This is a genomic window from Actinomadura sp. NEAU-AAG7 (assembly GCF_018603865.1).
Taxonomy (GTDB): Bacteria; Actinomycetota; Actinomycetes; order Streptosporangiales; family Streptosporangiaceae; genus Spirillospora; species Spirillospora litoris.
Map to the genome: position 1 here is coordinate 1 of NZ_JAHFZY010000012.1, position 184,963 is coordinate 184,963.

A 184,963-nucleotide genomic window follows, 5' to 3' on the forward strand; every position below is an offset into this window, starting at 1 on the left:
ACCCCAGTGCCCCAGCAACCGGGGCTTGATGTGCTCCGGCCGCAGCGGCTCCCGCAACAGCGGATTGCCCAGCAGATAGATCTGACCCGCCGACAGATAGTTCGCCGCCCGCCAGTACGCGTCGACCCGCCGCGCCTCGTCGTCCGTCAAACCACGTTCTGACGAACCACGGGCCGCCGAACCGCGGTCAGTCGAACCACGATCAGTCGAACCACGGGCCGTCGCGAGGTCGTCGGTCATGGGCGCGTCCCTCCGGGTCGGTGTGCCGCCGCAGGATCACGTCCCCGCGATCCATGCGCCCTAACCGGGGGCCGAGGAGGCCACGGCGGCGGGTGCGCGCCGTCTACCGCGCCGCCGTGGCCTCGTCCCCCCACCCCGGCTGTGGACGTCACCGGCCGTGGGGCGGCGGTCGAAGGGCCGCCGCCCCGCCCCCCAATACGAACCGGTGGGAGCGTCTCCACAAGGTGCGTTGAAGCTTGCCGCGTACCGGCGCGTAGATTCACCGGATCGGAAAACGCCTCGGCGAACGGTCCGTGACCCGCGTCGAGCGGACGGTGACCGACGCCGCCCGGACGCGGCCCTCCCGGCGGCCGTCCGGCGACCGCCCGCCGAACCTCCCGGCGGCTGTCCGGCCACTGTCCCGGCCGCGCGGCGTCTGGGATGCTACGCGGAAGATCAGGAGCGTGAGGAGGCGGAATGGGTGGATTCTTCGCCGGACGGACGCTGGCGGACCTCGGCGCGGCGCTGCGCGCGGGCACCGAGTCGGCGTCGGGGCTGCTGGAGCGGGCGCTGGAGTCGGTCGACCCGTCCCTCAACGCGTTCGTGACCCTCGACGAGGAGGGCGCGGCGGTGGCGGCGCGGCAGGCCGACGAGGAGCTCGGGTCCAGCGCCGACCGCGGTCCGCTGCACGGGATCCCGGTCGCGGTGAAGGACATCATCGACGTCGCCGGCCTGCCCACCGGCATGGGCTCGGCGCACTTCGCCGGGCACACGGCCGAGCACGACGCGGCGGTGGTGACGCGGCTGCGCACCGCCGGCGCGGTGATCGTCGGCAAGACCGGGACGCACGAGTTCGCCTACGGCGGCACCGGCGACGTCTCGGCGGACGGCCCGTGCCGCAACCCGCGCGACCCGTCCCGGATGTCGGGCGGCTCGTCCAGCGGCAGCGCGGTGGCGGTCGCGGCGGGAACGGTCCCGCTGGCGATCGGCACCGACACGGGCGGCTCGGTGCGCATCCCCGCCGCGTTCTGCGGGATCACCGGCTTCAAGCCGCGGTTCGGCGCGATCCCGACCGGCGGCGTGTTCCCGCTGGCGCGGTCGTTCGACCATGTCGGCGTGCTCGCGGGCACCCCCGCCGACTGCCGCACCGCCTACCGCGTGCTGGCCGACCTGCCACCCGGGCTGTCCGAGCCGCCCGAGCCGTTCGAGCCGCGGCCCGAGCCCGGCGGAAGCGTCGCCTGGATCGAGCCGCAGGAGATCGACCCGGACGTGGAGCGCGCCGTGGCGGGGACGGTCCGCGCGGTGTTCCCGGACGCCGCGTCCGAGAAGGTGGATCTGAAGGAGCTCCGCCGGGTGTTCGCGGCGATCCAGGACAGCGAGGCCTACGAGGTCCACGCCGAGCGGGTCGCCGACGCGCCGGAGCTGTTCCAGCGCCCGACGCTGGAGCGGCTGGAGCGCGCCGGGCGCACGCCCGGCTGGCGCTACGTCCGGGCGGAGCGCGAGCGCGCGGAGATCCGCCGCGAGGTCGAGGTGCTGCTGAGGCGGCACGACCTGCTCGTGCTGCCGACGATGCCGATCACCGCGCCGCCGATCGGGACGACCGGGAGCGACCTCGGCCCGCTGACCCCGCTGCTGATCAGCCTCACCTGCGCGTGGAACGTGCTCGGGCTCCCGGCGATCAGCGTCCCCGCCGGGACGGTCGGCGGCCTCCCGGTCGCCGCGCAGCTCGTCACCCGGCCGGGCGCGGAGGACCTGCTCTTCGCGGCCGCCGAGCGGCTTCGATCAGCACCTCGGTGACGAGCCAGGCCGGGACGCCGGTGCGTTCGGCGGTGCGCACGGCCTGACGTGCCGCCTCGGGCGGGCGCGCCGCGATCACCGACGCGGCGGCGCGGACCGCGGCGAGGCGTTCCTCCACGGTCGCCAGCGCGCCGCCCGCCCGGTCGATCGCGGCGTCCACGGCCGCGTCCGCCAGCGGGGCGCGGGCGCGCAGGGCGCGGCGGACGGCCGCGCGCCCCCCGTCCCGCAGCAGGTCGGCGGGGTCGCGTCCGGGCGGGAGCGCGACCGTGTCGACCGGTCCGGGGACGCCCGCCAGCGTCTCCCAGGCGCGGACGGCGCCGGACCGCCCCGCCGGGTCGCCGTCCAGCGCGACCAGCACGCCGGTCGCGGCGAGGTCGGCGACGCCGCCGAGCGCGGCGAGCTGCGCCCCGGTGAGCGACAGCCCGCAGGCCGCCACGGCGGCGTGCCCGGCGAGCGCGACCGCGACGGCGTCGAGCGGCCCCTCGACCAGGACGGGGCGCGCCCCCGCCGCGAGCCGGTCGCGCGCCTCGTGCAGCCCGTAGAGCAGCTCGGACTTGTGGAAGAGCGCGGTGGCCGGGCCGTTGAGGTACTTCGGCCCGTCGGCGCCGTCGCGGCGGCGGCCGAGGAACCCGGCGATCGCGCCGTCCGGGGTCCGGATGGCGAACATCAGCCGGTCGCGGAACGTGTCGTGGACGCCGTCGTCGCCCTGACGGGCCAGGCCGGCCCCGACGATCTCCTCGTCGTCGTGGCCGAGCCCGCGCAGGTGGTCGGTGAGGGTGCGGGGGCCGGGCGGCGCGTGCCCGATCCGCCGGCGCCGCCGCACCCGCGCGGGGAAGCCGCGTTCCGCGAGGTAGGCGGGCACCCAGCTCTCCTCGCACCGCGTCTGGAAGAACCGGTGCGCCGCGTCCATGATCCCGGCGGCGGGCGAGGCCGGCCCGCGCGCCCGCGCGTGGAGGCGTCTGCTGAGCCGCAGGATGCGGTCCCCGGCGTCCGGCCCGGCCCAGAAGGCGTTGACCGGGAAGACGGGCGGGCGCGGCTCCCAGCCGAGCCAGGCCCGCACCAGGTAACCGACCGAATCCGCCTCGACCTCGCGCAGATGGCGAACATGCTCGGCCCAGTCGAAGGCCGCCGAGGGGCCACGCGGAACTGCGGGCAGCGGTAACCCGGTCGTCTGCGCCACGTCGAACACCGCGCGCACCCCGCCGGACGGCCCGAACACGCGGATCCCGGCCTCGCCCCGGCGGACCTGCCGTCCGGCGGCCCGCCACTCCTCGTAGGAGCGGACGTCGGTCGCCGCCCGCCACTGCGCGGCGATCAGCAGCGTGTTCGTGTACCCGAACCGGCGGCCGTGCAGGACGGCGCGCTCCAGCCACCACGTCCACGGGCGCGTCCCGTCGCGCAGCCGCGCGGTCTCCCGGGACGCGATGCCCCGCAGCACGCGCTCCTCCCCGTCCAACCCCGAGAGCACGGCAGGGCCTCCTCACTCGCAGCGGGAAGCCGAAGCGGGTTATACCCACATCCGCCCGGCGCTAGAGGTAGAGGCCGAAGAACTCCTCGGGGTGGTCGAGCAGCGGCGGCAGGTCCTCCGCGGTGAGCGTGATCAGCTCCTTCTTGGACGGCATCCGCGGCGGCTTGTCGCCCTTCCTCTCCGCCCGCTTGGCCGTGACGGCGGCGGAGGCGACCCGGTCGGCCTGGTTCGCGACCGCGACGTCCAGCATGTTGCGCATCAGGCGGCCGTTGCCGAAGGACGGCCCGCGCGGCGCCCGGCGCAGCATCGAGCGCAGCACCTCCTGCGTGCCGTCCGCCATGCGGAACCCGTCGGCGGCGGCGAGCTGCTCGAACACCGTCAGCAGCTCGTCGTCGGTGTAGTCGGGGAAGTGGAGCTGCTTGGGGAAGCGCGAGTCCAGGCCGGGGTTGGCGGCGAGGAACTCGGCCATCTCCTGCTGGTATCCGGCGACGATGACGACGAGGTCCTCGCGGTGGTCCTCCATCAGCTTGACCAGCTCGGCGATGGCCTCGTGGCCGTAGTCGCCCTTCAGCGGCGACTGCGTCAGCGTGTAGGCCTCGTCGATGAACAGCACGCCGCCGATCGCGCGCTCCACCAGCCGCCGGGTGCGCGGCGCGGTCTGCCCGATGTACTCCCCGACCAGGTGCGCGCGGGACGCCTCGACCAGGTGCCCCGACGACAGCACGCCGAGCCGCCGGTAGATGCGGCCGAGCAGCCGCGCGACCATCGTCTTGCCGGTGCCGGGGTTGCCGGTGAACACCATGTGCCGGGTCGGCGGGGTGATGCGCAGCCCGGACTCGCCGCGCAGTCGCGCCGCGTGCGTGCCCGCGACCAGCAGCGCGATCTCGTGCTTGACGGTCTCCAGCCCGGTGAGGTCGCGCAGCTCGGCGAGCGGGTTGCCGATGGACTGCGCCGTGTCGAGCGTCTCGGGGATGTCCTGCTTGCGGACGACCAGCTCCCCGCCGTCGGCCGTCCGCGCCCTGACGGCGGCGACGACCTGGTCGGCGAGGTGGGGCGCGAGGCGCGCGTTGCGGAGCGTCTGCGTCGGCGGGGTCGCCTCCAGCAGCGCGCCCGCCGCCTCGATCGCGTGCCGGGTCGCCCGCACGCCGTGCTTGTCCAGCGCCCGCCGGAACAGCTCGGCGTGGCCGCCCGCGTCGAACGGCCGGGTCCGCGCGATCCGGAACCGCTGCGGCAGGACGGGGTTGATCTCGCGGATCCGCTCGTCGCCGCCGGTGTCGCACAGCGCGACGAGCTGGAGGTCGGGGTGGACGGCCAGCAGCCGGTGCAGCTCGGCGGCGAGCGCCTCGCCGTTGCCGGGGTCGGCGACGACGCCGTCCAGCCCCTCGATGATCAGCAGCCGGTCGCCGGCGCAGTCGCGGGCGTCGGCGTGCAGCTTGGCGACCGCGTCGGAGAGCCGCTGCCCGGAGAACAGGTTGTCGGTGACCCACAGCGGGTCGCGGCCGAGCGCGAGCGCTTTGCCGAGCTCCTGCGCCGCGTCCCGCTTGCCGGTGCCGTCGGGGCCGGTGAGCAGCAGCCGGACGGGCTCCTTGCCGCGGGTCAGCTCGTCCAGCGCCGCCGTCACCTCCGGCTGACCGACCAGCGAGGTCGCCAGCTCGGGGCGCGCGGCCGGTTCGGCGACCGCGCCCGAGGTGACCCGCAGCTCCTCGATCAGCGGGTTCACGACGTGGCGGCGCGGCGCGTACAGGCGCCGCAGGTCGGTCTGGAACTGCCCGACGGGGATCCACTCGGCCTTCGGGAACCACGGGTCGCCCGGCAGGCCCTGCACGATCGCGACGAAGCGCATCGACATGTCGAGCCAGGCCCGGCACGCGTCCGCCGCGCCCGACACCAGCGCGCGGACGAGCCACGCCCGCGTCTGCTCCTGCCACGCGCCCGCCTTGAACCCGCGGCGCTCGCCGCTGAACCGCTGCTGCAGCTCGCGGTAGCGGTCCTCGCCGAGCGCGACCGCCAGCTCCGCCGGGACGTGCTCCAGGCTGCCCTGGAGCAGCAGCTGGATCAGGTGCGACTCGACGGACTCCTCGCGCGGCGCGACGTTCGTCAGGTGCTCGTAGGCGGCGAGCAGCCCGGCGCACACCCACTCCAGGTAGCCGACCGGGCCGAGCAGCTCGGGGATGGACGCGACGGCCGCGTCGTCGGCGTGCGCGTGCCAGTGCTCGCGCAGCTCCATCTTCGGCAGGTTCACATCGCACGCGGGCGGGTCGTCGTAGAGGCGCAGCAGCGCGCGGCGCCGCTCGTCCAGCGGCTCGATGCCCTCCAGCACGCCGAGGCACTCGCGGGCCAGCTCGATCGCCAGCTCCCGGTCGGGCGCCTCGACCAGCCAGTCGACGGGGGGACGCCAGCGGCCGCCCGGCGCGTCCCAGCGCGTCATGCGGGTGCTGAGCGGGCCGGGGTTGACCAGGTGCCGGTTCAGCAGCCGCTCGGGGAGCTGCGACCACGAGCCCGCCTTGATCGCGCCGCCGCCGGGCAGGAACGCCAGGATGCCGAAGATCTCCGCGGTGACCAGCGAGGCGGGCAGGGTCAGCAGCTTGTGCTCGTCGGTGGTGAGGTCGACGGCGCGCGGGTCGGCGGCCAGGGCGTCGATCCGCGCGGCGACCTCCTCGAACAGCCCGTCCGGGACCCGCCACGGGCCGTAGGCGTAGACGTCGAGCACCGGCTCGTCGGTGAGCAGTAGCTCCAGATGCTCCGGCAGCCGCAACGCATTCTCCCCAAGAGTGATCAAAGCAGAGGTACAGCCTACGTTTCCGTAGGGGGTGCTGGTTTAGCGGTCAGGCGCGGCACGGGTATTGGGACGAGCACGTTTCCACGACGCGCCAGGCGGAGCCAGTGACGGGTATCACATCGCGCCCCGAAACTTTTCTCCGCGCCGCGTGTCCGCCCCCGGATTCAGGGGGTGCGGCGCAGCGACTCGACGGCGAGCCGCGCGGAGGTGCCGATCACCGCGTCCGCCTGCGGCAGGACGGCGTTCGGCAGCAGCGAGCGGGTGAAGACGGCCACGGCGTACCGGCCGCCGTCGGGGTACTCCACGACCCCGACCTCGTTGCGGATCGTCGGCAGCGTCCCGGTCTTGCCGCTGACCACGACGTCGTCGAAGGGGAACCCCGACGACAGCCGGTGCGGCCACACCTGGAGGCCGAACAGCCGCCGCATCGCCGCGCACTCGGCGGCGGGGGCGGCCTCGTCCCGCCAGACGGCGCCGAGCAGCCGGGTCATCTCGCGCGGCGTGCTGCGGCTCGTCAGGACGGGGTCGAGCGCGCGCAGCCGGTCGAGCACGCCGGGCTCGTCGAGCCGCTCCCACACCTCGCCGAAACTGTCCGCCTCCGCGTCGGCCAGCAGCGTCTCGAACAGGTCCCGCCCGCTGCCCTCGACGCGCGTGCGGCGCAGGCCGAGGTCGGCGGCGGCGGCGTTGACCGCGTCCAGCCCGACCCGCTCCAGCAGGACGTCGGCGGACGCGTTGTCGCTCACCGCGATCATCAGGCAGGCGAGGTCGCGCAGCGACACCCGCACCTCGTCGAGCAGCGCCGACAGCCCGGTCGGCCCGGCGGTGCGGTCCTGCGGGCGCAGCGTGAGCTGCTCGGTGGGGTCGAGCACGCCGTCCGCGACCTGCCGGTAGAACGCCACGAGCAGCGGCACTTTGAACACCGACGCGAGGACGACCGGCGCGTCGGCGCGGAGCCCGACCTCCCGCCCGGTGTCGATGTCGGCGGCGTGCAGGTAGCCGGTGACGCCCGCGTCGCGGAACGCCGCCTCGATGCGCCGCGTCCGGGCCGTCCCGGGCCCGGTGGTGTCCCGTCCGGTCGCGCTCACGCCAGGAACCCCGAGGACGGGCGCGGGACGACGCGGCGGGCGGGCGCGCGGTCCAGCGGCGTCATGCCCGCCTCGCGGCGCAGCACGGCGGTGGCGACGGCGGCGAAGTCGGCGACACCGTCCGGCGGGTCGGGGGCGCGCCACGCGCACGAGGTGCGCAGCGACAGCGGCTCGCCCGCCAGCGGCCGCCAGACGACACCGGGCGTCGATCCGTCGGCGGCGCGCGGGACGAGCGCCACGGCCGTCCCGGCGAGGACGAGCCCGACCGCGAACTGCGGGTGCCGGGCCTCGTGGACGGCGGGCGGCGCGTACCCGTGCCTGCGGCAGGCCGCGAGCAGCTCGTCGTGGCTCCCGGGGGCCTCCTCGCGCGGGAACGTGACGAGGTCGTGGGCGCCGAGGTCGGCCAGGTCCACCTCGCCGTCGGGCGCGGCGTCGTCGGGCGCCGCGCCGCCGGGCGCGGCGCCGGCGGGGAGCAGGACGCCGAGGGGCTGGGCCAGCATCGGCCCGAACTCCAGGTCGCGCGCGGCGCACGGATGCCGGAGCACGCCCGCGTCCAGCGCGCCCTCGGCGAGCGCGCGGACCTGCTCGGCCGTGCCCGTCTCGCGCAGGTCGAGCCGCAGGTCGGGGCGGCGCTCGCGGAACGCGGCGATCAGCGCGGCGACGATCGGCCCGCCGAGGTCGCTCGGCAGCCCGGCGCGCACCGCGCGGGCCGCGCCGAGCCGCGCCCGCTCGGCGACGGAGTAGACGCGGTCCACGCGGGCGAGGATGTCGCGCGCCTCGTCCAGCAGGAGCGCGCCGGGGGCGGTCAGCTCCACCTTCCGGCTGGAGCGGTCGAACAGCCGCACGCCGAGCTCCTTTTCGAGGCGCTGGATCCGCTGGCTCAGCGGCGGCTGGGCCATGCCGAGCCGTTCCGCCGCGCGGCCGAAGTGCAGTTCCTCGGCGACCACGACGAAGCACCGCAGATGCCCCACCAGGTTCACAGGACGTGACGATATCAAATCTCATATCGCTGTGAGAACGATATCAATCTTGGACTTTTCGCTGGTCGGCTGGTGTCCTAGGGCGGCGGTGCCAACGGGGGCGCCGCGGACGGAAGGACAGGTCGATGACGCGCCGATCGCGCTGGACGCTCGTCGCCGCGGTCGCGGCGGTGGCCCTGGCCGCCGGGGCGGGCGCGGTGTGGCTCCTGCGGGACGGGGAGGGCCCCCGCGGCACCGTGGAACGCTACCTCGCCGCCTGGAACGCCGGGGACCTCGCCGCGATGCGGAGGCTGACCGACGGCCCGCCCGCCGACTTCGAGCAGAGGTTCACCCGCATGCGCGACGACCTCGGCATCTCCCGGCAGCGGTACACGGTCGCCTCGGTCGGTCGCCCGAAGGACGGGAGGGCCGGTTCCTCCTACGGCGCCGAGCTGACGCTCGCCGGGTCCCGGACGTGGTCGTACTCCGGGCAGCTCCCGCTCGCCGAGCGCGACGGGAAGTGGCGCGTCCGCTGGTCGCCCGAGGTCATGTACCCGACGCTCAAGGAAGGGCAGCGGCTCCGCGCCGCCCGGACCTGGCCGACCCGGGCGGGCATCTCGGCGGCGGACGGCGGCGACCTCGGCGGTTCGCCGTCGGGCTCGGTGCAGCAGCTCGTGGGGCCGCTGGGCGCCGCGTCCGCCGAGGCCGCCAAGGGGCTCGGCGCCCCCTACCGGAAGGGCGACACGATCGGCACCGAGGGCCTCCAGAAGCAGTACGAGCGGCGGCTCGCCGGGACGCCCGCGCTCGCCGTGCAGATCGTCGGCGCGGACGGCGCGCCGGTGAAGACGCTCCAGCGGTTCGGCGGCGCCGACGGGCGCCCGCTGCGCACGACGCTCGACCCCGCGACGCAGAAGGCCGCGGGCGAGGCGCTGGCGGGCGCCGCCAAGCCCGCCTCGCTGGTCGCGCTCCGCCCGTCCACGGGGGAGATCCTCGCGGTCGCGAACAAGCCCGGCGGCTACAACCGGGCGCTGATGGGCCGCTACCCGCCCGGCTCGACCTTCAAGATCGTCACGGCGGCGGCGCTGGTCGCCGGGGGGATGGACGCGCGGACGCCGGTCCCGTGCCCGGCCACCACGTCCGTCGGGGGCCGCTCGTTCCACAACTACCGCTTCGAGGACTTCGGGACGGTCCCGCTGCGCGAGGCGTTCGCGCACTCGTGCAACACCACGTTCGCGCGGCTCGCCGTCGACAAGCTCGGCGTGCGGCGGGTGGCGCAGGTCGCGTCCCAGTTCGGGTTCAACGCGCCGATCGTCGGCGGGCTGCCCGCCGTCCGCGCCGCCTTCCCCGCGACCAAGGACGACACCGCCTTCGCCGCCGCCTCGTTCGGGCAGGGCGAGGTGCTCACCAGCCCGCTCAACATGGTGAGCATCGCGGCCGCCGCCGCGAACGGCACCTGGCGCTCGCCGCGCCTCGTGGACGCCTCCCTCGCCGCGCAGGCCGCCGACGCCGGGGGCCGCCGTCCCGAGCCGCCGCACCCGCTGGAGCCCGCCGTGAAGGCCGCCCTGCACTCGCTGATGCCCGCCGTCGTCAGCGAGGGCACCGCGTCCGGCGTGGACTTCCCGTCCGGGACGGCGGGCAAGACCGGCACCGCCGAGTTCGGCGAGGGCAGGAACCCGCCGACCCACGCCTGGTTCGTCGGCTACCGGGGCGACCTCGCGTTCGCGGTGATCGTCGAGGGCGGCGGCACCGGCGCGGAGGCCGCCGCGCCGATCGCGGCCGCGTTCCTGAAGGGGGCCCGCGGCTAGCGCCGGGCGTCAGAGCCAGTCGCGCCGCTTGAAGACCAGGTACAGGCCGACGCTGCAAACGACGATGACGATCGAGCTGACGACGAACCCGTCGTGCTCGGAGAACCCGGGATAGGGGACGTTCTGCCCGTAGAAGCCGGTCACGGCGGTCGGCACCGCGATGATCGCCGCCCAGCTCGTGACCTTCTTCATCACCTCGTTCATCCGGTTGCCCTGCAACGCGAGCCGCGTGTCGATGAGGTTCGCGACCAGGTCGCGCAGCCCGTCGGTCGACTCGGCGACGCGGAGCGTGTGGTCGTAGACGTCCTGGAAGTAGGGCACCAGCGCCGGCGGGACGATCCGCAGGTCGCGGCGCAGCAGCGTGTTGAGGACCTCCCGCATCGGCAGCGCCACCCGGCGCAGCGCGATGAGGTTCTTGCGCAGCTCGTAGCTGCGCAGCTGCATCTCCCTGACCGGGAACGACTCGTCGAAGACCAGGTCCTCGACCTTGTCGGCCTCCTCGTCCAGCGCGGTCGCCGCGTCCAGCTGCCGGTCGACGATCATGTCGAGCAGCCCGTAGAGCAGGTACGCGGCGCCGGTCCCGGCGGCGTCGCCGCCGAGCCCGTCGTCCCAGCGGTGGATCAGCGCGTCGACGTCGATGCCCGGGTCCTGCCGGATGGTCACCAGCGCCCGCTCGGCCAGGAACGCCGACACCTCGTGCAGGACGAGGTCGCCGCCGTCCACCCGGGGGACGTAGGCGTTGAGGAACGCGTACCCCTGGTAGCGGTCGAACTTGGCGCGCTCGTGCCGGGAGACCGCGTCCTCGACCGCGACGTGGTCGAGCCCCAGCTCCTCGCTGATCACCCGCAGGTCCTCGTGGCGCGGCGCGCACAGGTCGAGCCAGACCACGACGTCCGGCCGCTCCAGGTAGTCGCTCACCTCCGCGACCGGGAACCCCTCCGCCTCGACCCTCCCGTCCAGCCAGGCCCGGGTGCGCGGCGGCGCGCCGCCGATGCGGTTGCCGGGGTGCGCGACATCGGTCTCGGAAGGATGCGATCCCATGGGCCCCTCTATACCCCCGCTTCGCGTTCGACTCGCCCCTCGGCGCGCGGGGGCGGGGCCGTGGAGCCGCGCACGATCAGCCGGCCGCGCAGGACGCGGCGGGCCGGGCGGCCGCCGTCCAGCAGCTCCAGCAGCGCCTCCATGCCGCGCGCGCCCAGCTCCTCGGCGGGCAGCCGGACGGTGGTCAGCTCCGGTTCCAGCGCCGTCGCGAGCAGCACGTCGTCGAACCCGGTGACCGACAGGTCGGACGGCACGTCCAGGCCGAGCGCCCGCGCCGCCTTGTAGGCGCCGGCGGCGATCAGGTCGTCATCGCAGACCAGCGCGGTCGGGCGGTCGGGGCCGGCGAGCAGCCGCGCGGCGGCGTCCCGGGCGGCGCCGACCTCGATCGCGCACGCGGCGCGCGTCAGCGTGCCGCCCGCCCGCGCGGTGACGGCGGCGAGCGCCTCGGCGCGGGCGCGGAACGTCCACTGGTCGACGGCCGCCGCGACGTGCCCGATCCTGCGGTGGCCGAGCCCGACGAGGTGCGCGGCGATCGAGCGCATCCCCTCCGCGACGCCGAACCCGACCGTCGGCACCGGGCCCGACGGGTCGCTGTCGAGCATCACGGCGGGCGTGCCCCGGAACTCCGCGAGCGCCTCGACCTCCATCGAGGACGCGAGGATGCCGTCGATCGCCTCGCGCGGCGCCGCGAACGGGCTCCCGGCGGGGCCCGCCGCGTCGTCCGGCCACACGTAGGCGACCACGCCGAAGCCGTGCCGCGCGGCGACCCGCACGGCGCCGGTGTGGACGGGCCCGAAGAACGGGGCGGTGAGCGTCGGCACCATCAGCAGCACGGTTCGGGTGGTGCCGAGGCGCAGGTTCCGCGCCGCCTGGTTCGGCCGGTAGCCGAGCCGCTCGGCGGCCTCCCGCACGCTCGCCGCCGTCGCCGGGGAGATACGGCCCGACCATTTCCCGCCCAGCACGAGCGAGACCGTGGACTGCGAGACACCGGCCTCGTGCGCCACGTCCTTGCTGGTGGGACGGCTGGTCGCGGGCACCCTGCGCCTCCCTGCGCGCGCGCCTGACGGCCGCTGCGGTCATCTGGCGGTGACGGAACTTCCCCAGACTAGGGCCGGGACGCCCAGTGGTACGTATGATGCGTCGAGTACTACGTATGACTTCACCCGAACCGGGGGACGGATGCGCGCCTACGTCGACTTCCTGCGCCGCCCCTACGCGGGCCGGCTCCTGGGCGGCACCCTGCTCGGCCGGCTGCCGAACGGCATGGGCATGCTCGCCGTGGTCCTGCACGTCCGCGCGGACGGCGGCGGCTACCCCCTCGCGGGCACCCTCGCCGCGCTGCTCGGGCTCGCGATGGCGGCGGGGCAGCCCGTCCTCGGCCGCGCGATGGACCGGTTCGGCCAGATCCGCGTGCTGCTGCCCGCCGTCGTCGCGTCCGCCGCCGGGTTCGCGGCCTTCGCCGCGGTCGGCGCCGCGCCGCTGCCGGCGGCGGTCGCGGCGGTGTTCGTCGCCGGTTTCGCGACCCCGCCCCTGGAGGCCGGGCTGCGCGCGCTCTGGCCGGACGTCCTGGACGGCCCCGAGCAGGTCGACGCCGCCTACGCGCTCGACGCCGCCGCGCAGGAGATCCTGTTCACCGCCGGACCGCTGATCGTGGTCGCGGCGGCGGCGGTCAACACCGAGACGGCGCTGCTGCTGACCGGGCTGCTCGGCGTGGCCGGGACGCTGGTGGTCGCGCTGTCGGGGCCGTCCCGGCGGTGGCGGGGCGCGCCGCGCGCCTCCGACTGGGCCGGGCCGCTGCGCTCGCCGGGGCTGCGCGTCCTGCTGACCGCGCTGGCCTGCGCGGGGATCGCGCTCGGCGTGTACGCGGTCGCGGTCGTCGCCTACGCCGAGCGGCTCGACTCGGGCGTCGCGTCCGGGCTGCTGCTGGCCTGCATGGCGGCGGGCGCGCTGGTCGGCGGGCTCGTCTACGGCGCCCGGCGCTGGGTCGGCGAGGCGCACCGGCGGCTGCCGTGGCTGATGGCCGCGCTCGCCGCCGGGTACGTCCCGCTCGTCCTCGCGCCGGGCCTCGCGGCCATGTCGGTGCTCGCGTTCGCCAGCGGCGTGTTCCTCGCGCCCACGCTGGCGTGCAGCTTCACGCTCGTGGACCGGCTCGCCCCGAGCGGCACCGTCACCGAGGCGTTCGCGTGGGTGGTCGCGGCGGTCGGCGCGGGCAGCTCGCTCGGCTCGGCGGTCGCCGGTCTCGGCCAGGACGTCGCGGGCGTCCCCGGCGCGTTCGCGGGCGCGGGCGGCGGCGGCGTGCTGGCCCTGGCGATCTGCCTGGCGGGCGGGCGGACCTTCCGCCCCGTCCAGGACACCCCGCAGTGGCGCGCCGACGAAGCCGAGGAAGCCGCCTAGGGGACGCGCGGGACGCCCACCACCCGCACCCCTCAGGCCGACGCCGCACCGCGCCGAGGGGGACAGGTCGCGTGGAGGTGCGCCCTTCGGTTCGGGACGCGCGTCCGGCCGGAGGAGGCGGGGTCAGACCCAGGTGCCGAACCAGATCCGGGCGTGCCAGTCGTCGTAGGGGAGGGTCTGCGCGGCCAGGATCGGATAGAAGTAGGCGAAGTTCGCCAGGACCACCAGCAGGAACGCGCCCGCCGCGGCGGCGCCGATGACGCGGCGCAGCCCCGCCGGGGGCGGCGGTTGCAGGCGCTGCGCGGTCGCTCCGGCGCCTTCCGGGACGTCGTCCAGGGGGTGGCCGAAGTCCGGCGGGTCGGCGCGGGGGACGGACGCGGCGTGCGCCCCCGCCGTCGTCGACGCCGGGCCGATCAGGTAGCCCAGCACCAGCACCACCGCGAGCACCATGAACGGGATCATCGGCGTCGCGTAGAACAGGAACATCGTGCGGTCGGCGAACGCCGAGGGGAACCAGGTCAGCCAGCCCGCGAGGAAGCCCATCAGGATCGCGCCCGCCCGCCAGTCGCGCAGGACCAGCCACAGCAGCAGGACGCCGACGAGGGCGGCCAGCGCGCCCCACCACAGCGCGGGCGTGCCGATGCCGAGGATCTCGCGGGAGCAGCGCGCGGCGCCGCAGCCGGACTTGGGCTCGTTGTAGAAGAACGCGACCGGGCGGCGCAGGATCGGCCAGTCCCACGGCCAGGACTGGTAGGGGTGCGAGGCGTCCAGGCCGGTGTGGAAGTGCAGCATCTCCTTGTGGTAGTGCCACAGGTCGGGCATCGCCTCGACCGGCCGCCACAGCGGGTTCCCCGACACCTCGCCGCGTCCCCAGCCGCCCGGCTTGAAGATCCACCCCCACCAGGACGCGATGTAGGCCACCACCGCGACCACGACGAGCTGGACGAACGCGGGCCCGGCCTCCAGCAGCAGCGTCCCGGCGGCCGGCCGCCGGACGGCGGCGGCGCGGCGGGCGCCGTAGTCCCACAGCACGACCATGAGGCCGAACCCGGCGATGTAGAACACGCCCGTCCACTTGGTGGCGCAGGCCAGGCCGAGGCAGACCCCGGCCCCCCACCGCCATCCGTGCATGAGGAACGGCCCGTAGGGCGAGGGGTCCCCGGCCTCGATCCGCTCCGCGAGTTGGCGGCGGGAGCGGTCGCGGTCGTTCACCAGGCAGGCGAACCCGGCCAGGACCCAGAACATCACGAAGATGTCGAGCAGCGCGGCCCGGCTCGTGACGAACTGGAGGCCGTCCAGCGCCAGCAGCAGCCCGGCGGCGCAGCCGAGCAGCGTCGAGCCGGTCATCCGCCGCGCGACCCGGCACAGGATCAGCACCGACAGCGTCCCGACCAGCGCGGGGACGAACCGCCACCCGAACGGCGTCGCGCCGAACAGCCACTCGCCGATCGCGATCATCCACTTGCCCATCGGCGGGTGGGCGACGAAGGAGGGCCCGTCCGACCAGATGTCCGCGTGCCGGTCGGCGATCAGCATCTTGTCGGCGTTGTCGACGGTGTTGTGCTCCCAGCCGAACCTCCACAGCGCGAGAGCGTCCTTGGCGTAGTAGGTCTCGTCGAAGACCACCGCGTGCGGCGACCCCAGCCGGTAGAAGCGCAGGAAGCCCGCGAGGGCCGTGACCAGCAGCGGGCCGAGCCAGCCGGCTAGCGCGCCGCCGGGGATCGCGGGGGCGAGCCATTCCCGGAGGGTGGGGGTCCGCCGCCGCGGTGAGGCCACCGGGGCGGCTACCAGATCCGTCGTCGCCATCCTGCAATCGTAAGGGCGGACTCCGGCGGCATCGGGCGATCTCCACCGCGCCGGACGAACCGCCCGCCGAACCGCCCGCCGAACCGCCCGCCGGGCGGGCCGGTGGGGAAGGGGCCGGTGGGACAGGGCCGGTGGGACAATGGCGGCGTGATGGGGACCTTGCTGCTGGGGGCGGCGCCGATCGGGCGGCCCGAGGACGCGTCGGAGCGGCTCCGGGCGGCGCTGGCGGGCACCCCGGTGATCGCCGCCGAGGACACCCGGCGGCTGCGGCGGCTCGCGGGCGACCTCGGCGTCGAGCTGTCGGCGCGAATCGTGTCCTACTACGACCAGAACGAGCGGGCCCGGGCCGCCGAGCTGCTGGCCGAGCTGCTCGCCGGACGCGACGTCCTGGTGATCACCGACGCGGGGATGCCGGGCGTGTCGGACCCGGGGTACCGGCTCGTCCGCGCGGCGGTGGCGGAGGGGGTGCCGGTCACGGTGCTGCCGGGGCCGTCCGCCGTGACGACCGCGCTGGTGGTGTCGGGCCTGCCCACCGACCGGTTCTGCTTCGAGGGGTTCCCGCCGCGCAAGCGGGGGGAGCGGGCCCGGCGCCTGGAGGCCCTCGCCCGGGAGCCCCGCACGATGGTGTTCTTCGAGGCGCCGCACCGGCTGGAGGAGACGCTCGCCGCGATGGCGGAGGCGTTCGGCGCCGGCCGTCCGGCGGCGGTCTGCCGGGAGCTGACCAAGACCTACGAGGAGGTCCGCCGGGGCCCGCTCGGCGATCTGGCGGCCTGGGCGCGGGACGGCGTGCGCGGCGAGATCACCGTGGTCGTCGGCGGCGCGCCCGAGCCCGAGGGCCTGTCGGAACCGGCCGACCTGGCCGCCGCCGTGGCCGTCCGGGAGGACGCCGGGACCCCGCGCAAGCAGGCGATCCAGGAGATCGCCAAGGAGAACGGCGTGCCGAAGCGGGTCGTCTACGACGCCGTCGTCCAGGCCAGGGGATAGGCCGGGGCCGCGCCGCCGGGCGGGGCCATGAAACCCGCACCTAATAGACACCCCACTCGGAGCTGTCTAACCACCGGATCCGGGGAATAACTCGTCGGGCGACATGTTCGGGGTGAATAGGGGATGAAGCGCATGGGATCGACGCGCTGCGTGACGTGTGCGTACCCGGCGTCACAAGGGGATGAGGGCCATGCATGACACATGGTCAGACCACGAGATGTGGGTCTATGAATGCCTGGCCTGCATGACGAGCTGGGACGAGCAGTTCGAGGTCCGCCACTACGACGACGGGCACGGCGGCGAGGCGGCGGTGTACGAACGGGGCGGCCAGCGCTGCACGACGCCCTGGACCGACCACGTCTGCCCCAACTGCCAGAGCCAGAACATCAAGGTGTTCTCCAAACCGCTCGGCAGGCAGGCGGAGGTGCCGAAGGCCCGCGCCGACGGCGACGTCGCGATGGTCTTCCACCTCCGGCGCCTGCACGCCTGGTAGAGCGCTCCAGCCGGTGGCACGCCCGTCCCGCGACCTCCGATCAGGTCGCGGGGTCGGGCGCGGCGACCCCGGCGGGGCCCTCCTCCGCGGTCACGTCCTCGCCGGCCCGGTCCGGGCCCCCGTCGATGCGGCCCATCCGGCGGACGCGGCGCCCCAGCGCGGCGAAGCGCGCCCTGACCTCCGGGCTGAACGTCATCCCGGCCGCGAGCGCGGCCAGTGGGACGGCGGGCAGCACGTACCGGTAGTCGAACTCGGCGGTCGCGGCGGGCGCGAGCAGCAGCCCGACCGCGAGCGTCCACGGCAGGAACGCCACGCCGCCGAACCGCCGCCACAGCGGCACCATCCCGGCGAGCCCCACCGCCAGGACGGCGGCGAGCATCGTCCCGCGCAGGAAGACGTGGTCCTGGTAGCCCCGGATCAGCCCCGCGAACGGCTCGACCACGCGGGTGCGGGCGTTGCCGTTCTCGTAGGCGTTCGCCTCGTCGGCGGCGGTGACGCCCGAGCCCATGTTCCAGTCGGGCAGCGGCTTGCTCACCTTGCGGAACTCGTACTGGTTGTAGGTGGCCTCGTCGGGGAAGACGGTGCGGTTCCACCGGAACACCTTGAGGAAGTCGTGCGCGACGACCCGGGCGTAGTCGACGGGCTGGGAAAGGATCACGCGCTTGGAGTAGTCGTTGGCGAGCCTGTCGTTCTCGGGGCTGAACCGCTTGCCGGTGTAGCGGTTGAGCGGGGACGCCTGGTTCCAGATGCCGTCCTGGGAGTTCGGCAGCCGGTTCACCCGCTCGGTGCACAGCGCGTACTCCTCGACCGGCAGGTCGTGGACCTTGTGGCAGTCGGCGAACTTGTAGACCCGCGAGTACAGGAAGATGCCGTTGCTCTCGGTGATGGCGAACTTGCCGGTCTCGGCCTTGTACCAGCCCATGTAGCCGAGGATGGGCAGCACGCACGCCACGAGCGTCACGGCCATGAGCCGCCAGCCGCTGCGCCGCACCAGCATGTAGGCGAGCACGCCCAGCAGCACCGGCATGCCGACCGACCGGGTCAGCCACGCCAGCGCGATGATGAGCCCCACCGAAGCGGCGATCTTCCAGGTCGGGCGGTCGTGCCACAGCAGCAGCGTCACCGCGCACATCACCAGGAAGGTGAACATCGTGTCGGACAGGACGAGCTCTTCGAGCTGGATCTGGTAGCCGTCCAGCAGCACCGGCGCCGCCGCGAGCGCGGCGCCCCAGCCGGGCAGGGTGAACCTGCGGCGCAGCAGCATGTAGATCATCACGCCCATGCCCAGGCCCATCAGGTGCTGGACGAGCGCGACGAGCGCGAAGCTGTGGAAGGGCTTCAGCCCGATCAGCAGGAACGAGTAGCCGTCCGGCCGCAGCGGGTGCGGGTAGGGGTCCGTCGCGACGTGCAGGTAGTCGAAGGTGTCGTTGAAGTACATCGCGGGCTGGTAGCCGATCATCGCGACCAGCCGCAGCAGCGCCGCTGTGGTGATGATCACAGTGAACGCGGGGTGTCGCCGCACCGTCGCCCACAGTCCGGCGGCGCGCCCCCGGCGGCCCTCGTCCTCCTGCGCGGGCGGCTCGTCCACCGCCGGTGAATCGCCGGGCTCGCCCGGCTTGCCCGTGTCTTCTTCGAGGTCAGTGCCCGTGCCGGGCCCCGGCTCGACCTCGGTCGCCGAATCGGTGACCGTCGTTGTGCCCCCGGGCGTGTCGCCGGACGTGCCGGACGCGGCGTCCCGAGCCGCCTCGTCGAGCGCGGCCTGCTCCAGCGCGCCCCCGTCGAGTACGGTGCCGTGCGGCGATTCCCCCGCCACTACCGCACCTCCCCTTCCATGCCTGGTGTTCCGCCTGGTGGCAGTGCGTTTCCCGCGAGCGTCACAGCCGACCCAACCTTTCCGGGCCGCCGTGCCCGTATGCTTGACGTCCTAGCCTGCCGCCCGCGACCGTGGCCGGGGATGGTTTTTCGGTTGCGAGTGAGCAACACGATACGGGCGCTCTTGTGGGGAGTGCCCGGCATCCTCCGTTCCCGGCAGGCATCATGAACCAGATGGGCCGCTCGGCGGAATACATATGAGATTCATGGTAAACACCGCAGACGGTCACCAGGGGTAACGAAGGAGATCGCGTGGAACTCTCCGTAGTGATGCCATGCCTGAACGAGGCGGAAACGGTCGAGACCTGCGTCCGCAAGACGATCCGCTTCTTCGAGGACAGCGGCATCGACGGCGAGGTGGTCATCGCCGACAACGGCAGCACCGACGGCAGCCAGCAGCTCGCCCGCGACGCCGGCGCCCGTGTCGTGCCGGTGATCGACAAGGGCTACGGCAACGCGCTCATGGGCGGCATCCGCGCCGCGCGGGGCCGCTACGTCGCGATGGGCGACGCCGACGACTCCTACGACTTCGCCACCCTCGGCCCGTTCGTGGAGGAGCTGCGCGACGGCGCCGACCTCGTCATGGGCAACCGCTTCAAGGGCGGCATCGCCCCCGGCGCCATGCCCCCGCTGCACCGCTACCTCGGCAACCCGGTGCTGAGCTTCGTCGGGCGGCTGTTCTTCCGCAGCAAGATCGGCGACTTCCACTGCGGGCTGCGGGCCTTCAACAAGGAGTCGATCCTGCGGCTCGGCCTCCAGACCGGCGGCATGGAGTTCGCCAGCGAGATGGTCGTCAAGGCGACCCTGCAGAAGTACGACATCCGCGAGGTCCCCACCACGCTGTCGCCGGACGGCCGCACCCGCGCCCCGCACCTCAACACCTGGCGGGACGGCTGGCGCCACCTGCGCTTCCTCATGCTCTACAGCCCGCGCTGGCTGTTCCTCATCCCGGGCCTGGTCTTCATGACGCTCGGGCTGCTCGCGGGGATCGCGCTGTCCACCGGCCCGGTCACCGTCGGCGAGGTCGCCTTCGACGTCGACACGCTCGTCGGCGCGTCGGCCGCGCTGGTGATCGGCTTCCAGGCGGTGCTGTTCGCGCTGCTCACCAAGGTCTACGCGATGCAGGAGGGGTTCCTGCCGCACGACCGGCGGGTCCAGAAGATCATCGACTGGTGGAGCCTGGAGCGCGGTCTGCTGCTCGGCGGCCTGCTCGCGGTCGCCGGCCTCGGCGGCCTGGTCGCCTCGCTGCTGCACTGGCGCGTCAACAGCTTCGGTGAACTCGACCCCCGGCACTCGCTGCGCATCGTCGTCCCGGCCGCGACCGCGCTGGTGATGAGCCTCCAGGCCATCTTCGCCTCGCTGTTCGTCAGCATCCTCGGCATCCGCCGCCGCCAGCACCCGCCGCTGGTCGACCCGACCGAGGAGGCCGCCGGCGTCGTGGACGCGGCCGCCGCGAAGGTCGCGGGCGAGCGCAAGGCCGTCGAGGGCGGCCTCACCAGGGCCGACGCCGCCGAGTCGCAGGACGCCGCGGCCACCGGGGACGGCGAGGCCACGGACCCGGCGTCCGGCGCCGAGGACGGCGCGTCGGTCGAGGCGGGCGGCAAGGCCGAGGGCTGAGCCGTCCCCCCGGGCGTTCCCCCGCCGGGCGCGAGCCGGGCCGCGAACCGAGAACTCCCTGAACGTTTCGGGGTCGCGGGCGATGCGCCGGCATCGCTGTGACAGGCTTGCACGACGATGGATCTTCCTTCCCTGACCTGCCGCCGCCCCGCCGGACCCCGGTGAGCGCGGGCCTATGAGCACGAGCCTATGAGCACGGGCACCATGCCGCCGCCCGGCGGCGGCACCGGCACCGGTGGGGGCGCGGCCGTCACGCGCGGGCCGCTGCGCGGGGCGGGCACCCTCCCGGAGGGCGCGGGCGCCCCGGCGCGGGCGCGCCGGCGCCGCTGGGTCTGGCTGTTCCTGCTCGGCTGGCTGGCGCAGGTCGCGGTGCGGGTCTGGCTCGCGTCCGGGCAGACCATGCCGATCGCGATCCCCGACGAGGCGGGCTACCTGTTCGCCGCCCGCGTCATGACCGGCGGCGCCGACGCCGACCTGTCCTACGGGACGGTCTACCGCGGCGGGTACCCGCTGCTGCTGATGCCCGCGTACTGGCTCGCCGACGACCCCGTCACCGTCTACCGCTGCGCGCTGGTGATCAACGCGCTGGTCAGCGCCGCGATGCTGCCGCTGGCCTACCTGCTGCTGCGCGCGCTGCGCGTGCGCCCGCGCTGGTCGTATGTGTTCGGGCACGTGACGGCGCTGCTGCCGGGCGTGGTGTTCTACTCCGAGTTCGTGCTGACCGACGCGGTGCTGCCGGTCGTGCTGCTCGGCTGGCTGCTGCTCGTGCACGCGTGGCTGAAGGCGCCCTACACCAAGGGGGAGCGGCCGTCCCGCCGTGTGGCGCTGTACGGGGTGGGCGCCTCGCTGCTGGTCGCGTTCGCCTACACCTCGCACACGCGCGGCGCCATCTTCCTCGTCGTGCACGGCGCACTGCTGGCGGTCGCGGTGGCGTGCCGGTGGCGGCACTGGCGCGGCGCGGCCCTCGCGGCGCTCGTCGCGGGCGCGGGGACGGCCGCCGGGACCGTCCTGAACCACTCGCTGCTGCCCCATCTGTACCCGGACGGCGACAACAACCTGGGCGGCAACCTCGCCCGGCGCCTCACCACCTCCGGCGGCCTCGGCTGGACGCTGTCGCTCGGCACCGGCCAGGTCTGGTACCAGTGCGTCGCGACCGGCGGCCTGGCGGCGGTCGGCCTCGCCGCGGTCGGGTTCGCGGCGGCGCGGCGCGGCACCCCGGGACGGCTGCGGGCGCTCGCGCTGGCGATCCTCGCGATCGTCGCGGGGATCGCGTTCGCGACCTCGGGCGCGCTGCCCGACGAGTACCGCGTCGGCAACTACGTCTACGGCCGCTACCTCGCCTGCGTCACCCCCATCCTGTTCGCGGTGGGCGTCGCGGTGCTGCTGCGCGCCTCGCGCCGGACGCTGCTGTCCGCGGTCGCCGCCGCGGTCGCCGTGACCGTGCTGGCGGCGAGCGTCGTCCGGTGGTACGCGGGCGACCGGCTGGCCCGCTACACCTTCACCCGCTACGACTTCCCGGAGACCTCGTTCCTGACCTGGGACTGGAGCTCCTTCCGGCTGTGGGACGCGACGCTCGCGGGGCTCGTGCTGCTCGGCCTCGCCGTCCTCACGACGCTGACGCGGCGGCGCTGGGGCCCGCTGGTGCTCGCGGGCCTGCTCGCCACCGTCGCGCTCGCGATGAGCTACACCGCGACCGACCGGATCGCGCGCCCGTCCGTGCGCAGCACGACCGCCTACACCGACATCCGGGGCAGCGCCGACCTGGAGCACACCCGCTCCATCGCGCTCGACTGGAACGTCCCATGGACGGTCCGGCTCTCGCACTACTACTGGGCCTGGTGGGGCGACGGCAGCCTCTTCAACGCACGCTGGACCAAGCCCCCGCAGGACGTGGACATGGTCGTCCTGCACTGGCCCAAGCGCGTCCCCCCGGAGGCGTCCTGGCCGCACGGAGCCCCCGACGGCTGGAAGGTCGTCGACAGCCGCCGCTCACCCGAAGGCGACTGGGTCGCGTTCGTCAATTGCAGTGCCCTCGGCGCCGGGCCCGGGGGGCCCTCCTTCCACGGGCCCTGCGGCGATCGCTAGCTCCGAACCCGCCTGGCGGCTCGCCGCGCGACCAGATTCCCGCTTCGCTCGAATCCGGCTTCGCACGCGATCGCGTGTCGGCGATGGAGCCGTCCTCAACGGGTCGCGCCGGGGGGCGGGTTCCAGAGTTGGAGGACGTTGTCGGAGGAGCGCCACAGCAGGCGCCAGCCGCGTGCGGGTGAGGGCCGCCAGCCGGCGCCGATCGGCGACTCCTGGCCGCGCCAGCGCGTGTAGAGCATCGGCCCGTCGAAGGCGTCGCGCGGGATCTGCGGCACGTAGTGCGGGAAGTCGCGGATCTCGCCGTGCCAGACCGGGTCGCCCCAGACGTCGCGGGTGTAGAAGGTGAGGGTCTGCGCGAGCCGCCGGTCGGCGCAGATCAGCCGGATCTCCTCGTGCTCGCCGAGGTAGCCGCGCAGCTCGCTCCAGGCGGTGTCGCGCGGCAGTTCGGGGACGGCGCGCACGCACGCCACCGTGTAGGTTCCGCCGAGCGCCACCACCAGCAGCGGCGCGACGACCGTGCGGACGCGCAGCTTCCGGGTCAGGCCGTCCGGCAGCATCCGTGCCATCAGGATCAGCGACCCGAACGCTCCCGCCAGCAGCGCGGGCAGCACCGCGAACCAGTAGCGGGGCAGCCACGCGCGCAGCGAGATGCTGTTCGGGTCGAGGACGCCCGACAGCGCCGTCAGCGGGACGGCGAGCGCGAAGAACCACACCAGCACGAGCGCGAGCCGCCGGTCGCGGGTGACGGCGAAGCCGATCACGGTCAGCACCAGCGCGCCGGCGAAGACCGTGCCGAGCGGCTGCCAGTCGTGCATGGCGCGGATGAAGGAGCGGAGCGCGAGCTCGCGGGTCACGTAGTCGCGGGACTGGCCGCCGTGCTCGGCCGCCGACATCAGCCCGGCCAGCGGATCACCCCAGACCACCGCGTTGTGGACGAGGTTGACCGCCAGCACCGCCAGCATCGGCAGCCCGACCGTCACGTTGCGCCGCCACGGGATCCGCAGCAGCCACAGGTACAGCGGGATGGGCAGGAACAGGAACGCCAGGAACTCCCGGACGAGGAACGCCGACGCCAGCAGCAGCCCGGCGGCGACGAGCATCCGGGTCTGGGCGCGGCCCGTCCGGCGGCTCGCGACGACCAGGCCCGCCATCCCGATCGTGAGCAGCCCCGCGCCCGGCATGTCGGGCAGCATCACGCCGGTCGACCAGGTGACGTCGTGGCCGTAGGGGTTGGTCATCGTGAAGAGCGGGTTGACCAGCAGCGCCGCCACCGCGAGGACGCCCGCCACGTCGCCGAACAGCGACCGGACGAGCAGGTAGGTCCCGGCGAAGAACGCGCAGCCGCCCAGGGCCGTGATGACGAAGTAGGACGCCTGCCCCTGCCCGAGGACCTCCTGGACGAGCCGCGCGGGCAGCACCAGCCCGATCCGCGTGACCTGGTGCGGTACCTCGTCGAACGGCCACTGCGAGAGCGGGATGTCGGGCCAGTCGCGGGCGCCGAGCCACACGTAGTACGGGTCGAAGTACAGCGGCGGCGTCATGACCGCCCACTGGGCGAGCACGGTGGCCGCCGCGACCAGGAGGGTCAGCCACACGACCCGCCGCGTCCGCCGGACGCGGCGCAGCGCCCGGCCGGGCCATCGGCGGTACGCCCCGGCGCGCCCGGCGCCGTTCGCTGCCTGCTGGACGTCGGTGTCCCCGGCCGTGGTCTGGGCCATGCCTCGCTACTGCCTCGCTAGGTAGATCTCCGCCTGGACGGGCGGCGGTGCCGTGGTCCGCCGGGGGCGCCGGGGCGCCGTCTCCGCCGAGGACTCCGGGGCCCCCGGAGCGCCGGACCAGGCTACTCGCGTCCCGGTCCGTTCCGTGTCGTCCGGTCCGCGATTCTCAGGAACCTTCCAAACTGGGCGCCTTCCGGCTCGCGGCCGCCGCCGTCCGGCGCTCGGGGGCGATAACCGTGCGGCGCGGGGGGCCGACGCGACTACCCTTGATTCCATGTCCTCGTCAAGCCGACACATCTTGACCGCGCCCGCCTGGCCGTACGCCAACGGGCCCCGTCACATCGGGCACGTCTCCGGATTCGCGCTGCCCGCCGACATGTTCAGCCGCTACCAGCGGATGGCGGGCAACCAGGTCCTGATGGTGAGCGGCACCGACGAGCACGGCACGCCGATCCAGGTGCAGGCCGACAAGGAGGGCGTGACGGCCCGCGAGCTGGCCGACCGCTACAGCGGGGTGATCGCCGAGGACCTGTACGGCCTCGGCATGTCCTACGACCTGTTCACCCGCACCACGACCCGCAACCACTACGCGGTCGTCCAGGAGGTCTTCAAGGGCCTCTACGACAACGGCTACATCTTCCCGAAGACGACGATGGGCGCGATCTCCCCGTCCACGGGGCGGACGCTGCCCGACCGCTACATCGAGGGCACCTGCCCGATCTGCGGGTACGACGGCGCGCGCGGCGACCAGTGCGACAACTGCGGCAACCAGCTCGACCCGGTCGACCTGATCAACCCGGTGAGCCGGATCAACGGCGAGACCCCGAAGTTCGTCGAGACCGAGCACTTCATGCTCGACCTGCCCGCCTTCACCGACGTCCTCGGCCGGTACCTGCGCGGCAAGCAGGGCGACTGGCGGCCGAACGTGCTGAAGTTCGCGCTGAACCTGCTGGACGACATGCAGCCCAGGGCGATCAGCCGCGACCTCGACTGGGGCGTCCCGATCCCGCTGGACGGCTGGCGCGAGAACCCGGCCAAGAAGCTCTACGTGTGGTTCGACGCCGTCATCGGGTACTTCTCGGCGTCGGTGGAGTGGGCGCGCCGGTCCGGCGACCCGGAGGCGTGGCGCGCCTGGTGGCAGGACCCGGACGCCCTGTCCTACTACTTCATGGGCAAGGACAACATCGTCTTCCACGCCGAGATCTGGCCGGCGATGCTGCTCGGCTACAGCGGCCGGGGCGACAGGGGCGGCACACCCGGCTCGCTCGGCGGGCTGAACGTGCCGACCGAGGTGGTGTCGTCGGAGTTCCTGACGATGGAGGGGCGCAAGTTCTCCTCGTCCCGGCAGGTCGTCATCTACGTGAAGGACTTCCTGGAGCGCTACGACGTCGACGCGCTGCGCTACTACGTCGCGGTCGCGGGCCCGGAGAACCAGGACACCGACTTCACCTGGTCCGAGTTCGTCCGCCGCAACAACGACGAGCTGGTCGCGGCCTGGGGCAACCTGGTCAACCGGTCGGTGAACCTCGCCGCGAAGAACTTCGGCGCGATCCCCGAGGCCGGCGACCTCACCGACGCCGACCGGGCGCTGATGGAGCGCAGCCGCGCCGCGTTCGGCGCGGTCGGCGCGGAGCTGGAGCGGTCGCGGTTCAAGAACGCGATCACCGAGGCGCTGGACGTCGTCCGGGACGCCAACCGCTACCTGTCCGACCAGGCGCCGTGGAAGCTCAAGGACGACCCCGCCCGCGTCGGGTCGATCCTGCACACCACGCTCCAGGTCGTGGACGACGCGAAGACGCTGCTCACGCCGTTCCTGCCGAACTCCTCGCAGAAGGTGCACGAGATGCTCGGCGGCGAGGGCGAGTGGAGCGGCATGCCGGAGATCCAGACGGTGTCGGAGGAGGGCGGCCCCGACTACCGCGTCCTCACCGGCGACTACGCGACGAAGGCGCGCTGGGAGTCGGCGCCGATCAGGCCGGGCGTCCCGCTGGCCAAGCCGGTGCCGCTGTTCAAGAAGCTCGACACGTCCGTGGTGGACGAGGAGCTCGCCCGCCTGGAGAAGCCGTGAGCGACGACCAGGACGGGCAGGCGTCCCGGGCCTACCCGCCGCTGCCCGAGCGGCTGCCCGCCGACGTCTTCGACAGCCACTGCCACCTCGACATCGTCGAGACGCCGGTGGAGGAGCAGCTCGCGGCCGCGAAGGCGGCGGGCGTCACGCGGATCGTCACGATCGGCTGCGACCTGCCCTCCTCCCGGTTCGCGGTCGAGACCGCCGCCGAGTTCGACGACGTGTACGCGGCGGTCGCGATCCACCCGAACGAGACGGCCGGGATCTCCGACGCCGTGCTCGACGACATCGCCGCGATGGCCGCGCACCCGAAGGTCCGCGCGATCGGCGAGACCGGGCTGGACTACTACCGCGACTGGGCGCCCAAGGACGACCAGCACACCGCGTTCCGCGCGCACGTCGACATCGCCAAGCGCACGGGCAAGGCCCTGGTGATCCACGACCGGGAGGCGCACGACGACGTCCTGGCGATCCTGCTGGAGGAGGGCGCGCCCGAGAGGGTCGTCTTCCACTGCTTCTCCGGCGACGAGCGGATGGCCGGCGTCTGCGCCGAACGCGGGTACGTGATGAGCTTCGCCGGGAACGTCACGTTCAAGAACGCCGACCCGCTGCGCGCCGCGCTGAAGGCCGCCCCGCTCGACCTGGTGCTGGTGGAGACCGACGCGCCGTTCCTGACGCCGGTCCCGCACCGGGGCAAGCCGAACGCCTCGTACCTGGTCCCGCACACCGTCCGCGCGATGGCCGAGATCAAGGGCGTGGACGTCGCGGACCTGTGCGCCGCGATCGCGGCGAACGGCGAGCGGGTCTTCGGCCCCTGGTGATCCGGTACGGGTGAGCCGGTACGGGGTGATCCGGTACGGGGTGATCCGGTACGGGTGATCCGGCCCCTGGCGGTCAGCGGGCGTCGGCCGGGCACGGTTCGGCGCGGACCGCGACCCGGTCGACCAGCGCCTTGACGGCGCCGACGCCCTCGGCCGGGTCGCACACCGGCGCGCCGGACGCGCCGGTCCCGACCGCGCAGGGGAAGCCCATCCCGGTCAGCGGCGCGGGCAGCGCGGCGCCGCGTCCGACGAGCGTGGTGGTGACGGCCGCGCGGCGGGCGGGCCCGACGGTCTCCAGCAGGCGGCCGAGGGCCCGGCAGGAGGGGCAGCCCTCCGCCAGGTAGATCCGCACCCCCGTGATCACTTCGTCGCACGGCTCCACGGACGGGCTCTCCTCGGAGGGCGGGGCGTCGCTCCCGCCGCCCGCGCGGCGGTCGACCAGCAGGACGATGGCGACCGTCGCGACGGCCGAGGCGACCGCCGCCCCGATCCGGACGGCGGTGCCGCCGCCCCCCGCGCCGCCCCCCGCGCCGCCGGACGCGGCGAGCGCGATCAGGGCGAGCCCGGCCGCCCCCGCGTTGGCGCCGACGTGGACGCGCCCGACGGAGGCGAGCCGCGCCGCGCCGAAGCACACGCAGCGCCGGCCCCGCAGCCTGTAGGCGATTCCGGCGAGCGCGGTGTAGGCGGCGAGCGCGATGGCCGCCGCGGGCCCGGCCGGGAGCGCGACGAGCGCCACCGCGAGGGTGGTCTCCGCGGCCCCCGTCAGCCGGGGGCCCCAGGGCGAGCGCAGGATCCCCCGCTCGAACGGCCACGCCAGCCGCCCGGACGGGACGAGCGCCTTCGCGGCGCCCGCGACCGCGAGCGGCCCGGCGAGCAGGCCGGGCAGCGCGTCCGGGATCTCAGACCACATCTCTACGACCTCCGATCGGCGCCCGGGGTCCCCGCGCGCCCCATCCGGCCGGGAGCCGGTGCGGTGGACGTGTTTCCACCCCGGCCTCTCCGAGCCGGTCCCGATGAAATCGACGCATCATTTTCGGCGCCGGTTCCGTGGCATCGCATGCCGTGTCGGCAATGGCTCAGAAATGGCGCGCCGCGCCGCCCGCGAGTGGTATGGGAAGGGAGGCTGGGCTGGTCGTCCGGTCGCCGTTCATGGGTCCCCCGGTGTTCGAGTAGGCCCGGCGCCCTGGAGGCTTCGACGCTCGCAGATGCCGCCGGGTTCATTCTTCGAGTGGATTTCGACCGCTGCGGGGATTCGGGTGGCGTGCACAGTGGCTCGCACAGTGGCGCGCACTAGGCCCGCGCCAATGGGCAATCATGCTGAATGGACGGGCGAGAGGCAACCTGGAAGGTTATAGGGTGGCGTGGACCGTTCCCGAACCGTCCGGTAGGAGCCGCCGATGCCGGGCATCATCGTCCAGCGGGAGGGCGGGCCCGGCTCGACGGAGGTGGCGCCCGGCGGCGAGCTGACGTTCGGGCGCGACCCGTCCGCCGGGCTGACCCTCGCCGACCCCGCCGTCTCCCGCGTCGCCGGGCGCGTCCGCGCCATGGACGGCTACTGGCTGCTCAGCAACCTCAGCCGCGCCGCGACCTACGTCGTCGAGAACCCCGAGGGCGCGGGGGAGTACCTGCGCGCCCGGCCCCGGCGGCTCGACATGCCGGTCCCGTTCGAGTTCGCCCGCGTGCTGATCCCGGCCGGCACCGGCACGGTGTCGTTCCTGGTCTTCGCGCCCGCCCAGATGTACGCCGACCCCGACGCGCCGGAGGACACCGGGGGCGACGCCACCGCCGTCCCCTATCCGCTGGACGTCGGCGCGAAGTACTTCCTCGTGCTCGTCGCCCTGTGCGAGCCCCGGCTCCGCGACCCCTCCAGCGTCGTGATCCCCACCGTCCCGGAGATCATCGAGCGGCTCGGCGACGCCCCGGGACGCGGCGGACTCACGCGCGCCGCCGTCAACTTCCACATCGACTACCTGGCCGCGGCGAAGCTGCGCGTCAAGGACCCCGCGCCGGAGGGCCGCGCGGCCAAGGCCGACTGGCAGCGCGCCGCGCTGGTGTCGCTGGCGCTGCGCTTCAACCTCGTCCGCGACGAGCACCTCGCGCTCCTGCCGGCGCCGGAGGCTCCGCGCGGCGGTGAGGGCGGCGTGCCCGAAAGCGACGTTCGGGGCTGAGGAGGTGGCGGGCACCGCCGGTTGGCTCTACTCTCTGGCCGGAGCGGGCGCCCCCGAGCCCGGTCGGCCCTGGAGGAAACGGTGCGTCGAGCCCCCACGACCCCTGCGGTTCCCGTCCTGCTGGTGACGGCGCTGCTCGCCGCCGCGTGCGGAGGCGGAGGAGGCGGCGGAGCGGCCAAGCCCGCCGGCAGCACGGCCCCCGTCGCGGACGCGCCGCGCACCAGCGCCCCCGCGCCGCGCAAGGTCGTCATCGTGGTCGACAAGAAGAAGACCGAGACGATGACCACCGGGACGACCGTCCAGCAGGTCCTCGACCAGGCGAAGATCCGGCTCGGCCCGCACGACCTGGTCGCGCCGCCGCGCGACCGGCCCGCCGGGGCGAGGATCAAGGTGGTGCGGCTGCTGTCGGCCCCGGTGACCAAGGTCGTCGCGGTCACGGCGCCGACGATCCGCAAGAAGAGCTCGTCGGTGCCGCCCTTCAGCGAGAAGGAGCTGCGCAAGGGCAGGCCGGGCCTGAAGATCGTGCGGACCGCCTACGTCCGGCGCAAGGGCAAGAAGGTCAAGACGGTCATCTCCGAGAAGGTCAAGCGCAAGCCCGTCGCGCGGATCCTCGCGGTCGGGCCGCAGTCGGCGGCCGGGGGCTCGGCGTCCCGGCTGAACTGGCACGGCCTCGCCAACTGCGAGTCGCACAACAACCCGAAGGCGGTCAATCCGGCCGGGTACTACGGGCTGTACCAGTTCTCGATGCAGTCGTGGGCGTCGGTCGGGGGCTCGGGCAGGCCGTCGGACGCCAGTCCGGGCGAGCAGACCTACCGGGCGCAGCTCCTCTACAACAAGGTGAACGGGCGCTGGCAGGGCCAGTGGCCCAACTGCGGACGGTTCCTGTTCTCCTGACATCGGTCTTCTCCTGACATCGGTCTGCCTCTAATACCGTCCGCGGGTTTGAGACACTTGCTCCGTGGGGGACAAACAGGGGTTGCTCGGGCCCGCCGACGTGCGGGCGCTGGCGGGGCGGCTCGGCATCCGGCCGACCAAGACGCTCGGGCAGAACTTCGTCATCGACGCGAACACCGTCCGGAGGATCGTCCGGGCCGCCGACCTGCGCCCCGACGACGTCGTGATCGAGGTCGGGCCGGGGCTCGGGTCGCTGACGCTGGCGCTGCTGCCGGAGGCGCGGCGGGTCGTCGCGGTCGAGATCGACCCGGCGCTCGCGGCCGAGCTGCCCGCGACGGCGGCGGCGCGCGAGCCGGGTCTCGCGGGACGGCTGGAGGTCGTGCGCGCCGATGCGATGAAGATCACATCGGTGCCGGGGCCGGAGCCGACCGCGCTGGTCGCGAACCTCCCCTACAACGTCGCCGTCCCGGTCGTCCTGCACCTGCTGGCCGCGCTGCCGTCGCTGCGGCGCGCGCTCGTCATGGTGCAGGCCGAGGTCGCCGACCGGATGGTCGCCGCGCCCGGCTCCAAGATCTACGGGGTGCCGTCGGTGAAGCTCGCCTGGTACGGCGAGGCCCGCCGGGCGGGGCCGGTCGGGCGCGCGGTCTTCTGGCCCGTCCCGAACGTCGACTCCGGCCTGGTCGCGTTCACCCGGCGCGACCCGCCGGACACCACCGCCCCCCGCGAGCGGGTGTTCTCGGTGATCGACGCCGCCTTCGCGCAGCGCCGCAAGACGCTGCGCGCCGCCCTCGCGGGGTGGGCCGGGTCGGCGGCCGCGGCCGAGCGGGCGCTGCGCGCGGCGGACGTTGATCCACGGGCTCGGGGCGAAGCCATTGACGTGGCCTCCTTCGCCCGGATTGCCGAGTATGGTCCAGTGGGCGATTCCCACTGTCCCCCCACGGGTGCTCCAGGGGGCGCATCACATCCGGAAGAGGCGGAGGGCGATGGTGAAGGCGCGTTCGCGGACGGCGCGGGTCGGGGTGCCCGCGGCGGCGCCGATCGTGATCACGGCGCTGGCGGCGCTGGCAGCCGCCGGCTGCGGTAGCGGCGCGGGGGCCGCACCGAAGATCACGACGACCGCGCGGGCCGGCGTCGCCCCGACGCCCCCGGCGAAGGGCGCCTACTTCGGCGCCTACGTCCCGCCGGAGGACGTCGCCAGGCCGAAGTCCTCCGCCGGGTCGCCCTCCAAGACCTCCGGCTCCCCGGACGGTTCGGCGAGCCCCTCGGCCGGGCCTTCGGGAAGCCCGTCGCAGAGCCCCTCGGGGAGCCCGTCCGGCAAGCCGACGGGCAAGGACGCGGGCAGGCCCGGCATGGAGCCGGTCGCCGCGTTCGAGAGCGGGCTCGGACGGCAGCTCGACATCGTCCAGAGCTACCGGGGCTGGAAGTCGCCCTTCCCCACCGGCCTGGACTCCTCGGTGCTCGCCAGCAGCCGCTACCTGCTGCTGACCTGGGGCGGCGCCGACACCAAGGAGATCATCCTCGGCGAGCACGACGAGCTGATCCGCTCCCGCGCCCGCGCGATCAAGGCCACCGGCAAGCCGATCTTCCTGCGCTGGTCGCGGGACATGGACAAGAAGAGCTCGCAGAAGCGCGTGCACTCCGCCGCCGACTTCATCGCCGCGTGGAAGCACCTGCGGGCCGTCTTCAAGCAGGAGAAGGTCGACAACGTCGCCTGGGTGTGGTGCCCGTCGGCGCGCGGCTTCGGCTCCGGCAACGCGGGGTCGTTCTACCCCGGCGACGACGAGGTCGACTGGATCTGCGCCGACGCCCAGCCGGGCGGCGACTACGACTACCGCGACCTGTCGGAGGCGGTGAAGCTGTTCGTGCAGTGGGCCCGGGGACGCGCCAAGCCGATCATGATCGCCGAGTTCGGCGTCCCGAAGTCCTACGGCGAGCGCCGCGCCGAGTGGCTCCGCGCCGCCGCCAGGACCCTCCAGGACCCGCAGGTCAAGGCCGTCGTCTACTTCGACTCCGACGAGCAGGCCGACGACGCGCGCGACACCCGGCGGGCGTTCGCGGTGACCGGCGACAAGCGCGCCGTCTCGGCGCTGCGGGAGATCGCGACCACCCCCTACTTCAACCCGCGCAACCTCCCGGTGACCAGCGACTGACCTCCGGGCACCCCGCGCGACCTGCGGGGACGGGCCGGTTTCGGTACGGGGGCGCCGCGTCCCGTACGCTTCGGTGACGTGACGGCAGTGAGCGTACGCGTTCCCGCGAAGGTCAACCTCCAGCTCGCCGTGGGGCCGCTCCGCGACGACGGCTACCACGACCTGGTCAACGTCTTCCACGCCGTGTCGCTGTTCGACGAGGTGCGCGCCGTGCCCGCCGCGCGGCTGGAGGTGAGCGTCGAGCCGGCGCCCTACTCGCGGGTGTCGGTCGAGGGCGTCCCCACCGGCGCCGACAACCTCGCCGCCCGCGCCGCGACGCTCGTCGCCGCGCGGCTCGGGACCCCGCCCGCGGTGGCGCTGCGCATCCGCAAGGCCATCCCCGTCGCGGGCGGCATGGCGGGCGGCAGCGCCGACGCCGCCGCCGCGCTGGTCGCCTGCGCCCGGCTCTGGGACGACCGCGAGTCGCCCGTGCTGTCGCGCGACGACCTCCTGGAGCTCGCCGCCGACCTCGGCAGCGACGTCCCGTTCGCGCTGCTCGGCGGCACCGCGATCGGGGTCGGACGCGGCGAGCGGCTGACCCCCGCGCTCGCCCGGGGAACCTTCCACTGGGTGTTCGCGACCGCCGGCGGCGGCCTGTCCACGCCCGCCGTCTACGCCGAGTGCGACCGGATCCGCGCCGCCGACGGGCGCGCCGCGCCCCGGCCGCGCGTCAGCGAGGACCTGATGGCCGCGCTCGCCACCGGCGACGCCAAGGGCCTCGGCGAGGCGCTCGACAACGACCTCCAGCCCGCCGCGCTCGCGCTCCGGCCGTCCCTGCGCCGCACGCTCGCCGCCGGGCGCGACCTCGGGGCGCTCGGCTCGCTCGTCTCCGGCTCCGGCCCCACCTGCGCGTTCCTCGCCGCGAACGACGAGCACGCCGCCGAGCTCGCCGCCGACCTGGACGGCGCGGGGGTCGCCGCGTCGATCGTCCGCGCGTCCGGCCCGGTCCCGGGCGCGACGCTCGTCTGACGGCCGCGCGCGGGGGTCACCGCACGGTGAGTGATCGGTGGCACACTAGCTGCTCTAGTCATACAAGCGAACTCCGAGCCCGCCGGGGGCGTCCTTAGGGTGAACGCCCGAAATCTGCGGACGAGGTGGAGCGATGACGATTCTGTCCGGGCTGCTGGCACTGCTGGCCATCGCCATGATGGTCACGCTCGTCGGGAGGTCGGTGCGCCGCGACCGGGACCTGCGCCGCAACGCCCCCGGCACCGTCGCCGGCACCGTCGCCGCGCCCGACCCCGCCCTCGCGAGCACCTCCAACGCCGTCCCGGCGGCCGTCGCCGGCGCGACGGCGCGGCCCGAGGGCGGCCCGCCGCCCCGCTGAGCCCCGCGACCGGGCCGCGCGGCGGGCCGCGCGACCGGTTCGCCGGGGGCAATAGGCTGGAGGCGTCGTGAATCTGATCAACGTTGAGAACGTCGCCAAGGCCTACGGCCCCGCCCCGCTGCTCGACGCCGTGTCCCTCGGGCTCGACGACGGCGACCGCGTGGGCGTCGTCGGGCGCAACGGCGGCGGCAAGAGCACGCTCGTGTCCGTCCTCGCGAAGGAGATCGAGCCCGACGCCGGGCGCGTCACCCACGCCCGCGGCCTGCGGCTCGGCTACCTGACCCAGCGCGACGACTTCCCCGAGGGCGCGACCGTCCGGTCGGTGGTGCTGGGGGAGCGCGCCGAGCACGAGTGGGCGGGCGACACCCGCGCCCGCGAGATCCTCGCGGGCCTGCTCGCCGGGCTCGACCTCGACGCCCCGCTCGCCGGGATGTCCGGCGGGGAGCGGCGCCGGGTCGCGCTGGCCCGGCTGCTCGTCCCCGAGTCCGACCTGCTGGTGCTGGACGAGCCCACCAACCACCTCGACATCGAGGCCATCGACTGGCTCGCCCGGCACCTGCGCGGCCGCCGGGTCGCGCTGCTCGTCGTCACGCACGACCGCTGGTTCCTCGACGAGGTCACCGAGCGGACGTGGGAGGTCGTCGACGGCCGCGTCGAGCGCTACGAGGGCGGCTACTCCGCCTACGTCCTGGCGAAGGCCGAGCGGTCGCGGATCGCCGCCGCGACCGAGGCCAAGCGGCAGAACCTGCTGCGCAAGGAGCTGGCGTGGCTGCGCCGCGGCCCGCAGGCCCGCACGTCCAAGCCGAAGTTCCGGGTGGACGCGGCGCAGGCGCTGATCGCCGACGAGCCGCCCGCGCGCGACTCGGTGGAGCTGACCCGCTTCGCGACCGCGCGGCTCGGCAAGACCGTCTACGACGTCGAGGAGGCCACCGTCCGGCTCGGCGAACGCGACCTGTTCTCCCGGATGACCTGGCGGCTCGGCCCCGGCGACCGGGTCGGGCTCGTCGGCGTGAACGGCAGCGGCAAGAGCACGCTGCTGCGCCTGCTGGACGGCTCGGTCGACCCGGTGGCGGGCCGGGTGGTGCGGGGCAAGACCGTCCAGCTCGCGCACCTGTCGCAGAACCTTGAGGACCTCGACCCGTCCCGCCGCGTCCTTGAGTCGGTGGAGGAGATCCGCCGCCGCATCACCGTCGGCAAGCGCGAGTGGACGGCGAGCCAGCTCCTCGAACGGCTCGGCTTCGCGGGGGACCGGCAGTGGACGCCGGTCGGCGACCTGTCCGGCGGCGAGCGGCGCCGCCTCCAGGTGCTGCGGCTGCTCATGGGCGAGCCGAACGTCCTCCTGCTGGACGAGCCGACCAACGACCTCGACATCGAGACGCTCACCGAGGTCGAGGACCTGCTCGACGGCTGGCCCGGCACGCTCGTCGTCGTCAGCCACGACCGCTACTTCCTGGAGCGCATCACCGACCACGTCGTCGCGCTGCTCGGCGACGGCCGCGTGACGATGATGCCCGGCGGCGTCGACGAGTACCTGGAGCGCCGCGCCGCCGGAACCGCCGGCGCGGTCGCCCCCGCCGCGCCCGCCGGGCCCGCCGCGGCCGCGCCGCCGAGGCCCAAGGGCGGCCAGGACTGGAAGGCCCGCAAGGAGCTCGACCGGCTCGAACGCCGCCTGGAGAAGCTCGCCGGGCAGGAGGCCGAGCTGCACGAGCGGCTCGCCGCGCACGCCACCGACTACGCCAAGCTCCAGGAGCTGGACGGCCGCCTCAAGGAGATCCAGGCCGAGGCCGCCCAGGTCGAGGAGGAGTGGCTGATGCTCGCCGAGGACGTCGGCTAGGAGCCGCCGACTAGGAGTCGAAGGGGACCAGCAGCGTCCGCAGCAGGTCGGCGAGCGCGCTCCGCTGGGCGGGGCTGAGCCCCTCCAGGAACACCTGCTCGCGGTCGAGGAGGTCGGCGAACGCCGCGTCCACGCGCCGCAGCCCCGCGGGTGTCAGCCGGACGATCACGCCGCGCTTGTCGAGCGGGTCGGGATGCCGCTCGACCAGGCCCGCCGCCGCGAGCCGGTCGATGCGGTTGGTCATCGTCCCGGACGTGACCAGCGTCGCGTGCAGCAGCCGACCGGGGCTGAGCTGGTAGGGGGAGCCCTCCCGGCGCAGCGCGGTGAGGACGTCGAACTCCCACGACTCCAGGCCGTGCGCGCCGAACACCGCCCGCCGCGCGCGGTCGAGATGGCGCGCGAGCCGCGAGATCCGGCTGAGGACGTGCAGCGGCGCGACATCGAGGTCGGGACGCTCGGTGTTCCAGGCGCCGACCAGCCGGTCGACCTCATCCTCCATCCCGCCACCCTACCCATCTCGATATCGAGACGCCCGCCGCGGACGGCGGTCCCGGCGGATGATCGTCGGGCGGCCGACTCCGGCCACCCCGGCGGCGCCGGTGGCGATCAAGCCCTGCTGTAATGATCTTCAACCGCGTTGCCGCAGGCAGACGGCCGACGCCCATCCCCTCGGAGAGAACCATGCAGCACACCCTCGGCAAGGGCGGGAACGCTCCACTCGACGGCCGGTCCGCCGCGGTCACGATCACGGCGGCCGTGCCCGTCGACGTCTCCGCGCTGCTGCTCACCGGGGAGCGCAAGGTCCGCGGCGACCACGACCTGGTGTTCTTCAACCATCCGGAGCAGGACGGGGTGAGCGTCGAGAACGCCACGGTCACCGCCGACCTCGGCCGGGTGCCGCCCGAGGTGCACACGGTCGCGATCGTGGCGAGCGTCGACGCCGACCGCCCGGGGGCGCGCTTCGACGCCTCCACCACCCCGCGCGCCGCCGTCGTCTGCGGGCAGGGCACGGTCGCCTTCGAGCCGCCCCCGCTGGTGGACGGCGAGACGGTCGCGGTGCTGCTGGAGCTGTACCGGCGCGGCGACGGCTGGAAGGTGCGCGCGGTCGGGCAGGGGTGGGCCAGCGGCCTGGCCGGGCTGGCCGCCGACTACGGCGTGACCGTGGACGACCCGGGCCCCGCGGCCCCCGCGCCGGTCGCGCCCCCGGTCGCTGCCCCGGCGGCGGCACCGCTCGGCAAGATCACGCTGAAGAAGGCGGGCAAGGCGTCGATCAGCCTGGACAAGCGCGACACCACGGCGACGGTCACCGCCTCGCTGGAATGGGACGGGGGCAAGCGGAAGTCCGAGGGAGCGGACCTGGACCTTTACGCCCTGTTCGTCCCCGCCCACCAGGTCTCGCCGTTCTCCAAGCTGAAGAAGGGCCGCAAGGAGAGCGACGGTGTCGTCTACTACCGCGACCTCGGCGCGCTCACCGCGCCGCCCTTCATCCAGCTGGACGGCGACGCCACGGTGCCCGGCCGGGAGACGGTCCGGATCACACGTCCCGACCAGCAGGGATATGTCCTGATCTGTGCCTACAGCGCCGTCGAGAACGGCACCGGCTCGTTCAAGTCCTACGGCGCCCGCGCGGTCGTGACCGACGGCCGGGGCTCCACGGTGACGGTCCCGCTGTTCCACAGCGACGACTACTCGTACTGGGTCGCGATCGCCCTGGTGGACTTCACCGTCCCGGACGGCTTCGAGATCAGGCACGTGGAGCGCTACAGCGACGGCGGCGAGGCCCGTCCCATGCTCTACACCGACGGCACCTTCGAGATGGACGAGGGTCCGATGGAGTTCAAGGGGGAGGACTTCTAGCGCGCCGCGCCGACCGGATTCTTGACATCAAGATAGGGGCGGGGCATCCTGTGTCTTGATGTCGAGAGATGCTGAATGGGACCCCGCGCAGTACGGGCGCTACGGCGACGAGCGCTCCAGGCCGTTCGCCGAGCTGGTCGGACGGCTCCAGGGCCTGGAACCCCGGTCCGTCGTCGATCTCGGGTGCGGCTCGGGCGAGCTGACCGCCACCCTCGCCGAGCGGTGGCCGGAGGCCGTCATCGAGGGCCGGGACAGCTCACCCGACATGATCGCGGCGGCGAAGGCGCACGAGATCCCCGGACGGCTGAGCTTCGCGGTCGGGGACGTCGCCGCCTGGCGGCCGCACGGCCCGGTCGACCTCCTCATTTCCAACGCCGTTCTGCACTGGGTTCCCGAGCATTTCGATCTGCTGCCGCAATGGGCCGGCGCCCTCGCCCCAGGCGGGCGGCTCGCGTTCCAGGTGCCCGGCAATTTCGACGAGCCCAGCCATACCCTTCTGCGGGCGCTCTGCCGGTCGCCCCGATGGAAGGACAGGGTCGGCCACATGATGCCGCCCTCGCCCGTCCTCACCCCGGCGGGATACCTCGATCTGCTGGCGCGGCACGGATACGCGGTCGACGCCTGGGAAACGACCTACGCGCAGATCCTGCACGGCGACGACCCGGTCCTGGAATGGGTCAAGGGAAGCACGCTGCGGCCCATCCTGACCGAACTCGACGCGGCCGAGACCGAGGAGTTCCTCGACGCCTATCGGCATCGGCTGAACGAGGCGTATCCGGCCGCGACCTACGGGACCGTGTTCCCGTTCCGCCGCGTGTTCGTCGTCGCGCGCCGGAACGCGCCCTAGACGGGGTGCCGTCCGTCCATCAGAGGCCAGCGACTCGTTCCCCTGCGGTGCGCGACCTCGGCGGACGGACGGCATCCGGACCAGATCCCGGCACCGTGACCCGGCGCCGGCGACCCCGGCCGCCGGCCGTCCGGGAGAACTCCGGACGGCCGGCGGTTTCACGGGGAATCGGTCCCGCTCAGCCTTCCTGGGGCTCGGCGTCGCCCTCGCCCCGGACCTTGCGCTGGGCCTTCTCGGCCCTGGCGGCGGCCTTCTCCTCGGCCTTCTCCGCCTTCGCCGCCGCCTTCTCGGCGCGCTTCTCCTGGCGCTCCATCTCCTTGCGGCGCTGCCTCGGATCGAGCGAGGGCCGCGGCTCCAGGCCCGAGATCCCGTTCCACGCGAGGTTCACGATGTGGGCGGCGACCTCCTCGCGGCGCGGCTTGCGCACGTCCAGCCACCACTGGCCGGTCATCGCGACCATTCCCACGAGGCTCTGCGCGTACAGCGGCGCGAACTTGTCGTCGTAGTCGTGCCGGTCGAACTCCTGGGCGAGGATGTACTCGACCTCACCGGCGATCTCGCTGAGGAGGCTGGCGTAGCTGCCGGTCCCGGTGCCGCCGTGCGAGTCGCGCACGAGGATGCGGAACCCGTCCGGATTCCCCTCGATGTACTCCAGCAGCGCCAGCGCGGCCTTCTCCAGTTTGCCGCGGTAGTGGGTCGCCGAATTCAGCGACTCGGTGATCAGCCTCAGCAGTTTCTCGAACTCCCGGTCGACGACGACCGCGTACAGTCCCTCCTTGCCGCCGAAGTGCTCGTACACCACCGGCTTGGAGACCCCGGCGGCGGAGGCGATCTCCTCCACCGAGGTGCCGTCCAGACCGCGTTCGGCGAACAGCGTCCGCCCGATGTCGAGGAGCTGCTCGCGGCGTTCCTTGCCTGTCATCCGCTTTCTGCGGGGTCTGGGAGCGGGTTCCGTCACGGGCTCAATTGTGGCGGTCAACGAGCCTGCTCGGTGCGTTTGGCGGCGAGCCGCTCCGCGTTCGGCCAGCGGACGTCGTAGGCCCACCCCGCCCGCTCGAACGCCCAGATGATCCGCGCGCTGATGTCGATCTGCCCCCGCAGGACGCCGTGGCGCGCGCAGGTCGGGTCGGAGTGGTGCAGGTTATGCCACGACTCGCCCAGCGACGGGATGGCGAGCCACCACACGTTGCGGGACCTGTCGCGCACCTCGAAGTGCTCCTTGCCGAACGTGTGGCAGATCGAGTTGATCGACCACGTCACGTGGTGGACGAGCGTGATCCGCACGAATCCGGCCCAGAACAGCGCGGTGAGGAATCCCGTCCAGGACATCGTGAGCAGCCCGCCGAGCGCGGCGGGCAGGAAGAACGACAACGCGACGAGCGCGGGGAACAACTGGTGGATGCGGACCATGTCGCGGTCGTTCAGCAGGTCCTTGGCGTAGCGCGGCTTGGACGTGCGGTTCCCGTCGAACAGCCACCCGTAGTGCGCCCACACGAGCCCCTTGCCGAGCGCCTTCCAGTCGTTGCCGAACCGCCACGGCGAGTGCGGGTCGAAGTCCTTGTCGGAGTGCTTGTGGTGGCGCCGGTGGTCGGCGACCCACGTGATGACCGGCCCCTCGATCGCGAGGCCCCCCGCCAGCGCCATGAAGATCTTCAGCGGCCGCCGCGCCTTGAACGACCCGTGCGTGAAGAAGCGGTGGTAGCCGACCGTGATCCCCGCCGCCGACAGCACGTAGAACACCGCCATGATCGCGATGTCCGTCCAGCCGAGGAACCTGCCCCAGGCGAGCGGGACGGCCGCGAAGAGCGCCAGGAACGGCACACCGGTGAACACGGCGACGAGCAGCCGCTCCGCGTTGCCCTGCCGGTCCGGGTCGAGTTCGGGTCGGCGCTGCGGCCGGGGAGGGTCGAGGGCCGGGGCCGTGGTCATAGAGTCACCGCTTCCTGTGTCTGGGCTGTCCTACCTACGCCACCGTAACCTACGGGTTCGTAAGTTGTGCAGGGGCAAACGGTAAAAACAGTGGGAATCTCCCCCACAGGCCACATAACACTCTTGCGGCCCATCGGTCCGACGGACCCCGCCGAAGGGACGTGACATGCCCCTCACCCAGCACGAACGCACGACCCGCGGCAAAGGTTCACGCGTCGGCACGAGGACGGAGTGCTCGCATCCGGCCGACCTAAACCGATCCGGACAGACATCGACATGTCGGTCGCACGACACCGGAGGCGGCGGGCGCGGGACAATAGACTGGGCCCACCCCCCGAGGCTCGGTATCGTTGGGGCGCCCGGACGGTCGGCTCATGTCCGAACTGTCCGCTTTGGTCCGGCGTGGTGTAATTGGCAGCACAAGGGTTTTTGGTGCCCTTAGACAAGGTTCGAGTCCTTGCGCCGGAGCTGTCCGCAACGTCGCGATCAGCGGGTCGCCGGGTGCGGGCGGACGCGGCGGGGGTGGCGGGCGGTATCCTTCCCCGTGTCGGGTGCGCTGTGGCCTGTCCGAGGCCGTCGCAGCAGGTAGACAGCCCGACCAAGGAACCTGTCCGCGACGCCGAGGAGCCTCCCCAGTGAGCGCCAGCCGCCCGGCAGCCGTCATCGTCCTCGCCGCCGGCGAGGGCACCCGAATGAAGTCCCGCACCTCCAAGGTGCTCCATGAGCTGTGCGGGCGCAGCATGCTCGGCCACGTGCTGGCCGCCGCCCGCGAGCTGGAACCCGGGCGGCTCGTCGTCGTCGTGGGGCACAGGCGGGAGCAGGTCGCCGAGCACCTCGCCGAGCACGCGCCGGACGCCGAGACCGCCGTCCAGGAGGTGCGGTCCGGCACCGGGCACGCCGTGCGGATGGCGCTGGAGCAGACCGGCGCGCTGGAGGGCACCGTGGTGGTCACCAACGGCGACCACCCGCTGCTGCGCGGGGAGACGCTCGCGGCGCTCGTCCGGTCCCACGAGGACGAGGGGAACGCGGCGACGATCCTCACCACCGAGTTCCCCGACCCGACCGGGTACGGCCGTATCGTGCGGGCGGCCGACGGCAGCGTGGCCGCGATCGTCGAGCACAAGGACGCGAGCGAGGCCGAGCGGGCGATCAACGAGATCAACGTCGGCATGTACGCCTTCGACGGGTCGCTGCTGGAGGCCGCGCTCAAGCGCGTGACCACCGACAACGCCAAGGGCGAGGAGTACCTCACCGACGTCGTCGAGATCATGCGCGCCGACGGCCACCGCGCGGGCGCCCACCTCGCCGCCGACTGGGTCGAGACCCAGGGCGTCAACGACAAGGTGCAGCTCGCCCAGGCGCGCCGCCAGCTCAACGACCGGATCCTGGAGGCGCACATGCGCGCCGGGGTCACGATCGTCGACCCGGCGACCACCTGGATCGACGCGGGCGTGACCGCCGAGCCGGACGCCGAGATCCTCCCGGGCACCCAGCTGCACGGCGAGACGCACCTGGGCGAGGGCGCCCGGGTGGGTCCGAACTGCACGCTGACCGACACCCGGGTGGGCGCGGGCGCCACCGTCGCCAACGCGGTCTGCGTCAGCGCCGAGATCGGCCCCGAGGCGTCCGTGGGCCCCTACGCCTACCTGCGCCCCGGCACGAGGCTGGGCCGCGGGGCGAAGGCGGGCACCTACGTCGAGACCAAGAACGCCGACATCGGCGAGGGCTCGAAGGTCCCGCACCTGACCTATGTCGGTGACGCCGAGATCGGCGAGCACTCCAACATCGGCGCCGGCTCGGTGTTCGTGAACTACGACGGCGTCGACAAGCACCGCAGCGTGATCGGCTCCCACGTCCGGACGGGCAGCGACAACATGTTCGTCGCGCCGGTGACGGTCGGGGACGGCGCCTACACGGCGGCCGGCTCGGTGATCGTCCAGGACGTCCCGCCGGGGGCGATGGCGGTCGCGCGGGCCCCGCAGCGCAACGTCGAGGGCTGGGTCGAGCGCCGCCGCGCCGGCACCCCGTCGGCCGAGGCGGCCCGCCGGGCCACGGAGGACGCGGGCGAGTAGGCCCGGCAGGCGGGACAACGACGTTCCCCCGGACAACAAGGCAGTCCGTGTGACACACGGCGAGTGGGGACAACAACCCACGTAGGAAAACAGTTCGAGCAAGGGGAGTTGTCAGAGGTGAGTGGGATAAAAGCGAGCGGTCAGAAGAAGCTGATGCTCTTCACCGGCCGAGCCCACCCGGACCTGGCCAAGGAAGTAGCCGACAACCTCCAGGTCGACCTCACACCGACATCCGCGTACGACTTCGCCAACGGTGAGACGTTCGTCCGGTTCCTGGAGTCGGTGCGCGGCTCCGACGCCTTCGTGATCCAGAGCCACACCGCTCCGATCAACCAGTGGATCATGGAACAGCTGATCATGGTGGACGCGCTGAAGCGCGCGTCCGCCAAGCGGATCACGGTCGTCGCCCCGTTCTTCGGCTACGCCCGCCAGGACAAGAAGCACCGCGGCCGCGAGCCGATCTCGGCCCGCCTGATGGCCGACCTGTTCAAGACCGCGGGCGCCGACCGCCTGATCACCGTGGACCTGCACACCGCGCAGATCCAGGGCTTCTTCGACGGCCCGGTGGACCACCTGTTCGCCCTGGACCTGCTGGCCCAGCACTTCGAGCGCCGCCTGGACACCTCGAAGGTCACGGTCGTGGCCCCCGACGCGGGCCGCGTCCGCGTCACCGAGCGCTGGTCGGACCGCCTCGGCGGCGTCCCGATGGCGATCATCCACAAGAAGCGCGACCCGGACGTGGCGAACGAGGTCAAGGTCTTCGACGTCGTCGGCGAGGTCAAGGGCCGCACCTGCGTGGTCGTCGACGACATGATCGACACCGGCGGCACCATCGTGAAGGCCGCCGACGCCCTCTTCGACCACGGCGCGACCAAGGTGGTGGTGGCCGCCACCCACGGCGTCCTGTCGGGCCCCGCGGTGGACCGCCTGAAGAACTCCAGGGTCTCCGAGGTCGTCCTGACCAACACCCTCCCCATCCCCGAGGACAAGCAGTTCGACAAGCTCACCGTCCTGTCCATAGCCCCCCTGGTGGCCAGGGCCATCAACGAGGTCTTCAGCGACGGATCGGTAACAAGCCTCTTCGGCGGCCATAGTTAACCTTGCGGTGCCCTTGGCGCCGGTCGCTGCCGCTCCCTCCTTCGGCGGGCCCCGCGGCGATCGCCGCATCGCTCCGAACGCGCCTGGCGGCGAGGCAGCCGACGTCTGAGCAGCCGCCTGAGGCCGGCGCGCCCGCACCAGGAGCGGCCACCCACGTACGCGCAGACCGCAACCGCCGCCCCAGCCTGCAACAAGGGGGACGGTTGCGATCGCGTCCGAAGGCAAGTTCGAGCCCTGCGAGAACTTGATCGCGAAGCGAGCCGCCAGGCGAGACGAAGCGATGCCAGCGATCGCCCGGAGTGTCCGCCGAAGGAGGGCCGCCAAGGCCCGACGCCAAGGACACTCCAATGAATACTGCTAGACTTGTGCAATCCGCGTATGCCCCGGGTCGTTCAGTGCGGTGCCTGTCTGGAGTCGCACTCCCTGGGGAACGCAAAGAATCTTCGAGGCGCCTGACGCGTCGAGCATCGCCTGATTCGCTCTGTCCGTAGCGGACGTCCATGACGGACGGCCGTGGATCGCAACAAACGAGGAGTTTTCGCCGTGTCCGAGGTACGCATCGCCGCCGAACCGCGCACCGAGTTCGGCAAGGGTGCCGCGCGGCGCACCCGCCGGGCCGGCAAGGTGCCCGCCGTCCTCTATGGTCACGGCACCGACCCGCAGCACATCTCCCTCCCGGGGCACGAGCTGATGCTCGCGCTGAAGACGCCGAACGTGCTGCTGACGATCGAGGGGCTCGGGGACGGGTCGGAGCTGGCGCTGCCGAAGGACGTGCAGCGCGACCCGATCAAGGGGTTCCTGGAGCACGTCGACCTGCTGCTGGTGAAGCGCGGTGAGAAGGTCGTCGTGGACCTGCCGGTGAACGTGGTCGGCGACGTGGTCGCGGGCGGCCGCCTCGTCCAGACCGAGGTGCAGATCTCGGTGGAGGCGGAGGCGACGCACATTCCGGAGTCGGTGAGCCTGGACATCACGGGCCTGGACATCGACTCGCAGGTGCTCGCGAAGGACCTGAAGCTGCCGCAGGGCACCGACCTCGCGGCGGACGAGGAGACGCTGATCGTCCAGATCGTGGACGCGACGGTGTCGACCGAGCCGGCCGCCGAGGAGAGCGAGGAGGCCGCGGGAGAGGGCGCCGAGGGCGCGGAGCCCGCCGCCGAGTAGGGCTGAACGTGTGCAGGCCCCCGCAGGTATACCTGCGGGGGCCTTCGCGGTGAAGGAGGCGTGGTGGACGTCTGGCTGGTGGTGGGCCTGGGCAATCCGGGCCCGTCGTACGCGGGCAACCGGCACAACGCCGGGTTCATGGTGGCGGACGTGCTGGCGGAGCGGGCCGGCGGCAGGTTCAAGTCGCACAAGGCGCGGTCGGACGTGCTGGAGGGGCGGCTGGCGGGCGAGCGGGTGGTGCTGGCGAAGCCGCGGACGTACATGAACGAGTCCGGCGGCCCGGTGAAGGCGCTGCGGGATTTCTACAAGGTGCCGGTGGAGCGGCTGGTGGTCGTCCACGACGAGCTGGACGTCCCCTACGGGGCGCTGCGGCTGAAGCGGGGCGGTGGTGACAACGGTCACAACGGGCTGCGCTCGGTGACCAGGTCGCTGGGGGACAAGGAGTACCTGCGGGTCCGGTTCGGGGTGGGGCGCCCGCCGGGGCGGATGGACGCGGCGGCGTTCGTGCTGAAGGACTTCTCGGCGGCCGAGCGCAAGGAGCTGGCGCTGGAGGTCGACCGGGCGGCGGACGCGGTGGAGGCGCTCCTGCGCGAGGGGCTCGGCGCGGCACAGAACACCTATCACGCGGGGTGACAGGTCGGTTTCGTCCTATGTCGGCCGCGGGAGCGCGACAACGGTAATGGCCTCGTAAGATTCATCACGGATGAGCATCGTGATGTTTGTGAACCTGGAGCGCCCCTCGCCCGTCTTCGAGGTGAGCCGGGCATTCCGGGGCGGGCGTTACAGGGGACGGTGAGGGCGTATGGCCATCGTTGACAAGGTCGAGGCCGAGTCACCGGTGAGCCGTGATCAACGACGTCCCCCGGCGCAGAACTGGGGGGTGCGGTACCGCCGGTTCGCGGGCGCGCTCGACTTCCTCAGCATGTTCGCGGCGGGTGTGATCGCGTTCGCGCTCCGCTTCCCCGGTGTGCCGAGCGACCCGACGGCGCCGTACGTGGCGCTGACGGTGGCGCTGCCGGTCCTGTGGGTGCCGATCCTGATGCTGTGCCGGGCCTACCAGCCGCGCTACATCGGCGTCGGGTACGAGGAGTTCCACCGGGTGCTGCGGGCGGGGTTCATCTTCACCGCGACGCTCGCGATCCTCGCCTACGCGACGAAGACCGAGGTCGCGCGCGGCTACGTGGTGATGGCGATGCCGCTCGGCACGTTCCTGGACCTCGTGGCCAGGTACCGGCTGCGCAAGTGGCTGCACCGCAAGCGCTGGAACGGCGAGTGTATGCGGCGGGTGGTGGCGGTGGGGCACCGCACGTCGGTGGCCGACCTGATCCGCCTGCTGAAGCAGAAGCGCTACCACGGGATGAGCATCGCGGCGGTGTGCCTGCCGGCGCCGCTGGTGTCGGGCGACGACGCGGTCGGCGAGGTCGAGGGCGTGCCGGTGCTCGGCCACTTCGGGCAGGCGGCGGCGGTCGCCGAGCGGATCGGCGCCGACTCGGTCGCGGTGCTGGCGTGCCCGGAGATGGACGGGGTGGCGCTGCGGCGGCTGGCGTGGCAGATCGAGCGCGACGACGTCGAGTTGGTGGTGGCGCCCGCGCTGATGGACGTGACGGGCCCGCGCATCTCGATCCGCCCGGTGTCGGGGCTGCCGCTGCTGCACGTGGAGCACCCGGAGCTGGACGGCGGCCGCAAGATCCTCAAGGGCCTGTTCGACCGGACGGCGGCGCTCGGCGGCCTGGTGCTGATGAGCCCGCTGCTGCTGGTCGTCGCGTTCCTGATCAAGACGACGAGCGCGGGCCCGGTGATGTTCCGGCAGGTGCGGGTCGGGCGCGGCGGCCGCGAGTTCACCGTGCTGAAGTTCCGCACGATGGTGCAGGACGCGGAGTCGCGCAAGGGCGCGCTGATGGAGCGCAACGAGAACGACGGCGTGCTGTTCAAGATCCGGCAGGACCCGCGGATCACCCGGGTGGGGCGGTGGCTGCGCCGCTACTCCCTGGACGAGCTGCCGCAGCTCATCAACGTGCTGCGGGGCGACATGTCGCTGGTGGGGCCGCGTCCGCCGCTGCCGGAGGAGGTCGCCCAGTACGGCGGCGACGTCTACCGCAGGCTGGTGGTGAAGCCGGGTCTCACGGGCCTGTGGCAGGTGAGCGGCCGCTCGGACCTGACCTGGGAGGAGTCGGTGCGGCTCGACCTGCGCTACGTGGACAACTGGTCGCTGGCGCTCGACCTGCAGATCATGTGGAAGACGTGGTCGGCGGTGTTCCGGGGCTCCGGCGCGTACTGACCCCGCGGTCTGAATCACCTATCACAGACGTCTGGGATCGGTAAGCGTCCTCGGGCATCCTGGCACCCTGGCACAAGCCGGGATCGGGTATCCATGAGATCGTGGGTCGGACGTATCTTCCGAGACAGGAACGTGATCGAGGGATGACGGACGGAGACGCCCCCGCGGCGGACGACCACGCCCTGGCCGCCGAGTTGGCCGCGGCGGCGGGGCGTGTGCTGCTGGGCGTGCGGGACGAGGTGGGGTTCGCCGACGCGCGGGCCCTGAAGGACACCGGCGACCTACAGGCGCACGAGCACCTCATGGCGGCGCTGCGCGAGCGCTGTCCCGGCGACGCCGTCCTCTCCGAAGAAGGCCGTTCCTCCGTCGCCGGCAAGCGGGCGCGGGGAGACGACCAGGCCCCGACGCGCAACACCGCCACCGCCGAGCGGCTCACCGCCGAGCGGGTCTGGATCATCGACCCGCTGGACGGCACCCGCGAGTTCTCCGAGGAGGGCCGCCGCGACTGGGCCGTGCACGTGGCGCTGTGGGAGCGCGGCTCCGGCGGCGCCGGCCGGCTGGCCGCGGGGGCGGTGGCGCTCCCGGCGCAGGGCCTGACGCTGCGGACGGCCGCGGCGGGCGGGGCGCTGCTGGTGCGGGACGAGCCGGTGGGGCCCGACCCCGCGACGGGCCGCGCCGGCGGGCGCGACCAGCCGCGCGAGGTGCCGCTGCACGCGCCCGCGCCGGACGCCGGGAAGCTCCGCATCGCCGTCAGCCGCACCCGGCCCCCCGAGCTCGTCGAGCGCCTCGCCGCGAAGATCGACCTGGACGTGGAACTGGTGCCGATCGGCTCGGCGGGGGCGAAGATCTCCGCGGTGCTGCTCGGCGAGGTCGACGCCTACGTGCACGCCGGCGGCCAGTACGAGTGGGACTCGGCGGCCCCGGCGGCGGTGGCGCTCGCGGCGGGCGCGCACGCGTCCCGTGTGGACGGGTCCCCGCTCGCCTACAACCGGGAGGACCCCCGGCTGCCGGATATCCTTGTCTGTCACCCGGTGTCGGCGTCGACGCTGCTGACCGGCATCAGGGACGGCTGACCGCGGGTCCGATCGACGGCGCTGACCCAAGGCGCTGACCCCGTTCTGACCCGCCGGGACGAAATCCCGGCGGGCCGACGTTCGAAACGGTGGGTGGGCATCCCCGCCAGTCCCATGCCACCGGCGCTTCTGCCAGACCATTGTGAAGAGAGCTCCAGACCATGCAGCGTTGTGACTATCTGCTGTCTCAGCTAGACGTCCTCGAAGCCGAGGCCATGCACATCTTCCGGGAGGTGGCGGCCGAGTTCGAGCGGCCCGTGCTGCTGTTCTCGGGCGGCAAGGACAGCATCGTGATGCTGCGCCTGGCCCAGAAGGCGTTCTGGCCCGCGCCGATCCCGTTCCCGGTGATGCACGTGGACACCGGCCACAACTTCCCCGAGGTGATCGAGTTCCGCGACCGGCGGGTCGCGGAGATCGGCGTCCGTCTGGTGGTCGCCTCCGTCCAGGAGTCGATCGACTCGGGACGGGTCGTGGAGGAGAGGGGGCGCCGCGCGTCCCGCAACCGCTTGCAGACCGTGACGCTGCTGGACGCGATCGAGGCGCACGAGTTCGACGCGGCGTTCGGCGGGGCCCGGCGGGACGAGGAGAAGGCCCGCGCCAAGGAGCGGGTCGTCTCGTTCCGGGACGAGTTCGGCCAGTGGGACCCGAAGAACCAGCGTCCCGAGCTGTGGAACCTGTTCAACACGCGGATCCGGCGCGGCGAGCACGTCCGGGTGTTCCCCCTGTCCAACTGGACCGAGCTGGACATCTGGGACTACGTGCGGCGGGAGGAGCTGGAGCTGCCGCCGATCTACTTCGCGCACAACCGGCCGGTGTTCGAGCGGGACGGGATGCTGCTGGCCGACCTGCCGTACGCGAACCGGGGCGAGGACGAGCCGGCCTTCGAGGCGACCGTCCGGTACCGGACGGTCGGCGACGCGTCCTGCACGGGGGCGGTGAAGTCGGCGGCGGTGACGCTGGAGCAGGTCATCGAGGAGATCGCGGCGACGCGGATCACCGAGCGGGGGCAGACCCGCGCCGACGACCGGGCCAGCGAGGCCGCCATGGAGGACCGCAAGAAGGAAGGCTACTTCTGATGGCCGCGCAGATGGACATCCTGCGGTTCGCGACCGCCGGCAGCGTCGACGACGGCAAGTCCACGCTGATCGGACGGCTGCTCTACGACTCGAAGTCGATCTTCGAGGACCAGCTGGAGTCGGTCGAGCGCACGAGCGCCGACCGGGGCGAGGAGTACACGAACCTGGCGCTGCTGACCGACGGCCTGCGGGCCGAGCGGGAGCAGGGCATCACGATCGACGTGGCCTACCGCTACTTCGCGACGCCGCGCCGCAAGTTCATCATCGCCGACACCCCCGGGCACATCCAGTACACGCGCAACATGGTGACCGGCGCGTCCACGGCCGATCTCGCGATCATCCTGGTGGACGCGCGCAAGGGCATCCTGGAGCAGTCCCGCCGGCACGCGTTCCTGACCACGCTGCTCCAGGTCCCGCACCTGGTGGTGGCGGTCAACAAGATGGACCTGGTCGACTACGACCGGGACACCTACGAGCGGATCGTCGGGGAGTTCACCGCGTTCGCCTCCAAGCTGGAGGTGACCGACCTGACGTTCGTGCCGATCTCGGCGCTGCACGGCGACAACGTCGTCGAGCGCAGCGTGAACATGCCCTGGTACGAGGGGTCGTCGCTGCTGCACCACCTGGAGCACGTCCACATCGCCTCGGACCGCAACCTGATCGACGTCCGGTTCCCGGTGCAGTACGTGATCCGCCCGCACGCCTCGACCGACCCCGAGCTGCACGACTACCGGGGCTACGCGGGGCAGGTCGCGGGCGGGGTGCTGAAGCCGGGCGACGAGGTCGTGCACCTGCCGTCCGGGCTGACCACGACGATCACCCACATCGACGGCCCGCACGGCCCGGTGGAGGAGGCGTACGCGCCGATGTCGGTCACGCTGCGGCTGGCCGACGACATCGACATCTCCCGGGGCGACATGATCGCCCGGCCGAACAACCGCCCGGAGGCCGCGCAGGACCTCGACGCGATGGTGTGCTGGATGACGCCGGACCGGGCGATGTCGCCGCGGATGAAGCTGATGATCAAGCACACCACCCGCACCGCGAAGGCGATGGTCAAGGACCTGCACTACCGGCTGGACGTCAACACCCTGCACCGCGACGACGAGGCGACCGAGCTGGGGCTGAACGAGATCGGCCGGATCTCGCTGCGGGTCACCCAGCCGCTGTTCGTCGACGACTACGGCCGCAACCGGCTGACCGGCGGGTTCATCCTGATCGACGAGGCCACCAACAACACCGTGGCGGCCGGCATGATCACCAGCACCCGGTAGCGGGACGGTAGCGGGACGCGGGAACCGGCCCGGCCGTTCACCTGTGCGGCCAGGGCCGGTCGCGCGCGGCCAGGGCCGGTCGCCTCGCCTTCGCACCTGGGATGTGCCGGTAATGTCGGGAGTCATTCCCCTCCGGTTTCCGGCATCGTTGGAGTCCCCTTGAACCTGCCCGTCCCCCCGGGGCACCGCACGCCGCGCGCGTGCTCCCCGGGCCCGCGCGTCCCGGCCGCCGCGTGAAGGCGCTCGTGCTGGCGGGCGGCGCCGGGTCCCGGCTGCGGCCGATCACCCACACCTCCGCCAAGCAGCTCGTCCCGGTGGCGAACAAGCCGGTGCTGTTCTACGGGCTGGAGGCGATCCGCGACGCGGGCATCCGCGAGGTCGGCATCGTCGTCGGCGACACCGCCGCCGAGATCCGCCGCGCGGTCGGCGACGGCTCGCGGTTCGGCCTGGAGGTGACCTACCTCGTCCAGGACGCGCCGCGCGGGCTGGCCCACGCCGTCCTCATCGCCCGCGAGTACCTCGGCGAGGACGACTTCGTCATGTACCTGGGCGACAACTTCGTCGTCGGCGGCATCGACGGGCTGGTGGAGCGGTTCCGGGCGGAGCGCCCGCAGGCGCAGATCATGCTCACCCACGTGTCGGACCCGCGCGCGTTCGGCGTCGCCGAGCTCGACGGCGACGGGCGGGTCGTGGCGCTGGAGGAGAAGCCCGAGTTCCCCAAGAGCGACCTGGCGCTGGTCGGGGTGTACCTGTTCGGCCCGGCCGTGCACGAGGCCGTCGCCGGGCTGAGCCCGTCCGGCCGGGGCGAGCTGGAGATCACCGACGCGATCCAGTGGCTGATCGACAAGGGCCACCGGGTCGAGTCCACGGTGATCACCGGCTACTGGAAGGACACCGGCAACGTCACCGACATGCTGGAGGTCAACCGGCTCGTGCTGGAGAGCGTCGAGCCCGCCGTGCGCGGCGAGGTCGACGAGGCCAGCGAGCTGATCGGCCGGGTCGTGGTCGAGGAGGGCGCCCGCGTCACCGGCTCCCGGATCGTCGGCCCGGTGATCGTCGGCGCCGGGTCGCTCGTCCGCGACTCCTACCTCGGCCCGTTCACCTCGATCGACCGCGACTGCGCGGTGCTGGACAGCGAGATCGAGTACTCCATCGTGCTGCGCGGCGCGTCCATCGACGGCGTCGGCCGCGTCGAGTGCTCGCTGATCGGCCGCGAGGCCGAGGTCACGCCCGCCCCCCGCGTCCCGAAGGCCCACCGTCTCGTCCTGGGAGACCACAGCAAAGTGCAGATCAGCAAATGAGCGCGCCGCGGGTGCTGGTGACCGGCGGCGCCGGGTTCATCGGATCGAACTACGTGCGGGAGCTCGTCGGCGGCGCGTATCCGGCGTGGGCGGGGGCGGAGGTGACCGTCCTGGACAAGCTCACCTACGCGGGCAACCTGCGGAACCTGGAGCCCGTCGAGGGCGGGTACACGTTCGTGCACGGCGACGTCTGCGACGCGGGACTGCTCGCCGAGATCGTGCCGGGGCACGACGTCGTCCTGAACTTCGCGGCGGAGTCGCACGTCGACCGGTCGATCGCGAGCGCGGGCGAGTTCGTCCGCACGAACGTCCTCGGCGTGCAGACGCTGATGCAGGCGTGCCTGGACGCGGGGACGCCCCGGATCGTCCAGGTCTCCACCGACGAGGTGTACGGCAGCGTCGAGGTGGGCTCCTGGGACGAGACCGCCCCGCTCGCGCCGAACTCGCCGTACTCGGCGGCCAAGGCGGGCGGCGACATGATCGCCCGCGCCTACGCCCGGACGCACGGGCTGCCGGTGTGCGTGACGCGCTGCGGCAACAACTACGGGCCCTACCAGTACCCGGAGAAGGTCATCCCGCTGTTCGTCACCAACCTGATGGACGGCCGGACGGTGCCGCTCTACGGGGACGGGGGCAACGTCCGCGACTGGATCCACGTCGCCGACCACTGCCGGGGCATCCAGGTCGCCGCCGAGCACGGCGAGCCCGGTGAGGTGTACCACATCGCCGGGACGGCGGAGCTGACGAACCTGGAGCTGACCCAGCGCCTCCTGGACGCGTTCGGCGCCGGCTGGGAGCGCGTCGAGCGCGTCGAGGACCGCAAGGGCCACGACCGCCGCTACTCGCTGTCGGACGCCCGCCTCCGCGCCCTCGGCTACGCTCCCCAGGTGCCGTTCGAGGAGGGGCTGGCGGCGACCGTCGCCTGGTACGAGAAGAGCCGCGACTGGTGGGAGCCGCTGCGCAAGCGCGCCGAGGACGCCCGGTGACCTGGCTCGTCACCGGCGCCGGGGGCATGCTCGGCACCGACCTGCTCGCCCGCCTGCCCGGCGACGCCGTCGCGCCGAAGCGCGGTGAGCTGGACCTCACCGACGCCTCGGCGGTGCGGGACGCGCTGCGGCTGCACCGCCCCGGCGTCGTGCTGAACTGCGCCGCGTGGACGGCCGTCGACGACGCCGAGACCCGCGAGGACGAGGCGCTCGCCGTCAACGGCACGGCGGTCGCCGCGCTCGCCGAGGGCTGCGCGGAGATCGGCGCGCGTCTCGTCCAGCTGTCGACCGACTACGTCTTCGACGGCGCGGGCGCCGAGCCCTACCCCGAGGACCACCCGACCGACCCCGTCAACGCCTACGGGCGGACGAAGCTGGCCGGGGAGCGGGCCGTCCTCGCCTACGAGCGCGGGTACGTGGTGCGGACGGCGTGGCTCTACGGCGCGCACGGGCCGAACTTCGTCCAGGCGATGGTGCGGCTGGCGGCCGAGCGGGAGACCGTGGACGTCGTCGACGACCAGACGGGCCAGCCGACCTGGACCGGCGACCTCGCCGACCGGGTCGCGGCCCTCGCCGCCCGCGCCGCCTCGGGCGAGGCGCCCCCCGGGGTCTACCACGGCACGAGCGCCGGGCGGACGACCTGGTACGGCCTGGCGCGCGAGGTGTTCACGCTGCTCGGCCTCGACCCGGGCCGGGTGCGGCCGACGACGAGCGACCGGTTCGTCCGCCCGGCGGCGCGGCCGGCGTTCAGCGTCCTCGGGCACGCGCGGTGGGCGGAGGCGGGCCTGGAGCCGATGCGCGGCTGGCGCGAGGCCCTGCACGCCGCCTGGCCGTCCCTGCGCGCCGCTGCGGTGACCGAAGTCCCGGCCCAGGGGAACCCGCCCGGCGGCTCGCCTCCCTGACCGCGCCGTGGCGGGCGCGGAATCGCTTCGCGATCTACCCGGTGGGGCTCGCGTGACTGCTACGGCCACCGCGCGGGCGCTAGCCCAGCGCCGCGTAGTAGTCCAGGCAGTTCTGGTAGTCGGGCAGCAGGCCCGTCCGGCGGGCCTCGGCCAGCGTCGGGGCCTGCGCGTCCTTGGGGGACAGGAGCGGCTCGACGTCGCCGGGCCACTCGATGCCGATCTCCGGATCGAGGGGGTGGACGCCATGCTCGCGGCCCGGCGCGTACGGCTCCGAGCACAGGTAGACGACGGTCGCGTCGTCGGTGAGCGCCATGAAGCCGTGCCCGATGCCCTCGCCGATGTACAGGCACCTGCGGGTCTCGTCGTCCAGCCGGACGGCCTCCCACCGGCCGAAGGTGGGGGAGCCGACGCGGATGTCCACGACGACGTCGAGGACCGCGCCGCGCAGGCATGTGATGTACTTCGCCTGGCCTGGCGGGACGTCCGCGAAGTGGATCCCGCGCAGGACGCCCTTGGACGAGGTGGAGCAGTTCGCCTGCGCCAGGTTCAGCGCGTGGCCGGCCTGCTTCTGGAGCGCGTCGCTCCGAAACCACTCGTAGAAGGACCCCCGCTCGTCGCCGTGCACGCGCGGGGTGAACAAGTAAGTACCGTTGATGCCGAGCGGATCCACATGCGCAAGAATGCCACACGGTTCCCCGCAGAGATGGACGTCACACAGTGAGAGCACACTCCTCGCGTGCGCTCCGCCTCGCCGCCGGAGGCGCGGCGGCCGCGCTCGTGGTAACGGCGGCTCCGGCGACCGCCGCGCCGACGCCGAAGCCGTCCCCCGCCGTGACGAGCACGGTGACCGCGTCGGCGGCGTTCCGCCCCGCCGACCCCCGGCTCGCGAGCCCCGCCGGGCTGGTCGCGGGCGTCGTCCACCCGGACATCTGGTGGACGATCGGGTCCGCCTCCGGCCGCCCGCAGCTGTTCGCGCTCGACACGCGCGGCCGCACCCGCGCCGCCTACACCCTCGCCGGCGTCAGCGGCGGCCTGGACGCGATCACGATCGTGAAGAACGGGTCGGGCCAGTCCGGGCTGTTCGTCGGGAACCTCGACCAGGGCCGCGCCGGGAGCCTCACGCTGTACCGCGTCCCCGAGCCGTCCGCGCTGGCGGGCGGCGCCCTCCAGGTCAAGCCGTTCAAGGTCCGCTACCCCGACGGCGGCCACCAGGGCGGCGCGCTGCTGGCCGACCCCGCCGAGAGCCGCGTCTACATCATCACCAGGGACGCGACCGCCGCCGCCGTGTTCGCGCTGCCGGGCGTCCTCGGGCCCCAGGTGAACGCGCTGACCCGGCTGCGGACGCTGGCGTTCCCCGTGCGCGGCGGCGAGTTCACCCGGGACGGCCGCGTGGTCCTCAAGACGACCCGGGACGTGCGGGTGCTCACCGGGATCCGGGAGCGGGTCGGTCAGGTCGTCCGGGCGGCCGTCCGGATGAGCGGCACCGCGTTCGCGGTGTCCGCGGACGGTAAGCGCGTCCTGCTCGCCGACCCGGGCCCGAAGCCGCTGTTCCGCTCCCTCACGCTGCCGACGGGCTCGGAGGGCGCGGCGCCGAAACCGGCCAGTACGCTCCCCGTCGGCGACCGGAGCTCGCCGGTGTCGTTCCCGTCGGAGTCGGGGCCGCCCGGGGGCCTGCTCGGCACCGGCGCCCTCGTCGGGCTGGTGCTGCTAGGGGTGCTGGGAGGCGCCTTCTACCTGCGCGGGCGCCGGCAGGGCTGACCATTCGGGAGCGGTCCGCGGCTCCGCCTCCGCCGCGGCCTCCCCAGCGGCCTCGGATGTCTCGGATGTCTCGGCCGGGGCGACCGGGTCGCCGCCGTGCCGCCGCATCGTCTCCGCCCACGCGATGATCAGCAGCATCCAGATGTTGGACACGTTGGCGGGCGCGGCGAGGCCCTCGGTGGTGATGCTGTCGACGAGGAAGAACGCGAGGATGCCGAACAGCATGCCCGCGTCGGCGCGCAGCGTCCGGTGCCGGGCCAGCGTCAGCAGCACGAACGCGAGCGTCAGCAGCAGCGCCACGAACGCGGCCGTCCCGACCGTGCCGTTGTCGACCAGCGCGTTGACGAACGCGTTGTGCCCGCCGCCGAGGCCCATCTCCTCCAGGAACATGCCCCGGGACGCGCCGAGCCCGTGCCCGAACAGCGGCTGCTCGGCGTAGGCCTTCATCGCCAGCGACCACAGGTCGGTGCGGGAGTTCAGCGAGGCGAGGGTCTCGGCGGACTCGCCCCGCGCGACGAACGCGAGGATCTTGTCGGAGAAGGCCAGCACGCCGAGGACGGCCACGGCGGCGCCCAGCACCAGCACGTCCACCCGGCCCTTCGGCCCGCGCGCGGTGGTCAGCAGCACGAGCAGCCCGGCCGCGCAGCCGAGCGCGGCGCCGCGCGTGCCGGTCGCGACGAGCGCGCCCGACAGGACGGCCAGCGCCCCCAGGTAGACCATCGGATGCCACATCCGGTCACGCGGGGTCGTCCAGCGGATCAGGTAGCCGGCCGTCAGCAGCACCGCGATGCCCAGGTAGATGCCCGCCTGGACGGGGTGGACGTACAGCCAGTTGAACCGGTCCTCGGTGTTGCGCGTGCGCGGGAACGGGTGCGCGACGCCGATCGCGACCGAGACCAGCACGATCGCGATGAACACGTGCGCGAGCTTCCGCAGGTCGGCCAGGGTCGCCCGGGTCGCGAGCGTCTGCGCCAGGAACATCGTGATCATCAGCTGCGTGCCGCGGACGATGCCGAGCGGGTTGAACGGCGACCACAGCGCCGTGAACGCCACGTACCCGCAGAACACCCACCCCGCGAACAGCAGGCCGGTGGTGCGCCGCGTCGGCGGCCGCAGCCCGAAGGTGTAGACCAGGTACATAGCCGCCGCGCCGTACACGGCGATCTCCACCAGCACGGTCAGGTCGGCGCTGCCGCCCACCGCCTGGTCGACCTCGCGGCTGCGCAGCTTGTAGTCGCTGGCGAGCATGAGCGCGAGCGGGAGCGCCGCGGCCCACCACCCCGCGCTGGGCGGGGGCGGGGTGCGGCGCGGCAGGATCCCCTTCACGGTCATGATCGTCCTCGCAGGCTCTAAAGACGCGACCAAGAATACGGGCGGCGGGCCGGTAACCTGTCCGCTGTGAATCGAGCGACGTTGCCGGGCCCGGTCGTGTCCGCGGGCCGAAGTGTGATCCGCGGGTACGGCATGGGCACCGCCGCCCTGCGCCCCGGCCCCGACTTCCTGCTGATCGGCGCGAAGCGCGGCGGATCGACGTCGATGTACTACACGCTACTGGAGCATCCCCGGGTGATGCCCCTGTTCCCGAACGCGCGGCTGCTGCCCAAGAACAACCACACCAAGGGCGTCCACTACTTCGACTCCCACTACGACAAGGGCAGCGCCTGGTACCGGTCGCACTTCCCCGCGTCGGCGCGCCGCTCGGGCAAGGTCGTGGGGGAGGGGTCGCCCTACTACCTGTTCCACCCGCTCGCCGCCGAGCGCGCGGGGCGCGACGTCCCGGAGGCGCGGATCCTGCTCGTCCTGCGCGACCCGATCGAGCGGGCGTTCTCGCACTACCGGGAGCGGCGCCGGCAGAACGCCGAGGACCTCCCCTCCTTCGAGGAGGCCCTCGCCGCCGAGAACGACCGGCTGAAGGGCGAGGAGGCGCGGATCGTCTCCGAGCCCGGCTACCTCAGCTACGCCCACGAGCAGCAGTCCTACCGCGCGCAGGGCGAGTACGCCCCGCACCTGCGGCGCTGGATGGAGCACTTCCCGGCGGAGCGGGTCCACGTCGTCGCGGCGGAGGAGTTCTACGCCGACCCCCAGACGGCCGTCGACGGGGTCGCGCGCTTCCTCGGCCTCGACCCGGCGCCGCTGCCGCCGTCGGCGGTCAAGGTGTGGAACGCCGCGCCCAGCCAGGAGCTGAGCCCCCACACCCGGCAGCAGCTCGCCGAGCACTACGCGCCCTTCAACGCCGACCTGGAGGAACTGCTCGGCCGAACCTTCCCCTGGACCCGCCCGTGAACTCCCGCCCCTGAGCGGCCGGGCGCCTAGAAGAACGCGCCCACGTGGCGGGTGCCCGCCGGGCGGCCGAGGAGCTTGGCGATGTCGGCGGGCAGGGGCAGGGCCGTGGCCGTGTTGGCGCGGGCGGCGATGGCCGGGTCGAGGGCCCCCTCCGGGCTCGCGCCGGTCCCGCCGTCGTGGGCGGCGCCCCTCGCCTCCTGACCGGTCGCCGACCGGAACCGGTCAAGGGCGCCGAAGGGCCGGTTCGACCACATGATCAGCGTGCGGGGGTTCGAGGCGCTCCGCCGGACGTAGAGGTTGCCGTTGACGGTGATGCCCATCCGCCCGGCGTCGCGCTTGCCGGTGTGGTCGGCCACGCACAGCAGGCACGGGGTGCCCGGACGGGCGTCCGCGAACGTGTTGTTGCTGATGCTGATCTTCTCGACCCGCCAGGTCATCGCCGGGTCCGGGGTCTTCTGCCGGGGGTCGCGGCCGGGCACGGACGGGTCGTCCGGGCGGCGCGGGTCCTGGTCGAGGCCGAGCGTGCGGCCGTTGCCGGACATGGAGTTGTTCCAGATCCGGACGTCGGAGGTGTTGTTGACCTTCAGGCCGTCGCCGGCGTTCCCGCTGATCACGTTGCCCGCGACCAGCGCCCGCGCGCTCAGCTCCAGCGAGACGCCGTGGTGGGCGTTGCGCAGGATCCGGTCGCCGGTGATCGTGATGTCGCGGACGGACTCGTCGATCCACAGGCCCTTGCCGAGGTTGTCGGTGATCGTGCTGCCGACCACCGCGACCGTCCGGGACCGGGTGATCTTGAAGCCGCCCGAGACCGGCGAGTACTTGAACCGCTCGCGGTTGTTGTGGTCCAGCAGCACCGACTCCAGGCGCAGGTCGTCGGCGGTGTTGGCGTGGACCCCGAGGAGCCCGTTGCGCGAGCTGGTCAGCCGCCGGACGCGGGCGTGCGCGGCGACCACGGTGAGGCCGGTCGTGGCGGACTCGGTGGTCGTCACGTTCTCGACCGTGATCCTCGGCGCGGTGACCCGGACCATGCCGATGTCGGGCAGCGCGGTGCCGTAGCGGCGGAAGCCGATGCCGCGCAGCGTGCTGCCCTCGCCGTCGATCGTGACGGCGATGCCGAGCGTGCTGGCGCGGACGTTGCGCCCGCGCGGGTCGGAGCCCATGTAGAGGCGGGAGGCGCCCTCGTCCACGAAGAACGTGCCGGGCTTGACCTGGCCGCGCGAGGCGACCTGCTCCTGCCGGACGCCGTCCACCCAGAGCTGGTCGGGGTGGGCGGCCATCGGGTGCTCGGGCGAGACGAACCGGAAGTCGGCCTTGTCGCTCGGCCGCGCGCCCTTGGTGTAGGTGGGGCTGGAGTCGAACCGCGTCGTCCAGCCGTCGCGCGCCCAGGCGGAGCCGTCGGCCCGCCAGCCGGTCACGAGCGAGCTCCCGTCGAACCAGACGGCCTCGCGGGGGAAGGACTGGATCGTCAGCCGCTTGCCCCTCGGCACGTCGACGCTCTCGTGGTAGACGCCGCCGCGCAGCACGACCGTGCCGCCGGAGCCCGCCCTGGCGACGGCCCTGCCGAGGCTGCGCAGCGGGTGCTCGCGGGTGCCCTGCGCGCCGTCGTCGCCGGACGGCGAGACGAACAGCGCCCCCTTCGGGACCTTGTAGGACGTGCCGCCGACCGGCAGCGACCCGGCCGGCGCGGTCGGGGGGGCGACCCCGTGCCCGCGGTCGTTCGACTGGGGAGCCCGCCAGCCGAGGAACCCGGCGCCCACGATCAGCGGCAGCGCGAGCACCCCGGCGAGCGTCGCCCGGTGCGGAATGTTCGGCATGGCGCGACCTCACCCCCGGATAAGTCCTGACCTACGAAAGTACCGACCACGGGCCCGTGCGGCCACTCCCGCACCGCGCCGCGCGCCCTCGCCGGGCGTCCCGTCAGGGGTGCAGCGTCCCCACGAACAGCGCCGCCTTGTGCCGGGCGTCGAACTTGACCCCGAGCGAGACCGACTTGTACCCCGAGGTCGGGATGTCGAAGGCGTAGGAGGCCCGCTTGTCCTTGCCGGGCGGCACCGAGCCGTAGAAGTCGTTGATGTTGGCGTAGGACGTCGGCCGCGCCTCGGTCTTGGCCGGGCCGTATCTGGCCACGACGCGCACCTGGTTGAGGTCGAGCGGCTTGGCCGAGCCGTTGGAGAAGCTCAGCGTGAAGATCGTGAGGACCCGTCCGGCGATCTGACCGGGGCCGCTCACCTTGTTCCTGACGTAGCGGATCCCGCCGACCTTGACGGTGATCTTGTCGTCGTAGGTGACCGGCTTGCGCAGGCCCGCCGAGGACTTCAGGTCCAGCGACCCGGGCGCGGCGTTGACCTCCGCCTCCGGCTGGGTGCTGGGCGGCGGCGGGGGCTTGGCCTTCCCCGACTTCTTGTCCCCGCCCCCGCCGCATCCGGTCAGCGCCAGCGCGGCGGCCAGCGCCACGCCCGCCGCCGCGGTGAGGCGGCGCCCCTGACGCCGCCGGGGCGGACGTGGTCCGCGATCGGACATGCGGTTCTCCTCGTAAGAATGGTCCGGCTGGAAGATTCAAGCGCGCGGGGCCGGTCGCGGATGCGGCCGACCGGGGGCTGACCAGTCTAGACATGGCGACTCGGTTACTCTGCCTTTACTCGCGTGACCGTGGGGGTCATGGGAGCGGATTGGTGTGGATTGGCAGGGATGCACCCGATGAGACCTCTACCTTCGCATTGGCGTGTGCCGCGCGTACGGAGAACGGCGACGGCCGCCGCGACCGCCCTTTCGGCGGCGCTGCTGGGGCTGTCCGCCGTGCCGGCCCCCGGGGCCGCCGCCGACATCGACCCGCCCTCGGGGACGCCGCCGACGGTCAGCGCCGACCCGCTGCCGACCTGGCAGGTCAACGGTGTGGTGTGGAGCATGGTCACGGTCGGTGGCACGGTCTACGCGACCGGCGACTTCAGCAAGGCGCGCCCGCCGGGCACCGCCGAGGGCGACACGCGGGAGGTGGCACGCTCGAACATCCTGGCGTTCGACCTCGCGACCGGCGACCTGATCACCTCCTTCGACCACGCGCTGAACGGCCAGGGCCTGCGGGTCGCGGCCTCGCCCGACGGCAGGCGCGTCTACGTCGGCGGCGAGTTCACCCAGGTGGACGGCAAGCCGCGGGCCCGCCTCGCCGCGTTCGACACCGCCACCGGCGCGCTCGACGAGGGCTTCGCGCCGCAGGTGTCCTCGATCGTGCGGGGCATCGCCGCGACGAACTCCAAGGTCTACTTCGGCGGCAACTTCTTCAACGTCAACGGCAAGTCCCGGACGCGCCTGGCGGCCGTGAACGCCTCCAACGGGGCCAACGACGACACCTGGCGCCCGACGGCCGACGACAACGAGGTGTTCGCGCTGGCCATGGCGCCGAGCGGGGACCGGGTCGTCATCGGCGGCCGGTTCCAGAAGATCAACGGTGCGGCGCGCGTCGGCATCGGCGCGGTGAACACCACCGACGGGGCGTCGGTGGCCTGGAGCAGCCGCCCGATCCCCACCAAGCAGGACAGCACCCACTTCTCCTACGTCACCGACCTGTACGTCGCGGGCGACACCGTCTACGGCGCGGCGGACGGCGAGGGCGGCCACTGGTTCGACGGGCGCTTCGCCGCCAAGGCCGCCACGGGCGACCTGGTCTGGCTCGACAACTGCTACGGCGCCACCTACGGCATGTTCGTCCAGGGCCAGTCGGTCTACAGCGTCTCGCACGCCCACGACTGCGCCTCGCTGGGCGCGTTCCCCGAGACCAGGCCGCAGAGCTGGCAGCGGGCGCTCGCCGAGACGACGTTCCCGACCGGCACCGACAAGGCGCCGCCGGGCGCCAACAGCAACTACAGCGGGCAGCCGATCCCGAGCCTGCTGCACTGGTTCCCGACCCTGACGCCGGGGACGTTCACCGGCCAGTCCCAGGCCGCCTGGGCCGTGACGGGCAATGACGACTTCGTCGCGATGGGCGGCGAGTTCCCCAGGGTGAACGGGAAGGCGCAGCAGGGGCTCGTCCGGTTCGCGCTCAAGGCCAAGGCCCCGAACAAGACCGGACCGCTGAACGGGGAGATGGGCACCCCCACGGCCAAGGCCCTCCCCGACGGCAGCGTCCGCCTGGGCTGGAAGACCACCTGGGACATGGACAACGCGTCCCTCAAGTACGAGGTGCTCCGCGACGACGGCACCACGCCCGTCGGCTCGGTCGAGAAGGCGTCCACGTTCTGGAACCAGCCGTCCGCCGCGTTCGTCGACCGGACCGCGCCCGCCGGGGCCCACACCTACAAGATCCGCGCGGTGGACTCGACGGGCAACCGCGTGACCAGCGCCGCGTCCGCCCCGGCGACGGCCGCCGGCACGCCCGGCCCCTACTCCGGCGAGATCGGCGGCGACGGCCCGAGCGCGTACTGGCGCCTCGGCGAGAGCAGCGGACCCGGCTACGACTACGTGGGCGGGAACGACCTCACGTTCGGCTCCGGCGTGACCCGGTCCCAGACCGGCGCGATCTCCGGTGACCCCGACCGCGCGGTGAAGTTCGGCGGCACCTCCACCGGGACGGCCGCCAGCGGCGCGGCCGCCGCCCCGCAGAACTTCAGCATCGAGGCGTGGGTGAAGACCACGTCCAAGACCGGCGGGAAGATCGTCGGGTACGGGAGCGCCGCGTCCGGGCTCAGCACCCGGTACGACCGCCACCTGTACATGACCAACGACGGGCGGGCCGTCCTCGGCGTCTACCCCGGATCGGCCAAGACGATCCAGAGCGCCGCCGGGCTGAACGACGGCAAGTGGCACCACGTCGCCGGCACGCTCGACGCCGACGCCGGGCTCAAGCTGTACGTGGACGGCCAGCAGAAGGCCGCCGACGCCTCGGTGAAGACCGCCGAGGCGTACGCGGGCTACTGGCGCGTCGGCGGCGACAACACCACCGGATGGCCGGCCAAGCCGTCCAGCGACTTCCTGAACGGGACGCTGGACGAGGTCGCCGTCTACCCCCGCGCGCTGACCGCCGCCGAGATCACCCGGCACCACGGCCTCGGCACCGGCGGCATCCAGCCGAACAAGCCGCCGACGGCCGCGTTCACCTCGTCCTGCGACCAGCTCGCCTGCGCGTTCGACGGCTCGGGGTCGGCCGACACCGACGGGACCGTCGCGGGCTACGCGTGGGACTTCGGGGACGGAAAGACCGGTGAGGGCGCCAAGCCGTCCCACACCTACGCGACGGCGGGCACCTACACCGTCAAGCTGAGGGCGACCGACGACCAGGGCGCGTCCGCCGAGGTCTCGCACCCGGTCACGGTCACCTCCGCGACGCTGGCGGCCGACGCGTTCGGCCGCACCGTCACCGGAGGCTGGGGCGACGCCGACTCCGGCGGCGCCTGGACCCGCAACGGCTCCGGCGGCGTCCTGTCGGTGGGCGGCACCGGGCAGATCGCGCTCGGCGCCCCCGGCAACAGCGGCGGCGGCTACCTCAACGGCGTGTCCTCGGCCGGCACCGACCTGACGTTCACGGTGGCGCTCGACAAGGAGGGCACCGGCAACGGCGTCTACGTCTCGCCCATCGGGCGCCGGGTCGGGAGCGCCGACTACCGGGCGCGGGTCCGGCTGCGGCCGAGCGGCGCGGTGTCGCTCAAGCTCAGCCGCACCGCCGCGGGGAACGCCGAGACCGACGTCGCCGCGGAGCAGACCGTCGCGGGCGTGGCCTACGAGGCGGGCAGGCCGCTGCACGTCAGGCTCCAGGTGACGGGCACCTCGCCCACGACGCTGAAGGCCAAGGTCTGGGCGGACGGCGCGGCCGAGCCCGACTGGCAGCTCACCGGCACCGACTCCACCGCCGAGTTGCAGACCGCCGGCGCCCTCGGAGTGTGGGCCTATCTCGCGGGCAACTCCACCAACGCGCCCGTCGTCGCGTCGGTGGACGATCTGGTGGCGGTCCGCGCCACCGGCTGAACCGGTCCGCGTGATCGGAAACGGTGACGCGTGAAAGTGCCCCGGGGTTTACACTCCGGGGCACTTTCTTTATGGCGTTGGACAATGACATCGGGCGTGGCGCGCGGGGAACTCTTGCGTTCCATGAATTCGGTCACGATTTCATCGGTTGTCCGATGCCGCGGACGGGGCGACCGCTAAGCTCTCCAGATCCAGCGTGGCCGTAGGGGCCACAGGGGTTTTCAGTGCAAGGGGAACCGACTCGTGGGAGCTCAATCGCGACGGCGCCGGACGAGCGTGCGCGCCGGTCTCGCGGCCACCGCCACCCTCACGCTCGCAGGCGCGTCGATCATGCCGGCGGCGACCGCCGGCGCCGACACCGCGCCCCCGTCCGGGACGCCCGCCACCGTGAGCGCCGACCCGCTGCCCACGTGGCAGGTCAACGGCGTCGTGTGGAGCATGACCACGGTCGGCAACACCGTCTACGCGACCGGCAACTTCAGCAAGGCGCGCCCGCCGGGCACCGCGCCCGGCAACGCCAAGGAGGTCGCGCGCGGCAACATCCTCGCCTTCGACCTCACCACCGGCAACCTCGTCACCTCCTTCGCCCACTCGCTGAACGGCCAGGGCCTGCGCATCGTCGCCTCGCCCGACGGCAAGCGCGTCTACGTCGGCGGCGAGTTCACCGCGGTCGACGGCAAGGCGCACAGCCGCCTCGCCGCGTTCGACACCGCGACCGGCAAGCTCGTCGACGCGTTCGACCCGAAGGTGTCCAACATCGTCCGGGGCATCGCCGCGACGAACTCCAAGGTCTACTTCGGCGGCAACTTCTTCAACGTCAACGGCAAGTCCCGGACGCGCCTGGCCGCCGTGAACGCCTCCGACGGCGACAACGACAACACCTGGCGCCCGACCGCCGACGACAACGAGGTGTTCGCGCTCGCGATGGCGCCCGGCAACGAGCGGGTGCTGATCGGCGGCCGGTTCCAGCAGCTCAACGGCGCCGCCCACGTCGGCATCGGCGCGGTCAACACCACCAGCGGCGCGTCCGCCGCGTGGAGCAGCCGCCCGATCCCCACCAAGCAGGACAACAAGCACTTCTCCTACGTCACCGACCTGTTCGTGGACGGCGACACCGTCTACGGCGCGGCGGACGGCGAGGGCGGCCACTGGTTCGACGGGCGCTTCGCCGCCAAGGCCGCCACGGGCGACCTGGTCTGGCTCGACAACTGCTACGGCGCCACCTACGGCATGTACGCGCAGGGGTCGGCCGTCTACAGCGTGTCGCACGCGCACGCCTGCGAGTCGCTGGGCGCGTTCCCCGAGACCAAGCCGCAGACCTGGCACCGGGCGCTCGCCGAGACCAAGGCCGCGACGGGCACCGACCACGCCCCGCCCGGCGCGAACAGCAACTACCGCAACCAGCCGATCCCGAGCCTGCTGCACTGGTTCCCGACCCTGACGGCGGGGACGTTCACCGGCCAGTCCCAGGCCGCCTGGGCGGTCACCGGCAACGCCACCTACGTGGCGATGGGCGGCGAGTTCCCGAAGGTGAACGGGAAGGCGCAGCAGGGGCTCGTCCGGTTCGCGCTCAAGGCCAAGGCGCCGAACAAGACCGGCCCGGTGAAGGCCGACCTGGCCGCGCCGACCGCGGCCAAGACCACGCTGGGCATCCGGGTCTCGTGGAAGTCCACCTGGGACCAGGACAACGAGGCCCTCACCTACGAGGTCCTGCGTGACAGCGGCACCACGGCGGTCGGCACGCTGAAGAAGGACTCCACGTTCTGGAACCGGCCGAGCCTGACCTTCACCGACGCCAAGGCGCCGAAGGGCAAGCACACCTACCGGATCCGCGTGAAGGACCCGCTGGGCAACACGCTCACCAGCGCCGCGTCCCCGTCGGTGGGCTGACCTCCGGCACGAACGCGAGGCGCGCCCCGGCGATCCCGCCGGGGCGCGCTTTTCGTGTACCACGGCCATGGGCGGCCGTGCTCGGGGGCGGGCCGTGCTCAGGGGCGGCCGTGCGGGTTCATCGACCGCAGGACCTCGCTCAGCCGGGCCTTCAGCGGCGCGTCGTGGTCGCCGTCGGAGCGCAGCGCCACCCGCTTCAGCCAGAACTCGGCCGCCTCCGCGTGGCCCCTCCCGGCGTCCGGCGAGGACGGCTTGCCGAACACCGCGACGCGCGTCGCCTCGTAGTAGACGACGTCCGCGCCCGGCGGCGCCCACGCCGCGTCCTCCCAGTCGATCAGCCACGGGAGCCCCGGGCCGCAGCGGCGCAGGTTCCACGCGGTGAGGTCGCCGTGCATCGGCACCCAGTGCGGCGGGATCTCGGCCGTGCGCGGCAGGACGTCCTTCAGCCGCCGCTGGAGGTCGCCGAGCAGCGGCTCCAGCTCGACCCCCCGGACCGGGCGGGCGGGCCGGGGCGGCATCGCCTCGATGACCATCCAGTGCCACCCGGCGGTCTCGCCCCGGTCGAGCACGCGCGGCACCCGGAAGCCCTCGGCGCGGCCCTCGGGGAACGCCGACAGGGCCCGCTCCTCGCGGTCCAGCTCGCCCGGCTCCTCGCGGAGCTTGAGGAACCCCGTCGGCCTGCCCGCGCGCAGCAGCACGGCCGCGAGGCCCGTCCTGGACGCCTGCGGACGCTCGTAGAGGGCCAGGTCATCGAACGTCCCCACCCGCGCGCGCAGGGCCTCCCAGCGCTCCCGGCCGCCCGGCGGCTCCCAGGCGACCCTCGGGCCGGGGACGGCGCGCGGCCCGAACGCGGCCACCGCTCCGTACAGCGCCCACTGCGCCGCCAGCGCCGCCGGCTTGGAACGGGTGATCAGCGATATGCCCGCGAGCGCGCCGCGCCGCGACCGCGCCGGGACGAGGACGTTGCGGGTCCCCATGCTCGGCCGGACGAACCCCTGTCCAGTAGTGGACATCTCACGCTCCGCCTCTCCCACGGTTCGGTTCGCGCGCGATCACTTCGGGCGCACGGTCTTGCGGGTGAGCCTGCGCTCGACCAGGTCGAGGCAGAGCCGCTCGTAGGCGGCGGCCACGTCGTCCCAGACGTAGCGCTCGGAGGCCCGCTTGCGCGCCGCGTCGCCCCGGTCGGCCGCGCCGCCCGGGTCGGCCTCGGCCTCCTCGATCCGCTTCGCCAGCTCCGCCGGGTCGCCGAAGAAGCGCCCCGCCTCCTCGCCGAGCACCTCGCGGTTGAAGTTGACGTCGAAGGCGAGCACCGACGCCCCGGCGCCCATCGCGCGCAGCAGCGACGGGTTCGTCCCGCCGACCGAGTGCCCGTGGACGTAGGTCAGCGCGCCCGCGTAGAGGGCGTCCAGGAGGTCCTGGTCCCACACGCCGCCGAGGAAGGTGATGCGCGGGTCGTCGCCCGCCAGCTCCTTCACCTGGGCCGTGTACTCGTCGGCGTAGGGCGCCGAGCCGACGACGACCAGCGGCTTGCGCGCGCCGCTGCGCCGGTAGCCCTCCACCGCCACATGGACGTGGTTCTCCGGCTCGAACCGGGCCACGACCAGGTGAAACCCGCCCGGCTCATAGCCCGCGGCGGCGAGCTTGGCGGTGTCGGTCGCGGCGAGGATCGGCGCGCCGTAGGGGATGAACACCGACTCGGCGCCGAACTTCTCGCGGTAGTAGTCCTGGATGCCGGCGGCGTCGGCGATCAGCGCGTCCGACCACCGGACGGCCATCGACTCGGCGGCGCGGTAGTAGCGCTGGCCTGTACCGCTCCACTTCGTGCGCTTCCACTCCAGGCCGTCCACGTGCGTGGCCACCGGGATCCGCAGCGTCCGCAGCACCGGCAGCAGCGGCGCGTTCGCCGCGTTGAACAGCAGCGCGACGTCGGCGCCCTCGCGGGCGATCTTGCCCCGGAAGGCGTGCAGCACCGACAGGCCGGTGTGGCTGAGCGTCTCGGCGACCTTCTTCTCGATCGCCGGGAGGTAGATGAGCCGCATCCCGAGGTACTCCGGCTCGGGGTGGCGCTCGCCGCGGCAGTAGACCATGACCTCGTGGCCGCCCGCCGCGAGCCGCTGGCCGATCTCCTCCACCGCCGTCTCGAACCCGCCGTAGCGCGCCGGCACCCCGCGGGTCCCTACCATGGCGATGCGCACCCTGACCCCTCGCTCTCTTTGTGGACGCTTCATTACGATCCGCACAGATTATGCGCAAGGGACACCGCACGTCCCAGGGGCGAATAACAGTTAATCTGAAGGTTGCGAGAACGGTGGCGCCGCTGGTGGACGCGGTCGCCCTAAGGAGGGCAAGTGGCCGAACGGGACTCGCGGTCCGTGGTGGTGCTGGCGCATCCGTCACCCGACCTCTACGGCTCCGACCGGACGTTCATCGAGTCGGTGCGGGCTCTCGTCACTCACTGGCGTGTCATCGTCACGCTACCGGAGGACGGGCCGCTGTCGGACGTCCTTCGCGAAGCGGGCGCCGAGATCGTCGTGCTGCCCGTCCCCGTCCTGCGCAAGGCGTTCCTCACGCCCTTCGGCCTCCTGCGGCTCGCGGCGGCCGCCGCCCGCGCCCTGCCCCGCGCCCGGCGCCTGCTGCGCCGCGAGCGCGCCGCCGCCCTCTACGTCAACACCGTGACGCTGCCGTTCTGGCTGCTGGCCGCGCGGGTCGCCCGCGTGCCCGCGATCTGCCACGTGCACGAGGCCGAGGACGGCATGGCGAGGCCGATGCGGGCCGTGCTGTACGCGCCGCTCCGGCTCGCCCGCTCGGTGATCGTCAACAGCCGGGCCAGCGCCGCCGCCGTCGGCGGGTCCGCCGGGAAGGGCGGCACCCGGATCATCTACAACGGGGTGGACGGGCCGCCGCCGGAGCAGGTGGCGCCGCCGCGCTCCGAACCGGGGCCACCCGCCAGGATCGTGCTGGTGGGGCGGCTCTCGCAGCGTAAGGGGTCCGACATCGCGGTCCGGGCCGTCCAGGTCCTGCGCGAGCGCGGGTACGATGTCACCTTGACATTGGTCGGCAGCGTCTACCCAGGCTACGAGTGGTTCGAGAGCGAGCTCCGGGCCCTCGCGGACGGCGACGGGACCGTCGTCTTCGCGGGGTTCCGCCCCTCGGTCTGGAACTCCTTCGCCGAGGCCGACATCGCGGTCGTGCCCTCGCGCGTCGAATCCTTCGGGAACGGCGCGGTCGAGGCGATGCTGGCCGGCCGGCCCGTGGTCGCCTGCGCGACCCAGGGGCTGGTCGAGATCTTCACCGACGGCGAGAACGGCGTGGTCGTCGCGCCGGACGACCCGTCCGCGCTGGCCGACGGCGTCGCCCGGTTGCTCGCCGACTGGGACGGCGCCAGGGCGATGGCCAAGCGGGCCGCCGCCGACGCCGCCGAGCGGTTCGGCGCCGACCGCTACCACCGCGACCTGCGGGAGGTCGTCCACGGCCTGACCGCGACGTCCCCGTCCCCCCTGCACCCGGCCTCCTGAGGACCCAGAGCACCCGATGACAGCACAGACACCCGTCACACCGGAGATCAGCCTCGTCGAGGCCGTCTGGCGCTACCGGCTGATGTCCCTCATCATCGTCCTGGCCTGCCTCCTGGCGTCGGTGGCGGCCACGCAGATCCTGTTCAGCGGTGCCACCGCCACCGCGCGGTTCGCCGTCACCGACCCGACGAACAACAACAACGCGCTGCGCATGGGCGTCATCTCCGGCCAGGGGTATGCGACCTACACCGCGCAGCGGGCGGCGTTCGCCGGGTCCACGCCGGTGATGGCGCGGGCGGCGCAGATCGTCCGGGACAAGCGCGGCCCCAAGCTCACCGGCGAGCAGTTGCGCGGCCGGGTGAAGACCTCCAGCAAGCCCGACGGCGGCGTCGTGATCGTCACCGCGTCCGGCGCCAACATGACCGAGGCGGCGGTGATCGCCAACTCGGTGCTGCAGGCGTACCAGGACGTGACGATCAGCACCAACACCGGCAAGCTGGACGAGCAGATCAAGAGCATCAAGGCGCTCCAGACCAAGGTCACGCAGGACATGGAGGTCACCCAGTCCGGCAGCCGCGCCTACCGCCTGCTCGCCAACCAGCTCACCAAGCTCCAGGGCGAGGAGAGCGGGCTGCTGTCGGCCCGGTCCAAGACCAACGACGGCGTCCAGTTCCTCGACACCGCCGACCCGTCGGCGCCCATGCCGAGCAAGCTCCCGCAGAACGCCGCGATCGGCTTCGCGATCGGCGTGATCCTGGCGTGCGTGGTGTCGTTCCTGCGGGCCTCGGCCCGTCCGCGCCGTCCGGTGGGCCCCGGCCCGCTGCCCGCGGGCGGTCCCGCCGGCGGGCCGCCGGAAGGGCTCGGCGGCGCGGCCGGAGGGGCACCGGTGGGCGCGCTCGGCAGCGGGCAGCTCACGGGCGGCGCGCCCGAACTCCCCGCCGGACGCTCCTACCAGGGCCGCAGGCACGCCTCCGACGTGCGGGTCGGCGGCGCCCGCCCCGAGGACTCCCGCGAGCCACTGCGCGAGCGGCCCGAACAGGGCGAGCGGGAGGACCCCCTCGCCCCCGCGTCCGGGCGCGGGCGCCAGCCGCGCCGGGGCCGGTCCGCGACCCCGGCGGCGCCGCGTCCGGCGTCCGCCACCCAGGCCGTCCCGGCGGCGCCGCCGCCGCTGCCCCCCGAGCGTGACCGGGGCAGGCCGCGGCTGAACGGGTCGAGTCCCGCCAGCTCCAGCTCAAGCCCGGGTTCCGGGCTTCCGGTGACCCCGGCCTCCGGGTCGGGTTCGGGTTCGCGGGGTTCGCGCGGCTCCGGCAACGGGTCGGCCGCGCTGGGCAAGGCGCCGCGCGGGAAGGGCGGGCGCGGCAAGCCGCGCGGCGAGACCCCGGCCGAACCGGAGGGCGGCACAGGGACGGACGTCCCGGCCGACCTGTGGGCCGACGGCGGCGACCCGACCCGCACCGCCGAGGATCCCGCCTCCCTGCTCGGCGGCAAGGGCTCCCTCGGGAGCACGCCGTCCGGCTCGTCCGACTCGGGCACGCCCGACTCGGGCAACGGGTCCGGCAAGGGAAAAGGCGACACGTCCCTGATGCACTACGACCTGGACAGGTAGACCAGGCCGCCTCCGGGCCGGGCGTGCGGCGTCCCGGGGGGCTCGGGGGCAAGGTCGCCCGCGTGCTGGCATCGGCGGGCGGCGCGGTCACCGTCCAGTTCGTCACGGCGGGCGGCAGCCTGGTCGTCCAGGCGCTGTGCGCGCGGACGGTCGGCCCGTCCGGCTACGGCGCGTACGCGCTGTTCGTCTCCGTGCTCGTCATGATCACGGCGGTGCAGACGAGCTGGGTCGGCGACAGCCTCACCGTGTTCGACCGGTTCGACCCGCGCGTGCGCGGCGCGCTGCTGCTGTCGGTGCTGGCCACGGTCGGCGCGGGCGCCGCGGTCGGGGCGGGCGTGACGGCCGCGATGGGCCTCGCGGGCGTGGCGGGGATCGGGCTGTTCGGGCTGCTGGTGGCGCTGTGGCTGCTCAACGAGACCGGACGGCGGATCTTCACCGCCCGGATGGAGTTCTGGCGGCTGGCCCTCAACGACTCCTCCTACCTCGTCGTGACGATCGGGACGCTCGCCGCCGCGCTGGCCCTCGGCGCCGCCGCCACCCTGGAGTTGATGCTCGCCGCGATGTGCGCGGGCTGCCTGGTGTCGATCACGCTCGCGCGGCTGCGGCTGCCCGCTCCCGAGTACGCGCTCGCGCCGCTGCGCGGCACCGCGTTCCGGGAGATCGCCGCGTTCGCGGTGTGGCGGTCGGTGCAGGCGGGCCTGCGGCCCGGGTCGCTGCTGCTGGCCCGCGTCATGATCGCCGCGTTCGCCTCGACCGCCGCGCTCGCGGGCATCGAGGCGGCGCGGCTGCTGCTCGCGCCCGCGCTGACGTTCGTCAACGGCGCCGGGGGGTTCCTGCTCGGCGACTTCGCCAAGGCCGAGCGCACGGGGGCGCCCATGCCCGCCCGCCGCGCCGTGCGCGTCTGCGTGCTGCTGTCGGTGATCGCGCTGGTCATGAGCCTCGGCGGGATCCTGCTGGTCGACCGGCTCGGCCCGCTGGTCACCGGCGGGTCGTTCACGGTCGACCGGGTCGCGCTCGTCGGCTGGGGCGTCTACGCGGTCTGCTTCGCCTGCACGCTGCCGCTCGCCAGCCTGGCGACGGCCCGCAAGATGTCCCGTGAGGTCTTCACCGTCCGGGGCGTGGAGAGCGCGGTCGGGCTCGCCGTCCTGGTGGGGCTGCTGGTGACCGACCCCGGCCACGCGTCGATCGCTCCGTACTGCCTGGGCGCGGGCGGGCTGGTCTCGGCGGTCATGCTGTGGCGGAGGCTCCGCAGGACCGACCCCGTCCCGGACGCGGCGGACGAGACGTCCGCCGACCTCCCGGTGTCAGCGGACGAACTCGTCGGCTGACGCGCGCTCGGCGCCGCTCGGCGCCTCAAGGGCGTTCGACGCCTCCTCGGGGGCGGCGGTGGCGGGCGCCGCCGCCGGGGCGGTGCGGCCGCGCATGACGAGCCACACGGCCACGGTCGTGGAGGTGAGCGCGACCATCGTCCAGGCCAGCGGTACCGCGCCGACGCCGAACATCTTCAGCGCGGACGCCACCAGCACCAGCGCCAGGACGCGGCGGATCAGCCCGCCCGGCGCCCGCGAGGAGATCTTGGAGCCGATGTAGACGCCCGGCACCGAGCCCACCAGCAGCGCGGCCGTGACCTCCATCCGGAAGTCGCCGAACAGCAGGTGGCCGAGGGCGGCGGCGAACACCAGCGGCACGGCCTGGAGCAGGTCGGTGCCGACGAGCTGGTTGGCCTTGAGCGCCGGGTACAGGGCCAGCAGCGCGACGATGATCAGGGAGCCGGAGCCGACCGAGGTGATGCCGACGACGAGCCCGCCGACCAGCCCGACCAGGACCGTCGGCACCGGGCGGATCGTGATCTCGGGGGCCTGCCCGCCGTCGGCGTCGGTCCCGGCGCGGCCCCGGTGGGCGATGTAGCCGCGCACGACCAGCCCGGCCGCCGCGATGAGCAGCGCGACGCCCATGGCCTTGCTGATGATGTCCTCGACCCGCGCCCCGTGCCCGAGCGCGCGGGCGAGCAGGACGCCGGAGAACGCGGCGGGCACCGAGCCGACGCACAGCCAGCCGACGAGCCGCATGTTGATCGTGCCCTGGCGGTAGTGGACGGCGCTGCCGACGGGCTTCATGACGGCGGCGGCGACGAGGTCGCTGGAGACCGCCGCGAGCGGGCTGACGCCGAAGAAGGTGACGAGCATCGGCGTCATCAGGGCGCCGCCGCCCATTCCGGTCAGCCCGACGACGATCGCGACCAGGAACGAGCCACCGGCCATCGTCCAATCGAAGTCCATCGCCATGACCTACCTGCTATGTAGGAAAACCGGCCATCAGCCTATGGCAGCCCATGTCCTAGAAGTAACCCAGGTGACGGGGGTTGCACGGGTTGGCCGGTCCGATATTGCTTTGCGGCTATTGCGGACGTACCCAGCCGCCGTCCACAAGCACCTCCAGGACGCGCCCGACCGCCTCGTCGGGCGTCATCCGCGAGGTGTCGAGGGTGAGGTCGGCGTCCTCGGGCGCCTCGTAGGGGTCGGAGATCCCGGTGAACTCGGGGATCAGGCCCGCCCGCGCCTTGGCGTACAGGCCCTTGCGGTCGCGGCGCTCGCACTCCTCCAGCGGCGTCGCGACGTGCACCAGCACGAAGTCGCCCGAGACCGACACCATGCGGCGCACCTCCGCGCGGGTCGCCGCGTACGGGGCGATCGGCGCGCAGATCGCGACGCCGCCGTGCCGGGTGATCTCGGCGGCGACGAACCCGATCCGGCGGATGTTGGCGTCGCGGTCGGCGCGGGAGAAGGTCAGCCCGGCCGACAGCATGCGCCGCACGACGTCGCCGTCCAGCAGCGTGACCGTCCGGCCGCCGCGCTCGACGAGCGCGTCGGCGAGGCCCCGCGCGACCGTGGACTTGCCCGAGCCCGACAGCCCGGTGAAGAACACCGTGATGCCGCGCGAGTGCTTGGGCGGGCGGGCGAGGGCCAGCTCGGCGGCGACGGCGGGCGGGGTGAACCAGTCGGGGACGGGCTCGCCCGCGTCCAGCAGCTCGCCGAGCCGCTCGGGCGTCAGCTCGGCCTGGACGTGGTCGGGCTCGATCCGCGCGACCGGCCGCCACACCTCCACGTCCGCGTCGTAGGCCCACGGCTCGGGGACGACGACGGGGATCGCGCTGCCCTCGATCTCCCGGTCCGCGAGCAGGTGGGTGGCGCCGTAGGCGGCGGCGATGTGGGCGTGCAGCAGGACGTCGCGCTCGGGGTCGTCGCCCCGGTCGGGCAGCGGGACGGGGATGATCCGGGTGCCCTCGGGCAGCTCCCGGCGGACCCCGAGCAGCGCCCGGACGAGCGACTCGTCGTGCTCCCCGGTCAGCATCGGCAGCACCAGCACGTGCGCGCCGAGCCGCTCGGCGACCTGCCGGAGCTGGCCGAGCTGCTTGCGGTGCAGGAACTCGCGGGTCGCGACGGCCAGCACGGGCCCCGCGACGGCCTCGACCTCGTCGGGACGGCGGCGCAGGCCGTGGAACGGTCCGTGCGCGGGGGAGCGCAGGGCCTCCAGCGATCCGGCGAGCCGCCAGCCCTGGGTGGTCGGGTCCTGCCACGCCTCGCCGACGCGCAGCACCGCCAGCGGCACACCCTCCGGGTCCTGGAGGACGACGCGCTCCTGGCCCGTCAGCTCCTTCGGGACCGCCAGCGTGACGGGCACCGGCCAGGGCGTCCCGTCGGCGAGCCGCCCGCCCGCGATCACCATCGCGGTGTCGAACGAGCCGAGGAACCCCGTCAGCGGCCGGTACGCGCCGGCGAGCACCAGCTCCAGGTCGGCGAGCTCCCGCGCGTCCGGCGTCCAGGCGGGCAGGTCGCGCAGCGTGTCGGGCAGGCCGGCGTCGGCGGTCACCGCGGTCTCCGATCCGGGCCCGGCGCGCGGCCGGGCCGATCCAGGTCGTTGGTCCAGGTCGTTGGTCCAGACGGCTGGCCGCGTCGGCGTCGGGTCGGCGTCCGCGTGACACGAGTCGGCGTGGGGGCCAGCCGGGGGCCGGGTGGACGCCACCCCGCGTCCCCCTCCTCCCGCAGGGAAAAATACTGCGGACCTGCCCGTCCGCGCATCCCGGGGGCGGGGCGGCGGACTCAGATGACCCGGGCGAAGCGGTTCTCGGGTTTACGGATGACCAGCGTTATCTCGCTGTGGTCTGCGGTGAGACGGCCCCGGCTGAGCGCCGACACCAGCCGGCACAGCACGTCGGCGAGGCCGGTTCCGGCCCCGAGCGCGTCGATGGCCTGCCGGGACGTGTACTCCTCGGCGACGACCAGCCCGCGCATCACGCAGTACCACTGCATGCCCTGGCGCGAGGCGACCCGGTCGTAGACGGCGGGCGGCGGATGGGCGGCCCGGCCGCGTCCGGCGCGGTGCTCGATCCCCTTCCGGGGCTCTGCCTTCCGTGGTTCTGCCTTCCGGGGCTCTGCCTTCCGGGGTTCTGCCTTGCGGGGCTCCGGCCTCCGGGGCTCCGCGCGGGCCTGGGCCGGGTCGGCCGGGTCGGGCGCGTCCCGTGAAGGCGCGTCTGATGAGGGCGGGGTGGTGGGCTGGGGGGCGACCCGTACGTCGCCCGGGTCGTCCGCGGGGGCGGCGGGCTCCGGCTCCGGTTCCGGAGCGGGGTCGGGGTGGGGGACGCGGGCGTGCGCGCCCCGGGGCGACCGCCCGGCGCGGGCCCTGCGCCGCCGTCCGGAGGCGTGCATCCAGCGGGGGAGGTGCCGGTCGAGGAACCCGAACGCGGTGTTGCGGTCGCGCAGGTGGACCAGCAGCAGCCCGCCCGGCTTCAGCGCGGCCACGAACCGGTCGAGGACGAGTTCGGCGTGCGGGACGCGCTCGATCAGGTAGGAGGCGTGCACGACGTCGTAGGCGCGCGGCGGCATCGGCACCGTGCGCAGGTCGCCCAGGTGCCAGCTGTCGAGGTCGGCGCGCTCGCAGGTGCGGGCGCGCAGCTCGGGGGACTCCACGTCGACGCCCGTGACCTGGTGGTCATGGTCGCCGAGGTCCAGCCCCTCGCCCCAGCCGCACCCCGCCTCCAGGATGTGGATCCGCTGCAGGGGCTTCTCTAGGGCGTACTGGCGGGCGCGTTCGGAGAAGAGATCGCCGTCGCTGACCGGCGGCGTACGCAGATCGGTCACAGTCTCGCAGCGTAATCGTCCGACTGCGCTCTGTCCGCTATTTGCCCATTGTTGGGCACGGCCGTGTCGCGCCCCGGGTGGACCACCCGCGCCGAGCGTCCCGCGCGGGCGGGTAACCGGGTGCCTCCGGGGGGCGCGTACCCTGGTACAGGCACCGGGTCCGGACGGATTCCGGTTCTTCGGGCTGCCCTGGCGACCGTGGGCGGCCCGCGCGCACCGGGCCGGTGCGTCCCTCAGCGGCGGATCGAGTAGCTGGCGAAGATGACCCTCAACGGACTTGTCGACCTTGCGTGCACCGACCCCGGGCTGGCGCGCGCGCTCACCCACGCGCGGCTGGACCAGGAGGTCGTGGCGCCCCCGTCGCTGTGGCCGGTGCTGGCCGCCGCCCTCAGCCGGGCGACCCGCACCGCGGACGGCGGGAACGCCGGAACCGGCGGCACCGGCGTGGTGCTCGCGGTGACCGCGACCGGCCGCGAGGCCGAGGACCTCACCGCCGCGCTGACGAGCCTGCTCGACCCGGGCCGGGTCGCGCACTTCCCGGCGTGGGAGACGCTGCCGCACGAGAAGCTGTCACCGCGCTCGGACACGGTCGGCCAGCGGCTCGCGGTGCTGCGGCGCCTCGTCCACCCGGACGCGGGCGACCCCGCCGCCGGGGCGGGCGGCGGCCCGGGACGCGGCGGCGGCCTCGACGTGGTCGTGACGCCGATCAGGGCGGTGCTCCAGCCGATCGTGTCGGGACTCGCCGACCTGGAGCCCGTCCGGCTGTCCTCCGGCGAGGACGCCGACATGGACGACGTCGTCCGGCGCCTGGTCGACGCGGGCTACCACCGCGTGGACCTGGTGGAGAAGCGCGGCGAGCTGGCCGTGCGCGGCGGCATCCTGGACGTGTTCCCGCCCACCGAGGAGCACCCGCTGCGGGTGGAGTTCTGGGGCGACACCGTCGAGGAGATCCGCTACTTCAAGGCCGCCGACCAGCGGTCGCTGGAGGTCGCGGGCGACGGGCTGTGGGCGCCGCCCTGCCGGGAGCTGCCGCTGACCGGGCGGGTCCGCGAGCGGGCCCGGGAGCTGGCGGGCGAGCATCCGGCGCTGGAGGAGATCCTCGGCCGGATCGCCGACGGCGACACGGTCGAGGGCATGGAGGCGTTCTCGCCCGTCCTCGCCGAGGGCATGGAGCTGCTGACCGACCTGCTGCCGGACGGCTCGGCGCTGCTGGTGTGCGAGCCGGAGCGGATCCGCACCCGCTCGGCGGAGCTGGTCCGGACGAGCCAGGAGTTCCTGGAGGCGAGCTGGGTCAACGCGGCGGCGGGCGGCGAGGCGCCGATCGACCTCGGCGCGGCGGCGTTCCGGTCGCTGGAGGAGGTCCGCGCGCACAGCACCGAACTGGGCCTGCCGCGTTGGAGCGTGACGGCGCTCAACCCCGAGGGGGAGGCGCTGAGCCTCGGGGTGCAGCCCGCCGAGGCGTACCGGGGCGACACCTCCCGGGTCGTCGGCGACGTGAAGGGCTGGATCGACGGCGGCTGGCACGTGGTGCTGGTCACCGCCGGGCACGGTCCGGCGGAGCGGCTCGTCCAGCTCATGGGGGAGGAGGGGCTGGGCGCACGCCTGGCCGACCTTCCTGAGGCGCCCGAGCCCTCGCTGGTCACGGTCACGACCGGGCTGCTGGAGAACGGCTTCACCTGGGAGTCGGTCAAGCTGGCGGTGCTGACCGAGACCGACCTGTCCGGGCAGAAGTCCTCCACCAAGGACATGCGGCGGATGCCCTCGCGGCGGCGCGGCGGCATCGACCCGCTCCAGCTCAAGCCGGGCGACTACGTCGTGCACGAGCAGCACGGCGTCGGCCGGTACGTGGAGATGGTCAGCCGGACGGTGCAGGGCGCCACCCGCGAGTACCTGATCCTGGAGTACGCCAAGAGCGACCGGCTGTTCGTCCCGACCGACCAGCTGGAGGAGCTGACCCGCTACGTCGGCGGCGAGGCGCCGAGCCTGCACCGGCTCGGCGGCGCCGACTGGCAGAAGGCCAAGTCGCGGGCGCGCAAGGCGGTCAAGCAGATCGCCGGGGAGCTGATCCGGCTGTACTCGGCGCGGATGGCTAGCCCCGGGCACCCGTTCGGCGCCGACACCCCCTGGCAGCGGGAGCTGGAGGACGCCTTCCCCTACGCCGAGACGCCCGACCAGCTCGCCGCCATCGACGAGGTGAAGCAGGACATGGAGCGGCCGGTCCCGATGGACCGGCTGATCTGCGGCGACGTCGGCTACGGCAAGACCGAGATCGCGGTCCGGGCGGCGTTCAAGGCCGTCCAGGACGGGCGGCAGGTCGCGGTGCTGGTGCCGACGACGCTGCTCGTCCAGCAGCACCTGTCGACGTTCTCCGAGCGGTTCGGCGCGTTCCCGGTGGTGGTGAAGCCGATCAGCCGGTTCCAGTCCAGTGGGGAGATCGACCAGACGCTGGAGGGGCTCGCGCAGGGCACCGTGGACGTGGTGGTCGGCACGCACCGCATCCTGTCCTCCCAGACCCGGTTCAAGAACCTCGGCCTGGTGATCATCGACGAGGAGCAGCGGTTCGGCGTCGAGCACAAGGAGGAGCTGAAGCGGCTCCGGACGCAGGTGGACGTGCTCGCGATGTCGGCGACGCCGATCCCGCGGACGCTGGAGATGGGGCTCACCGGCATCCGGGAGATGTCGACGATCCTCACCCCGCCGGAGGAGCGGCACCCCGTCCTGACCTTCGTCGGGCCCTACGAGGAGAAGCAGATCGCGGCGGCGATCCGGCGCGAGCTGCTGCGCGAGGGCCAGGTGTTCTTCGTGCACAACCGGGTCCGCTCGATCAACAAGGTCGCGGCGAACCTGGCCAGGCTCGTCCCGGAGGCGCGGGTCGGCATCGCGCACGGGCAGATGAACGAGCACGAGCTGGAACGCGTCATGGTCGACTTCTGGGAGAAGAACTACGACGTCCTGGTCGCGACCACGATCGTGGAGTCGGGGCTGGACGTCCCGAACGCCAACACGCTGATCGTCGACCGCGCCGACATGTACGGGCTGTCGCAGCTCCACCAGCTGCGCGGACGCGTCGGGCGCGGCCGGGAGCGGGCCTACTCCTACTTCCTCTACCAGCCCGAGCAGCCGCTGACCGAGACCGCGCACGAGCGCCTCGCGACGCTGGCGCAGCACACCGAGGTCGGCGCGGGCATGTACGTCGCGATGAAGGACCTGGAGATCCGGGGCGCGGGCAACATCCTCGGCGCCGAGCAGTCCGGGCACGTCGCGGGCGTCGGGTTCGACCTGTACGTCCGGATGGTCGGGGAGGCCGTCCGGGACCTGAAGGAGGGCGGCGGCGAGCCGCAGGCCGTCGAGACCAAGGTCGAGCTGCCCGTCGACGCGCACCTGCCGCACGAGTACGTGCCGGGGGAGCGGCTCCGGCTGGACGCCTACCGCCGGATCGCGGCGATCACGTCCGAGGACGAGATCGAGCCCGTGCACGAGGAGCTGAAGGACCGGTTCGGGCCGCTGCCCGTCCCGGTGCTGAACCTGCTGGAGGTCGCGCGGTTCCGGGCCAGGGCGCGCGCCGCGGGGCTGACCGACGTCACGCTCCAGGGGAACTTCGTGAAGTTCTCGCCCGTGTCGCTGCCGGACTCCAAGCAGGTCAGGTTGCAGCGGCTGTACCCGAAGAGCATCCTCAAACCGGCGACCGACACCCTGCTCGTGCCGGCGCCGAAGACCGCGCCGCTCGGCGGCCGCCCGCTGCGCGACCAGGAGCTGCTGCGCTGGGCGACGGACCTGGTCGAGGCCCTGTTCCTCGAACCGGTCCGCGCATAGGCTGGCGCGGTCCTGAAATGATCAACGACGAGATGGGGTCCCGTGTCCGGTAGGTCCGTGAAGATCGCGGCGGCCGTCCTGGTGGCGGCCGGCGCGCTGGCCGGGTGCGGCGACGCGCCGAAGCCCGGTACCGCCGCCATCGTGGGTGACGACCGCATCACGGTCACCTCCCTCAGCCAGACCGTCCGCGACTGGCGCGGGCAGTTCAAGAACGACGCGGTCGCCAACCGGATCCGCGCCGGCGCCGCGGGCCAGGGCGACCAGCTCGGCACCGAGGCGGGCGAGTCCGACCTGCGCATGGCGCTGACGCTGCTGGTGAACTTCCAGGTCGCCGACAAGCTGGCGAAGGAGCAGGGGGTGTCGGTGCCCGACGGCCGCACCGACGACGTCCTGCGCGAGATGAACCAGCAGCCGGGCGGCGCCGCCTCGATCACGCTGGCGAGCGGGCTGCCCCGCGACCGGACGCGCGACCTGGCCCGCTACGTCGCGACCAAGCGGCTGGTGCTGGAGCGGTTCGGCGCCGACGGCAACCCGCAGAGCCCCGCGACGGTGCAGGCGGGCCAGCGCTACACCCAGCTCATCCGCGGCACCGCGGGCCGCCTGCACATCGAGGTCAACCCCCGGTACGGGACGTTCGACCCGCTGCGCGGCAACGTCGGCCAGGTCGCCTACCGGCTGTCCAGCCCCGAGTCGGGCCTCGACCGCTCATGAGCCTGACCCTGCTCGCCACCACGCACCGCGTGGCGCCCGGCCTGCTGACGTGGAAGGCGTGGGAGGCCCTCCGGTCGGCCGCGCGGGTGCGGGTGCGGGCCGGGCATCCGCTGCTGCCGTACCTGCGCGACGCCGGGATCGCCCCGGAGGAGGTGGCGGCCCCCGACGCGCGCGACCTGGTCGCGGCGGCGCGCCGGGAGGACGTCGTGTGGGTCGCGGCGCCCGAGGGCGACGAGGCGCTGATGCGCGAGGTCGGCACGCTCGTCCTGAACGACCCGCTGGACGTCGAGGTGCTGCACGGGTCCTACGACCTGCCCGGCGCGCGGCTGCTCGACCTCGTCGCGGTGATGGAGACGCTGCGCCGCGAGTGCCCGTGGGACCGGGAGCAGACGCACGAGACCCTCGCGCCGTACCTGCTGGAGGAGGCCTACGAGGTCCTCGACACGATCGAGTCGGGTGACCTCGGGGCGCTGCGGGAGGAGCTCGGCGACGTGCTGCTCCAGGTCGCGTTCCACTCGGTGGTGGCCTCCGAGCGCGCCGACGAGACCGCGTTCACCGTGGACGACGTCGCGGGCGGGATCGTCGACAAGCTCGTCCGGCGGCATCCGCACGTGTTCGCGGACGTGTCGGTCTCCGGCGCCGACGAGGTCGACGCCAACTGGGAGCAGATCAAGGCGGCCGAGCGGGCGGCCAAGAGCGGCGACGAGGCGTCCGCGCTGGACGGTGTGCCGATGGGCCAGCCGGCGCTGTCGCTGGCCGCGCAACTCCAGCGCCGGGCCCGGCGGATGGGCGCCCCCGGCGACCTCGCCCCGACCGCGAACGGCGCCCTGACCTCGGGGAACGGCTCGGAAAACGGTGCGGGGAACGGCGCGGACGCCGGGAGCGACCTCGGCGTAAGGCTTTTCGCGCTCGTCCAGGAGGCCGGTGAGCAGGGCCTTGATCCCGAAGCGGAGTTGCGCGCGGTTTCGCGGGTATTCCGCGATCGTGTCAGAGTCTGGGAGCGGCGCGGCCGGGACGCCTGAACCGGGGGTCCCGCGGCACCGGCGCGCGCCGGCGGGTTCCCGGGCGTCGGGGGATATCGCCCGAAGAATCTTCGATGGGGTGGTCCGGCGGGTGTCGCCCGTCTACCCTGAGCGCGTGCCGATCAAGGCAGGAAGTGGCGGCCGGGGCCCGCTCCCCACCCCGGGACGCCGCCCGCGGCGGGTGTTCGCCGCGTCCACCACGCGCGCCGAGAAGGCCCGCGCGATCCGCGGGCTGGGCGCGCTCGGCGGGCTGTCGGGCGTGCTGGTCGCGCTGATGATCCTGCCCACCGCCTGCACCGCCGGGGTCGGCACCCGCGACGCGGCGCACTGGTTCGGGAGCGAGCCGGAGGGGCTGAGCACCTCCGGCGTGCCGCAGCGCTCCAGGATCCTCGCCGCCGACGGCACCCCGATCGCGACGTTCTTCTACCAGAACCGGGTGGACGTCCCGCTCAAGGGCATCGCGCCGATCGCGCGGCGCGCCGTCCTCGCGATCGAGGACAGCCGCTTCTACGAGCACGGCGCGATCGACTCCCAGGGCACGCTGCGGGCGCTGGCGAGCAACCTGAGCAGCGGCAAGGTGACGCAGGGCGGCTCGGGCATCACCCAGCAGTACGTCAAGAACCTGCTGCTGACCACCGCCGACTCCCGGGCCGAGCAGCGCGCCGCCAAGGAGATCTCGCCCGCCCGCAAGATCCGCGAGCTGCGGTACGCGGTGGCGCTGGAGAAGCGCTACCCCAAGGACGAGATCCTCCGCCGCTACCTCAACATCGCCTACTACGGCGACGGCGCGTACGGCATCGAGGCCGCGTCCCGGCACTACTTCTCCAAGCCCGCGTCCAAGCTGGACCTCGCCGAGGCCGCGCTGCTGGCCGGGGTGATCCGCTACCCCTACGCCTACGACCCCGTCCACCATCCGGGCATGGCCCGCGAGCGCCGCGACACCGTGCTGCGGCGGATGGCCGAGCTCGGCTGGATCGACTCCGCGACGGCGGAGGCGACCGCCCGGCAGCCGATCGCGCTGCGCGTCCAGGACGCCAGGAGCGGCTGCGTCACGAGCGAGGCGCCGTTCTTCTGCGACTACGTGCAGCGGGAGATCCTCACCAGCCCGGTGTTCGGGAAGACGCCGCAGGAACGGGAGAAGCTGCTCAAACGGGGCGGCCTCACCATCCGCACGACGCTGGACCGGCGCGCGCAGCGGGCCGCGCAGCGAGCCGTGGACGGGCACGTCCCGCGCAGGAACTCCGCGCACAAGGCCGCCGCCGAGGCGATGGTCGAACCCGGCACCGGCGAGATCAAGGCGATGGTCGTGGACCGCAGGCTCGGGCCCGACCGGGAACGCGGCAAGACCTGGATCAACTTCGCCGCCGACGCCAGCCACGGCTCCAGCATCGGCATGCAGGCCGGATCGACGTTCAAGGCGTTCACGCTGGCCGCCGCGCTGGACGAGGGCATGCCGTTCGGGACGCGGCTGATGGCGCCGCGCTCCTACACCGCCGTCGGCTACCGCGACTGCAAGGGCCGCAGCCGCGGCGACCCCGGCACCCCGCTGCGCAACGCCGCCGACGGCGAGGGCGGCAAGAGCTTCAGCCTCGTCACCGGGACGCACCACTCGGTCAACACCTTCTTCCTCGCGCTGGAGAAGAAGGTCGGGCTGTGCCAGACGGTCAAGATGGCCGAGAAGCTCGGGATGCGGCAGGCCAGCGGCGAGCCGCTGGAGCAGTACCCCTCGTTCACGCTCGGGTTCAACCCCGTCTCCCCGGTGCGGCTCGCCGCGGCCTACGCGGCGTTCGGCGCGCGCGGCCGGTACTGCTCGCCGATCGCGATCCGCCGGGTCACCGACGCGTCCGGGCACCAGATCAAGGTGCCCGGGGCGGGGTGCGAGCAGGCGATCGACAAGGACGTGGCGGACGCCGTGAACTACGTCCTCAGCGGCGTGCTGACCAAGGGCACGGCCAAGGGGCTCGGGCTCGGCCGCCCCGCCGCCGGGAAGACCGGCACCGTCGACAACTTCTCCGCCGCCTGGTTCGCCGGGTACACGCCCGAGCTGGCGTCGGCCGTGTGGGTCGGGGACCCGCGCGGCGGCTACCGCTACCCCATGGAGAACCTGTGCATGGACGGCGAGTGCTACGGGGCGGTGTTCGGCGCGACGATCCCCGCGCCGATCTGGCAGGAGAGCATGCTCGGCGCCCTGGCGGACACGCCCGCCGAGCCGTTCCACCGCCCGCCCTCGCACTTCTTCAGCAAGGGCTCGGGTGAGGACAAGGCGAAGGTGCCGGACGTGCGCGGGCTGAGGCCGGCGCAGGCCGTCGCGAGGCTGCGCGCCGCCGGGTTCAGGGCGCGCGTCGGGGCTCCCGTCGAGTCGGGGAGGTACCCGAAGGGCACCGTCGCCGAGATGGAGCCGGGCGCGCGCACCGCCGAGCCCGGCGACACGATCACGCTGCGCCTCAGCAAGGGCTCCAAGCGCCGCCCGCCGCGCGGCGGGGGCGACGGCGGCGGCGGTGGAGGCGGCGGCGACCAGCAGGTGCCGGTGCCGCCGATCACCTTTCCGCCCGGGTTCCCGCGCTGACCTGCTCTTTCCCTGCCTCGGCCGTGTGATCGGCAAGCCTTCGGGTAGATCGACTCGCGGGGGCCGGCGCCCTCGCAGTGATCGATCGGGGGAAGCCATGCGAGCCATCGCCGTGCCGGAGTACGGCGCGACACCCGTGCTGGCGAACGTGCCGCGGCCGGAGCCCGGGCCGGGCCAGCTGCTGGTGAAGGTGATCGCGGCCGGGGTGAACACGCTGGACTGGAGGATCGCCGAGGGCGCGCTCAAGGACTCGGTGGACGCGGCGTTCCCGCTCGTCCTCGGCCGGGACGGCGCGGGCGTCGTCGAGGACGTCGGGGAGGGCGTCACCCGGCTGCGGCACGGCGAGCAGGTCTACGGGTGCCTGTCCGACGTCGCGCGCGGCCTGGGCACCTACGCCGAGTACGCCGTCGTCGACCAGCACGGCCCGGTCGGGCGGATCCCGGACCGCCTGCTCTACAGCGACGCGGCGGCGGTGCCGACCGCCTGCATGACCGCGCTGGAGCTGGTCGAGGCGGCCGGGGTGACGGCCGGGCAGGCCGTCCTCGTGGCCGGGGCGACGACCGGCGTCGGCCGGGCCGTGGTGCAGCTCGCCGCCGCGTCCGGGGCGAAGGTGGTCGCCACCGCCCGGCGCGCGATGGCCGGGGAGATCCGCGGGCTCGGCGCGGCCGCGACCGTCGACCCGGCGGCGGGGGTGTTCACCGACCAGGTGCTCGCCGCGCATCCCGGCGGCCTCGACACCGTCATCGACCTGGTCAGCGACGCCGCGGGGGCGGAGGCGCTCGTGCGGCTGCTGCGTCCGGGCGGGGCCTACGCGGGCACCACCTGGGCGGTGAACCCGGACGCGATGGCGGCCCGGCGGATCCGCGGCGTCAACCTCGACGGCACGCCGACCGCCGCGCTGCTGGAGCGCGTCTCGGCCCTCGTAGACTCGGGCGGGTTGCGGGTCGCGGTCGAGCGGGAGGTGCCGCTGCACGCGGCGCCCGGCGCGCTCGCCGACGACCGCGCCGGCCCCGCCCGCCACGGCGCGACCGTCATCCGGATCTAGGGAGCACGATGAGCGAGGCCGACAAGCGGGACCGGTTGCGCGTGGTCGAGGCGGACCTCGACCGGCTGCGCGCCGAGCTGCCGCAGCCGACCGAGGACGCGGGCGACTTCGTAGACGCGGGCCAGAACCTCGCGGCCCGCGAGGAGCTGTCCGGCCGGATCGAGCTGCTGGAGGACGAGCGCCGCCGCCTGCGCGACGACCTCGGTCTCGACTGAGGCTCAGCCGGGCGGCAGGGCGGGCAGGCGGAGCACGAAGCGCGCCCCGCGCACCCCGTCCGCGCGGTCGGTCAGGACGAGCGTGCCGCCGTGCGCCTCGGCGATGTCCAGCGAGATCGCGAGGCCGAGGCCCGTGCCGCCCGCGTCCCGGTGCCGCCCCTCCGCGAGGCGGGTGAAGCGCTCGAACACCCGGTCGCGGTCCTCGGGCGCGATCCCGATGCCGTCGTCGATCACCTCGACCAGCGCGGTCGCGGGCAGCACGATGCCGACGATCACCGTCACCGCGCGCTCCGCGTGCCGGTCGGCGTTGTCGATCAGGTTGGTCAGCAGCCGCGCCAGCTCGCTGCGCCCGCCGTTCACCCGCACCGGCCCCTCCGACAGCACGGTCACCTGGGCGCGGCGGGGGCGGCGCAGCACCTCCTGGTCCACCAGCTCGGTCAGGTCGACGACCTCGCGGGTGAAGTCGCGGTCGGCCTCCAGCCGCGCGAGCGCCAGCAGGTCGTCCACCACCGCCGTGACCCGGTCGGTGTTGCTGAGGATCGCCTGGAGGGTCTCGGGCAGGTCGGTGGCGTCGGGGTCGGCGAGGGCCAGCTCCAGCTCCGTCCGCAGCCCGGTCAGCGGGCTGCGCAGCTCGTGGGACACGTCGGAGACGAACGCCCGCTGCCGCGCGACGGCCTGCTCCAGCCGGTCCAGGGTCGCGTTGACGCTGCGGGCGAGCAGCGCCACCTCGTCGCGGCGGGGCGGCACCGGCACCCGGCGCTCCAGGTCGGTCGCGGTGATCTCGTCCAGCTCCCGGCGGATCGCGTCCACCGGGCGCAGCGTCCGGCTCGCCGACAGCCAGGTCAGGTAGCCGGCGAGGCCGGAGATCGCCGGGATGCCGAGCGCCAGCAGCCCCGCCATCAGCGGGCGCGGCAGCAGCCCCGGCTCGGGTGCGAGCGTGTAGACGAGCCGCTGCCCCTGGCCCACCCCGGCCCGGTACACGACGATCTGGAAGCACCGGCCGCGCGGGGCGTCCACCGAGCAGGTGCGCCCGTCGCTGCGGGTGTCGCCGGAGGAGGGCGGCGGGAACCGGAGGGGCGGCCGCCCCTCCATCGCGGCGGTGGCCGAGACGATCCGCCCCTGCCCGTCCTGGACCTGCTGGAGGCCGCCGTCGGGGCTGTTGACGCGCGGGCCGAGCGTCCCGGAGTGGATCTCCGTGACGACCCGGCGGCCCTCCCGGGCGAGGTCCCGCTCCTGGTCGTCGGCGGCCTGCCGCCTGAGCAGCACCAGCAGCACCACGTACAGCGCGGTGGACAGCACCAGCGCCGCCAGGACCGCCGACACCGTCACCCGCACCCGGATCTCCGGGTGCCGGAGCGCGACCCGCCAGAGCCAGCGGGTCAGGTTCCCGGGGGACGGGCGAGACCGGACACGGATGACGACCTCCCACGGTACGGGGCACTACCCGTTCTTCCTTGCCAGAACAGGGCAAACGGGACCGTGGGCGGCGGGTAAAAAGATCGTCCGGTAACGGGAACCGGGGCTCGGGCCCTGGGGGCTCAGGGCCCGGGCCCCGGGTCTCTGGGGGTCGGGTGTCAGGTGTCGGATGTCAGGTGGCGGGCCGGGACCGGCTCAGTCCTGGTCGAGGCCCCAGCGGGTACGGATCGACCGGTCCACCACGCCGAAGAGCTGGTCGATCACGATCCCGATGACCAGGATGACGATCATGTAGGAGATCATGTCGGCGGTGTTGTTCAGCTCCCTGGCCTGCGACAGCAGCACGCCCAGCGAGGTGGTGTCGCCGATGATGACCAGCAGCTCGCCCGCCATCAGGCTGCGCCACGCGAACGCCCAGCCCTGCTTGAGCCCCGCCACGAACGACGGCAGCGACGCGGGCATGATCAGGTGCCGGTACAGGTTCACCCCGCGCAGCCCCATCACCTTGCCCGCGCGCAGCAGGATCGGCGGCGTGTAGTCGACGCCCGCGATCAGCCCGTTGGCGATGGAGGGCGCCGCGCCGAGCACCACCACGAACAGGATCGCGCTCTCGCTGAGCTGGAACAGCAGGATCGCGAGCGGGAACCACGCGATCGACGGCATCGTCTGGAGCCCGGTGATCAGCGACCCGAACGCGCGGCGCAGGATCCGCGACTGCGACACCATAGCGCCGACCAGCACGCCGATCGCGACCGCGACCGCGAACCCGACGACCGCGCGCCGCATGGTCAGCGCCGCCGCCTCCCAGAACCGGGAGCTGGTGACCTGGTCCTTGAACACCGGCAGCGTGTCCTTCGGGCCGGGCAGGACCCACGGCTCCTTCCAGCCGCTCCACACCACGATCTGCCAGGCCAGCAGCCCGATCAGGGCGGCGGCCCCCATCGGCCAGATCGCGGACCAGGCCCGCTGCAGGGCGCGGCGCGGCGCCCCGCCGCCGCCGAGCTCCAGCGCGTCCAGGCCCGCCATCTCGCGGTCGAGGGCGCTGCCCGACGTCCGCACGTCATGCGCCATGGCGGCCAACCTCCTCGCGCAGCCGGTCGGTGATGGTCGCGGCGAGCGTCGCCACGTCGGCCGCGTCGATCCGCCTCGGACGTTCCATCGGCACGGGGAACTCCTCCACGACCCGGCCTGGGCGGCTGCTGAGCAGCACGACCCGGTCGCCCAGCCGCACCGCCTCCCGCACGTTGTGGGTCACGAACAGCACGGTCAGCCCGCGCGTCCGCCAGATGCGCTCGATCTCGTCGTGCAGCAGGTCGCGGGTCATGGCGTCGAGGGCGCCGAACGGCTCGTCCATCAGCAGGACGGTGCCGCCCGGGACGCTGTCCTCGTTCTTGTTCTCCTCGATCGTCAGCGCCAGCGCGCGGGCGAGCGCGACCCGCTGGCGCATGCCGCCCGACAGCTGGTGCGGACGCTTCTTGGCGAACCCGCCGAGGTGCACCGAGTCGAGCAGCTCGGCGGCACGGCCACGGCGGTCCTCGCGCGGGACGCCCCGCATCTTCAGCGCCAGCTCCAGGTTCCCCGTCACGGTCAGCCACGGGAACAGCGCCGGCTCCTGGAACATCAGCGCGACCCGCGCGCCGTTCTTGTCGATCGTCCCGGCGCTCGGCCGGTCGAGGTCGGCGACCAGGTTGAGCAGCGTGCTCTTGCCGCACCCGGAGGCGCCGAGCAGGCACACGAACTCACCGGGCGCCACGTCGAGGGAGACCTGGTCCAGTGCGAGGAGGGAGGATCCGCCCGTGCCGAACGCCTTGGAGACGTCGCTGAGCCGGACCGCCGTGGCCGCCGCGGTCATTTGTCGCTGACCTGTGCCTTCCCGCTCGCCTTGAGCACGTCGTTGAGGGGGCCGAGGTCGTAGATCCCGTTCAGGTCGGTCTTCTCCAGCAGCCCGATCTCCTCGGCGTGCTGGGCGCCCTGCACCAGCGAGGTCGCGACCGGGTCGGTGGTGAACTGGATCTCCTTGAACGCCGAGTCGAGCACGGCGGGCTTGAGCGGCTTGCCGCTGAGCTTGGTCAGCGCGTCGTTGACGGAGGTCTTGGCCTCGGCCGGGTGCTGGTTGATGTAGTCGGTGCTCTCCACCACGCCCTGGAGCAGCTTCTTGACCTGGTCGGGGTGGGCCTTCTCGAACTTCTGGCTCACCAGCAGGTTGGTGATCACGAACTTGCCGCCGGGCCAGAGGGTCTTCTCGTCCAGCAGCCGCTTGCCCTTGCTCTCCAGGATCAGCCGCGAGGCGTAGGGCTCGGGGACCCACGCGCCGTCGATGTTGCCCTGCGCGAACGTCTGGAGCGTCTGCGCGTTGTCCTGCGGGACGACCTTCACGTCACCGCTGCCGTCCTTGTTCGCCGTGAGGCCGTTCTTCTTGAGCCAGTAGCGGATCGCGACGTCCTGTGTGTTCCCGAGTTGCGGCGTGGCGATCTTCTTTCCCTTGAGATCCTGGACGCCGTTGATACCGGGTTTCACGACGAGCGAGACACCGCCCGAAGCGGCGCCGGAGATGATGTGAACCGCTTTCCCGTGTGACTTCGCCCACGCGTTGATGGACGGGTTGGGGCCGACGAAGGTCGCGTCGACCGCGCCGGAGAACAGCGCCTCGACGGCGGCCGGCCCCGCGTTGAACGTCGCCGTCTTGGGCGCGGTGCCGAGGTGCTTGGCGAAGATCCCCTTCTGCACGCCCACGAGCGCGGTGGCGTGGGTGATGTTCGGGAAGTAGCCGAGCTTGAGCTGGGGGGACGATCCGGAGCCGCCGTCGTCGTCGTCGCCACCGCAGGCACCGAGCGCACCCGCTCCAGTGAGGACGGTCAGAGCCACTGTGGCGACACGCCAGCGGAGTCCGCGATGCATTGTCATGTTTCCCTACTTATCAAGTCTGTTTGACGTGGACAGTAGATAAGGTTGGCAATCACTTCGTCAAGTCGGTTGCGCAGATCGGTTTCGTAACAAGGGCCGGATTTGTGAGCGGCGAGCCAGTTGGGTCGCGCGGGACGGCGCCGGATAGGCTCTGTGACCGCACCAATCCATTCGCAAGATCAAGGAGATGCCGTGTCGTCGATCGAGGCCGTAATCGCCCGGGAGATCCTTGACTCCCGAGGGAACCCGACCGTCGAGGTCGAGGTGCTGCTCGCCGACGGCACCGAGGCGTCCGCCGCCGTGCCGAGCGGCGCGTCCACCGGACAGTTCGAGGCCGTGGAGCTGCGCGACGGCGGTGAGCGCTACGGCGGCAAGGGCGTGCGGAACGCCGTCCGCGCCGTCACCGAGACCATCGACGACAAGCTCGTCGGCTACCCCGCCTCCGACCAGCGCCTGGTCGACCAGCTCCTCATCGACCTGGACGGCACCCCCGACAAGTCCGCGCTCGGCGCCAACGCCCTCCTCGGCGTCAGCCTCGCGGTGGCCAAGGCCGCCGCCGAGTCCGCCGGGCTGCCGCTGTTCCGCTACGTCGGCGGGCCGAACGCGCACGTGCTGCCCGTCCCGATGATGAACATCCTGAACGGCGGCGCGCACGCCGACACCAACGTCGACGTCCAGGAGTTCATGATCGCGCCGATCGGCGCGGCCACCTTCTCCGAGGCGGTGCGCTGGGGCGCCGAGACCTACCACGCGCTGAAGTCGGTGCTGAAGTCGCGGGGCCTCGCGACCGGCCTCGGCGACGAGGGCGGCTTCGCCCCCGACCTGCCGAGCAACCGCGACGCCCTCGACCTGATCCTGGAGGCGATCCGCAAGGCCGGCTTCACCCCCGGCCGCGACGTCGCGCTCGCCCTGGACGTCGCCGCCAGCGAGTTCCACGCCGACGGCCGCTACACCTACGAGGGCGCCGAGCGGTCCGCCGACGACATGGCCGCCTACTACGCCGAGCTGGTCACCGAGTACCCGCTGGTCTCCATCGAGGACCCGCTCGACGAGGAGGACTGGACCGGCTGGTCCGGCCTCACCGCCGCGCTCGGCGACCGCGTCCAGCTCGTCGGCGACGACGTCTTCGTCACCAACCCCGAGCGGCTCGCCCGCGGCATCGCCGAGGGCGCCGGCAACGCGCTGCTGGTCAAGATCAACCAGATCGGCACGCTCAGCGAGACCCTCGACGCGGTGACGCTGGCGCAGACCAGCGGCTACCGCTGCATGATGAGCCACCGGTCCGGCGAGACCGAGGACACCACGATCGCCGACCTCGCCGTCGCGACCAACTGCGGCCAGATCAAGACCGGCGCCCCGGCCCGCAGCGAGCGCGTCGCCAAGTACAACCAGCTCCTGCGCGTCGAGGAGCTGCTGGGCGACGCGGCCCGCTACGCCGGCGCCGCCGCGTTCCCCCGGTTCGACCGGCAGGGCTGACCCGGGCGGGCCCGGCGCCGCGCGGCGCCGGGCCCCTCCGCGGCCGCCCGCGAGTAACCCCCGCGACCGATCCCGTCCAGGCAGACTCGTCCAGGCAGAGCAGACTCGTCCAGGCAGAGGGGACACGCCATGGCGCAGGACGACAGGGCCCGCTCCCGGGCCGCCCGCGACGAGCCCGACGGCGACCGGGGACGGCGCGGCAACCCGGCGCTGACCAGCCGCGCCGCGATCCTCGCGGTCGTCGTGTGCGCGATCGCGCTGAGCCTCGCCTACCCGGTGCGCGAGTACATCGCCCAGCGCAAGGAGATCGCCGATCTCCAGCACAAGGAGAGCGTCGCCCGCCGCCAGGTGGACGAACTGGCGCAACGCAAGCAACAACTGGGTGATAAGTCGTACATTGAGCGGGAGGCGACGCGCAGGCTCCACTACTGCCGCCCGGACGTGAAGTGCTACACCGTCCTGGGGGGCGGCGGCGAGGGCGAGCAGGAGGCCCGCAAGGGCCGGCCGCCGAGCAAGCCGCCATGGTACGAGACACTGTGGCGGTCGGTGGAGGCCGCCGACCGCCCCCGCTGAGCCCGGCGCGCGGGTGGTCAGGGGTCGTGAGGTCCGCGGGTGGGGACACGGGATGGTTGAGGAACGCTCCTATAAGCAGGACCAGGCAGCCGAGCAGGACCAAGTGGCGGGGGAGGACGTCGCGGCGGTCGCGGCGCAGCTCGGGAGGGAGCCGCGCGGGATCCGGCGGGTCGCCTACCGGTGCCCGTGCGGGCGGCCCGCCGTGGTCGAGACGGCGCCGCGCCTTCCGGACGGCACCCCGTTCCCCACGCTGTTCTATCTGACGTGCCCGAAGGCCGCCTCGGCCATCGGGACGCTGGAGGGCGGCGGGATGATGCGCGAGATGCAGGCGAGGCTCGCCGGTGATCCGGCGCTGCGGGACGCCTACACCGCCGCGCACGAGGACTACCTGCGCCGCCGCGGCGACGCCGCCCGCGAGGACGGCATCGAGCCGCTGCCCGAGGGCATGCAGAGCGCGGGCGGGATGCCGGAGCGGGTGAAGTGCCTGCACGCCCTCATCGCCCACGAGCTGGCCGTCCCGGGCGTGAACCCGTTCGGCCGGGAGGCGCTGGACGCGCTGCCCGGCTGGTGGCGCTCGGGCTCGTGCGTCCCCGCCGACCGCGCCGGGGAGGAGGGCCGGTGACGCGCGTCGCCGCCATCGACTGCGGGACCAACTCGGTCCGGCTCCTGATCGCCGACATCGCCCCGGGCGCGGACGGCGGGGCCCTCACCGACGTCGAGCGCCGGATGGAGATCGTCCGGCTGGGGGAGGGCGTCGACCGCACGGGACGGCTCGCGCCCGCGGCGCTGGAGCGGACCTTCACCGCGATGCGCGGCTACGCCGAGCTGATCGAGCGGCACGGCGCCGCGGCGGGCCAGGGGCCGCTGAAGACCCGGGTGGTCGCGACCAGCGCCACCCGCGACGCCGCCAACCGGTCGGAGTTCGTCGACGGCGTCGTCGAGATCTTCGGCGTCGTCCCCGAGGTGATCAGCGGCGACGAGGAGGCCGCGCTGTCGTTCGCGGGCGCGACGCGGGAGCTGGCAGGGCTGCGTCCCGCCCGTCCCTACCTGGTGGTGGACATCGGCGGCGGCTCGACCGAGTTCGTGCTCGGCAGCTCCTCGGCCGACGCGGCCCGCTCGGTCGACATCGGCTGCGTGCGGATGACCGAGCGGCACCTGAGGGACGGCGACCCGCCCTCGCCCGAGCACATCGCGGACGCGGTCGCCGACATCGACGCGGCGCTCGACCGGGTCCGCGAGGTGGTGCCGGTCGACGAGGCGCGCACGCTGGTGGGCCTCGCCGGATCGGTCACGACGGTCGCCGGGATCGCGCTCGACCTGCCGGAGTACGACCCGGCGAGGATCCACCTGTCCCGCATCACCGCCGACCGGGTCCACGAGGTGACGCGGCGGCTGCTGCACGCGACCCGCGCCGAGCGGGCGGAGTTCGGCGTCATGCACCCCGGCCGGGTGGACGTGATCGGCGCGGGCGCGCTCATCCTCGACCGCATCATGCGGGAGTACGGCTTCGGCGCGGTCGTGGTGAGCGAGCACGACATCCTGGACGGCATCGCCTGGTCCCTCCTGTGAGGGAGGGCGGCTACCGCTCGACCGCTACTGCTTGAACTGGGCCAGCAGCGCCGGGATCAGCACGGCGTTGGGGTTCTGCTGCGGCACGTAGAGGACGGGCGCCGCGCTGCTGGACTGGTGGATCCAGACCCGGCCGCCGTCCACGGTGGCGCTGGAGATCGCCGTCCAGCTCAGCGACACCCGGTTGCCGCGCACGCCGCCCGGGTGGACGGTCAGCCCCTGCGCCACGTCGATCGACTCGCCCGCGCGCACGCGTCCGGCCAGCTCGGACACCAGCCGCTGCTCGGCCTGGACCTGGCACAGCTCGATGAGCCGCCCCCAGATCCGCTCGGGCTCGCCCTCGGGGCCGAGCGGGCGGCCGGGCATGGCGTCCGGCTCGATGACGACCTCGACGCGCGGCCCGCCGTGGAACGGGAAACGGCCCGCCTGGAACACCCATTGGGTGGTCGTCTGCTGGCCATAACCGGACGCGACCTCCGCCGCCCAGTACGCGACCCACTCCACCCGCGGCCAGCCGAGGACGGCCGTCCCGTAGGAGAGGAGTTCGTCGTCGGCGTGCAGGCGCAGGCCGCGCACGTTCACGTCCACGGCCTGGACGGCGGGCTGCCTGCCCCAGTCGTTGCGTTGCCCTAAGGGCGCGCTGTAGTACGGCTCCTGTTCGCGCCGCTCCTCCGCCCGCCGGCGGGACCGCTCGGGGCGCCGCGTACGGGGCGGGCCCGGCGGCTCGGGGTTGAGGCGCTCGGTCCACACCTGGCCGTCCCACCAGCGCAGACTGCCGGTTCCATAGGGGTCGGGATACCAGCCCGGTTGCGACAAGGCAGCCTCCGCTTCGCGAATGGGGTGCCGGACACCCGCCTCCCCGACCGGCCAACGCATCGTATCGAGCCGAGCCCCCGGCGCAGAGAGCGCGGCCACTCCGCGCCACTTGCCCCCCGGGGTGGGACGATGAGCGGTATGGCGAACGCTCCCTTCGTACCCCCCGGATCCGGGTGGCCGGGCGACCCGGCCACCCCCGGCACACCGGTGGCGCACGACGCCGCCGAGGTGATCGAACTGGCCGCGAAGTCCCCCGGCCTGGACGAGCTGTGCGCCCGGCAGTCGGTGTGCCGCGCGTGCGACCGGCTCGTGGAGTGGCGCGAGCGGGTCGCGGTGGAGCGGCGCAGGGCCTTCGCGGACGAGGAGTACTGGGGCCGGCCCATCCCCGGATGGGGCGCGGCCGAGCCCCGGGTCATGATCGTGGGCCTGGCGCCCGCCGCGCACGGCGGCAACCGCACCGGGCGGATCTTCACCGGAGACCGGTCGGGCGACTGGCTGTTCGCCTCGCTGCACCGGGTGGGGCTCGCGGCCCTCCCGACCAGCGTCCACGCGGCCGACGGCCAGCGGCTGATCGACACCAGGGTGGCGGCGGCCGTCCGCTGCGCGCCGCCCGACAACAAGCCGACCCCGCTGGAGCGGACGACGTGCCTGCCGTGGCTGGCCCGCGAGGTCGCCGAGGTCGCGCCGAGCGTGCGGTGCGTCGTCTGCCTGGGCGGGTTCGCGTGGCAGGCGGTGTGGCCCGCGCTCCGGCAGGCGGGGTACGGGCTGCCCCGGCCGCGTCCGAGGTTCGGGCACGGCGCGGAGGTCGGGCTGGCGCCGCCGTCCTCGGTGCCCCGCCGGGATCCGGTCCTGCTGCTGGGCTGCTACCACCCGAGCCAGCAGAACACCTTCACCGGGCGGGTCACCGAGGAGATGCTGGACGCCGTCCTCACCCGCGCCCGCGACTACGCGTAGCGGTCGCGCGCGCCGGTGGCGCGTGGTCCATCGCGCGCGGCCGGTCGCGCGTGCGGCCTACGGGTGGGTGAGGGTGAGCGGCGTCAGGCGGATGCTCCCGTGCTGGCAGACGGCGCCGTAGTTCCACGGCGCGGTCAGCCGCGTGGTCTCGTTCGGCGGGATCACGCGCAGGGTGGTCGGGACGGGCTCGCACGGGTCGCCGGTCTCGTCGTCGGCCGGGACCGCCGCCCAGTGCAGCACCTCGTAGGCGCTGTGCCCGGCCGGGATCGTGATCGTGTGGGCCTTCCCCTCGCGGACGGTCGTGGTGGGGATGGCGCCCTTGGCGTCGGCCTGGCCGAGCCCCGACCAGCCGCCCGTGGTGCAGGCGCTCTTGGAGATGTTGGTGAGGGCGAGCGTGAGGTAGCGCTGCCCGGCCCCGGCGTCGAAGTCCGACAACGACGCCTTGAGCTTGGACGTGGTGCAGTGCGGCGCGGCGCGTCCGGTGGCGGCCTGGCCGGTGGTGGTCTGGCCGGTGGTGGTCTGACCGGCGTTGGCCGTCGCCGCGAAGCCGGTCAGCGCGGTGGCGGTGGCGGCGGTGGCGATCGTTCCCCAGATGATGCGCTTCATCGGGCATCTCCCCCAAACAGGTGGTGGGCCTCAAGAACGGGTGACGGCGGGGCAGGGCCTGGGCCAAGCGGCCGGACCGGGCGGACCGACCCCTGAGCGGTCCGCCCCATCCGGCCGCTTGACGCCCCCGTCCGGCCCTGTCCCCACCGTCGCTCTCTTCTGGTGGTGCATCGGGTGAGATGTTGATATGTCGGCAAAAGTTCGGCCCTGATGGTCATGAACGTCCGACCCGGACGGGAGGGGTCCCGCGCCCGCTGAGGTGCGGCGGCGGGGTGATCGAGCCCGGTATGGGGGTACCGGTCCCGGTATGCCTTCCGAGCAGAGCACGGCCCGCGTCCAGCACATCGTGATCATCGGCGGCGGCTACGTCGGCATGTACACGGCCCTGCGCCTCCAGCGGAAGCTGAGATCGAGGATGCGCCGCGGCGAGGTCGCGGTGACCGTGATCGACCCGCAGTCCTACATGACCTACCAGCCGTTCCTGCCGGAGGCCGCCGCCGGGAACCTGGAGCCGAGGCACGTCGTGGTGCCGCTGCGGAAGGTCCTGCGCCGCTGCCGGATCGTCAACGGGTTCGCGACGCGGATCGAGCACGCCACGCGGACGGTGACCGTCCGCCCGGCGGGCGCGGACGCCACCGGCGCGCCCGACCAGCGGATCGGCTACGACGCGCTGGTGGTGGCGCTCGGCTCGGTCTCGCGGACGCTGCCGATCCCCGGCCTCGCCGAGTGCGGGATCGGCTTCAAGACGGTGGAGGAGGCGATCTTCCTGCGCAACCACGTCCTGCACCAGCTCGACATCGCCGCCACCAACCCCGACGACGAGGAGGTCCGCCGCCGGGCGCTGACGTTCGTGTTCGTCGGCGCCGGGTTCGCGGGGATCGAGGCGCTGGCGGAGCTGGAGGACATGGCGCGGGACGCCTGCCGCTGGTACCCGACGATCGACGCCTCGGAGATGCGCTGGACGATGGTCGAGGCCACCGACCGGATCCTGCCCGAGGTCGGCCCCGAGATGGGCCGCTGGACGGCCGAGGCGCTGCGCCGCCGGGGCATCGAGATCAAGACGGAGACGCTGCTGAAGTCGGCGGAGGGCCGGCACATCGTGCTGAGCGACGGCGAGGAGTTCGACGCCGGGACGCTCGTCTGGACGGCCGGGGTGAAGCCGCATCCGGTCGTCGGCGACAGCGACCTCCCGCTGGATGACAAGGGCCGTGTCAAGGCGACCGCCGAGCTGACCGTCGAGGGACTGGAGCACGTCTACGCGGCGGGCGACAACGCGGCCGTGCCCGACCTGACCGACACCGGCGACTTCACCGCGCCGAACGCCCAGCACGCGGTCCGGCAGGCCAAGCGGCTGGGCGACAACATCGCGGCGGACGTGTGCGGCAAGCCGCGCAAACCCTACCGGCACGCCTACGTCGGATCGGTGGCCGGTCTCGGCCTCCACAAGGGTGTGGCGAACGTCTACGGCGTGAAACTGCGCGGGATTCTGGCCTGGCTCATGCACCGCACATACCATTTGTCTCGTATGCCGACCGTGAACCGTAAGTTCCGGATCACCGCCGACTGGACGCTCGCGCTGTTCTTCCGGCGCGAGATCGTCTCGCTGGGCGAGCTGGAACGTCCCCGCCAGGAGTTCGAGCTGGCGGCCGGGAGGCGCACCGACGTCTAGCCGCGTTCGCTGAGTACCGGCCCACGTCCCCCGCCCGGCGGCCCGGGACGCGGGCCGTGCCTTGGCGGGCGCGGCCTCGCGTGACGGCTGAGGCAACATCGAGAGCACGCTGGCCCCTGCCCCCGAGGAGGCGTTCCCGAGGATGAAGGACGGAGTCGCCTCCAGGCTGGCGCCGCTGCTCACCAAGATCATGCTCGGTGAGGGGCGCGAGGCCGAGCACGAGCTGCCGATCCAGGTGCGGGCGTGGGACGGCAGCGCCGCCGGGCCGCCCGGCGCGCCCGCGTTCGTGATCCGGCACCGCCGGGCGCTGCGCAGGCTGCTGTGGAAGCCGGGGGAGATGGGCCTCGTCCGCGCCTACGTCGCCGGTGAGCTGGACATCGAGGGCGACGTGTTCGCCGCGCTCGACGCCGTCCAGCAGGTGATGCGCAGCGGCGACCGGCCCATCAGGCTGCGCGGGGACGACAAGCGCGACATCGTCCGGACGGCGGTGACGCTCGGCGCCGTCGGCCCCGAGCCGAAGCCGCCGCCCGAGGAGTTCGCGTCCGGGCGCGGCACCGCCCCGCTGACCGAGTCGGCGGCGTTCTTCGGGCGGCTGTTCGGGGACGGGCTCGCGCACGGCACCGGGCTGTGGGACCAGGCCGTCGACCTCGGCGAGGCCACCGGCGCCGCGCACCGGGCGCTCGCGGAGCGGCTCGGGCTGTTCACCGGCGCCCGCGTCCTGGACCTGAACGCCGGCTGGGGCGCGTTCGCCCGGTACGCCGCCGCCGAGCACGGCGCCCGGGTGGTCGCGCTGACCCGCACCGCCGAGCAGGCCGACCACCTGCGCGCGCTCGCGGACGAGGCGGACGCCGACCTCCAGCCGCGCGGCTTCGACCTCGCCGAGGCGGGCGCCGGCCCCTACGACGCGATCGTCGGCATCGCGGGCATCGAGTCGCTGGAGCGTGACACGGCGCGGCTGCACGGGCTGCTCGCGCCGGGCGGGCGGCTCGTCCTGCAGCAGCCCGTCCGCCGCCCGGGGCCGCACCAGATCCGCCGGACGTTCACCACCAGCTACATGTTCCCCGAGGACGGCGAACTGCGCCCCCTCGGCGCGATCGTCGGCGAACTGGAGGACGCGGGCCTGGAGGTGCGGGCCGTCGGCGCGCTCCGCGAGCACCACGCGCGGACGCTTCGGGCATGGGCGGCGAACCTTCAACGTCATTGGTCACACTGCGCCGAACTAGCCGGAACCGGCCGCGCCCGGGTCTGGCTGCTCTATCTCGCGGCCTGCGCCCTCGCCAGCGAGAGCGGACGTATCGGTATGCACGAAATATGTGCTATTCGTCGTGATCGCGATGGTCGGGCGGGAACGACCTTGGTGGAAGGGCGCGCCGTAATCAGCCGTTGAACCGTGCCAATTTCCGGTCCGGCCCCGCGCGCACCCCAGATCACGCGCTGCACGATGACCTGGCCGTTTCCGGCCCTCTGCCGGTCACATGCCCGCTCACCGGCGGGAATGCGCCCAGAGTCGAATATTGCACGTCCGGGAGCCCAAGGGCATCCCGGTATGATTGCGCCGCCCCTGTAGCCCAATGGCAGAGGCAGGCTCCCTAAAAGAGCCTATGTGTCGGTTCGAGTCCGACCAGGGGCACCCGATGACCGGCCGGCGTCCCGCCGGGGAGCGCCGGCCGGGCTCCTTCCGAACGCTTCCCGAACGGCTTCCGAACAGCACGCGAAGATCAATTGGGCCGGTCTTTCGCGTGTTCACCGGCACGGTTAGGGGAAGGTTCCGGGAGCATCGCGTGGACGAGCGCCATTCGCCGCTTAGACTGGTGCTCGGGTCGTCCGACTTGGAGGCGTCAATGGAGAGCAGGAACCCGGCATTCCGGGGCCGTGCCTTCGAGCAGCGCACGGGGGGTGCCGCCTACGGCGCGCCCGGCTACGGCGCGCCCGCCTACGGGCAGTACGGGTACTCTCCGGCGCCGCCGCAGGCCCCGCCGGCGGCCACGCGCCCGATGACGATGGACGACGTCGTCGTCCGCGGCGCGTCGACCCTGCTGACGCTGGTGATCACCGCCGCGCTCGCCTGGACGCTGGTGCCCACCCGCCTGGCCCCCGCGGTGCTGGCCGTCGCGCTCATCGCCGAGATCGGGATCTGGGCGTTCATCACCTTCGGCCGCAAGGCCAACGCGCCGATGGTGCTGGCCTTCGCCGCGGTCTACGGGGTCGCGGTCGGCATCATCAGCCACGTCTACAACGACCTCTACCACGGCGTGGTCTTCCAGGCCGTGATCGGCACCGCGCTGGCGTTCGGCGCGACGCTGGCCGTCTACGCGCTGCGGATCGTCCGCGTCACGCCCGGGTTCTCCCGGTTCGTCGTCGCGGCGGGCCTCGGCCTGATCGGGCTGATGATCGTCAACGCGCTCGTCCACCTGTTCGGCGGCGACGACGGCATCGGCATCCGCGACCCGAGCAGCCCGCTCGCCTACATCTTCAGCGTCGCCGCGATCCTCGTCGGCTGCTTCTTCCTGCTGCTCGACTTCGACTCGATCGAGCAGGGCGTCCGCTCGGGCGCCCCGGAGAAGTTCGCCTGGTACTGCGCGTTCGGGCTGGTGCTCAGCCTGGTGTGGATCTACCTGGAGATGCTCCGCCTGCTGTCCTACTTCACCGGACGCGACTAGCCGGCGTCCGGACGCCGATCGGCCCCCCGCCGCTCCGGAGAGGGGCCGATCGTCGTGGGATCTCTGCGCCAGGGCCGCAGGCGTCGGCGCGCCGCGACGGAGGGGATCACCCGTTGGCGGGATCCCACCGGGTCGTAGGGGCGCGCCTCAGTAGTGGCGCGCACGGCGCGTGCGCTCGTGTTCGCGCACCAGCGCGGCGGCGTAGCCGTGGGAGAGGTTGTGCTCCTCGGCCAGCCAGCTACAGCGTTCCTCACAACGGGAGAACGAGGGACCGTTCTCGATGGCGGTGAACCACTCGGGGATGTCACGTCCTGTGACTTGCGGAATGCGGGCGATCAGCTTGCTGTGCGTCTCCGGCGAGTGGTTCAGTGACAATTGGCACCTCCAGGTCGCGGGGCTCTTCCTGCCGACTCTGCAACAGCGACCCGGATGTGACAACCCCCTAACGGGGACCTATCTATCACGTTACGTAGATCATTCGTAACGGGGACATCCTCCGGTAAACGCGCAGGTGGCCCGCCCAGGGGCCACCCGGCGCCCTGACACGCGCTACGACAGGCGTTCCAGGACCATCGCCATGCCCTGCCCGCCCCCGACGCACATCGTCTCCAGGCCGAACTGCCTGTCGTGGAAGCGGAGCCCGTTCAGCAGCGTCGAGGTGATCCGCGCCCCCGTCATGCCGAACGGGTGCCCGACGGCTATCGCCCCGCCGTTGACGTTCAGTCTGTCCAGGTCGATCCCGAGTTCCTCCGCCGAGGGCAGCACCTGCGCCGCGAACGCCTCGTTGATCTCGACCAGGTCGATGTCGTCGATGGTCATGCCCGCCTTCGCGAGCGCCTTGCGGGACGCGTCCACCGGCCCGAGCCCCATGATCTCGGGCGACAGCCCGGTCACACCGGTGGACACGATCCGCGCCAGCGGCGTGATCCCCAGCTCGGCGGCCTTGGTGTCGCTCATGACGATGACGGCGGCGGCGCCGTCGTTGAGCGGGCAGCAGTTGCCCGCGGTGACCGTCCCGTCGGGGCGGAACACCGGCTGGAGCGCGGCCACCTTCTCGTAGGTGGTGCCGGGGCGCGGCCCGTCGTCCTTGGCGACGACCGTCCCGTCGGGCAGTGTGACCGGGGTGATGTCGCTCTCCCAGAACCCGTTGGCCAGCGCCTTCTCCGCGAGGTTCTGCGAGCGGACGCCGAACTCGTCCTGCGCCTGCCGGGTCACGCCGCGGCTGGAGGCCACGTTCTCGGCCGTCTGGCCCATCGCGATGTAGACGTCGGGGACCGCGCCGTCCTGCCGTGGATCGTGCCACACCTCCGCGCCGCCCTCGGCGACCTTGGCGGTGCGGGCCTCGGCGTCCGCGAACAGCGGGTTCTTGGTGTCGGGCAGCCCGTCACTGCTGCCCTTGGCGAACCGGCTGACGGTCTCGACCCCCGCCGACACGATCACGTCGGCCTCGCCCGCCTTGATCGCGTGGAGGGCCATCCGGGTCGTCTGCAACGAGGACGAGCAGTACCGCGTGATCGTCGCGCCGGGCACGCGGTCCCACCCGAGCAGCACCGACACGACGCGGCCCATGTTGTAGCCCTGCTCGCCCCCGGGCAGGCCGCAGCCGAGCAGCAGGTCGTCGATCTCGGACGGGTCGAGCTGCGGCACCTTCGCCATCGCGGCGGTGACCATCTGGACGGTGAGGTCGTCGGGGCGGATCTCCTTCAGCGAACCCTTGAAGGCGCGTCCGATCGGGGAGCGGGCGGTGGCGACGATGACTGCCTCGGGCATGTGCGGGACTCCTGTCTCACGACCGGTCTGCTGGACCTGGGCGGGGCGGCCGCGAGGGACGGCGTTACCCGCCGGTCACCAGCAATCTAGCTCCCGCCCCGAACACGGGTACACGGCGGGTCCCGCCGTTTTCCCGGCCCCGCTGTGACGGTGGCCCCATGCGAGCGGGACCGCGGGGACACAGACTGTTAGCACGTACCCGGACAAACCCGCCTTCGCGCGGACGGCGGCGGACCCGGGCGGCGAAGGACGACCGGGGCTCGCCACTGGTGACCGGGCGGGCCCCGGTCCTACTTCGCGCCCCGCTCGCGGCGTTCCGGAATTTCCCGAAATCATCGGCGGACGACGCCGCGAGGACGCCATTCCCGAGCAACGGCATCGGCGAGGCGCCCGCCTTCTACCGAGGCGTCGCGGAGCCGTGCGAGTTCGATGGGGCCGCGTTCGAGCGTCCGCCCCGAGAACGGCGGGGCGGCGGCCTTCATGCCATTCGCGTGGTCGCCACGGATATGCCCCTGCCTGGGTGTTCGGGCCGCCCAGCGGGCCCGCGCCCTTCCAATGCCGCCCATCGGACAGGGCAAAGCGCCCAGTCCCGTAAGGCGATGCTCGCCTCCCGCCGATCGTCGTGCCCGGCGGAGAAGAACAGCCCAAGTTCGACAAGCCGATTCCTCCGCCGAACAAAGGCGACGGCAAGCGCGGTCAGGTGGCGTCGTGTGTCGGGGCGGGGAGGCCGGGCGGGACGGCGCGGCGGCGCAGCAGCCTCGCCCAGCGGCCCCGGGGGCCCAGGTCGTCTCCGGCGACCGACGCGCCGGAGACCTCGGTGCCCGACACCTCGGCGGCCTCGGCGGCGGCCAGGTACACCGGGAGCACGCCCTGGTCGAGGAGGGTCTCCACATCGGGTTCGAGGTCGAGCGCGTGGGCCATCGAGGGCAGCAGCGCGGCGGCCGCGGCGGCGTAGCCGCGCGCGGACGGGTGGTAGCGGTCCTCGCTGAACATCGACAGCGGGTCGGCGGCGAACTCGCGTCCGAGCAGGTCGCCGAGGGAGACCGAGCGGCCGCCGTGCTCGACGACCGCGATCGTCTGGGCGGCGGCGAGCTGGCGGCTCGCGCGCCGGGCGATCCACTTGAGCGGCTGCATGAGCGGCTTGACCGAGCCGAGGTCGGGGCAGGTGCCGACCACGACCTGGCAGCCGGACCCGCGCAGCGCCCTGACCGCGTCGGAGAGGTGCCGGACGGACTCGGCGGGCGGCACCCGGTTCGTCACGTCGTTGGCGCCGATCATGACGACGGCCAGGTCGGGGCGGACCTGCGCCGCCCGCTCGCACTGCCCCGCCAGCTCCGCCGACCGCGCGCCGGGCCGGGCCACGTTCGTCAGCCGGACGGGACGTCCCGCGATCGACGACAGCCCCGCCGCCAGCATCGCGGCGGGCGTCTCCTCGGGGGTGTGGACGCCGAGCCCCGCCGCCGTGGAGTCGCCGAGCATCACCAGCGACAGCGGCGGACCGTCGAGCCCGCCGCCGTACAGGCCGTCGGCCACCGGCGGCGCGCCGTTCGGCGTCGCCTGGATGATCTTGCGGGCCAGCCGGGCCTCCACGACCACGAGCCCGAACGTGATGCCGCCGAGGGCCGTGATGCCCCCGCCCCCGTAGGCCGCCGCCGCGGCGATGCGGCGCGCGGTGAACGCTCTCAACATTCCGCGCTGACCCTCCGTGATTAAGTTCCTACCCCCGAGCGCGGGGGTTGATGCCCGTGGTGCCCGATCTGGGTTACGGTCGAAGGAGAAGAACGACTTGGTCCCTATCCTGCCTATTCACGATGGACGTGGGCTGAACAGGGACACGACCGCTCAGACCGACCTACTGAACCGACAAGGACGTCGCGGTGCACGTACACGACTCGCTCATCGAACTGATGGGCAACACCCCGCTCGTTCGGCTGCGCAAGGTGACCGGCGGGCAGCCCGCCGGGGGCCGGGGGCCGCAGGTGCTGGCCAAGGTGGAGTACTTCAACCCCGGGGGGTCGGTGAAGGACCGCATCGCCGTCCGCATGATCGACGCCGCCGAGGAGTCCGGGGCGCTGCGGCCGGGCGGGACGATCGTGGAGCCGACGTCCGGCAACACCGGGGTCGGTCTGGCGATCGTCGCGCAGGAGCGCGGGTACCGGTGCGTCTTCGTGTGCCCCGACAAGGTCGCCAAGGACAAGGTGGACGTCCTGCGCGCCTACGGCGCCGAGGTCGTGGTGTGCCCGACCGCGGTGTCGCCCGAGCACCCCGACTCCTACTACTCGGTGTCGGACCGGCTCGCGGCCGAGATCCCGGGCGCGTGGAAGCCGAACCAGTACACCAACCAGCAGAACCCGGTCTCGCACTACGAGACGACCGGTCCCGAGCTGTGGGAGCAGACCGAGGGCCGCATCACCCACTTCGTCGCGGGCATCGGCACCGGCGGGACGATCACCGGCACCGGCAGGTTCCTCAAGGAGGTCTCCGGCGGGCGCGTCCAGATCATCGGCGCCGACCCGGAGGGCTCGGTCTACTCCGGCGGCAGCGGGCGCCCCTACCTCACCGAGGGCGTCGGCGAGGACATCTGGCCCGAGACCTACGACCGCGACATCTGCGACCGGGTCATCGCGGTCTCCGACAAGGACTCCTTCACGATGACCCGCCGCCTGGCGCGCGAGGAGGCGCTGCTGGTCGGCGGCTCCTGCGGCATGGCGGTCGTCGCGGCCCTGCGCGTGGCCGCCGAGGCCGGCCCGGACGCGGTGATCGTCGTCCTGCTCCCCGACGGCGGCCGCGGCTACCTCAGCAAGATCTTCAACGACGAGTGGATGGACCAGCACGGCTTCAGCGAGCAGACGACGACCCAGGCGGCGGTGCGGGACGTCCTGGCGCAGAAGGCGGAGGCCAGCCCGGACGGCATCCCGAGCTTCGTCCACATGCATCCCGCCGAGACGGTGGGCGAAGCGGTGAGGGTGCTGAGGGAGTTCGGGGTCTCGCAGATGCCGGTGGTGTCGCCGGGTGCGGGCCACCCCGACGTGATGGCCGGGGAGGTGGTCGGCGCGGTGGAGGAGCGGGTGCTGCTGCACGCGCTGTTCGACGACCAGGCCGGCCCGGAGGAGCCGCTGGAGAAGCACATGAGCCCGCCCCTTCCGGTCGTCGGATCGGGCGAAACGGTCGCGCAGTTGATGACGACCCTGGAGGGCAGGGACGCGGCGGTCGTCCTGGTGGACGGCAAACCCGCCGGAATCGTCACCCGCCAGGACCTTCTGGCCTTCCTGGCGGGCGGCTGACAGGGCTCATCGGACTTCTGGCCGGATGACCTGGGCAGACGTCCGTCGATGGATGTCAGTGGACTTTGAACAGCTGGCGTTCCACGCCGTCCAGTGCCAGGCGGGCGGCGCCGAGGGCCACCGCCCGGTCGCCGAGTGTCGAGAGGGCCAATGCCGGGCGGACGAGGGTCCGCCCGGCCAGATGGCGTTCGAGCGCCTCCAGAAGCGGCGGTCCGGCGCGGACGACGCCGCCGCCGATGACGACGAGGTCCGGGTCGAGGATCAGGGTCAGCGGCGCCAGCCCCTGCACGAACCGGGCCGCGATCGTGTCGAGGACCTCCAGCGCGGCCGGGTCCCCGTCGCGGGCGGCGGTCAGCGTCGCGATGCCCGGATCGTCCGGGGACGCGGTGTCGCGGGCGAGTTCCGCGATCGCCGTGGTGCCGACCCGGCGCTCGAACGGGCCGAGGCTCGCCGTCCCGATCGGCGGGCCCTGGCGCTCGGGGAGGAAGCCGACCTCGCCGGCGGCGCCGTGCGCGCCGCGCAGCAGCCGGTCGCCGACGAGGATCCCGGCGCCGACGCGGCTGCCCCACTGCAACGCGACCAGGATGTCGGCGTCGCGGCCGTGCCCGTGCCAGCGTTCGGCGAGGACGGCCAGGTTGACGTCGTTCTCCACCACGACCGGGCAGCCGAAGAGCGGACGGAGCCGGTCGGCGAGGTCGATGGACGTCCAGTCCGGCATGTCGGGCGCCTTGACCACGACGCCGTGCTCGGCCTCGACGATGCCGGGCGTCCCGGCGACGACCGCGCGGACCGTCTCGTGCGGCACCCCGCCGCGGTCGAGGGTGTCGCGCACCTGAGTGCGGACGTGGGCGAGCATCTCCTCGCGTCTGCGCAGGCGGCTGCTGTCGCCGCGGTCCTCGGCCACGATGCGGCCGGACAGGTCCGCGACCACGACGAGCGTGCGGTGCGGGCCGATGTCGATGCCGACGACGTGCGCGGCCTCCGGGCGCAGCCGCACGAGCCGGGCCGGCCGGCCGGGCGAGCGGCGGCCGGCCTGGTCGGCCTCGATGTACTCGACCAGCCCCGCCTCCACCAGCGATGAGACGACCTGCGCGATCGTCTGCCTGGACAGCGCGGTCAGGTCGCTGAGCTGGCCGAGCCGCAGCGGCCCGGCCTCGTGCAGCCGCGCCAGCACGGTGCTCTCGTTGATCCGCCGCAGCAGCGCCGGCTGGCCCCCGCCAGCGATCATTTCCTCGTCCCCCTCTTGACCTGGGCCGCAAGATCCCACAATATTGCAACGTTCTTAACCGAATTACGCCGGAAGGTGAGACATCTCGGGGGCTCCAACGGCACAAGGTGGGTGGGAGCATGAACGCAGGGCAGGACCGCAGGCGCTTTCTGATCGGCGCGGCCACCGTCGGGGCCGGGTACACCGCGGTCTCGGTGGCCGGGTCCCCGGCCGAGGCCGCGGCGGCGCCGGACCACGGGCACGGCGACGCCGCGACACGGGTCTTCGTCAACAACGTGGGGTACGACCCCGGCGCCCCCAAGCGCGTCGTGGTCACGGCGCGCCACTCGCCGGGGCGCTACAGCCTCGTCGACGCCAAGACCGGGCAGAGCGTCCACGGCGGACGGCTGAGCGACGCGGGAACGGTCGCCGACTGGGACGGCCGCCGCTACTGGACCGCCGACTTCTCGCAGGTGAAGCGGCCCGGCGACTACTACATCGCGGTCGGCTCCGCCCGGTCCGCGCAGTTCAAGATCGAGGCGACGGTCCTTGAGCGCTACACGCTCTCGCACGTCGTCCGCCACTTCAAGGGCTGGCGGTGCTCCGGCCAGTTCGACAAGTTCGACCACCATCTGCCACTCGGGAACACCGGGAAGACCTTCGACGCGCACGGCGGATGGTACGACGCGACCGGCGATTTCGGCAAACACTTCACGCAATTGTCGGCGCTGTCCTATTTCAACACACTCCAGATTCCGCTGACCGCCTGGTCGCATCTGGTCTCGTACCGCGAGCTGACCGCGCGCAAGGACGAGAACTTCACCCAGCTTCGCACCTGGATGCAGGACGAGGGCCTCTTCGGCGCGGACTATATCCGCCGCGTCCACGTCCAGGGCGAGTCCTTCTACAGTTCCGTCGGCCAACCCGGCCCGCCGAAGGACCCGGTGAAGCGCACGCTCGGCACCGCCCAGGTGAACTACCGCGAGGGCGGCGGCATGGCGATCGCCGCGCTGGCCATCGCGAGCACCCACGATGTCTCCGGTGACTACGAAAGCGCCGAGTATCTGGCGGCGGCCAAGGACGCCTTCACCTATCTGGAGGCCAACAACGTCCGCCTGACCAACGACGGCAAAGAGAATATCCAGGACGACTACAACGCCCTGCTCGCCGCCGTCGAACTTTACCGCGCCACCAAGGACGGCTCCTACAAGGAGACCGCCGACAAGCGCGCCGCCAACCTCGCGGCGCGCCTGGTCACCTGGCGCGGCTACCGCGACTACTGGCGCGCCGACGACAAGGACCGCCCGTACTTCCACCCGTCCGACGCCGGCCTCCCGGTCGTCGCGCTGCTGACCTACGCCGAGATCGCCGACGGCGCCGCGAAGCAGAAGGCCCTGGACGCGGTCCGCCGCTCGATGCGCTTCGAACTGGCGGTGACCCAGGAGGTCCGCAACCCGTTCGGATATGCGCGCCAGCTCGTCCAGGACGCGAACCAGGTCCGCGCCAGCCAGTTCTTCTTCCCGCACAATGTGACACCGCGCACCAAGGACCAGTGGTGGCAGGGCGAGAACGCGCGCATCGCGTCCCTCGCCGCCGCCGCCCGCCTGGCCGCGCGGCACTTCGCGAGCGACCGCGCGTTCGCCGACAAACTGCGCGCCTACGCCGCCGACCAGCTCAACTGGATCCTCGGCACCAACCCCTATGACGTCTGCATGCTCGACGGCTCGGGACGCAACAACCCGCAGTACCTGTGGCTCGGGTCGTGGCAGTTCCTGCAGACCGCCGGCGGCATCGTCAACGGCATCACCGGAAAGAACGAGAACGGCAGCGGCATCCTCTGGGACGCCGGCTACGCCACGACGGGCAAGGACGACGACTGGCGCTGGGGCGAGCAATGGCTCCCGCACACCAGCTGGTACATGAACGCGATAGCGATCGGCTGACCCGGCGTGCCGGGCGGGCCGAAAGCCCGCCCGGCACACCGCCCTTGCTGAAAATGGGAAACCCCCGGCGGCTGCCGGGGGTTTCCTTTTTCGGTGGGTGTCGGGTTGCGGGGCCCCGGTCCGTGGGCGGCATTTCTGGCCGGGGCCCCACAACCCGACGTCTGTGGGCCGTTCCCTACTGGTGGTAGCCGGAGGGCGCGTAGTACTGCTGCGCCGGGTCCGGGCCCTGGCTGCCCTTCTTCGGCTCGTCGCCGTGGCCCGGCCACCAGGCCCGGTGGCCCAGCAGGGCGGTGATGCCCGGGACGAGGAAGGTGGACATCACGAAGGCCGACAGGGCGATGCCGATCGCGACCGAGAAGCCCATCTGCTTGAGCATCGAGACCGGGGCCAGCATCATGACCGAGAACGTTCCCGCGAGGATCAGGCCGGCCGCGGCGACCGTCGGGCCGCCGTGCTGCACGGCGAGGGCGGCGGCCTGGCGCGGCTCGTGGCCCTCCTTCGCCTCCTCGCGGAGCCGTGCGGTCATCAGGATGTTGTAGTCGGTTCCGATGGCCAGGACGAACAGGTAGAGGACGATCGGCAGCTGGAAGGTGACGCCGGCCTCGCCCTGCACCCCCTGGAAGACGTACACCGCGGAGCCGAGCGTGGCGGCGAAGCCCAGCAGCACCGACACGACCAGGTAGAGCGGTGCGACCACCGACCGCAGCAGCAGCGCCAGGATCAGCGCGATCAGCACCGCCGCCACCGGCAGGATGACCGACAGGTCGCGGTTGTTGACCGTGTTGATGTCGGCGAAGATCGCCGTCTGCCCGCCGACGTAGGCGCGGGTGCCCTCCGGCGCCGCCTTGTGCACCGCCGGGGCCAGGTCGTTCTTGACCAGGCTGATCGACTTGTTGGAGACCGGGTTGGTCTTCAGGACGAGGTCGACGCGGGCGACGGAGCCGTCACTGCCCATCACCGGTTGCTGGACCTGTCCGACGCCGGGCGCGCTCTTGGCGGTCTGGCTGAAGGACGCGATCTGCTGCTTGGTGACCTTGCCGCTGTCGGCCTTGAGGAAGACCTGGACGGGGGTGGTGAGGCCGGGCGGGAAGCCCTTCTCCATGTCCTTGGTGGCCTGGGCCGACTCGGTGTCCTGCGGGAAGCCCGCGGCGAAGTCGTAGTCGGCCTTGAAGCCGAGGGCTCCGGCGGCGAGGCCGGCCATCACCAGGCCGGCGAGCAGCGCGGCGATGGCGGGACGGCGGCCGACGCCGCGTCCGATGGCGGCCGAGACGGTGCCCTTCGGCTCCTTCTTCCACGCCTTGGACGGCCAGAAGACCGCGGTGCCGAGCAGCGACACGATCGCCGGGAACAGGGTCAGCGAGGTGATGCCCATCACGACGACCGCGATGGCGAGGGCCGGGCCCCAGGCGCTGAACACGCCGAAGGTCGCGAGCAGCAGGACCAGGAACGTCACGGCGATCGCGGCGGCGGCCGAGGAGATGACCTCGCCGACGCGCTCCACCGCGGTGATCATCGCGGTCTTCTTGTCGTCCCCGGCCCGTAGCCGTTCGCGGAAGCGGAACATCAGGAACAGGTAGTAGTCCGCGCCGATGCCGAACAGGACGATCAGGATGATCGTGTTGAGGCTCTGGTCACCGGAGAAGTTGAACAGGTGCGACGCGAGGCCGATCAGGCCCATCGAGACCTGCATCGTCACCATGATCACGATGATCGGCAGGATCGCCGCGATCGGGGCCCGGAAGATCAGCAGGATCAGTCCGATGATCAGGACGAAGGTCGCGATGCCGACGATCTCGAAGGACTTGTTGAAGGAGTCCTCGTTGTCGACGAACCCGGCGACGTCGCCGCCGACCTTGTAGTCGAGCCCGCTGCCGTTCAGCAGGGTCGGCAGGTCCTTGCGGATCTGCTTGACCGCGTCACCCTGCTTCTCTTGGTCGTCCTGGGAGGTGCCCTTCATCGGCACCATGACCACCTGGACGGCCTTGTTGGGGGCGACGGCCTCCGGCCCGGTGGCGAAGTTCTGGACGGTCGGCGGCTTCTTCGCGTTGAGCGACTTGGCCGCCTGGTCGACCTTGGCGGTGTCGGACGCGGTCAGCGGCTTGCCGTCCGACCGCTTCACGACGATCAGGGAGGAGGTGTCCTCCTGCTGGGGGAACGCCTTCTCGGCGATCTTGATCGCCTGGACCGACTCGTACTTCGAGGGCAGGAAGTCGCCCTGGTCGGACTCGGTGGTCAGCTTGGGGGAGAACACGATGACGACCGCGGCTACGACGAGCCAGGTCACGATCGTCCACACAGGGTGTCTCACGACGAAGCGCGCGAGCCGAGCGAACATGGGTCTTCCTTCAATCAAGGGTTCGTTGGGATACGTGTAAAACGGTAGAGACCGGACGGGGCTTTGTGGTCAACCCCCGAGCCGAATTAGGGGGTGATACCTGCGGGGGAGTTCCTCCTCCTCCAGGAGGGGCGGCGGGTGGATAGCCTCGTTCCCATGGACAACGAGGAGCACCGGGGGTTCGAGACCCTGGCCATCCACGCGGGGCAGGAACCCGACCCCACCACGGGGGCGGTCGTGCCACCGATCTACCAGGTCTCAACATACAAGCAGGACGGCATAGGCGGTCTGCGGGGCGGCTACGAGTACTCCCGCTCGGCCAACCCCACCCGCACCGCCCTGGAGGAGTGTCTCGCCGAGATCGAGTCCGGGACGCGGGGGCTGGCGTTCGCCTCGGGGCTCGCGGCCGAGGACGCGCTGCTCCGCGCGGTGTGCAAGCCGGGTGACCATGTGGTCATCCCAGACGACGCCTACGGCGGGACCTACCGGCTGTTCGCCAAGGTCGCGGCGCCCTGGGGGGTGGAGTTCGACCCGGTGCCGCTGCGCGACGTGGCGGCCGTCCGGGCGGCGGTCCGCCCCGAAACGAAGATCATCTGGGTGGAGACACCGACGAACCCGCTGCTCGGCATCGCCGACATCCGGGCGCTGGCGCAGGTCGCGCACGACGCGGGCGCGCTGCTGGTGGTCGACAACACCTTCGCCTCGCCCTACCTCCAGCGGCCGCTGGAGTTCGGCGCGGACGTGGTCGTCCACTCCACCACCAAGTACATCGGCGGGCACTCCGACGTCATCGGCGGCGCGCTGATCGTCTCGGACGAGGCGCTCGGCGAGCGGTTGGCCTTCCACCAGAACGCGATGGGCGCCGTGGCGGGCCCGTTCGACGCCTGGCTGACGCTGCGGGGGATCAAGACCCTCGGCGTCCGGATGGACCGGCACTGCGCCAACGCCGAGCGGATGGTGGAGATGCTCACCGGGCACTCCGCCGTCCGGGAGGTGCTGTATCCGGGGCTGCCAGGCCACCCGGGCCACGACGTCGCCGCCAAGCAGATGCGGGCCTTCGGGGGCATGGTGTCGTTCCGGATGGAGTCGGAGGAGGCGGCCGTCCAGGTCTGCGAGCGGACGAAGCTGTTCACGCTCGGCGAGTCCCTCGGCGGCGTCGAGTCGCTGATCGAGCATCCGGGGCGGATGACGCACGCGTCGGCGGCCGGGTCGCCGCTGGAGGTGCCGGGCGACCTCGTCCGGCTGTCGGTCGGGATCGAGGACGCCGACGATCTTCTGCGCGACCTCCGGCAGGCCCTGGGCTAGTGCTGGAACGCTCCCTGAGCTGAGCGAACGCGAGGGCGGCCGGTGCCCCGGGGCCGGCCGCCCGAGCGGGACCCGCCGGGGCGAACCCGGCGTCATTCCCGCCATCGGGGTGATCAAACATCTATGATGTCCGCGCCAGGTTCCATCACGAAAGGGCCCGGGGTGCGCAAAGTACTGGTCTGTGGGGCGGCGTTCGCCGCGACGTGTCTGTCCGCGCTGGCCGTTCCGACGGGCGCCGGAGCCGCCGTGCCGCTCCGCGACCCTGCCCCGCCCTCGGCCCCCACCATCGTGCCGACCGAGGAGACCGGGACGGGCGCCCCCTCCGGCGACCCCGAGACCGGCGCGCCCAGCACGCCCGGCGAGTCCGCGGTCCCCGAGTCCCCCGAGGCGCCGCCCCAGGGCGGGACCTCCGGCGGCGCCGGGGCCACCGACGGCGTGGTCTCCGGCCAGGCCGTCATGGTCACGCCCGCGCTGCCCAAGTCCAAGACCTACGCCTACGGCAAGGCGTCCCGGCAGCGGATCGACGCGTACTGGCGGCCCGCGCCGAAGGCCGCGCCGCGCCCGGCCGTGCTGATGATCCACGGCGGCTACTGGCTCGGCGGCGACAAGCGGAGCTGGAAGTACTTCGCGCGGCGGCTGACCGCCGACGGCTACGTCGTGCTCGCGCCGAACTACCGGCTCGCGCCGAAGGCGGTGTGGCCCGCACAGCGCGACGACGCCCTGTCCGCGCTGGCCTTCATGAAGAAGCACGCGAAGGTCTGGAACCTCGACCCGAACCGGATCATCGTGATCGGCTCGTCCTCGGGCGGCATGCTCGGGACCCAGCTCGGCACGCTCGGGACCGGCACGCGGCAGGTGCGGGGCGTGGTCGCGCTGTCGCCGCCGAACAACCCGTTCCTGGCCTTCACCGACGGCGCCAAGCCGGGCGCCCCCTCCGCCGAGCGGACGCTGCGCCGCGCCGTGATCGACCTCGTCCGCTGCACCCCGGGGGAGACCGCGAACGCCGCCTGCTGGAAGCGGGTCGACGACGCCAGCTCCGCCGGGCACGTCTCACCCGGCGACGCCCCGATGCTGCTCATGCACTCCACCGGCGACTTCGTCCCGGCCACGCACAGCACGAGCCTGGCGACCGCGCTGCGCGCCGTGGGCGTCGAGGCGCAGGTGAAGGTCGTCCCGGGCGAGATGCACGCCTCCGGGCTGCTGGAGGAGGAGCACACCTATCCGCAGATCCTGGCCTGGCTCCGCAAGCACTCCGGCTGACGGGCCCGCCCCGGGAGGGCGCGCCGGAAGGCGCCCGGGAGGGCGCACCGGAAGGCGCTCAGCCGTTCCACACCATCAGGACGAGGATCACCAGCCAGATCAGCGCCACCACGCCGCCCATCGCGCCGATCCGGCCGCGCTGCACCTGCGCGACGTCGCCCTTCGCGGCGGCCGGCCGCTCCGCGCCGCCCTCCGCGCCCGTCGCGCCGACCTCGCCGGCGCCCGCCGGGACGGGGGCGGCCACGGCCGCCTCCAGCAGGTGGATCGCCTTGCGCTGGTCGCGCTCCACGAGCAGCAGCAGCACCAGCGCCACGACGTACAGCGTGATCGACGCCGACAGCCACCCCTCCTTGGCGTCGCCCTTGGCCAGCGCCATCCCGAACACGAAGATCCCCAGCGTGAGGATGCCGTAGATCTGGGTGGCGCGGTGCAGGAGCCGCACCACGACCACGTTCCGGGCGCGGATGAAGCGCGGGGTGGACATCGTCGCCGCGGTCAGCGGCCCCAGCGCGAAGATCGCGAAACCGATGTGCAGGAACAGCAGCAGGCGGTCGGAAGTCGACATGAGGCCGACACTAGCCCTCCGGAGGCCCGTGGGGTGGGGTGCGCGCGGCTGATGTTTGGCCAGACTTTGCCTGCCTCGGCGGCGCCCGTTTGGGTACCGGGGGACAGCTGATCGGTCGCCTCAGCGCCGGCCGCGGCGCACCCGCAGGTAGTCGCTGACGACGTACTCGCCGAGCCGCTCCGCGTCGGGCGCGAACACCCGGCCGCCGTTGCGGCGCGCGACCTCCTCGACGAACGACACGAGCCGCCGGTCCTCGGCGAGCATGAAGAAGTTCATGCAGGCGCCGCGCCGGGTCATCTTGTCGACCTCGGCGAGCGTGAGGACCAGCGTGTCGGCGGACGGCGGGTAGTCGAACAGCGAGCGCCCGTCCGGGCGCAGGTGCGCGGTCGGCTCACCGTCGGTGACGACCAGCACGATCGGCTCGAAGTCGGGGTGGCGGTCCAGGTGCCGCCCCGCGATCATCAGGGCGTGGTGCAGGTTGGTGCCCTGGACCATGTCCCAGTCGAGCCCCGCCATCTCCGTCGGGTGCAGTACCCGCGCGTAGTTGGAGAACCCGATGATCTGGATCGCGTCCTGCGGGAACTTGCTGGTCACCAGCGTGTGCAGGGCCAGCGTGGTCTGCTTGGCCGCCGCCCACGTCCCGCGCAGCACCATCGAGTACGACAGGTCGACCAGCAGGCAGACGGCCGCGCCGGTGCGGCGCTCGGTCTCGTGCACCTCGAAGTCGTCCACGCCGAGCCTGACCCCGGCCGGACGCGCCGGCGCGTGCCCGTTCCCGCCCGCGCTCCCGTTCCCGTTCCCGTTCGCGGTGACGGGGGCGGCGGGGGGCGCCCCGGTGACCGCCCCGGTGGCGAGGCCGCCCGCCGCGCCGTCCATGGCGCCGCGGCGGATCGCGTTGGAGACCGTCCGGACCACGTCCAAGGGCTGCTCGTCGCCGAACCGCCACTCGCGGCTCGCGCCGGTCAGCTCGCCCGCCTGGCCCGCGTCGCGCTGGTCGTGGTCGCCCGCGCGGCCCATGGTGAGCCGGGAGAAGACCCGGCGCAGCGCGGTCTCGCCGAGCCGCCGCACCGCCTTCGGCGTCAGCTCCAGCTCGCCCTTGCGCCGCCGCAGGTAGCCCTGCCGCTCCAGCTCCTTCTCGATGCGGCGCAGCGCGTCGAGGTCGTCGACCGCCTGGCGGCCGAGGGCCCGGCGGACCGCCTCCTCGTCGATGTCGTCCAGCCGCGCGCCGGGGTAGTCCTGCCCGAGCGCCGACTCCAGCTCGGCGAGGTCGGCCAGCTCGGCCAGCGCGGTGGTCGCGTCGCCCATGCCGAGCGGGTCCTGCCCGGTCATCTGCTCGGGCTCGCCCCAGCCGAGGTCGGGGCGCCGCGCCCGCAGCGCGTCGCCGAGCCGCGTCATCTCCATCGCGAGGCCCGCGTCCCGCATGGCCTGCTCCATGAGCCCGGCCAGCTCGGCGCGCTGCTCGGGGCTGAGCGAGGCGAGCAGCCGGTCCATCGCTGCGGCGCGGCGGGCCAGCGCGTCGACCAGCTCCTCCAGGTTCTGCGGGTCGTCGGGGAACATGTCCCCGTATTCGCCCATGAACCGGTCGAAATCGCCCTGGGTGTGCTCGCCGCGCGCGTCACGTTCCAGCATGGTGTTCAGCGCGGCCATCATGTCCTTGACGCGCTGCATCGCGGCCGGGTCCTGGCTCTCCAGGGCCTGCTTCATGCCCTGGAACTGCGCGTCCAGCACCTCGCGCCGCAGCAGGTCCCTGAGCTGCTCGAACGTCGCGCGGGCCGCGTCGGAGCGCCACTGGTAGTCCGACAGCCGCCGGATCGCCTGCGAGGTGTCGGCCGGCAGCGTGTCCAGCTCCGCCTCGCGCAGCCGCGCCTCGTCGCCAGGGTCGGGGAACAGCTCCGCCCGCTCCTGCCCGATCGCGGTGTCCAGCAGCGCGCGCGCCTGTTCGAGCGTGCCGTCCAGGCGGCCCCGGTCGCGCAGCGCGCGGCGCCGGTCGCGGACCTCCCGCAGCAGGTCGTCCAGCCCCCGCCGGCCCTGCGCGTCGGGCAGCCCGCGGCGCAGCAGCTCCCGCAGCGCGTCGCCCGGACGGGTGCCGTCCAGCACCGAGTCGCCCATGGCGTCCAGGGCGGCGCGGACGTCGTAGGGCGGCGCCAGCGGGTCGGGCCCGTCCTCGTACGCGCCGTAGCGGTAACGGCTCATCGGCTCTCCTTGCCCCTGGCGGCCCTAGGTGCGATACGTGGCCGTCCCGTCGGCTCGTCCGTCGGAGACGTCCTTGGAGAGGCGCCGGGTCAGGAACAGGCCCTCCAGCGCGAACTCCAGCGCGGCGGCGGCCTGCCCGGGGGAGTCCCCGCTCATGCCCAGCCGCTCCATGATCTTGGCGAGCCCGGGGACCTGCCCGATCCGGCGCAGCAGCTCGGCCGCCGAGATCAGCTCGCCCGACTCCACCCGCTCGCCCGAGTCGAACTTGTCGAGCAGCCCGGTCAGGTCGGCGGCGCCGAGCGTCCGCCGGTAGGTCTCGGCGACCGCGCGGCGCAGCAGGTGCTCCAGCACCTCCTGCTCGCGGCCCTCCTCGCTGACCTCGAACTCCACCTTGCCCATCAGCGACGGGACGATCGCCGCGAGATCGCAGACCCGCGCGACCGCGCGCTCCTCGCCGGTCAGCGCCGCGCGCCGGACCGCGCCCGCCGCCACCGTCTCGGCGCCCGCGAGCGCGAACCGCGCGGACACGCCGGAGCGCCCGTCCACCGCCGTGGACTCCCGGACGAGCCGGGTGAACCGGCCGATCACCTCGACGAGGTGGCCGGGCACCTCGGCGGGCAGGCCCGCGAGGTCGGCGAAGTCGGCCTCCTGGCGGATCAGCGCCAGCTCGGCGTCGAGCGCGAGCGGGTAGTGGGTGCGGATCTCGGCGCCGAAGCGGTCCTTCAGCGGGGTGATGATCCGGCCCCGGTTGGTGTAGTCCTCGGGGTTGGCGGAGGCGACGAGCAGCACGTCCAGCGGCAGCCGCAGCGCGTAGCCGCGGACCTGCACGTCGCGCTCCTCCAGCACGTTCAGCAGCGCGACCTGGATGCGCTCGGCGAGGTCGGGCAGCTCGTTGATGGAGAAGATGCCCCGGTTCGTGCGCGGCACGAGCCCGAAGTGGACGGTCTCGGGGTCGCCGAGCGTGCGGCCCTCGGCCACCTTGATCGGGTCGACGTCGCCGATCAGGTCGCCGACGCTGGTGTCGGGCGTCGCGAGCTTCTCCCCGTACCGCTCGTCCCGGTGCTTCCAGGAGACGGGCAGGTCGTCGCCGTGCTCGGCGGCGAGGCGGCGGCAGCGCACGCACACCGGCTCGTAGGGGTGGTCGTTGATCTCGCAACCGGTGACGACCGGGGTCCATTCGTCCAGCAGCCCGCCCAGGGTGCGGATCAGCCGCGTCTTGCCCTGGCCGCGCTCGCCCAGCAGCACGAGGTCGTGCCCGGCGAGGAGGGCGCGCTCCAGATGCGGGAGGACGGTGTCGTCGAACCCGACGATCCCGGGAAACCGCGGCTCACCCGATCTCAGCCGGGCGAGGAGGTTGTGCCGGATCTCGGCCTTCACCGAACGCTGGACGTGACCGCTGGTGCGAAGGCCGCCCAGTGTGGTCTCGCGGGGTGTGGATGAACGCACGCGATCGACATTACGTCGCCGGTGCGCGGAATCGCACCCTCACAACGGTATTCGTCCGACGCGTCGCCGCCCGGCGCCGGCGGGCGGCCGGGCACGGGTTGGGTGCGCGGCGCGACGCGGGGGAGACTGCAAGGGTGAAGCGAGCCGGTGAACGGAATGAGGGAGGCGGCGCCGATGGCGCGATTCGGTGACGGCCTGGCCCTCGGCCCCGACCTGACCAGCGCGGCCGGGTCCGCGGTCGAGCAGGCCCTCGCGCCGCTCAGCGCGGCGCCCGACCTGGTGTGCGTGTTCGTCCGGGGCGACGACCCCGACGAGGTGGAGGCGGCCGCCCGGCACGCGGCCGGCGCGGCGGCGCCCGCGCTGGTGCTCGGGTGCAGCGCGTCCGGGGTGATCGGCGCCGGGCGCGGCGTGGAGGACAGCGGCGCGGTCAGCGCGTGGGCGGCGGTGCTGCCCGGCGCCCGCCTGGACCCGTTCCGGCTGGAAACGCTCAAGGCCGACGACCGGCTCATCGTCGTCGGCATGCCGGAGGGCCAGGAGGACGACGTGGTCGGCGTGCTCCTCGCCGACCCCTACAGCTTCCCGGTGGACGCGTTCGTCGAGCGCTCCGACGACGTCCTGCCGGGGCTGCCGCTCGTCGGCGGGATCGCCGACGGCGAGGCCCGGGGCAGCACGCGGCTGTTCGTCGGCGGCGACGTCTACGAGGACGGCGCGGTCGGCGTCGTGCTCGGTGGCCCGCTCGCCGCCGCGACCGTCGTGAGCCAGGGCGCCCGGCCGATCGGCCCCGACATGGTCGTGACGCGCGCGGACGAGAACGTCCTGTACGAGCTGGCGGGCGTCCCGGCGCTGGAGAAGCTGGAGCAGATCGTCGCGCTGCTCCCGGAGGAGGAGCAGGAGCTCGCCGGGCAGGGGCTGCTGATCGGCGTGGCCATGGACGAGTACGCCGACGAGCACGAGCACGGCGACTTCCTCGTGCGCGGGGTGGTCGGCGCCGACACCGGCAGCGGCGCGATCGCGATCGGCGACGTGGTCGAGGTCGGGCGCACCGTCCGGTTCCAGGTCCGCGACGCGGGCGCCGCCGAGGAGGACCTCGCCGCGCTGCTCGAACGCTTCGACCTCGGCCCGGTCGAGGGCGCCCTGCTGTTCTCGTGCAACGGGCGCGGGCAGGCGATGTTCCCCGACTCCGACCACGACGCGAAGGTGCTCGACCGCGCGTTCGGGCCCGCCGGCATCGGCGGCTTCTTCGCCGCGGGCGAGATCGGCCCGGTGTCGGGACGCAACCATGTGCACGGGTTCACCGCGTCCATCCTGGCGTTCGGACGCCCGGGAGAGCCCGCGTGACCGAGCCCGGGGCGCCCGCCGGGGCGCCCGCGCTCGCGGTCGACATCGGCGGGACCAAGCTCGCCGCCGCCCTCGTCGGGCCCGGCGGGCGCGTCCTCGCCTACGAGCGCGCCGCCACGCCGCGCGACGTCGACGGCGAGGGGCTCTGGCGGACGCTGGCGGCGCTGCTGGACGGCCTGGTCGCCGGTGCCGGCTCGCCGCCGCTGGCCGGTGTCGGCGTCGGCTGCGGCGGGCCGATGGCCTGGCCCGCCGCCGAGGTGTCGCCGCTGAACATCCCGGCCTGGCGCGGCTTCCCGCTGCGGGCCCGGTTCCGGGGGAGGTACCCGGGGCTGCCCGTCCGCGTGCACAACGACGCGATCTGCGTCGCGATCGCCGAGCACTGGCGCGGCGCGGGGCGCGGGCGCGGCAACGTCCTCGGGATGGTGGTCTCGACCGGCGTCGGCGGCGGCCTCGTCCTGGCCGGACGGCTCGTGGACGGCGCCAGCGGCAACGCCGGGCATATCGGGCACGTCATCGTGGATCCGGACGGCCCGCCCTGCGAGTGCGGCGGGCGCGGCTGCCTGGAGGCCGTCGCGCGCGGCCCCGGCCTCGCCGCCTGGGCGCGCGAGCAGGGCTGGCGCCGGGACGGCCCGGACGCCACCGGCGTCGAGCTGGCCGCCGACGCCCGGCGCGGCCACCCGATCGCCGTCGCGGCCATGCGGCGCGCCGGGCGCGCCCTCGGCATCGCGATCGCCTCGGCGACGCACCTGTGCGACCTGGAGGTGGTGGCGGTCGGCGGCGGCCTCTCCCAGGCGGGCGCGCTGCTGTTCGACCCTTTGGAGGAGGCTTTCCGCGCGCACGCCCGCATGGACTTCGCGCGCGGCGTGCGGATCGTTCCCGCCGCGCTGGGCCAGCCCGCCGGGCTCATCGGCGCCGCCGCGCTGATCCACGCGGGCGAACGCTACTGGAACGCCGACTGACCGCAGCCGACCTGGTCCGGGGGCGTGGCAAGATCAGTGGCATGAGCCTCGTCACCGTCGACGATGTCCGGGCCGCGCGCGAGCTGCTCCGCGACGTGGTCGTCCCCACCCCCTTGATCCGCTCCCGGGTGCTCTCGGAGGCCATCGGCGGGCCCGTCCTGCTCAAGTGCGAGAACCTCCAGCGCACCGGCTCGTTCAAGATCCGCGGCGCGTACGTGCGGATCGCGCGGCTCAGCGACGCCGAGCGGGCCCGGGGGGTGGTCGCGGCCAGCGCGGGCAACCACGCGCAGGGCGTCGCGCTCGCGGCGTCCATGCTCGGCTGCAAGTCGACGGTGTTCATGCCGGTCGGCGCGCCGCTGCCCAAGATCGCCGCGACCCGCGGGTACGGCGCCGAGGTCGTCTTCCCCGGCCCGAGCGTGGACGACTGCCTCGTCGCCGCCCAGACCTACGCCGAGGAGAGCGGCGCCGTCCTCATCCACCCGTTCGACCACCCCGACGTCGTCGCGGGCCAGGCCACGATCGGGCTGGAGATCCTCGACCAGTGCCCCGAGGTCCGGACGGTCGTCGGCGCCGTCGGCGGCGGCGGCCTGGTCTCCGGCATCGCCACCGCGCTCAAGGGCGTCGCGAAGGAGACCGGCGGCCACGACGTCAAGGTCGTCGGCGCGCAGGCCAAGCGCGCCGCGGCCTTCCCTGCCTCGCTCGCGGCGGGCCGGCCCGTCCGCGTCGACATCGAGACCACGATGGCGGACGGCATCGCCGTCGGACGCCCCGGCGACCTCACCTTCGACCTGTTCACCGAGCTGGTCGACGCGGTCGTCACGGTGACCGAGGAGTCGATCTCCCAGGCGCTGCTGCTCTGCCTCGAACGTGCCAAACAGGTCGTCGAGCCCGCGGGCGCGGCCGGGGTCGCGGCGCTGCTGGAGCACTCCTACGCGTTCCGGACGCCGGTGGTCGTGCTGCTGTCGGGCGGCAACATCGACCCGCTGCTGCTGTCGAAGGTGCTGCGGCACGGCCTGGCGGGCACCGGCCGCTACCTCGTCGTCCGGTGCCGCCTGAAGGACCGCCCCGGCGCCCTGGTCACGCTGCTCGGCGAACTCGCCGAACTCGGCGTCAACGTCCTGGACGTCATGCACGAGCGGGTCGCCGCGCGCCTCCCCGTCGAGGAGGCGGAGGTGCTCATGCACCTGGAGACGCGCGGCTCCGACCACTCCGAAGACGTCATCGGACGCCTCCGCGAGAAGGGCTACACGCTCACGTCGAGCTGACGGCGGGCTTGCCCTCGGAGTACAGCCAGGGGGTCGCCCAGCCGCGCAGGTCCCTGTGGGCGATCCGCTCGGCGAAGCGGACGAAGTCCGCCGTCGACCCGTTGCTGTACATGTAGGCGGCGGGCCACGCCTTGATGAGCCGGAAGAACGCCTTGTCGCCGATGGTCCGGCGCAGGGCGTGGACCGCCATCGCGCCGCGCTCGTAGACGAGGGCGTCGAAGATCTGGTCGCGGCCCGGGTCGGAGACCTTGCCCTTCCACAGCTCGGCCGTCGCGGGCGCCGCGTAGCTCTCGTCGAAGCTCTGCTGGACGGGCTTGCCGGAGAACCTCTCCGAGTACAGCCACTCGGAGTACGTCGCGAAGCCCTCGTTCAGCCAGATGTCGGCCCAGCGCTTCGGCGAGACGGCGTCGCCGAACCACTGGTGGCCCAACTCGTGCGCGAGGAGGGTGCCGGACGGGATCGTGCCGGGACGGTGCGTCAGGTCGTACACCGGGCGGCTCTGCGTCTCCAGCGCGTAGCCCACGCCCGCCTTGGCCACGATGCCGCCGGTGGAGGTGAACGGGTAGCGGCCGTACAGCGCCGACTCGAACTCGATCACCTCGGCGGTCTGCCGGGAGAACTCCTTGACGAGGGCGGGCTTCACGCCGAGGCTCCGGTCGGTCGCGACCAGGCTCGGGACGCCGGTGCCGGTGCGCTCGGCCAGCAGGTCGTACCGGCCGATCGCGACCATGGTCAGCTCGCTGGCCATGGGGTGGCTGTTCTCCCAGCGCGTGGTCGTCCAGCCGTTCCAGGTGCGGCTGCCCTTCAGGTCGCCGTTGGCGAGCGTGGCGAGGTCCTTGGGCGCGGTCAGCCTGAAGGTGTAGGTCGCCTTGTCGGTGGGGTGGTCGTTCACCGGGTAGACCGACGCGGCGCCGATCGGCTGGTTCAGCATGACGGCGCCGTCGGCCGTCGGGATCCACCCGGACGTGCCGAGCGCCTGGTCGTCCACGGTCCGCGGGACGCCCGAGTACGCCACGGTCACCGTGAAGCGGTGGTGCTCGCGCAGCCCGCGGCCGGGGGTGATGACCAGCTCCTGCGCGCCCGTCCTGCGGAAGGCGGCGCGGCGGCCGTCCACGGTCAGCGACGAGATCTTCAGCGGTCCGAGGAAGTCCAGGTCGAAACGGGAGAGGTTCTGCGTCGCCCGCGCGGTGATCCGCGTGACGGCGTTGATGCCCTTGGTCGCCGGGTCGTACCGCAGCGCGACGTCGTAGTGCGAGACGTCGTACCCGCCGTTGCCCATGTCGGGGAAGTACGGGTCGCCCGCGCCGGGGGCGCCGGGGGAGAAACGGGAGGCGGCGCCCGCGGGCGCCGCCGAGACCAGGAGGCCCGCGGCGACGCTCAGCGCCACCGCGGCGAGTGCTCTGGGGGTTGTGCTCATTGACCTCGTCCCTCGTCGTCGGGCCCACGCTCGCGACCAGAATTTCGGGTGACCTTCCCGCGATTCAAGCGCGATTTGGTCTCGAATCAGCCCGTGTGGAGCGGAATACGCGGATTGGCTCGTCCCAGTCTCACCACTTCCTCGGTTTCCCGCGGCCCTTCAGCCAGGCGTCGAACAGCGGCCCGAGCCGCCGTCCCGAGACCCGCTCGGCATGCGCGACGAACTCCTCCGTGGTCGCGGACGAGTCGCGCCGCGACGCCGCCCACGTCCGCAGGACCTGGAAGAACGCCCGGTCGCCGATCCGCTCGCGCAGGGCCTGGAGGCACATCGCGCCCCGGACGTAGACCGAGAAGCCGAACAACTCGGCCGCGCCCGGGTCGCCCGGCGGCGGGGCGAAGATGGGGGAGTCCGCGCGCTGCGCGTAGTACCGCTTGAAGATCTTCCTGGCGGAGTCCTTGCCGGACCGCTCGCGCCACAGCCACTCCGCGTAGGTCGCGAAGCCCTCGTTCAGCCAGATGTCCTGCCAGCGCTCCAGGCTCACGCTGTCGCCGAACCACTGGTGCGCGATCTCGTGGACGACGAACGCCTCGCCCGGCACGAAACCGCCGTAGACGGGCCGCTCCTGCGCCTCCAGCGCGTAGTCGAGCCGCGCGTCGTCGACGACGCCGCCCGCCGTCGCGAACGGGTACGGGCCGAAGACGCCCGACGCCCAGGTCAGCGCCTTGACGGTGCGCTCCTCGAACTCCTTGGCCGACGCCTTGTACTTCGGGTCGACGGCCGTGATGACCGGGACGCCCGACGCCGTCGTCTCGCGCACCCGGAACCGCCCGATCGCGACCATGGCCAGGTAGCTCGCCATGGGCGACTCCTCGGCCCAGGTGTAGGTCGCCGTCCCGGCGCCGGTGACGGTCTCGCCGGGGCGCCCGTTGGCGAGCACCCGCAGGCCCTGCGGGACGGTCACCCGGAACGCGTAGGTGGCCTTGTCGCGCGGGTGGTCGTTCACCGGCAGCCACGTCGGCGCGCCGTCGGGCTCGGACACCACCACCGCGCCGTCCTTGGACGGGACCCACCCGTAGGTCCCGTACGCCTGGCTCTGGATCGGCCGGGGCCTCCCCGAGTACCGGACGACCGCCGTGAACGTCCGCCCTCGGGGGAGGGGCGAGGCGGGCGTGACCGTGAGCTCCTGGCCCGCGCGTGCGTGCCGGGCGGACCGGCCGTCCACGGTGACGTCGACGATCTCCGGGCCCCGGAAGTCGAGGTCGAACGCCGAGAGGTCCTGCACGGCCCTCGCGGTGATGGACACGGTCGCCTCGACCGCGCCCGTTCGCGGCCCCGCGTAGGTGAGCGCGACGTCGTAGTGGTCGACGTCGTAGCCGCCGTTGCCCGCGTACTTGAAGTAGGCGTCGCCCAGGCCGGGGGAGCCCGGGGAGGGCACGGCGGGCGAGGGCATGAGCAGGGTCAGGGCGGCGGCCGCCGCCGTCATCCGTCCAGGAGGCCCGGTCACCCGCAGAGCATCACCCGGCCCGGCGCCCTCCCGGCACTCGCCCTGCCGTACTTGACCGAACGCTTACCCGGGCGGTCACTTCGCGGGACGGCCCCGCTGGTACAGCCACGCGTCGAAGAACGCGTCGAGCTTCTGCCCCGACACGCGGTTCGCCGTCGCGATGAACTCCGGCGTGACCGCGTTGGTGTTCCGCTTCTCCTTCGTCCACGTCTGGAGGATCTTGAAGAACGCGGCGTCGCCGACCTTCTTGCGCAGCATGTGCAGCGTCATCCCGCCGCGGTCGTAGACGGCCCGCCCGAACATCTGGCCGCGGCCGGGGCGGCCGGTCGGCACGTCCCACAGCTCGCCGTTGCCCGGCTGCCCGTACAGCTCGTCGAAGTGCTCCTGCACGGTCTGGCCGCCGGACCGCTCGTCCCACATCCACTCGGCGTAGGTCGCGAAGCCCTCGTTCAGCCAGATGTCCTGCCAGCGCTTCAGGCTCACGCTGTCGCCGAACCACTGGTGCGCCAGCTCGTGCGCGACGATCGTCGGCTCCAGCCCGAACGCGCCGTACACCGGGCGGGTCTGCGCCTCCAGTGCGAACCCGACGCTCGCGTTGTCGATCAGCCCGCCGGTGGACCCGAACGGGTAGGGCCCGAACAGCTTCGACCACTCGTCGGTGACCTGCGTGTTCAGCCGGTGGAAGGTGTCGAGGTTCACCGTGGTCAGCGACGGGTCCACCGCCGTGATCACCGGGACGCCGCCCGCCGTGCGGCCCGTCCGGACCGCGAACCGGCCGACGTTCACCGATGCCAGATAGGTCGCCATCGGGTCCTTGACGTGCCATTTCGTGGTGGTCGTCAGGCGGTGCGCGGCGGCCGGGACGACGGTCGGGTCCTGCGGGCCGCCGGTCGGCACGTCGGGCGGGACGCCGTTGCCCGGCCCCTCCGCCCCGCCGCCGGGCGAACCGGGCACCGGGGTCTCGGGCTCGCCGTTGGCGATCGCCGTCAGCCCCTGCGGCACCGTGACCTCGAAGTCGAACGTCGCCTTGTCGCTCGGGTGGTCGTTGCTCGGGAACCAGGTGTGCGCGCCGCTCGGCTGGCACGCCACGAACACCCCGTCGGGCGTCCGCACCCAGCCGTACTTGCCGAGGATCGGGTCGGTCACCGGACGCGGCGTCCCCGAGTACCGGACCACCGTCGTGAACCTCGCGCCCTTCGCCAGCGGCTTGGCGGGCGTGACCTCCAGCTCGCCGCCGCCGCGCTGCTGCCGCGCGAGCGCGCCGTCCACCGTCACCGACGCGACGTCCAGCGCGGTCAGGTCGAGGTTGAAGCGCGCGAGCCGCTCGGTCGCGGTCGCGGTGATCGTCGCGGTGCCGTCCAGCTCCCGCGCGCCGCCCGGCGTGATCGTCAGCTTCAGCCCGTAGTGCTGGACGTCGTAGCCGCCGTTGCCGTCACCGGGCACGTAGGCGTCGCCCGCGCTGGTGGGACCGGCCGGGCCGTCGACCGCCGAGCCGTCGGTCGAGGTGACCTCCGGATCGTCGTCGCCGAAGGGCGGCAGGCAGGCGGTCAGCGACGCCGCGACGGCGAGCGCGGCCAGCCCTCCCACCGCTCGTGAGGCGTGGCGACGGCGGATGGGTGGGTTTCCGGCCTTGTGCACAACGACCAGACTGCCCGGCGGAGGGCACGCTGGGCAACTCGGACGTGTTTGTGGTGAAGCCTTTCAGCGGTGGACGTAGGGATCGGGCGCCCTCGGATCCACCTTGACGACGACCGTGTGCGCGACCTTGCAGTGCAGCGCCTGCTTGCGCGGGTCCCACAGGATCCACGCGACGTTGATCAGCCCGATGCAGCCGCAGATCCCGCCGAGCACGGCGTAGAACGCCGAGCGCCCGGCGGCCCGCCCGCTGCCGATCGCGCCCCCGTCCTCCTCCCGGACGACGCGGATCCGCAGCAGCTTCTTGCCGAGCGTCTGCCCCGACTGGGCGTGCATCAGCCAGTAGTAGAGGAACCCGAGGACGATCCCGAACACGTTGGACGCGGCCCGGCCGCCGCCGTAGAAGGAGTCGCCGTCGTCGGGGTGGAAAACGCGGTCCCAGTCGATGAACGGCAGCGAGATCAGCGTCGTCACGATGCCGAGGATGATCCCGTCCACGATGGCGGCCCCCAGCCGCGCCCACCGGCTCGCCAGGCCCGCCGCGGGGTCGACGTACGCCTCGCCCCCGCCCCCGTACCCGGGCAGCCCGCCGTAGGGCTGCTGCTGCCCGTACCCGGGCTGCTCTCCGTAGCCCGGCTGCTCTCCGTATCCGGGTTGCTGGCCGTAGCCCGGCTGCTGTTGCCCGTAGCCCGGTTGCTGGCCGTACCCGGGCTGCTGGCCGTAGCCGGGCTGCTCCCCGTATCCGGGTTGCCGCTGCCCGTACGGCTGCTCGGAGTAGGGCTGCTCGGGGTAGGGCTGCCGGCCGTGGTCCGGCTGCTCCCCGGAGCCGGGCTCCTCACCGGGCGGCCGCCCGTAGCCGGGCTGCTCGCCGCCGAGGGGAGGCCCTTCGTACGGGCCGGGACGCTCGGGCTGGTCGTCGGGTTCCTGCGGCGGTTGGCGGCCGTGGTCCGGCTCATCCCCGGGCGCGGGGTCGTTCGGCGGTTGCGTCATGCCGTCAAGGTGGGCTCGGGCGCCGCCGAGCAAACCTCGCCGCGCCCGGGGCGCCGCAATGTTTACCCGTGGATGATCAAAGGTTGCCGGGATCGCCCGGAACGCGGGCCTTGGCGTACGGGTTGGGCGCCCACGGAGCCGCCTTCACCACCACCGTCTTGGCCACCTTGTCGTGGAGGCCCTGCCGCTGCGGGTCCCAGAGGATCCAGGCGTTGTCGAGCAGCCCGAGGATGCCCAGCAGGTTCCCCACCGGGCCGAGCAGGCTGAGGACGGCCGAGCCGATGGTCAGCAGGTACACGAACCCCTGCCGCAGCGCCGCCTGGCCCCAGCTCACCGGGCCGTGGTCGGACGCGCGGACCACCCGGACGCCCGCCGCCCGCTTCCCGACCGTCTGCCCCCATTTGGCGTGCTGGACCGTGTAGTAGGCGAACCCCAGCACGAGGATGCACGCGTACCCGATGAGGAGGCGCGGGATGTCGTACATGTCGGCCGCCTCCAGGGTCTCGCCGGAGTCCGCCGCGTCCTGGAACCGGTCCCAGCGGATCGCCGGGAGGAGGAACGGGACCGACACCACGCCGACGATGAGCCAGTCCAGCAGCCCCGCGCCGAGCCGCGCGCCGCGTCCGGCGATCGGGCCTCCCCCGGGAGGCCCGTAGGGCTGCTGCCCGTACGGCTGCTGGGGATAGGGCTGCTGCGGGTAGGGCTGTTGCGGGTAGGGCTGCTGGCCGTAGGGCTGCTGGGGGTGCGCCTGCTGCGGATAGGCGGGCAGCGGCTGCGCCTGGCCGCTGCCGTAGTGCCCCTGGTAGGGCGGAGGGCGGTCGTCGGGTGCGGGCGCGGGCGCGGGCTCGGCCTGCGGCGCGGCATCGCTCTGCGGCGTCTCGTCCTGTTTCGGCGGTTCGTCAGGGGGATGCCAGCCTTGTGGCTGCTCGGGCGGTTGGCTCATGGGCACACAGTGTGCCCGCCCTGGAGGGGGATTGGTCCCGTGCATACCGCCCCGAATCGCCGTCCGGCCCCGGACGCGGGGCGTCCGGGGCCGGATCCCCCGATCGGCAGGGGGACGAAGATCACAGGTTCCCGCGACGCTCCTGCTCCCGCTCGATCGCCTCGAACAGCGCCTTGAAGTTCCCCTTGCCGAACCCGAGCGACCCGTGCCGCTCGATCAGCTCGAAGAACACCGTCGGCCTGTCCTGGACGGGCTTGGTGAAGATCTGCAACAGGTAGCCGTCCTCGTCGCGGTCCACCTGGATGCGGCGCTTCTGCAGCTCCTCGATCGGCACCCGCACCTCACCGATGCGCGCGCGCAGCTCCGGGTCCTCGTAGTAGGAGTCGGGGCACTGGAGGAACTCCACGCCCGCCGCCCGCATCTGGTCCACCGAGGACAGGATGTCGTTGGTCGCCAGCGCGATGTGCTGCACGCCGGGGCCGCCGTAGAACTCCAGGTACTCGTCGATCTGGGACTTGCGCTTGCCCTCGGCGGGCTCGTTCAGCGGGAACTTCACCTTGCGGGTGCCGTCCGCGACGACCTTGGACATCAGCGCAGAGTACTCGGTGGCGATGTCGGCGCCGACGAACTCGGCCATGTCCGTGAAGTTCATGACGCGGTGGTAGTAGTCCGCCCACTCGTCCATGCGCTCGACGTTGCCGACGCAGTGGTCGATCGCCTGGAAGAACCGCTTCTCCGGCGGCGCGACGATCGGGTCCGCCGCCTCGAACCCGGGCAGGTACGGCCCGTCGTACAGCGAGCGGTCGACCAGCGAGTGCCGCGTCTCGCCGTAGGTGGAGATCGCCGCGATCGTCACCTTGCCGTGCTCGTCCTCCAGGACGTGCGGCTCCTCCAGGCCCGTCGCGCCCTTCGCGACGGCGTGCCGGTAGGCCGCCTCGACGTCGGGGACCTCGATCGCGAGGTCCACCACGCCGTCGCCGTGCGCGGCGACGTGGCGCCCGATCTCCGTGCCCGCCTTCGTCGGGCCCCGGAAGACGAACCGGGCCCCGCCCGACTGGAGTACGTGCACGGCCTCCTCGCGCAGGCCGTTCTCGGGGCCGCGGTAGGCGACCCTGCGCATCCCGAACGCGGTCGAGTAGTAGTGCGCCGCCTGGTGCGCGTTGCCGACCGCGAAGACGACGGCGTCCATGCCCTTGACCGGAAACTCATCCATGCCATCCAATTTCGTTGGACGACTACAAGCTGCGCAAGAGTCGTCCAAAACACTGGTCAGTTTGTACAGTGAGCATGGGGCCTGACCGGGCTTCCTGTACATGGTGACCATCGCTGGAGGCGCGATGTCGATCGACGAGTTGGACGGCAGGCTGATCGAGATGTTCGCCGCCGAGCCGCGCGTGGGCGTGCTGGAGGCGTCGCGGCGGCTCAAGGTGGCGCGCGGCACCGTCCAGGCGCGGCTGGACCGGCTGGCCCGCGACGGCGTGACGCGCGGCTTCGGCCCCGACATCGACCCGGCGGCGATCGGCTACGGGGTGACGGCGTTCGTGACCCTGCAACTGCGGCAGGCGGGCGGGCACGACCCGGTGGCCGCGCGGCTCGCGCAGGTGCCCGAGGTGATCGAGGCGCACACGATCACCGGCCCCGGCGACATGCTCTGCCGGATCGTCGCACGCAGCAACACCGACCTGCAGCGGGTCATCGACGTGATCGTGGACGTGGCGGGCGTGGAACGCGCGTCCTCGGTGATCTCCCTGGCCGAACAGGTCCCCTACCGCACGCTCCCGCTGGTGCGGGCCGTGGCCCGGAGCGGTGCCTGAACACCGTGCCCTTGGCGTCGGGTCCGGGGGACCCGCCGCCAAGGGCGGCGACGGCTACGCCCCCACGTAGGGGGTCGCGTCGAGGATCTCCACGGTCATGCTGCGGCCGTTGGGAAGCGAGTAGGTGGCCTTGACGCCGACCTTCTTGCCGTTGATGGCGGCGCCGAGCGGGGACTTCGGGGAGTAGACGTCGATCGGGGCGCCGCTCTCCTCGCGGGAGGCGAGCAGGAACGTGACCTCCTCGTCGTCGCCCTCGAAGGCGACCGTGACGGTCATCCCGGGCCCGACGACGCCCTCCGTGCGGGGGGCCTCGCCGACGCGGGCGTTCTCCAGGATCCCCTGGAGTTGGAGGATGCGCCCCTCGATCTTGCCCTGCTCCTCCTTGGCCGCGTGGTAGCCGCCGTTCTCGCGCAGGTCGCCCTCCTCCCGCGCCGCCTCGATCTTCTGTGCGATCTCGATGCGGCCCGGGCCCGACAGGTGGTCCAGCTCAGCCTTGAGCCGGTCGTACGCCTCCTGGGTCAGCCAGGTGACGTTGTCAGCGCGGGTCTCGGTCACGGGTACTCCTCATCCACATGTTGCGATCCTCGCTCGTCCCGCCGGGGAGAGCGCCACATCGACATGAAGTGCGGCCGGGTGAAACCTCTAGCCTATCCGGTGTGTGCGGGTAAAGGTTCCCTGAACTCGGCGTCTGCAACCGGGCAAACACGGGTCGGCGTCCCGGCGGTGAGGCGTGCCGTGAGCCGTGTGGTGAGCGGTGTGGTGGGTTCGGCTTGGGCGGTTCAGGCCTTGCGGCATTCCTTGACCCGCGCGCCGGTCGCGCGGCGGGGGGTGCGCAGGGTGTCGGAGCGGGTCGCCCCGGACGTCCCGGCCGGGACCGTGACCGCCTTCTCCGCCAGCACCACGAAGTTCACGTCGTAGGCGTCGATCTTGCAGTGCACCTCGTCCCCCTTCGGCTTGGCGACCGAGTAGCTGATCTCGACCGTGGTGTCGTCGCGGACGTCGTAGGTGATCGTCTGCGGGACGATGCCGGGGGTCTGCCCGGTGTGGGCGGCCAGGATGCCGAAACCGCCCGCCGTCACCGCCGCCAGGACGCCGATGAGCACCAGGCCGAGGCGGCCCCGCTTCGGCTCCGCGGACGCCGGGGCGTCGGACACGCTCGTGGTCATGGCGGGAATCTCCGTGGCGGCCGTGGACGTTGTCAGGGACAATTCTCGTCTGCCGCGGCGCGTGCTCCGAACCGGGGGTCCGCCCGGCCCTGTATGTCCCAGTTCGCGGAGAGGGAGATCCCCAGGTGTCCGAGGTCATCGACGGTACGACGCTGGAACGGCCGGGCGGGGGCGCGGAGCCGCTGCGCCTGATGGCGGTGCACGCCCACCCGGACGACGAGTCCAGCAAGGGCGCGGCGACGATGGCGAGGTACGTCGCGGACGGCGTCGAGGTGATGGTGGTGACCTGCACCGGCGGGGAGCGCGGCGACATCCTGAACCCCGCGATGGACCGCCCCGAGGTGAAGGCCGACATCGGCAAGGTCCGCGAGGCGGAGATGGCGCGGGCGCGGGAGATCCTCGGCGTCCAGCAGCGCTGGCTGGGGTTCGTCGACTCCGGCTTCCCCGAGGGCGACCCGCTGCCGCCGCTGCCGGAGGGCTGTTTCGCGCTGGAGCCGCTGGAGACCGCGGCCGAGCCGCTGGTGCGCGCCGTCCGCGAGTTCCGCCCGCACGTGATGCTGACCTACGACGAGCGCGGCGGATACCCGCACCCCGACCACGTGAAGTGCCACGAGGTGTCGGTGGAGGCGTTCGACGCGGCGGGCGACCCGGAGCGCTACCCCGACGCGGGCGAGCCCTGGACGCCGCTCAAGCTCTACTACCACATGACCTTCACCAAGGAGCGGGTCGTCACGCTGCACGAGGCGATGCTGAGGGCCGGCCTGGAGTCGCCCTACCACGACTGGTTGAAGCGCTTCGAGGAGGACACCGAGCCCGCCCGCTGGGCCGTGACCACGAAGGTCCCCTGCGCCGACCACTTCGAGACCCGCGACCGGGCCCTGCTCGCCCACGCCACCCAGATCGACCCGAACGGCTTCTGGTTCGTCGTCCCGATGGACGTCCAGCGCGAGGCGTGGCCGACGGAGGACTACCATTTGGCCAGGTCCCTGGTCGACACCGAGCTGCCGGAGGACGATCTGTTCGCCGGCATCCGGGAGAAGGTGTCCTTGCAGTGCTACCACTAGCGATCCCCCTCAACGACGACACGGTCAGCCCCGGCTTCCTCGGCTTCGGGGTGTTCCTGGCGCTCGCGGTCGCCACGGTGTTCCTCGTCCGCTCGATGAACAAGCAGATGAAGAAGATCCAGGCGCCCCGCGAGGCCGACCTCAAGCAGCAGGAATGGGAGCGCGCCCAGGCCGCGAGGGCCGCCGCCGACAAGCCGGCCGACGACGCCTGAGGCGTCCGCCGGGTTGGGGCGCGTCCGGTCGGGGAGGACCCCCGGTGTGCGCGCGAGGTTCGAGGCCGCCTACCGGGAGCTGCCCCCGGAGGCCGCCCGGCTGCTGAGGCTCCTCGGCCTGCATCCGGCCGAGGACGTGGAGCCCCGGGCGGCGGCCGTCCTGGCCGACCTGCCCGAGGACGAGGCGCGCGGCCTGCTGGCGACGCTGGCCGGCCGCGGGCTGCTGACCGACGCGGGCGGCGGCCGGTTCGCGCTGCCGGGCCCGCCGCACGACCACGCGCGGGAGCTCGCCGAGCGGGACGAGCCGGAGCCGGAGCGGGAGGCGGCGCTCCGCCGCGTCCTCGACCACTGCCTCGCCGCCGGCGACCCGGCCGCCGAGGGCCTGGCCCTGCTCGAACGGGGACGCTGGACGGAGGCGGCCCGCGCCCTGGAGGACGCCCTCCGCCGCGCCGAGCGCGACGGGGACACCCGCGACGTGCTGATGGCGCGCCTCCACCTCGGGCGCGCGCTCGCGGCGGCGGGCGCGCCCGAGCGGGCGCTGGACCTGCTCGGCCCGCTGCCGGACGCGTTCGCCGCGCCGCCCGACCCCGACGGCTACCACCGGGCACTGGCGCTGACCGGCCTCGGACAGGCGTACCTGGGGATGCGCCGTCCCGTCACCGCGCTCAACCTCTTCGGCCAGGCGCTGGAGATCATGCGGGCGGCGGAGGCCGTCGAGCGGCAGGCCGACCTGTTCGTGCACCTCGCCGACGCCTCCCACCTGCGCGGCGACACCCCCGCCGAGGGCGCGGCGCTGGACCGCGCGGCGGAGCTGTACGCCTCGGTCCCGAGCTCGCGGGGGCGGGCCGTGGCAGGCCGCCGCGCCGCGCCGGGCCCCTGACCGCGACGAATTCAGGCGCTCCCGGAGCCGCCCGCCCGGCACGATGGGGGGATGTCGGCTCGTGATCTCATCGTCCTCGGCTCCGCGAGCGCGGTGCCCACCAAGTCCCGCAACCACAACGGCTACCTCCTGCGCTGGGACGGGCACGGCCTCCTGTTCGACCCGGGCGAGGGCACGCAGCGGCAGATGGCGCATGCCGGGGTGTCGGCGCACGACGTCACCTGGATCTGCGTGACGCACTTCCACGGCGACCACTGCCTGGGCGTCCCCGGGATCGTCCAGCGCGTCGCCCGCGACGGCGTCGAGCACCCGGTGGACGCGGCGTTCCCCGCCGGCGGCCTGCACTTCTGGGAGCGGCTGCGGCACGCGTCCGCGTTCCGCGACACCGACGTGATCCGCGAGCACCCGGTGTCCGGCGACCGGGCGACGCTGGCCGAGGAGCCGTTCACGCTGGTCGCCCGGCGCCTGTCGCATCCCGTCGAGGCGTACGGGTACCGGCTGGAGGAGCCCGACGGCGTGACGATGCTGCCCGAGGCGCTCGCCGAGCGGGGGGTGCGCGGGCCGCTCGTCCGGCGCCTCCAGAAGGAGGGGCGGGTCGAGGCCGGCGGGCGGACGGTCACGCTGGAGGAGTGCAGCGTCCGCCGTCCGGGCCAGAAGGTCGCGTTCGTCATGGACACCCGCGTGTGCGAGGGGGCGCGGGAGTTGGCGGACGGCGTCGACATGCTGGTCATCGAGTCCACGTTCCTGCACGAGGACGAGGCGCTCGCGACCGAGTACGGGCACCTGACCTCGACCCAGGCGGCGGCGATCGCGGCGGGCGCGGGGGTGCGGCACCTCGTCCTCACCCATTTCTCGGAACGCTACAAGGGCGATGACGAGCGCCGGTTCCTGGACGAGGCGTCCCGCGTCTTCGGGGGCGAGATCACCCTCGTTCACGACCTGGACCGCGTGCCCATGCCGCCGCGCCGCGTGACTACGGGCGACTTCCTGGGCAGGAGTGGGGCATGACCCAAGAAGTGGACATCGTCGTCATCGGGCTCGGGCCCGGCGGAGAGGACGCGGCGGGCCGGCTCGCCGAGGCCGGGCTCGCGGTGGTGGGGGTGGAGTCGCGGCTGGTCGGCGGCGAGTGCCCCTACTACGCGTGCGTCCCGACCAAGATGATGGTGCGCGCCGCCGGGCTGCTCGCCGAGGGGCGCCGCGTCCCCGGCATGGCGGGCGCGGCCGCCCTCACCCCGGACTGGGCGCCGGTCGCCGCGCGGATCCGGGAGGAGGCCACCGACTCCTGGGACGACACCGCCGCCGCCGACCGCCTCACCGGCAAGGGCGTGTCGCTCCTGCGGGGCCGGGGCCGCATCACCGGCCCCGGCGAGGTGACGGTCGAGGACCGGGTCGTCCGAGCCCGGCGCGGCATCGTCCTCAACACCGGCACGTCCCCGACCGCGCCCCCGATCGACGGGCTGGCCGGCCTCCCGTACTGGACGAACCGCGAGGCCGTCCAGACCGAGGAGGTGCCCGGCTCGCTGCTCGTCCTCGGCGGGGGCGTCGTCGGCGCGGAGATGGCGCAGGTGTTCTCCCGCTTCGGCAGCCGCGTCACCGTGGTCGAGGCCGGAGCCCGCCTCCTGGCGAACGAGGAGCCCGAGTCCAGCGACCTCCTCCGCGAGGTCTTCGAGCGCGAGGGCATCGGCGTCCGCACCGGTGTGAAGGTGACCGGCGCGTCGCAGGACGCCGAGGGCCTCACGCTCCACCTCGGGGACGAGCGCCTCACCGCCGACCGCCTGCTCGTCGCCACCGGCCGCCGCCCCAACCTGAAGGGCCTCGGCCTCGGCGCCGTCGGCCTGGACGAGGGCGCCCGCGCGATCCCGGTGGACGGCGCCATGCGCGCCGCCGACGGCGTCTGGGCGATCGGCGACATCACCGGCAAGGGCGCCTTCACCCACGTCTCGATGTACCAGGCGAACATCGCCGTCCGCGACATCCTCGGCGAGCGGGGCGCGGCCGCGGACTACCGGGCCGTCCCGCGCGTGACGTTCACCGACCCCGAGATCGCGTCCGTCGGCCTCACCGAGGCGCAGGCCCGGGAGCAGGACCTGACCGTCCGCACGGGGACGGCGCAGATCCCCGAGTCCACCCGCGGCTGGATCCACAAGGTCGGCAACGACGGCTTCGTCAAGCTGGTCGAGGACGCCGACCGGGGCGTCCTCGTGGGCGCCACGGTGGCGGGGCCGTCCGGCGGCGAGATCCTCGGCGCGCTGGCCGTGGCCGTCCACACCGGCGCCCCCACCGCCGCGCTCCGCGAGATGATCTACGCCTATCCCACCTTCCACCGCGCGATCCAGACCGCCCTGGCCCCCCTCGCCCCGTGACCGCGCGCCGCGATCGGGCAGGATCGGAGGCATGAACCGGCTCAAGGACGCGACCAGCCCGTACCTGCTGCAGCACGCCGGCAACCCGGTGGACTGGTGGGAGTGGGGCGAGGAGGCGTTCGCCGAGGCCCGGCGGCGCGACGTCCCGGTGCTGCTGTCGGTGGGCTACGCCGCGTGCCACTGGTGTCACGTGATGGCCCACCAGTCCTTCGAGGACGGCGGGACCGCCCGGATCATGAACGAGCTGTTCGTGAACATCAAGGTCGACCGGGAGGAGCGGCCGGACATCGACGCCGTCTACATGGAGGCCACCCAGGCCATGACCGGCCAGGGCGGCTGGCCGATGACGGTGTTCATGACCCCGGAGGGGCATCCGTTCTACTGCGGGACCTACTTTCCGCGCGCCCAGTTCCGGGCGCTGCTCCAGGCCGTCGACAAGGCGTGGACGGAACGGCGCGAGGACGTCGTCGGGCAGGGGCGGCAGGTCGTCTCCGCGCTGACCGCGCGGGGGAGCGGGCTCGCCGGCGAGGCGGCGCCGGAGGAGGAGCGGCTCGCGCACGCGGTGCGGGTGCTCGCGGAGTCCTTCGACGCGGCGCGCGGCGGGTTCGGCGGGGCGCCCAAGTTCCCGCCGTCGATGGCGCTGGAGTTCCTGCTGCGCCACCACGCGCGGACGGGCGACGGCGGCGCGCTCGCGATGGCCGCGCGCACCCTGGAGGCGATGGCCAGGGGCGGGCTCTACGACCAGCTCGGCGGGGGGTTCGCGCGGTACTCGGTGGACGCGGAGTGGGTCGTCCCGCACTTCGAGAAGATGCTCTACGACAACGCGCTGCTGGCGCGGGTCTACGCGCACTGGTGGCGGCTGGCCGGCTCGCCGTTCGCGAAGCGGGTCGCGCTGGAGACGTGCGACTGGATGCTGCGCGACCTCCGCACGGAGGACGGCGGGCTCGCCTCGGCGCTGGACGCCGACAGCGAGGGCGAGGAGGGGAAGTACTACGTCTGGACTCCGGCGCAGTTGCGCGAGGTCCTCGGGGAGGACGACGGCGCGTACGCGGCGGGCCTGTTCGAGGTGACGGGGACGTTCGAGCACGGGACGTCCGTCCTGCAGCTTCTCAGCGACCCGGAGGACCCCGAGCGGTACGAGCGCGTGCGGACGGCCCTGCTGTCGGCGCGCGCCCACCGGGTGCCTCCCGCGCGGGACGACAAGGTCGTCGCCGCCTGGAACGGGCTCGCGGTCGCGGCGCTGGCCGAGTGCGGCGCGCTGTTCGACCGTCCCGACCTGGTGCGGGCGGCGGAGGAGGTCGCCCGGCTCCTCGACGACGTGCACATGCGTGACGGGCGGTTGGTCCGCACGTCGCGCGACGGGGTCGCCGGGGCGAATTCCGGGGTCCTGGAGGACTACGCGGACGTGGCCGAGGGGTTGCTGGCCCTGCACGCGGTCACCGGGGACGCGGCGCACGTGCGGCGCGCGGGTGGCCTGCTCGATACCGTCCTGGAAAGGTTCGGTGACGGTTCCGGCGGCTTCTACGACACCGCCGACGACGCCGAGCGGCTGTTCCGGCGGCCGCAGGACCCGACCGACAACGCGACGCCCTCGGGGCAGTTCGCGGCGGCGGGGGCGCTGCTGTCGCTCGCGGCGCTGACGGGGTCGGAGCGGCACCGCGAGGCCGCGGTCGCCGCGCTCGGGCCGGTCGGGCCGCTGGCCGGGGAGCACGCGCGGTTCGCGGGCTGGGGGCTGGCGGTCGCGGAGGCGCTGGTCACGGGACCGGCGGAGATCGCCGTCGTCGGCGCGCGCGACGACGCGCGCACGCGCGACCTGCACCGGGCCGCGCTGCTGGCGGTCGCGCCGGGCGCCGTGGTGAGCGTCGGCGAGCCGGGCGCGGGGGACGTGCCGCTGCTGGAGGGACGGGGGCTCGTGGACGGTGCCCCGGCGGCGTACGTGTGCCGCGGGTTCACCTGCCGGCTGCCCGTGACGGCCCCCGCGGACCTGAACCGCGAACTACGTGGGTTGTTGGATTAATTGTCCATTTTGTGGCACCGTGACCTTGGTCTCACCCAGACCGGGAAACGGCGGGGACGCGGCTGACCAATGGGGCGGGGACGGGGATACCCGGCGACGCGTGGGGTATCTGGACGTCGGTCGCTCCGCTGGGCCATAGTCGTGGAGCCGGGCCGTAGCCGTTCAACCGGGGCCGTCGCCGTGCGTGCCGCCGTGGTAGAACGGGCATCGACCAACGAGGGAGCGTCGCTGTGCGAAAGCCGAACCGCCGGGTCCTGCCCACGCTCGTCGGCGTTTCCGTACTCACCACTCTCAGCGTGAACGGCGCCGTGCTGGTCGTGCGCGACGGCGATGGCGGCTCGCCGCTGCGGGGCGACCAGCGGGCCCAGTTCGTCGCCGCGTCGGCCTCGCTCTCCTCCCGGGCCGTGGCGCCGCTGTCCAAGCGGCTCACCCCGCACGTGCTGGTCGCCGCCCCGTCCACGCTCCCGGCCGAGGTGGTCGACAAGGTCCGCGCGGAGAAGGGCGTCCAGGGCGTCGAGGTCGTGGACGCGGTGCAGGGCATGGTCGCGGGCAAGCGGGTCGGGCTGCTCGGCGTCGAGCCGTCCACGTTCCGCAACTACACGCCGAAGCCGACCGCGCAGTCCGACGGGCTGTGGCGGAACGTGGCCGCGGGCGACGTCGCGATCTCCTTCACGATGGGCAACGACGGCGGCGTCCGGCTCGGCAGCCAGGTTCCCGCCGGGGGCCGCCAACACCCGGCGCAGCTGCGCGTCGGCGCGTACGCGACGATGGGCATCAGCGACGTGGACGCCGTGGTCTCGCACACCACCGCGCAGTCGCTCGGCATGCCGACCGGCAACGCGATGCTGATCAGCGTCCCGAAGGGCAAGCCCGCCGCCTTCATCAAGCGGCTGAAGAAGGTGCTGCCCAAGGACGCCAGGGCCGTCGAGATCAACCCCGAGATCGACTACCCGAAGGCGGGCGGCGACGAGGACGTGCCGACCGCGCGCGGCCAGGTCATGACCGCGAGCCAGGTCCGCACCGTCATCCGCGCCGCCTACACGCGGATCGGCTGGCCGTACGTGTGGGGCGGCGAGTCCGAGGCCGAGGGCGGCTACGACTGCTCGGGCCTGATGCAGTACGCCTTCGCCCGCGCCGGGATCAAGCTGCCCCGCGTGGCCGCCGACCAGGCGCGCGCGGGATGGGTCATCCCCTACGCCAAGGCCCAGCCGGGCGACATGCTGATCTGGGCCAACGACCCGACCGCGCCCGGCTACATCTCCCACATCGCCCTCTACCTCGGCGAGGGCAAGATGCTCGCCGCGCCGAGGACGGGCCTGCGCGTCCAGGTCCAGGACGTCTACACCCGCAACATGCGCGGCGCCGTCAGGGTCAGCCCGAAGACGGTCGCCGGCCTCTCCGGCTGACCCCCGCCGCCTCCGCAGCACCTCTCCGGCCCACGGTCGACTCCGATCGTCCGCGGGCCCTGCCGCTTGTGCCGATGGCGATGTAATGTTGATTACATGACTACCAACGAATCAGCGGAGCAGTTGCGGGGCTGGTTCTCCGGACGGCTCCCCGAGGGCTGGTTCGAAGGGCCGCTGGAGGTCGTGCTCGACCGCGAGGAGGTCAGCGTCGTCGGCCGCCTCCCCGAGCCCGACGGCGCGGCCGAGGTCTCGCAGACCGAGCGGGCCGCGCTGTTCGCCGGGCACATCCAGCGCTTCCGCGAGGACACCCGCGACAAGCGCATCGCGATCGCCCGCGAGGCCGAGCACCGCTTCGGCCACAAGGTCTCCTGGGGCGCCGACTGCGGCGACCAGCGGGAGATGTTCACGACGCTGTCGGTGCCGGTCATGACCCGGCTGCGGCAGCCCGAGCGCCGCGTCCTGGACACGCTCGTGGACGCCGGTGTGGCGCGCAGCCGCAGCGACGCCCTCGCCTGGTGCGTGCGCCTGGTGGGCAAGAACACCGACGAGTGGCTCTCCGAACTGAGGACGGCTCTCCAGTACGTGGAGCGGGCCCGCGCCGCCGGTCCCCAGCCCTGACCGGCGCCCGACCCCGCGCGGATGCCCGCCAGGCCGGATCCGGCCGCGGGCGCCCCGCAGCGCGTCAGCCTGATATCACCGGAACGGTGGGAGAAGTATCGCCGTCAGGCCATAATTGAGCGGCGTTCGCGCACCAGGGACCGTCGCTCGAAGGGATGCCTGCATGGGGGTTCGGCGTAGCGGGATGTCGCGCGGCGGCGCGCGGAGGGAAGGGGTGCGCCGCAACCCCTCGGACGGCGGCGCCGTCACGTCGGCGATCCGCCGCAGCGGCCCGTACGCGACCGTCCGCGACGCGGTCTACCGGATGTACGAGCGCCGCGTCGAGGCGTCGCTGCCCACCGACGTGACCCCCCGCCACATCGGCGTCATCCTGGACGGCAACCGGCGCTGGGCCCGCTCGATGGGGCTGGCCGACGTCAACACCGGCCACCAGCGCGGCGCGCAGAAGATCTCCGAGCTGCTCCAGTGGAGCACCGAGGCGGGGGTCGAGCACGTCACGCTGTGGCTGCTGTCCACCGACAACCTGACCCGGCCCGCGCGGGAGCTGGACCCGCTCCTGGAGATCATCGAGAACACCGTCCGCAAGCTCGCCGACGACGGCTGGCACGTCAAGCCCGTCGGCGCCCTCGACCTGCTGCCCGATAAGACCGCCCGTGTCCTGAAAGACGCGGGAGAGACCACATCGGACGCACCCGGCCTGATTGTGAACGTCGCGGTTGGGTATGGAGGTAGGCGTGAGATCGCTGATGCGGTGCGCTCTCTGCTCATCGAGCAGGCGAGCCGGGGCACCAGCATCGAGGAACTCGCCGAGGTCCTCGACGTGGAGCACATCGCGGAGCATCTCTACACGCGCGGCCAGCCGGATCCGGACCTGGTCATCCGCACCTCGGGGGAGCAGCGGCTCTCCGGCTTCATGCTGTGGCAGAGCGCCCACTCGGAATTCTACTTCTGCGAGGTCCACTGGCCGGACTTCCGCAAGGTCGACTTCCTGCGGGCCATACGCTCCTACGCCGCGCGGCATCGGCGCTACGGTACCTGACGGTCAGTCACCGGTCACCATCCCAGCACTGATCACCACCCCAGGCCCGTCCCCCATCCGGGGCGCGGGCCGTTCGGGGGTGGACTGGCGCGCCACCGGTAGTTCGCCCCTACTCAGGGAGATCGAGTGGCCACAACCCTCCCGCGCCGTCCCGAGTCCGGGAACCCGTCCGGGACGCCCGTCCCGGACCGGCGCACGTACGTCCTCGACACCAGCGTCCTGCTCGCCGACCCGGGGGCGATGACCCGGTTCGCCGAGCACGAGGTCGTACTCCCCATCGTCGTCATCTCCGAGCTGGAGGCCAAGCGGCACCACCCGGAGCTCGGCTACTTCGCCCGGCAGGCCCTGCGCGTGCTGGACGACCTGCGGCTGGAGCACGGGCGGCTGGACGAGGCGCTCCCGCTCGGCGACCAGGGCGGCACGCTGCGCGTCGAGCTCAACCACATCGACCCGTCGGTCCTGCCGGACGGCTTCCGGCTCGGCGACAACGACACCCGGATCCTGTCCGTCGCGGGCTGGCTGGCCCACGAGGGACGCGACGTCGTGCTGGTCTCCAAGGACCTGCCGATGCGGGTCAAGGCGTCGGCCGTCGGCCTGGCCGCCGAGGAGTACCGGGCCGAGCTGGCCGTGGTCGAGTCCGGCTGGACCGGGATGCGCGAGCTGGAGATCGGCGGCGGCCTGATCGAGGAGCTGTACGAGAGCGGCCGCGCCGAGATCGACGAGGCGCGCGACCTGCCCTGCCACACGGGGCTGCGGCTGCTGTCGGAGCGCGGCTCGGCGCTCGCCCGCACCCAGGCGGACAAGTCGGTGCGGCTGGTGCGCGGCGACCGGGAGGTGTTCGGGCTGCGCGGCCGCTCCGCCGAGCAGCGGATCGCGCTGGACCTGCTGATGGACGAGGACGTCGGCATCGTCTCGCTCGGCGGCCGGGCCGGCACCGGCAAGTCCGCGCTCGCGCTGTGCGCGGGCCTGGAGGCGGTGATGGAGCGGCACCGGCACCGCAAGGTCGTGGTGTTCCGGCCCCTGTACGCGGTCGGCGGGCAGGAGCTCGGCTACCTGCCGGGGTCGGAGAACGAGAAGATGTCGCCCTGGGCGCAGGCCGTCTACGACACGCTGTCGGCGGTGACGACGCCGGAGGTCATCGACGAGGTTTTGGACCGTGGCATGTTGGAGGTCCTGCCGCTCACCCACATCCGGGGCCGCTCGCTGCACGACGCGTTCGTGATCGTGGACGAGGCGCAGTCACTGGAGCGCGGCGTGCTGCTGACCGTGCTGTCGCGCATCGGCGCGGGCTCGCGGGTCGTGCTCACCCACGACGTGGCGCAGCGCGACAACCTGCGGGTCGGCCGGCACGACGGCGTCGCGGCGGTGGTGGAGAAGCTGAAGGGGCATCCGCTGTTCGCGCACGTGACGCTGACCCGGTCGGAGCGCTCGCCGATCGCGGCGCTGGTGACCGACATGCTCGGCGACGTCGGCGCCTGACGCCCCGCCCGTGTGCCCGGCGGCGCCTCCGCCTGGAGGCGCCGCCGGGTCGCGGCCGCCGATGATCTACGGACGGTGATCGCCCGCCGCCGCTGCGTTGGCATGTGAGGAACATCACACCCATGCCGGTGTGAAGGTGGATCCCCAGCTCTCCAGGACGTTTCGGCGCCGTTCACGCCGAGTTGACAACGGTCCCGGCACTCCCACTTATCTCGTTTCGGTTGCGGAGCAGCCCTCGTGCTCGGGCATTGTGTCCTGACGTAAGCACCCCCCGAACGGTGCCCGACCGCAGCGCGCCCCCTGAGTCACGCGCGAACGGACACGGCGCCGGTCTCGGCCCGGGGCCGCCGCCAGGCGGCCGGCGGGCCGGGGTGGAAACAGTTCGCGCGCGCGTCCATACGCGTGCGACCGTCGGAAGGGCCGCCTTGTACGGAGACCGCCCCGGGTCCCCTAGGCGAGACGATCGACAGAGCTTCGACCCCCAGCAGCCCCCGGCGGGCGCGCCGCACGAGGACGACGTGCGGGTGGCCGGCTCCCCGGCCGCGCCGAGCGCCCCGGCGGGCGACACGCTCGGCTTCCAGGCCGTCGGCCCCGGCGTCCCCACCGGCCCCACCGGCCCCACCGGCCCCACCGGCCCCACCGGTCCGACCGGCCCCGAGGGGGCCGACGAGATCGTCTCCGGCGCGCGGATGCCCGGACCGTCCGGTCCCAAGGGCAGGCGGGGCTCCTCCGGGCGCCCCCGGAAGCCCTCCGAGGGCACCGGCCGCCGCAACGGCGTGCGGATCGCGGCGGTCGTCGCGGGCGCCGCGGTCGTGGTCGGCGGCGGCGCGGTCGCCGCGCTCGCGCTGACCGGCGGCGACGGCGGTACCGCGGACAAGGCCACGGTCGCCTCCACGCCGCTCGCGGACGCGGCGGCCCCCAAGGTCGACCCCAAGGTCATGGAGGAGAAGCGGCGCAAGCAGGCGCTCGACCGCGCCTCCCGCGCCGTCCGCGACGAGGACGGCAAGGGCCCCTCCCTCCAGCCCAAGGGCGAGCCGATCCCCACCAAGACGCCCGAGAAGGAGAAGGGCGGCGACGGCGGCGGCGGCAACGGCAACGGCGGTCCGACCGGCGACCCCGTCCCGGCGGGCGAGGCGCAGGAGCTCGCCAAAGGTCTGATGGGGGGCTACGGCCCCGCGTTCAGGAAGGCCGGCCAGTTCGGCTGCCTGGTGGACCTGTGGAACAAGGAAAGCCACTGGAACACCCACGCGAACAACCCCACCTCCGGCGCGTACGGGATCCCGCAGGCGCTGCCCGGCTCCAAGATGGCCAGCGCCGGGCCCAACTGGCAGAACAACGCCACCACGCAGATCAAGTGGGGCCTCGGCTACATCAAGGGCCGCTACGGCAGCCCGTGCTCGGCGTGGAACCACTCCGAGTCCGTCGGCTGGTACTGATCACAGGTCGTCCGGCGCCCGGAGCGGGCGCCGGACGACGGCCGTGCCACCCGCCGTGTCAGCCGCCGTGTCAGCCGCGTGACGCGTTCGTCATGCGCAGGACGTCGAGCGCCTCGTCCAACTGCTCGACGGTCAGCTTCCCGTCCTCGACGTAGCCGCGCTCCAGCACGACCTCCCGGATCGTCCTGCGCTCGGCGAGCGCCTGCTTGGCGACCTTCGCCGCCTCCTCGTAGCCGATGTAGCGGTTGAGCGGCGTCACGATCGACGGCGACGACTCGGCGTACTCGCGCAGCCGCTCGACGTTCGCCTCGATCCCGTCCACGCAGCGGTCCGCGAGCAGCCGCGACACGCTCGCCAGCAGCGCGACCGACTCCAGCACGTTGCGCGCCAGCATCGGCAGCATCACGTTCAGCTCGAAGCTGCCCGCCGCGCCGCCGAACGCGACCGCCGCGTCGTTGCCGATGACCTGCGCGGCGACCTGCGTGACCGCCTCGGGGATCACCGGGTTCACCTTCCCCGGCATGATCGAGGAGCCGGGCTGCAGGTCGGGCAGCGCGATCTCGGCGAGCCCGGCGCGCGGCCCCGAGCCCATCCAGCGCAGATCGTTGGCGATCTTGTTGAGGCCGACCGCGACCGTGCGGAGCGCGCCGCTCGCCTCCACCAGGCCGTCCCGCGCGCCCTGCGCCTCGAAGTGGTCGCGCGCCTCGGTCAGCGGCAGGCCGGTGACGCGGGCGATCTCGGCGATGACGCGCCCGCCGAAGCCCTCCGGGGTGTTGATGCCGGTGCCGACCGCCGTGCCGCCGAGCGGCAGCTCCGCGAGCCGCGGCAGGACGGCCTCCAGCCGCTCCACCCCGTACCGCACCTGCGCGGCGTAGCCGCCGAACTCCTGGCCGAGCGTGACGGGCGTCGCGTCCATGAGATGGGTGCGCCCGGACTTCACGACGGTCGCGAACTCCTCGGCCTTGCGGGCGAGCGCCGCCTCCAGGTGCGCCAGCGCGGGCACGAGATCGTTCAGGACGGCCCCGGTGGCCGCGACGTGGATCGAGGACGGGAACACGTCGTTGGACGACTGAGAGGCGTTCACGTGGTCGTTGGGGTGCACGGGACGGCCGAGCCGCTCCTGCGCGAGCGTCGCGACGACCTCGTTGGCGTTCATGTTGGACGAGGTGCCCGACCCGGTCTGGAACACGTCGATGGGGAACTGGTCGTCCCAGCGTCCGGCGGCGACCTCCAGCGCCGCCTCGCGGATCGCCTCCGCCACATCCGCGTCGAGGACGCCCAGCTCGGCGTTGACGGCCGCCGCGGCGGCCTTGATCTGGCCGAGCGCGGCGATGTGCGCGGGCTCCAGCGTCCGGCCCGAGATCGGGAAGTTCTCCACCGCGCGCTGGGTCTGGGCGCGCCACTTCGCCGCGGCCGGCACCCGGACCTCGCCCATGGAGTCGTGCTCCACCCGGAACTCCTGCTCGGTCATCTGACAAGCCACCTCCGACACCGACGTCATGTCCTCACCGGTGGCAGCCATGCGCGGGCCCCCCGCATTCCCGGGCCCGCGCGGGTCAGTCGCCGGGCGCGGCCCTGTTCAGGCTGTAGCTTTTCCGCTCGCCGGGCGAACCGAGGGGCTTCTGGCGCCCGTTCACCCAGACGTCGCAGGCGGAGGCGTCGTAGATGACGGCGTTGAGCCGCGGCTGGTCGTACTTGCGGACCTCGCCCTCCACGAGCGTCGCGTCGGTGAGGACGGTGCTCACGCCGCCGGGCACCGACACGAAGATCTTGCAGGTGGCGTTGCGGGCCCGGACCGCGAGCGTGCTGGAGGCGACGCCCGCCGGGACGCCCGGCGCGGGCGGATCGGAGGCGGGCGGGGCGGGGGAGGAGCCGGAGTTCTTCGTCATCCCGACGATGAGCGCGGTGGCGCCGATGCCGCAGGAGGCGACGGTGGCGCCGATCAGCCCGATCACGACCATGACCCGGTAGCGGGGCGTCTCCGCGCGGCGGGCCCGGCGGGGGCCGGTGAGCGCGCGCTCCAGCCGGTCGGCGGCGCGGGCGTGGCTGAGGCGGCGGGTGGGGTTCTTCTCCAGCAGCCCGGTGATCACCGGTGCGAGCGCGCCCGCGTGCTGCGGCGCCGGGATCGACTCGTTCGCGAGCGCGCTGAGCGTCGCCATCACGTTGTGCCGCTCGAAGGGCGGGCGCCCCTCCAGCGCCGCGTACAGGGTCGCGCCGAGGGACCACAGGTCCGAGCGGGGGGTGGCCTTCTCCCCGGCGGCGACCTCCGGCGCCACGTAGGCGGGGGACCCCATGAAGTGCCCCGTCTTGGTCAGGCTGGCCGAGCCCGAGGAGAACGCCAGGCCGAAGTCGGTGAGCACGACCCGGTCGCCGTCCAGCAGCACGTTGCTGGGCTTGAGGTCGCGGTGCACGATCCCGGCCCGGTGCGCGATGTCGAGCGCGTCCAGCAGCGCGCGGCCGATGTGCGCGACGCGGGCGGGCGGGAGCGGTCCCGACCCCTCGATGAGCTGTTCGAGGTTGGGGGCCTCGATCATCTCCATCACGATCCAGGGCCGGCCCTGTTCGATGACGACGTCGTACACCTCGACGATGTTGTGCGTCCGCAGCTGGGCGGGGGCGCGCGCCTCGCGGAGGGTACGGCGGTAGAAGACCACCCGGTCGTCCTCGGAGAGTTCATCGGGGAGCCGCAGCTCCTTGATCGCGACGGCGCGATCGAGGAGTTCGTCATGCCCTCTCCACACGGTGCCGTTGGCACCCTGACCCAGCTCCGAGACCAGCCGGTAGCGCGTCGCGAGCACGAGGCGCTCAGACTGAGACATGGCCGAAAAGATACCGGAGTGGCCGTGCGGTCATCGGTGAGACCTTCGTACCAAGTTGGATTTCGGACCAATAATATGATCTAGCGGCTTATATCCCCTAGTCAGCCCCGCCGGCCGATGGACAGGACGGGTCCGGTGGTGTCGGCGAAAAAATCCTCGCCCTTGTCGTCGACCACGATGAACGCCGGGAAGTCCTCGACTTCGATCTTCCACACGGCCTCCATGCCGAGCTCGGGGTACTCCAGGACCTCGACCTTGCGGATGCAGTCCTGCGCGAGCCGCGCGGCGGGGCCGCCGATCGAGCCGAGGTAGAAGCCGCCGTGCGCGGCGCACGCGTCGGTCACCTGCTTGGACCGGTTGCCCTTGGCGAGCATGACCAGCGAGCCGCCCGCCGCCTGGAACTGCTCGACGTAGGAGTCCATCCGCCCGGCCGTGGTCGGGCCGAACGAGCCGGACGCGTAGCCCTCCGGCGTCTTGGCCGGGCCCGCGTAGTAGACGGCGTGGTCGCGCAGGTACCCCGGCATCGGCTCACCCGCGTCCAGCCGCTCCTTGATCTTGGCGTGCGCGATGTCGCGGGCCACCACCAGCGGCCCGGTCAGCGACAGCCGCGTCTTCACCGGGTACCGGGTCAGCTCCGCGCGGATCTCGCTCATCGGACGGTTCAGGTCGATCCGCACCACCTCGTCGTCGAGGTGCTCGTCGGTCGTGTCGGGCAGGTACCGCGCGGGGTCGGTCTCCAGCCGCTCCAGGAACACGCCGTCCGCCGTGATCTTGGCGAGGGCCTGCCGGTCGGCGCTGCACGACACCGCGATCGCGACCGGGCAGGACGCGCCGTGCCGGGGCAGCCGGATCACCCGCACGTCGTGGCAGAAGTACTTGCCGCCGAACTGCGCGCCGATCCCGAGCCGCCGGGTCAGCTCGAACACCTGGAGCTCCAGCTCCAGGTCGCGGAACCCGTGGCCGAGCGGCGAGCCCTCGCTCGGGACGGTGTCGAGGTAGTGCGCCGAGGCGTACTTGGCGGTCTTGAGCGCGTACTCGGCGGACGTCCCGCCCACGACGATCGCCAGGTGGTAGGGCGGGCACGCCGCCGTCCCCAGCGACCGGATCTTCTCCTCCAGGAACGTCATCATCCGCTTGGGATTCAGGACGGCCTTGGTCTCCTGGTAGAGGAACGACTTGTTGGCGCTGCCGCCGCCCTTGGCCATGAACAGGAACTTGTACGCCTCGCCCTGGGACGCGTACAGCTCGATCTGCGCGGGCAGGTTGCTGCCGGTGTTCTTCTCGTCCCACATCGTCACCGGCGCCATCTGGGAGTAGCGCAGGTTCAGCTTCGTGTACGCGTCGTAGACGCCCCGGGAGATGTGCTCCTCGTCGCGCCCGTCGGTGAGGACGTGCTGGCCGCGCTTGCCCATCACGATCGCGGTGCCGGTGTCCTGGCACATGGGCAGGACGCCGCCGGAGGCGATGCCCGCGTTCTTCAGCAGGTCCAGCGCGACGAACCGGTCGTTGGGGGAGGCCTCGGGGTCGTCCAGGATCCGGCGGAGCTGCGCCAGGTGCGCGGGGCGCAGCAGGTGCGCGATGTCGCGCATCGCGGTCTCGGTGAGCAGCCGCAGCGCCTCCGGCTCGACCTGCAGGAACGTCCGCCCGCCCGCCTCGAACCGCGACACGCCCTCGGAGGTGAGGAGCCGGTAGTCGGTGTCGTCGGGGCCGAGCGGCAGCAGGTCGGTGTAGGAGAACTCAGGCATCAGGCAGAACCTCGCGCGAACTCGATGGGGGCCGTCCCAGGGGGCTCGATGGGGGCCGCCTCACAGGGTACGACCCGGGCGCGCAGGCCGACGACGACCCCCGCCGCCACGAGCGCGGCCCCGCCGAGGTCGGCCGGGCCCGGGGTGTCCAGGCCGAGCGCCACGGTCGCGATCACGGCGCTGACCGGGATGGCCCCGGCGAACAGGCCCGCGCGGTCGGGGCCGAGGCGGCCGAGCGCGTCGTACCAGAGCAGGAACGCGATCGTCGTGACGATCACCGAGAGGTAGCCCAGGCCCGCGAGCTCCGGGCCGGTGGGGACGCGCAGGACGGCGCCGCCGTCGCGCACCAGGCCGACCGCGAGCAGCATCGGCGCCGCGAGGCCCGCCGAGTAGGCCGACACCCGCAGCGGCCCGAGCCTCGGCAGCAGCGGGACGGCCAGCAGCGAGAAGCACACCTCGCCGCCGAGCGCGCCGAGCGAGAGCAGCAGCCCCTGCGCGCTCGCGCCGCCCAGGCCGCTCGCGAGCCCCGCCCCGGCGGCGACCACGCACGCCGACAGCACGACCGGCAGGGTCGGGCGGCGCCGCTCCATCAGCGGCCCCACCACCGCCAGCACGATCGGGACCGTCGCGATCACCGTCCCGATCGTGGCCGGGCTGGTGTCGCGGGTGGCGAACACGATGCACACGTTGAACGCGGCGAGGCCCGTCGCGGCGAGCGCCGCCAGCAGCGCCCACTCGCGCGGCCTGGGCCACCGGGCGGGGGTGCGGTCCAGGCGGACGACCAGCAGCAGGATCAGCGCGGCGACCGCGTACCGGACGGCCTGCCCGCCGAACACCGGGTAGTCGGAGATCGTCGCGGACACGGCCGCCAGCGAGCCGACGAGGAACATCGCGGTCCCGGCGCCCGCCATGCCGCGGCGGCTGGAGTTCAGGTTCATGACATGGCACGTTATGGCGTGTTTGGTCTGTGAAACAGGGCCAATCGCCGCACTGTGTCCTGGACCAAAACTCCGGGCCGTGACACGCCACGTCCCCTCGGACGCTGAACGTGATGTGACCGACCTTCATCTCCCCCTCGACCGGGCCGCCGGACGGCTGTCGGCGCAGATCGCCGCGGGCTTCCGGGCGGCCGTCCGATCCGGCCGGCTCACGGCGGGGACCCGGCTGCCGTCGAGCCGCGACCTGGCCCGCGACATGGACGTCTCCCGGGGCGTCGTCGTCGCCGCCTACGAACAGCTCACCGCCGAGGGCTTCCTCGTGGCCCGGCGCGGTGACGGGACCCGGATCGCGCCGCTGGCCCGCCCCGACGAGCCGCCGGGCGCGGCGTCCCCCGAGCCCTCCCGCGCCGACGCGCCGCAGGCCGGCGCCGCCGCCGGTGCCGAGGGCGCCCGCCCCTACGACCTGCTGCCGGGCCACCCCGACCTCGCGTCCTTCCCCCGCGACCGCTGGCTGGCCGCCGCCCGCGCCGCGCTGCGCACGCTGCCGAGCGACGCCCTCACCTACCCCGATCCCGGCGGCGTCGCCGCGCTGCGCGCCGAGCTGGCCGCCTACCTCTCGCGGGTCCGCGCCGCGCACGCCGACCCGACCCGCGTGGTGATCATGAACGGGGTCGCGCACGGGCTGTCGGCGCTGGTGAGCCTGCTGCGGGCGGACGGGCACACGGTGCTCGCGGTGGAGGACCCGACGAGCGTCCGGCAGCTGCCGATGCTGGAGGCGGGCATCCGCGTCGCCCGCGTCCCGGTGGACCCCGAGGGCCTGAGCGTCGACGACCTGGCCCGCACCGGGGCCCGCGCGGTGCTGGTCACGCCCGCGCACCAGTACCCGACCGGCGTGGTGCTGTCGGCGCGGCGCCGCGCCGCGCTGATCGCCTGGGCCCGCGCGGTGAACGGCCTGATCATCGAGGACGACTACGACGCCGAGTTCCGCTACGACCGCGAGCCGGTCGGCTGCCTCCAGGGCGTCGACCCCGACCGGGTCGTGCTGCTCGGCTCGGTGAGCAAGTCGCTCGCGCCCGCGCTCCGGCTCGGCTGGGCCGTGGCGCCGCCCGTCCTGGCCGAGCGGCTGCGCGCGCACCGCGCCCACACCGACCTCGGCGCGCCCGTCCTGGAGCAGTACGCACTCGCCGAGTTCATCAGGGGCGGCGGCTACGACCGGCACCTGCGCACGATGCGGCGCAGGTACCGGGCCCGGCGGGACGCGCTGGCGGGCGCGCTCCGCGACCACGTGCCCGGCGCGATGGTTCAGGGCGTCTCAGCGGGCATCCACCTGTACGTGGAGCTTCCCCCCGGATGCGACGAGGAGCGGGTGGCGGCCGCCGCCGGGCGCGCCGGCGTCGCCGTCGCGGGCGCCCGCCAGATGTGGTCGCCCGCGCGCGCCGGACGCGCCGCGCCCGCGCTCGTCCTCGGTTACGCCAGGCAGAGCGAGCCCCGGCTGGTCAAGGCGGCGGAACTGCTGGGGCAGGCGGTTGCCAGGGAGGCTCGCGGGTAGGAACACGGTCCCCGGTGTAGGAGGTATGGATGAGTCTGGAAGAGGCCGCGCGGCAGCTCAAGATGGCCGGCCACGACGCGCAGGTGGCCTTCGACTGCGTCGGGCTCGGCGAACTCGACCGGGCGCAGGAGCACGCCGTCACCCTCCGCGCCGCCGCCGACGCCGCCGAGGTCGCGCTGACCCAGGCGTTGAAGGACCTCACGCCCGAACAGGCGCAGGTCGAGGGGGAACGTGCCATCACCGCGCTGGAGGACGCCTGACCTCCTCGGCGCGGTAGGGCGGAGGGGCGAGGTTCGTCAGAAGCCCGCGGTGGCGGCGCCCGGCCGGGCGCCGCCACCGGCGGGCGCGGGGTCGAAGCCCCGCGCGGTGACGAACACGACCAGGACCAGCGCCGCCGGGACGGCAAACGCCATCCGCAGCCCGTGCTCCGCGCTGACCGGCGCGATCGCGCCGACGACCGCCGCGCCGAGCACGAACCCGACGTAGTTGAAGATGTTGACGCGGGCGACCGCCACGCCGAGCCCGGTGGGGTCGACCCGTCCGGCGGCGGAGAAGGCGACCGGCGCGATCACGCTGAGGCCGAGCCCGGCGACCGCGAACGCCGCGATCGCGAGGGCCGCGTTCGGCGCCGCCACCACCCCGGCCATGCCGGCGAGGCCGACGGCGCCGCCGAGCCGCACCACCCGCACCGGGCCCGAGCGGCGGACGGCGAGGTCCGCCACCGCCCGGCTCGCGACCATCGCGACCTGGTAGCCGACGTAGCCGAGCGGCGCGACCCAGTCGGAGCCGGACAGCTCGTCGTCCAGGTACTTGGCGCCGTAGGAGGAGATCGCCGCGTCGGCGAGGTAGGCGACGGCCATCGCCGCGCCCACCACCAGGATCGGGCGCCACGGGACGCGGCGCCCGGCCGCCCGCAGCTCCCGCGCGGACGGCCCGCCGCCCTCCTCCGCCCGCCCGTACAGGCGCGGCCCGGTGGCGAGCGAGGCCGCGGCGCCGGCGACCGCCGCGACCGCGAAGGCGGTGCCGAGCGGGAGGTCCACCCGGTTGGACAGCGACGACCACAGGCCGCCGAGGATCCCGGCGAGGCTCCACACGGCGTAGAAACCGGTGATGAGGCTGACCCCGTACCGGCGCTCGACCGCGACGCCCTGCGCGTTCATCGAGGCGTCCACCGCGCCGACGAACAGCCCGAACAGCGCGACCGCCGCGTACAGCGGGAGGTCGTGGTCGCCGGTGAGGCCGATCACCGCGATCGTCAGCGCCACGGCGGGCTGCGCCGCGCGCAGCACCGGCGCGCTCCCGATCCGCTGGAACAGCGCGCCCGAGACGACGCTGCCGACCCCGGCGACCAGCGGGACCGTCAGCAGCACCAGCGACAGCGTCCCGTCGCCGAGGTGGTGGGCCTTCTGGATCCGCGGGATCTGCGTGACCAGCGAGGCGAAGCACAGCCCCTGGACGGCGAACGCCGCGTACGCGGCGGACCGGGCCCGCCGGTCCCGCGCGGTGATGCTCTGGCCCATGCCGCCCGACCTCTCCGCGCCGCTTCCCGCCGCGTCCCGCCGCGAAATGTGAAGAAAGTTCGCGTCAGAGTAGGGACAGGTGGCGGCCGGGGTCAATCGGCCGGCGGGGCCTCAGTCGATGAGGCGGCGGCGCATCCCCCGGACGGCGATGATCCACATCAGCGCGGCGAACAGCACCAGCGCGCCCAGATGGCCGAGATCGGCCGGCGGGCGCAGCCCGAAGACCGCGTGCCGCACCAGCTCCACGCAGTGGTACAGCGGGTTGAGGTGCGCCGCGAACCCGACCCAGCCGGGCAGCGTGCCGATGGGGAAGAACGTCCCGGCGATCAGGAACAGCGGCGTCACCACCCCGGTGATCACGTAGTCGAAGGAGTTGATCGAGGGGACGACCGCCGAGGTCCACATCCCGAACAGGCCGAACCCGAGCGCGGTGAAGAACGCGACGACCGGCACCAGCAGCATGCCGAAGGAGGGGTCCAGGCCGAAGCACAGCGCCACGACCAGCGGCGAGCACGAGTACACCGCCGACTTCGCCGCGATCCACAGCGCCTCGGCCGTCACCAGCTCGTGCACGTCCACCGGCGCGGCCAGCATGCCGGAGTAGGTGTGCTGGAACACCCGCCGGATGTAGCTGTTGAACATCCCCGGGAAGATCGAGGTGAACAGCGCCGCCGTCCCGACCACGCCGGTCGCGACGAAGTCGAGGTAGCGGTAGTCCCCGATCGCCGCGACCATCGAGCCGAACCCGTAGCCGAAGGCCAGCAGGAAGAACGTCGGCTCGACGATCGAGGCGAACGACTGCGACTTCCAGTAGCGCTTGTAGAGGGCCAGCTCGTGCCGCCACACGCCCTTGATCGGCGCCATCTCGAACCGCCTGAGGCGCGGGGCCCGCTCCGCCCGCGCCGCCCGCTCCGCCTGCGCGGTCATTCCACCCGCTCCCCGGTCAGCACCACGAACACGTCCTCCAGGCTGGACGCGCGGCGGACCCCGTCGGGGCCGAGCGCCTCGTCCAGCGACGGCGGGATCGTCTCGGCCCGCAGCACCGACACCGAGGGCCCGGTGCGGCGGGTGGGCAGCCCCGCGCCGCGGGCCAGCCGCTCGACGTCGGAGAGCCGCTCGGGCGGGCCGTAGTGCTCCACCACCAGCTCGCCCGCGTGCTCGGCGACGAGGCTCGCGGGCGTCCCGCGCGCGATCACCCTGCCGTGCGACATCAGCGCGCACTCGTCGGCGAGCCGCTCGGCCTCCTCGATGTAGTGCGTCGACATCAGGACGGTCGTGCCGGCGGCGCGCAGCCCGTCGATCAGCCCCCACAGCTCGGCGCGGACCTGCGGGTCCAGGCCGACGGTCGGCTCGTCCAGCAGGACCAGGGCCGGGCGGTGCACGAGGCCGCGCGCGATCAGCAGCCGCCGGCGCATCCCGCCGGACAGGTCGTCGACCTTCGTGAGCTGCCGCTCGGTGAGGTGCGCCAGCGCCAGCGCGTCGTCGACCGCCTGCCGCCGCTTCCCGCGCGGCACCCGGTACAGGTGCGCGAACACCTCCAGGTTCTCGCGGGCGGTCAGCTCCTCGTCGAGGTTGTCCTGCTGGGGGACGACCCCCATCGCCGCCCGCGCGCGCTTGGACTCGCGCGGGACCGGGAAGCCGAGCACGTGGATCGTTCCCTCGGTGGGGACGGCCTGCGCGGTCAGCAGCTTCATCGTCGTCGACTTCCCGGCGCCGTTCGGGCCGAGCAGCCCTAGGCAGACGCCGGAGGGGACGTCGAGGTCGAGGCCGTCCACCGCGGTGAAGTCGCCGAAGCGCTTGACGACGCCCCGGAGGCTGACCGCCGCCGGTGCGGCCCCACCGTCCCCGGCGGCCGCGACGCGGGTCTGGACTCTCGCGGGGGGACGACCGTCCCCACCCTCCGGATCGGACCGTTGCACCGTCATCCCGTCACCCTAGGTAGAGGGGCAGGCCGAACCCCAGCGATTTTTCTCGCGGAACACCATCGCCCGGACGTTACCCTCTAGACGTGGAGATTCCCCGGCGTCCGGCCGCCGAACAGGCGACGCGCGTCCGCGACCTGCGCGCCTCCGACGCCGACCGGGAGCGCGTCGCCGCCGTGCTCGCCGAGGCCCTCGCCGACGGGCGGCTGAGCATCGAGGAGCACGCCGACCGCGCCTCCCGCGTCTACGAGGCCCGGACGCTGGGCGACCTGACCGGGCTGACCGGCGACCTCGGCCCCGAGGAGGCCCAGCCGATCCTCGTGGACGACCGCCCGCTCACCGTGTTCTTCGGCCGGACGCGGCGCGAGGGGCGCTGGGTCGTGCCCGTCCGGCTCCCGCTGCTCGCCCTGTTCGGCACCGTCGAGCTGGACCTGCGCGAGGCCGTCCTGCAGCGGCGCCACATCGTGCTGGACGCGACCGTGCTCGGCGGGCGGATCCGGCTGCTGGTGCCCGAGGGCGTCCGCGTGGAGGTGACGGGGCGCTCCGTCCTCAGCACCCGCGAGCTGCGCACCCGGCCCGGCGCCGACGGCCCGACGATCGAGGTCGGCGGCACGCTGATCTGCACGTCGGTGCGGGCGCGGGCGCCGCGGCGCTCGCTGCGCGACCGCGTCCGGGGGCGGCTCGGCCGCCGCTGACCCGGCCGCGCGCGGTCAGGAGCCGGGCTTGGCGGAGGTCGAGGGGGCCGGGATCGCGCCCTGCTTGCTCTGCGGCCGGAGCGAGGCCGCCAGGACCGCCAGCTCCTCGTAGGACGCCGTGCCGGTGACCACCAGGCTCACGCCGTCGGGCAGCGTGCGCGCGAGGGAGTTCGCCTTCTTGTCCTTGCGGTGGTACTTCATCCAGGTCACGCCGTTGACCTGCTGCGTCCCGAGCGCGTTGCGGTTGTTGGTCATGCGCGGGACGTAGTCGGAGGCCCTCTCGTTGCTCTGCTCCAGCGCGGCGTACTCATCGCTCGGCGTCACGAAGCCCAGGTGCCAGGCGACGGGCTTGCTCCCGTTCGTGTCCAGGCCGTGCAGCCGCGAGCTGGTCGGACGCCAGCCGGGCGGCAGCCCCTCGGGCGCGTAGGAGGTGAACGGCGCGCCGTTGCGCATCGCCCACTGCTGCGAGGCGTAGTCGACGGTCGGCAGCACCTCCTTGTTGCTGCGCGGCGTGATCAGGAAGATCGCCGCCACCATCAGCAGGCAGGCGCCCATCGCCATCGTGAAGCCGCCGAGGCCCGTGGTCAGCCGCTTGTGGACGCCCGGACTCACCTGGACGACCTGCCGCGCCGGCGCCTGCTCGCCCTCCGGGGCCCGCTCGCCCTCCGGGGCCCGCCCGGTCTCGGCAGCCCGCTCGGTCTCGGGGCCCCGCTCGGTCTCCGGGGCCTGTCCGGTTTCCGGGGTCTGCCCGGGTTCCGGGGCGGCTTCGGGCCCGGCGGGGGCGGTCTGCGCGGCGCCCTCGGCCGGGGCAGGGGTCTTGTCGCTCACCCCTCCAGGATCCCGCACGCTCAGCGCTGCTCCGTACGGGGGTTGCGGATCGTGCCGAGGATCGCCATGACCTCGCCCGCGAGGCGGCGCGCGGCGCCCTCGTCGTCCATCAGTGAGATCTCCGACACGGCGCCCGCCATCGCGCCGGTCAGCACCATGACCAGCGCCTCGTCGACGCCGCCGTCGTCGGTGTGGAACAGCGCCGCGTTGCGGCGGGCCCAGCGGGTCAGGCGCTGGCGCATCACCCGGTCGAACCCGGGCGGGCCGTCGCCGGAGATGAACAGCCGCGAGACGTCGCGCTGGGCGAGGCAGCCGTCGAGGTAGGCGCGGGCCCCGGCGATGAACTGCCGCATCGGGTCGGTCTCGCCCGCCTCCCGCACGGTGCTGATCGCCTCGCGGGTGCGCTCCTGCTGCGCGGCCTGGAACTCCTCGAACAGCGTGAGGTACAGGTCGGCCTTGCCGTTGAAGTGGTGGTAGAGGCTCCCGACGCTGGCCCCGGCCTTCGCGACGATGTCGGTGACCGCCGCCTGCGCGAAGCCGGACTCGCAGAAGACGTCCCGCGCCGCGTCCAGCAGGGCGCCGCGGGTCGCGGCGCCGCGGTCGGAGGTCCGCGCGGGGTCGCCCGCGGCGCGCGCGGAGCCGTTGCGCGGCACCCCGCCGGACGAGACGTCCATGTCGCTGCTCATGGTGCCTGAGATTACGCCCTCTTCCACGGGGGAAACGATCCCTTGCCCACGCGCCCGCCGAATCCGCCCTCGTCGCGGTGCCCGGCGCACGTCCGGCGCTCTCGCGCGTCCGCTCTGGTCTGGTCCAATTTGTGGGCCGCCGTCCGGTCCGCAGAGAATCCGAGTCACCATCGACCGAAGGGGCCGTCCGCCATGACCGACGACACCACCGTCTCCTCCCCGCTCGCGACCGAGCCCGCCGCGCCGGATCGCAACCTCGCGATGGAGCTCGTCCGGGTCACCGAGGCCGCCGCGCTGGCCGCCGGCCGCTGGGTCGGGCGCGGCGACAAGAACGGCGCGGACGGCGCGGCCGTGAACGCCATGCGCCAGCTGATCAACACCGTGTCCATGCGCGGCGTCGTCGTGATCGGCGAGGGCGAGAAGGACAACGCGCCCATGCTCTACAACGGCGAGGAGGTCGGCGACGGCGGCGGCGCCGAGTGCGACGTCGCGGTCGACCCGGTGGACGGCACCCGGCTGACCGCGCTCGGCATGAACAACGCGATCGCGGTGCTGTCGGTGGCGCCGCGCGGGTCGATGTTCGACCCGTCCGCCGTCTTCTACATGGAGAAGCTGGTGACCGGCCCCGAGGCGGCCGGCGCCGTGGACATCGGGCGCCCGATCGCCGACAACATCCGGGCCGTCGCCCGCGCCAAGGGCTCCTCGCCGCACGACGTGACCGTCTGCGTCCTGGACCGCCCGCGCCACGAGGGCATCGTCAAGGAGGTCCGCGAGGCGGGCGCGCGGATCAAGTTCATCCTGGACGGCGACGTCGCCGGCGCGATCATGGCGTGCCGCCCCGGCACCGGCGTCGACCTGCTGCTCGGCATCGGCGGCACCCCCGAGGGCATCATCGCCGCGTGCGCGATCAAGGCGCTGGGCGGGGTGATCCAGGGCCGGCTGTGGCCGCAGGACGACGCCGAGCGGCGCAAGGCGCAGGACGCGGGGCACGACCTCGGCCGCGTGCTGACCACCGACGACCTGGTGACCTCCGACGACGTGTTCTTCGCCGCGACCGGCATCACCGACGGCGAACTCGCCGACGGCGTCCGCTACGGCAAGGACACCGCGGTCACGCACTCGCTGGTCATGCGCTCGCGCAGCGGCACGATCAGGACGATCTCCAGCGAGCACCAGCTCGGCAAGCTCCGCGCCTACAGCTCGATCAACTTCGACACGGCGGTGTAGCGGGGTCGGCAGGGACGGGCGCGCCCGGGGTCAGAAGGGGGCGGGCGCGTCCGCGCCGCCGTTCTCGGGCGGCGCCATGGCGGCGGCGAGCCGGGCGCGCGCGCCCTCCAGCCACTCCTCGCAGATCGCGGCGAGCCGCTCGCCGCGCTCCCACAGGCCGAGGGACTCCTCCAGCGTCAGCCCGCCCGCCTCCAGCCGCTTGACGACGTCGGTCAGCTCGTCCCGTGCCTGCTCGTACGACAGTTTCTCTTCGGCCACCCGTCCACCCTCTCACTCCCGGCCCGGTCCGACGCCCGAGACCGTCACGCCGAGGCGCCCGCCCGACAGCCGGACGAGGAGCCGCTCGCCCTCCTTGACCTCCGCCGGCTCGCGGACGACCGACGCGTCCTCCCGCTGGAGGATCGCGTAGCCGCGGTCCAGCGTCGCGGCGGGGGAGAGGGCCAGCAGCCGGGCGCGGGTGTGGGACAGCTCGTCCCCGGCCCGGTCGAGGGCCCCGGCGAGGCAGCGCCGCGCCCGGTCGCGCAGGGCCAGCACCCGCTCGGACTGCCGCTCCACCTCCCGGACCGGGTCGGCCAGCGCGGGCCGCGACCGGACCGCCTTCAGCCACGCCAGCTCCCGCTCCACGCCGCCCGCCAGGCACCGGCGGCCCCGGTCGCGCAGCTGCCGGACGAGCTGGAGCTGCTCGCGCACGTCCGGGACGGTCCGCTTGGCGGCGTCGGTGGGCGTGGAGGCCCGCACGTCCGCGACCAGGTCGAGCAGCGGGCTGTCCTGCTCGTGGCCGATCGCGCTGACCACCGGGGTGCGGGCGGCCGACACCGCGCGCACGAGCGCCTCGTCGGAGAAGGGCAGCAGGTCCTCCATCGCGCCGCCGCCCCGGGCGATGATGATCACTTCGACGGCGGGGTCGGCGTCGAGCCTGCGCAGCGCCTCCATCACCTCGCCGACCGCGTACGAGCCCTGGACGGCGGTGTTCTCGACCTGGAACGCGACGGCGGGCCAGCGGCGCCGCGCGTTCTGGAGGACGTCGTGCTCGGCGTCGGAGTCCCGCCCGCAGATCAGCCCGATCTTCCCCGGCAGGAACGGCAGCGCCCGCTTGCGCTCGGGACGGAACAGGCCCTCGGACGCGAGTACCTGCTTGAGCCGCTCCAGCCGGGCCAGCAGCTCGCCGACGCCGACCGGGCGGATCTCCAGGACGCTCAGCGAGAACGTCCCCCGGTTGATCCAGAAGTCGGGTTTGGCGTGCACGACCACCCGGGCGCCGTCGGTCACCGCCGGGCCCGCCGCCTCGAACACCGCGCGCGGCCCGATGACCCGCACCGACATGTTCGCGACGGGGTCGCGCAGGGTCATGTAGACCGTCCCGCCCCGGGCGTTGAGGTCGGTGATCTGGCCCTCGACCCAGATGCGCCCGAGCCTGCCGATCCAGCCGCCGACCGCCTGCAGGACGGTCCGCACCGGCACGGGGGACTCCGCCGTGGTCTCCATCGCCATGCCCGGAAGCCTACGGTGTGCGCGTCGGGGTGTGACCGGAGCGACACCGGGACCCGTTGAACACTTAGTCGAGCTAACTTAGACTAGCTAAGTAATCGAGGAGAGCGACCGTGACCCTTTCCGACCGCGAGCTGGCCGAAGAGCTGAACCGGCGCCTGCGCCACGTGGTGCTGATGCTGCGCCGGGTGAGCGCCGACCAGCCGATCACCAGCCAGCAGCTGTCGGTGCTCGGCTCGCTGGAGGGCGGCCCGCGGCGGATGACCGAGCTGGCCGCCGAGCACGGCGTCCGGCTGCCGACGATGACCGCCCAGATCAACCGGCTGGAGCGCGACGGCCTCGTCGGGCGCGGCCGGGACGGGACCGACGCCCGCGTCGTCACCGCCCGGCTCACCCGCGCGGGCCGCGAGCAGTTGGCCGCCGGACGCGAGCGCCGGCTCGGCTACCTGGCCGAGCGGTTCGCGGGGCTGAGCGAGGAGGAGCGCGCGGCCGTCGCCGCCGCGCTGCCCGCGCTGGACAAGCTCTTCGACCGCCCCTGACCCGGGCGGGGCCGTCCGGACCGGGGCCGCCGGGGTCGCTCTCCTCGGCAAGCGCACACCCTGGAAAGGAAGGTCCCATGCGCCCCTCCGCGAAGGGCGGCGTCCTGCGGCAGCCGCTGTCGGTCTGGGCCACCGCGTTCGCCGCCGTGGTCGCCTTCATGGGCATCGGGCTGGTCGACCCCATCCTGCCCGCCATCGCCGCCAACCTGGACGCCTCGCCGAGCCAGGTGTCGCTGCTGTTCACCAGCTACTTCCTGATCACCGCGGTCGCGATGCTGCTCACCGGATGGGTGTCCAGCCGGATCGGCGGCAAGCGGACGCTGCTGATCGGGCTCGGCCTCGTCGTGGTGTTCGCCGCGCTCGCCGGGACGTCCGACAGCGTCTCCCAGCTCGTCGGCTTCCGGGCCGGGTGGGGCCTCGGCAACGCGCTGTTCGTCGCCACGGCGCTCGCCGTCATCGTGGGCGCCGCGACCGGCGGCGCGGAGTCGGCGATCATCCTCTACGAGGCCGCGCTCGGCCTCGGCATCTCCCTCGGCCCGCTCGCCGGCGCCCTGCTCGGCGACCTGAACTGGCGCCTCCCCTTCTTCGGGACGGCCGCGCTCATGGCGGCCGGCTTCCTGCTGATCACCACGCTGCTCAGGGCGACGCCCCCGCCCCCGGAGCGGACCCGGCTGAGCGCCCCGATCCGCGCGCTCGGCCACGGCGGGCTGTCCACGACCGCGTTCACCGCGCTGTTCTACAACTACGCGTTCTTCACCGTGCTCGCCTTCACCCCGTTCGTCCTCGGGATGGGCGCGCACGGCATCGGCCTGGTCTTCTTCGGCTGGGGCGTGATGGTGGCGCTCGCCTCGGTGTTCGGCGCGCCGCCCCTTCAGCGGCGGTTCGGCACCGTCCGGGTCATGTACCTGGCGCTCGGCCTGCTGATCGTGTTCCAGCTCGGGCTCGCCGCGCTCGGGCACGGCGGCGTGATCGTCTGCACGATCCTGTCCGGCATCCCGATCGGGCTGAACAACACCGCGTTCACCGAGGCGGCGATGGAGGTGTCCGACAACCCCCGCCCGGTGGCGTCCGCGGGCTACAACTTCGTCCGCTGGATGGGCGGCGCCCTCGCCCCCTACTCCGCGACGAGGCTCGCGGAAGAGGTCGACGCGGACCTGCCGTACTACGTCGGCGCCGCCTGCTGCGCCATCGCGATCGGCATCCTCGTCGTGCGGCGCCGCCACCTGGAGGCGCTGGTGCGCGTCGACGTGGACCACGCACTCCGGGACGCTCCCGCCCCGGCCTGACGTGCGACGGCCCCCGCGCCGGGGCGGGGGCCGTTCCGGCGGTCAGCCGTGGCCGTTGAGCTTGGCGATGCGCCGCTCGTACATCCTGATCACGTCGGTGCGGGCGGCGTGGTCGCGCTCGTACTCGCGCAGCAGCCTCACCTGGTCGGCCGACAGCCCGCGCAGCCGCGCGCGCAACTGCGGCAGCGTCGCCTCGTCATAGTTGGGGACGGGCAGCTCCGCCGCGTCCTTCGGCCCGGCCTTCGCGGCCTCGGACTCAGCGGCCTCGGACTCAGCGGCCTCGGTCTTCGCGGGCTCGGCCTTCGCGGCCTCGGGCTTGGCGGCCTCGGACTCCTGCTTGGCGGGCACTGGCTTGGCGGGCTCTGCCTTGGTGGGCTCCGGCTTCGCGGGCTCGGGTTTCGCCGCTGCGGGCTTCTCCGCCTCCGGCCTGGCGGGCCGCGGCTCGGCGGGCTCGCCGGCGGGGCGGGCGTGCTTGGGCGTGTGGCCGGTGTCGGGCGGGGTGGCGGCGGGCTTGCCGATCGAGATCTCGCCGTCCTGGCCGCCGGCGGCGTGCCTGGGCGCCGTGCGGGGCGCGGACGGCGCGGACGGCGCGGACGGGCGCGCCGGCCGCGGGCGCGGGGCGGGCGCGGGCTCCTCACCGCGGACCCGCTCGACCACCCGTCCGACGACCCGCTCGGCCGTGCCCTGGACGTCGGTGCGCAGCCGGCCGAGCACCGGGCGCACCCCGCCGCCCTCGGTGATCTCCTTGTAGTCCCTGGTCACGCGGTCGCTGAGCAGCAGGGCACGCCCCACGCCGAACATGGCCAGCCGGACGGCGTGCAGCGGCAGGTCGCGCACCTGCTCGCCGACGGTGTCCTGGACCTGCTGTTTGAGGCGGCGCGGCGATCTTGTCATCGTCTTCCTCTTCCTGCCGCCGAGCGCGTCGTCCCGCGTCGTACGGCAATCGTCTCGTCGGTTTCACTCTGCCCCATGGGCGCGATCTCGGTCACCCCGCGTTAGTGGAATTTCGTCCAACAGTGACATGGAGTGGGTCACACAGCGGGCTTGACCTGACCTTTCATGATTCGTACGAACTGCGCACGCTACCGTGCGGCGCTGTGCGGGGCGGGCGGGGCGGCTCGTACGATGGGGGCATGACCGCTGACACCGAGCGCCGTGTCCTGCTCGCCAAGCCGCGTGGTTACTGCGCGGGCGTCGACCGCGCCGTGCAGGCGGTCGAGATCGCCCTGGAGAAGTACGGGGCGCCGATCTACGTCCGCAAGCAGATCGTCCACAACGTCCACGTGGTGAAGACGCTGGAGGAGCGCGGCGCCGTCTTCGTGGACGAGACCGCCGAGGTCCCCGAGGGCGCGATCGTGGTGTTCTCCGCCCACGGCGTCGCGCCGGTCGTGCACGAGGAGGCCAAGGGCCTCGACCTGCGGACGATCGACGCGACGTGCCCGCTGGTGACCAAGGTCCACAAGGAGGCCGTCCGGTTCGCCGCGCAGGGCTACGACATCCTGCTGATCGGGCACGAGGGGCACGAGGAGGTCATCGGCACCACCGGCGAGGCCCCCGACCACATCCACCTGGTGGATGGCCCCGACGACGTCGCCCGCATCACCGTCCGCGACCCGGAGAAGGTGGCCTGGCTCTCGCAGACCACGCTGTCGGTGGACGAGACGATCGCGACCGTCGAGAAGCTGCGGGAGCGGTTCCCCAAGCTGACCGACCCGCCGTCCGACGACATCTGCTACGCCACCCAGAACCGGCAGACGGCCGTGAAGGAGATGGCGGCGCGGTCCCAGCTCGTGATCGTGGTCGGCTCCACGAACTCCTCGAACTCGGTGCGGCTCGTCGAGGTGGCCAAGGAGCACGGCGCGGACGCCGCGTACCTGGTCGACTACGCCGACCAGATCGACCCGGCCTGGCTGGAGGGCGTCGGCACGGTCGGCGTGACGAGCGGCGCGTCCGTCCCGGACGAGCTGGTCCAGGGCGTGCTGGGCTGGCTGGCCGAGCGGGGCTTCGGCGAGGCGGAGGAGATCGAGTCCGTCAAGGAGAGCATGCGGTTCGCGCTACCGCACGAGCTGCGCCGGGACCTGCGCATCACGCCCGTCTGACGGATCAGTCGACGTCCCCGTGGTGCAGGGGGCGCTCCTTGCCGGAGCGTTCCGGCCCGGGGCGCTCCGGCCCGGCCGACGGCGAGTCGTCCCAGCGGACGGGGTCCTCGTTGTCCTCCTTCTCGAAGAGGCGGACCCGGACGAGCTTGCCGCGCAGCTCCCGCACGTTGGCGGGCAGCCCCCGGAACAGGCAGATCACCAGCACCAGCAGCGTGCCGAAGAACAGCCACGGCGCGGTCCCCGCGAGCGCGGTCAGCACCCCGACGGTCATGCCGCGCAGCAGCGACCCGTCCCCGAGGGTGTCGAGGAACACGGCGGTGAGGGTCGCGGCGAAGAACGCCAGCGGCGGGCTGACGACCAGCGTGAGCAGGTCGGCGGGCCGGGTCGCGAACGCCGCGAGCACGCAGCCGATCGTGAAGCCGCCGCCCGCGAGCAGCCCGACGCCGAGCCAGCGCGCCAGCAGCGCGCACACCAGGCCGGTGCCGAACATGACGACGATCCCGCCGCGCGCGGTGAGCGCCACCGGCGCCGAGGAGGCGGCGGGGGCGGCCTTCGCGCGGGCCCGCGACCCCTTCGCCGCCCGCGACGTCCGGGCCGAGCCGTCGCGCTGACCACGCACTGGACCCCCTGGGGCCGGGGACGCGCCGCCCGGCGCGTCGTCCACCGTCGATCTGCTCATTGCCACCTCTCCCGCTGATCGAACTGATCAGGGATGGCCCGTCGGCCGAAACCTACCGGTTCGCTCCCGTACTCGGTATCGTGCTCGCCTTCGCGGGGGGCGCCGGACGGCTCCTTTCCGTTGGATTCGCCGTAGGGGTCGTCGGTTGGCCGATGACGCGGCTCTTCTGGGGGATCCTCCTCGAACGGGACGCCCGGGGCGGGAACGCCGGGGCGGTCGTCGCGGTCGTGATCGGTCGGTTCCGCATCGGTCAGTTCCGCCGCCGACAGCGCGCGGGGGCTCTCCTCGACCGGCCGGGGCCCCTCCAGGGGGTCCTCGACGACGCCGAGGTCGTTCAGGCGGCGCGCGCTGACCAGGACGCGGGTCTCCAGGGAGCCGACCGTGCGGTTGTAGGACTTGATCGCGCCGGTCAGCGCCCGGCCCAGCTCGTCGACGTGCTGCCCCATCGTCCCCAGGCGCTCGTACAGCTCCTTGCCCAGCTCGAAGACGGCGCGGGCGTTGCGCGACAGCGCGGCCTGCTGCCAGGCGTAGGACGCCGTCCGCAGCATGGTGATCAGCGTGGTCGGGGTGGCGATGTGGACGCGGCGCCGCATCGCGTGCTCCAGCAGCCCGGGGTCGCGGTCGAGCGCGGGGGCCAGGAACGCCTCGCCCGGGATGAACAGCACCACGAACTCCGGCGCCGGGCTGAACGCCTGCCAGTACGACTTCGCCGCGAGGCGGTCGACGTGGTCGCGCAGGTGCCGGGCGTGCGCGTCCAGCCGCACCGGGTCGCCGCTCTCGGCCGCCTGGAGGTAGGCGGCCAGCGACACCTTGGAGTCGACCACGATGCTCTTGCCGCCGACCAGCCGGACCACCATGTCGGGGCGGACCGTCCCGTCTGCGGTCACCGCGCTCGCCTGCTCGTCGAAGTCGCAGTGGTGCGCCATCCCGGAGATCTCCACCACGCGGCGGAGCTGAAGCTCGCCCCACCGCCCCCGCGCCTCGGGCCGCTGGAGCGCCCGGACGAGCGACTGCGTCTCCCGGCGGAGCTGGTCGGAGCTGTGCCGGACGAACTCGACCTGCTTGGCGAGCATCGCGTGCGACTCGCGGCGTCCCGTCTCCACCTCGCGGAGCTGCTCCTCCACCTTGGCGAGGGTGTCCTTCAGCGGGGCGACCAGGTGCTCGACGGCCTGCTGGCGCCGCTGCAGCTCGCCCGCCGCCTCGGCCCCGGCCGCCTTGAGCCGCGCGTCCGCCAGTTCGAGGAACCGCTGGTTGCTGGCGTCCAGCGCCTTGGCGGACAGGTTCTCGAAGTGCTCGGCCATCCGCTCCTCGGCGTAGGCGAGCTTCTCCTCGGCCGCGCGCGCCCGGGCGATCAGCGCGCCCTGCCGGCTCGTCGCCAGCGCGTACCCGGCGACGACGCCGAAGACGGCGCCGACGAGGAGTCCGGCGAACAGCGCGAGATCCATCCGTTCATCGTGACAGCGGACGCGCGCACCGTGTCCGCGACTCGCCGGTAGGAGCCCCGGACCGGACAATTGGCCGCACTGTTCGCAGCCGCCCTCGCCCGTCCGGCGGGTCCACGCGGGGAAGGTTCACCCGCTCGTCGTCTGGAGGAGGTTCGGCGGGCCCATAAACTTGACGGCCGTGAGCCTCTCCATCGGAATCGTCGGGCTGCCCAACGTCGGCAAGTCCACCCTGTTCAACGCGCTGACCAAGAACGACGCGCTGGCCGCCAACTACCCGTTCGCGACCATCGAGCCCAACGTCGGCGTGGTCGGGGTGCCCGATCCGCGGCTCGGCGTGCTGGCGGAGATCTTCGGCTCGCAGAAGATCATTCCGGCGACGATGGAGTTCGTCGACATCGCCGGGATCGTCAAGGGCGCGTCCGAGGGGCAGGGCCTCGGCAACAAGTTCCTCGCCAACATCCGCGAGACCAACGCGATCTGCCAGGTCATCCGGGCGTTCGAGGACCCCGACGTCACGCACGTGGACGGCGACGTCGCGCCGTCCCGCGACATCGAGACGATCAACACCGAGCTGATCCTCGCCGACCTCCAGACGATCGAGAAGGCGCTGCCGCGCCTCGACAAGGAGGCCCGCACCAAGAAGGACAAGGAGAAGCTCGCGGTCGTCGACGCCGTCACCGCCGCGCAGAAGCTCCTGAACGAGGGCGTGACGCTCTTCGCGGGTGCCGAGAAGGCCGGGATCGACCTCGCGCTGCTGCGCGAGCTGCACCTGCTCACCGCCAAGCCGTTCCTGTACGTGTTCAACCTCGACGAGGACGAGCTGTCGGACGAGTCCGTCCGCTCCCGCCTGCGCGACCTCGTCGCGCCCGCCGAGGCGGTCTTCCTCGACGCCAAGATCGAGGCCGAGCTGATCGAGCTGCCCGACGACGAGGCGCTGGAGCTGCTCCAGGGGATGGGGCAGGAGGAGTCCGGCCTGTCGCAGCTCGTCCGGATCGGGTTCGCGACGCTCGGGCTCCAGACGTACCTGACCGCGGGCCCGAAGGAGTCCCGCGCCTGGACGATCCGCACCGGCGACACCGCGCCCGAGGCCGCGGGCGTCATCCACACCGACTTCCAGCGCGGCTTCATCAAGGCCGAGATCGTCTCCTTCGACGACCTCACCGCCGCCGGGTCCATGGCGGCCGCCCGCACCGCGGGCAAGGTGCGCATGGAGGGCAAGGACTACGTCATGCAGGACGGCGACGTGGTGGAGTTCCGCTTCAACGTCTGAGCCCCACCTCCCTGGGTCCCCGCGCCACGCTCCGTGCACGCGGGCCTTGTGCGTTCGTTGGGACGGGTGTTGCATGTGGGGCGGGACGGGCACCCGGGCAGGGTGTTCTGTCGTGATATGTCCCGAGATGGATAGTTTGCCGGTTTCTTTGGGGAAGAGATTCCGGCCGGGGCCGCCACGCGGTAACCAACCAACTCGTGATCCGGGACGCTTGTCTGGAACGTGTCCGCGCGCTCCGTTCGGAGGCTTGGATAGGGGATCGTCACCGTTTGGCAATCTTCCCTGTTCCTGCTGAGGTGGATTGCATTATCCACAACCGCGTGCCGGGGCTGTGCTTCGCCGCGATGCGCTGGAACAATTGGCGCTCGTGGTTACGCTGGGCCCGGGGTGGGTTCGGAAAGGGCCACCCAGCACACGACCAGGCACACATGACCGCGCCGACCGGGGGCGAGGCGCGAGCGGAGGCAGGATGGCTCGCAGGTCGGCCGTTGGACGCGGCCGTGACACCGCCGTGGTGGAGGAGACGCCGGCGCCAGGCCGGGCGCTCGCCTCCTCCGCCGACCCGTGGGACGTGCCCGAGCCCGACCGCCGCCGCGGACGCTCGGGCGGCGACTCGCGCGCCGGACGCTGGGGCGGCTCCGGCGGTCGCTGGTGGGTGTGGGTCGGCCGCGCGATCCTGTGGGCCGTCATCCTCGTCATCCTCGTCAACGGCGTCCGGGCCCCCTTCGAACGCTTCACCGCCGAGGAGTCCGCGACGCCGAGCGCGCCCAAGCCCGGCAAGAGCGCGCAGTTCCCCTCCAGCGCCGCCGGAGCGTTCGCGCTCCAGTTCGCCAGCGTCTACCTGAACTTCGACCAGAAGAACGCCGCGGCCCGCGAGGCGCAGCTCCGCCCGTTCCTGCCCGACGGCGCCGACGGCCAGTTCGGCTGGAACCGCGTCGGCGGGCTACAGGTGCAGTCCGTCCAGGTGGCCGGGGTGGACGTCCGCGACGCCAACAACGCGACCGTGACGCTGCTCGCCCGCAGCCAGGACAAATGGCTCCGGCTCGCCGTCCCGGTCTACGCCGACACCGCCGGCTCGCTGGTCGTCTCCGCGCGTCCGGCGCTGCTCCCCCCGCCCACCAAGGCCCTGCTTCCCCAGAACCGCGTCCAGGACCGCGACACCGCCCTGGAAGCCGAACTACAGCCGTTCCTAGGTACCTTCTTTCAGGCGTACGCCTCAAGCAACCAGTCGGCCCTGTCACGCTTCTCCGACGGGACGACCATCACCGGTCTGGCCAACACCGTGACCTTCGTGCAGGTCAAGGAGGTCGTGGCGCCGAAGGGGCCCTCCGGTGAGCGCACCGTCACCGCGACGGTCGTGTGGCAGCTGACCGGAGGCGGTGAGCTGGAGCAGAGCTACCAGCTCATCATGAAGAAGGGAACGACCTGGCTCGTGCGAGACATCCGCGGCACCACGGAAACGAACGGCTCATGAGACGACAGCCGCACCCGGCCCCCGACACAACCGCCGACCGAGGAAGGTAGCCCATCGATGCTGCACCACGTCATGGCGTCGATTCCGCACGAACTCCTGGCGGCTCCGACAGAGAACGACGAACTCAAGACCGACCAGCTCGCCGACTGGCTCCGCCAGATATTCGGCCCGCTGTTCCTGGTGATCGTCTCCATTGTGGCGATCTTCTTCCTCTTCACGCGCGAGATCACGCGTTTCGTGCAATTCATCGTCCTGGCGATCGGAATCGGAGTGGTCTTCTACGTGCCGAACATCATCGAGACCACGGCCAAGGCGATAGCCAAGGCCCTGGGAGTGGACGTCAGCTGAACTCCATACCGGCGGACACCCGAGGTCGGACGGCCCCCGCCCGGGGCCCGGCAGACGGCACCGTGCTCGCGCAGCTAGGGGAGTAGGGGCGTGGACCTATTCACGTACACGAACATATGGCGCATCGAGAAGCGGCTCTACAAGCTGTACGACCTGCGGCTTCCGATGCCGCTGCCGCTGGTCCAGATCGGTGTGTTCGCGGGCGTGTTCGTCCCCTGGATCGTGCTGCTGAGGTTCGTCGGCATCCCCTTCGAATCCCCCTGGCACGTCCTTTACATCGTCCCCCCGGCCGTCCTCACCTGGCTGGCCACCCGGCCCGTCATCGAGGGCAAGCGCCTCACCGAACTGCTGCTCTCCCAGAGCCGCTACTTCTCCGAGCCCCGCACCTGGTGCCGCCTCACCCCGATCCGCGAACCCCGCGAGGTCGTGATCGTCGCCCGTGTCTGGCGCCGCCCCGGCGTGGCCGCGCCCGCCCCTGAGCAGGCCGCCGTCAAGGCCCGCCGCCGCAAGCGCAAGGCCGCCCCCGAGCCCGAGGTCGCCGCCGTGCCCGCGGCACCGGCCGTCCCGCGCCCGTCCGCCGCCTCGGCCCCGCAGCCCCTGGCCGAGTACGCCGCCCAGCGCGCGGACGCGCCCGCCCCGCCACCCGCCCCCTTCGCCCCGGCGCCCGCGGCCCCCGCCACACCGCCCATCCCCGCCGAGGGCGTCCCGGTCGCCGAGCAGCCCGCCGCCGACGTCCCCGTGGCGGGCGCGGCGACGCCCCGTCCGCCCAAGCCCTGGCGCCGCGCGACCCGCGACATCTCCCACGAGGACGACGTGCTCGTGGGCTCCCCGGGCCTGGAAGGCCCCCCGGCGACCCCCCACCTGGAGGCCCCCGGCTCAGGCAAGCGCGCCCTGGCGTCCGGCGTCCGCCGCCCCGGCGAACCCACCGAACTCTGGCAGGCGACCCCTCCGGCCCACCCCCAGGACACCCCACCCTCCGCAAGTGCCTCCACCCCCCGCCCGGCCGCCCCCCGGCCCCCCGTCCCAACAGACGCCCAGGCCGCCCCCCGCGAGTTCGGCCCCCCCCGCGGACCGGCCCCCCAAGAGCCCCGCCCGTCCGAGCCCGCTCCGCGCGGCGCGGAGCCTCGCGAGCCCGCGGCCCAGGCCGCTCCACGCGAGCCCGCGTCCCGCGAGCGGTGGTCGACCGACTCCGCACCGCGCGAGCCGGAGCCGCCCGCGTCCGCGCCGCGCGAGCCCGAAGCCGCTGAGCCCGCCGCCCAGGCCACACCACGCGAGCCCGCAGCCCGCGAGTCCGCTCCTCACGAGCGGTCGTCGACTGACTCCGTACCGCGCGGCTCGGAGGCGCCCGCGCTGCCTGAGCCCGAGGCCGGTAAGCCCGCCGCCCAGGCCACCCCCCGCGACCCCGCGCTACGCGAGTCCGGCTCACCTCAGCCGAGCCCGCGCGGATCGGCGCCCCAAGAGCCTCGGCCGTCCGAGCCCGCTCCGCACGGCGCGGAGCCTCGCGAGCCCGCGGCCCAGGCCGCTCCACGCGAGCCCGCGTCCCGCGAGCGGTGGTCGACCGACTCCGCACCGCGCGAGCCGGAGCCACCCGCGTCCGCGCCGCGCGAGCCCGAGGCCGGTAAGCCCGCAGCCCAGGCCACTCCACACGGCCCCGCGATCCGTGAGCCCGCGTCCCCTGAGGTCGCGCCGCGTCAGTTCGGGTCGCCTCAGTCGGGTCGGCGTGAGTCGGGGCCGCGCGAGGTCGGTGCGCCTGGGGCGGCTCCTCGCGGGCCCTGGTCGACCGAGCCCGCTCCGCGCGAGTCGGAGGCGGCCAAGCCCGCGTCGCGTGAGCCTGAGGTTCGCGAGCCCGCGCCCCAGGCCACCCCGCACGAGCCCGTCTCTCGTGAGTCCGCACCCCACGAGGCGAGGCGCGAGTCCGCCCCACGGGAGCCATGGTCGACCGAGCCCGCTCCGCGCGAGTCGGAGCCTCGTGAGTCCGCGGCCGAGGCCGCTCCACGCCAGCCCGCGTCCCCTGAGGTTGGGCCGCGTGAGGCCGCTCCGCGTCAGTTCGGGTCGCCCCAGTCGGGTCGGCGCGAGCAAGGGGTGGGTGGGCCCGCTCCGCGTGAACCCTGGTCGACCGAGTCGGCGCCGCGTGAGGCTGCTGAGAAGTCGGGTCCCGAGGGGCGTCGGGACGGGACGCCTGTGCCGCAGGCGGGTGCGGGCGTTGAGGGGCCCCCTCCTCCCTTGGCCGGGCCTCGGGCCGCCGGGCGTGGGCAGGCCGAGACCGATACGCGTCCGGACGTGCCGCAGCAGCCGCCCGTTCCTCCTCGGGAGGGGCAGGGCAAGGGCGGAGCGCCCCAGCAGGGGGCCGGGCCTGCCCCGAGGCCCTGGGCCGCGCGTTCTTCGCAGGGGGAGCCCGGTGACAAGAAGGTCGCGGGGTGGAAGAACACCCCGCCCTCGGCGCCCGCGCCCGAGCAGCGGCCCCAGCCCCAGCGCGGGCCGGGGGAGCCGCCGATCACCCGGCCGGACGTTCCGATGGTGCCCGGGGCGTTCGGTGCGCGACCGCCCGGCGAGCAGCCGCGCAAGGAGCCGCCGAAGCCGTGGTCGAAGGGGCTGTCCAAGCCCGCGCGTCCGACCGAGCCCCGCCCGCCCGCGCCGCCGCAGCCGCAGCAGCCACAGGTTCCACCGGCACCGGCCGCGCAGGCGCCCGCGCCGCCCCAGCAGGCTCCGCACGGGCCCGTGCCCTACCCGCACGGCGGGCCCGGCCAGCCGTCGCCGGACGAGCAGGCGCCGCCGCGCGAGGTGCGGTCGGGGCCCGCCTCGCCGGTGCGGCCGAGGCCGCTGCCGCCGCCGCCCGCGCCGCCGCCGTCCGGACCCGCGATCACGCCGCCGGACCCGGAGCACGAGGTCACGGCCGGCGGGCTGCGGCGGCTCATCCAGGCCGTCGGCGGCGGGCACGGGGACGTCGACGGCGACTACCAGATGCGGCTCCAGCAGCCGTTCCAGGGAACGCGCCACATCGTCGTCCTCGGATGCACCGGCGGTGCCGGGCAGACCGTGACCGCGCTGATGCTCGGGCACACCTTCGCCCAGCACAACGGGGAGCCGATCGTCGCGATCGACGTCAACCCCGGCCCGGGCGCGCTCGCCCGGCGGACGCGCAGCGAGACCAACGAGACGCTCACCGGGCTCATCACGCGCGCCGACCAGGTGGGCAGCCTCACCGCGATGCGCCGGTACACCTCGCAGGCCAAGTCCGGCCTCGACGTCGTCGCGGCGGGCAAGAACCCGCTCCAGGCGCTGGACGACCGGGACTACGCGCTCGCGATCCGCACGATCGACAAGTTCTACTCGGTGACGCTGCTGGACGCAGCGGCCGCCGTCGTCGCGCGCGTGCTGCCCTACGCCGACCAGGTCGTGCTGGTCGCGCCCGCCAGCGCCGACGCGCCGCGCGCGGTGGCGATGACGTTCGAGTGGCTCGACGGCCACGGCTACGAGGAGTTGCGGTCCCGCGCGGTGACGGTCATCAACGGCGTCAGCCGCCGCAGCATGGACGACGTCGAGCAGGCCGAGGCCGTGGCGCGGGGCCGTTGCCGGGCGCTCGTCCGCATCCCGTGGGACGATCATCTGAGCATGGACCGCGCCCCGCGCAACGAGTTGAAGTCGTTGCGCGCGCCGACGCGGCGTGCCTATCTTGCCCTCGCCGGCGTGGTCGCCGGCGGCTTCACCGTCGTGCCCGAGCGTTACCAGGAGCTTCAGCAGGAGCAGGAGGCCACCCGATGAGCGCCCCTCGCGGGCATCGAACGACGGCGCGCGCGTCCCTTGCGGACGCGTCTGATCTTGCTGGCCGTCCGGACGTGAAACAGTCCCCCGGGCAACCCTTCACCGGACGCGGCGCACCGGGAGAATCATTGGTCGGGAGGACGGCATGAGCAAGGCCAGCCGGCTGGCGGTGCGGTACTTCGACGACCGCGTGCTGCTCACCGACAACGCCGCCTGGGCCTACTTCCGGTTGCCCACGGTGTCGTATGAGTTCACCACCGGTGAGGAGCGCGAGGCGCTCGCGACCAACATCACGATCGCGCTCGCGGGCATCCGCATGCAGGACGCCGAGATCCACCTGCGGATCGCGCACCGGACGTATCCGGCGGCGGAGTGGGCGCTCGCGCTGGACCGGACGTCCGACGCCGGGTCCGGGTGGCGCGAGTACCTGGAGGAGACCTACGCCCACGTGTGGGCCAAGGACTTCTGGACCAAGGAGGTCTACCTCGGCGTGCGGCTCGGGCCGCGGGGGATGGGCGCGCACCTGTCCGGCGGCGTGCTGTCGCAGCTCCTCGGGTTCTACAAGCGCAGCGAGAGCGTCCTCGGCGTGAACGACGACGCGGTCGACAAGCGGGAGATCGGGCGCTGGACGGAGCAGGCCGAGCGGATCGGCCGCGCGCTCGGCGGGTCGGCGCTGTTCGCGCGGCACGCCACGGCCACCGAGGTGGCGTGGCTGTTCCAGCACGCGGTGACCGGGTCGCTGGCCGACCCGCCGCCCTCGGCGGTGCCGCGCCGGACGTGGGGCAAGGGAGAGATCGAGTCGCTGGTCGAGGGCGCCATCCACAACGGGCGCTCCTACCTGCGGGTCGAGCAGCCGAACTACACGGGCGCGGGCGGCGGCGCGACCGCCGCGTCCTATGTCGCCTACCTGTCGTTCGCGCGGTTCCCCGACATGATGCCGTTCCCGGACGGCGAGCCGTGGTTCCACTACGCCGACGCGCTGCCGTTCCCCGTCGAGATCAGCGCGCGGATGAAGCTCGTCCCGCCCGCCAAGGCGTCCAAGGACGTCTCGCGGAAGCTCGCGCACGCCCGCGACATGGACCAGCACATCCGCGAGGCGGGCGCGGAGGCCCCGATCGCGCTGGCGGAGCAGATCGACGCGGCGCGGATGCTGGAGCACGGCATCACCAAGGAGCGGCTGCCGTTCGTGTACGGGTGGCACCGCCTGATCGTGTCCGCGCCGACGGAGGACCTGCTCGCCCAGCGGGTGGACGCGGTGGTCGAGCACTACCGCGACATCGGCATCGACGTCGTCAACTCGACCGGCGACCAGTTCTCGCTGTTCCTGGAGTCGCTGCCCGGCGACCGGATCCGGCTGAACGCCTACGCGCAGCGCCAGCCGCTGCGGACGATCGCGGGCGGCATGCCGATCGCGACCGTCGACCTCGGCGACCGTCCGGACGAGAACGACGAGGGCTGGATCGGCCCCTACATCGGCGAGACGCTGGGGCGGGCCCGGTCGATCGTCCACTTCGACCCGCTGGTCGCCGCGGCCCGCAACCGTCCGACGGCGGTGGCGATCACCGGTGAGCCGGGCGGCGGCAAGACCACGCTCGCGCTGCTGCTGATCTACCAGATGGCGCTGCGCGGCGTCACGGTCGCGGCGATCGACCCGAAGGGCGACGCCGAGTCGCTCGTGGAGCTGCTGCGGGCGCGCGGGCGCAAGGCCCGGGTCCTGCCGCTCGGGTCGGCGGCACCCGGCCTGCTCGACCCGTTCTCGTTCGGCGACGACCTCGCGGCGAAGAAGACGATGGCCACCGAGACGCTGCGGCTGCTGCTGCCGCGCATGTCGGAGGAGCGCGAGTCCGCGATGATCCAGGCGGTCGGCGCGGTCGCCAACGGCGAGCGCCCCTCGCTCGGCCGCGTCGTCGACCACCTGGAGGCGGCCGCCGACCCCGCGTCCAAGAACCTCGGCGCGGTGCTGCGCTCGATGTCGGAGATGCGGCTCGCGCGGCTGTGCTTCGACCCGTCCGGCGGCGAGCGCATCGACAGCGCCGGCTGGACGACCGTGTTCACGCTCGGCGGGCTCACGCTCCCCGACGTCGCGATCAACCGCGAGGACTACTCCTACGAGCAGCGGCTGTCGGTCGCGCTGATGTACCTGGTGTCGCAGTTCGCGCGCCGGCTTATGCACGGCCTCGACCGGCGGCTGCCGAAGGCCATCTTCCTGGACGAGGCGTGGGCCATCACCTCGACTCCCGAGGGCGCGAAGCTCGTGCCCGAGGTGTCGCGGATGGGACGGTCCCGCAACACCGCGTTGATCTTGGTCTCGCAGAACGCCGGCGACCTGCTGAACGAGCAGGTGACCAACTGCCTGTCGTCGGTGTTCTGCTTCCGCTCCACCGAACGGGTGGAGGTGGCCGACGTCATGTCGCTTCTCGGGGTGGAGGCGTCTGACGAGCACAAGGCCGTGCTGCGCAACCTGGGCAACGGCGAATGCATCTTCCGCGACCTCGACGGCCGTGCGGGACGCATCGGCGTCGACCTGATATCCGAGGAACTGCAGCGTTGGCTGGACACCAACCCGACCCGGTCGCATCCGGGCGCGTCCGAACTCACCACCGCGGGGGCGAAGGCCGAGGAGGTCCGTCGATGAGGAGTCCCCGCGACCGGATGGCGCGCCTGCAGCGCTCCCCCGGCGAAGGGCTCGAACTCCCAGCCCCCACCCGCCGCAAGCGGGCGCGGAGCCCGCGCCGGCGCCGGTCGGTGCTGCTGCTCGTCATCATGGCGCTGCTTCTGGTCAGCCCACTGTCACCCGCGTCGGCGTCGATCCCGCTTCCGCCGGGCTCGAACCCGAACGACGCCTGCGCGCCCGCCGACAACCCCTCGCCCGAGCAGTACGAGTCGGGGACGGACGGGCTCATCAAACCGCCCGGCTACCCCGACGAGAAGCTGCGCAAGACCCCCGTCGACCAGCTGACCTACTACGACCGGTACGGGACGGCCGGGCAGACCTGGTACGCGGTCGACATGGGCTGCTCGGACGCGATGGCGATGATGGGCAACGCCCTCGCCAACACCACGTTCACGCTGGTCCGGTCGATCGACCGGACGACGATCAGCGTCTACCAGGCCGCGGCGTCGGAGTCGCTGCTGAGCTGGCTGAAGGACACCGTCGACGGCGTCATCAGCGGCATGGGCAAGACGTTCAACGCGCGGTACTGGTCGTGGGTGGTCATCCTCGGGGCGATGTGGCTCGCCTGGTGGGGGCTCGTCCGGCGGCGGGCGAGCAAGGTCACCGAGGGCGTGATCTGGATGGTCGCGGCGATGGTGGCGCTGATCTGGCTGGTCGCGCGGCCCGCCGACTTCACCACGCTCGGGACGAAGGTGTCGGAGGCGACGAGCGCGGCGTTCAACGCGGCGCTGCCGCAGAGCGACACCAAGGGCGGCAGATGCGTGCCGCCGCCCCAGGGCAAGCAGGATCCGGCCGCGTCCCAGAACCTGGACGCGACGACCCGCAACGCCAACGGGCTGTGGGTGGCGCTGGTCTGCAAGCCGTGGCTGCAGGGCGAGTTCGGCACCACCGACCCCAACGCCAAGATCGTCAAGGACAACGCCGACCGGTTGCTGTGGTCGCAGGCCGTCGACATGCCCGAGACCTACGGCGGGCAGAAGGTCGATCTCGGCAAGAAGGCCGACGCCTACAAGGACGTCACCAAGGACATCAAGGAGAACCATCCCGGGAGCTACTCGCTCTTCCAGGGGCGGAACTGGCAGAACCGGCTGGCGGTCGCGTTCGGCGGGCTGTTCGCGGCGCTGGTCGCCGGCCTGCTGATCATGGTGATCGCGATCGCGCTGATCGTGGTGAAGATCGCCTTCCTGCTGCTGCTGGTCGCCGGGCCGATCTTCCTCGGCATCGGGATACATCCGGGCATCGGACGGGTGATCGCCGTCCGATGGCTGGAGCTGCTGCTGTCGATGCTGCTGAAACAGGCGGCGCTCATCGGGGTGCTGTCGCTGCTGCTGTGGGCCTACGGGCTGATCCTCGGCGAGACGCTGCCGTGGGGCTTGCAAATCCTGCTCATCGCGCTGGTGACGTTCGCGGCGTTCATCTACCGCAAGCCGTTCCAGCACCTGTTCTCCGCCGTCGGGTACTCGGCGGTCGGGGCGCGGGAGAAGGGCGAGGCGCAGCTCGACAAGTCGATCACCGAGGCGCGGCGGAGCACGACGTCGGTCGCGGGCACGGTGATGCCCGGCGCGGCCGGATACCGGCTCGGCCGCCGGGCCAAGCGCGACGCGACCACCGAGGCGGCCGCGGCCGCCGACGCGCAGAACGGCGGCGTGGTCGTCGGCGCGGACCGCAGGACCGCCGCGGTCGGCGCGCCCGGCGCGGGCGAGGCCCCCTCGCCGGACGAGGCGCCCGTGCTCGCGGCGCGGCCCCGCACCTCCGGCGCGGTCGCGGCGCAGGGGCGGTCCAGGCGGGGCGCGCCCCCGCTGAACCTGCCGTCCCGCGCGGGCGGGCCCGCGGACGGCGGCGCCGACTCGGTCGGTGCCGCGCCGCCGCGCCCCGGCGGGTCGGCGGGCGTGCGTGCGAGCGGTGGAGCGGGCTCCGGCGCGGGCGCCGCGGCGTCCGGGGGCGGCAGGCCCTCGTCGGGCGCGGGCGCCGGATCGGGTGCCGGGTCCGGGTCGAGGGCCGGTGCGGGCGCGGGTACCACCCGTCCGACCTCCTGGGCGGGACGCGGTGACACCTCCGGTGGAGGCGGCGCGTCCGGCGGCAACGGCTCAGGCGGCGGGTCCGGCGGGTCCGGCGGTTCCGAGGGCAACGGCGCCGGGAAGGGCCCCGGTGGCGGCGGCTGGTTCAACGGACGCGGACGCGGCCGGGCCGGGGGCGGTGCAGGTGCCGGAGCGGGCGCGGGTGCAGGTGCGGGTGCGGGTGCCGGCGGCGGCTCCAACGGCGGCGGAGGCTGGTTCTCCGGCGGCGGCGAAGGCGGCGGCTCCGGCTCCAACGGCGGGTCCGGTTCCAACGGCGGCTCGGGGTCCGGCGGCGGGTCGCCCTCGGGGGGCGGCGCGCCCGCCGGCCGGCAGCCCGACCCGGCGTCCAACGTCCCGAGGCCGCGCGCGGGCGCGGGCGGCGGCGGCCGGACCGGCGGCTCCGGCGGTCCGGGCGGACCTCCGCCGCTGTGGGGGCGCGGCGGCTCCGAGGAGGGCCCGCCGATCCCGTTCTGGCTGCGTCCGGTGGACGGCGACTCCGGTGATCGGGACGAGTGATGAACCTGAACGACCGACAGCGCAAGCTGCTGTTCGGGGGGCTCGTGGTGGTGCTCGCGCTGGTCGGCGTCTACCTGACGATCGCCGCGCCCGGTGACGACTCCGGCGGCGCGAGCGACCGGCCGAGCGCCGCCGCGTCCACCCCGAGCACGGGCCCGACCGGGCCGGCGTCGCCGCCGGCGGGCATCCAGAGCGCCGTCAACCCGAACGACTTCGACGTGTACCGGCTGCTGCCGTTCTCGCGGCAGGAGTTCGCCACGGCGGCCGACCTGGCGCAGCGCTTCGTCGCCGCCTACGGCACCTACCGCTTCGACGAGGACCCGCAGGTCTACATCGGACGGCTGTCCGGGCTCGTCACCGAGGCGCTGCGCGGCGAGCTCGCGCGCGGCGCCGCGGCCCCCGGCATCCAGGACGAGCGGCGCCGCGAGCAGGTCGTCGCGCAGGGGGCGGCGACGCTCGACCGGGTCCGCGACATCGAGGACAACTCGATCATCTTCCTGGTGACCGGCAAGCAGCAGCTCACCCGGGCGGGCAAGAACGGCGGTGACAGCAAGCAGTGGGCCGTGACCATCGCCCGCGACGGCGGCTCGCTGAAGGTGTACGCCTTCCAGCCCGCCGACACCGGTCAGGCGGGTGACACCGGATGACGCCCAAGCGGCTCCTGGCGGCCGGGGGCCTCGGTGTCGCCGCGACGCTGTTCATGGCGATGCTGTTCGTGCCCGTGCTGTTCGGCGGCGGCCAGTTCGTGTTCGGCGGCGGCGCGGGCGGCTGCGTGGACGTGGCGCAGGCGGGCGCGCAACCGGCCGCCGCGACCGGCGCCCGCGCGATCCCCGCCGACTACCTGGACCTCTACAAGAAGGCCGGGGGGCGGTACGGCATCCCGTGGAACGTCCTCGCGGGCATCGGGAAGGTCGAGACCGGGCACGGCACCTCCAACCTGCCGGGCGTCAAGAGCGGCGAGAACTACGCGGGCGCGGGCGGGCCGATGCAGTTCCTCGACCCCACGTTCAAGGCGTTCGCGGTGGACGGGAACAAGGACGGGCGCAAGAACCGCTACGACCCGGCCGACGCCATCCCCACCGCCGCCGCCTACCTCAAGCACAACGGCGCCCCGCGCCGGATGCGCACCGCGATCTTCATGTACAACCACTCGTGGGACTACGTGAACCTCGTCCTGGACTGGGCGAAGAAGTACGTCGGCGGGGACTTCGACATCGTCCAGTCCAACGGCGTCGAGTGCCAGGACAACGACCTGCCCGCCAACGCCGGCGAGCTGGTCAAGCGGATCATCTCGTTCGCGCTGGCGCAGCGCGGCAAGCCGTACGTGTTCGGCGCGAACGGTCCGGACGCGTGGGACTGCTCCAGCCTGCTCCAGGCCGCCTACCGGTCCGTCGGGCTGGCGATCCCGCGCACGACGTTCGAGCAGTGGCCGTTCGGCGTGAAGATCGACAAGGGCAAGGAGCAGCCCGGTGACCTGGTGTTCTTCAACTCCGGGCCCGGGACCTCGGCCAACAACCCCGGCCATGTCGGGATGGTGATCGGCGGCGGCAAGATGATCGTGGCGAGCTGCTCGGCGTGCGTCCCGGCCATCGGCGTGAAGCCCTACAAGCGCGCCAACTGGATCGGGACGACGCGTCCGCTCGCGCGCAAGGACCTCAAGCAGAAGGTCTCCCAGCTGGCGGCCCAGTAACCCGGGCCCAGCCCCGGACGGGGGCCGTCCCCGAGCCGCGGCGCCCCGGCCCGTTCCGCGACGGGCCAGGGCGCCTCCGGGGCGGTCAGCAGCCGAAGTCGATGTCGTAGAACGTGCGGTAGTGGTCGGCGGTCCAGTACATGCCGTCGTGGCCCTCGTCGCCGGAGGTGATGATGCGGCGCGCGCCGCGGTCCGGGCTGCCCGGGGTCTTGACGGTGTACTCGTGGTAGAAGCCCTTCGGCTCCTTCGGCAGCAGGCCCTCGCGGTTCTGGAAGACCGTGCCGTCCTGCGGATAGGGGTAGGGGCCGCCCCGGTCGATGAGGGCGATGGTGTCGTCGGCCTGGTCGGGGAGCCGCGTCTCGCAGATCGGCGCGATCGCCTCGACGCGGACGGACACGGCGGCCGCCGGGCCCGGGACGGCGGCGGCCTGTGCGGCGGGCCCGGCCAGCCCCGCGGCGAGCAGGGGGACCAGGAGCAGTGCGCGGCGGAACGTGGAGTAGCGGGGGGTGTTCATGCGGTGAGTGTCACCCGGCGGAGGCCCGCCCGTCACGGCGAAGCGGGGCAATTCAGGGGATGTTGCCGATGGCGTCACCGCCGGTTCGGCATCGATCCGAGGAGGGGGCGGCCCTGGACGACGCCCGGCGGGACGCGGACGGTCAGCGGAAGCGGCGCCGGCCGATCACCGCGTGCACGTCGCGGAGGGCGTCGGCCGCAGCCCGCACGGTCTCCGGCGGCAGCCCCGCCATGATCTCCTCGTGCACGCGGGCGGACATCTCCATCCCCCGCTCGGTGACGCGCAGGCCGTCCTCGGTGAGCCGGACGAACCGGCTCCGCGCGTCCGCGGTGTCGGCCTCGCGCTCGACGTGGCCGGCCTTCTGGAGCCGCTGCAGGACGTTGCTCGTCCCGCCGGAGGTGAGCAGCGCCGGGCCGGTGAGGTCGCTCGGGCGAAGCCGGTGGGGCGGGCCCGCCCGGTGCAGCACGGTCAGCACCTCGAACTCGGCGTAGGTCAGCCCGTACTCGGCGAGGCCGTCGCGCAGCGCCTGCTGGACGAGCGCGCCGATCCGCTGGGCGCGCTTGCCGACCTCCAGCATCGCGATGAGCGGCTCGGAGATCCCGCTCCGCCGCCACTCCCGCGCGATCGCGTCGACCTCGTCCCCGGGGGCGTCGGGGGAGGCACTCGGGGAAACGTCGTCGCGCACACGCCGAGAATACTCGCTCACCAAGTTGCTTTCTAAAAAGCTTTTCCTTAAGCTTTCTGGCATGACATCGACCTACCTCCTGCGCGACGGCCTCGTCATCGACACCGACCCCGCGCCCACCGTGCTCGGGCGCGCCGACGTCCTCGTCCAGGACGGGCGGATCGCCGCCGTCGGCCCCGACCTGGCCTCCTCCGCCGCCGCGCCCCTCCCGGCGGACGCCGAGGTGATCGACGCGTCGGGCCGGATCGTGCTGCCCGGCTTCGTGGACACGCACCGGCACGTCTGGCAGGCGGGGATCCGTGCCGCCCTGCCCGACGGCACGCTGCCCGCCTACGTGGAGCGCGTCCTCGGCGTGCTGGCCCCGCGGCACACCGCGGACGACGTGTACGCCGGGACGCTCGCGGGCGCCCTGGAGTGCCTCGACTCGGGCGTCACGACGGTGGTCGACTGGTCGCACATCCAGCTCCGCCCGGAGTACGCCGAGGCGAGCGTGTCGGCGCTGCGCGCGTCCGGCGCGCGCGCCGTGTTCGGCTTCTGCTACTTCGGCGGCGGCGACCTCGACGCCCTCGCCGCCGAGACGGCCCGCGTCCGCGACGCCTACTTCGACGTCCCGGACGGCCTCCTCACGATGGCGATGGCCGCGCTCGGCCCCGAGCTCACGAGCCCGGAGCGCGCGCTGCGCGAGTGGGCGGTGGCCCGCGACCTCGGCCTCCCGGTCACCACCCACATGGGCGGCCACGGCGCCGAGAGCGCCGAGCGCGGCATGGCGTTCCTGGTCGACCACGGGCTGATGGACCAGGGGGCGATGTACGTCCACGCGAACCACTTCACCGGCGACGACCTCAGGCGGATCGCCGCCTCCGGCGGGACGGTCTCGGTCACGCCCGGCGTCGAGGCGGCCCTCGGCCTCGGTCCCGTCGCCACCGGGCGGTCGCTCGCGGCGGGCGTCCCGACCGGGCTCGGCGCCGACACCGTCGTCAGCGGCCCCGGTGACATGTTCGGCGTCATGGGCGCCGCCCACGTCCTGGAGCGCGGCCGCCCGGACGGCGCGGGGATGGGGTTCACCACGTCCGACGTGCTCCGGATGGCGACGATCGGCGGCGCGGAGGCCGCCGGGCTCGCGGGCGTCACCGGGTCGCTCGCCCCCGGCAAGCAGGCCGACCTGGTCGTCCTGCGCACCGACACGCCGGGGATGGCGGCGGCCCACGACCCGATCGCGGCGGTGGTCCGGTACGCGGGGACCCGCGAGGTCGACACCGTGCTGGTCGCCGGGAGGATCGTCAAGCGCGGCGGCGTCCTGCTGGGGCAGGACGTGCCGTCCCTGCTGGCCTCCCTGGAGTCGTCGGCCGGCCGCCTCACGGCCGCCTGACGATAATCCGGAGGGATTCGCCAGGGCCGCGTGGCATGCTGACGGCGTGGAGCCCGAGATACGCATCCGGATCGCCGACGAACTGCTGATGTTCCTGCCCGCGACGCGGCGCGAGTCCGCCCGCCGGGTCGCCTACGACGGGACCTCGACGCTGGGGCACCTCGTGGAGTCGCTGGGCGTGCCGCTGCCCGAGGTCGGGCCGATGACGGTCCGCGGGGAGCGGGTGGCGCCGTCCGCCCGTCCGCACGCGGGCGAGGAGGTGCTGGTGGAGGCCGTCCCGCGCCCGCAGCCCGTCCCGCTGGAGCCCGGGCAGGCCGCGCCGCGCTTCCTCCTGGACGTGCACCTCGGCACGCTCGCGCGGCGGATGCGGCTGCTCGGGCTCGACACCGCCTACCACAACGACATGGACGACCCCGCGCTCGTCGTCCAGGCCAACGAGGAGCGGCGCGTCCTGCTCACCCAGGACCGCGGTCTTCTGCGGCGCCGCGCGCTGTGGTTCGGCGCGTACGTGCGCGGCTCGCGCCCCGACGACCAGCTCCGCGACCTGCTGGAGCGGTTCGCGCCCGTCCTCGCGCCCTGGACGCGCTGCACCGCCTGCAACGGCCCGCTCGCCGAGGTCGACAAGCGCGACGTCGAGCGCGACCTGGAGGCGGGCACCCGCCGCAGCTACGACGTCTACGGGCGGTGCGTGGACTGCGGGCAGGTGTACTGGCGCGGCGCGCACGGCGGCCACCTGGAGGAGATCGTCCGGGACGCGGCGCGCGTCGTCGCGGACGCTCGTCCCGGCGGAAACGGCGCGACCGGAACCGGGCCCACCCCCGCGACCGTCTCAGAATGAAGTGAACGGAGAGCCGGAGGGGGCTGGTGGCGATCGACCTCGTCGTGGTGGGTGCAGCGATCATCTCGGACGGGCGGCTGCTGAGCGCCCAGCGCGCCGAGCCGGCGCACATGGCGGGCGGCTGGGAACTGCCGGGCGGCAAGGTCGACCCGGGGGAGAGCGACGAGGAGGCCCTCGTCCGCGAGTGCAGGGAGGAGCTCGACATCGGGATCCGCCTGGACCGCCGGGTCGGCGGCGACTGGCGGCTCAGCGGGCGCAGCCTGCTGCGGGTGTGGACGGCCGCGATCGTCGAGGGTGAGCCGCGCGCGCTGGAGCACCTGGCGCTGCGCTGGCTCACCCCGGACGAGCTCTACGACGTCGACTGGCTGCCCGGCGACCGTCCCGTCATCGACGAGCTGGAGAGGCTGCTGAAGCGGACGACGTGACCCGCGTCAGGTGATGCGGTTCGCCCCGGCGAAGTCGGAGCGGTCGGACAGGTTCGAGATCTTGACGACGTCGCCGGTCTGCGGGGCGTGCAGGTACTTGCCGCCGCCGAGGTAGATCCCCATGTGGTGGACGCTGGCGCCGAAGTACACGAGGTCGCCCGAGCGCAGCGAGCCGCGCGACACGCGCTGCCCCATCGCGAGGAGGTCGCCGGTGTAGTGCGGCAGGCCCGGCTTGCCGACCTGGGCGTAGGCCCAGACGACGAGGCCGGAGCAGTCGAACGTGGTCGGCCCCGCGGCGGCCCACACATAGGGCGAGCCCAGCTTGGTGAGGGCCTTGCGGGTCATCTTGGCCGGAAGGCCCGAGCCCTGGATCGTGGCCGACAGCCCGGTGCGCGGGTCCTTGACGTGGGTCGTGGTCAGCTTGTCGAGCCGCTTGGTGACCTCGGCGACCTTCTGGCGGGCGGCCTCGCGGGCGGCCTTGGCCCGCTCCGCCGCCTGCTGGACCTGCGCGGTCCTCGCCTCGGCGGTGCGCCTGGCCTGGTTCGCCCGGTCGATCTGCTTCTGCAGCGCGGCCACGGCGCCGGCCTGGCTCTGCGTGAGGTAGGCCCCGGCCGACAGCCCCTCGGACGAGCCGCTCACGCCGAACATCGCGCTCGGGCCGCCGTTCATGTAGTTCGCGGCGGCCATCTGGCCGAGCCGCTCGCGCGCGGGCGCGGTCTGCGCCTCCAGCGTGGCGGCGGCGCGGGCGGCGGCCTGCTCGGCCTTCCTCGCCCGGTCGAGGTCGACGCGGGCCTTGTTGTACTGCTCGGTGAGCTTCTCCGCCTCGGTGTTCAGCGCGTCCAGGCTCTGCCGCAGCCCCTTCTCCGAGGTCGGCAGCGGCGTCGGGGCGGGCGCGCCGTTCGGCGCGCCGAACGGCTGCGCGGCGTGCGCGGCGAGCGGCGCGGTGGTGCCGAGGCCGATCAGGAGGGTGGTGGCCGCGACGGCGACGGGCGTGCGGCGCCGCCGCCGGTGGGAATCGGCTGCCAAGCCGGTTTCTCCTCTCCCTGCGCGCCTACCGGGTTAGCTGACGGGTTCGGGCCAGGAGGCGCCCTACGACACGAGGTCGATTCACCCCGGGGGATCCTGGGTCCCCGGCTCCGCGCCGCGCGGCCCGTGCTCACAGGCCCCGCCGCGGCGGACTCGGCGCTCCGGCCGCAGGCCCCGGGGGGTGGGGCGCTCCGGACGGCCGGATCTCAGGGAGATTACAAAGGATCGGCAAAGTTGGCCAATCCGCGCCGTTCTCCTGCGGGCCTCCCGGGGGTTTCCCGTGGAGGGACGGCCCCTCACACCCCCCGGAAAGGCCCGGTGTGACGGGCGGAACCCCTTGCGGGGGTGGGGCCGCGCGCGAGGCCAAGTAGAATGGGGGGTGCCGCGCGTCTGCGGCGACTCCCGAACTCTCACGCAAGGCGAGCCCGCATGCCCATCTCCACGCGCGATGACCTCCGGAACGTCGCGATCGTCGCCCATGTCGACCACGGCAAGACGACGCTGGTCGACGCCATGCTCTGGCAGTCCGGTGCCTTCCGCGAGAACCAGGACGTCGACGACCGCGTCATGGACTCCGGCGACCTGGAACGTGAGAAGGGCATCACGATCCTCGCGAAGAACACCGCCGTCCGGCACAACGGCCTCACGATCAACATCATCGACACCCCCGGCCACGCCGACTTCGGCGGCGAGGTCGAGCGCGGGCTGTCGATGGTGGACGGCGTCGTACTGCTCGTGGACGCCAGCGAGGGCCCCCTCCCGCAGACCCGGTTCGTGCTGCGCAAGGCGCTGGCCGCGCGGCTGCCGGTGATCCTCGTCGTGAACAAGACCGACCGTCCCGACGCCCGCATCGACGAGGTCGTGGACGACACCTACGAGCTGTTCATGGACCTCGACGCCGACGAGGACCAGATCGACTTCCCGATCGTCTACGCCTCCGGGCGCGCCGGGCGGGCCTCGATGAACAAGCCCGCCGACGGCGCCATGCCCGACAGCGAGGACCTGGAACCGCTGTTCAAGGTCATCACCGAGGCGATCCCGGTGCCCTCCTACGACCCGGACGCGCCGCTCCAGGCGCACGTCACCAACCTGGACGCCTCCAGCTACCTCGGCCGGATCGCGCTGTGCCGGGTGCACGCCGGGACGATCAAGAAGGGCCAGACCGTCGCCTGGTGCCGCCACGACGGCAGCGTCGAGAAGGTGCGGATCACCGAGCTGCTGATGACCGAGGCGCTCACCCGCAAGCCCGCCGACGAGGCCGGGCCCGGCGACATCATCGCGATCGCCGGCATCCCCGACATCATGATCGGCGACACCATCGCCGACCCCGACGACCCGCGCCCGCTGCCGCTGATCACCGTGGACGAGCCCGCGATCTCGATGACGATCGGCACCAACACCGGGCCGATGGCGGGCCGCGAGAAGGGCACCAAGGTCACCGCCCGGATGGTCAAGGACCGGCTCGACCGGGAGCTGGTCGGCAACGTCTCGATCAAGGTGCTGCCGACCGAGCGCCCGGACGCCTGGGAGGTGCAGGGCCGCGGCGAGCTGGCGCTCGCGATCCTCGTGGAGAACATGCGCCGCGAGGGCTACGAGCTGACCGTCGGCAAGCCGCAGGTCGTCACCCGGATCGTCGACGGCAAGAAGCACGAGCCGGTCGAGCGGCTCACCGTCGACATCCCCGAGGAGCACCTGGGCGCGGTCACGCAGCTCATGGCCGTCCGCAAGGGGCGCATGGAGCACATGACCAACCACGGCACCGGCTGGATCCGGATGGAGTTCCTCGTCCCGGCGCGGGGCCTGATCGGGTTCCGCACCGAGTTCATGACCGAGACGCGCGGCACCGGCATGGCCCACCACGTGTTCGAGGACTACGAGCCCTGGTTCGGGGAGCTGCGCACCCGTCCGTCCGGGTCGCTGGTGGCCGACCGCGCCGGCGCCGCGACCGCGTACGCGATCACGAACCTCCAGGAGCGCGGGACGTTCTTCGTCGGCCCGACCACCGAGGTGTACGAGGGCATGATCGTCGGGGAGAACTCCCGCTCGGACGACATGGACGTCAACATCACCAAGGAGAAGAAGCTCACGAACATGCGGTCCTCGACCGGCGACGAGCTGGAGCGGCTGACCCCGCCCCGGCTGCTGTCGCTGGAGGAGGCCCTGGAGTTCTGCCGGGAGGACGAGTGCGTCGAGGTCACCCCGACCGCCGTCCGCATCCGCAAGGTCGTCCTGGACGCCAAGGAGCGCGAGCGCACCCGCGCCCGCACCAAGCGCGCAGGCTGACCTGACGACCGGCCGGCCTCGCGGACCGGCCGGGCGGCCGGTCCGCGAACCCGGCGATCCGAACCGCAGGCGATCCGAAGACCAAGCGTTCCGGCGGGCCAAGCTTCACGGCCGACCGCGGCGGACCGAGCTTTCACGGCCGACCGAGCGCTATCGGGGAACGGGGGCCGTCCGACACGGGCGGCCCCCGTTTCCGTCCCCGCCGTTCGTGCGGGGGGAGAGAGAAGGCGGGAAACGGCGGCGGCCCGGGGAGATCCCCGGGCCGCCGCCGTCGTGG

At 73.3% G+C, this 184,963-nt stretch carries 150 protein-coding genes, 2 tRNA genes and 1 riboswitch; of the genes, 90 read left to right on the forward strand and 62 right to left on the reverse strand.

Going from position 1 to position 184,963, the window contains the following annotated elements; translation table 11 throughout:
- Positions 1-240: hypothetical protein (locus KLI87_RS40750; protein ID WP_250904652.1), on the reverse strand; the 240-nt coding region annotated here is incomplete at its 3' end.
- Positions 241-696: 456 nt separating this feature from the next.
- Between KLI87_RS40750 and KLI87_RS37580 the strand changes: the two genes are divergently transcribed.
- Complete coding sequence (locus tag KLI87_RS37580) at positions 697-2,016, forward strand: amidase (RefSeq protein ID WP_214620821.1); 1,320 nt, start codon at positions 697-699, stop codon at positions 2,014-2,016.
- Here the strand turns inward: KLI87_RS37580 and KLI87_RS41780 are convergent.
- The 4 genes from KLI87_RS41780 to KLI87_RS37600 all read right to left on the reverse strand — a co-directional run bounded on the left by KLI87_RS41780 (position 1,949) and on the right by KLI87_RS37600 (position 8,328).
- Positions 1,949-3,484 (reverse strand): toprim domain-containing protein, encoded by a 1,536-nt coding sequence (locus KLI87_RS41780; RefSeq protein WP_214620822.1) that lies wholly within the window; start codon positions 3,482-3,484, stop codon positions 1,949-1,951. The genes KLI87_RS37580 and KLI87_RS41780 overlap by 68 nt on opposite strands.
- A gap of 61 nt (positions 3,485-3,545) precedes the next feature.
- Positions 3,546-6,239: an AAA family ATPase gene (locus tag KLI87_RS37590; RefSeq protein WP_214620823.1), complete on the reverse strand. Its 2,694-nt coding sequence runs from the start codon at positions 6,237-6,239 to the stop codon at positions 3,546-3,548.
- A gap of 188 nt (positions 6,240-6,427) precedes the next feature.
- On the reverse strand, positions 6,428-7,348 hold the full coding sequence (locus KLI87_RS37595; RefSeq protein ID WP_308166509.1) for a serine hydrolase: 921 nt from the start codon (positions 7,346-7,348) through the stop codon (positions 6,428-6,430).
- Positions 7,345-8,328, reverse strand: a complete 984-nt coding sequence (locus KLI87_RS37600; protein WP_214620824.1) for a LysR family transcriptional regulator — start codon at positions 8,326-8,328, stop codon at positions 7,345-7,347. The genes KLI87_RS37595 and KLI87_RS37600 overlap by 4 nt, the downstream gene beginning before the upstream one ends.
- Before the next feature lie 125 nt (positions 8,329-8,453).
- Between KLI87_RS37600 and KLI87_RS37605 the strand changes: the two genes are divergently transcribed.
- A complete protein-coding gene (locus KLI87_RS37605) occupies positions 8,454-10,112 on the forward strand; it encodes a penicillin-binding transpeptidase domain-containing protein (RefSeq protein ID WP_214620825.1) in 1,659 nt (552 codons plus the stop codon).
- Between the two features lie 9 nt (positions 10,113-10,121).
- On the opposite strand, the gene KLI87_RS37610 is transcribed toward KLI87_RS37605, so the two are convergent.
- Positions 10,122-11,153: a magnesium transporter CorA family protein gene (locus tag KLI87_RS37610; protein WP_156219114.1), complete on the reverse strand. Its 1,032-nt coding sequence runs from the start codon at positions 11,151-11,153 to the stop codon at positions 10,122-10,124.
- 8 nt (positions 11,154-11,161) lie between these two features.
- Positions 11,162-12,190, reverse strand: coding sequence for a LacI family DNA-binding transcriptional regulator (locus tag KLI87_RS37615; protein ID WP_214620826.1), 1,029 nt, complete (start codon positions 12,188-12,190; stop codon positions 11,162-11,164).
- Positions 12,191-12,332: 142 nt separating this feature from the next.
- Between KLI87_RS37615 and KLI87_RS37620 the strand changes: the two genes are divergently transcribed.
- Positions 12,333-13,547, forward strand: a complete 1,215-nt coding sequence (locus tag KLI87_RS37620; protein ID WP_214620827.1) for an MFS transporter — start codon at positions 12,333-12,335, stop codon at positions 13,545-13,547.
- A gap of 123 nt (positions 13,548-13,670) precedes the next feature.
- Here the strand turns inward: KLI87_RS37620 and KLI87_RS37625 are convergent, their stop codons facing one another.
- A complete protein-coding gene (locus KLI87_RS37625; protein WP_214620828.1) occupies positions 13,671-15,353 on the reverse strand; it encodes a dolichyl-phosphate-mannose--protein mannosyltransferase in 1,683 nt (560 codons plus the stop codon).
- Between the two features lie 150 nt (positions 15,354-15,503).
- On the opposite strand from KLI87_RS37625, the gene rsmI reads away from it, so the two are divergent.
- On the forward strand, positions 15,504-16,337 hold the full coding sequence (gene rsmI, locus KLI87_RS37630) for a 16S rRNA (cytidine(1402)-2'-O)-methyltransferase (RefSeq protein WP_156219194.1): 834 nt from the start codon (positions 15,504-15,506) through the stop codon (positions 16,335-16,337).
- A 190-nt stretch (positions 16,338-16,527) separates the two neighbouring features.
- On the forward strand, positions 16,528-16,830 hold the full coding sequence (locus KLI87_RS37635; RefSeq protein ID WP_156219111.1) for a hypothetical protein: 303 nt from the start codon (positions 16,528-16,530) through the stop codon (positions 16,828-16,830).
- 40 nt (positions 16,831-16,870) lie between these two features.
- Here KLI87_RS37635 and KLI87_RS37640 read toward each other — a convergent pair whose 3' ends face one another.
- Entirely contained in the window at positions 16,871-18,643 is a 1,773-nt protein-coding gene (locus KLI87_RS37640; RefSeq protein ID WP_308166510.1) for a hypothetical protein, read from the reverse strand.
- Between the two features lie 311 nt (positions 18,644-18,954).
- Between KLI87_RS37640 and KLI87_RS37645 the strand changes: the two genes are divergently transcribed.
- Both KLI87_RS37645 and KLI87_RS37650 read left to right on the forward strand, forming a co-directional pair.
- A complete protein-coding gene (locus tag KLI87_RS37645) occupies positions 18,955-20,319 on the forward strand; it encodes a glycosyltransferase family 2 protein (RefSeq protein WP_308166512.1) in 1,365 nt (454 codons plus the stop codon).
- 189 nt (positions 20,320-20,508) lie between these two features.
- Complete coding sequence (locus KLI87_RS37650) at positions 20,509-22,404, forward strand: hypothetical protein (protein WP_214620829.1); 1,896 nt, start codon at positions 20,509-20,511, stop codon at positions 22,402-22,404.
- A gap of 95 nt (positions 22,405-22,499) precedes the next feature.
- Here KLI87_RS37650 and KLI87_RS37655 read toward each other — a convergent pair whose 3' ends face one another.
- Positions 22,500-24,122: a glycosyltransferase family 39 protein gene (locus KLI87_RS37655; protein WP_214620830.1), complete on the reverse strand. Its 1,623-nt coding sequence runs from the start codon at positions 24,120-24,122 to the stop codon at positions 22,500-22,502.
- A 274-nt stretch (positions 24,123-24,396) separates the two neighbouring features.
- Here KLI87_RS37655 and metG point away from each other — a divergent pair, with 274 nt between their 5' ends.
- Entirely contained in the window at positions 24,397-26,190 is a 1,794-nt protein-coding gene (gene metG / locus KLI87_RS37660; protein WP_214620831.1) for a methionine--tRNA ligase, read from the forward strand.
- A complete protein-coding gene (locus KLI87_RS37665) occupies positions 26,187-27,011 on the forward strand; it encodes a TatD family hydrolase (protein ID WP_214620832.1) in 825 nt (274 codons plus the stop codon). Before metG ends, KLI87_RS37665 begins: the two co-directional genes overlap by 4 nt.
- Before the next feature lie 73 nt (positions 27,012-27,084).
- On the opposite strand, the gene KLI87_RS37670 is transcribed toward KLI87_RS37665, so the two are convergent.
- On the reverse strand, positions 27,085-27,921 hold the full coding sequence (locus KLI87_RS37670; protein WP_214620833.1) for a hypothetical protein: 837 nt from the start codon (positions 27,919-27,921) through the stop codon (positions 27,085-27,087).
- 487 nt (positions 27,922-28,408) lie between these two features.
- Here KLI87_RS37670 and KLI87_RS37675 point away from each other — a divergent pair, with 487 nt between their 5' ends.
- The 7 genes from KLI87_RS37675 to KLI87_RS37705 all read left to right on the forward strand — a co-directional run bounded on the left by KLI87_RS37675 (position 28,409) and on the right by KLI87_RS37705 (position 35,423).
- Entirely contained in the window at positions 28,409-29,179 is a 771-nt protein-coding gene (locus tag KLI87_RS37675; RefSeq protein ID WP_214620834.1) for an FHA domain-containing protein, read from the forward strand.
- 81 nt (positions 29,180-29,260) lie between these two features.
- Positions 29,261-30,073 carry a transglycosylase family protein gene (locus tag KLI87_RS37680; RefSeq protein ID WP_308166513.1) on the forward strand — a complete coding sequence of 271 codons (813 nt, stop codon included), beginning with the start codon at positions 29,261-29,263 and terminating at the stop codon, positions 30,071-30,073.
- Positions 30,074-30,137: 64 nt separating this feature from the next.
- The gene (gene rsmA / locus KLI87_RS37685; RefSeq protein WP_214620835.1) at positions 30,138-31,157 is read left to right on the forward strand and encodes a 16S rRNA (adenine(1518)-N(6)/adenine(1519)-N(6))-dimethyltransferase RsmA; all 1,020 of its coding nucleotides are present in this window, start codon (positions 30,138-30,140) and stop codon (positions 31,155-31,157) included.
- On the forward strand, positions 31,057-32,223 hold the full coding sequence (locus KLI87_RS37690; protein ID WP_246250331.1) for a glycoside hydrolase family 26 protein: 1,167 nt from the start codon (positions 31,057-31,059) through the stop codon (positions 32,221-32,223). Before rsmA ends, KLI87_RS37690 begins: the two co-directional genes overlap by 101 nt.
- A gap of 87 nt (positions 32,224-32,310) precedes the next feature.
- Positions 32,311-33,231 (forward strand): 4-(cytidine 5'-diphospho)-2-C-methyl-D-erythritol kinase, encoded by a 921-nt coding sequence (locus tag KLI87_RS37695; protein WP_214620912.1) that lies wholly within the window; start codon positions 32,311-32,313, stop codon positions 33,229-33,231.
- A 133-nt stretch (positions 33,232-33,364) separates the two neighbouring features.
- Complete coding sequence (locus KLI87_RS37700) at positions 33,365-33,589, forward strand: hypothetical protein (RefSeq protein WP_156219104.1); 225 nt, start codon at positions 33,365-33,367, stop codon at positions 33,587-33,589.
- 67 nt (positions 33,590-33,656) lie between these two features.
- Positions 33,657-35,423, forward strand: a complete 1,767-nt coding sequence (locus KLI87_RS37705; RefSeq protein WP_214620836.1) for an ABC-F family ATP-binding cassette domain-containing protein — start codon at positions 33,657-33,659, stop codon at positions 35,421-35,423.
- A gap of 10 nt (positions 35,424-35,433) precedes the next feature.
- Here the strand turns inward: KLI87_RS37705 and KLI87_RS37710 are convergent, their stop codons facing one another.
- On the reverse strand, positions 35,434-35,922 hold the full coding sequence (locus KLI87_RS37710) for a MarR family winged helix-turn-helix transcriptional regulator (RefSeq protein ID WP_156219103.1): 489 nt from the start codon (positions 35,920-35,922) through the stop codon (positions 35,434-35,436).
- A 182-nt stretch (positions 35,923-36,104) separates the two neighbouring features.
- On the opposite strand from KLI87_RS37710, the gene KLI87_RS37715 reads away from it, so the two are divergent.
- Both KLI87_RS37715 and KLI87_RS37720 read left to right on the forward strand, forming a co-directional pair.
- On the forward strand, positions 36,105-37,280 hold the full coding sequence (locus KLI87_RS37715; RefSeq protein WP_214620837.1) for a TerD family protein: 1,176 nt from the start codon (positions 36,105-36,107) through the stop codon (positions 37,278-37,280).
- A gap of 58 nt (positions 37,281-37,338) precedes the next feature.
- Positions 37,339-38,127 carry a trans-aconitate 2-methyltransferase gene (locus KLI87_RS37720; protein ID WP_214620838.1) on the forward strand — a complete coding sequence of 263 codons (789 nt, stop codon included), beginning with the start codon at positions 37,339-37,341 and terminating at the stop codon, positions 38,125-38,127.
- 178 nt (positions 38,128-38,305) lie between these two features.
- Here the strand turns inward: KLI87_RS37720 and KLI87_RS37725 are convergent, their stop codons facing one another.
- Together KLI87_RS37725 and KLI87_RS37730 are read right to left on the reverse strand one after the other, a co-directional pair.
- A complete protein-coding gene (locus KLI87_RS37725; RefSeq protein WP_214620839.1) occupies positions 38,306-39,049 on the reverse strand; it encodes a TetR/AcrR family transcriptional regulator in 744 nt (247 codons plus the stop codon).
- Between the two features lie 53 nt (positions 39,050-39,102).
- The gene (locus KLI87_RS37730) at positions 39,103-40,056 is read right to left on the reverse strand and encodes a fatty acid desaturase (protein ID WP_156219099.1); all 954 of its coding nucleotides are present in this window, start codon (positions 40,054-40,056) and stop codon (positions 39,103-39,105) included.
- 396 nt (positions 40,057-40,452) lie between these two features.
- On the opposite strand from KLI87_RS37730, the gene KLI87_RS37735 reads away from it, so the two are divergent.
- From KLI87_RS37735 to rfbD, 12 genes are all read left to right on the forward strand, one after another.
- Positions 40,453-40,524, forward strand: a tRNA-Gln gene (locus KLI87_RS37735).
- A 167-nt stretch (positions 40,525-40,691) separates the two neighbouring features.
- Positions 40,692-42,128, forward strand: coding sequence for a bifunctional UDP-N-acetylglucosamine diphosphorylase/glucosamine-1-phosphate N-acetyltransferase GlmU (gene glmU, locus KLI87_RS37740; RefSeq protein WP_214620840.1), 1,437 nt, complete (start codon positions 40,692-40,694; stop codon positions 42,126-42,128).
- 117 nt (positions 42,129-42,245) lie between these two features.
- Positions 42,246-43,226 (forward strand): ribose-phosphate diphosphokinase, encoded by a 981-nt coding sequence (locus KLI87_RS37745; protein ID WP_214620841.1) that lies wholly within the window; start codon positions 42,246-42,248, stop codon positions 43,224-43,226.
- Positions 43,227-43,769: 543 nt separating this feature from the next.
- Positions 43,770-44,387 (forward strand): 50S ribosomal protein L25/general stress protein Ctc, encoded by a 618-nt coding sequence (locus KLI87_RS37750; RefSeq protein WP_214620842.1) that lies wholly within the window; start codon positions 43,770-43,772, stop codon positions 44,385-44,387.
- A gap of 63 nt (positions 44,388-44,450) precedes the next feature.
- A complete protein-coding gene (pth, locus tag KLI87_RS37755) occupies positions 44,451-45,020 on the forward strand; it encodes an aminoacyl-tRNA hydrolase (RefSeq protein ID WP_242894867.1) in 570 nt (189 codons plus the stop codon).
- 169 nt (positions 45,021-45,189) lie between these two features.
- Positions 45,190-46,665 carry a sugar transferase gene (locus KLI87_RS37760; RefSeq protein ID WP_156219097.1) on the forward strand — a complete coding sequence of 492 codons (1,476 nt, stop codon included), beginning with the start codon at positions 45,190-45,192 and terminating at the stop codon, positions 46,663-46,665.
- Between the two features lie 143 nt (positions 46,666-46,808).
- A complete protein-coding gene (locus tag KLI87_RS37765; RefSeq protein WP_214620843.1) occupies positions 46,809-47,738 on the forward strand; it encodes an inositol monophosphatase family protein in 930 nt (309 codons plus the stop codon).
- A 161-nt stretch (positions 47,739-47,899) separates the two neighbouring features.
- Entirely contained in the window at positions 47,900-48,814 is a 915-nt protein-coding gene (cysD, locus tag KLI87_RS37770; RefSeq protein WP_156219095.1) for a sulfate adenylyltransferase subunit CysD, read from the forward strand.
- 11 nt (positions 48,815-48,825) lie between these two features.
- On the forward strand, positions 48,826-50,088 hold the full coding sequence (locus KLI87_RS37775; protein ID WP_214620914.1) for a sulfate adenylyltransferase subunit 1: 1,263 nt from the start codon (positions 48,826-48,828) through the stop codon (positions 50,086-50,088).
- 233 nt (positions 50,089-50,321) lie between these two features.
- Positions 50,322-51,389, forward strand: coding sequence for a glucose-1-phosphate thymidylyltransferase (locus KLI87_RS37780; protein ID WP_214620915.1), 1,068 nt, complete (start codon positions 50,322-50,324; stop codon positions 51,387-51,389).
- Positions 51,386-52,375: a dTDP-glucose 4,6-dehydratase gene (gene rfbB, locus KLI87_RS37785; RefSeq protein WP_214620844.1), complete on the forward strand. Its 990-nt coding sequence runs from the start codon at positions 51,386-51,388 to the stop codon at positions 52,373-52,375. Before KLI87_RS37780 ends, rfbB begins: the two co-directional genes overlap by 4 nt.
- Positions 52,372-53,277 (forward strand): dTDP-4-dehydrorhamnose reductase, encoded by a 906-nt coding sequence (rfbD, locus tag KLI87_RS37790; protein WP_308166516.1) that lies wholly within the window; start codon positions 52,372-52,374, stop codon positions 53,275-53,277. Before rfbB ends, rfbD begins: the two co-directional genes overlap by 4 nt.
- Before the next feature lie 79 nt (positions 53,278-53,356).
- Here rfbD and rfbC read toward each other — a convergent pair whose 3' ends face one another.
- Positions 53,357-54,004, reverse strand: a complete 648-nt coding sequence (gene rfbC, locus KLI87_RS37795) for a dTDP-4-dehydrorhamnose 3,5-epimerase (RefSeq protein ID WP_308166517.1) — start codon at positions 54,002-54,004, stop codon at positions 53,357-53,359.
- On the opposite strand from rfbC, the gene KLI87_RS37800 reads away from it, so the two are divergent.
- Positions 53,995-55,035, forward strand: coding sequence for a hypothetical protein (locus tag KLI87_RS37800; RefSeq protein WP_156219093.1), 1,041 nt, complete (start codon positions 53,995-53,997; stop codon positions 55,033-55,035). The two genes, rfbC and KLI87_RS37800, sit on opposite strands and share 10 nt — an antisense overlap.
- Here the strand turns inward: KLI87_RS37800 and KLI87_RS37805 are convergent.
- On the reverse strand, positions 54,985-56,367 hold the full coding sequence (locus tag KLI87_RS37805; protein ID WP_214620847.1) for an O-antigen ligase: 1,383 nt from the start codon (positions 56,365-56,367) through the stop codon (positions 54,985-54,987). The genes KLI87_RS37800 and KLI87_RS37805 overlap by 51 nt on opposite strands.
- 132 nt (positions 56,368-56,499) lie before the next feature.
- On the opposite strand from KLI87_RS37805, the gene KLI87_RS37810 reads away from it, so the two are divergent.
- Positions 56,500-57,318 carry a sulfotransferase gene (locus KLI87_RS37810; protein ID WP_214620848.1) on the forward strand — a complete coding sequence of 273 codons (819 nt, stop codon included), beginning with the start codon at positions 56,500-56,502 and terminating at the stop codon, positions 57,316-57,318.
- A gap of 26 nt (positions 57,319-57,344) precedes the next feature.
- On the opposite strand, the gene KLI87_RS37815 is transcribed toward KLI87_RS37810, so the two are convergent.
- Complete coding sequence (locus tag KLI87_RS37815) at positions 57,345-59,132, reverse strand: right-handed parallel beta-helix repeat-containing protein (RefSeq protein WP_156219090.1); 1,788 nt, start codon at positions 59,130-59,132, stop codon at positions 57,345-57,347.
- 103 nt (positions 59,133-59,235) lie between these two features.
- A complete protein-coding gene (locus tag KLI87_RS37820; RefSeq protein WP_156219089.1) occupies positions 59,236-59,838 on the reverse strand; it encodes a hypothetical protein in 603 nt (200 codons plus the stop codon).
- Positions 59,839-60,042: 204 nt separating this feature from the next.
- On the opposite strand from KLI87_RS37820, the gene KLI87_RS41785 reads away from it, so the two are divergent.
- Together KLI87_RS41785 and KLI87_RS37830 are read left to right on the forward strand one after the other, a co-directional pair.
- The gene (locus KLI87_RS41785) at positions 60,043-63,273 is read left to right on the forward strand and encodes a LamG-like jellyroll fold domain-containing protein (RefSeq protein WP_308166519.1); all 3,231 of its coding nucleotides are present in this window, start codon (positions 60,043-60,045) and stop codon (positions 63,271-63,273) included.
- 243 nt (positions 63,274-63,516) lie between these two features.
- A complete protein-coding gene (locus KLI87_RS37830; protein WP_156219087.1) occupies positions 63,517-65,163 on the forward strand; it encodes a hypothetical protein in 1,647 nt (548 codons plus the stop codon).
- Positions 65,164-65,261: 98 nt separating this feature from the next.
- Here the strand turns inward: KLI87_RS37830 and KLI87_RS37835 are convergent, their stop codons facing one another.
- Together KLI87_RS37835 and KLI87_RS37840 are read right to left on the reverse strand one after the other, a co-directional pair.
- Positions 65,262-66,176, reverse strand: coding sequence for a phosphotransferase (locus KLI87_RS37835; protein WP_214620849.1), 915 nt, complete (start codon positions 66,174-66,176; stop codon positions 65,262-65,264).
- 39 nt (positions 66,177-66,215) lie between these two features.
- Positions 66,216-67,346, reverse strand: a complete 1,131-nt coding sequence (locus KLI87_RS37840) for a DUF1972 domain-containing protein (protein WP_214620850.1) — start codon at positions 67,344-67,346, stop codon at positions 66,216-66,218.
- 165 nt (positions 67,347-67,511) lie between these two features.
- Here KLI87_RS37840 and KLI87_RS37845 point away from each other — a divergent pair, with 165 nt between their 5' ends.
- From KLI87_RS37845 to KLI87_RS37855, 3 genes are all read left to right on the forward strand, one after another.
- The gene (locus tag KLI87_RS37845) at positions 67,512-68,678 is read left to right on the forward strand and encodes a glycosyltransferase family 4 protein (protein WP_308166521.1); all 1,167 of its coding nucleotides are present in this window, start codon (positions 67,512-67,514) and stop codon (positions 68,676-68,678) included.
- 16 nt (positions 68,679-68,694) lie between these two features.
- Positions 68,695-70,284 (forward strand): hypothetical protein, encoded by a 1,590-nt coding sequence (locus KLI87_RS37850; protein ID WP_156219084.1) that lies wholly within the window; start codon positions 68,695-68,697, stop codon positions 70,282-70,284.
- Positions 70,285-70,346: 62 nt separating this feature from the next.
- Positions 70,347-71,612 (forward strand): hypothetical protein, encoded by a 1,266-nt coding sequence (locus tag KLI87_RS37855; protein WP_156219083.1) that lies wholly within the window; start codon positions 70,347-70,349, stop codon positions 71,610-71,612.
- Here the strand turns inward: KLI87_RS37855 and KLI87_RS37860 are convergent.
- From KLI87_RS37860 to KLI87_RS40765, 3 genes are all read right to left on the reverse strand, one after another.
- On the reverse strand, positions 71,589-72,563 hold the full coding sequence (locus tag KLI87_RS37860; protein WP_214620851.1) for a sulfite exporter TauE/SafE family protein: 975 nt from the start codon (positions 72,561-72,563) through the stop codon (positions 71,589-71,591). The genes KLI87_RS37855 and KLI87_RS37860 overlap by 24 nt on opposite strands.
- Before the next feature lie 118 nt (positions 72,564-72,681).
- Positions 72,682-74,154: an adenylyl-sulfate kinase gene (cysC, locus tag KLI87_RS37865; protein WP_214620852.1), complete on the reverse strand. Its 1,473-nt coding sequence runs from the start codon at positions 74,152-74,154 to the stop codon at positions 72,682-72,684.
- A gap of 230 nt (positions 74,155-74,384) precedes the next feature.
- Positions 74,385-75,422, reverse strand: a complete 1,038-nt coding sequence (locus KLI87_RS40765) for a methyltransferase domain-containing protein (RefSeq protein WP_308166522.1) — start codon at positions 75,420-75,422, stop codon at positions 74,385-74,387.
- Between the two features lie 261 nt (positions 75,423-75,683).
- Between KLI87_RS40765 and mfd the strand changes: the two genes are divergently transcribed.
- The 6 genes from mfd to KLI87_RS37900 all read left to right on the forward strand — a co-directional run bounded on the left by mfd (position 75,684) and on the right by KLI87_RS37900 (position 84,794).
- On the forward strand, positions 75,684-79,235 hold the full coding sequence (gene mfd, locus KLI87_RS37875) for a transcription-repair coupling factor (RefSeq protein ID WP_214620853.1): 3,552 nt from the start codon (positions 75,684-75,686) through the stop codon (positions 79,233-79,235).
- A 57-nt stretch (positions 79,236-79,292) separates the two neighbouring features.
- A complete protein-coding gene (locus KLI87_RS37880) occupies positions 79,293-79,946 on the forward strand; it encodes a SurA N-terminal domain-containing protein (protein ID WP_214620854.1) in 654 nt (217 codons plus the stop codon).
- On the forward strand, positions 79,943-80,968 hold the full coding sequence (locus KLI87_RS37885; protein WP_214620855.1) for a MazG family protein: 1,026 nt from the start codon (positions 79,943-79,945) through the stop codon (positions 80,966-80,968). Before KLI87_RS37880 ends, KLI87_RS37885 begins: the two co-directional genes overlap by 4 nt.
- Positions 80,969-81,083: 115 nt before the next feature.
- On the forward strand, positions 81,084-83,534 hold the full coding sequence (locus KLI87_RS37890) for a penicillin-binding protein (protein ID WP_308166523.1): 2,451 nt from the start codon (positions 81,084-81,086) through the stop codon (positions 83,532-83,534).
- 97 nt (positions 83,535-83,631) lie between these two features.
- Positions 83,632-84,579 (forward strand): NADP-dependent oxidoreductase, encoded by a 948-nt coding sequence (locus KLI87_RS37895; RefSeq protein WP_214620856.1) that lies wholly within the window; start codon positions 83,632-83,634, stop codon positions 84,577-84,579.
- An 8-nt stretch (positions 84,580-84,587) separates the two neighbouring features.
- Positions 84,588-84,794, forward strand: a complete 207-nt coding sequence (locus tag KLI87_RS37900) for a hypothetical protein (RefSeq protein ID WP_156219077.1) — start codon at positions 84,588-84,590, stop codon at positions 84,792-84,794.
- A gap of 3 nt (positions 84,795-84,797) precedes the next feature.
- Here KLI87_RS37900 and KLI87_RS37905 read toward each other — a convergent pair whose 3' ends face one another.
- The 4 genes from KLI87_RS37905 to KLI87_RS37920 all read right to left on the reverse strand — a co-directional run bounded on the left by KLI87_RS37905 (position 84,798) and on the right by KLI87_RS37920 (position 89,108).
- On the reverse strand, positions 84,798-86,129 hold the full coding sequence (locus tag KLI87_RS37905) for a HAMP domain-containing sensor histidine kinase (protein WP_308166525.1): 1,332 nt from the start codon (positions 86,127-86,129) through the stop codon (positions 84,798-84,800).
- Between the two features lie 276 nt (positions 86,130-86,405).
- Positions 86,406-87,281: an ABC transporter permease gene (locus KLI87_RS37910; RefSeq protein WP_156219075.1), complete on the reverse strand. Its 876-nt coding sequence runs from the start codon at positions 87,279-87,281 to the stop codon at positions 86,406-86,408.
- On the reverse strand, positions 87,271-88,062 hold the full coding sequence (locus KLI87_RS37915; RefSeq protein ID WP_156219074.1) for an ABC transporter ATP-binding protein: 792 nt from the start codon (positions 88,060-88,062) through the stop codon (positions 87,271-87,273). The genes KLI87_RS37910 and KLI87_RS37915 overlap by 11 nt, the downstream gene beginning before the upstream one ends.
- Positions 88,059-89,108 (reverse strand): ABC transporter substrate-binding protein, encoded by a 1,050-nt coding sequence (locus tag KLI87_RS37920; protein WP_214620857.1) that lies wholly within the window; start codon positions 89,106-89,108, stop codon positions 88,059-88,061. The genes KLI87_RS37915 and KLI87_RS37920 overlap by 4 nt, the downstream gene beginning before the upstream one ends.
- A gap of 198 nt (positions 89,109-89,306) precedes the next feature.
- Here KLI87_RS37920 and eno point away from each other — a divergent pair, with 198 nt between their 5' ends.
- From eno to KLI87_RS37940, 4 genes are all read left to right on the forward strand, one after another.
- Positions 89,307-90,590: a phosphopyruvate hydratase gene (gene eno / locus KLI87_RS37925; RefSeq protein WP_214620858.1), complete on the forward strand. Its 1,284-nt coding sequence runs from the start codon at positions 89,307-89,309 to the stop codon at positions 90,588-90,590.
- A 129-nt stretch (positions 90,591-90,719) separates the two neighbouring features.
- Positions 90,720-91,163, forward strand: a complete 444-nt coding sequence (locus tag KLI87_RS37930) for a septum formation initiator family protein (protein ID WP_156219071.1) — start codon at positions 90,720-90,722, stop codon at positions 91,161-91,163.
- 52 nt (positions 91,164-91,215) lie between these two features.
- On the forward strand, positions 91,216-91,785 hold the full coding sequence (locus KLI87_RS37935) for a DUF501 domain-containing protein (RefSeq protein ID WP_214620859.1): 570 nt from the start codon (positions 91,216-91,218) through the stop codon (positions 91,783-91,785).
- A complete protein-coding gene (locus KLI87_RS37940; protein WP_214620860.1) occupies positions 91,782-92,732 on the forward strand; it encodes a Ppx/GppA phosphatase family protein in 951 nt (316 codons plus the stop codon). Before KLI87_RS37935 ends, KLI87_RS37940 begins: the two co-directional genes overlap by 4 nt.
- 24 nt (positions 92,733-92,756) lie before the next feature.
- On the opposite strand, the gene KLI87_RS37945 is transcribed toward KLI87_RS37940, so the two are convergent.
- Entirely contained in the window at positions 92,757-93,548 is a 792-nt protein-coding gene (locus KLI87_RS37945) for a DUF2510 domain-containing protein (protein WP_214620861.1), read from the reverse strand.
- 138 nt (positions 93,549-93,686) lie between these two features.
- On the opposite strand from KLI87_RS37945, the gene KLI87_RS37950 reads away from it, so the two are divergent.
- Positions 93,687-94,502: a uracil-DNA glycosylase gene (locus tag KLI87_RS37950; protein ID WP_214620862.1), complete on the forward strand. Its 816-nt coding sequence runs from the start codon at positions 93,687-93,689 to the stop codon at positions 94,500-94,502.
- Between the two features lie 57 nt (positions 94,503-94,559).
- Here the strand turns inward: KLI87_RS37950 and KLI87_RS37955 are convergent, their stop codons facing one another.
- The gene (locus KLI87_RS37955; RefSeq protein ID WP_214620863.1) at positions 94,560-95,108 is read right to left on the reverse strand and encodes a DUF4232 domain-containing protein; all 549 of its coding nucleotides are present in this window, start codon (positions 95,106-95,108) and stop codon (positions 94,560-94,562) included.
- Between the two features lie 307 nt (positions 95,109-95,415).
- Between KLI87_RS37955 and KLI87_RS37960 the strand changes: the two genes are divergently transcribed.
- The 4 genes from KLI87_RS37960 (at position 95,416) to KLI87_RS37975 (ending at position 99,437) form a co-directional block, all read left to right on the forward strand.
- Positions 95,416-96,777, forward strand: a complete 1,362-nt coding sequence (locus KLI87_RS37960) for an NAD(P)/FAD-dependent oxidoreductase (RefSeq protein WP_156219067.1) — start codon at positions 95,416-95,418, stop codon at positions 96,775-96,777.
- 142 nt (positions 96,778-96,919) lie between these two features.
- Positions 96,920-98,164: a class I SAM-dependent methyltransferase gene (locus KLI87_RS37965; protein ID WP_214620864.1), complete on the forward strand. Its 1,245-nt coding sequence runs from the start codon at positions 96,920-96,922 to the stop codon at positions 98,162-98,164.
- A gap of 170 nt (positions 98,165-98,334) precedes the next feature.
- A tRNA-Leu gene (locus tag KLI87_RS37970) sits at positions 98,335-98,407 on the forward strand.
- 211 nt (positions 98,408-98,618) lie between these two features.
- Positions 98,619-99,437 (forward strand): Bax inhibitor-1/YccA family protein, encoded by an 819-nt coding sequence (locus KLI87_RS37975; protein WP_156219065.1) that lies wholly within the window; start codon positions 98,619-98,621, stop codon positions 99,435-99,437.
- A gap of 147 nt (positions 99,438-99,584) precedes the next feature.
- Here KLI87_RS37975 and KLI87_RS37980 read toward each other — a convergent pair whose 3' ends face one another.
- The 3 genes from KLI87_RS37980 to KLI87_RS37990 form a co-directional block, all read right to left on the reverse strand.
- Positions 99,585-99,812 (reverse strand): DUF4287 domain-containing protein, encoded by a 228-nt coding sequence (locus tag KLI87_RS37980; protein ID WP_156219064.1) that lies wholly within the window; start codon positions 99,810-99,812, stop codon positions 99,585-99,587.
- A gap of 174 nt (positions 99,813-99,986) precedes the next feature.
- Positions 99,987-101,207 (reverse strand): acetyl-CoA C-acetyltransferase, encoded by a 1,221-nt coding sequence (locus tag KLI87_RS37985; RefSeq protein ID WP_156219063.1) that lies wholly within the window; start codon positions 101,205-101,207, stop codon positions 99,987-99,989.
- A 696-nt stretch (positions 101,208-101,903) separates the two neighbouring features.
- Positions 101,904-102,896 (reverse strand): SGNH/GDSL hydrolase family protein, encoded by a 993-nt coding sequence (locus KLI87_RS37990; protein ID WP_214620865.1) that lies wholly within the window; start codon positions 102,894-102,896, stop codon positions 101,904-101,906.
- 188 nt (positions 102,897-103,084) lie between these two features.
- Here KLI87_RS37990 and KLI87_RS37995 point away from each other — a divergent pair, with 188 nt between their 5' ends.
- Positions 103,085-104,491, forward strand: a complete 1,407-nt coding sequence (locus KLI87_RS37995) for a cystathionine beta-synthase (protein ID WP_214620866.1) — start codon at positions 103,085-103,087, stop codon at positions 104,489-104,491.
- Between the two features lie 55 nt (positions 104,492-104,546).
- On the opposite strand, the gene KLI87_RS38000 is transcribed toward KLI87_RS37995, so the two are convergent.
- Complete coding sequence (locus KLI87_RS38000) at positions 104,547-105,719, reverse strand: ROK family transcriptional regulator (protein WP_214620867.1); 1,173 nt, start codon at positions 105,717-105,719, stop codon at positions 104,547-104,549.
- A gap of 119 nt (positions 105,720-105,838) precedes the next feature.
- Here KLI87_RS38000 and KLI87_RS38005 point away from each other — a divergent pair, with 119 nt between their 5' ends.
- Positions 105,839-107,641, forward strand: a complete 1,803-nt coding sequence (locus KLI87_RS38005) for a glycoside hydrolase family 9 protein (protein WP_214620868.1) — start codon at positions 105,839-105,841, stop codon at positions 107,639-107,641.
- A 175-nt stretch (positions 107,642-107,816) separates the two neighbouring features.
- Here the strand turns inward: KLI87_RS38005 and KLI87_RS38010 are convergent, their stop codons facing one another.
- Positions 107,817-109,949, reverse strand: coding sequence for an MMPL family transporter (locus KLI87_RS38010; RefSeq protein ID WP_308166528.1), 2,133 nt, complete (start codon positions 109,947-109,949; stop codon positions 107,817-107,819).
- Between the two features lie 183 nt (positions 109,950-110,132).
- Between KLI87_RS38010 and KLI87_RS38015 the strand changes: the two genes are divergently transcribed.
- On the forward strand, positions 110,133-111,281 hold the full coding sequence (locus KLI87_RS38015) for a cystathionine gamma-synthase (RefSeq protein ID WP_214620869.1): 1,149 nt from the start codon (positions 110,133-110,135) through the stop codon (positions 111,279-111,281).
- A 162-nt stretch (positions 111,282-111,443) separates the two neighbouring features.
- The gene (locus tag KLI87_RS38020) at positions 111,444-112,541 is read left to right on the forward strand and encodes an alpha/beta fold hydrolase (protein WP_308166529.1); all 1,098 of its coding nucleotides are present in this window, start codon (positions 111,444-111,446) and stop codon (positions 112,539-112,541) included.
- 58 nt (positions 112,542-112,599) lie between these two features.
- Here the strand turns inward: KLI87_RS38020 and KLI87_RS38025 are convergent, their stop codons facing one another.
- The 3 genes from KLI87_RS38025 to KLI87_RS38035 form a co-directional block, all read right to left on the reverse strand.
- Complete coding sequence (locus tag KLI87_RS38025; protein ID WP_214620870.1) at positions 112,600-113,106, reverse strand: hypothetical protein; 507 nt, start codon at positions 113,104-113,106, stop codon at positions 112,600-112,602.
- A 120-nt stretch (positions 113,107-113,226) separates the two neighbouring features.
- Positions 113,227-115,299, reverse strand: coding sequence for a hypothetical protein (locus tag KLI87_RS38030; RefSeq protein WP_214620871.1), 2,073 nt, complete (start codon positions 115,297-115,299; stop codon positions 113,227-113,229).
- Positions 115,300-115,323: 24 nt separating this feature from the next.
- Positions 115,324-116,745 (reverse strand): sigma 54-interacting transcriptional regulator, encoded by a 1,422-nt coding sequence (locus KLI87_RS38035; protein ID WP_214620872.1) that lies wholly within the window; start codon positions 116,743-116,745, stop codon positions 115,324-115,326.
- A gap of 174 nt (positions 116,746-116,919) precedes the next feature.
- On the opposite strand from KLI87_RS38035, the gene KLI87_RS38040 reads away from it, so the two are divergent.
- The 3 genes from KLI87_RS38040 to ilvA are packed head-to-tail and all read left to right on the forward strand — an operon-like array spanning position 116,920 to position 120,307.
- Positions 116,920-118,083 carry an FIST N-terminal domain-containing protein gene (locus tag KLI87_RS38040; RefSeq protein ID WP_156219055.1) on the forward strand — a complete coding sequence of 388 codons (1,164 nt, stop codon included), beginning with the start codon at positions 116,920-116,922 and terminating at the stop codon, positions 118,081-118,083.
- Positions 118,080-119,042 carry an ROK family protein gene (locus KLI87_RS38045; RefSeq protein WP_214620873.1) on the forward strand — a complete coding sequence of 321 codons (963 nt, stop codon included), beginning with the start codon at positions 118,080-118,082 and terminating at the stop codon, positions 119,040-119,042. The genes KLI87_RS38040 and KLI87_RS38045 overlap by 4 nt, the downstream gene beginning before the upstream one ends.
- A gap of 41 nt (positions 119,043-119,083) precedes the next feature.
- A complete protein-coding gene (gene ilvA / locus KLI87_RS38050; protein WP_214620874.1) occupies positions 119,084-120,307 on the forward strand; it encodes a threonine ammonia-lyase in 1,224 nt (407 codons plus the stop codon).
- Here ilvA and KLI87_RS38055 read toward each other — a convergent pair.
- The 6 genes from KLI87_RS38055 to hppD all read right to left on the reverse strand — a co-directional run bounded on the left by KLI87_RS38055 (position 120,294) and on the right by hppD (position 128,009).
- On the reverse strand, positions 120,294-121,724 hold the full coding sequence (locus KLI87_RS38055) for a M1 family metallopeptidase (protein ID WP_214620875.1): 1,431 nt from the start codon (positions 121,722-121,724) through the stop codon (positions 120,294-120,296). The genes ilvA and KLI87_RS38055 overlap by 14 nt on opposite strands.
- Before the next feature lie 130 nt (positions 121,725-121,854).
- Complete coding sequence (locus KLI87_RS38060; protein WP_308166531.1) at positions 121,855-123,228, reverse strand: M1 family metallopeptidase; 1,374 nt, start codon at positions 123,226-123,228, stop codon at positions 121,855-121,857.
- Positions 123,229-123,303: 75 nt separating this feature from the next.
- Positions 123,304-124,815: a M1 family metallopeptidase gene (locus KLI87_RS38065; protein ID WP_308166532.1), complete on the reverse strand. Its 1,512-nt coding sequence runs from the start codon at positions 124,813-124,815 to the stop codon at positions 123,304-123,306.
- Between the two features lie 114 nt (positions 124,816-124,929).
- A complete protein-coding gene (locus tag KLI87_RS38070) occupies positions 124,930-125,853 on the reverse strand; it encodes an RDD family protein (protein ID WP_214620876.1) in 924 nt (307 codons plus the stop codon).
- A 76-nt stretch (positions 125,854-125,929) separates the two neighbouring features.
- The gene (locus tag KLI87_RS38075; protein WP_214620877.1) at positions 125,930-126,796 is read right to left on the reverse strand and encodes an RDD family protein; all 867 of its coding nucleotides are present in this window, start codon (positions 126,794-126,796) and stop codon (positions 125,930-125,932) included.
- 121 nt (positions 126,797-126,917) lie between these two features.
- The gene (hppD, locus tag KLI87_RS38080) at positions 126,918-128,009 is read right to left on the reverse strand and encodes a 4-hydroxyphenylpyruvate dioxygenase (protein ID WP_156219049.1); all 1,092 of its coding nucleotides are present in this window, start codon (positions 128,007-128,009) and stop codon (positions 126,918-126,920) included.
- Between the two features lie 124 nt (positions 128,010-128,133).
- On the opposite strand from hppD, the gene KLI87_RS38085 reads away from it, so the two are divergent.
- A complete protein-coding gene (locus KLI87_RS38085) occupies positions 128,134-128,610 on the forward strand; it encodes an Lrp/AsnC family transcriptional regulator (protein ID WP_156219048.1) in 477 nt (158 codons plus the stop codon).
- Positions 128,611-128,664: 54 nt separating this feature from the next.
- On the opposite strand, the gene greA is transcribed toward KLI87_RS38085, so the two are convergent.
- Positions 128,665-129,165 (reverse strand): transcription elongation factor GreA, encoded by a 501-nt coding sequence (greA, locus tag KLI87_RS38090; protein ID WP_214620878.1) that lies wholly within the window; start codon positions 129,163-129,165, stop codon positions 128,665-128,667.
- 224 nt (positions 129,166-129,389) lie between these two features.
- Positions 129,390-129,776, reverse strand: coding sequence for a DUF4307 domain-containing protein (locus tag KLI87_RS38095; RefSeq protein WP_156219047.1), 387 nt, complete (start codon positions 129,774-129,776; stop codon positions 129,390-129,392).
- A 191-nt stretch (positions 129,777-129,967) separates the two neighbouring features.
- On the opposite strand from KLI87_RS38095, the gene mca reads away from it, so the two are divergent.
- From mca to KLI87_RS38150, 11 genes are all read left to right on the forward strand, one after another.
- Positions 129,968-130,840, forward strand: a complete 873-nt coding sequence (gene mca, locus KLI87_RS38100; protein WP_156219171.1) for a mycothiol conjugate amidase Mca — start codon at positions 129,968-129,970, stop codon at positions 130,838-130,840.
- Positions 130,828-131,052 carry a hypothetical protein gene (locus KLI87_RS38105; RefSeq protein WP_214620879.1) on the forward strand — a complete coding sequence of 75 codons (225 nt, stop codon included), beginning with the start codon at positions 130,828-130,830 and terminating at the stop codon, positions 131,050-131,052. The genes mca and KLI87_RS38105 overlap by 13 nt, the downstream gene beginning before the upstream one ends.
- Positions 131,053-131,098: 46 nt before the next feature.
- Positions 131,099-131,932 (forward strand): hypothetical protein, encoded by an 834-nt coding sequence (locus KLI87_RS38110; RefSeq protein ID WP_214620880.1) that lies wholly within the window; start codon positions 131,099-131,101, stop codon positions 131,930-131,932.
- A gap of 51 nt (positions 131,933-131,983) precedes the next feature.
- A complete protein-coding gene (locus KLI87_RS38115) occupies positions 131,984-132,940 on the forward strand; it encodes a ribonuclease Z (protein WP_214620881.1) in 957 nt (318 codons plus the stop codon).
- Positions 132,937-134,295: an NAD(P)/FAD-dependent oxidoreductase gene (locus KLI87_RS38120; RefSeq protein ID WP_214620882.1), complete on the forward strand. Its 1,359-nt coding sequence runs from the start codon at positions 132,937-132,939 to the stop codon at positions 134,293-134,295. Before KLI87_RS38115 ends, KLI87_RS38120 begins: the two co-directional genes overlap by 4 nt.
- Before the next feature lie 31 nt (positions 134,296-134,326).
- The gene (locus KLI87_RS38125) at positions 134,327-136,312 is read left to right on the forward strand and encodes a thioredoxin domain-containing protein (RefSeq protein ID WP_214620883.1); all 1,986 of its coding nucleotides are present in this window, start codon (positions 134,327-134,329) and stop codon (positions 136,310-136,312) included.
- A gap of 230 nt (positions 136,313-136,542) precedes the next feature.
- Positions 136,543-137,718, forward strand: coding sequence for a C40 family peptidase (locus KLI87_RS38130; protein WP_214620884.1), 1,176 nt, complete (start codon positions 136,543-136,545; stop codon positions 137,716-137,718).
- A 96-nt stretch (positions 137,719-137,814) separates the two neighbouring features.
- Entirely contained in the window at positions 137,815-138,336 is a 522-nt protein-coding gene (locus KLI87_RS38135) for a hypothetical protein (protein WP_214620885.1), read from the forward strand.
- Between the two features lie 163 nt (positions 138,337-138,499).
- Positions 138,500-139,375: an isoprenyl transferase gene (locus tag KLI87_RS38140; RefSeq protein WP_281378117.1), complete on the forward strand. Its 876-nt coding sequence runs from the start codon at positions 138,500-138,502 to the stop codon at positions 139,373-139,375.
- A gap of 126 nt (positions 139,376-139,501) precedes the next feature.
- Complete coding sequence (locus KLI87_RS38145; protein ID WP_214620886.1) at positions 139,502-140,854, forward strand: PhoH family protein; 1,353 nt, start codon at positions 139,502-139,504, stop codon at positions 140,852-140,854.
- Positions 140,855-141,378: 524 nt separating this feature from the next.
- The gene (locus tag KLI87_RS38150; RefSeq protein ID WP_214620924.1) at positions 141,379-142,290 is read left to right on the forward strand and encodes a lytic transglycosylase domain-containing protein; all 912 of its coding nucleotides are present in this window, start codon (positions 141,379-141,381) and stop codon (positions 142,288-142,290) included.
- A gap of 70 nt (positions 142,291-142,360) precedes the next feature.
- On the opposite strand, the gene KLI87_RS38155 is transcribed toward KLI87_RS38150, so the two are convergent.
- The 4 genes from KLI87_RS38155 to KLI87_RS38170 form a co-directional block, all read right to left on the reverse strand.
- Complete coding sequence (locus tag KLI87_RS38155) at positions 142,361-143,761, reverse strand: aspartate ammonia-lyase (RefSeq protein WP_214620887.1); 1,401 nt, start codon at positions 143,759-143,761, stop codon at positions 142,361-142,363.
- A gap of 85 nt (positions 143,762-143,846) precedes the next feature.
- The gene (locus tag KLI87_RS38160; protein WP_156219040.1) at positions 143,847-145,109 is read right to left on the reverse strand and encodes a serine/threonine-protein kinase; all 1,263 of its coding nucleotides are present in this window, start codon (positions 145,107-145,109) and stop codon (positions 143,847-143,849) included.
- Between the two features lie 101 nt (positions 145,110-145,210).
- Positions 145,211-146,854, reverse strand: a complete 1,644-nt coding sequence (locus KLI87_RS38165) for a fumarate hydratase (protein WP_214620888.1) — start codon at positions 146,852-146,854, stop codon at positions 145,211-145,213.
- Complete coding sequence (locus KLI87_RS38170; RefSeq protein WP_156219038.1) at positions 146,854-147,792, reverse strand: DMT family transporter; 939 nt, start codon at positions 147,790-147,792, stop codon at positions 146,854-146,856. Before KLI87_RS38170 ends, KLI87_RS38165 begins: the two co-directional genes overlap by 1 nt.
- A 115-nt stretch (positions 147,793-147,907) precedes the next feature.
- On the opposite strand from KLI87_RS38170, the gene KLI87_RS38175 reads away from it, so the two are divergent.
- A complete protein-coding gene (locus KLI87_RS38175; RefSeq protein WP_214620889.1) occupies positions 147,908-149,341 on the forward strand; it encodes a PLP-dependent aminotransferase family protein in 1,434 nt (477 codons plus the stop codon).
- Between the two features lie 29 nt (positions 149,342-149,370).
- The gene (locus KLI87_RS38180; RefSeq protein ID WP_156219037.1) at positions 149,371-149,601 is read left to right on the forward strand and encodes a hypothetical protein; all 231 of its coding nucleotides are present in this window, start codon (positions 149,371-149,373) and stop codon (positions 149,599-149,601) included.
- Between the two features lie 36 nt (positions 149,602-149,637).
- Here the strand turns inward: KLI87_RS38180 and KLI87_RS38185 are convergent, their stop codons facing one another.
- The 3 genes from KLI87_RS38185 to KLI87_RS38195 all read right to left on the reverse strand — a co-directional run bounded on the left by KLI87_RS38185 (position 149,638) and on the right by KLI87_RS38195 (position 152,786).
- Entirely contained in the window at positions 149,638-150,861 is a 1,224-nt protein-coding gene (locus KLI87_RS38185) for an MFS transporter (RefSeq protein WP_214620890.1), read from the reverse strand.
- Between the two features lie 111 nt (positions 150,862-150,972).
- Positions 150,973-151,788: an ABC transporter permease gene (locus KLI87_RS38190; RefSeq protein ID WP_214620891.1), complete on the reverse strand. Its 816-nt coding sequence runs from the start codon at positions 151,786-151,788 to the stop codon at positions 150,973-150,975.
- Positions 151,785-152,786 (reverse strand): ABC transporter ATP-binding protein, encoded by a 1,002-nt coding sequence (locus tag KLI87_RS38195; protein ID WP_156219034.1) that lies wholly within the window; start codon positions 152,784-152,786, stop codon positions 151,785-151,787. Before KLI87_RS38195 ends, KLI87_RS38190 begins: the two co-directional genes overlap by 4 nt.
- 83 nt (positions 152,787-152,869) lie before the next feature.
- Between KLI87_RS38195 and KLI87_RS38200 the strand changes: the two genes are divergently transcribed.
- Positions 152,870-153,478, forward strand: coding sequence for a DUF1707 domain-containing protein (locus KLI87_RS38200; protein ID WP_214620892.1), 609 nt, complete (start codon positions 152,870-152,872; stop codon positions 153,476-153,478).
- A gap of 15 nt (positions 153,479-153,493) precedes the next feature.
- Here the strand turns inward: KLI87_RS38200 and KLI87_RS38205 are convergent, their stop codons facing one another.
- Both KLI87_RS38205 and KLI87_RS38210 read right to left on the reverse strand, forming a co-directional pair.
- A complete protein-coding gene (locus tag KLI87_RS38205) occupies positions 153,494-154,306 on the reverse strand; it encodes a DUF4245 family protein (RefSeq protein ID WP_308166535.1) in 813 nt (270 codons plus the stop codon).
- A 20-nt stretch (positions 154,307-154,326) separates the two neighbouring features.
- Positions 154,327-154,992: a TetR/AcrR family transcriptional regulator gene (locus tag KLI87_RS38210; protein WP_156219032.1), complete on the reverse strand. Its 666-nt coding sequence runs from the start codon at positions 154,990-154,992 to the stop codon at positions 154,327-154,329.
- 192 nt (positions 154,993-155,184) lie between these two features.
- Between KLI87_RS38210 and glpX the strand changes: the two genes are divergently transcribed.
- A complete protein-coding gene (gene glpX, locus KLI87_RS38215) occupies positions 155,185-156,219 on the forward strand; it encodes a class II fructose-bisphosphatase (RefSeq protein ID WP_156219031.1) in 1,035 nt (344 codons plus the stop codon).
- Between the two features lie 30 nt (positions 156,220-156,249).
- On the opposite strand, the gene KLI87_RS38220 is transcribed toward glpX, so the two are convergent.
- Complete coding sequence (locus tag KLI87_RS38220; protein ID WP_214620894.1) at positions 156,250-156,477, reverse strand: exodeoxyribonuclease VII small subunit; 228 nt, start codon at positions 156,475-156,477, stop codon at positions 156,250-156,252.
- Positions 156,478-156,489: 12 nt separating this feature from the next.
- Complete coding sequence (xseA, locus tag KLI87_RS38225; RefSeq protein ID WP_214620895.1) at positions 156,490-157,710, reverse strand: exodeoxyribonuclease VII large subunit; 1,221 nt, start codon at positions 157,708-157,710, stop codon at positions 156,490-156,492.
- A gap of 110 nt (positions 157,711-157,820) precedes the next feature.
- Between xseA and KLI87_RS38230 the strand changes: the two genes are divergently transcribed.
- Together KLI87_RS38230 and KLI87_RS38235 are read left to right on the forward strand one after the other, a co-directional pair.
- Positions 157,821-158,246, forward strand: coding sequence for a MarR family transcriptional regulator (locus KLI87_RS38230; protein ID WP_308166538.1), 426 nt, complete (start codon positions 157,821-157,823; stop codon positions 158,244-158,246).
- A 77-nt stretch (positions 158,247-158,323) separates the two neighbouring features.
- The gene (locus KLI87_RS38235; RefSeq protein ID WP_214620896.1) at positions 158,324-159,532 is read left to right on the forward strand and encodes an MFS transporter; all 1,209 of its coding nucleotides are present in this window, start codon (positions 158,324-158,326) and stop codon (positions 159,530-159,532) included.
- Positions 159,533-159,574: 42 nt separating this feature from the next.
- On the opposite strand, the gene KLI87_RS41335 is transcribed toward KLI87_RS38235, so the two are convergent.
- Positions 159,575-160,426 carry a hypothetical protein gene (locus tag KLI87_RS41335; protein ID WP_214620897.1) on the reverse strand — a complete coding sequence of 284 codons (852 nt, stop codon included), beginning with the start codon at positions 160,424-160,426 and terminating at the stop codon, positions 159,575-159,577.
- Positions 160,427-160,665: 239 nt separating this feature from the next.
- Here KLI87_RS41335 and KLI87_RS38245 point away from each other — a divergent pair, with 239 nt between their 5' ends.
- Positions 160,666-161,631, forward strand: coding sequence for a 4-hydroxy-3-methylbut-2-enyl diphosphate reductase (locus KLI87_RS38245; RefSeq protein ID WP_156219027.1), 966 nt, complete (start codon positions 160,666-160,668; stop codon positions 161,629-161,631).
- Positions 161,632-161,635: 4 nt separating this feature from the next.
- On the opposite strand, the gene KLI87_RS38250 is transcribed toward KLI87_RS38245, so the two are convergent.
- Together KLI87_RS38250 and KLI87_RS38255 are read right to left on the reverse strand one after the other, a co-directional pair.
- Positions 161,636-162,310: a DUF6542 domain-containing protein gene (locus KLI87_RS38250; RefSeq protein WP_214620898.1), complete on the reverse strand. Its 675-nt coding sequence runs from the start codon at positions 162,308-162,310 to the stop codon at positions 161,636-161,638.
- The gene (locus KLI87_RS38255; protein WP_250904653.1) at positions 162,307-163,755 is read right to left on the reverse strand and encodes a DNA recombination protein RmuC; all 1,449 of its coding nucleotides are present in this window, start codon (positions 163,753-163,755) and stop codon (positions 162,307-162,309) included. Before KLI87_RS38255 ends, KLI87_RS38250 begins: the two co-directional genes overlap by 4 nt.
- A 178-nt stretch (positions 163,756-163,933) precedes the next feature.
- Here KLI87_RS38255 and ychF point away from each other — a divergent pair, with 178 nt between their 5' ends.
- The 8 genes from ychF to KLI87_RS38295 all read left to right on the forward strand — a co-directional run bounded on the left by ychF (position 163,934) and on the right by KLI87_RS38295 (position 177,546).
- Positions 163,934-165,025 carry a redox-regulated ATPase YchF gene (gene ychF, locus KLI87_RS38260; RefSeq protein WP_214620899.1) on the forward strand — a complete coding sequence of 364 codons (1,092 nt, stop codon included), beginning with the start codon at positions 163,934-163,936 and terminating at the stop codon, positions 165,023-165,025.
- A gap of 469 nt (positions 165,026-165,494) precedes the next feature.
- Positions 165,495-166,499: a conjugal transfer protein gene (locus KLI87_RS38265; protein WP_156219025.1), complete on the forward strand. Its 1,005-nt coding sequence runs from the start codon at positions 165,495-165,497 to the stop codon at positions 166,497-166,499.
- A 57-nt stretch (positions 166,500-166,556) separates the two neighbouring features.
- Complete coding sequence (locus KLI87_RS38270; RefSeq protein ID WP_156219024.1) at positions 166,557-166,847, forward strand: hypothetical protein; 291 nt, start codon at positions 166,557-166,559, stop codon at positions 166,845-166,847.
- A 90-nt stretch (positions 166,848-166,937) separates the two neighbouring features.
- Positions 166,938-170,609 carry a conjugal transfer protein gene (locus KLI87_RS41340; protein ID WP_214620900.1) on the forward strand — a complete coding sequence of 1,224 codons (3,672 nt, stop codon included), beginning with the start codon at positions 166,938-166,940 and terminating at the stop codon, positions 170,607-170,609.
- A 145-nt stretch (positions 170,610-170,754) separates the two neighbouring features.
- On the forward strand, positions 170,755-173,244 hold the full coding sequence (locus KLI87_RS38280; RefSeq protein ID WP_156219022.1) for an ATP-binding protein: 2,490 nt from the start codon (positions 170,755-170,757) through the stop codon (positions 173,242-173,244).
- Positions 173,241-175,856: a type IV secretion system protein gene (locus KLI87_RS41345; RefSeq protein WP_214620901.1), complete on the forward strand. Its 2,616-nt coding sequence runs from the start codon at positions 173,241-173,243 to the stop codon at positions 175,854-175,856. Before KLI87_RS38280 ends, KLI87_RS41345 begins: the two co-directional genes overlap by 4 nt.
- On the forward strand, positions 175,856-176,503 hold the full coding sequence (locus tag KLI87_RS38290; protein ID WP_214620902.1) for a hypothetical protein: 648 nt from the start codon (positions 175,856-175,858) through the stop codon (positions 176,501-176,503). Before KLI87_RS41345 ends, KLI87_RS38290 begins: the two co-directional genes overlap by 1 nt.
- Entirely contained in the window at positions 176,500-177,546 is a 1,047-nt protein-coding gene (locus tag KLI87_RS38295) for a bifunctional lytic transglycosylase/C40 family peptidase (protein WP_156219020.1), read from the forward strand. Before KLI87_RS38290 ends, KLI87_RS38295 begins: the two co-directional genes overlap by 4 nt.
- An 85-nt stretch (positions 177,547-177,631) precedes the next feature.
- Here KLI87_RS38295 and KLI87_RS38300 read toward each other — a convergent pair whose 3' ends face one another.
- Positions 177,632-178,060 (reverse strand): ribonuclease domain-containing protein, encoded by a 429-nt coding sequence (locus KLI87_RS38300; RefSeq protein ID WP_214620903.1) that lies wholly within the window; start codon positions 178,058-178,060, stop codon positions 177,632-177,634.
- 142 nt (positions 178,061-178,202) lie between these two features.
- Positions 178,203-178,745: a MarR family winged helix-turn-helix transcriptional regulator gene (locus KLI87_RS38305; RefSeq protein ID WP_214620904.1), complete on the reverse strand. Its 543-nt coding sequence runs from the start codon at positions 178,743-178,745 to the stop codon at positions 178,203-178,205.
- A 61-nt stretch (positions 178,746-178,806) separates the two neighbouring features.
- Here KLI87_RS38305 and KLI87_RS38310 point away from each other — a divergent pair, with 61 nt between their 5' ends.
- Genes KLI87_RS38310 through KLI87_RS38320 form a run of 3 tightly spaced genes read left to right on the forward strand, consistent with a single transcriptional unit; the run spans position 178,807 to position 181,377 of the window.
- Positions 178,807-180,114 (forward strand): amidohydrolase family protein, encoded by a 1,308-nt coding sequence (locus tag KLI87_RS38310; RefSeq protein WP_214620905.1) that lies wholly within the window; start codon positions 178,807-178,809, stop codon positions 180,112-180,114.
- A gap of 46 nt (positions 180,115-180,160) precedes the next feature.
- Entirely contained in the window at positions 180,161-180,952 is a 792-nt protein-coding gene (locus tag KLI87_RS38315; protein WP_308166542.1) for a Mut7-C RNAse domain-containing protein, read from the forward strand.
- Between the two features lie 32 nt (positions 180,953-180,984).
- Positions 180,985-181,377 (forward strand): (deoxy)nucleoside triphosphate pyrophosphohydrolase, encoded by a 393-nt coding sequence (locus KLI87_RS38320; protein WP_214620922.1) that lies wholly within the window; start codon positions 180,985-180,987, stop codon positions 181,375-181,377.
- A 6-nt stretch (positions 181,378-181,383) separates the two neighbouring features.
- Here the strand turns inward: KLI87_RS38320 and KLI87_RS38325 are convergent, their stop codons facing one another.
- Positions 181,384-182,403 carry a C40 family peptidase gene (locus KLI87_RS38325; protein WP_250904654.1) on the reverse strand — a complete coding sequence of 340 codons (1,020 nt, stop codon included), beginning with the start codon at positions 182,401-182,403 and terminating at the stop codon, positions 181,384-181,386.
- Between the two features lie 6 nt (positions 182,404-182,409).
- Positions 182,410-182,538: riboswitch (cyclic di-AMP (ydaO/yuaA leader) on the reverse strand.
- Between the two features lie 294 nt (positions 182,539-182,832).
- Here KLI87_RS38325 and typA point away from each other — a divergent pair.
- A complete protein-coding gene (gene typA / locus KLI87_RS38330) occupies positions 182,833-184,686 on the forward strand; it encodes a translational GTPase TypA (protein ID WP_156219015.1) in 1,854 nt (617 codons plus the stop codon).
- Positions 184,687-184,963 lie beyond the last annotated feature (277 nt).

Coding starts and splice junctions, on each gene's coding strand:
- KLI87_RS37580 (WP_214620821.1), top strand. CDS start 697: ATGGGTGGATTCTTCGCCGGACGGACGCTGGCGGACCTCGGCGCGGCG.
- KLI87_RS37605 (WP_214620825.1), top strand. CDS start 8,454: ATGACGCGCCGATCGCGCTGGACGCTCGTCGCCGCGGTCGCGGCGGTG.
- KLI87_RS37610 (WP_156219114.1), bottom strand. CDS start 11,153: ATGGGATCGCATCCTTCCGAGACCGATGTCGCGCACCCCGGCAACCGC.
- KLI87_RS37620 (WP_214620827.1), top strand. CDS start 12,333: ATGCGCGCCTACGTCGACTTCCTGCGCCGCCCCTACGCGGGCCGGCTC.
- KLI87_RS37625 (WP_214620828.1), bottom strand. CDS start 15,353: ATGGCGACGACGGATCTGGTAGCCGCCCCGGTGGCCTCACCGCGGCGG.
- rsmI (WP_156219194.1), top strand. CDS start 15,504: ATGGGGACCTTGCTGCTGGGGGCGGCGCCGATCGGGCGGCCCGAGGAC.
- KLI87_RS37635 (WP_156219111.1), top strand. CDS start 16,528: ATGCATGACACATGGTCAGACCACGAGATGTGGGTCTATGAATGCCTG.
- KLI87_RS37650 (WP_214620829.1), top strand. CDS start 20,509: ATGAGCACGGGCACCATGCCGCCGCCCGGCGGCGGCACCGGCACCGGT.
- KLI87_RS37655 (WP_214620830.1), bottom strand. CDS start 24,122: ATGGCCCAGACCACGGCCGGGGACACCGACGTCCAGCAGGCAGCGAAC.
- metG (WP_214620831.1), top strand. CDS start 24,397: ATGTCCTCGTCAAGCCGACACATCTTGACCGCGCCCGCCTGGCCGTAC.
- KLI87_RS37670 (WP_214620833.1), bottom strand. CDS start 27,921: ATGTGGTCTGAGATCCCGGACGCGCTGCCCGGCCTGCTCGCCGGGCCG.
- KLI87_RS37675 (WP_214620834.1), top strand. CDS start 28,409: ATGCCGGGCATCATCGTCCAGCGGGAGGGCGGGCCCGGCTCGACGGAG.
- KLI87_RS37690 (WP_246250331.1), top strand. CDS start 31,057: ATGGTGAAGGCGCGTTCGCGGACGGCGCGGGTCGGGGTGCCCGCGGCG.
- KLI87_RS37700 (WP_156219104.1), top strand. CDS start 33,365: ATGACGATTCTGTCCGGGCTGCTGGCACTGCTGGCCATCGCCATGATG.
- KLI87_RS37710 (WP_156219103.1), bottom strand. CDS start 35,922: ATGGAGGATGAGGTCGACCGGCTGGTCGGCGCCTGGAACACCGAGCGT.
- KLI87_RS37715 (WP_214620837.1), top strand. CDS start 36,105: ATGCAGCACACCCTCGGCAAGGGCGGGAACGCTCCACTCGACGGCCGG.
- KLI87_RS37720 (WP_214620838.1), top strand. CDS start 37,339: ATGTCGAGAGATGCTGAATGGGACCCCGCGCAGTACGGGCGCTACGGC.
- KLI87_RS37725 (WP_214620839.1), bottom strand. CDS start 39,049: ATGACAGGCAAGGAACGCCGCGAGCAGCTCCTCGACATCGGGCGGACG.
- KLI87_RS37730 (WP_156219099.1), bottom strand. CDS start 40,056: ATGACCACGGCCCCGGCCCTCGACCCTCCCCGGCCGCAGCGCCGACCC.
- KLI87_RS37760 (WP_156219097.1), top strand. CDS start 45,190: ATGGCCATCGTTGACAAGGTCGAGGCCGAGTCACCGGTGAGCCGTGAT.
- KLI87_RS37765 (WP_214620843.1), top strand. CDS start 46,809: ATGACGGACGGAGACGCCCCCGCGGCGGACGACCACGCCCTGGCCGCC.
- cysD (WP_156219095.1), top strand. CDS start 47,900: ATGCAGCGTTGTGACTATCTGCTGTCTCAGCTAGACGTCCTCGAAGCC.
- KLI87_RS37775 (WP_214620914.1), top strand. CDS start 48,826: ATGGACATCCTGCGGTTCGCGACCGCCGGCAGCGTCGACGACGGCAAG.
- rfbB (WP_214620844.1), top strand. CDS start 51,386: ATGAGCGCGCCGCGGGTGCTGGTGACCGGCGGCGCCGGGTTCATCGGA.
- KLI87_RS37805 (WP_214620847.1), bottom strand. CDS start 56,367: ATGACCGTGAAGGGGATCCTGCCGCGCCGCACCCCGCCCCCGCCCAGC.
- KLI87_RS37810 (WP_214620848.1), top strand. CDS start 56,500: ATGGGCACCGCCGCCCTGCGCCCCGGCCCCGACTTCCTGCTGATCGGC.
- KLI87_RS37815 (WP_156219090.1), bottom strand. CDS start 59,132: ATGCCGAACATTCCGCACCGGGCGACGCTCGCCGGGGTGCTCGCGCTG.
- KLI87_RS37820 (WP_156219089.1), bottom strand. CDS start 59,838: ATGTCCGATCGCGGACCACGTCCGCCCCGGCGGCGTCAGGGGCGCCGC.
- KLI87_RS37835 (WP_214620849.1), bottom strand. CDS start 66,176: ATGTCCACTACTGGACAGGGGTTCGTCCGGCCGAGCATGGGGACCCGC.
- KLI87_RS37840 (WP_214620850.1), bottom strand. CDS start 67,346: ATGGTAGGGACCCGCGGGGTGCCGGCGCGCTACGGCGGGTTCGAGACG.
- KLI87_RS37850 (WP_156219084.1), top strand. CDS start 68,695: ATGACAGCACAGACACCCGTCACACCGGAGATCAGCCTCGTCGAGGCC.
- KLI87_RS37860 (WP_214620851.1), bottom strand. CDS start 72,563: ATGGACTTCGATTGGACGATGGCCGGTGGCTCGTTCCTGGTCGCGATC.
- mfd (WP_214620853.1), top strand. CDS start 75,684: ATGACCCTCAACGGACTTGTCGACCTTGCGTGCACCGACCCCGGGCTG.
- KLI87_RS37885 (WP_214620855.1), top strand. CDS start 79,943: ATGAGCCTGACCCTGCTCGCCACCACGCACCGCGTGGCGCCCGGCCTG.
- KLI87_RS37895 (WP_214620856.1), top strand. CDS start 83,632: ATGCGAGCCATCGCCGTGCCGGAGTACGGCGCGACACCCGTGCTGGCG.
- KLI87_RS37900 (WP_156219077.1), top strand. CDS start 84,588: ATGAGCGAGGCCGACAAGCGGGACCGGTTGCGCGTGGTCGAGGCGGAC.
- KLI87_RS37910 (WP_156219075.1), bottom strand. CDS start 87,281: ATGGCGCATGACGTGCGGACGTCGGGCAGCGCCCTCGACCGCGAGATG.
- KLI87_RS37915 (WP_156219074.1), bottom strand. CDS start 88,062: ATGACCGCGGCGGCCACGGCGGTCCGGCTCAGCGACGTCTCCAAGGCG.
- KLI87_RS37920 (WP_214620857.1), bottom strand. CDS start 89,108: ATGCATCGCGGACTCCGCTGGCGTGTCGCCACAGTGGCTCTGACCGTC.
- KLI87_RS37930 (WP_156219071.1), top strand. CDS start 90,720: ATGGCGCAGGACGACAGGGCCCGCTCCCGGGCCGCCCGCGACGAGCCC.
- KLI87_RS37935 (WP_214620859.1), top strand. CDS start 91,216: ATGGTTGAGGAACGCTCCTATAAGCAGGACCAGGCAGCCGAGCAGGAC.
- KLI87_RS37950 (WP_214620862.1), top strand. CDS start 93,687: ATGGCGAACGCTCCCTTCGTACCCCCCGGATCCGGGTGGCCGGGCGAC.
- KLI87_RS37955 (WP_214620863.1), bottom strand. CDS start 95,108: ATGAAGCGCATCATCTGGGGAACGATCGCCACCGCCGCCACCGCCACC.
- KLI87_RS37960 (WP_156219067.1), top strand. CDS start 95,416: ATGCCTTCCGAGCAGAGCACGGCCCGCGTCCAGCACATCGTGATCATC.
- KLI87_RS37965 (WP_214620864.1), top strand. CDS start 96,920: ATGAAGGACGGAGTCGCCTCCAGGCTGGCGCCGCTGCTCACCAAGATC.
- KLI87_RS37975 (WP_156219065.1), top strand. CDS start 98,619: ATGGAGAGCAGGAACCCGGCATTCCGGGGCCGTGCCTTCGAGCAGCGC.
- KLI87_RS37985 (WP_156219063.1), bottom strand. CDS start 101,207: ATGCCCGAGGCAGTCATCGTCGCCACCGCCCGCTCCCCGATCGGACGC.
- KLI87_RS37990 (WP_214620865.1), bottom strand. CDS start 102,896: ATGTTGAGAGCGTTCACCGCGCGCCGCATCGCCGCGGCGGCGGCCTAC.
- KLI87_RS38000 (WP_214620867.1), bottom strand. CDS start 105,719: ATGATCGCTGGCGGGGGCCAGCCGGCGCTGCTGCGGCGGATCAACGAG.
- KLI87_RS38005 (WP_214620868.1), top strand. CDS start 105,839: ATGAACGCAGGGCAGGACCGCAGGCGCTTTCTGATCGGCGCGGCCACC.
- KLI87_RS38015 (WP_214620869.1), top strand. CDS start 110,133: ATGGACAACGAGGAGCACCGGGGGTTCGAGACCCTGGCCATCCACGCG.
- KLI87_RS38025 (WP_214620870.1), bottom strand. CDS start 113,106: ATGTCGACTTCCGACCGCCTGCTGCTGTTCCTGCACATCGGTTTCGCG.
- KLI87_RS38030 (WP_214620871.1), bottom strand. CDS start 115,299: ATGAGCCGTTACCGCTACGGCGCGTACGAGGACGGGCCCGACCCGCTG.
- KLI87_RS38040 (WP_156219055.1), top strand. CDS start 116,920: ATGGCGCGATTCGGTGACGGCCTGGCCCTCGGCCCCGACCTGACCAGC.
- ilvA (WP_214620874.1), top strand. CDS start 119,084: ATGAGCCTCGTCACCGTCGACGATGTCCGGGCCGCGCGCGAGCTGCTC.
- KLI87_RS38055 (WP_214620875.1), bottom strand. CDS start 121,724: ATGAGCACAACCCCCAGAGCACTCGCCGCGGTGGCGCTGAGCGTCGCC.
- KLI87_RS38070 (WP_214620876.1), bottom strand. CDS start 125,853: ATGACGCAACCGCCGAACGACCCCGCGCCCGGGGATGAGCCGGACCAC.
- KLI87_RS38075 (WP_214620877.1), bottom strand. CDS start 126,796: ATGAGCCAACCGCCCGAGCAGCCACAAGGCTGGCATCCCCCTGACGAA.
- hppD (WP_156219049.1), bottom strand. CDS start 128,009: ATGGATGAGTTTCCGGTCAAGGGCATGGACGCCGTCGTCTTCGCGGTC.
- KLI87_RS38085 (WP_156219048.1), top strand. CDS start 128,134: ATGTCGATCGACGAGTTGGACGGCAGGCTGATCGAGATGTTCGCCGCC.
- KLI87_RS38095 (WP_156219047.1), bottom strand. CDS start 129,776: ATGACCACGAGCGTGTCCGACGCCCCGGCGTCCGCGGAGCCGAAGCGG.
- mca (WP_156219171.1), top strand. CDS start 129,968: ATGGCGGTGCACGCCCACCCGGACGACGAGTCCAGCAAGGGCGCGGCG.
- KLI87_RS38115 (WP_214620881.1), top strand. CDS start 131,984: ATGTCGGCTCGTGATCTCATCGTCCTCGGCTCCGCGAGCGCGGTGCCC.
- KLI87_RS38120 (WP_214620882.1), top strand. CDS start 132,937: ATGACCCAAGAAGTGGACATCGTCGTCATCGGGCTCGGGCCCGGCGGA.
- KLI87_RS38125 (WP_214620883.1), top strand. CDS start 134,327: ATGAACCGGCTCAAGGACGCGACCAGCCCGTACCTGCTGCAGCACGCC.
- KLI87_RS38135 (WP_214620885.1), top strand. CDS start 137,815: ATGACTACCAACGAATCAGCGGAGCAGTTGCGGGGCTGGTTCTCCGGA.
- KLI87_RS38140 (WP_281378117.1), top strand. CDS start 138,500: ATGGGGGTTCGGCGTAGCGGGATGTCGCGCGGCGGCGCGCGGAGGGAA.
- KLI87_RS38155 (WP_214620887.1), bottom strand. CDS start 143,761: ATGACCGAGCAGGAGTTCCGGGTGGAGCACGACTCCATGGGCGAGGTC.
- KLI87_RS38160 (WP_156219040.1), bottom strand. CDS start 145,109: ATGTCTCAGTCTGAGCGCCTCGTGCTCGCGACGCGCTACCGGCTGGTC.
- KLI87_RS38165 (WP_214620888.1), bottom strand. CDS start 146,854: ATGCCTGAGTTCTCCTACACCGACCTGCTGCCGCTCGGCCCCGACGAC.
- KLI87_RS38170 (WP_156219038.1), bottom strand. CDS start 147,792: ATGAACCTGAACTCCAGCCGCCGCGGCATGGCGGGCGCCGGGACCGCG.
- KLI87_RS38180 (WP_156219037.1), top strand. CDS start 149,371: ATGAGTCTGGAAGAGGCCGCGCGGCAGCTCAAGATGGCCGGCCACGAC.
- KLI87_RS38185 (WP_214620890.1), bottom strand. CDS start 150,861: ATGGGCCAGAGCATCACCGCGCGGGACCGGCGGGCCCGGTCCGCCGCG.
- KLI87_RS38190 (WP_214620891.1), bottom strand. CDS start 151,788: ATGACCGCGCAGGCGGAGCGGGCGGCGCGGGCGGAGCGGGCCCCGCGC.
- KLI87_RS38195 (WP_156219034.1), bottom strand. CDS start 152,786: ATGACGGTGCAACGGTCCGATCCGGAGGGTGGGGACGGTCGTCCCCCC.
- KLI87_RS38210 (WP_156219032.1), bottom strand. CDS start 154,992: ATGAGCAGCGACATGGACGTCTCGTCCGGCGGGGTGCCGCGCAACGGC.
- glpX (WP_156219031.1), top strand. CDS start 155,185: ATGACCGACGACACCACCGTCTCCTCCCCGCTCGCGACCGAGCCCGCC.
- xseA (WP_214620895.1), bottom strand. CDS start 157,710: ATGGCGATGGAGACCACGGCGGAGTCCCCCGTGCCGGTGCGGACCGTC.
- KLI87_RS38235 (WP_214620896.1), top strand. CDS start 158,324: ATGCGCCCCTCCGCGAAGGGCGGCGTCCTGCGGCAGCCGCTGTCGGTC.
- KLI87_RS41335 (WP_214620897.1), bottom strand. CDS start 160,426: ATGACAAGATCGCCGCGCCGCCTCAAACAGCAGGTCCAGGACACCGTC.
- KLI87_RS38245 (WP_156219027.1), top strand. CDS start 160,666: ATGACCGCTGACACCGAGCGCCGTGTCCTGCTCGCCAAGCCGCGTGGT.
- KLI87_RS38250 (WP_214620898.1), bottom strand. CDS start 162,310: ATGAGCAGATCGACGGTGGACGACGCGCCGGGCGGCGCGTCCCCGGCC.
- KLI87_RS38255 (WP_250904653.1), bottom strand. CDS start 163,755: ATGGATCTCGCGCTGTTCGCCGGACTCCTCGTCGGCGCCGTCTTCGGC.
- KLI87_RS38265 (WP_156219025.1), top strand. CDS start 165,495: ATGGCTCGCAGGTCGGCCGTTGGACGCGGCCGTGACACCGCCGTGGTG.
- KLI87_RS38270 (WP_156219024.1), top strand. CDS start 166,557: ATGCTGCACCACGTCATGGCGTCGATTCCGCACGAACTCCTGGCGGCT.
- KLI87_RS38280 (WP_156219022.1), top strand. CDS start 170,755: ATGAGCAAGGCCAGCCGGCTGGCGGTGCGGTACTTCGACGACCGCGTG.
- KLI87_RS41345 (WP_214620901.1), top strand. CDS start 173,241: ATGAGGAGTCCCCGCGACCGGATGGCGCGCCTGCAGCGCTCCCCCGGC.
- KLI87_RS38290 (WP_214620902.1), top strand. CDS start 175,856: ATGAACCTGAACGACCGACAGCGCAAGCTGCTGTTCGGGGGGCTCGTG.
- KLI87_RS38295 (WP_156219020.1), top strand. CDS start 176,500: ATGACGCCCAAGCGGCTCCTGGCGGCCGGGGGCCTCGGTGTCGCCGCG.
- KLI87_RS38300 (WP_214620903.1), bottom strand. CDS start 178,060: ATGAACACCCCCCGCTACTCCACGTTCCGCCGCGCACTGCTCCTGGTC.
- KLI87_RS38310 (WP_214620905.1), top strand. CDS start 178,807: ATGACATCGACCTACCTCCTGCGCGACGGCCTCGTCATCGACACCGAC.
- typA (WP_156219015.1), top strand. CDS start 182,833: ATGCCCATCTCCACGCGCGATGACCTCCGGAACGTCGCGATCGTCGCC.